This is a genomic window from Helicobacter ganmani, assembly GCF_003364315.1.
GTDB classification, from domain to species: Bacteria; Campylobacterota; Campylobacteria; order Campylobacterales; family Helicobacteraceae; genus Helicobacter_D; species Helicobacter_D ganmani.
The window spans coordinates 1-230,686 of record NZ_NXLS01000002.1; the positions used below are offsets into that span (position 1 = coordinate 1).

Consider the following 230,686-nt stretch of genomic DNA (forward strand, 5'->3'; position numbering starts at 1 on the left):
AAATACATTACAAAAGTTAAAGAACATTTTTACTCTAAAGATTTTTAGCGCAAAAAAGGAAGCAAAATTATAGCAAAGAAAACTTAAGGGGAGGTTAAAGGGGGGAGGGGCTAAGAAAAAAGTGGTAAGATTTAGAGAATTGATAAAAATTATTTAAAAAATATTAGTAAATTATTATTATGAAACTTGACAATATAAGACTAAAGTTATATAATTTTGGCAATTTTAAACCAAGGAGTTTTTATGAATATCTTAGAAAAATTAACCAATACCTTACAAGAAACATTGGAACAAGGGGCTTCTCTTGCATTGCATAACAAAAATCAAGAAATTGAGCCGATTCATCTTTTTTGGGCAATGCTCACACATACTAACTCTTTATTAAACCAAGCTCTTAACCGCTTAAATTGCGATAAAAATGCATTAGAATTGGAAGCGAAAAGTCTTGCAGGTAATTTACCCAAAAGTAGCCAAGTCAGCAAGGAAAATTTAAGAATCTCAAAAAACCTACAAGAACTACTTAATACCGCTGATGGCTTGGCTATAAGTAATGGAGATTCCTATATTGCACTAGATACTTTTATTCTAAGCGCATTACAACACGATTCTATTAAACAGCTTTTTAGCAAATATTTGGATATTAATGAGCTAAAAAGGACTTTTGAAACAATGCGTGCAGGGGCGAAAATTGACTCACAAAGCGGTGATGAGAATTTAGAATCGCTAGAAAAATTTGGCATTGACTTAACCCAAAAAGCCATTGAGGGCAAACTAGACCCTGTTATCGGTAGAGATGAAGAAATAACCCATATGATGCAGATTCTTATCCGCAAGACGAAAAACAATCCGATTTTACTTGGAGAACCTGGGGTTGGAAAAACTGCGGTTGTAGAGGGGCTTGCGCAAAGAATCGTAAAAAAAGAAGTTCCGATATCTTTGCAGAATAAACGCGTCATTGCTCTTGATATGAGTGCTTTGATTGCGGGTGCAAAGTACCGCGGAGAGTTTGAAGATAGACTTAAAAAAGTTATTGATGAAGTCAAAAAAAGCGGAAATATTATTTTGTTTATTGATGAAATCCATACCATTGTAGGTGCAGGCGCGAGTGAGGGAAGTATGGACGCTGCAAACATTCTTAAACCCGCCCTTGCTAGAGGAGAATTACACACCATTGGCGCAACAACCCTTAAGGAATATCGCAAATACTTTGAAAAAGACGCTGCTTTGCAAAGGAGATTCCAACCCATAACTTTAAATGAGCCCAATGTGAATGAAGCCTTGCAAATTTTACGCGGAATCAAAGAGAGATTAGAAGCACACCACAATGTAACCATCACTGATAGTGCATTAGTAGCGGCTGCTAAACTCTCTAATCGTTACATCACAGATAGATTCTTGCCCGATAAAGCCATTGATTTGATTGACGAAGCAGCAGCAGAGCTTAAAATGCAAATAGAATCCGAACCTAGCGAATTATCCAAAGTTAAGCGCGAAATAGAATCCTTGCAAGTGGAGAAAGAAGCACTTTTAATGGAAAAAAATGACAAAAACAATATGCGCTTAGAGGAAATCAAAAAAGAAATTGAGAATAAAAATGAGAAAAAGAAAAGCTTGGAAGTGCAGTTTGAAAGCGAAAAACAGGTTTTTAACGATATTGCAAACATCAAAATCAAGATTGACTCTTTGCGAACAGAGAGTGAGCTAGCCAAACGCAGTAGCGACTTCAACAAAGCAGCGGAAATTGATTATGGCAAGATTCCCGAGCTAGAAAAAGAATTGGAATCCCAAAATGCAAAATGGGTAAAAATGCAAGAGGCAGGGACATTGCTTAAAAATGCTGTGCTACCAGAATCTATAGCCGCTGTGATTAGCCGATGGACACAGATTCCGATTAAAAAAATGTTACAAGATGAAAAGGACAAGATTTTAGACATTGAGAACGAATTAAAAAAAGATGTTGTAGGGCAAGATAAAGCACTGCGCGCAATCGCTAGAGCCATTAAACGCAATAAAGCGGGATTAAGTGAGCTCAATCGTCCCATTGGCAGTTTTTTGTTTCTTGGACCCACAGGTGTTGGCAAAACAGAATCAGCCAAAACCCTTGCGCGATTCCTCTTTGATAGCGAAAAGAATCTCATACGAATGGATATGAGCGAATATATGGAAAAACACGCAGCAAGTCGCCTTGTTGGTGCGCCTCCGGGATATGTCGGCTATGAGGAAGGTGGGCAACTCACTGAAGCTGTTCGCCGCAAACCTTATAGTGTCGTGCTTTTTGATGAGATTGAAAAGGCACACCCTGATGTGTTTAATATGTTATTGCAAGTTCTTGATGATGGACGTTTAACAGACAATAAAGGCGTTACGATTGACTTTAGAAACACAATTATTATTTTGACAAGCAATATCGCAAGCAGTGCGATTATGGAGCTAAAAGATGAGCAAGAGCGCGAAAATGCAGTAAAAGATGCATTGAAAAACTATTTCAAACCAGAATTTTTGAATCGCTTAGATGATATTGTGATTTTCAATCCACTTGGATTAGAGCAAATTACATACATTGTGGAGATTTTGTTTAAAGGAATCCAGAAAAAACTTGTTGAGCGCGATATTCACATTACATTAGAGCCAAGCGCAAAAGAGTTTATTGCAAAAGTTGGTTTTGACCCAACCTTTGGTGCGCGTCCGCTCAAACGAGCACTTTATGAAGAGATAGAAGATAGGCTAGCGGATTTAATTTTAGAGGGCAAAATCAAAGAGGGAAGTAAAGTTGCTTTTTATGCACAAAATGATGCAATCCAAACACGCATAGAATAATAGCTATTTTAGGGCATTTTCGCCCTATTTTTAAGATTCTTCATTTTAATTTAATATTTTTTTGCTATCATCACAGCCTTACTTTATTTTTTAATTCGGAGTATAGCGCAGTCTGGCTAGCGCACACCCTTGGGGTGGGTGAGGTCGTGGGTTCAAATCCCGCTACTCCGACCATTCTTTAATTGATTTTATTTATCTCTATTTTATTTATGGAATTGACATTCTAGTATTCTTGATTTGCGAAATCCACATAGAATCTGTTTGCGTTCTCACAAGTGTAATCCAAAAATACCTTTTTATTACAACTCTCTAGTAGTTTTGATTTTTCTTTTACATTTTCAAATCTTAGGTTTGGAGAAACTTTCCTCTAAGAAAACCAAAAAACCCTCTAAGATTTCTAACTCCTTGCGCCATATTGGTGCGTTGCAATGACTTCAAACAACCTTATAAGGTTTCAAATTTGCTCCAAAAAACCTACAACATAATTTTTATCCTCATAATTTTAGATTTCAATGTTGTTTATACGATTCATTAAAAGCAAATATCCTTTCCATATTTATCGTAAATTAGTATAAATTTATGTGATTTCTATAAACTTGTATCCAAAGGAAACATTTATAATCAAGAATCTTGCCACTCCTAAGAGGGTGAAATATACTACGCATTGCAAATGTAAGCAGGCTCTAACTTAAGAATCTCTTTACTATTGTATCTTTAAGATTTCGTCCAACGCACCTTGCACATCTCCACTATAAGTGATTTCATTTGCGCTTGTTTGTTCGTCCCGAAGCACTTTTGGGATTCTATCTTGCTTTTGTATCTCCTCTCTTAATGTCTCCAATTCCGTACTATGATAAGCATAAATCATTTGTGCAGACAACACACCCTTTAATCTTTCAATCTGTTTTAGAAGCTTGATTTCCTCCTCAATGCTTTGAGATTCCAAAGTTACGATGATTTTGCCACTTTCGTCTTTGTAATGGCACTCTGCGCCCTTGATTGCATTGATTTTTCCCCAAAGCGACTCTATGTCCTTCTGTGCGCATAGCACAACGAGACTAGACACATTAAAATCCTCTTGCAATGCCTGCATTTTTACTCCTTAAGATTCCAAATTAAGATATTTTTCCCATCTTCACTGCTAATAAGATGATAATCTGTAAAAATAATATTATTCAATAAACTCGTATGTCCGCTTAAATGCATTATTTCTTGTTTATCTGAAATGCGAAAAACATTAATTTCGCTTTGTTCATTTTGCATATAAGCCCCCAATGTGGAATCCGCACTCATTCCCACACTATACACCAAAAAATTTGCACCAATCCCATAAGATTCCACTTTATTTGTCTGCAAATTCAGCTGATACACACCCACTTTTCTATCTTGCCCTGCGGTGATAAAAGTCATTATATCTCCTACTTTAGCAAGTTTGACTTGATATACATTATCCTTATTTTCACCCTCAAGTTCTGCTATTACCTCCCCACTATCCATTACTCCAAAATACAAAATCCCTGATTCGCACGCTACCACATAGCGATTACTCGGAATCTCTAATGCAAAATCCGAAAAAGAAGCTTCAGAGAGCTGCTTGCGGTAAAGAATCTGTTTTTGCTTTATATCATACAACACAATCTCATTGCTCGCGAGTCCTAAAAAAATTCGCTTTTCATCTACAAAAGCTGCTTTTTTAATATTTAAAGATTCCATATTGGGTAACATCTCCAAATGCCCCTTAGAAAATACAAAAAGATTCTTTGTGCCAAAATTCCCCTCACTATGGATTAAAACTTGCTCTCCAAGCCTATCCACGCTATAAACTTTAGGTGCATAAGATTCTGCATAGAAACTCGTAATATCAGGAAGCTTCGCAAGCAATTTTGGCGATGTTTCATATAACTTTAGCTCCAAAACCTCTCCAAAATCCGTTCCAATCAACAAAGAATCTTTGATGAGATGCGTAACAACAATATTATTTTCTAAAACAATCTTTTTTTGAGGTTGAGAAGTTCCTTCTTTTGTGATATTGGATTCCTCTGAATAAATCACCAAAGGCGATACACATAGAATACATAGGATTACCATAATTTTTTTAAGATAAATTCGCATTCACTTTCCTTTAATTTTCACAAGATTCTAATATTATCGCTCGTGCAGGACAAGCCCCGATACATTCCCCACAACCGATACAATGCTTTTGAATCGCAGGATAAAACAACCCACTAAAAGTAATCGCTTGATTCTTTCCTAGCACACTATAACAAATATCTTTGCAGGTGCAGCATAGGGTTTTATGGTAAGCCAAACAAGTTAGTTCATCAATCTTGAGGACAAAATTCCAATGTGGATTCTGTTCTTTTGCGAGTTGCTCCTCTAGCACACCCTTTGGACAAGCCTTTGCACATTCTCCACAAAGCTTACAACCACTTGTTTCAAAATCTATATAAACTGCATTATGTGATATTTTTAAGATTCCACTTCTGCTTTCTTTGTTATAAATTTCCTCGCATACCTTCACACAAGGCACTTGCAAAGATTCCACAATACATTGCCCACAAAATTTAGAAAAAAGAAAGCGATTGGAATTATAGGGCGGCAAGGGCGCAAAGCCCTCTGATTTTGGCTTTAGCAAAACCGTGAAAAGATCCCTACGATTCCGCATTAATTCACACCCTCATTCACAATATCAATCAGATTGGATTTCGTGCTACCATTTTCTTGACGAAAATCAGGTTCAAACTTATTGACAACCAATGGCGCAGCATTGACTTGTGTAGTATGGCAAATCACGCAATTAAAACGCGTTTCGTCCATTTGCTCTTTTAAATCTTTCTTTTTACGAAAATCATAAAAATGCGATTTAGGCATAGGTGTCGCTTTAACTGCTTCTGCAACTTCAGGCAAATGACAACTTGTGCAAGAATTGTTTTCTTTTGTAATAGGCAACATATCTTCCACAGAATGCGAAATCATAGGAGGCGCATTTTCAAATGCTCTATCAATCAATACAGATTCTCCCGCTGCCTTACCATTATAGTCAAATGCGCTCACTTTCACATTTTCATTAAGTAAAGTGCTTTTACGCAAGCCTATTTCATTCTCACTATAACCGCCTTGACAACCTAAAAATATGAATCCAGCCAATGCCACACTCACAACCATTATTGTTTTGTTAAAATTCATTTTTTCTCCTTTTTAAAATCTAAGAGATTAAACACTAAGGCATTATCTCCACAAACTTCAATACAACGTCCGCAACGCGTGCATTCACCACTTTTTATCACACCACTTTCCTTTCCAATGATTCCTAACACCTGCTTTTCTGGACAGATTTTTTTACACTCCATACAATGTGTGCAAGCCTGCAAATCATATTTGACTTTTAAAATCGCAAAGGAACTAATAAGTGAATAAAATGCACCCAAAGGACAAATATGCCCACAAAATGCGTGTTTTGCTACAAATAAATCCAATAAAAACACTACCAAAACAGCAAAAAATCCAACTCCAAGCCCAAAAATAATCCCGCGATGAAGCATAGAAATCGGGCTAATCACTTCAAATGCTGCGACTCCAAAAATTAAAGAGAGCAATAGACTAAGAGCCAAAAACACATAACGCAAAGAATTTTTCAAATAAACAAGATTTCCCAATGTATCCAAACCAAAAGCCCGTCTTAAAAAAGAGGCAAAGTCTGTTATAAGATTCATTGGGCAGACAAAAGAGCAATAAGCTCTTCCTAAAAACAAACCATAAAGCAATAAAATCAACAAAGCACCAAGCAGTGCGTTTGCCCCAACGATTGAACCTGCAAAAAATAACTGCAAAATCGCATAAGGGTCGCTTAATGGAATCACTCCAAAAACAAGTGAGGAGCTAAGATTACCTTGCAGAATCTTAAAGCTTGTATAATTTCCTAATACATACAAGGCTAATAGTCCTATTTGCACGATTCTACGCAAGAATAAATAACGATATTTTTGCATTACAAATCTCCGTTATTCAAATAATCTTGCACTTTAGAGCCAGAATCGCGTTTAGGGATTCTTTCTTTTGCTTCTTGCAAACGCATTTCATCTTCTGCTTCCCAACCTTTAATATAGTTTGTCCCTACTCTACCAAGTGCTATTTCACGTGGCAGGACAATAATTGCAGCCTTTTCTGTGATACAAGCCTTTTCGCATTTGCCACAACCCGTGCAAACCTCACTTTCCACCACAGGCAAAAGATAAGAATGCTTTCCTGTGCGTTCGTTACGTTTAAGTTCTAGTTTAATGGCTTCACCCAAAAGCGGACAGGCACGATAACAAGCGTCGCACTGAATGCCCCAATATGCGACACAATGCTCCTTATCCACAATCGCAACACCCATTTTAGCAAGATTGATTGCAAGTCCTTTTTCATTAGAGACCAATTTGGAATCCAATGCGTCTGTTGGACAAATCGGCACACAAGGAATATCCTCACACATTTCGCACGGAATCTTGCGTGGTTCAAAATAAGGTGTGCCTATGGGCTTCCCGCTTCCTGCGTCTGCAAGCTTTAAGGTGTCAAAAGGACAAGCCTTTACACATAAACCACATTTAATGCAAGTCTTTAAAAATTCCTTTTCATTCAAAGCACCCGGCGGTCTCAAGATAAGAGGATTTGCCCTGCTTTCTTGCAAAAACGCTCCCCAAACCAAACCACCAAGCCCTATAAGCGCAACCGCTTGTGCGCCACTTAGTAGAAATTTACGCCGATTGGTATTTTGCTGCATTTTATGCCTTATACACTTTTACCGCACATTTTTTGAAATCTGTTTGCTTAGAAATCGGACAAGTTGCATCTAAACAGACTTTGTTAATATAGACTTTTTCGTCAAACCAAGGAACATAAACAAGTCCCATCGGTGGGCGATTGCGTCCGCGCATATCCACATGCGCTTTTACCCTACCGCGTCTTGATTCTATCCAAACCGCGTCATTTTGTTGCACACCAAGCTTTTTACCATCTTCTGGATTCATATAACACAATGCTTCAGGCACAGCACGATAAAGTTCTGGCACACGCATCGTCATCGTTCCACTATGCCAATGCTCTAGCACACGTCCTGTGCTTAACCAGAATGGATATTCTTTGCTTGGCATTTCTGGTGGGTCCATATAAGGACGGAAGAAAATTTTTGCTTTGTTTTTAAGTGAAAACTTCTCTTGTGTTTTTGGAGTTACTAAATCTCCACGTGGAAGCTCTTTACCTGCGCCACCATAAAAGGCAAATTCGCCATTGTTTGCCTTTCTTGCATAATAATCATATTTTGCATTAAACCGCCATTGTGTTTCCTTGCCATCTACGACAGGCCATCGCAATCCTCGCACTCTATGATAAGTATCAAAATCTGCTAAATCGTGTGCGTGCCCTACACCAAACTTACGATATTCCTCCCAAAGATACTTTTGCACGAAGAATCCATAACCCTTAAACACTTCTCCATTACTTCCAACCACTTCGCGCTTATCTCCAAAGACTTCAGAATTTATCGTACCTTTTAACATTGTATCTGTTATTTTGTAGGTAAATGCCTCTTTATTTGCATACAATACATCATAAAGTGTGGAATCCTCATTATATCCCATTGCTTTTGCTGCCTCTAGCACATTGGGAAGTGTCAATTTATCATTAATCTTTTTCTCACCCCAAACTTCTTTGAGTTTAAATCGTTTAGAAAATTCCATCATCTGCCAAGTATCACTCATTGCCTCGCCTTGTGGAAGAACTTGCTGTTTCCAATGCTGGGTTCTACGCTCTGCATTTCCATAAGCACCCCATTTTTCATAAATCATTGCCACAGGTAGAATCAAATCCGCAACTTTTGCGCTAATGCCCGGATATGCGTCAGAGACAACAATAAAGTTATCCATTTCTCTAGCAGCCTTAATCCAATGGTTTGCATTGGCAGTATTTTGCCAAGGATTATTCACATGCACCCACGCCCATTTGATTTTTCCATCTTCAAGATTCCGCATAATTTGCATAAAATGTGCGCCCGGTTGTGGATTGATTGTTCCGTTTGGAAGTTTCCAAATCTTTTCTGTCATTGCTCTGTGTTTTGGGTTTGCTACTACCATATCTGCAGGTAATCGGTGTGAGAATGTTCCTACTTCCCTAGCTGTTCCACACGCACTAGGTTGTCCTGTAAGAGAAAATGCACCGCTTCCCGGTTTTGCTTGTTTGCCAAGCAGCATATGCACCATATAGCTTTGCTCATTAACCCAAGTTCCTCGCGTATGTTGATTCATTCCCATTGTCCAAAAACTCACAATTTTGCGATTTTTATCAATATAATATTGCGCAAGTTGTTTAAGTTTGTCTTTAAAAGATTCTAAACTTTCGCTTGAATCGCCTTTTGCGAGTTTTGCAACAAAGTCAAGCGTGTAAGGTTCTAGGGCTTTTTTGAAATCCTCAAAAGAAATTTCCCAATGATTTCCTGCAGCCGCATTGTGTCTGTTTTCCATTGTATCGCCCGCTTTCATACCAAGATACGCAAGCGTTACACCCTCTGCTTCACTGACGATTTTAGATTTTTCTTTTGCTGCAGTATCTAGCTCTGCCACTCCGTATTTCGCGTGTTTAATATCTGTGCGCAACCCATAACCAATATCTGCAAAACCTGTTGTAAAGATACAATTTTTCTTAACAAAATTCCAATCAATTGCGTTTGGATAATTATAAACAATCTCATGTGCAATGTAATTCCAAATTGCCAAATCCGTGTGTGGAGAAAACACAATTTCAATATCTGCCAAATCTGAAGTTCTATTAGAATAAGGTGTAAGATTAATCACTTTTACCTTATTTGGATTGGTGAGTTTTCTATCTGTAACCCTTGCCCAAAGAATCGGGTGCATTTCTGCCATATTCGCACCCCAAGTAACAATCGTATCGGTTAGCTCAATATCATCATAACAGCCTGCTGGCTCGTCAATCCCAAAAGTCTCCATAAACCCAACAACCGCACTTGCCATACAATGACGCGCATTGGGATCAATATTGTTACTTCTAAAGCCACCTTTAATGAGCTTCACAGCTGCATAACCTTCTTGCACAGTGTATTGCCCAGAGCCAAACACTCCAATTCCTGTTGGTCCTAATTCATTGTATGCTTTTTTAAATTGTGCTTCCATTACATCAAAGGCTTTTTGCCAACTCACAGGTTGGAATCGCCCTTTCTTGTCAAATTCACCTTTAGAATTTACGCGCAAAAGCGGTTGAGTTAGCCTATCTGCACCATACATAATTTTAGCATTAAAATATCCTTTAATACAATTTAACCCACGATTTACAGGGGCTGCGGGGTCTCCCTTAATCGCAACAATTTGTTCGTCTTTGGTCGCCACCATAATCCCACAGCCTGTTCCACAAAATCTACAAACAGATTTGTCCCATTTCCAGCCACCTTCTGCTTCTTTTGCTGCTGCTAGAGCATTGCTTGGCAATGCAATTCCAACCGCACTTGCTGCACTTGCTGCTGCTGCCGTTTTTAAAAATTCGCGTCTATTGTATGCCACAAAAGCCTCCTTAAACTTAAGATTTAGCATTTTTAATGCAAAAAAATTATAGCGATTTTGTCTCATTTAAGAATTGATTTAGGTCAATATATACTTTTTTATATTTCGTATTTTGTGGGCTTTAAAAGCTTTGTGATATGTCAATTTTAAAAAACAAAGTGTTTTGCTTATGCAATAACACAGCAGAATTGTCTGATATTTGCAAAAAGATTGCTATAAAAGCTAAAGTCTCTTGCAATCACAAAAATTTAAAGATGATAGGAAGTATTAATTACAGATTGCTTCGTCGCTTCATTTCTCGCAATGATGAGGCTGCCTTGCTAAAAAAATGAGTAAAACTTCGTGGTTTGGTTTGCTCTAGAATCCTAGAGACAAAAGCTTGTTCAAAGATTCGTTTGCTAGGATATTCCAATGCGCTCAATCTTGCGTTTGGTTTGGTGTTATAATAAACACAACCCGTATCAATTGCAGCAAAATTTTCTGTTATCAATACTTCTTTTTGCACATCGTGTCCAAACACATTAAACACTCCATATTTCTTTTTTGCTTCCTTTTGTGGATTGTGCATTTTAAGTCTGCTCCAAGTAAGAGCTTGGGATTCTTTTTTGCGCGTTTTATAATAGGGTAACCCGAATCCGTGCGTAACAAATAATTTCCTCCCTTCCTCATCGCATAAGTCAATTTCCAAGAATCGCGGCAATTCTGTAAGCCATTCTAAGTGCTCGTGGATTTTGCGCAAGCCACCATATCTCCGATAGCTTTCCATTGTTTCATAGCCCCCATTACTAATCCACACGCTTCCTCTACCACTACTTGGAATCTTATGGTAATACTCTAGCATTAGCTCTTCGTGATTTCCAAGCACACAAGCAAACTGATTGGAGATTGCTAAGTCAATTACTTCACAACTTTTATTTCCCCTATCAATCAAATCACCCGTTAAAATGATTTGTGATTCCCACTTTTGCGGTAATTTTTCAATCAACAAACACAAAGTATCAAAGCAACCATGCACATCGCCAATAATATAGACAGGCTTAGAGTTATCCAACTGACTTATTCCCAACTTTTAACTTCCCTAACATCTTTAAAAATTAGAATCCGATTGCAGAAAGCATGAAATAACAAACTGCACTAAAAATAGCAGATGCAGGTACGGTGATAACCCACGCAGCAATAATTTTGTTTATCGCAGAACGTTTGACAAGTTCCTCTTGATAGGCTTCTTTTAGCCTTTTTTGCTCTTTCTTCTTCAATTCTGGAATATCAATATTTTTTTGCGTCCCTTTCGTTTTTTTGTGGTCAATGCTTTTAAGAATTGCTCTTTTTCTACGAATAGAAGCATTGCGAAATTTATCCAAAAATTCTTTAACCTTTTCGTTATCTTCTCCCTTGCGAGACTCTAAAATCTTTAACTCCATCTCTTTGTATTGTCGTTTTAGATGTTCGCGCAAAAAACCTATTCCAAAGACTGCACCAATTGCGATATGAGTAGAGCTTACAGGCATTCCCAATTCACTTGCAACCAACACAGTCAAAGCCGCACTCATTGCAATACAATAAGCACGCATCTGGTCTAATTCTGTAATTTCACTACCCACCGTGCGAATGAGTCTTGGTCCAAAAAGCGCAAGCCCAATAGAGATTCCAAGCCCACCAATCAACATAATCCAAAAGGGCACACTGATTTGGCTAGCGTCAAATGCAACTTTCAAAGCACTATTAATTGCCGCTAATGGTCCAACAGCATTTGCCACGTCATTTGCGCCGTGTGCAAAGCTCAAGAGTGCCACCGCAAAAATCAAAGGAAGAGTAAAAAGCTTGTTAATTTCTTCTTTTTTATTTTCTAGTCCCTCTAAAGCTTTCTTGATGATAGGTTTCACAACAAAATAGACTACAATAGCAATAAAAATGCTAATACCAAATGCGATTTGCGGCTCCAATTGAATGACATGCTTTAAACCTTTGTTGATTAGATATAAACTAAATGCCCAAGTCATAAAAGCTATCAAGTAAGGCACGATATTTTCCGCTGATGTTTTCTTGTTTTTTTTGTAGGTAATGGTATGTTTAATAAAAAACAATAGAATTGCGGCAATCACTCCACCCATTATAGGAGAAATTACCCAACTGCTTGCAATTTTACCGAGTGCAGTCCAATTCGCCACACCAAATCCACCTGCTGCGATTCCAGCTCCTAGAATTCCTCCAACAATAGCGTGTGTTGTAGAAACAGGCGCACCAATCACAGTGGCAATATTTAACCAAATTGCACCAGAAATTAATGCTGCGAGCATCAAAGTAACAAACTGACTAGAATCACCAATGGCATCTGCAGAAATAATCCCTTTACTTACCGTGCCGACGACTTCTCCACCCGCAATCAATGCTCCTAAAATCTCACATATTGCCGCAATAATAATTGCGCCTGTCATTGTCAAAGCTTTAGAACCAACAGCTGGTCCCATATTGTTTGCTACATCGTTTGCACCAATATTTAGTGCCATATATCCACCTACAATTGCTGCAAATCCTAGTAAAATCGGATTCGTAACGCTCTCTGCAAAAGCAACCATTACGATAATAGCAAGGACAAATACAAAGATTATGCTTACTTTTTGCAAACCCTCTTTGTTTATCTTGAACCCTTTATCAGGCTGTAAAAAACTCTCCATACACTCTCCTTAAAGAATATTGCAAAATTTAACATATATCAATACCTTTATAATTATAGCATAGTTTGACCTAACAAATTATTAATTTTAAACAAATTTTCAGAATCTTGCTTTTATTTTGTCTTGGTTTTTTGGGATTCTATTCTAGCATATTCTTCAACATTTCACTTATACGCTTACCATCTGCAACCTCTCCTAATGCCTTGCTTGCAACACCCATAATTTTTCCCATATCTTTTTTGGATTTTATTCCTAATTCATTCAAAATTTTCTCCAATGCTTTGCGCAAATCCTCATCATTGAATTGTTTTGGTAAATATTCCATAATCATTTGCATTTCAAAATTTTCTTTTTGATAGAGATCTTCTCGCCCTGCCTTTTGATAAGCTTCTGCTGCTTCTGCTCTTTGTTTATAAGCCTTTTTAAGAATCAAAATGACATCTTTATCCTCCAAAACTTTTCTTTCATCTACCTCAATTTGTTTGAGCGCACTACTCAGCATTCTAAGCGCATCACGTTTTTCTTTATGATTCTCTTTCATTGCGCTTTTAATATCATTTAAGATTCTTTCTTTGATTGCACTTGACATTCTTAAACCCTTTATTTTGGAATGAGCTTTGCTTAACTCTTTTAAAACTTTAGGATTATACCTAAAATTCACATAAGGAAATGCTATGAAATATAGAATCGTCTTTTTCCGTACTTTGTCGTTTATGTCCTATTTTATGATTGGATTATTGTTTGTAGGTTGTGCCACGACAGACCCACAAATCTCGTTTCGCCCCCCAGCCTATGTAGAAGAGCTACCACCAAAAGAAGAGGAAGATAATTTTGGCAATCCGGGAAGTATTTTTGGGCAAGGAGATAATTTGCTATTTTCTGACCGCCGCGCAATGCAACTTAATGATTTAGTAACCGTAATTATCAATCAAACAGCACAAGCAAGCTCTACTGCCAATAAGAATCTTAATGAAACTTCCAACTCCAATTTGACAGCACCTGGAATCACTTTTGGAGGACCAAGCAGTACCATTGCCAAGCTAACAGGCAAGCTAAACAATCTTACACAATTCGGCATTACAAGTGGCGACAATACTTCAGCTTATCAAGGAACAGGTTCTCAAAACAGACAAGAAACTTTTTCCACAACGATTGCAGCGCGTATTATCAAAGTAATGCAAAATGGCAACTATTTCATTGAAGGTAGCCGCGAAGTGTTGATTAATGGCGAAAAACAAATCATTCACTTAAGTGGCGTTGTGCGCCCGACAGATATTGCGCGCAATAACACCATAGAATCCCAATACATTGCCGACGCAAAAATTATGTATGATACACAAGGCGAGCTAAAGAAAAGCACAGAAAAAGGTTGGGGAACAAAACTTATTGAATCCATGTGGCCTTTTTAAGACAAATTTTGTCTTGATTTGCTAAAATACGCAAATTTATTTACAAAGGATTTGCGTGCAAACACAACATTTCATCGGAACACGTGGGGGACAAGACTTAGCATTTACCTTTAAAGATGCAGTTTTAAATCCTAATGCTGCATTTGGGGGGCTTTATACAGCCAAAAAATTACCAAAATTTGACGAAGATGTAATTAAAGAATTCAGTCAGCTAACTTATGAGGAATTAACACAAGAGATTTTTCATCGTTTAGGGCTTAATGTGCATAAAGAACTCTTAGAGGAAGCACTTAGCCTTTATGAAGATTTTGACAATTCTACCACTCCAGCACCCCTTTATTCTGTGCATCCTTATCTCAATATCCAAAAGCTTTATTGCGGACCTACGCGTGCCTTTAAAGATATGGCATTGCAACCATTTGGAGTTTTGTTTGGCGGTTTTTTAAGAGAATCCAAAAAAGAAACTGATTACCTTATTTTGGTAGCAACTAGTGGCGATACAGGACCTGCAACTTTGCAAAGCTTTGCCAATAAGCCGCAGATTAAAGTTGTCTGCATTTACCCAGAGGGTGGGACAAGTGAAGTGCAGCGACTACAAATGACGACTATTAATGCAGAAAACATAAAGGTTTTTGGCATTAAAGGAGATTTTGATGAGGCACAAACCTTGCTTAAAGATCTGCTTAAAGACCCAAGATTTAATGCGATTTTAAAATCCAAAAACATTGCTTTAAGTGCCGCAAATAGCGTCAATTTTGGTAGAATTGCATTTCAAATTATTTATCATGTTTATGCAAGCTTGCAAATCTTTAAAATCAATCATCAAAAAATTCATATTATCGTCCCAAGCGGTAACTTTGGTAATGCTTTGGGGGCATTTTATGCAAAACTAATGGGATTCCCAATTGAACGCATTTGGATTGCGTCTAATGCCAACAATGTTTTAACGGAGTTTATTAAAACAGGCGTTTATGACATTTCAGAAAAATCCTTGCAAAAAACCTATTCACCCGCAATGGACATTCTAAAAAGCTCCAACATTGAACGCATATTATTTACTTTATTTGACGCACAACGCACAAGAGAGCTTATGGAATCACTAGAACAAAATGGTAAATATAGCCTAACTAAAGAAGAGCTTGCGTGGGTACAAACTTACTTTAGTGCCACAAGTTGTGATGATAATTACTGCCTCAATATAATGAAAACTTACGCCCAAAAAGGCTATATCCTAGACCCGCATACGGCTTGCGGATTCAAAGCATTTGAGGAAATCAAAGTTAAATTTCCAAACACTCCTTGTGTGCTTTGCTCCACTGCAGAATGGACAAAATTTGCTCCCACATTAGCTAAAGCACTAGATTTGGGAGATTTAAGCGACAAAGACGCGTTAGAGCAAATTTCTAAAGCCTATAAAATCAATATTCCAAAACAAATCTTTACACTCTTTAATCAACAAGAAGTTCATAAGGAGGTTTTCAGTAAAGAAGTTTTAGGTGAAAAAATTCTAGAATGGCTATAAGGAATCTTTAATGCTATATTTCTCTGATTTACTTTTAAAATTACAACAATTTTGGCGCGAACAAAATTGCCTCATTATCCAACCTTATGATATTCCCGCAGGTGCAGGCACTTTTCACCCAGCTACTATGCTTAGAAGTTTGGATTCTAAACCTTGGAGTGTAGCTTATGTTGCACCTTCTCGTCGTCCTACAGATGGACGCTATGGAGAGAATCCTAATCGCCTAGGCAGTTATTATCAATTTCAAGTGCTCATCAAGCCAAGCCCAAACAACATTCAAGAATTATATTTAAAAAGCTTAGAATATTTAGGCTTGAATCTCAAAAACCACGATGTGCGATTCGTAGAAGATAATTGGGAATCTCCAACGCTTGGGGCTTGGGGCTTAGGTTGGGAAGTTTGGCTAGATGGTATGGAAGTAACACAATTTACTTATTTTCAACAAGTTGGAGGGATTCCTTGCGACCCTGTGGCTGTTGAAATCACCTATGGAACAGAGAGATTGGCAATGTATCTACAAGGCATAGAAAATGTCTTTGAAATTGCTTGGAATGAAAATTATACCTATGCAGATGTGCATTTAGAGGGTGAATATGAATTTTCAAAATACAATTTTGAAGTCGCAGATACCGCAATGCTCTTTGAATTTTTTGCCAAAATGCAACAAGAGGGAAGCCGTGCGTTAGAAGCGGGATTACCTCTGCCTGCTTATGATTGCGCTATGCTTGCAAGCCATTTATTCAATGTATTAGACGCACGCAAAGCAATTTCTGCAACAGAGAGGCAAAATTATATTTTAAAAATCCGCGAACTCTCTAAATCTTGCGCAACTCTCTATAAAGAGCAAGAATCCTTGCGTCAAGAGCGTCTCAAACTTGCAAAGCAAAAATCCAATGAAACAGCATAATCTTGCTACCATTCTAAATTTTTTGGACACCTTAAGTCCTTTTGCCCTGCAAGAATCTTGGGATAATTCTGGATTGATTCTAGGCACACCACAACACAATTTTGAAAAAATTTATTTAAGCTTAGAAGTAACAGAATCTATATTAGAACAAATGGAGCGAGATTCTTTACTTATCACGCACCACCCATTGATTTTTAATCCACTTAAAACATTAGTTTTTGAGGATTACCCTGCTAAACTTTTACGATTAGCCATTTTAAAAAACATTCAGCTCGTTGCAATGCACACGAATTTCGATAAAACACATTTTGGCAAATATATTGTCCAAGAGATTCTAAAAATCCAAGAATTTGAACAACAAGATTTTGTTGTTTATTTTCAATGGAGAGGCACTTTGGAATCTCTTTGTGCGCATATCAAAAACAAACTTTCTCTCAAACAACTAAAAATTACAGAATCACAGAATTTGCATTGCCAAAATATTGCTCTTGTTACAGGCAGTGGTGGGGGATTCGTGCGCCATCTTGCTAAGATAGATTGTCTCATTACGGGAGACATAAAATACCACGAAGCAATGGAAGCCATTATGCGCAATTTTCATCTTATAGATTGCGGACATTATGAATTAGAGCATTATTTTGGAAAAATTTTATTGCCTCTTTTGACAAATCAAGGCTATAAAGCTATAATTTTAGATTCGCAAAATCCCTTTAATTTTGTCTAAATTTTTAACCTTTGGAGCTATGATATGAACAAGCATTTAAGTCAATTAATTGAAATTGCAAATCTTGATAAAGAAATTGATTCTTTTGAGCCTCGCATTAAAGAAGCAAAAAAAGAACTCAATTGCATTGAGGAAGAAGAAGAATCCCTTAAGCACGAAGTGGAAGAACTTGAAAGTGCTTCACGTGATATTTCACTTTCTATTGCCAAAAATGAAAATCATTTGGAAGATCTATCGCTCAAACTAGAAGAAATCGCAAACAAAGCTAAACTAATTAAAACAGAAAAAGAAAGTAAAGCCTTAAGCCTAGAAGAAGAATTAGCTAAAGAACAAATCACTTTTGCCAATGAAGAAATTGCTCGCTTAAATACATTGATAGAATCCAAAAAAGATTCTATTGATACTTTAAAAGAAAAAATCAATACTTTACAAATCCATCAGAAAGAAATTGCCCAAAAAGTAGAGGCAGAGGTTGAACAAGTTAAAGAAGAGCAGAAAAAAGTCTTTACTCAAAAAGAATTGCTTGTCAGTAAAATGGACCAAAAAATTATTTCATTCTATGAAAAAATACGCAAATGGGCAAAAAATACGAGTGTCGTGCCTATTACGCGCCAAGCGTGTGGCGGTTGTTTCATTCGCATTAATGACAAAATCTATTCTGATGTGATTCGTTCAGACGATATTATCACCTGCCCACATTGCGGTAGAATCCTTTATTTTCAAGAAGAAAACGCATAATAAAGAATGAAATGTTTTATCGGCATTTATTATTTTATGCTGTGTATTGCGCATTTTTGTGCTATACCTTTTTTATATTTTTTAAGCTTTAAACCAAAATATCGCTTTTCTCTTAAAAAACGTTTTTTTATTCCAGATTCTTTGTTTCCAGACGCAATGGGATTCAAAATCCATTGGCTGCACGCCTGTTCGTTTGGAGAAGTCAAATCTCTACAAGTCATCATAAAATCTCTTAGCAAACAACTTTCAAATAGCGAAAAAATTTTGCTCACTACGACGACACAAACAGGCTTTTATTTGGCATGCAAACTTTATCCGCAATGCCTTGTGCGTTATTTGCCTTTTGAGACTCTGATTCCCTTTTGGCTACACAAAATCACCCTTGCAAGTTTAACTTTAGTAGAAGCGGATCTTTGGCTAATGCCCTTAGTATGCGCAAAATCAAAAGGAGCGCAAACTTTTTTGATTAATGCAAGAATTTCTCAACATTCCTTTCCAAGCTATCAAAAATTCCGATTCTTTTATCGCAGACTCTTTAGCCTCATTCATCAAATATTTTGCCAAACGCGTTTGGATAAAGAACGACTTGAAACATTAGGAGCTAAAAATATTAATGTTTTAGGGAATCTAAAGTTAGCTGAGATTCCACAGGTTACCACCCATTATTCTTGCCCCAAACAACCTTTATGGGTTATTGCTAGCACGCATCACAAGCACAATCAAAGTGAAGAAGTTTTGATTTTAGAAGCGATTTTGGAAGCTTTTTTCAAAAAAGAGGGTTTTATCCATTATACAGAATCCACTCCGCATTTTTTGTTTGCTCCCCGCCACCCAGAAAGGTGTTTGGAGGTAGAAAGGCAGTTAAATCAAATTTTGGATTCCTATGCTTTACCTCATCTCACTAAAACTTCAGAATTAGGGATACAAGAAGCTCTCAACACCCCCTTTATCCTATTGGATTCTTTAGGAGAACTCCATAATCTTTATGCGGTTGCGCAGGGGGTTATCTTAGGAGGAAGTTTTTTAAAAAGTATTGGGGGGCACAATCCAATAGAGCCTGCCTTTTTTCAAACCAAACTGATTAGCGGACCTTATATTTTTAACCAAAAAGCCCTATTTGCAAGCCTTCAAAACTATACTTTATGCAAGATTCAAAGCCTCTCCAAAGTTTTGCAAAAACACGAAATCCTAAAATCTGCAAAGATTACCAAGAAATTCAATTCCTCAAGCATTATTCAAGCCATTTTATCCACAAAGGATTCCTAGTGAAAAATCAAAAATCCCAAAAAATACAAACGCCTAAGCTAACCAAATCAAACCCGCAAAGCAATCCCAAGATTCCAATCAATGCGCAAAAAGCTTATAAACTTTTAAGCCTACAAGAAAATATTTCTAATAACGAAGCTAAAAATCTTATTGATAGAGGACTTGTAAGCATTAATGGTAAAAAACTACGCATTGCACGCGCACTTCTTGCACCTCAAACAAAATTCAAAATTCAAACCCCCAATAAGATAATTGAAATTTTTAGAGATTCGCAAATCTTAGCCCTTGAAAAGCCTGCATTTTTAACGAGTGAGGAGATTGCTAGCTCTTATCCAGAATGGGTTTTACTCCATAGGCTAGACAAAGAAACGAGTGGCATTTTATTGCTTGTGAAAAATCAAAGCGCATTCCATTTAAAAGCAAAAGAATCTTTCAAACAAATGCAAGTCAAAAAGCATTATATCGCCATTGTGGAGGGTATCATAGAGGAAGAATGCGAAATTACAGCCCCTCTACTCATCAAAAAAGGAAAATTTGCTAGAGTTACGATTGGCAAAAAAGGCGAGGGACACAAGGCAATCACACGAATTCGTCCTCTAGAAATTTCTGGCAAAAAAACCAAAATAGCCGTGGAGATTCAAACAGGCAAAACTCATCAAATCCGTGTGCATTTAGCACATCTTAAGCATCCGATTGTAGGCGATACATTTTATGGGGCAAAACCCGCTAATCGTATCTTGCTACACGCCGAATCCATTGCGCTTTTAGACTACAATTTCACTTGCCCTCCGCCAAAAGAATTTATTTTTATGGATAATGTATAAGATTCCGCAAGCCTAAATATTTAAAATTTATAAATTCAACTTGTATTTATAAATTTTTGATACAATTTCTCTTTAAAACATTATTCATTTATAATCAATTTAGGAACTCTTATGTATCAAACTTCCAATCATTCACTCGCAAATTCTCCTTTCTTGAGTACGCAAATAGAATCTTTTATCCAAAGACTAACCCAACAAGACAAATGCTTCACTTACGAATTTTCTGCTCCTGCTAGTTTTGACCTTGAGCCACTTTTTGACGCATTACATCAAGCACAATTTCTTAATAAACTAGACGCATTTATCTGCACAGATTCTCCTTTGGGCAAACTCAAACACAGCGCAATTTTGGCAAGTTTTAAGCTCCAAAACACCTTTAAGATTCCAAGCATTACAACAATTTCTATGCGAGATAAAAACACGCTTGCTTTACAAAGCGATATTTTAGGAATGAATAGCCTTGACTTACGGATGATTCTAGCATTGACAGGAGACCCTTTGCGGCTTGGCAACCAACCGCAAGCTAAAGGAGTTTTTGAGGGAAATAGCCTCTTGCTTCTTAGAATCATTGAAGCACTCAATCAACAAAGGGATATTAATGGTACTGCGCTAAGTGGCAATTCTAAGCCCATTTACCCTTTTTGTGTCTTAAACTCCTATGCAAACAAAAAAGAGAATCTTTACCGCAAAATGCAAGAAAAAATCCAAAATGGTGCGCAAGCTATTTTTACTCAACCTATTTATGACTTAAATATCGCGCAAGAACTCTTAGAATGGTGTGAAAAAATCAATGCACACAATGATACAAAATGCGCGTTAGTCTTTGGATTCTTTCCTATTTTTTCCTACAAAACTGCTTTATTTTTACATCATAAATTACCCGGCGTATTCGTCCCTATGGCTTTGCTTGAAGAGATGCAAAAAGCAAACAAACAAAATACAGAATCGCAAGTGGGATTAGAAAAAAGCCAAACATTGTTTTCAAATCTTTATCAATTGCACCAAAAATTTCACTTTATGAGTGCAAATAAACCCCATTTGATTGCAAAAATTATTTGCTAAAAGAGAAATAAAAATTATTCAAGTTTTTAGAGAGAATTTGCTACACTTTAATGTTTATTTTGACAAAAATATTATAAAAATTCTAAATTTTTAAGGTTTAAAATGTCTCAAATCACACAATCATTGAAAAATCAAAGAATAAAAACTTTTTTTTGCGAATGGTTAAATGGTTTTATATTGGTACTTTTAGTGAGCTTAGCAAGCTATTACACTGCATCTTTACCCTTTATGTCAAAACTCCATTTATCGCCCTTAATCATTGGTGTTGTGCTTGGAATCCTAGCTTCTCCTCTTTTTAGGCAAGCCCAAAAGACTTGCGACAAAGCAATCGTCTTTAGTGCCAAAAAACTTCTAAGGCTTGGCATTATTCTTTATGGCTTTAATATAACACTGCAAAGTATTGTTTTTGTGGGCTTCAATGGAATCCTCTTAAGCCTTGTCGTTGTGGTTTTTATTCTTGCCATTGGTTATTTTATTGGTGTTAAACTTTTAAAACTAGACAAAGAAATCACTATTTTAGTGAGCGGGGGAAGCGCAATTTGTGGTGCGGCGGCAGTTTTAGCATTAGAATCCTCCTTAAAATCCGAACCATACAAAGGAATCATTGCCGTAGGAACGGTTGTTATTTTTGGGCTTGTAGGAATGTTCTTATATCCTCTCCTTTATGCTTTGGGATTCATTCCTCTAAGCTTAACGCAGGAGGGTTATTATATTGGACTAACCCTACATGAACTAGCAAATGTTGTAGGTGCTGGGGGAGCGATTGCGCAAGAAACACAAGAAATTGCCTTGATTGTAAAAATGATTCGTGTCTTATTGCTTGTTGCTGTCTTACTTATCATTCCTTATTTCTTTGCAGAAAGCCAAGAGGGAGGCAAAAGAAAATTACACATTCCTTGGTTTGCATTTTGGTTCTTGGGAGTCGTCCTTATACATTCGCTAATAGCCTTACCGACTGAAATTGTTTTTATCTTAAGATTTCTTTCGGGATTCTTTTTGGTTATGGCAATGAGCGCATTAGGACTTCAAGTAGATTTGAAAAAATTTCTTGAATTTGGTGGCAAGGCTTTTGTCTTGGCATTTATTTTGTTTGGGATTCTTACTTTTGGAGGATTCTTTCTTGTTTATTATTTTATTCCATAATTCAAAAATTAAGAGATAGTAATGGTTGATCGCCCATTATTTATTATTAGCGCAAGCCTCATTACGATTGGCATTATTTTTTCTTATTCTCTCTCCTCTTTTGCGATTCTATATTATGATTATGGAGAATTTCACTTTGTTTTGCGCCAGCTGATTGCCGGAATTCTTGGCATTATGTTAATGTGGGGAATCTCTCGTTGCAATCCTGATAATTTTATCCTGTGGTTTGGCTTTTCTTTATTTTTTGGCGGAATCTTTTTAATGTTTATTATGCATTTTTTACCTGAAAGTCTTGCAACAAGTGCCGGAGGAGCAAAGCGTTGGATTCGCTTGCCTTTCTTTTCTCTTGCGCCCGTAGAATTTTTTAAGATTGGATTTATTATTTTTTTAGCTTGGAGTTTCGCACGCAAATTCTCTTTATTGGAGCAAAAAACTCTAAAAGAGGAATTTATCACTTTCTTGCCTTATGTGGCAGTCTTTTTGATTGCAGTCTATTTAATTGCGATTTTGCAAAATGACTTGGGACAAATCGTGCTTTTAGGCGCAACTTTAGCCCTAATGATGACTTTTGCAGGCTCGTCTTTTAAGTTATTTCTTTATCTTTTAAGCGGAGCATTTGCACTTTTTATTCTTGTAATTATCACAAGCACACATCGTATTATGCGCATTAAAGCTTGGTGGGCTGGGACACAAGACTTAATCCTTTCCTTTTTCCCTCAATCCATTGCAAATTCCTTACGCGTTGAGAATCTACCTGAACCCTATCAGATTCAACATTCCCTTAACGCAATTGCAAATGGAGGAATCTTGGGCGAAGGCTTAGGAAATGGCTTAATTAAACTAGGATTCTTAAGTGAAGTGCATACCGATGTAATTCTAGCTGGAATTGCAGAAGAAATTGGTTTTGTGGGGTTGCTTTGCATTAGCTTGCTTTTTGTTGCACTTCTCTTTCGGATTCTTAAAATCGCGAATCGTTGCGAAAATACAATGTATTATTTATTTTGTTCTGGAGTCGCAGTTCTTTTAGGATTCTCCTTTTTAATCAATGCCTTTGGAATCTCTGGATTAATTCCTATTAAAGGAATTGCTGTTCCTTTTTTAAGCTATGGCGGAAGTTCAATTTTGGCTACAAGCATTATGATAGGTATGGTTCTTTCTATCAGCAAAAAAGCCAAAATGTCCTAAGCAAAAACGATAAATAAAAATGCCAAAACAATACGATAAAATTATTTCAAAACTACAAAAACGTCCTTTAAGCCACAATGAATTTTTATCACTACTTTCTGAAGTAGCAGGTTTGTTTGGAGAAAGTGCAAGCGAGCTTGAAATTATCAAAGGAAGTGGAATCCCGCTTGTATTTGCGCACGACAAAGTCTATTTTCGCCCTAGCCTAACCCCCATAAAATCAGAATCTTTTTGCATCATAGATATTGAAACAAATGGACACAATCCTTTGATTCATCGCCCCATTGAAATTGGAGCTATAAAGTTTCACAATGGAAAAATTATAGAAACTTTTGAATCGCTAATTTTTTGTGAGGAAATTCCTGAATATATCACAAAAATCACGGGCATTAATGCTCAAATGTTAAGCAATGCGCCAAAAATTACGAAAGTTTTAGAATCTTTCAAATTATTTTTAGGGGATTCTATCTTTGTCGCACATAATGTAAATTTTGATTACAATTTTCTAAGTCAATCTCTTGCCCATTATGGCTTTGGCTATCTTTATAACACTAAACTCTGCACCATTGAACTTGCCAAAAAAACCCTCCAAGCACCTCGCTATTCTTTAGGATTCTTAAATGAATTCCTCAACATTCATCATCAAAATCTTCATCGCGCATTTCAAGATACAAAAACTACATTGGAAGTCTTTAAAATTTGTTTGCAAAATATTCCTACAAATCTCTATACAAGCAAGGATTTGCTAGAATTTATCAAAACCTAAAAAGGAGCAAACTATGCCAACCCAAGTCAAAGAGTCAAAAACCGCTCAATTCCTAACCCAAAACTATCCTAAAAATTTTGATTCTCTACCAAGCCCTTGCTATGTGCTAGAAGAAGAAAAATTTGAAAAAAATTTGCAATTACTTCAAAAGGTGCAACAAGATAGCGGAGCAAAAATTTTACTAGCACTCAAAGGCTATGCCCTATGGAAAAGCTTTTCTCTTGCAAAACAATATTTAAGTGGAATCACTGCAAGCGGAATCTATGAAGCAAGATTAGGCTATGAGGAATTTGGTAAGGAGATTACAACCTTTAGCCCCTCTTACAAACAAGAGGAAATGCAGGAACTTGTGCAAATCTCAAATCATATTATTTTCAATTCTTTTGCACAATGGCAGACTTTTAAAGGAATCATAGAATCTCAAAATCAACTTAGAGAACGCAAAGGACAGCCAAAGATTGAAGTGGGCTTGCGCGTCAATCCAAAATACAGCGAAGTAAGCCCAGAAATATATAATCCTTGCGTTGAAGGCTCACGACTTGGAATCCCACCAAAAGAATTCAAAAAGGGTGCCAAAAAAATTGGGCTAGATGGCATTAGCGGATTGCATTTTCATACACATTGCGAACAAAATAGTGATGCACTCCAACGCACATTAAAATATTTTATCAAGCATTTTAAGGAGTATATTCCGCAAATGCGCTGGATTAATTTTGGTGGCGGACATCATATCACGCGCAAAGATTATGATATAAATTTGCTTATCCAACTCATTAAGGATTTCAAATCAAAATTCAAAACAGAGGTCTATTTAGAGCCGGGTGAAGCGATTGGTTGGCAATGTGGTTTTCTCATTGGTAGCGTGGTAGATATTGTGCAAAATGGAATCAAAATTGCGATTTTAGATGTCAGTGCTGCGGCACATATGCCTGATTGTCTTGAAATGCCTTACCGCCCAATGGTGCGCAATAGCTTTGAAGCAAAGGCAAACAAAAAACATCATAAGTTAAAACTTAAAGGTAAAATGCCTTATGCTTATCGCTTAGGAGGACCAACCTGTCTTGCGGGAGATGTGATTGGGGATTATAGCTTCAAAGAACCACTAAAAGTTGGCGACCGCTTGATTTTTGAGGATATGGTGCATTATACGATTGTCAAAAATAATACTTTTAATGGGATTCCTTTACCTTGCATTGGTATGTTGCATAAAAATGGAGAATTTGAATTGTTTAAGGAGTTTTCCTATCAAGACTACAAGCAACGCAATAGCTAAGAAACTATATTCTTAGCTTGGCTTTGCTTAAAATGTATTTACAAAAAGTCTTTTGGGATTCTTAACCAATAAAAGCACAAACCACGCAATCAAGCCAACCAATACAACAACTGCGCCAAGCACCGCATCATCACCACTAATGTTTAAAAAGGGTTCTCCCTCATAAGTTGCAAAAACACAATCTACAATCCACATTAGCCCAGCTCCCCAATACATAAGGCTTAAAGTGCCTAATTGCAAATTTTTTTGAGGATTACTTACAAACCAACAAATGCTTGCAATCACTGCTGCGAACAAGGTCATCAACAAACACATTGGATTAACCTTAAACCATTTGGGCTTTAGAAGTAAGATTTGCGGACATTTTATCCGCACAAATAATCATCACAATCCAAATCGTAGTAATCAATGCAACTTGCGCACTACCAATCGTCAAAATTTCATAAATCATTGCTTGTGTATCTTCTGGAGAACTCATTGCAGTCAGAAAAGGAGGATAAGCAACAATCTCACCATGCCAAATATGCTCAATAAAAAGCAAAAAAGCACCTCCAAAAAGCATATTAACAAGCCAACTTAATTTTCTACTCCAAGAAATTTTGTGGGAATATTTTTGTACATTTTCATTTGCTTTTTCTTGTTTTAAAATGTTTCTTTTAACCACACTTAAAACACCTGCAGCCACAATAGATTCAACAAAGCACGCCATATCAGCACCTCCAAAGATAATATTAAAGTTAAAAAATAATAAACTAAAATGTCTTAAGATTTAATTATATTTTCAAAAGAAAGTAGTTAGCTTCATTCAGTAAGATTCTTTTGACCTTTGAATAGCGCGGATTAACACACGCTCAGAGCACCTACTATTACACTGATAATGATTCCAGCTAGAATTGTGAAGATTTGAATCCCACGATTTTTCTTGATGTTAAATAAAGTAATCATTAACCCAGAAATATAAAGTAAAATCAAAGTTAAACCAAAACCAATTGCAAGAATATCAAAATACCATTTTGCTTTTGCCTTGTGCAACATAATCATATCGCCAATTAAACTGCGCTCCATAGTCGTAACACTCCAAGTGGAATCCGCATTTTGTTTAATGCTTGCAGAATAATGCACTCCCCCAATCTCTAATGCCCCGCTTTTACTATTCATTTTGGCTTCCAAATTGCTTGGCACTTTTAATTGCGTGCTTTTAAGATACTCTACTAATGCCTGCACTTCTTGCCCTTTTTCTATGTTTTGCACCAAAGTATAAGTTTGCTTTGTTGCACCAAAATCCTGATTAATCCCAGCAATATACAAAATTCCACTTAACGCATACATTAATGCCAAAGGCAAGAAAAATAAACTAAGGTAAATATGGATATTGCGAAATTGTTTTGTCATCTTTAAGACTCCTTTTTAAAAAATAAAATTGAAATATATCACAGAAATATAAAGAAATTGTGAAGAATTCTTAACTTTAATTTGCTAGAATATTTGATTTTAATTTCAATAAGGAAACTTATGCGCATTTTTTTACTTTGCTCCCTTCTCTTTTCTTATTTGCTAGCACAAACTTACAGCGATTCCGCTTTTAGTGCAAATGGTGAAGTAAAATACAAAAATTTCACTTCTTTTGATTATGTCAATCCTAACGCACCCAAAGGAGGACACATTAAACAATATGCCCTTGGAAGTTATGATAGTTTTTATGATTTTTTACTTAAGGGAACAAGTGCAAAAGGGCTTTCGCTCCTTTATGATACCTTAATGGTGCGCTCTTTTGATGAGCCAAGCAGTCAATATGGGCTTGTAGCGAAACAAGTTCAAAGAGCAGAAGACAACACTTTTGTCATTTTTCATTTAGATGAAAATGCACATTTTAACAACGGCAAAGAAGTTACCGCCTTTGATGTGGAGTTTAGTTTCAACACCATCGCAAGGGGAGAAAATCCCTCAATGGTGCGATATTATGCAGATGTTAAAGAAGTCATTGTTGTAGATAAATACACCGTGCGTTTTAATTTTCACAATCCCAACAATCGCGAATTAGCCTTAATTCTTGGGGATTTGCCGATTTTGCCCAAACACTACTACGAAAATACCATTTTAAGCGAAAATCCGCTCAAACTTCCATTAGGAAGCGGACCTTATAAAATAGAATCTTTTGAAGCAGGAAGAAGTGTTACTTATCGGCGCATAGACAATTATTGGGCTAAAAATCACAAAACGCGTGTGGGATATTTCAATTTTGACAAAATTACCTTTGATTACTACAAAGATGACGCTGTAGCCCTAGAAGCTTTTAAATCGGGTAGATACGACTATCGTGAAGAATCTAGTGCAAAAAATTGGGCGGTAGGCTATGAGGGAATTGCACTAAAAAACCAAGATATTCAAAAAATTGAATTACTCCATTCCTTGCCAAGCGGTATGCAAGGATTCGTGTTCAATTTGCGCAAAAATGTTTTCAAAGACAGGCGAGTACGTGAGGCATTAGGGCTTGCATTTGATTTTGAATGGAGCAATAAGAATCTCTTTTTTAATCAATATAGTCGCACAAAAAGTTTTTTTGATAATTCTGAATTTGCAAGTGTTGGGATTCCATTAGGCGCAGAATTAGCAATCTTAGAACCTTATCGCTCCAAGCTTCCACCAGAAGTTTTTACACAAAGTTTTTCCCTTCCTAAGAGCAAAGGCGATGGCAACAACCGCGAAAATCTCAAAAAAGCACAAGCCTTACTCAAAGATGCGGGTTTTATCATCAAAAATGGCAAACTTTATCCACCTACAACGCAATCCAATACAAAAGAGCAGCCTTTTACTTTTGAATTATTGCTTGTGTCTCCCGCAATGGAACGCGTCGCAATTCCTTTTCAGAAAAATCTACAAACCCTAGGAATCACGATGAAAATTCGCATTGTAGATGTCAGTCAATACATTAACCAACTGCGACAATTTGATTACGATATGATTGTCAGCGTTTTTCCTCAAAGTCTCTCTCCTGGCAATGAACAAGCATTTTTTTGGGGTTCAAAGGCAGCAGATTCCGCAGGAAGTTATAATTATATCGGGATTCAAAATGAAGTCGTAGATGCCTTGATTGCGAAAATCATTCAAGCAAAGGATTATCAAGAGTTACTCAACAGCACGCGCGCATTAGACCGCGTATTGTTATGGGAACATTATGTGATTCCACATTTTCACACCAAAACATTCCGCGTTGCTTTTTGGGATTTTTTAGAACACCCTGCAATTACGCCAATTTACAATGTTGGCTTTGAAACTTGGTGGGTCAATCCAAGCAAGCTAGAAAAACTGCAGATGAAATATCCAAGCCTTCGTCGCTAAAAGGGAAAATTTGAAACAATACATTTTCAAAAGACTTTTACTGATTATCCCTACATTATTGGGAATTATGACATTAAACTTTTTCATCATTCAAGCAGCACCAGGTGGTCCGGTAGAACAGATGATTGCACGTTTGGAAGGAGTGGGAGGGCAAGGCGAAGTGCAACCTACAAGTGTTTATAAAAATCAAGGCTTAGATGAAGAGATGATTGCCAAAATCAACGCACTTTATGGCTTTGATAAACCCCTCTTAGAGCGATATATTTTAATGCTTAAAAACTATCTTTGTTTTGAATTTGGTAGTAGTTTTTATAAGAATACTGCTGTCATTGACTTACTTTTAGAAAAACTCCCCGTTTCTATTAGTCTAGGGCTTTGGAGCACTTTATTAATTTATTTAATTTCTATTCCACTAGGAATCCAAAAAGCACTCAAAGAGGGAAGCACTTTTGATAGCATTACAAGCACACTCATCATTATCGGGAATGCGATTCCAACCTTTTTATTTGCCCTCATCTTGATTATTTTTTTTGCGGGCGGAACATATTTTAATCTCTTTCCCTTGCGCGGAATCATCGGAGATGATTTTGCAAACTTAAGTTTATTTGGCAAAATCAAAGATTACTTTTGGCATATTACTTTACCTGTTATCTCCCTTAGTATTGGAGGTTTTGCGACTTTAACTCTGCTTTCTAAAAATTCTTTTTTAGAGGAAATTCACAAACAATATGTCCAGCTTGCTTTTGCCAAAGGTTTAAACGAATCTCAAGTGCTTTATCGTCATATTTTTCGTAATGCAATGCTTATTATTATTGCTTCCATTCCCTCTGCGTTGCTTGGAATCTTACTTAGTGGTTCTCTTTTGATTGAAATCATTTTCTCGCTTGATGGCTTGGGACTTTTAGGATATGAGTCCATTATTACGCGAGATTATCCTGTCATCTTTGGCTCACTTTATCTTTTTACGCTTTTTGGCTTGATTGTGGGATTAATCAGTGATTTACTCTACACATTCATAGACCCAAGAATCAATTTCCAGCGGGTTTAAGATGAAAAAAAGAATCCTAAATCAAAGACGATTCCTAGCATTCAAACAAAACAAACGTGCATATTTTTCACTTTGGATTTTTGCTGTGCTTTTTATCATCTGTATGAGTGCAGAATTTATTGCGAACGACAAGCCGCTTTTTGTGCGTTATGCAGGAGCAAACTATTTTCCTTTATTCCATGATTATCCCGAAACGACTTTTGGGGGAGATTTTGAAAGCATTGCAAACTTCAATGATTCCTATTTGCAAGACAAAATTCGCGAAAAAGGTTTTTTTGTTATGCCACTCATTCCTTATGCTTATGATTCTGTGATTTATGATTTACCAACCCCTTCTCCCTCACCCCCAAGCCTCAAGAACCCCTTAGGCACAGATGACTTGGGGCGAGATGTGCTTGCAAGATTACTTTATGGGCTAAAGACTTCCATTTTATTTGGCTTAATTCTCACTTTCTTTAGCTCTATTATCGGGCTTTTTATCGGGGCAATTTGTGGGTATTTTGGAGGCAAAATAGACTTGTTAGGGCAGCGTTTAATTGAGATTTGGAGCGGAATGCCGATTCTTTTTGTATTAATTATTTTTGCGAGCCTATTAGAGCCAAACTTTTGGAGCATTTTATGTGTTATTTTGCTATTTTCTTGGATTGCTCTCGTGCCTTTTGTGCGCGCAGAATTTCTAAAAGTGCGGAATCTTGACTATATTAAAGCTGCCAAAATGCTAGGAGTAAGCCATTTTCGCATTATGCTTTATCATATTTTACCCAATGCGCTTGTCGCGACGATTACCTACTTACCCTTTATTCTTTGTGGGAGCATTACTACTCTAGCTTCCTTAGACTTTTTGGGGCTTGGATTGCCTCCACCAAGTGCAAGTTTGGGCGAAATCCTCTCTCAAGGCAAAAATAACCTCAACGCCCCTTGGCTTGGGTTAAGTGGATTCTTTGCTTTAAGCTTTTTACTTTGTTTGCTCGTCTTTATCGGAGAGGGCTTACGAGACTGCTTAAGGAGTGAAAATATCCTCATCAAGGAAAAAGAACAATGAATCTTTTGCAAGTTCATTCGCTTCAAGTCTCTTTGCAGGGATTCTGCTTACAAAACATTGACTTTAACCTAGAAAAAGGAGAAACTTTAGGAATCGTAGGAGAATCAGGGAGTGGAAAAACTCTCCTTAGTCATTTGATTTTACGATTAATTAAAAATTATGAATTACAAAGCGGAGAGATTCTTTATTTGGGGCAAAATTTACTTGAATGGAAAGAATCACAAATGCAAGCTTTGCGTGGCAAAGAAATCAGCTATATTTTCCAAGAACCCCTAAGCGCACTCAATCCTTTACAAAAAATCAAAAAACAGCTAAGCGAAGCGATTGTCATTCATCACCCAAAAATCAAGCCTCAAGCCTTGCAACAGAAAATTTTGGAATTGCTTGAAAATGTGCATCTTAGCCCAAAAATTTTAGAATCCTATCCTTATGAGCTAAGCGGGGGGCAAAGACAACGCATTTGTATCGCTATTGCCCTTGCCAACTCTCCTAAAATCCTGATTGCCGATGAACCAACTACCGCGCTAGATTCCACAACACAAGCTCAAATTCTCAAGCTTTTGAAAAATTTGCAAGCCAAATTAAACCTTAGCATTCTTTTTATCAGCCATAATCTAGCTGTCGTTTCCAAACTCTGCTCCTCACTTCTTGTGCTGCAAAAAGGCAGAATCGTAGAAAGAGGAACAATAAAAGAAATCTTTGAATCCCCAAAAAATCCTTATACGCAAATGCTCATTCAATCAATGGGATTCCATTACAATCAAGAATCTTATCAGCAAAACACACTTTTAGAGGTTAAAAACCTAAGTGTCCAATATCCAACAAAAAAAAGTTTTTTGGGCAAGACTTTAGAATCTTTTGTCGCTTTAGAGCCTCTTAGTTTTTGCCTAAGAGAAAGGGAAAGTTTGGGAATTATTGGCGAATCAGGAAGTGGCAAAAGTAGCTTAGCCCACGCACTTTGTCGCTTGCTTGAATCCAATATCGTGCAAGGAGAAATGGAATTTTTAGGTGAAAAATTCTTTGCTTTAAAGGGCAAAGAATTGCGCCATTTTAGAAAAAAGATTCAAATCATTTTTCAAGACCCTTTTAGCTCTCTCAATCCCAAAATGAATGTTTTTCAGATTTTACAAGAGGGACTTAAAGCGCACAAAGAATCGTATCAAACCCCACAAATGATTCGGGCAAAAACTATCCAAAGCCTCACAGATGTGGGGCTAGAGGAAAGCTATTTGGAGCGGTATCCTAATGAACTAAGCGGGGGGCAAAGACAGAGAATTAGTATCGCTAGAAGCTTGATTCTGCGCCCAAAAGTGCTAATTTTGGACGAACCCACAAGCGCATTAGACCGCGCTACACAAAATCAAATTTTAACTTTGCTTTTAAATCTTAGCAAGCAATATCATTTAAGCTATCTTTGCATTAGCCACGATTTGAGCGTGATTGCGAGTTTATGCCAAAATGTTTTGGTATTAAAAGAAGGAAAAATGCTTGAATATGGGGCAACAAAAGAGGTTTTCAAATCCCCAAAACACCCTTATGTCCAAACCCTGCTTAAAGCAAGTGAGCTATGAGATTCCGATTGATTCATTACTTCTTTTATTAATTCTTACAAATATTTTTGTTCGTTGGTAGATTTCAGAATCTAATCTTAATTTATCCAAATCCTCTTAAGAAATAAGTATTAGCACCTTAATCAAGCGTATATCCCAACATTTCTAAACTAATATCTATTTTATCCCTTGCAGCAAGCTTACTAGTAATATAAATTTTAATTCTCTGTCTTGTTGATTTTGCGTTAGAAATCTCATCTGCACACAACACCAATGGCAACAATGCATACAAATCACTATTTTTTGTCAATAAAAATTCTTTGTCTTCTAGCTTTGATTCTGGGACATTAAAGATTCTATAAATCGAATTTAGGTAGAGATTCTAAAAAACTCTTTTAAAGTAGTATTTAGCTTTTGATAAAATTCAGAGAGTTTGCTTGTGGGTCAAGAGAGAAAGTAAATCGGGAATTTAAAGAGGATTTTGTTAAACCAAATAGAGATATGCCCCACACTTGTTATCACAGAGCCTTTAGAAAAAATAAGTTGATATTATAGCGAAGTTATTCAATTTTACAACAAAATTTCACATTTAAGGTTTTATATTTTAGATTGCTTCGCTACGCTCGCAATGACGAGAGGACAGAATCGCAGGCGTGCAGGATTATGGATTTGCAAATGGAATCTCTAAGATGAGATTCCACCCCTATAAGATTCCTATTCCACTTCTGCGTCAATCACATCATCGTCTTTTTTATTTTGCGCACCGCCTTGCGCATTTTCGTCTTTTTTATACATTGCTTCTGCAAGTTTATGGCTTGCCTCTGTCAAGGCTTTGACTTTTGCCTCAATTTCTTCTTTTGTTGCATTCTCATTTTTAAGTGTTTCTTGCAAAGCAGTAATTGCTGCTTGGATTCTCTCTGCTTCACTTGCATCAATCTTATCTTTCATCTCATCTAGGCTTTTTTGGCTTTGATATACGAGGCTATCGGCTTGATTGCGCACTTCAATGATTTCTTTTTTCTTTTTATCCTCTTCTTTATTCAACTCTGCGTCTTTAACCATTTTTTCAATTTCAGAATCGGATAATCCGCTAGAACCTGTGATTTTAATCTCTTGTTCCTTACCTGTTGCTTTATCTTTTGCACTCACGGTTAAGATTCCGTTTGCGTCAATGTCAAAAGTAACTTCAATTTGTGGCACGCCACGAGGAGCAGCTGGGATTCCACTTAGCTCAAAATTTCCCAACATTTTATTATCGCGTGCTAATTCACGCTCGCCTTGTAAAACTTGAATCGTAACTGCGGGTTGATTGTCCTCTGCGGTGGAGAAAACTTGATTTTTCTTTGTTGGAATCGTTGTCCCGCGCTCAATAATTCTTGTCATTACGCCACCCAATGTTTCAATTCCCAAACTCAAAGGCGTAACATCAAGCAACAAGACATCTTTCACATCACCTTTAAGCACGCCTCCTTGAATTGCCGCACCCATTGAAACAACTTCGTCAGGATTGACGGATTTATTCAATTCTTTTCCAATGAAGTCTTTCACTCTCTCTTGAACTTTTGGGATTCTAGTAGAACCACCCACCATTACGACTTCATTGATTTCACTTTTGCTCAAATCCGCATCTTTAATAACATTGGCAATTTTGTCAATTGTTTGATTAATGTATTGCTCAATAAGGCTTTCAAACTTCGCACGTGTGAGTTTTTTTACCAAGTGTTTTGGACCGCTAGAATCCGCAGTAATAAAAGGTAAGTTAATTTCTGTTTCTTGTGCGCTACTTAGCTCTTTTTTCGCATTTTCAGCTGCTTCTTTTAGTCTTTGCAATGCCATTACATCACTTTTTAAATTGATTCCATTTTCGCTTTCAAACTCTGCTGCTGCCCAATCAATCACCGCATTATCAAAATCATCTCCACCTAAGAATGCGTCCCCACCTGTTGCCTTTACCTCTACGACATTATCACCTGTTTCAAGCACGGTTACATCAAATGTCCCACCGCCCAAATCATAAACAACAATGTTTTCGGAATGCTTTTTATCCAAACCATACGCTAACGCCGCACTTGTTGGCTCATTAATAATTCTTAAAACATTCAATCCCGCAATCGTTCCTGCTTCTTTTGTCGCTTTTCTTTGTGCGTCATTAAAATACGCTGGAACGGTGATAACAGCCTCTGTAACTTCCTCGCCCAAATAGCTTTCTGCGTCTGCTTTTAATTTCATTAAAATTTTTGCTGAAATTTCTTGTGGAGTATAAACCTTCCCCGCAATCTCAATCGCACACGCACCATTTCTATCTACTACTTTATAAGGAAGTCTTTTTTTTGCTTCTTGCGCCTTGTCCTCATTAAACATTAATCCCATAATTCTTTTAATAGAATAAATAGTTTTTTCTGGATTTGTGATTGCCTGACGCTTTGCAGGGTCTCCAACTAAAACCTCACCTTTATCTGTAAATGCAACAATAGAAGGTGTTGTGTTTTTACCCTCTTTGTTCGCGATAATTTTTGCCTCATTGCCTTCAAATACCGCCATTGCAGAGTTTGTTGTTCCTAAATCAATTCCTAATACTTTTCCCATTTTTTATCCTTTGATTTTAAATTTATTTTACGTTTTTCTACTTGGCAATACTTACCATAGAGGGACGCAAAACCCTTTCTTTATATTTATAACCTTTTTGCATTTCTGCAACAATCTCGCCCGAATCGTGCGCATCGCTTTGCACTTGCATAATTGCGTCGTGGAAATTCGGGTCAAACCCACCTTCTGTCAAGATAGGCTCAATCCCGTGTTTTGCCAATGTTTTTAACAAATTATCCAAAGTCAGCGCAATGCCCTCCTCTATTTTTCTCAAAATTTCCTCTTGATTTTCGCTATTTTCTTTGGAATCACGGATTGTTTTTAATGCAATTTCAAGAGTATCAAGACTTGGAAGCAAATCTTTAGCGATTTTTTCATACGCATATTCTAAGGCTTGGTCTTTATCGCGAATCAAACGTTTTTTGGTATTTTCAAAATCTGCGTAAGCACGCACATATTGCTCTTTTAACTCGTTAATTTGCGATTGTAATGCTTCTTTAGAATCCGCATCATTTGCCACCACTTCCTCTTGGGATTCGTCATGTTCTTGCGAATCGTCAAAAGTTTGATTTTCATTTTGCTCTTCTTGCACTTTCGCTCCTTAAATTTGATTTTTGAATATTTAAAATTGAATTTTAGCAATTATTCTTTCAAATTTCAAGCGAAATTATATAACTTTAGTCTATTATTGTCAAGTTAAATTAACAAAATAAACTAAACTTTCTTAAAATTTTATACGCAATTATAGAATTTTTTAAGATATGCAAGATTAAGGATTTGTCCTTGCAAGATTCTATATTTATGGATTGCTTCGCTCACAAGGGCAAGGATTAATATGATTTTTAAGCAAAACTCTGTTATCCTATAAGTCTTTTAAATTTTATAAGGAGAATCCTAAATGAGAGTTTCCAATATGCCGACTAATACAATATTCCAAAAATTATTAGTTCTGTTTTTTTTTGTTTTTGGCACACAATTTTTTGCGCAAGATTCCATTGCCACTCCCTCAACCTTTCAAGTAGAAAATGGTAAGACAATTATTCTATCTACCACAGCGACGAATCCAAAACCTATCAAAATCAACCAAAAAACTTATACTTGGATTCCACACCCTAGCGATAAATCCCAAAAAATAGCGATTCTGTCTATCCCTTATCGCACACCCGCCTCTACAATTACATTAGAAAATGGTTCTATTGTCCAAATTATTGCGGGAAACTACACCAAAGAGCAAATCCAAGCAAGCCCCAACAAAGTCAAACCCAATCCCAAAAATCAAGAAAGAATCCAAAAAGAACGTGAAGAAGCAAACAAAATTTACAGCAATTACAGCCAAGAAAGACTTTGGAATTCTGCTTTTATCTATCCTATGCAAAGCGTCATTACAAGCCCTTTTGGAAGTGCGCGCGTCTTCAACAATGAACTCAAAAGTTACCATAGCGGCACAGACTTTAGAGCAAAAATTGGCACAGAAATCTATGCAAGCAATCGTGGCAAAGTTGTCATTGCCAAACATCGCTTTCTAGCAGGTGGTTCTGTGGTTTTAGACCACGGGGAGGGAATCTTTAGTATGTATTATCATTGCAGTGAAATCAAAGTAGAAGTAGGACAGATTGTAGAAAAAGGAGATTTAATTGCATTAAGTGGAGCAACAGGACGCGTAAGCGGGCCACATTTGCATTTTGGGATTCTCATTCGTGGAGCGCAAGTGGATCCTCTAGACTTTATTGCGCAAGCCAATGCACTCTTTTAAAGGAAAAACAAATGGATATGCTAGACAAAAAGATTTTACAGAATCTCAAAACAATCTCCCTTTCTATGTTTCGTAAAAATTTCTTTGGAATCTTTCACGGCTCAATCTCTACGAAACTAGAAGAGGGACATTTTCTAATTAATAAAAAAGATGCGATTTTTGATGATTTAGATGAAGAATCCCTAATTATGCTTTATCACAAAAGGGATTACCGCTGGAATGACGCGAGTATGGACGCTTTTATTCATTCTCTCCTCTATCAAAACATTCCCAATGCAAAATACATTGCCTACGGAATGCCCCCTTTTACCGTTTCTTATACTCTAACGCACAATAAAATCGTTCCCAAAGACTATTTTGGCTACAAAATGCTTGACACATTAGAGGTTTATAACCCCAAAGACTTTGATAGTTGGTATGAACGTGCCGATGTAGAAATCAATCGCTATTTTAAAGAAAGTGGCAAAAAAATTATGGTGATTCGTGGCTATGGAGTTTATGTTTATCATCGTGATTTACAGGTTTTATCTAAGCTTTTTGCTCTTTTAGAAAATACTTGCAAAATCTTGCATTTTAGCAGCTTACTTGAGGGAAGCAAACAAACACAAGACTTGTTTGATATTTAAAGATTTGTTTGCAATTTGTGGCAATCCATACTCTTGCATAAAGTAAAATCTCTTATGGAATCTCATTTTCTTTTCTCCTTAAACTCTTTTCTTAGTCTTGGCACATCAAGAAAATAGAATCTTAAATAACCCCCTTTAATCCAACCCTTATCTGCTTACATTAAAGCAAGTCCTAATTTATAAGTAAAGCATTCTTTTTCTTTTAAAGCTTGTTTGTAATCTGTATAGGCTTCTAAAGGAGGAAGTTTTAAGCTAGGATTCTTTGCAACTCTTGCTTCATAATCTGCAATTTCTTTTCTATGTGTTTCTTTGATAAAACTAAGAACATAAGGCATTCGTATATATCCCCATAAACTTTTAGAGTTTAGAATCATTGCAGAACCTAGTTTGTAGGCGAGGTGGGAGTGGATTCTATGGACTGCTGCGTTGAAGTTTGTAATAAAGTGAATGCTGGATTGACTTTTAGTTGCTTTATTTTGATGATACCAAGACAAAAAATCAAAAATCTCATAATATTTAATATTTCTAGTATTTTTAGATAGATGTTGATACTAATTGAATCCTTTTTTACGTTGCAACCATTTCTCTTTTGCTAAACTAAAACTCTTGTAATGCTGCAAAAATAATATTATATCTCCCAATAGAGCCACAGGAAAGTTTTAAGACAAAATTTTATAAAATCCATTGACACCATTTATAAATTAATGGTAGGGCTTTGGTATTGAGTGTTATAATCCCTAATATATAAAAGTTCCTATACAATTATTTGTTATCAAAAAACAATTCATTTATTTATCCCTCCAAAAATCTTAAACAAAATAAAATTTCTTATGTCTAGCAAAAAAATAAAACTTTACCCTATTAATTATAGGGGGGAAATTAATCAAATTTTTCACAACCCTTTACAAACCGCTCAAAAACAGCTACAATGCAGGCTTTAACAAAAATCTAAGAAGATTTCGCACTTGATAAGGAAAGAGGTATGCAGAGCAAAAAAGCTTTTACCATGCTAGAGCTTGTATTTATTTTGGTGATTTTAGGCATTTTGGCTGCTGTTGCGATTCCAAAAATTTCTGCAAGCCGTGATGACGCGAAGCTTGTCGCCCTCAAAAGCGATATTAACACGCTCAAGACTTCCTTTCCTGCTTATTTCCTTGCACAAGGAGAAGGGACTTTTATTAGCGCGGTTACGCTTAGTAGCGCAAATTGGAATCTCAACGACTATACAATCACAAGCAAACTACAAGACAAGAATGGCAATCCTTGTGTTAGTGCGACCTTGTTAGATTCCAATCACTCCACCGCAAGCACACCAAAATCCGTGCAATTTTTGCAACTTTCTACGCAAGCAAGCGGAAATTCTCAAGGCGACACTTGCGAAAAACTTATTGAAAGCATTCATCTTGTGCGAGAGCTTAAGATTCCATTACTTAGCAGCTCTATCGTATTTTAATGACATCAAAACACAAATCTGCCTTTACTTTATTGGAATTGGTGCTTGTGCTATCTCTACTTGGCATTCTACTTAGCTTTGGGATTCCACAATTTAGCCATTACACCCAAAACGCTTGTATCAAAAAATTGCAGCTCCAAGTCTTGAATCTCAAACTAACCCTTAAAGCACAAAAACAACAAAATCTTGCGACAGATTGGAATGCACTCTATCAAAACCTTGATTTGAAACCCAGCACGTGTTATTTTGAAAAGCAAAAAAATGGCTTTATCGCAAATGACAATGGGCGCAAGGCATATTTTGTGTTAAAAAATCTCATTTTAGAATGCCAACACACTAAAAGTGCGCGACTGCATAATGGCGAATCTCTCTGCGATATATTTTAAAAGCGATTAATTTAGCCCCAACGAGCGTAATCAAAAGGCAATGAGAGACTATCGCACCATTTACCAATGAGAAATCTTTCCATTTCCTCTAAGCTTTTTCCTGCATAATATCCAAAAATCGGCGGAGCAATTCGCACACCAATCCTAGAGAGATTCAGCATATTTTCTAACACAATCGGACTAAAAGGCATTTCGCGAGGAGCAAGAAGTAATTTGCGATTCTCCTTTATCATCACATTTGCCGCACGCGTTAGAAGCGTATCGCAAATCCCACAAGCAATTTTTGCCAAAGTATTTTGAGAACACGGAATCACTGCCATTGCCTCACAAATAAACGAACCACTCGCAATTTTTGCACCCAAATCCGTATCTTCTAGTAAAACAAGATTTGGAATCTCCTGCAAGGATTCTATCCAATCCCACTTAGCTTGAGGGATTGTGGAATCTTTTCGGGAATTTTCTGCCTGCAATGTATATCTTGCACCTTGTGTGAGGACGCAGTATTTTTCTAACTCTTTTGGCAAACACTGCAAGAATCTCAAACCAAGCTCCACCCCGCTTGCACCGCTAACTCCAACGATTATACGCTTCATAATAATCTCCCCCTTCCCTCTTCTATGATTTCTACCTCATAGGTTTTTTTGCCTTGCAATGCACGCGCCTTAATCGTATCCCCCACCGCGCCATCTTTTTGCGCTTCTAACACAAATTCTAGCAACACGCCCTCCTCACTGACGCTCACCGCAATTTTATCGCCTTTTTTCACGACACGCTTAAGGATTAAGCGGTCTTGTGTAACAATCACATCTTTGGGCGTGTAAGAACGCACGGCAACTTTTCCCATTTCATTTTCTTTCATCAATATGCTACTTACACGTTCAAAAGGAATCCGAATAAGGCGTGCGTTATTGTAGCCAATACTCTGACGACCGCTGATAGTTTCACTCGTCTGCACGACCTGCAAAGTTGCGTCAATAGCATACTTAAAATAAACCTTACGATTCCTTAATTGTTCTCCATTCTTTTCTTGCACCACGACATCAAAGCTTCCCTCGCGTTTTTTAAGTAATTTAGAGTGAAAATCAATGGACAAAATCGCATCTTCTTTAAAATCCACAGGCGTAATTTGCTCTAAATGCACAGCATTTACCTGAATCTTATAGGGCTGATATTCGCGCAAAAACTCAGCTAAAATATACTTCCTAATCCCCTCAATCTCGCCCCTTATGGCACGCTTAAAGGTAATAATTGGGGATTTTGCACCCACAGAGATTCCCTCATTTGCAAATTTTTCTGTCATTTGAGAACTTTTGATTTGGTAACTATTAGAATTTTTAGGAATGCTAAAGAGCAAAAAATTGCTTTGCAAATCCGGAAATAAATCTCTAGCATAGATGGAATTTTCTTTAAACTGATATTCTTCTTCCAATACCAAATAAGAAAGTGCATATAACGCATTTGAGACAATCAAAAATAAAATTCCAAATATTAAACGCAATTTTCCAACCTTAAACGCGAGATTCTTAGCGCATTGCTTACAACGCTCAAAGAGCTAAACGCCATAGCCGCTCCAGCAAAAGCGGGTTGCAATACGATTCCAAAATGCGGATAAAGTACACCTGCTGCAATAGGAATCAGCACAATATTATACACATAGGCGAAAAACAAATTTTCACGAATGTTTTTCAAAGTCGCATTGGCAATATCAAACACTTCCACGATTCCCCATAAATTTTCTTTCAACAACAAAACATCGCCCACTTCTTGTGCCAATTCTGTGGCTTGCGCAAAGGAGATTCCAAAGCTTGCACTTTTAAGTGCAAGTGCGTCATTAATCCCATCTCCGACGAAACAAACCGCGCCCTTTTGTGCGAGTTCCACAATCACATTTGCCTTTTCTTCAGGATTGACACCCGCAAAAAATTTTGAGATTCCAAGCGTTTGAGCAATTTTTGCAACACTTGCTTCATTGTCTCCACTTAAAATCACAGATTCTATTCCGCGTAATCTTAAAGCCTTAATCGTGGCTTTTGCATTTTCCTTAATGGAATCTTGCAAATAAAACAAAGCTAAAATCTCCTTTGAATCCCCAAGTGCAATACAATTTTCACGAGGAAAATCTCGTAATGTTGTTTTGCATAAGGATTCTACCCATTCTAATGAGCCCAAAGAATAAGACATTCCTTCAAAAACCGCCTGCACCCCTTTGCCAATCTCATAGGTTTTAGATTCCAAAGGAATTGGGGTAGAATCTTTGGCAAAATCCAAAATTGCCCGCGCAATAGGGTGAGGATTATTCTTTTGCATTGCGCAAGCAAGGCTAGAAACAAAATCATAAGAGAGAGTTTGAGATAAAATCTTGCAATCACAAATCACAATCTCTCCCTTGGTGAGTGTGCCTGTTTTGTCAAACACAATCGTTTTTACTTGTTTTGCCTTTTCATAAATATCTGGCGTTTTAATCAAAATCTCTGCTTTTTTTGCACGCATACTTGCACAAACAATCGCCAAAGGCACAGCGAGCCCAAGTGCGCAAGGACAAGAGATAACAAGCACGCAAGCGGCAATAGATAGTGCGAAAGCAAGATTACTCGTCCAAAAATACCAAAAAACAAAGCAAATAAGACTAAGAATCACGATACTTGGCACAAAAATGCTAGCAATTCTGTCTGCAAGTGCGCCAATAGGAGGCTTTTGCGCTTGTGAAAGCTCTAGTAAATCCAACATTTCATAAACAAAAAATTCATTAGAATCCTTGCTTGCTTCAATCACAATTTCGCCATTTAAAACTAAACTCCCGCCAATTACCTCCGCGCCTGCACCCAATGTTTTTGGTAACTCTTCGCCATTAATATGCGCACTGCTCACTTCTGCCTCCCCAGAGACTACTATGCCATCTAATGGAATCTTCTCACCACCTATAACCAAACATTGATTGCCCTTTTGAATCTTATCTATTGCAATCCATTGTGTCTGCTGCGATTCGTTTAGCAACCTTGCTTGCGTAGGCAAAAGTTTAGAGAGAATCTCTAGCTCATCACTTGCTTTTTTCTTTGCGCTTGATTTTAAGTATTCGCCCACCAACACAAAACAAATTACTGCACTACTGCCCTCAAAATAAAATCCACTCTCGCCACTTGCAAAAAGATACAGCGAATAAAGATAAGCCACGCTTGTGCCAAGTGCGATGAGGACATTCATATCTGCCGATTTTGTTTTAAAAAAGCTTTTTGCCCCTTGATAAAAAGGCAATCCGCAATAAAACTGCACAATGCTTGCTAGAATTAGCTGAACAACTCCGTTCCAATCAGTGTGGAATCCACCCATATGCAGAGAAAAAATCACCGCAAACAAGGGGATTGCTACCCATAATCTCCGCTTTAACCCCTTAATATAAGCGATTTCTTGCTCTTTAGAATCATCTAGGTTCGCAGGAAATCCATAAGAAGTAATTTGTTCAGTAATTTGCGTTTCTGAAATTTGCGTTTCATCATACGCAATTTTTGCCTTTCCGCTGATAGAATTAATCTTGATGTTTTTAATACTCGGAATCTTTTGTAAATTTTTCTCAATCGTAGAAGAACAGGCACTACAATGCATTCCACTGATATTTAATTTAATCATTTTCATACTTTGCCTTTATCATTTCTTTATATATAATTGATAAGTTTTAAAGCTTTAAAATTCTATAATTTCTACTTTTATTTTACACTTAAATATTTTATGTTTTCTTAAGGTAATTTTATGATTAATCGCAAAAAAATCTATAATCCAAACTCCCAAGAAAGCGTGAATGAGCGCAAAATCTTTGGGGGTAATCCTACAAGCATTTTTGAACTGAATAAAATTAAATACCAATGGGCTTATAATCTTTGGAAAGTAATGCTTGCAAACTCTTGGTTTCCTGAAGAAGTCAATATGACACAAGATAAACGCGATTATGCTGATGGCTTAACTCCAGAAGAAAAAATCGGTTACGATAGAGCCTTAGCGCAACTTATTTTTATGGATTCTTTGCAGACAAATAACCTCATTGATAATGTGAATCCCTATATCACAAGCCCAGAAATCAATCTCATCTTAGTGCGTCAAGCTTTTGAAGAAGCCTTACATTCCCAAAGTTACGCCGTAATGGTAGAATCCATTTCGGCAAATACTGATGAAATCTATGAAATGTGGCGCACAGATATGCAGCTAAGAAACAAAAATGACTACATTGCAAATGTGTATGAGGAACTAGCACTCAATCCCACAGAATCCACACTTCTAAAGGCAATGTTTGCCAATCAAATCCTAGAGGGAATCTATTTTTATAGTGGATTTGCTTTTTTTTATACACTTGCAAGAAGTGGAAAAATGCTAGGAAGCGCGCAAATGATTCGCTTTATCCAACGCGATGAAGTAACGCATTTATTGCTATTCCAAAACCTCATCAATTCCTTAAAAAAAGAAATGCCACATCTTTTTACTAAAGACTTGATTGAAGAAGTGATTGAAATGTTTAGAGAGGCGGTGAAAGTAGAATCTGCTTGGGGAGATTATATTACACAAGGACAGATTCTAGGACTTACAAGCGAGATTATCCACGAATATATTCGCTATCTTGCCGATGATAGATTAAAGCGCGTGGGTTTGCCTCCGCTTTATAACGCTAAACACCCTATTAAATGGGTGGATTCTTTTAGTTCATTCAATGAACAAAAAACAAATTTCTTTGAGGGAAATGTAACAAATTACGCAAAAGGGAGTATAAATTTTGATGATTTCTAAGCCACTTTACACTTTACAACTTAAAACAAAGCAAAACTTTGAAGACAATTTGACACATTTAAAGAATCTCATTTTAGACTGCGAAAGCGATTCTATTATTTTAGCACCCGAGGTTTGCTTGACAAATTTTTGCTATCAGAGAATGGACGAGGCAGCCGAGTTTGCCAAAGTCGCCACAGAATCACTCTTGCGTCTTTGTAGTGATAGAGTCATCGTAATTACGATGATTGAAAAATACCGCAATGGATTCTATAATAACTTAAAAGTCTTTTACAAAGGTGAATTACTTCACAAACAAAGCAAACACAAGCTTTTTCCTCTAGGCAATGAGCATTTACATTTCCAAAGTGGGGATATAGCAGAAATTGCACCTTTTGAGATTGATGGAATCATATGTGGCGCAATCAACTGCTTTGAATTACGTTTCATTGAGCTTTGGCAACTTCTCAAAGGTTGTGATTTGATTTTTGTTCCCGCACAATGGGGAAAAGAGCGCAAAGACAATTTTGAAACCCTCTCCAAAGCTTTAGCAATCACTACGCAAAGCTTCGTAATGGCTAGCAGCGGTGCAAACGACACTTGTGCTAAAGGAAGTGCAATTATCTCTCCTTTTGGCTATGCAACCAAAGACGACGAGCAAGAAGTGATTTCTTTGCGCGCAAATTTTAACGAAATCACACAAGCACGCAAATTTATTGATATTGGACTTAGCAAAACCCCATGCAATCCTTAAAAACCGCAAATATGGTGCTTGAAATCTCTAAGAGATTCCGCCTTAGCCCATCTGTTGAAAAAGCATTTTTAAGCATTAATCGTGAAATTTTCGTTCCCAATGGTTTTGCACACCTTGCTTACACTCTTGATGCTCTTCCTATGGGAGCTAGTCAATGGATTAGCTCTCCACTCACAGTTGCAAAAATGACAGAATATTTACAATGTGATGGTGCGGATTCTGTGCTAGAAATCGGCTGTGGAAGTGGGTATCAAGCAGCCATTTTAAGCAAGCTTATTCGTCGTGTATTCAGCATTGAAAGGATTGAAAAATTACTTTTAGAGGCAAGGACGCGCATCAAATTATGTGAGATTGCAAATATCAATACCAAGCTAGACGATGGGCAAAAGGGCTGGAGTGCTTACGCGCCTTATGATAGGATTTTGTTTTCTGCTTCTATTAGAGAGATTCCTCAAAGTCTTATCACGCAGTTAAGTGAAGGTGGAATCCTCATCGCACCATTAGAAATAGATAATACGCAAGTCATCACGCGATTCATTAAACGCAATGGAATCTTAAGCGAAAGGCAAGAACTAGAGCATTGTATTTTTGTTCCTGTGCTCAATGGGCTAGATAAAGAATCCTAAGGATTTGAGTTTATAATTTTTCAATCCAAAAGCCCAAGCGTATGCGCTATCACAGCACCTTCACGCAAACCCTCATCAACTACTAAACACTCTTGGAATCCTAAAGCCTCCATAAAGCAAGTAAATAGAGCGATTCCAAAAGGCACAACATCAGCTTTATACATTCCAACAAGACCGACTTGCGATTCTTGAGAAAGTGCTAAAAATTTCGCCAATTCCACAGAAAAGTCCTCTCTTGTTAATTCTGTGCCAAAAATTACTCTTGCATTATATTCTATAAGCCCCAACTTAAAAGCACATACCATTGTAGGAGTACCACTATTTGCCATCATAAAACGCGCTTTTCTCCCCTTTTGACAACATTCTTGCATAAACGAAAGAATCGGTTTCAAAAACTCCTCTCTTTGTGCCAACAATTTTTCCACACTCCCGTAACGTTCCTTTGCACTCACAATTCCAATGTCAAAACTTCTTGCTAGATTCCCATTCTCTCCACAAAGTACAAACTCACTACTCGCTCCTCCCATATCTACAAGCAAAAAACAATCTTGCTTGTATTTTGGATTCTCTCTTGCGATTCTTTGCACAGCAATTTTTGGAGCAAGAGAAGTAATTTGCGCCTCTTGTTCTCCTGAAATCACACGAAATTGAATCTGTGTACGCTCCCAAATCTCTTGCAAAATCCTTTCACGATTGCGCGCTTTACGCATTGCTTGCGTCGTTAGCGCAACCACTTCTTGCTGTGGGGTAATATCTAATGCACACTTCATTTCAAGCAAACCTTGAATGATTCTTTCTTTTGCCGCTTCACAAATTTCTCCGCTATCCTCTAGCCCCTCTGCTGTGCGCACCGTCGTATCATATTCTTGAAGGACTGCAAATTCCTTTTGAAATTCTTTCTCGCAAACTTGCATTCTTACTCCACGCAAAGAATTGCTACCCAAATCAATTCCTATTATTTCCATAATTTTACTCCTTTTGGAAACATCACTTTAAAATAATGTTTTCCTATTTTGGCTATTTCTTTTTCTTGTGGTTGAGATTCTGTGATTTCATAGACATACCCAAATCCCAAATGGTGCAACTCCAAAATACCTTTTAAAATCCCTAAACCTAGCCCATAGCCTTGAATCAACGTATGTGAATCCTCACGTGAAAAAGGTTCAAAGTAATAAGAAATTGAATGTTTCAATGGCGCACCAAAATTACAAATATTGATTGCAAAAAATTCATCTACTCCTGATGGCAAGCCCCAAGTCGTGTCCTCATTAAGCCTTTTTTCCAATCCTGTTTGGACAATAATTTTCCCACTGCTTTTATATTTCTTTGCATTTTCAATTAAATTTTTTAATGCAATAGACAAAAACTGCAAATCTCCATAGATTTTAAAATTTTCTTTAATTTCAATCTCCAATTCCTCTTCTTCAATAAATAAATGTGTCAAAGTCTCCAAAATCAATGTTTCTGCATCAAATGCACTCCACACAAGTAAATCTCCACCCTCTTGGATTTTTTCAAAGGTTAGAATCTGACTTGTTAAATTATCCAAATTACTTACGCACCTTGTTACAAGTTCTTTTTGGGGATTGTCTGGCATCATTTCCAAAGCAAGTTTTGCTTTAGAGATTGGCGTTTTTAGCTCGTGTCCAATATTCCTTAACACAAACTCTCGCGCAATCATTAATTTAGAAATTTTCTCACTCATTGCATTAAAACTCCAAGCCAATTCCGCTTGTTGTGGCTCTTTTGGCACAGGAATCTTAATCTTATAATTTCCCTTAGTAAAATCCTGCAATGCGCTTTGCAAAACTTTTAGCGGATGGAGAAGCGCCAAAATAATCGCAAAAGTGAGAAGCTGTATCAAAAAGTCTAAAAGAATCCAAATATTCAAGCCACTATCCGCGGACAATGCGTTTTTATAGTCTTTCAACGCAACAAAGGTCATTTCCAAATATTCCAAATGAAAACCATAATGGCTTTGGAGTTTAAAAATTTTAATCTTGGCAAAAGAATCTTGACTTTCCAATAATACGACTGCACTCTCTGGAATCTGACGCACGATTTTGTAATCATTATTTTGCACAATCTCTCGCAACTGCGCAGTATTACCGCCAATAAATTCTATTAAAGATTGTTGAGCTAAAAAAGTTGTTTGAGAAAGAATCGCCCCCTCATTATTTTTTAAATTGTTCATATTTGTGAAATACACAATTGCACCCGTGGCGCAAAGAGAAATAATAAATAAAAGATAAATTTGAACAAAAAGTGGTGGAATAAGATTTGGGATTCTTAATTTACCTTTCATTTAATCCTATTGCTCCATTTATTTAGAACTTAATCGCAAAATTTATAACCAATTCCCCAAATGGATTGGATATATTTAGGGGTTTTTGCGTCATCTCCTAGCTTTACGCGCAAATTCCTAATGTGTGTATCAATGCTTCGCAAAGAGGAATCCGGAGCAATACTAGAAATCGCTTGCATTAAAGACTCTCGCGAATAAGGCTTCCCTCTGTGTGCAATCAGTAAGTTTAGAATTTCAAATTCTGCAGGCGTAAGCTCCACATTGTAACCCTCAACATTTACCTTGCGTCTATCCACATCTATTTCTAAATCTCCATATTTTATGCTTTTGTTTTGAGAACAACGTTTCAATAATGCATTGATGCGTGCAACAAGCTCAATGGGCTCATAAGACTTTGCCAAATAATCATCTGCTCCTCGCTCAAATCCTAGAATCTTACTGCTAATATCCGCTCGTGCAGAGGACATAATAATAGGAATATCGCTAATTTTTCTCATTTTTTGACACAACTCTAAGCCGTCCATTTCAGGTAGCATAATATCTAACACTGCAAGATGGAATCCACCTTTACTTTTTATCCATTCTAGCGCAGTATTAGGACTATCTGTCGCCATAACTTCCATACCACTTTGGCGCAAATAATCCACCAATAGTTTCTGCATCTCCAAATCATCTTCTACGATTAAAATCTTATACATTTACCACTCCCAAATCTTTTCCAAAAGCTTATCCATAGTCTCTGTATCTAAAATCTCTGCAACTGCAACATAAAAAGCAATCCTTGCTTTAATGTATTCTTCCTCCACTTCTTTAAAAGATTTCTCGTATTGCTTTAAATCCACTTTTACGCCACTTTTTAAATCTAGCAATAAGCGATTCCGAATGCGAGAATTATTCTTCTGGTAGGCTCGTTTCTCGGCATAAAATTCTGCCATTGCACTTTTCAACATTTCTTGTGCTTTTGGAGTCAAACTTAAAGATTTTAAAGCATTTTCAACATCATTACTCCATAATTGAGCGCAAAAAATTAAACAACAAAACAAAATCCGCATAAATATCCTAAAAAAGTTAAAGTATAAAATTATAAAAGCGTCATAATAAAGCTACACTTAAAAACTAGATTGTCCTTGCAAATACATTTACCAAATATTTATTTTTGTAATTTAAAATATTGTAGCGGTTTTTTAACAAAAATTTCTTTTAGGATATTCAATGGATTATTTAGGATTCCCCCTACATACAATTGCTGTCTTTACAATCTTTGTCATTATTGCACTTTGTATTGATTTTCTAGGACACAAAGACAAAACTACGAACTTGAAATCTGCTAGTATTTGGTCTATTTTTTGGGTTTTTATCTCTATTCTTTTTGGTTTATTTGTGTATTATGAACACGGCAAAGAAATGGCTTCTTTATTTTTCGCAGGCTATATCTTAGAAAAATCCTTATCTGTGGATAATCTTTTTGTCATCATGGCTATCTTTTCTTGGTTTAAGATTCCCCAAGAATATAGACACAGAGTATTATATTTTGGAATTATTGGAGCAATCACCTTCCGCCTCATCTTTGTTGCAATCGGGAGTAGCCTGTTTTTACTTGCTTCGTGGGTGCAGCTTGTCTTTGGCGCAATTATTCTTTGGACTGCATTTGCAATGCTTGGAAAGAGTAATAATAATGAAGAAATAGAGGATTATTCCAACCATTTGGCTTATAAACTTGTTTATAAATATTTTTCAGTTTTTCCAAAAATTGTTGGACATCATTTTTTTATTAGCAGAAAAACACTTGCACTTAAGCTGCAAGAGAATCCAAACATCAAATTTTCAGACAAAGGCTCCATCATCGCAACACCCCTCTTATTATGCTTATGTGTGATAGAAGTGAGTGATATAATGTTTGCCTTTGATAGTGTTCCAGCTGTGATTGCAATCTCACAAGAGCCGTTAATTATTTATTCCGCAATGATTTTTGCTATACTTGGCTTGAGGGCATTATATTTTGTGCTTGAAGCATTGAAGCAATACTTAATCTATTTAGAAAAAGCTGTGATTGTCTTGCTCTTTTTCATTGCCATTAAAATCCTATGCAATGCCTTGTATCATATGTTTGGCGTAGGATTTGAGATTCCTCCTCTTGTGAGCTTGTATGTCATTGCGTTTATTTTGTCGGCAGGAATTACCCTTAGTATTTTATTTTCAAAAACTAGAGAATAGGCGAGATTCCCTAGTTTTGTTCTGTTTCTGACTCTTCAGCAGTCTCTAACCATTCTTCTTTGGTAAAAATGACTTCCACTGCTTCCATTAAACTCATCGCAATATCTGCAATAAAAGAGCTATCATTCAGGATTGAAGTTGCATTCGTTGCGCTGATTTTCTCTTCTGCAATGAGATTCTCTACATCTTTCATAATATTTCTGTCAAATTCTTTTGGCATATCTTTCGTTGCTCTAATTTGCTTCAAAATCACATAAGCACTTTCGTCTTTCATTAATTTCAATTCCTCAATACTGCGCAAAAGCTCTCCTAAATCCTTGCGCATTGCATTGTATTGTCCTGCAAGATAAGGATTAGATGAAACGGAATAAACTTTCATATTTGCTTGAATGAGCTTTAAGTTTTTAGTGGCTTCTGCAATATTGCGTATCGCAAGCTTAAAGGAATAAATGCGTTGGTTTTTATCTTCGTCCTCTACATATCTTTGTGCTTTGGTAGAAAACTCCATAATTGCGTCAAATAAGACTTTGATTTTTCTTTTATAAAGGTAATCCAAATCCACATTTCCGCTAAACCATTTTTTTGTTTTTACAATCGTATCAAAGCTTTCTTTGCCGCGAATATCGCTGCGGTTGAAGCCAATCGTGTGCGCAATCATCGCATAAGCATTATTGTATAAGTGCATAGATTCTTTTTGCAAGGCGTCAATGGCGGTATCAGGGTATTCTATGAGGTTTTCATCCAAATACAAAGGAGCGTCCATTTCTCTATCCCGTGGAGCTTTAATCGTTTTATCCAAGAAATATACGATTTGTCGGATAAACAAAGAAATAAAAATCACGCCCACAAGATTAAACAATGTATGAAAAAGCGCAGTTTTAAGGGCGACATTGTCCTCTGAAAGCCCCAAGAAACCCGCTGTAATATTCACTAAATTCACAAAATAAGGAAAAAATGCAATCACGATAATGGCAATACTAAAGTTAAAAATACAATTCGCAATCGCGAGCTTTTTTCCTTCAATATTTGCACTCAAACTCGCAATCACTGCTGTTACAACACCCCCAACACTTGTCCCAAGAGTAGCAGCTAGCGCGTTTTCAAATCCAATCTGCCCACTCACTAATGCAGAAATAATAATCGCCAAAGTTGCGTGGCTACTTTGCACAATCCCTGTCATCAAAGCACCAAGCCCAACAAAAATCACTACGCCCTTAAATCCATCAAAATTAAAACGTGAAAGGTCCATAATCTCCTTATAAGATTCAAAACCTCCCTTAATATAATCTACTCCTAAAAAGAAAAATCCAAGCCCTACAAAGATTAGCCCAATTCCTTTAAAAACTTTATCTTTTTGGAAGTTTAGTACCGTCCCACATACAATAAGTGGAATCGCAAAGATAGAAATATTAATACTTGTCAATCCAACAATCAGCCAAGAGCCCGCACTATTGCCTAAGTTTGCCCCAAAAATAATCCCAATTCCTTGCGCAAGAGTAATCAAGCTTGCAGAAAGAAAAGAGATGGAAATCACAGAAACAAGGGTTGAGGATTGCATTAGCATTGTAGTAGCTACACCAAACACAATACTTTTCAAGCGCGTATCCGTGGATTTTGTCAAAATCTTTTCTAAAAGTCCCCCGCTAAATGATTTGAATCCCGTGCTTAGATTCATCATACCAATCAGCAAAATTGCAACTCCGGCAAGAATTTGTGCGATTTCTGGAAATGCAACCAAAAAATACAGCATTAAGATAATAACAACAATTAAAGAATATCGTTTGAGATTCTGCAACTCTTTCTTCCTTTTTACAATAAAATTAAGCTGTTAATTATAACTAAAAGTTTGACTATTTCTATATTTTTGTTTTCAATATTATTCAGCTAAATCAATAAAAATTCAAAAACTTCATATTTTCCTTAAAAAATAAAATAATTTTTAACCTTTTAGCATTATATTAACAATAATATTTTAAGATAAATCTTTCAAGTCTAAAAAGGAGCGCGAAATGGGACAAGAAGCAAAAAGAATCTTGATAATTGGTGGGGGTTATGGTGGTTTAAAAGTGGCTTTGGGGCTTCAAAGAAAATATCAAGGAAATGCAAAAATTACTTTGATTAGCAAACACGACTATCACTATCAGACAACTTTGTTACATAAAGTAGCAATCGGAACATTAAGTGCAAGAAAAGCAAGAATTTACTATCGCAAGATTTTAAACCCACAAAAAGTAGAATTTATCAAGGATAAAATCACTCGTCTCTGTCCAACAGAAAATAAAGTCATTGGAAATGGCGGAGAATATCCTTATGATATTTTAGTCATTGGACTTGGCTTCAAGCCTGATAATTTTGGAATCGCGGGAGTAGATAAATATGCTTACAAGCTCTCCTCACTCAATGCCGCATTGAAATTAACAAAAAATATTGAAAATAAATTTAAAGAATTCGTGCATACAAAAAACCCAAAAGATTTGCAAATTATTGTGTGTGGCACAGGCTTTACAGGGATTGAATTTGCCGCTGAACTTGCGACACAATTAGAAGAGCTTTGCCTTATCTGCGGAATTGATAGACAAATTCCAAAGGTTACCTGTATCGGACGCTCACCGCATATCCTGCCTGTTTTTAATGAAAATCTTATCCAAACAGCAGAATCCAAACTCAAAGCACTTGGCGTAGAAATTCTATCAAGTGCAACCATTAAGGAGATTAAAGAGGGCAAAGTCATAGTAGAAAAAGAAGGGCAAAAGCAAGAAATCTATGGCAATACAATTATTTGGAGTGCGGGTGTCAAAGGTAGCGACATCGTAGAGAAATCCGAGATTCTAAACAAAAAAGGACGTATTAAAGTCAATCCCCAATTACAATGTGAGGAGTTTCCAAATATCTATGTCGTGGGAGATTGCGCTATCGCTACTGACAAAGATGCTATCCACGCCCCCACTGCACAACTCTCTGCGCAAATGGGAGACTATCTTGCAGAACTCCTCTGTGCAAAACTAGAAAACAAGCTTTTTGCACCTTCTTTTAAATTCAACCATCGTGGCACGGTTTGTTCTATCGGACATACCGATGGTGTGGGGATTGTTTATCACAAAAATGTCAAAGGTGAAATGGCAGCATTTATGAAAAATACGATTGAAAACAAATGGCTTTACAGCATAGGCGGAATGGATATGGTGCTCAAAAAAGGACAATTCCGCTACCGCACAAGCAACTAACCAATATAGAGTTGCGAGTAATTCTGTCATTGCGTCCTTGTGAAACTTGATTTATTAAGTCGTGGCGTGCGTGAAACACTCTCCGCACAAATCCATAATCTGAAATCTCGCAGTTGAATCTTTTTGATTGCTAAAGTTATAGATTCACTTCGTCGCGTTGCTCTTTGCAATGAAAGGTTGTCGTATGTCAATCACAAGCATTGCAATGGCAGAATCCCTTAAGCTTCCTTACCGCGCAATTTTCGCAAATAACTGCGAAAAGCATTCCTCCACGAAATCAAATAATAAAAAATGCTTTTATTTTCTGCTTCAATACCATAGAATCGTTTGAGAGCCAACCAATCATTTGCTTGACAAATAGACAAAAACCCATTATCAGACAAATCTATAATTTTAAGTCTCTCCTTAGAATCAAGGATAAAATTTTCACTCCAAATATCATTAGAAGCCAAGCCATACGAATGGAGTTTGACAATGAGATTTGAAATCTCTTTAAGATAAGGAGTAATATCCCAAAAATTACTTAACTGCGTCCTTTCTATATATTTGTAAATAATATAAGATTCTAACACCTCTGCCCATACCAAGTTTTTTTGATTTTTTCTGCGACGAAGCAAATCTCATTGGTCAAATCACAGCCAAGTTTTTGGGCATTTTCTAAGCAACAACAAGGAAATTGCTTAATGCAACGCGGCATTAAGCTCTATTTTGCGGTTGGAGCGAAATGCAATCATTGCGCCACTTTTAGAATCTTGTCTGAAATGCACACCATTTTTGCCCGATAAATCACGCCCCTTATAGATTCCGCTTTCTTTAATCTCAAAATTTGGATTAATTTCTGCAATCTTTCTTGCTTCCTCTAGCTCAATCTTAAAGATTGTCCCAGCCAAAACTGCGATTCCACCATCTACAATACAACCATCACCCAGACTAATTCCCGTAGAGCTATTTACACCCAAAAGGCAATTTTTGCCGATACTAATTGGCTCACTATTTCCGCCACTTAAAACACCAAGTATGCTAGCCCCACCGCCGACATCGCTCCCCTCACCTACGACAACACTAGAGCTAATGCGCCCTTCATTCATACAAGCACCCATTGCACCAGCATTGAAATTCACATAACTTGCTCCGGGCATTTGTGTATAACCACCTTTGCCAAGATACGCTCCAAAACGGGTTTTTGCGGTATCAAGCAAGCGAATATTATCGTATTGTGGAATCACTTGCATTAAATAACGGGGAAACTTATCCACAAAATCAATCGCAGGGAACTCTCCACGCATTTTAAGTGGAATCTCATTTTCTCGCAACCACTCTAGCTCAAAAGGCACATTGCCACTCCAAGCAACATTACTCAAAAGCCCAAAGATTCCATCTAATTGCAAACTTCTAAGCGGGGCTTTGCCAAGCGAGAGAGCAAGCAGTTTCAAGTATGCGGATTCTACACTTTTGCATTGCGCATCTTGATAAATTGCACAAAATCGGTAGCGAAAATCGCCACTTTCGGTGTAGATTCTGCCCTCTTGTAAGGCGCGTTGTAACTCTAAAAGCACAGAGACATTTTTGTGTGTATTAGGGCTTTCTTGTGTCTCGGCGATATATCCGCCAAAACTCGCTAAAGCCGCAATAATAAAGCCCTCTGTAATCCCAAGCACCAACTCACTTTCGCATTCCTCTAGCACCTCACATTCTTCACGCAAAGATTCAAGAATCGCATAAGCACCGAAATTTTCACCCCAATTTAACACCGGATAAGTTGCCTGTAAAACCTTGCCACTCATTACGCCTACATCTGCATAACAAACCCCAAATCCTAAAGGCTCTTTATAATGTGGTACGCTCTGTAAAGATTCTACTTTTGTTTTAAATTCTTCCTTATTCATATAAAACTCCTTAAAAATTTGCGGATTATAGCCAAAAGTAAATAAAATTTAATGAATCTCACACAAACATTTCAAAAGATTCTGTGTTTTGAGCAATCTTAATTTGTAGTTTGGCATTACGGATGCTAACAACTTCTTCATCTCCTGCACTTAAAATGTTTAAATCTCCCTGCGCTGTAAGCAAATTTGATAAATAACTCTTGTGCTTTTAGTATTTCTTTTGAGTTCTATTTAACTTGTTTTTTGTGTTGGATTGGCTCTGCGACAAAATCCGCTAAAGAGATTTTTCCCTCTAGCTTCTTTGCCTCTGTTTGCAGGGTGGATTTTAGTTTGGAAATCAGCTTTTCTTTGCCACCAAAATTCTCAAAAAGGTCTATTTCTCCATCTCAATTTTATCATTTTTGCAAGGTTTGATTCTGCATCTCCTGCATATCTTTTGGCAAATCCAAATCCGCAGTTTTAGCATAGTTTTTGGATTATCCTAAAGTCTATATTGCACACTTTCCCCTCTAAAACATCTACACTCAATGCCACATAAGTATCCATATATGTTTCAAGCTTTTTTAAGATTAGGATTCATACCTTAATTTATCTTAAATTTTTAATGCAAACAAGTCTTTATGATTCTAAATTTACAAGAAAGTAAGTTATAATTGCACAAAGAATCTAAAGGGAAAAAATGCAAAATTGGGTTTTAGTTTTGATTGTTTTAGTTGTTATAGTTTTAGCAGTTGCGCTGTTTATCGCATTTTTACGCGATAAATCCATCAAAAACAGAATCAAAGAAAAAGAACCTAAAGTTCCCAATGCACAAGAACTTCTAGAATTACTCAAAGACAAGAACAACAATTTAAACAAACTAGGGCAGTATTCTAATCTCGCATATACGCATTATATGCAATATATGAGTGAAATGTCTGATTTCGATTTAGAATTCATTGCGATTCTAACTTCTCACAAAAGTGTCAATGCAAAACTAATCCTAGAAGCAGAACGACATTTTAAACAGCTCAATCCTGAACGCAAAACCTTATTAGAAAAAGCTCTTAATGTAGGGCTAAAACACCGCTAATTTGTTATAATTTAAAACCTTTTGATTTCCTAAATTCAACTCTAAAAACTAAATTATTTCTTAGATAAAAATCTTAAACTCTTTTGCCGTGGAACTTTTCTAAAGATTCTTAAAATAAGCTAAATTTTTTGAAAGAAAAATATTTAAGTTTATATATATTATTTATTACAAAATATTATAAATAATTACAAAATAAGCAAGAAAATTTTATTGTTTTAAAAAAAATAAAATGATTGAATAAAATTATCTTAATTTTCGTAAAATTAAGCATTAATGCAGAATTTGAATGAGGTAAATTTTCTCATTACACACAATAAATTTTATAATATTTTATTAGGATACGAATTATTTAATTTTTTTAAGAAATTATAGATAATTATTTAATTATAATCATCAAAATTTATGTTATTAGGTTGGATAACATAAAAAATATTAATAAAGGTTAAGTTTTATGTCTTGGAAAAATTTATCACTTGGTAAAAAGTTTTTGTTGCAACAAATTGTGGTATTTATCGCAATTATGATTCCTTTTATGCTGTTCATTGATTCAATAATGACCTCTCATACCAATAAACAACTTGAGTTGAGATTAAGCCAAATTGACCGCGTTGTGAATGAAAACTTCCATCTCTTTGCAAATCAAATATTAGAAGAGGCAAAAAAATCTTTTAATCTCCTTGAAACAATTTTACAGAGATACAAAGGAGAGAAAGTTGCAAACTCTTATGTTCGCCAAAATTATGTTACTATAGAGGGTAAATCTATCCCGAATCTCTACTATAATGGAAATGATTTATCTCGTGCAATAGAGATAGTAGATTATTTTACAAATCTCACTTCCAATGTTGCAACTATTTTTGTTAAGGACGATGAGGGAGATTTCACACGACTTGCGACCTCTTTAAGAGACCTTGAGGGGAATCGCGTGCTAGGCACACAACTTGGTAAATCTCACCCTGCATTTGAAAAACTTAACCAAAAGCAAACCTTTATAGGTAGAATTAAACTTTTTGGTAAAAACTATATGAGCATCTATTCCCCTATTATAGATAGCACGGATTCTGTTATCGGCGCACTCTTTATTGCGCACGATTTAACTGGTGTTTATAAAGGAATCCAAGAAACTTTAAGCGAGATTTCTATAGGCGAACATGGAAAAATCATTATGATTGACCCCATCTATGATGAGTTTGTTTTAGGCGCACCAAGCCAAGCCAAACCAAGTAGTTTAGAGAGATTCAAGAATCTGCCCAAAGGAGGATTTATCAATTACACCTACAATGACAAAGATTACCAAACTTATAGCGGATTTAATTCCAACTTTGAAATCTATATCCTTACAGAAGCCTTACTAGAAGATTTCAAAGAAGCTAATCACACAATAGAACGCATTATCCTTATTGGAATTCTCGTAATGCTTGTAGTTATTTTGGTTATTTCTCTTGTGGCAATTCGGTATGGAATCCTCAACAGATTGCAAGTGCTTACCAAAACGATTCTCAATTTCTTAGATTATATTAACCACGAAAATGACCAAATGCCCCCGCTTTGCAAAAGCAAAAATGGAGATGAAATAGGACAAATCGCCAATAAACTAGATAAATCTATGCAACGCATTGAAAAAGGTATCCAACAAGACAATGAGGCAATTGAGGATTCTGTCTTAGTAGCAGAAAGCATTAAAAAAGGCTATTTGAATCACAAAATTACCAAAGAACCTTATGACCCAAGTCTTGTGGTGCTTAAAAATGTCATTAATGACGCTTTGACGCAAATTGCAACAATGGTAGGAAGTGGTATTGAACTGCTTAAAACCTACGCACAAGAGGATTTCAGAAAAAAATGTGAGATAGAAAATATTGAGGGAGATATTCTAAGTCTTTATGAATCTATCAATCTTTTGCAAAAAAACTCCGTCTCCACAATAGAAAAACGTATGCAAACTGCACAAAGTCTCGCTGGAATCTCTAGCAATATCACAAAGTCCGTAGATGAACTACAGCACGGAGCAACAGGACAAGCAACAAGCATTAATCAAACAGCAGCTTCTATTGAACAAATCAATGCGACTATCCAAAATGTCAGCGACAAAACCGCGGAGGTTACAAAACAGGCAGAAGATATTAAAAGTATCGTGAGCGTGATTAAGGATATTGCAGACCAAACCAATTTGCTTGCTCTTAATGCAGCCATTGAAGCCGCAAGAGCGGGAGAACACGGACGAGGATTCGCAGTCGTTGCCGATGAGGTGCGAAAACTCGCAGAGAGAACCACTAAATCCTTAAGTGAGATTGAGGCAAATACAAATATTCTCGTGCAGTCTATTAATGATGTTTCTAGCTCTATCAAAGAGCAAGTTGCGGATATTTCGCATATCAATGACGCCGTTAGCGAACTAGAACAAGTTACAGAATCTAATGTCCATATTGCCAACCATTCACAAGAAATTAGCCAAACCTTAAGCTCCCTTTCTAGCGCAATTAATGAGGATATAAAAAAGAAAAAATATTAAAATGTAGAATCTCTTTTAGATTCTACAACCCACCAAAAAACTCCACTACCGCTTCACGCATTTAAACAAGTAATTTATAAAAATTTTAGAATTTTGTGCTAAGATTATTTGTTAATTTTTAATACTTAGGGGTAGAGATGAAAAGCAGTATTTTTGAGTTAGTAGAAAATTGGACAAATAACGAAGTAGTCGCAATTTCAGACGCTATTGAACTGATAGAATATGCGGATAAATTAGGTTTTGATGAAGCTTGGATTGGAGAACATCATTTCAATAGTTTTACACTCTGCCCTGCTATCCTTACTCTTATAGGCTATGCGCTTGCACGCACGCAAAATATCAAAGTAGGAAGTGCTGCAATTTTATTACCACATTACCACCCGATTCAACTCTCTGAAGAAATTGCTACATTGGATTTATTGAGCAAGGGGAGATTCCTTTTTGGTTTTGCGCGTGGGGCTTTTCCAATTTTTGATATTTCAATGGGTAACAACCCACAAAACAACCGCAAGATTATGCTAGAAAATGCTAGAATCGTGCATGATTTGCTTTTCAAGGAGCAAGTAAGCTACGAGGGAGAGTTTTGCGATGTCCATAACATCAGTATTCGCCCTCACCCAAAAGGATTGATTCCCTTCTACGTCGCGAGCAATCACGATGAAACCCTCAAAATCTCTGCGCAACGTGGCTATAACTTTTTAGGAGCATTGACACTAGAAGCCAAACGCGCCAAAGAAATTTACAATATTTTTGCAGAAAATGGCGCAAAAGATTTAGAGTTTGTGCTAACGCGGGCAATTTATATTGACGAAGACCGAAGCGTCGCACAAGAAAAGGCACTAATGGGTGTGGATATTTTTACACAATGTATGTTGCGCGCAAACGAATCCAATCCAACCTTTGAAGAAATCATCAAAGCAAGTAATTACGAAGAATTTAGAGCGGAGTTTTTCAATAAAAACAAAATCATGAATTGTATGATTGTTGGCACGCCAAAAGACTGCGTGGAGCAAATTTTAGAATTACGCAAAGAAATTCATTTTAACACGCTTTCTTTGAAACTCCTTTCCTCTCAACTTAAAGATTCGAAAAATATTCTTAGACTTTATAAAGAGTGCGTTGCACCTCATCTCAATGGATTCTAAGCCTAATCCAACTACACTTAAAAATGCTCAAAAGGCACTTTTGAGCTGGTATGCTCTCTATGGTCGTCATCATCTACCTTGGCGCGATAAATTAGCTCCAAATCGTGCCTATCGCGTTTTAATCAGCGAAATAATGTTGCAGCAAACACAAGTAAAAGCAGTGTTAGAACATTTTTATTTTCCTTTTTTAGAATGTTTCCCAAACCTCTGTGCTCTAAGTGCAGCAAATGTTTCAGAAGTATTGCGCGCTTGGCAAGGGCTTGGATACTACTCACGCGCAAGGAATCTGCACAAACTCGCGCAAATTTGTATTGATAATAGCAAGACTTCCACTCTTACTTTTCAAGACATCAATAATCCTTTGCCTTGCGATATTCATCTCTTGCGCAAACTTCCCGGAATCGGAACTTACACCGCAGGAGCGATTGCTTGCTTTGGCTTTGATTTGCCTGTAAGTTTTGTGGATTCCAACATCAAACGCATTCTTTTGCGGCTTTTTGCCTTGCACTCTGCCACCCCCTCTCTTTTAGAATCCAAAGCAAAACTCATTTTAAACCACAAGGAATCCTTCAATCACAATCAAGCCTTGCTAGATTTAGGCGCACTCGTTTGCCTTCCAAAATCTCCCAAATGCAAGGATTGTCCTTTGAGTAATCTTTGCTTAGGAAAAGAGAATTGGCAGGATTTCACACAAAGCAAACCGACAAAAACAATAAAACAAACCTTGCATTTTGGAATTTTTATCCGAGATTCCAACATCGCACTTTCAAAAAGCAAGGAGAAGTTATATTTTGGACTTTATAATTTTCCACAGATTCCACCACATCTTATGCAGACAAGTCAAAAACTTGGAATCTTAAAACATTCTTATACAAAATATCAGCTTACAATAGAAATATATCTTTGTCCTTTTGCAGCTTTAGATTCTTTATCTATCGACTTTGCAAACAAAGATTCTTTGGAGTTTTTTATGCGTAATTCCTTAGAATCCTTGCCTCTGTCTGCTCTAAGTTTAAAAATCCTAAAATTTTTGCATACAAAAGGCTTGTTTTAATAGAAATTTGCTAATATTTGCACTTTGATTAACCCAAAAACAAGGAATCTTTATGCCACTTTTAGATAGTTTCAAAGTAGATCACAAAAAAATGCCAGCACCCGCTGTGCGTCTTGGCAAGGTAATGCACACATCAAAAGGAGATGAAATTTGCGTATTTGACTTACGTTTTTGTAAGCCAAATGTTGAAATACTAAGTGAAAAGGGAATCCATACTTTAGAACATCTTTTTGCAGGTTTTATGCGTGAGCATTTAAATAATGAAAAAGTAGAAATCATTGATATTTCTCCTATGGGCTGTCGCACCGGATTCTATATGAGCCTTATTGGCAAACCAACTCCACAGGAAGTCCGTGATGCGTGGGAAAAAAGTATGCAAGATATTTTACAAGTCAGTGAGATTCCAGAGGCGAATCCACTACAATGCGGCACCTATTTAATGCACTCCCTACAAGAGGCACAAGAAATTGCCAAAAACACATTGGCTAAGGGAATTGGCATTATGGATAACGAAGCTTTAAAACTTAATTTCCAATGACTTTAGAAGAATATTTAAAAGCCATTGAATGCCTCAATCTATGGGCGAAACATTATTATATCTTAGATGACCCCATAGCAAGCGACGAAGAATACGATACGCTTTATCATCAAGTCAAAAATTATGAATCGCAAAACCCTCAAAATATTGCGCCCGATTCTCCTACGCAACGCGTGGGAGACAAGGTGCTAGAATCCTTTAGCAAAGTAGCGCATATCCAAAGAATGTGGAGCTTAGAAGATGTCTTCAATCCTCAAGAATTACAAGATTGGATTGAGCGCGTCTTGCGTGGGGTAAATCACGAGACCTTAAACTTTTCTATTAGTCCTAAATTTGATGGGGCAAGCTTGAATCTCCTTTATGAAAATGGGATTTTAGTAAGTGCTGCGACAAGAGGAGACGCATTTGTAGGAGAAAATGTAACACAAAATGCACGCACGATTCCAAGCATTCCCCTAAAAATAGCCTATAAGGGACGCATTGAGATTCGCGGAGAATGCGTGATTGCCAAAGACGATTTTGAAAAACTCAATCTTGAACGATTACAGCTAAGAGAAAATCTGTTTGCCAATCCACGCAACGCAGCCGCAGGAAGTTTGCGCCAACTAGATTCCAAAATCACTGCAAAGCGAAAATTGCAATTTATCCCTTGGGGTGTGGGTGCTTGTGATTTTAAGGGCTTTATGAGTTCTACAAATATAGATTCTACAAGCCTTGCGCAAGATTCCATAGAATCTAGCCAAGATAGTTTTTTTGCTCTTATGGAAAAAATTTATGCTTTAGGATTCCAAAAATCCCCATTTGTAAAGCTTTGCAAGGATATTCAAGCAATTGAAAAGGCTTATTCTCATCTCATCTCTCAACGTGATTCCTATCCTATCACCTTAGATGGAATGGTGGTGCGCGTAGATTCTATCTCCCTGCAAGAAAAACTTGGATTCACAATTAAAGCCCCTCGTTTTGCCTGTGCCTATAAATTTCCAGCCATTGAAAAAAGAGCAAAAGTCTTAGGAATCACATTACAAGTAGGACGCACGGGTGTAATTACGCCTGTGGCAGAACTTGAACCCATAAGAATTGAGGGAGCAAAAGTTAGTCGTGCGACTTTACATAACTTTGATGAGGTTACAAAAAAGGATATTCAAATCAATGATTTTGTGATTCTTATCCGCAGTGGCGATGTGATTCCAAAAATCATCAAATCTCTACCCGCTTTGCGTGATGGGACACAAACGCCTTGTCCAATTCCGACAAAATGCCCCATTTGCCAGAGTGAATTGCTTATAGAAGAAAAGTTAATTAAATGTCAAAATCTTAGTTGCGAGGCGCGTGTAAAAAATTCTATTATCCACTTTGCAAGCAAAAAGGCACTTAATATTGATGGGTTGGGAGAGAAAATCGTTGAAACATTGTTTGACACAGGAAAGATTCATTCCATTGAGGATTTATTCTTCTTGCAACCGAGAGATTTAAAGGACTTGGAGGGCTTCAAAGATAAAAAAATTCAGAATCTTCTCAATGCGATTGCCGCCACGCGCGGGGTGGAATTATGGCGTTTTATCAATGCACTTGGGATTGAACATATTGGCGAGGGTGCGAGTAAAAAACTAGCAAATAGTTTTGGGATAGAGTTTTATCAAAAAACTTATGAAGACTTTATCGCTCTTGAGGGATTTGGAGAGGAAATGGCAGCTTCTCTAAATGAGTTTTGCAGGGTAAATATTCAACGACTTTTGCGACTTTTGGAGCTTATCTCTCCTGTTTGCACGACGCAAAGGTCTGCGCAAGATTCCAAATTTAGTGGCAAGACTTTCGTTATCACAGGCACATTGTCCAAAGCGCGTGAGGAATATAAGGAATTATTGGAATCTCTTGGGGCAAAAGTTAGCGGAAGTATTTCCAAAAAAACAGATTTTTTGCTTTGCGGTGAAAATGCAGGCTCAAAACTTGCCAAAGCGCAAGAATTGGGTATCAAGATTGTGAGTGAGGCAGAGATTAATGCAATGCTTAAGTAAAGATTCTGCCTCATTGCGGGATTCCACAAGAAAATGTTGGGTTAATTAATTATTGCAATGGAATCCCTAAAGCGAGATTTTGCATTATAGATTGTTTGCCTTGCAATGACAAGTGAAATCTCATTTCCTTTTCTCCCTAAACTCTTTCTTTAACTTACGCACTTCTTGAAAAAATTGCAAATAAGCAAAGATTCGCCCCCCCCCCCCGCACAGAATTAGCAGTAATGAGTGCTTTACCTAATTTATAAGTAAAGCATTCTTTTTCTTTTAAGGCTTGTTTGTAATCTGTATAGGATTCTAAAGGAGGAAGTTTTAAGCTAGGATTCTTTGCAACTCTTGCTTCATAATCTGCAATTTCTTTTCTATGTGTTTCTTTGATATAAGATAACACATAAGGCATTCGTATATATCCCCATAAACTTTTAGAGTTTAGAATCATTGCAGAACCTAGTTTGTAGGCTAAATGATTGTGGATTCTGTGTTTGGCTTTTATGAGATTTGGCTGCAATGCAACAAGTCGTTTTTCAAAAATCGCATTAGCGTATTGCTCTAAACCCCTTTGATACACTTTAGGATTCCACTGAAAACTATATCGCCAAGCCCCTCGTATCATCTCATTAAGTTCTTTTGTCTGTTCTACAAGTGCGGGAAGATAGATTTTATTGCGATTATAAAGCACACTATAATTTTGGTCAAACCATTTTTCATAAGGATAATTTTTGATTTTGTATTTTTTATTTAGCACACTCCATACGCTTTGGTCGTGGCGATTCTCTCTAAAATATGGTAGGTTTGGAATCGTAGATGGGCTATCATCAATGAGTTCAAAATGCTTTTCAAAGGCTTCAAGCCATTCCTTTATAATCTGAATCGTTTTTTGTGTTTTCTTGAGTAGCACAATCCCTGCCGCGCATTGTCCAGATTCTAAAAATTCTTGATTCTCTAGCAATCCAAAATGTGCAAGCAAGTCTGCCTTGTTCCAACATTTTTCAGGATAATTCGTAATACACCCCATAATCTCATTTGCCTCTATATCACTAAAGAGTTCCTGCATTGTCTCTTTGGCTTTTGCATTAAACTCAAACCCAATATCACAATAAAGGAGCAAATCTCCCTCTTGAATTTGCTCTAATGCCATTAAAATCACTCGAGGCTTCCAACACCAATACCCAAACCCGCGCGTGGATATCCTCTCACCTCTTACATTAGTCGTATAAAATTTATCCTTGAAATATTCCACAAACTCTAAGGGCAAGCTTGCTTCTGTGTAGATAAAAATATTATCAAACACCCCCAAAGATTCCGCTTGTTGTTTAAAGCGACAGATAGAGATTCCAAGCCTTGTATCTCCAAAGCTAACTAAATAGGCTTTTTGCCCCCCCCCCCGCAGAACTACATTAGACATTATTTCTCCTTTATATATTCTAAGCCAAGATTGTGGCGAAATTTAATAAAATGAAAACTAGATTGCAAGTTAGCTCCTTTATGATAGGAGCAAAACAATCTTTTCCTTAACCTACTTTAATTTTTCTTTGAGCAACTCATTCACTTTTGCAGGATTCACACCCTTTGCACTTTTCATCACTTGCCCAACAAAGAATCCCAAAAGCTTATCCTTGCCGCTTTTATACTCGGCGACTTTATCAACATTTGCATTCAAAACTTCCTCAATCACTGCTAAAATCGCTCCATCATCACTCACTTGCTCCAAGCCCATTTCCACAATGAGTTTATCCACATCTCCCCCGTGATTCTGCACTAGCACATCAAGGATTTCTTTCGCACTTTTTCCGCTAATTTTTCCCTCATCAATGCGTTTAACCAAAGTCGCTAGTGTAGCAGAATCCACACCACAATTTTGCAGATTATTCTCGCCTTTTAATCGCCCTAGAAGCTCTGTGGTTAGCCAAGTAACCGCACCCTTAGCACTCGCACCTAAGCGTAGCATATCCTCAAAATACAATGCCATTTCAAGCTCACCTGTTAGCACACTTGCATCACTTGCTTTAATGCCAAACTCCCGCACATATCTTGCGCGTTTTTCATCAGGCATTTCTGGAATCTCTCTCCCCTCTGCCATTAAGGCTTCATCAATAAATACAGGCAATAAATCCGGATCTGGAAAATAACGATAATCCGCCGCTTCCTCTTTGCCACGCATAGAACGCGTTGTGCCTTTTGCGGTGTCAAAGAGTCGCGTTTCTTGCACAACCTCCTTATCATATTTACCATCTTCCCACGCTTCAATTTGTCTTTCTACTTCGTATTCAATTGCTTTTTGGATAAACTTAAAAGAATTAAGATTCTTAATTTCTACGCGCGTGTAAAGATTGGAATCCCCTTTGGGACGAATGGAAACATTCGCATCACAGCGGAAACTCCCCTCCTGCATATTCGCATCAGAAATTCCCAAAAATCGCACAATAGAATGCAACTTCTTAAGATAAGCAATTGCCTCATCGCTGCTCCGCATATCCGGCTCACTGACGATTTCCAAAAGCGGAGTGCAAGCACGATTCAAATCTACTTTAGAATAATGGCTTTCGTGAATATTTTTACCTGCGTCCTCCTCCATATGCGCACGCGTTACACCAATGATTTTTTTTTCTCCATTGACTTCAATCTCAATTTCTCCTCGCCCTACGATTGGAATCTCAAACTGACTGATTTGATAGGCTTTGGGTAAATCCGGATAAAAATAATTTTTACGCGCAAAAACAGAATTTTGATTAATTTTCGCATTAATGGCTACGCCAAAAGAAATTGCTTTTTTCACAACCTCACGATTCAACACTGGTAATGCGCCGGGCAATCCTAAGCAAGTAGGACAAACATTTTTGTTCGGCTCTTCGCCAAAACTCGTTGCACAAGCACAAAAAATCTTTGTTTTAGTATTTAGCTGGACATGCACTTCAAGCCCAATGATAGTTTCATAAGCACTCATTCAATTAACCTTATTGTTAAATTCGTGTGCATTTTATCGTGTTTTGCTTTAAAAAGGATTGATAAAAAAAGGAAAGAATCTTAAGAAAATAGAGTAAAGTAAAAGTGGCCGGGAGAGAGGGATTCGAACCCCCGGAGGTATGACCCTCAACGGTTTTCAAGACCGCCGCTATCGACCACTCAGCCATCTCCCGAAACAATTTAAAATTAAAATGGAGGCGACACCCAGATTCGAACTGGGGAATCAAGGCTTTGCAGGCCCATGCCTTACCGCTTGGCTATGTCGCCATTCGTGGTGCCCGAGGCCGGACTTGAACCGGCATGGACGCAATGTCCGAGGGATTTTAAGTCCCTTGTGTCTACCATTTCACCACCCGGGCTATTCAATATAAAGCTACTTTTATGATTAAAAATGGAGCGGGAGACGGGGATCGAACCCGCGGCCCCAACCTTGGCAAGGTTATGCTCTACCACTGAGCTACTCCCGCATAAAAGTGAGAGCAAAATTATAGCGACGCTTTTAAAAAAAATCAAGATATTTTAGAAAAAAATGATAAAATTGCAAAATTGGTTGAATAATTATCATTTACAAAACAACAAGGAATCACAATGAAACAAAACCTTTCCATTTTATCCAAATGCTTTGGAGTCTTAATTTTATGTATTGGAATAGAGACTATGGCTTTAGATTTCACTTATCAAACTTTCCTTATCCCTACCGCGCAAGCCAAAATATTAAATCAAGCCACAGATAAAACCTCTTCCAATCCCCAAACCCTACTTTTTGTTGCAAATTCCAAAGAGGGAATTCTTTATGCTGGCAATCAGGATTTAGGTCGCTGCACACCTTTGTTGCAAGACAAACTAGAATCGCAAAATGAACCTATCACTCTAAAAGAGGGGATACTTGAATGTAAAAATCTAGCCTTAAAGGTTGAAAATGGCGCAATCCTAGGTGCGCTAACCGCTACACAAAACTTTAGACTAAACCTCAAGCTGATAGATTCTATGGTTTTGCGACAACAAGAAATAACCTACCAATATCCAAAAAACTCTAAACAAGCCAAAAATGCCTTAATCTCTACGCAATTTCATTGTTCCAACGATTCAAAAACACAAAAAATCTTGCAATCTGTGTATCAAGAATCTTTTGATTGCAAAAACTCCAAAGAGGTATTTTTGAAAAATTCACAAGATTCCATACAAAACTACTTTAAAGAAATGCTACAAACAAACGACAAAGAAAAAGTGGCGAAAGGAATAGAAAAATACCTACAAACTTCGCCATTTGAAGAATACAAGGGAGAATCTTTATATTATTTTGATAACAATCTACTTGTATTTCTTAAAAGCAATTATCTTTACACAGGAGGCGCACACGGAATCTCTAGCAAATGGGGCGTCATTGTATCTAAAGAAAAGGGAATCCTTCCTCTAAACACAATATTGGATTCCAATAATGGAGAGCTAAAAAGCCTTTTGTGGCAGGAATACCAAAATTATCTCAAAAGCGTGAAAGCAGAAGCCTTTGTGGATTTTGAATCCTTTAGGGTTTCAGATGTTATTTTGTTGGATTATGATTCTTTTGTTTTTCTCTATCAACCTTATGAAATTATGCCCTATGCCTATGGCATTGTTGAGCTTAGAATTCCACTAGAGCAAATGGGGAAATTTGGTAATTTTGCCAAAACACCGCTAGAATCTTTGTTTGTAAAATAATGTAAATAAATTTGCTATAATAAGCATCATTAAGGCAAGGAAATAAAATGAAATGGATTTTGTTTAGCTTATGGATTGGACTTTGTTTAGGATTTCTTGGGTGCGAAAAGCAAGAACATCAAGCAATTCAAGACTCCATAGAACAAAAACAAGAAATCTTAGAAAATCTTGTGCTAAAAAGCAACGATGACACAGAACTGATTGTCAATCAAAAACTACCAAAAAATCAAAGTAATTTTAAAAACATTGAACCAAAAAAAGAAAATATTTTTAAAAATCTCATCATTACTTCTCACCATGAAAATCTCAAAGTTTTACTATTTTTCACGACTTGGTGCGACCCTTGCAAAGGCATTTTGCCTCATTTAGAAAACCTCAAAAAACAATTTGATAACCAAATTGCACTCTATGGAATCCCAGTGGATGATTTGGTGGGTGAAGTAGAAAATTTCAAAGGTATAATGCAGGTTTTTAGCGAAGAAAATAAAGTTGAAATACCTATGATTTTGGATGAAAACCGCACGAAACTCTTTAACGCACTTGGTGGGCTTGAAGGCGTGCCGCTGATTGCTTTATACGATAAAGACGGAAAATATATTATCCATTATCTAGGAGCGATTCCAGAGGAAATGATTGAATTTGACCTCTCACAAAATCTAGCAAAAATAAAGGCACAATAATGCTTGGAATATTCAAAAAAACCCTGCAAAAAACTACACAAAATATTCGTGATTTGCTTCCAAAAACTCATAAAAAGCTTGACAAGGAAACATTAGAGGAAATCCTAATTGCAACTGATATGGATTATGAACTCATTGAAATGATATTAAGCCCACTTGGCGAGCAAATCAGCCGCAATGAGCTTGAAGTCGCTCTACTTAGGCTTTTCCGCAAGGAAAGCTATTATGATAAAGTGCAAGCTAAAATCATAGAAGAAAAACCTTGTGTAAATCTCATCGTGGGCGTCAATGGCGCGGGTAAAACTACAACAATCGCCAAACTAGCTCATCTCTATCAAAAACAAGGCAAAAGTGTGATTCTAGGTGCGGGGGATACTTTTAGAGCTGCCGCAATTGAACAACTTAAGCTATGGGGAGAGAAATTGAATCTCCCTGTCATTGCGTCCAAAATCGGACACGACCCCTCTGCAGTTGCCTTTGATACGATTACTTCCGCAGTTGCAAAAAACCTAGATATAGCCCTGATTGATACAGCGGGGAGATTGCACAATCAAAGCAATCTGCAGCAAGAATTACAAAAAATTATGCGTATTTGTGATAAGGCAAAATCGGGTGCTCCACACCAAAAAATTCTTATTTTAGACGGCACTCAAGGCACTTCTAGCCTAGAACAAGCAAAAGTATTTAGCCAAACACTAGGCGGGATAGATGGTGTGATTATCACCAAATTAGATGGCACGAGCAAGGGCGGAGCGATTTTTAGTATCCTCTATACTTTACGCGTCCCTATTTTGTATATTGGCATAGGCGAAAAAGCAGAAGATTTAATTGTTTTTGACGAAGAAGAATACATCGCGACGATTTTAGATTCTATCTTTGAAAGCTAGATTCCAAAACTTTAGCAAGTTTTCCACAATTCTTTCAAATCAAATCACAAAGGTTGCAAAATGGCAAAGAAAAAAGCGCAAATTTTTGAATGTCAGCATTGTGGATTCCAAAGCTCAAAATGGCTCGGAAAATGCTCTAATTGCGGAGCTTGGGAAAGTTTCTTGGAGCTTAAAACAGAACAAATTGAGGTATTAAAGGCAACTTCATCTCCTCTTAGCACCACCAAAGTTACGCCAATTACAGAAGTGCAAGAAGAGGAATTTGTGCGCTTTAGTAGTGGAGAATCAGAGCTAGATATTGTGCTTGGGGGAGGAATCGTGCTTGGGGGAATGTATTTAGTCGGCGGAAGTCCGGGCGTTGGAAAATCTACGCTTTTGTTAAAAATCTCAAGCAATCTAGCCAAAATGGGCAAACAAATCCTCTATGTCAGCGGGGAAGAAAGTGCTTCACAAATCAAACTACGGGCGGAGCGATTAAATGCAGTTTGCGAAAATCTTTTTTTGCTCAATGCAATCAAGCTAGAGGAGATTTTAGGCACGATTTATGCCAATGAACACTCTTATTCTATGGTTGTAATAGATAGTATTCAAACGCTTTATAGTGAGAATATCAGCTCTAGTCCCGGGAGTGTTTCGCAAGTGCGTGAGGTAACTTTTGAGCTTATGCGCCTTGCTAAAGAGCGTGGAATCTGCGTGTTTATCATTGGGCATATTACCAAAGATGGCGCGATTGCAGGACCTAGAATCTTAGAACATATGGTGGATTGCGTGCTCTATTTTGAGGGAGATTCTAGCCGTGAATTGCGATTTTTAAGGGGATTTAAAAACCGCTTTGGCAACACTAGCGAAATTGGAATCTTTGAAATGAAAAGCAATGGTCTAGTTGGAGCAAAAGAGGCTTCCAAGATTTTCTTTAGTCAAAAGACTTCTGCACCCGGAAGTGCATTAAGTGTCGTAATGGAGGGTTCTCGCTCACTTGTTTTAGAGGTGCAAGCATTGGTGAGCGACTGCGCTTATGGTATGCCTAAACGCTCTTCTACGGGATTTGATTCCAATCGTCTCAATATGATTTTGGCTCTATTGGAGCGAAAATTAGAGATTCCGCTGAATCGCTACGATGTTTTTATCAATATCACCGGTGGAATCAAGATTTTAGAAACTGCGGCAGACTTAGCAGTCGTAGCAGCAATTCTATCTAGTTTCCGCAACCGCCCTCTCTCTAATGGAAGCATATTTTTGGGTGAAGTCAGCCTTGTAGGAGACATTAGAGATGTTCCCAATGTAGAAGCAAGACTCAAAGAAGCATTATCTCTTGGAATCTCTAATGCGATTCTACCCAAAAAACCCGCGCAAAAAATCAATATCAAATGTTTTGAAGTGCAAGAAGTTACAAAAATCATTGATTGGATGTAGAGATTCCACCTTTTGCAACTCTTTATTTTTTCTAGATTAGAAAATTAGTTTTAAAATTTACTTATAATTTACGCCCTTGTGTTCTTTTGTGCCTTTACGGCAATCTACAATGTTAATCTCGTTTTAAAGATTCCATTGCAAAAGCAGAATCCCTGCTATTCCTTATGCACATTAAGCGCAGAGAAACTCTGACTTGTCGGCATTATCTCTAATGTATTCACATTGATATGTTTTGGTAAGGTAGCAACCCAATAAACCGCTTGAGCAATATCCTGTGGCGTAAGAGCATTTGCCCCTTGATAGAGCGCGTCTGCTTTGCTTTTGTCGCCTTTGAATCGCACAAGCGAAAATTCACTACCCCCAGCAAGTCCGGGTTCAATATCACTTACGCGCACATTTGTGCCACTTAAATCCGCACGCAAACCCAAAGCAAATTGGCGCACAAATGCTTTACTCGCCCCATAAACATTACCTCCCGGATAAGGATAACTTCCCGCAATTGAACCAATCGTAATGATATGCCCGCTTTTGCGCTCCACCATTTGTGGCAGAATCAAACGCGTGATAAATGCAAGGGCTTTGACATTGACTTCAATCATTCTCTCCCAATCCTCAAAATCACATTTGTCTGCACTTGTCAATCCAAGTGCAAGCCCTGCGTTATTGACTAGAACATCAATTTCTTTGAAATTTTGTGGTAGAGATTCTATGGCTTGACGCAAAGAATCTTTGTCGCAAATATCACAAGGCAGAGCTATACAATGTGGAATCTCTTGCGCAAGGGATTCCAACTGCTCCTTGCGCCTTGCAAGCGCAATGACTTTGTGTCCTTTGCCGCCAAACTCTTGAGCGATTGCACGTCCAAACCCGCTAGACGCACCTGTAACTAATACATTCATTGTCTTTCCTTTGGTGTTGAATATTGCTTGAATTATAGGAAGTTAGTTTTAAAATTTACTTATAATTTACGACCTTGTGTTCTTTTGTGCCTTTGCGATACTGCGTCCTTGCAAGTATTTTTGTAAAAAATGCGTAGCAATCTATAATGTAGAATCTTGCTTTTAAAGTTTCCATTGCAAAGGTTAATTTATACAAGATTACGGGATTATAGATTTGCAAAAGTATGGGACTAAAACTCTACAACAAAGCCACGATTCAAACCTGCAAAATCTTGATAAAACTCCAAACTCTTATGTGGCAAAGTTTGCAGATAAGATTCCACACTTTCTTTTTGATTATAACCCATTTCGCAAATCAAAAACGGAATCTTGCAATCAAAGCTAAGTTGAATAATATGCAACAGCATTTCATAGCCTCTTTTTCCACCAAAAAGAGCATTTTGTGGCTCAAACCTCAACGTAGGAGGTAGAATCTCACCCTCCTTGATATAAGGAGGATTTGCGAGCAACAAATCAAAAGGAATCTTTAATGCCTTATTAAAATCTAAATACGCGCTTCTATGCAAAGTTAAATTCTCCGCTCCAAATCTAACTCTATTAACATAGGCATTAAAAAGGGCTTCGGGTGAAATATCGCTTGCGTGAAATTCTAGTTTAGGATTCTTTGAAGCAAGCAAGACACTGATTGCTCCACTCCCTACACCAATTTCTGCGATTCTTGTGCAAGATTTCCGCACAATCAAATCCAATGCCTTTTGCACTAAAATCTCTGTTTCTGGACGCGGAATCAACGCACCATACGAAACATATAGCTCTTCACCATAAAAGCTCACGCTCTCTACCAAATATTCTATCGGCTCGTGATGACTTCTGCGCAAAATCAATTTTTTAAAAGATTCCAACCAAAAAGGCTGAATCGTTGTTTCAAAATTACAATGCAAAGCAACTCTAGGCTGCCTTAAAACAAACCCAAGTAAAATTTCAGATTCTAAAAGCGGGCGCGGAATCCCTTGTTCTTTTAGCTTTTTTGCGCCATATTTGAGAGCTTTTTGAATACTCCATTGTAATTCCATTGCTTAGACTTCACTTAAACTTTTTGAATATTCTGTGGTTGATTTGCTAGATTTGCACAGCCTAATGCCATTAAGCGCGCCATTAAAGGCGGGTGGCTATAAAAAAATCGCATATACAAAGGGTGAGCCAAAGGAAAGGAATTGTTTTCTTTAACAAGAACTAATAGCGCATTTGAGAGGGATTCTGCGCTTGTTAGCTCTGCACCAAATCTATCGGCTGCAAATTCGTTTTGGCAACTTCTCCAATTTACCAACAGCATAAAATACAATCCAATCGGCGAGCTTAAAAGCAACAAAAAGACAATCAATGCGTGCGCACTTCGCTCCAAATTTGCTTCAACAAACAAAGATTCGGGCAAGTTTGCTACCACAAATAATAAAACGCCAAAAAATCCAAGCACAAGCCCTAGCATTTTGTAAATATCGTAATGCTTAAAATGCCCAAGCTCGTGCCCCAAAACAGCAAGAATGGAATCACTTGAAATTTTTTCTAACAAAGTATCAAACAATATCACGCGTTTTGCGCGTCCTAATCCCGCAAAATACGCATTCAATCTCCCATCGCGTCTAGAAGCGTCCATGACAAAAACGCCTTTGCTTTGGAATCCCACACGATGTAATAAAGCAGTGATTTTATCCTGTAATTTTGGATTTTCAAGGGGAGTGAATTTGTTAAACATCGGCGCAATCAAAAGAGGATACAAGAAATTTATCCCAATAAGCAAAACTGCTCCAAAAAGAAACACATAAACTTCCCAAAATCGCACTTCCAAAATAATCCAACTAAAAACAAAAATCAAGATTCCACTCACAATAAGCAATAAAGCAAAAGACTTCAAGGTATCTGTGATAAAAAGCTTCATTCCACCTTTTGCAAAACCAAACTTTTTATCAATAACCAAAGTCTGATAAGCTTCAAAAGGTAAATTCACCAATGCTCCAACAACAAGAAACACGAGCACAAAGACGACAGATTTCATCAAAGGCGATAGCTCCAAAGCCGAATCTAAGGCAGAAAAACCAAAAAGAATCCAAAAACTCATAAGTAAAAAATCTAAACTCACATTATAAATTGCAATTTTTTCACGCACGCTTGCATAATCTGCTGCCTTTAAAAACGCACTAGATTCTAAAATATAAGGTGGTTTGGCTTTTTCTTGTCGGATAAAATTTAACTGCAAAAAAGAAAGAATCAGCTTCGGAAGACTAAAAAATAAAGCATAGCACACAATTAAATTCATTTATAAACCTTTCAATGGATTGGATTTAAAAGTTTTCTAGGGCAAACTCCATATCCTTTTCAATCACGCTTCCGTGCGTTTGCCCCTCAAAACTTTTAAAATACGCCACACAAGCACTTTCTTGCGTGATTCTATTTGCAAGAGATTGCGCACTCAAAAAAGACTTTTTCTCAACCAAATGACTTTCTAATTCTCCTTGTGTGATAAAAATCAAAGGGCAACTCTTTAGCCGAATCTCTCTAGGTAGAAAGGAAGCTTCTCCCCACCACAAAGATGGGGAATTAATAAAAAAATGCGTAAAATCTCTGCTCTCTTTAAGCAAAGAGTTTAGCACAAAGATTCCCCCAAAAGAATGCCCAAAAAATGCTTTATAATCAGGATTAATAGGATATTTTTTTGCTAAAAAAGGCAAGAGTATCTCTTGAACAAAAGACAAAAACTCCTTGTCTCCACCGCCTCCTTGAAAATCCTCTCCTAGCACTTTTGGCATATAATCCCTCGTGCGTTTTAAAGTGTCAAACGCTTTTGGGCTATCATAGCCCACACCGACAATGATAATGGGTTCTTTGGGCGGATTTTGATACAGATTCAAGATTCTAGGGAAAAAAGCATTGCCATCAAGAGACACAAAAAGCTTGTAATTTGCGCCTTGCAACTTACTCTTTGCAAGAAAGATTCTGTATTTTATATCTTTGTAGAGGAAATCCTTTGCCTGCGGGATTTCAAAAAAATCTTTTACTTTTACAGAAAGTTGCGGAATCACCTGACTTGGTTTTGCAAAAAGCACACAAAAAAATGCCAAAAAGAAAAAGATGATTTTCATTAAAACCTTGCTTGCTTTTTGTCTTTTTCTTAATTAAAAGAATCTTAAAAAAAAATTCTTCAATTCGTCAAATTTTCAAAAAGCCAAATGAGATAAAATTTCCAAAATTTTGCGTATTATAACAAAAGCATATATAAAATTATTGTTTAATAATGTATAATCTACAAAATTGTATTAAAATAATTGGGAATTTTATATGGGAATTTTTGAACGAAATGATATTGCGATTGACTTAGGCACGGTGAATACTATCGTGCGCAACGATATGGAAACAACACTTTTTTGCGAAGCGACTTGTATTGCTCTTGAAAAAAAATATAATTCTCATCGCATTCTAGCAATCGGCGATTCGGCAAAAAAAATGCTAGGACGCACACACAACGAAATAGAAGTAGTCAATCCTCTTTTGAATGGAGCTATCAGCGATTTTGAAACCACTAAAATCTTTATGAACGCAATTTTGCAAAAAGCAAAAGCGGGTTCGCTCTCTCCCCGCGTAGGCATTAGTATCCCTCAAAACCTCACGCAAGTAGAGAGACATTCTCTCTATGAAGCAACAATGCTTGCGGGAGCGAAAGAAGTCTTGCTCATAGAAGACCCCTTTAGCGCGAGCGTTGGTGCTGGATTAGACATTTCTACCGCACGTGCAAAAATGATTATTGACGCTGGAGGAGGACTTGTAGAAGTCAGTATTATTTCCTTAAATGGACTGATTACAAGTGCTTTTACCAAAGAAGCGGGAGATTTCATAGATTTCGCCTTAGTAGAATATTGTCGCCATAATAAAAATATTGGAATTAGCAAGGAAATGGCAGAAAACTTGAAACGCAAAATCAATGTTTTTGCCAAGAATCCCACAATTCATATTGGAGCAAAAAACCTTGCCAATAGTATGCCCATAGAATGTGAATTAGACTTAGAGGAATTCAAAGGCGTTATTTTAAATAGTCTTTACAAAATCAAAGACATTATTATTGAGGCTATCCACAATGCACCTCCGCAAATTGCGCCCGATTTGATTGAAGATGGGGCGACTTTGACGGGTGGTTTGGCACTGATTCCGGGTATTAAGGATTTCTTGGAAAAAGAACTTAGAATGCAAATCCACCTTACTCCAGACCCACTTTTGGATATTTCCAAAGGGGTTTGGCAGATTATGCAAGATTATGAATCTTTTGAAAAAAGTTTATAATGAATTCTCACTCTTTTCTTGAACCTCTTGCCACACCAAGTGGAATCCAAGCCTTTTTAAGCCGCGCACCGCTTAATATCGCCTTTCACGCGGGAGGAGATTCCAAAGAAAATGTAGAATCCCATCGCTCTCTTTGTATAGCCCCTTTTCCTCTTTCCTCTCTTGCATATCTTAATCAAGTGCATAGCAAAGAGATTCTAAAGGCACAAAGAGGAGGATTATTAGGTGATGGCGATGGAATCTTGATTGCGCAAAAAAATATTATCGGGCTAATTATGGTAGCAGATTGCAATCCGATTTTGCTCTTTGATACCAAGCACAAAGTCCTAGCATTGCTACACGGCGGACGCGTAGGCTTACAAAAAGGCATTATTCCCAACGCTTTAGAACAAATGCAGCAAGAATTCAACACGCAAACCTCCGATTTGTTTGCCTATGTTGGACCTTCTATTCGTGCGTGTTGTTATGAAGTAGGCGAGGAAGTCTTGAAAGATTCCCTCTTAAAGAAAGGCAAAATCGTGCGTGAAGGCAAGATTTACTTAGATTTAATCGCAATCATAAAATCTCAATTTAAAGCCACAAATATCACAAATTACGATATTTCACCTCACTGCACTTGCTGCACTTCTGCTTACTTTTCTTATCGCAAAAATCCCCAATGCGGACGCTTTGGATTGTTTGCATATCTAACTTAAAGGAGACAAACGATGATTATTATCCCTGCAAGGCTCAAATCCACGCGTTTTCCCAACAAGGTTTTAGCGCAAATTCGTGGAATCCCTATGATTGTGCGCACAGCAGAACTCGCCAAGGAGATTGATGATGTTATCGTCGCTTGCGATGATTCTCTTATTGCGGAGGTTTGCACGCGCTATGGCATACGCTCAATCCTTACAAGCAACACACACGAAAGTGGAACAGATAGAATTGCTGAATGCGCTAGACTTTTAAAGCTTACTAAAGAGGAGATTATTATTAACTTGCAAGGCGATGAACCATTCTTGGAGCAAGAAGTCATCTTGCGCTTAAAACATTTAATGGAAAATGAAGCCAAAAGTCGCGGTGAGATTCCATTTATGGGAAGTTGCGCAAAATCAATCACTAGCGAACAAGCTAATGACCCAAATCTTGTAAAAGTAGTCTTGAATGCCAAGAATGAGGCGATTTACTTTTCGCGCTCCAAGATTCCTTATGATAGGGAAAATCAAATAGAATCCGGCGCACAATATTTAGGACATTTAGGAATCTATGCGTTTAGCGGTGAAAGCCTGCAGGCTTTTTGTAATTTACCAAAATCTACTTTGGAATCTATAGAAAAACTAGAACAATTGCGTGCTTTAGAACACTCTAAAACCATTGTAATGGCAAAAGTAGAATCACAATCTTTTGGAATTGACACCAAAGAGGATTTGGAACGCGCCTTAAAAATGTTTTCTAAGTAGCTTTTAAAATTATTAAGATTTTGCATATATGCTCGTAATGACACAATTACCCTTGCGATTCTTATATTTGACTTGCTTCGTTTTTCACTGCGTTCGCCTCTTGCAAGGACGAATAATCAAGATAAATATAAGATTACATTAAGCTTTTTATGGTAAAAGCCAAAGGTTATTTTGCAAAAGTTTCAAGCAAGCAAAATTAAAAATAAAAACTAAAAATATCATCTTAGGGAGTTATTATGGAATCTAAAAAAGTTTATTTAGATAATAATGCAACCACTATGCTAGACCCACAGGCTAAAGAGTTAATGGAATCTTATTTTTGCCAAAAATATGGCAATCCAAACTCCTTGCATAGTTTTGGCACAGAAACACACATAGCAATTCGTGAGGCATTTAATCATCTCTATGAAGGAATTAATGCGCATGATGAAGACGACATCATCATCACTTCTTGCGCGACAGAAAGCAACAATTGGGTTTTAAAAGGTGTGTATTTTGATACTTTGCGCTTTGGTGAAAAGAATCATATCATCACGACACAAGTAGAACACCCTGCAATTCGTTCAACCTGTCAATTTTTGGAATCTCTAGGTGTAGAAGTAACTTATCTGCCTATTGGAGAAAATGGCACACTAGATGCAAGTGCAGTAGAAAATGCTATCACAGATAAAACCGCATTGGTTAGCGTAATGTGGGCAAACAACGAAACGGGGATTATTTTCCCTATTCAAGAAATTGGGGCAATTTGCAAAAAGAAAGGAGTGCTTTTCCACACGGACGCAGTGCAAGCTATCGGCAAAATTCCCGTTGATGTGCAAAAGGCACAAGTAGATTTCTTAAGTTTCAGCGGGCATAAATTCCACGCACCTAAAGGAATCGGTGGGCTTTATATTCGCAAAGACATTAAGCTTACCCCTTTATTTCACGGAGGAGAACATATGGGTGGCAAGCGTAGCGGAACTCTCAATGTCCCTTATATCGTAGCATTAGGAGAAGCAATGCGACAAGCTTCACTTCATTTAGATTTTGAACGCAACAATGTGCGTCATTTGCGTGATAGATTAGAAGATGCTTTACTAGAGATTCCAGATGTTTTTGTCATAGGCGAGCGGGCTTTGCGTGTGCCAAATACGATTCTAGTAAGCATTCGTGGAGTAGAGGGAGAGGCGATGTTGTGGGATTTAAACAAATATGGTATTGCTTGCTCCACAGGAAGCGCGTGTGCAAGTGAGGACTTGGAAGCAAATCCTGTAATGAGCGCAATTGGCGCAGATAAAGAATTAGCACATACTGCAATTAGAATTTCACTTAGTCGCTTTAATACAAAAGAAGAAATTGACTATGCAATGGAAGTTTTTAAAAAATCTATTGCACGTTTGCGCTCTATTTCAAGTAGTTATTAAAGAAACAAATTAAGAATTAAAGGAAAAAGAATGGCAAAAAATGAATTATTAGGCGGTGCGTTATGGGACGCATATAGCAAAAAAGTAAGCGAAAGAATGGACAACCCAACTCATTTAGGCGTGATTACGCAAGAAGAGGCAGATAAAAGAGGATTGAAGCTTGTTGTCGCAGATTATGGCGCGGAGGCTTGCGGTGATGCAGTCCGACTTTATTGGCTCATAGACGCAAACGATACGATTGTAGATGCGAAATTCAAGAGCTTTGGCTGCGGGACTGCGATTGCAAGTAGTGATATGATGGTAGAGCTTTGCTTGGGCAAAAAAGTGCAAGAAGCAGTGAAAATTACCAATATTGATGTAGAAAAAGCGTTGCGTGATGAGCCTGATACTCCAGCCGTCCCGGGACAAAAAATGCACTGCTCTGTAATGGCTTATGATGTGATTAAAAAGGCAGCGGCGCAATATTTGGGCAAGAATCCAGAGGATTTTGAAGATGAGATTATCGTCTGTGAATGCGCACGCGTGAGCTTAGGAACATTAAAGGAAATCATTAGGATTAACAATCTAAAAACGATTGAAGAAATCACCGAATACACGAAAGCAGGTGCGTTTTGTAAAAGTTGTATCCGACCCGGAGGACACGAAGAGAGGGAGCATTATCTAGTAGATATTTTGCGTGAAGTGCGTGCAGAAATGGAAAATGAACTTCAAAACAAAACCGATTTGAATTCCAAAGACAATTCAGAATTTGCCAATATGACGATTGTGCAAAAAATCAAAGCTATTGAATCCGTGATTGATGAAAAAATCCGCCCAATGCTGATGATGGACGGGGGTAATATGGAAATCATTGATTTAAAAAATGCAAGTGATGGCTATACTGATGTGTATATTAGATATTTAGGTGCTTGCAGTGGTTGTGCAAGTGGTGCGAGTGGCACGCTGTTTGCGATTGAATCAGTTTTGCAAGAAAACTTGGATTCTAGTATTCGCGTTTTTCCTGTGTAAAACAAATAGAATCTTAAAATTTAAGTTTCAAGCAAGATTCCAACATTATGGATTTGCGGGTGTGGGCAAAACCCTTGCGCAATGTGCGCTACAAATGCTACACATTCTCGCAATGATAGAGTAGTAGCTTTTATTTGGATACCACCAATAAATCAGACAGGAACGAAGTATTGGCTCAAGGCTCAAGAGGCATTATTAAGCGCTATTCCTCCCCTAATGCCTCTTTGGCGATTTTTACTAAAGGCTCTACATCGTATTCTTGAATCTTTTGTTTCATAATTTTCAAGTATTCCTCAATATTTTCTGAAGTCAGCCTATGCGTATTATCCCGAATCGCGTCTAATTGCATAGAGTTCATATCAATGTTATAATGCACTAAGTCGCTATAATTTGCAATATTATCCGCATAGTCTAAAGTATCAAATCCGTAGATTTTAGTATTAGGATAAGCCTCCAACTCGCCAATTAACCAAGTTAAAACTGCAACCCAAGTATAAAAATACTCTGAATTTGTCATAGGTTTTTTCCCTAAACGATAAACATTGTAATTCAATCGCGAATAAGGAGGAACGATAAAATAAAAATTTGTCTGAGGATAATCTCTCACAAATGTAAGTAAAAATTTATCTAAATATTTTTTATCATTACTTATATCTCTTACATTGACTTTTTGCAACTTAGCAAAATCATTTACCCTTATCACATCGGCTAAGTCCAGCAATTGTGCCACATTTTTATAATCAACAAACCAATTTTGTATGCCACCAAGACGCTTATTTACCTGCTCGTCATTTCTAAAACTAGCCAACTCCTCTGTATCTTTAATAGTCATTTTACACCCTCCACTATTTGATAAGCTCAAGGCACATTTAATAAACTTTCCATTAAAATAAATTTTCAAGTCGTTCAGCTCATTATTATCATAGAGAAAAGCAAAATAACTCCCACTTTCTGATATTCCTACAATTGCATCAAGTGATAAAATCACAGATTTAATAGGCTTTTTGCGCAAAGCATAATTAAGCACCAATGCTCTTTCAGCCAAAGAAGAGCCAGCAAGAGAGAGATTCACCCATTCTCCGCCTAATTTCTCCTTTGCTTCTTTAGCGGAAGTATTTGCCAACATAGAAGTACCTAAAATATACGAATCAAAATTGTAATGCTTGATGATTCCTTTTGCTTGCATTCTTATATCATCTGAATAAGTTTCCTCCCTAAAATAAGGCTTATGATAAAGCAAAAATGGGTCATAAAAATATAAAATCAACACCAAAAACAAACCAACAAACAACGGAATCGCCAAAGAGATAATGCAAAATTTTTTATCCATAAGATTTCCTAAAAATTAAAATAAATAAATTCTGTATAAGGTGTAACCGCAAGGGTCATTAATGAAACTAGCAAACAAAATCCTATTAAAACTGCTAGTTTATAACCCGCTTTAAACTTTGCTAATTTTTCTAAAGAATTACTAAAACACAAGCACAAAACAAATGCCATCAACAAATAAACAACAAAATCATTTCTAGCTCCAAGATTTGCCAATAATTCTGGTATGTGATGCGCCTTCCGCGGCAACTCCACCCACACAATCCCAAACATTCCTTTAAGCAGATTCATTGCCCCTTGTAGATTCTCACTTCTAAAAAATATCCAAGTGATATTTAAGAAATTAAAGGTAAGAATCCAACAAAGGACTTTATAGATTTTACTCCGCAAAAAGCTTTTCTTTTGAAGTTGGAATCTCTCTAGTATAAGCCCATAGATTCTATGCACACACATTGCACTTCCGTGTAAGACTCCCCATATTATAAATCCCCAGCCAGCTCCGTGCCAGATTCCACTCAAAAAGGCTACAAGAAAGAGATTTCTAAGGGTAAGCAACTTGTTTAAGGCTTCATAAAATTTAGAATCTTGATACTTAAGATTCCTATTCCCTCCAAGAGGAATATAAAGATAATCCTTTAAGAATCTCCCTAGAGTAATATGCCACCTCCTCCAAAACTCACTGATATTTAAAGACTTATAAGGAGAATTAAAATTAAGAGGCAACATTATCCCAAAGAATAATCCTAAACCTATTGCCATATCACAATATCCACTAAAATCAAAATAGAGCTGAAAGGTATAGCTAAAAGTTGTAGCCCAAGATTCAAAGATGTTTAAAGCTCCCCCATTTTCTACGACTTTAAATCCTGCATTTGCCCATTTAGCAAAAGAATCTGCAATAAAGACTTTTTTAAAAAATCCAATAGAGAATATAAACAAACCTTTTGCAAGATTCTCCCAAAGTTTGCAATGGACTGCTTTACAAAATAAAGTATGGAATTGGGGCATCATCTCTTTGTGATGCACAATAGGACCCGCAATGAGTTGAGGAAAGAAACAAACAAAGAGACAATAGTCTAAAAAGTCTAATTCTTGAGATTCCTCTTGTAAATCACGAATATCTACTTTTTTATAACAATCCACCAAAAAAGCAATTTGTTGAAAAGTAAAAAAGGAAATGGCTAAAGGTAAAAGAATATGTGGCAAAGGAATCGCAAAATCAAATTCCAAAAGTTGCGCAAAAAGATTGAAGTTTTCCAAAAAGAAATCAGCATATTTAAAGAATCCTAAAAATGCAAGATTGAATAGAATGCCAAGAATAAGGTAAGGCTTAGGATTCTTAAAAATCTGCTTGGGAGTAGAACTAAAAGTGCAATTAGGATTAAAAGGAGAGGATTCTAAATAAAGGCTATTTTGCCCCCCCCCCCGCTCAAGTTTAAAGAGGAAGAAAGCAAGAATTTGTTTGCATTAAGGATTATTTTTCCAATCAAAAAATTTACTCCAATGCTTCCAAGCAATAAAACAAGATAAGAGGGATTCCAAAAGCCATAGAAGAATAAGCTTCCTAAGATTAAAAAGACTTTGGCAAGAAAATCTTGCTGATAGAATCTTAAAACATAGAATCCTAAAAGCATTAAGGGTAAAAAGGCAAAGAGAAAGACAAAGGAAGTAAAGACCATATTATCCCCTTAGTGCTTCTAATTCTTTTGTGATTTTAGCGAGCTTTTGTCTTTGCTCCTCTAGGGCTTGCTGATTTGTTTCTAGCACATTTTTAGGCGCATTGGCTAAGAATTTTTCATTTTTGAGCATTCCTTCTAGTTTGTCAATCTCTTTTTGTGTTTTTTGCGCTTGCTTACTTAGCCTTGCGATGATAGGGGCTAAATCAATTTCTGCTGTGGGCAAATAAGTTTCTAGCTTTTCTGTAATATCTACTATACAATTTGGAATCTTAGCCTCAACAATCTCTAAGGATTCCACTTTGGCTAGCTTGCAAACATAGCGCACAAAAAGCTCACGCATAGATTCTGGAATCCTAGCATTCACATAGGCTTTTGCTATTTTTTGATTTGCTAAATCAATCGTTGCCTTTGCCCGCCGAATAGAAACAATAGAATCCAAAATCAGCTCAAAAGTAGCGAAATTTTCTGTGTCTTGATAGGCAAAATTTGGATATTCTTGCACCATTATAGAGCCACTTTGCTCTAATGTGCTACCATCTAGCTTATGCCACAAATAATCGCTAATAAAGGGCATAAAGGGATGCAAAAGCTTCATTGCTTCTTTAAAAATCGCACCAAGTTCTACAATAGAATCCTTATCTGCCTTGTTCAGTTCAATCCCCCAATCGCAAAACTCTCCCCACAAAAAGCGATAAAGCGTGCTTGCGCCATCGTTAAAGCGATAGGATTCCAAATATCCGCGCACTTCGGTGATATTTTGGCTTAAAAGCTGTGCCAAATACTTACCAAGAGGTGTTTTAATTCCTTTTAACTCACTTAGATTTGGGAATTTCTTTTCATTCAAAAGCAAAAAGTTACACGCATTATAAAGCTTATTTGTGAAGTTTTTGCTAATTTCTAGCTGATTTGGCACGAGCTTTACATCGCGTCCTTGAGCACAAAGAATCGCAAGAGTGAAGCGCAACACATCGGCACTATATTCCTCAATTTTTTCTAAAGGATCTACAATGTTTCCCTTAGACTTACTCATTTTATTGCCAAACTCATCTCGGACAAGTGCGTGCAGATAAATATCGGGATAAGGGAGTTTAGATAAAAAGTGTTCTCCCATCATCAACATTCTAGCAACCCAAAAAAACAAAATATCAAAGCCTGTAATCAACAAAGAGTTAGGATAAAACTCCTCTAAATCCGTTGTTTGCCATACCTCACCCTCACCCCATTTACCATTGCCAAAACCAAGCGTTGAAAAGGGCCAAAGCGCAGAACTAAACCAAGTATCTAGCACATCAGAATCCTGCCTTACTGCCTCACTTCCACAATGCTTGCAAACCTTTGGAGATTCCACACTTGCAAACTGCCCTCCACAAGAATCACAATAAAATACAGGAATCCGATGTCCCCACCAAAGTTGGCGCGAAATACACCAATCCCTAAGCTCCCGCATCCACGCATTATAATTATTTTTCCATTGCGCAGGGAAAAAATTGCTCTCATTTGCATTGATTTTAGCAATTGCTTTTTGTGCCGCCTCTTTTTTCAAAAACCACTGCTTAGAAATATAAGGTTCTACAATGTTTCCGCAACGATAACAATGCCCTGTCTTGTTTTGGTAATCCTCAATTTTTTCTACAAAGCCTAGTGATTCTAGCCTCTTTATAATTTGCTCTCGTGCTTCTAGTCGTTCAATTCCTGCAAATTCTCCTGCATTTTCATTAAGAATTCCATACTTGTCAAACACTACAATCTGCTCTAAATTATGTCGCTTGCCCACTTCATAGTCGTTTGTATCGTGTGCGGGTGTTACCTTTACCGCACCTGTCCCAAACTCCATATCTACATGCGAATCTGCAATGATTGGAATCTCGCGATTCAAAAGCGGCAAAATCACTTTTTTACCTACAAGATGAGAAAACCTAGAATCACTAGGATTTACCATTACCGCACTATCACCAAAGTAAGTTTCTGGACGCGTGGTAGCCACCACAACACAGTCTTTAGAGTCTTTTAGAAAATAGCGCAAATAGTAAAGTTTTCCCTTGTTTTCTTTATATTCTACTTCCACATCAGAAAGCGCACCATCGTGGGTACACCAATTCACCATATATTTGCCTTGAATAATCAATCCCTCATCATAAAGCTTAACAAAAGCCTCTTTCACTGCATTTTGCAATCCCGTATCCATAGTAAATCGCGCCCTACTCCAAGCGGGAGAGCTGCCGAGTTTGCGCATTTGATTTAGAATCATTCCGCCGCTTTTTTCCTTCCATTCCCACACTTTTTGGATAAATTTCTCGCGCCCTAACTCCTCTTTCTTGATTCCTTGCGCAAGAAGTTGCTTTTCTACAACATTTTGCGTTGCAATTCCTGCGTGGTCAAGTCCGGGCTGCCAAAGCGTCTTAAACCCGTCCATTCGTTTATAACGCACAATAATATCTATTAAGGTATGATTGAGTGCGTGTCCGATATGCAAACTGCCTGTAACATTAGGAGGTGGAAGCATAATGCAAAATCTCTTGCCTGCCTTTTGGATTCCTTGATTTCCATTGATTTCAAAATAACCCGCCTCCTCACAAAATTTATAATAAGCAGATTCTACTTCTTTGGGTTGGTAGGTATTTTGCGCTTTGGAGTTTTGCTCTTCTTGTGGATTTTTCCCTGAATCGTTTTGCATAAAAGCCCTTTTGTGCATAGCAAAATAAAATTGGAATAGTTTTTGCTAGCTTTTGATTTGAATTTAGAATTTTACCAATAAAAATTTAAATTTCTTTATTTTTCATTTTAAAAATGCTTAAAAATGGATTTAGAGCTAAAATTATGGTAAAATGCGGAATTACATCAAAAAAGGAGTTCATGATGAAAGGTGAAAAATTTCATATAAAATCCCCAATTTTAGGGTTTGATAATGTCAGCGAAGTAGAATTTGCAGAAGTAGATGACGGAGCATTAGGATTTTTATCCTTACGAGGGCAAGATGTAGAATTGTTGCTGATTAATCCTTACAAAGTGCGTGAGTATTCCTTTGAAGTGCCTGTTGCGATTCAAACTTTGCTTGATATTCACAAAAACTCAAAGGTAAAAGTATTTTGTGTCTTTGTGCGTGAAAAAGAATCTGAAATTCGTATCAATTTCTTAGCGCCTATTATTTTAAATGACGACAACAAAACTTTAGCACAAGTCGTTTTAAATGCCAAAGAATATCCAAATTTTGGTGTAGCAGAATCTATCAAAAACTATATTAAAGAATAGTCGGGTTGTCCCTCTCAACCCTCAATGCCCAGCAAAAGGAAGCTTCAGAAGCTCCTTGTGGGCATAATCTCATCATTGCCTCTGCAGGTACAGGCAAAACCTCTACTATTGTAGGTAGAATCTCTCATTTATTGCAAAACGGAATCACTCCAAACGAAATCTTATTGCTAACCTTTACCAACAAAGCCGCTCAAGAAATGTTAGCGCGCCTTGCGATGAAGTTTGATAGCAAGATTATCCAGCAAATTGAAGCTGGCACTTTTCACGCGGTGGCTTATCGGTATTTAAAGTCAAAAGAATCCGTCATCTTAAAACAACCAAAAGAATTGAAAGTTTTATTTAAAAGCCTCTATGACAAACGCATTTTTTTAAATGCTTCTTGCGTTTCTCCCTATGGAGCAAACTATCTGTATGATTTATTTTCTCTTTATTTTAATGCAACCATTAATGAGGATTTCAAATCTTGGCTAGAGCGCAAAAACTCCGAGCAGCTCCAATATGTAGAAATCTACTTAGATGTTTGGGAAGAATTTAAAGTACTCAAAAACGAATATCATTATGTAGATTATAACGACTTATTGCTCCACTACAAAAATGCGATAGAAAAGTCTCAATCTCCTTACAAAGAAGTCCTTGTAGATGAATACCAAGATACGAATCCCTTGCAAGATTCTATCCTCCAAGCCCTTAATCCTCCCTCTATCTTTTGTGTGGGGGATTATGACCAGAGTATTTATGCTTTCAATGGCGCAGACATTAGCATTATAGGAAGTTTCAAGGAAAGATACAAAGACGGCAGAATTTTCAGTTTAACTAAAAACTATCGCTCCACTGAACCGATTTTAAATCTTGCCAATCGCGTGATTGAAAAAAATCCTCGCATTTATCCCAAAAAACTAGAAGTCGTCAAAATGCAAAACTTTGGAACACCTACTTTATTAGTTTATGAGGAATTATTCGCGCAATATAGCGGAATCGCAAACAAAATTAAACTTTCCAATCGTCCCTTTAGTGAAATTGCGGTGATTTTTCGCAACAATTCTAGCGCGGATGGCATTGAAGCTTGCCTGCGTGAAATCGGAATCCCCTCCAAACGCAAGGGAAGTGTGAGTTTTTTTGATTCCAAAGAAATCGTTTATATGCTCAATCTTTGCTCCCTACTCTTTAACGCTAAGGATATGATGTCCTTTATCCACGTTTTAGCCCAAGCAAAAGGAATCGGAAATGCACTTGCAAAGGATATTTATGAAGCTCTCTTAGCCTTAGGACACAACAGTCCTATACAAGGTTTGCTCTACCCCGATAAAGTTATTAAAGAACCCTTCAAGAAAAAGGCGCAAAATACACAATTAGGGCTTTTTGATGACTGGATAGAGTTTAGCAATGTCGCACGCTTTTCTTCAATGAATCTGCAAGCAGGCTTCAAGGACAATCCAATCCTAACCCACCCCAAACTTACCAAAGAAGGCGTGGAATTTCTTAATGCACTTTATTGCTTTTTTGATTCCTTTACCGCAAACGACAGACCCTATGAATTGATTTCAAAAATCAGCTCCTTGCCGATTTTTCAGATTGTCGCACAAAAACTTGCAAAAGAACGTTCTATCACAAAAGAGGGAGGCATTAGTGAAGAGAGACGCATAGAATCGCTAGAACGTATTAGTCGTAAAATCTCGCTATTAAAAGATTTAGCAAGTCATTACAATGAGCTTGGACGATTCCTTAATGCAATGGTTTTGGGCTCTAGTGAAATGAGCGAAGGAGAGGGAATCAACCTGCTAAGTATTCACGCAAGCAAGGGTTTAGAATTTGCCGAAGTCTATATAGTGGATTTAATGGAGGGGAGATTTCCAAATAAAAAGCTGATGAATCAAGGCGGGAGCTTGGAGGAAGAGCGTAGGCTGTTTTATGTCGCAGTTACAAGGGCAAAGGAGATTTTGTATCTAAGCTACGCCAAAAAGGACATATTGAAAAATATTTCTTATGAGGGTTCTATCTTCCTCTACGAAGCGGGCTTGCTTACAAGTCGTATGCTATAGGCTATGCCTTCAAGACAAGTTAATGTGCGTCCTTGTGAGAGAATTTGCAAAATTTTCTTAGCGCACGACTTATGAAGCAGTTGCGTGAGCTAGGTGGAGACTCACGCAACGCACGCCCGCTTTAGCACAAATCCACAATTTTTATCTTGCCATTGACAATTCACTTTTCGCAAGGTTATGGATTGCTTCACTTCGCTTGCAAGAATGCAGTGGTAGGTTTAATTTATACAAGATTATAAATTGCCACAAATGCTACAACAAGGACAAAAGAAACATTTAAAGGATTGCAAAGCTCTACAAACAAAACAAGATAAGTTATAGTCCGCCAAAGCGGCGGTTTCTTTGATAAAACTCTGCAATCATAGATTCTAGCTCTTGCGCGCTAAAGCTAGGCCACAAAGTCTGTGTAAAAAACAATTCCGCATACGCGCTCTGCCATAAAAGAAAATTAGAGAGGCGCATTTCTCCTCCTGTGCGCACAAGCATATCTACATCAGGAATCCCGCTTGTATCTAGGGCTTGCGCAATGCTCTCTTCATTAATCTCACATTCTTGCTTTTGGCGTAAAATCATAAAGGTACGCCTTAACTCATCTTTTGCACCATAATTTAATGCCAAAATCTGTGTTAGCCCATTACACTCTGCTTGTGTTTGCGTCTCTAAAGACTTGATTTCTTGTTGTAGCTCTAAACTCAACTTACTAATATCTCCAATACTTTTAAAGACGATATTGGATTCCAAATAAGTTTGTCGCTCCTTTACCAAATATTCCCCCAAAAGTTTCATAAGATATTCTACTTCCGCTTTGGGACGCTTCCAATTTTCCGTAGAAAAGGCATAAAGGCTCAAATATTTGATTCCACTTTTAGCACAAAATTCTGTGATTTCACGAATCTTTTTTGCACCCTCCTTGTGTCCAAAAATACGAGGTTTTAGGTGCTGTTTTGCCCATCTACCATTGCCGTCCATAATCAGTGCTAAGTGCATTTAGCCCTCTAAATCTAGTAAAGAATCGCTAAAGTCATACAAAGGCACGATTCCTCCATCTACATTGATGTTTGTTTCATAAATAAATTCTAACTCACCTAGATTCTCACGCAACAAACGCGCTACACCCTCATACATCACGCTAATATCCAACCGCACACCCTCTTTGAAATCCCAAAGCAACCCCCAAGTTGCTCCGAGATTCGCAAACACAGAATAAAACTCTAGACATTCCTGCGAGCCCACTTTCTTTTTACGCATTTGCATTAAGCCCTCTTTACTTTCATCATCGTAATGCAAAGGAAGTGTGAGAACTTTTTGTTTCAACGACATTAACATATGGCTCAAAAATGCAAATTCCCACCTAGATTCTGCATTTGCCAAACGCTCACTTAAAAATCCTTTCATCACATCAAAGGGATTCTCACCTTGTAAAAACTCCCGCATTGTCTCGCTACTAAGCCTTAGCGGGACATTTTGTTCTTTAAGCAAATCAGGTTGCTTGATGAGGTTAGAAAGCGTAATCCCTCCTGTGCTTCCACGTGCCATTTGCGCCCAATATCTCCCTCCAATCTCTAACTCTTTTAGGCTTTTTGTCTCCATTGCAATATTGCCGACTTTCAGCATATAGCGGATTCCTTGCATTTTTTCCATTACTTCTAACCTCATTGGCAATGAGGCATTAAACTGCGTGGGCTTGTTTGCAGAATTTTGCAATGTATTTTGAACTTGCGCAAGTTGGCTTAGTTGTTTTATCATAAATTTTTCGCCTGTTGCAAAATCTTAAAAGCCAAACTTAGCTTATCGCAGAATCCCAAATCTACCAATAACGAATCTTGTATCCAAAACACTTGATTTTTTTGGGAATCTAGCGGATTGTTAGATGAGGTAATATTGTTTAAACAAATCGCATCTATTTGCTTTTTTCTTAACGCATTACGTGCATTTTGCAAACTTACTTCCTTCTCAATTTGCGATTCCAACTTAAAACCAATCGTTTTTTGCATCTTAGGCAATGTAGCTAAAATATCTTTATTTTCTTGTAATTTTAGATTCCATATCTCGCCTATTTCTTGCTTTTTGAGCTTTCCTTGTGCTTTTTGTGGGAGATAATCACTGATTGCCGCACTCATAAACAAAAAAGGATATTGCGTAGAAAAACTATCATTTTGCCAAGAAAGAATCGCATTGAAAAAATCCTCACTAGATTCTGCTTTTTGAATCTTTATACCCAAAGGCAGAGGATAGGGCATTTTTGAACTGACAAAGCAAACATTTGCACCCAAAAAATAAGCGGCTAATGCCAAAGACGCTCCCATTTTGCCACTAGAAAAGTTTGATAGGTAGCGCACATCATCTATTGCTTCCTTGCTTCCTCCTCCGCTTACACACACATTGCGCCCTTGCCAAAACGAATCCTTCAATAAACTGCGCAAGAGATGAAACACGATTTCTAAAGGACTTGCCAACGCTCCATTGCCTACGATTCCGCACGCAAGCTCCTTGCATTGTGGCAAAACAATCTGCACTTCACGTGCTTGTAGAATCTTTAGTGATTCTAAAATAGCAGGGTTTTCTAGCATTTTGGTATTTGCCGCAGGCGCGAGGAGCTTCATTTTGTCAAAAGCCAAAAAACTTTCTAATAACACATTATCTGCGATTCCATTTGTAATTTTATTCAAGGTATTTGCACTGCTTGGTGCGATTAAAAACATATCACCCCAAGTTGCAAGCTCAATATGATTGCAAGGATTCTGCCCCCAACTTTGCATCTTTTGTGTCAAAACTTGATAATGTGAAATCGCCTCAAAAAGCAAAGGATTAATAAATTCTTGCGCACTTTCACTCATCACGACGCGCACATTCGCACCTAATTTTTGCAAGATTCTTATTACTTCCAAAGACTTATAAATCGCGACACTACCACTTACGCCTAAAATAATCCTTTTGTTTTCTAATAGCTTGGGTAGAGACTCTATAAACTCTGCTTGGGGTTCTTGGCTTAAACTTTTCATTTCCTACTCCGCCTCTGCTTCAAAGTTAGAATCCGCAAGATTCACAACTTTAGGTGTTTTCACCCCTTTGCGAGATTGCACATAACCCAAATCCACCAATACATTTGAGAGTTTTGCCAAGACCGGACCGCCCGCTCCACTACCACTTCCTCCGTGCTCCACCATCACGGTAATAACATAACTTGGGTTATCCGCTGGCAAAAAACCGGTAATCCAAGCTTGCGAGCGATGAAAATAATCCATATCTTTTTCTTTAATTCTATCCTTATCCGCTTGCGAGATACCTACCACTTGCGCTGTGCCTGTTTTGCAAGCAAGATAGGCTTTGGATTCTCTTGTAGCTAAATTTGCTGTGCCACCTGCTTCTGAACAAACTTGACGCATTCCCTCTCTTAATACATTTAACTTGCTCTTTTGGAAATCGCTTAAGACATCTCTAGGGTAATAGACCATCTCTTCTTCCATTTTCTTTTTGGCAAAATGAGGAATCGGTAGCTTGCCGCTTGCAATGAGGGCGGTATAATTTGCAATCTGCAAAGGAGTAGTCAAAAATAACCCTTGCCCGATAGAACTTACAACATTATCCCCTGAATACCAATCTTGTTTAAAACGAGCTTTTTTGAGACTTGGACTTGGCACGATTCCGGTAAATTCATTGGGCAAATCCACTCCTGTTTTTTTTCCCAATCCCATTGTTTGAAGCACTTTGGCAATATTTTCAAAATCTGTGCGTAAAGAAAGAATATAAAAATACACATCTACGCTTCGTTTCAAAGCTTTATACAAATCCGCACTTCCGTGCCCCTCTTTTTTCCAATCACGAAATTTTCTGCCTCCAAGCTCTATAAAAGCTGGGGTTTTAATCTCTGTTGTTTCGCTAATCCCTGCATATTCTAAAAGAGCCAATCCCATTCCCATTTTAATTACAGAGCCGGGTGGATATAAGCCATTAATAAACTTATTAATTAAAGGTTTATAAGGGCTATCACGCAAGAGATTCCAATTCTCATAAGAGATTCCGCCAACGAAATGGTTTAAGTTGTATTCTGGATAACTTCCCGCAGCCAAAATTTCACCATTTTGCGCATTCATCACGATTGCTGCGCCATTTTTATCCTCAAAAATCTCGTCCATTGCGCGTTGAATCCTAATGTCCAATGTTGTGATTAAATCGTGATTTTCAATTGCTTCTTTATAAGAAACCATTTCCATTTCTTGATTGAGTGCCGTTACCTTGACGATTCGCTTTCCAATCTCTCCTTGCAAATAAGCATCATATTGTCGTTCCAATCCCTCTTTACCAATATTTCCCGTATATTTAGCGATAGGCTGCCTCTCAATATCCTTTTGGTTTGCTTTGCTCACATACCCAATCACATGCGAAGCAGAAGTAAGATTGGGATAATATCTACGCGCTAAAGGAATAATACGCAAGATTTCACTTTGGGCGAGTTGCGCATAATGCTGCATAATGAAAAAATGCTCTGCAAACTCAATCACAGGAATATAATCGTGATTATAAGGGGAATCCTTATGGCGATAATTTTTAATCAATTCTTCCTTAGAATATTGTGGAAAAAACACCAAAAGCTTTTCTATTTCTTTTTCCAACAAAGGCAAATTGGAACGCAAAGAAAGACGAGGAGGCAAGGAGAGCATAAAACCCACATTATTTGTAGCAAGCGGTTCTCCATATCGGTCTAAAATCTGCCCACGCACAGGCACAATGTATTCCTCACGCAAAATATTATTTTCGGCTTGTTCTTGAAAGAATTTTTGATTTAAAATACTTAAATCAAAAATTCTTACTAATAATACCACCCAAAAAAGCACAAACATTACAAAAAATATCGTTATTCGCGTATTCATCATAAAATCCACATTATAAACCATATTAACACGATTTCACATGCAATATACAAACCAACCAGCCACGAAATTTGCGGCATATCTATGTCTAAAAAATATCCAAAAATCTTTAAAAATGCAAAATAACCAAGATACGCATAAGTGATAAATAGAGGTATAAAAACCTTGCTATATCCAAAAAATTTACGAAATTTAGGCAATAAAATTTCAAAAGACATTGCAATAAATAAAATCACGCTAAAAAATGGCAATCCTTTACTTGCCTCAAAATACAAAAAAAATGGCACTAAAAAATAAAAAAATCCAAAGGAATGCTCCTTGTATTTTTCTTGAGTTATCACATACATCACGCCAAAAAGCGGTGGCAAAAAATAAAAAATATCTGTTAAAGAAAGATAAATGACGAGGATAAAAATCAAAAAAAAGATTTTTAGATTTTTTTTATCAGTGCTATTTCTTCGCATAGTGGAAAATGTTTGCATAAAATACAATCCGCCCATATTTTTTGATTTGGTATATTTTCTTTACTCACTTCTTGGAATCCCAATTTCTCAAATAAAGCCCGCCTATAAGTCAAAACTAAAATTTCCTTTACCCCAAGTGCCTTACCCTCCACCTCACAATCTAAAATCAACTCACTTCCTACGCCCAATCTTTGAGCAAAAGGCGCAACAATCAAACTGCGCACTTCTGCCAACTCCAAAGAATGGATATGCAAAGCACAGAATCCCAACATAATGGGGTTTTTTAATGTATTTAAGCTTGTGGATTCTAATTTCAATTTGGCTTGAGGGGTTTTTTGAACGCTTTTTAACACGGATTCCTCCTCCCAAGCTACACGATAAGAACGAATCATATTTGCCATAATTTCTGCGCTTCTTTCCAAAATTATGCCACGTTCCACTTCTGGACGCACAATTTCACGCATCATAGAAATATCTTTTAAAACAGGTCGTGTAATAATCATACTTCCTCCAAAACCTTTCTCCCTAGTGTATTTTCAAGAATAAAATCTACAATTTCATTTTGATTCTGTCTTTTTAGGGAGCTAGAAAACTTGGCTTTGGGAAATGTAGATTTAAGCTTACTTTGCTCGTTTGCCTTCAGTTTATCAAATTTTGTAAAAATCTGCACTAAGTGTTGGTCAGCCCTAAGAAACTGCGAAATAAAAGCAACAAGATTCAAATCAATCTCCAAATAAGGATGGCGACTATCCACCAAATGCACAAACAGCCGAATGTTGTCGCGTTTGCGCAAGAACTCTACCAAATTGCGATTCCACAATTCTTTCTGACTTTTTGCAACTTTGGCATAACCAAAACCGGGCAAATCTACAAACATAACCTTTAAAGTATCCGAGTCCAAGCTTTCTTGAGCAATCTTTTCTTTCCATTCTGTTAAAAAGAAATTGATTAATTGCGTTTTTCCAGGCGTAGAAGAGCTTTTAGCAAGATTTTTTTGATTGCAAATTAAATTAATCAATGTGCTTTTGCCTACATTACTACGCCCCAAAAATGCTACTTCAGAAATCATCGGTGGAGGACATTGCGCAAATGTTTGAGCGGAAGTTTGAAATTGAGCAGACTTTAGGATAAAACGACTCATTTTGGCTCTTTTTCAAGTTTAAAAATCAAACGCGCAGGCTTTTCTTCATTGCCCAAAACATTAATAAAACCCTCTTTGTAACGAATAATGATTTTATCGCCTCTTACGACATTATTTTTGGCTATCTCTTTTACCACTGCATTGCCCAAAATCTGATATTCTTGATTGGAAGGCAAATAAAGTGCTTCGTTTGCCCTTCCCTCAATCCTACGTCCATCTTGTAAAGTAAGCCAAAAGCGCACATTTCCAATGGCTTGCATTCTGTTTGGGCGATTATTAGAATCAAGATAAATAAAAGCCTCATCTGCTTTCAAATTATCCTTGGCACGTTTGACTTCTACATTGCCTTTTAGTTGGGTTAATTTGCGTTGCTCATCTCCAATGAGTTCCTTTGCGCTTACTTCAATCTCCTCTGCCCAAACAAAAGGAATCAACAAAATAAACAAAACCTTAGACAGGTGTTTCATTGTTTTACCTTTAAGATTCCATAAATATTTTTTGCGTAGATTTTATTTTCTCTATACGTGATGTTCTGCCCGCGAATCTTATAGTTTTCGTCCAAAACAATAAATTCCCCCTCTCCTTTTAGCTCTTTTATATCAGGATTATATTGTGCTATTTGACTCCAAAACTTTGTTTTATTGCGTTGATAATTCACACCTTGAGGAAAAAAAATCTCTTGATTATCATAAAGTGCAAAGCTAGATTGTAAATTTTCTTGCCCTAGCACCTTTTCTTTGCGTTGAGATTCTTGACTTGGAAAAGTAAAATTCGTTACACTAAAATGCTCCAACTCATTCATTCCTTTCACATTCTCACGCGCTTTCTTTCCAAGCGCAACCACGCTCACTCCTTGTGCGCCTATCCGATAATATTCAAAATTAAAAACCTCAAATCTTGCAACTTTTTCTCTCCCCTTTAAATCTTGCGTTTTCTTACCATTTAAAACCGCAACCATTACAAGGCTCAACACGCAAAGAGAAAGAAAAAATATCGGGATTAAGCGACCACTTTTGAGTTGATTAATTTTAAGCAAAGATTTCATAAAGTTTAACTTGTAATTTTTCTTTTTTTATTAAATCATCAATCATCTCACGCACAGCACCCTTACCACCCTTATGTTTAAGCACTTTATGAACATTTCGTTTCACTTCTTTTACCGCATCAGAGGGTGCAAAGGAATATTTGACAAGCTTTAGCATACTCAAATCATTCAAATCATCTCCAATGATTGCAACTTCTTTAAGCGAGAGATTTGCTTCTTTTAAAATCTCCTCTAAAGCTTTTGCCTTGTCGCTTACACCCTGTTTGAGATAGGTGATTCTAAGTTCTCGTGCTCGGTTTTCAACCAACTTGGATTTGCGTCCTGTGATAATTGCAACTTCTCCTCCAAGTTTAATCCACATCGCAATTCCTAAGCCGTCTTTTACATTAAACGCTTTCATTTCTACACCCTCATTGCTATAAATCAGACTCCCATCACTCAAAGTTCCATCTACATCTAACACAATCAACTTAATCATAGAATCCCCTTTGTGCTTGGGATTCCAAGTGCCTCATTCCTAGCACTTGCTCTACGCAAAGCAACAGCAAAAGCCTTAAAGGAAGCTTCTATCAAATGGTGTTGATTTTTGCCACGTTTTTGAACAATATGCGCAGAGATTCCAGCATTTATAACCACAGCACGAAAAAACTCTTCTACTAGCTCACAATCAAAATCGCCAACTTTGCCTCTAGTTTCCAAATCAAAAAACAAAAAAGGACGGTTACTAAGGTCCAAGTCGCACTCCACACATGCCTCGTCCATTACGATAGAAGCATTCCCAAAACGTTCCACTTTTTGAATTGGAAAAAGCGAATCTTTCAACAAGGCACCAAGCACAATTCCACAATCCTCCACACTATGATGAAAATCTACCTCCACATCGCCCACACACTGCAATTTAAGATTCCAATTTGCATGCTTACAAAGCGATTCTAACATATGATTAAAGAATCCAATTTTTGTTGAAATCTCCACCTTACCCTCACCATAAACTTCTAAAGTTGCAGTGATTTTCGTTTCTTTGGTATTGCGTGTAAGAGTTTTCATAATCTACCTTTCTTTAAAATAACTTAAACTTTGGATTCTTTACATCAAACTACTCTGTAGTAATAAATGCTCCTGCTATTTTTTGTGAAGCGATAAAATCCCTTGCCTCTGCCTCACTCTTAAATCCACTCAATAAAACACGATAAATAGGAGAGCCTTGCGCAACATATTCCCGAATCACGGCTTGATAGCCGTGCGCATTTGCATGGGTGCTTTGGTATTTCACAGCACCACTTTTGTTTTTAAAAGCACCAATTTGCACAAGGAAATGCGAAAGTTGCATTCTCTCTTGCGTATGCGCGACTTTGTATTCGCTTCTTGCCAAAGTTTCTTGATTGAGGGGCATAGAATCTGAAATCGTGCCATTAAAGCCAATAACTTCTAAGTGCACGCGTGCCGTACCTTTACCCACCATCTCAATATCTCTTGCCGCACTATTAGACAAATCAATAATCCTCCCCGTTACAAAAGGACCTCTATCATTAATGCGCACAATCGTAGATTTACCATTTTCTTTGCTTGTTACACGCACAATCGTATTCATAGGCAAAGTTTTATGTGCCGCTGTATGCGCATACATACTATAAGTTTCTCCATTAGAAGTTTTTTTGCCGTGAAATTTTGGACCATACCAACTCGCAATTCCTTCATAAGTTTCTCCCAATGCTACTTGTGTTGGATAATACCATTTTCCATTGACTCTATAAGGTTTCATTGTGGCTTTATGTGCTTGTTGGCTTGTATTCATCACTCCATAATCTGGCGTAGATTGTGTCGTAGAAGAGGGATTATAATAAACATCACTCTTACCAAAAAAGCAACCATTCAGGCTAAAAGCTGCCCAAATAACACCTAACAAAATCCCATAAAAACCTTTCACGCTTTATCCTTTTCAAGAGGAATAATAATCTCTTGATTGATAGAAAGGGAATTTGCATTTTGAATCGCGTTGTATTGCGTAATGCGTTTGCTTGGCACACCATAACGTTTGGCGATAGAATGAATCGTCTCTCCCTTGCCTACGCGATGTACCAAATAAGATTTAACTTGTAATTTTTCTTTAGTTTGCACTTCAGATTTATAGCGCGCCAAAAACTGATAAGGCACATACACAGAGTAAGATTTCGCATAAGTTGGAGCGATATTGCGTTTGAATTGTGGATTATAATATTTCAACTCTTTCAAACTCAATCCCACTTGTGCGGCAATTTTGCTTAATGGAGTAGCTGGTGGCACCTCAATTGAAGTAAGCAAAGAATTTGCTCCACGATTTAAGAAATAATCGTAATTATTCGTTTTTAAGGTATCCACATTGCGAAACATCAAAGAAACAGAAAGAATCTTGCGAATATACATACGACTTTCTAATGGAATATATTTGATTTCAGGGTCTAAAAGCACACTCAATGAATCACTACCCGCTTCGCTGATTGCGCGCCTTAAGCGTCCATCACCGCAATTATAGGCAATTGCAGCAAGATACCATTTACCAAAGCTTTCTTTTAATTGCTTTAAATAAGTAATTGCAGCTTTTGTGGATTTGATTGGGTCTTTGCGCTCGTCAATTTGAGCATTAATCTCCAATCCTAAAGATTTAGCGGTTTTGGGCATAAACTGCCACATTCCTATTGCGCGTTTGCTAGACTTAGCAGTCAAAGAGAATCCAGATTCAATCATCGCAAGATACAGGAATTCTTGCGGGATTCCTTCCTTTAAAAACATTTCTTTAAGTGTAGGAATAAACTCATAGCCACTTTTGAATTTTTGTAGCAAATAATCTTGTCTCGCATCACTTAAAAAAGAATTTTTCACATCAACAAAATATTCATTGTTTAAAAATTCTGGTTCTACATCAAAGGTTTTTAAAACCTCCTCGCTGTGCGTATCATAACCCATTATGTCAAATTGAGCAAATCCCAAAGTTGCAATCAATAAAAGGAAATAAAAAAATTTCATCGGATACCTTAAAAAATATTTAATTTAAGTAAAGATTAGATTCTATCTAAAATTTATAAAGTTTTCAATAAAAATTTATAAAAATACAACGATATTATTTCCCTATTTTGCTTGATTTTGTATCTTTTGTAAAGATTGTTGCGCTTCTTTTAGGCGATTTTGTAACTGCAAAAACCAATCTTTGTATTGTTTAAGCTGCATTTCCTCACTCTCATTTGGATTGTTTAAGATTAAAACAGCACGATAATCTTTCTCAAATTCCTCTACAATCCAACGCAACTGCAAAAACTCTTGAGGGCTTACATTACTTTGCTTTAGAATCTCTAATGCTTGTTCATAATTATGCTTTGTTTTTTGCAAAAATTTCTGAAGATTCAAACGTTGCTTTGATTGGCTAAAAATACTTAGAGCAGAACGATTATATGGGTCTATGTCTAAGGCTTGTGTGGCGAGTTGATAGGAGGATTCAAAGTTTCCCTTATTGAATTCTCTCTTTGCTTCGCGGCTCAAATTATAAGAAGTAGAAAAATAAAAATATCCCGCAATTAAAAACAATAATCCAACGCCTGATACTATCCATCTCATTATTGAATATTCCTTAGCACTTGATTTAGCTCATCTTCTTCCATTTTAGATTGGATAAGATTCTTTGCTTCTGCTAGCTCCAAAGATTCCACTCCCAATGGCTCTTTCACTACACAAATAACTTTACTAAAAGGCTTTGGCACTTGGAATCTATCCCAGCTATTAAACCTCCAAGCGTTTTGGTAAAGAATCCTTGAAATCACAATGGGAGCTTTAGATTTTTGTGATAAAAGCACGATTCCATCTGCGACACTATGGTAAGGACCACGCGGACCATCAGGCGTGATAGCAATATATTCTTGATTTTCAATTTTCTTTACCGCCCCCAAAAGCGCACGTATTCCTCCTTTGGAACTTGAACCGCGTAGAGAACCGATGTTAAAATATTGCATCGTTTGAGCAATCAAATCCCCATCAAAATGCTGGCTAATCAACACAGAAACTTTTTGCTGACGATTCAAAAACTTATTACTCACCAAAGGTTGCAACAAAAGCTCGCCGTGCCAAAATGCAATGATAAATGTTTCATTATGTGCAATTTTCTCCAAAGTTTTTGGAGAAATCTGAAATTCAAAACGAACTAAATAGGATAGAATCTTGATAATGAAAGCTAAGATGGGCGGTAGCAATTTAATAGAAATCTTACGATTCTTGCTCTTTAAGTTCTGTTTAAAATTCTTAAGATGTTTTTGATAACTTAAAATACCCATTGAAATTCTTGCGATAATCTTTAAATTTTAGATTAACTCTCCCAAAAGTTGCGCACCTTTAATTTGACTGATTTTTACCTTGCAAATCTCTCCTACCAAATTGCGTCCCGCCTTAACACGCACAAGTTTGTTGGTATCGCTTCGCCCCTCAAGCAATAAATTTTCCTCATCAAAACTTTCAAACAAAATAGAATGAATTTTTCCTATTTGCTTAAAATTATCTTCTGTTAAGATTTCTTTATGACGCTCTTTTAGAAGCATTAAACGCTCTTTTGCAACTTCCTCATCAACCAATTTCACACTCTTGTCCTCTTCTAACCATTTTTGAGCTTGCGTATGGGGACGAGATGAATAAATAAAACTATAAAGAGTATCAAAACGCACTTTCTCTAGCATATCCAAGGTGTCCAAAAAGTCTTCTTCACTTTCTGTCGGGAATCCTACAATAATATCTGTCCCGACACTTAGGCAAGGAATGAGTGAGCGCATTTTTTCAATACGATTCAAAAACCATTCCTTAGTATATCCACGCCTCATTTTTTGCAGAATCGCATTAGAACCACTCTGTAAGGGCATATGAATGGACTTGCAGATTTTGGGATTCCGCGCAAATTCAGAAATAAAATCATCGTCCATATGTAAAGGGTGCGGCGAAGTGAAACGAATGCGTTCCAACCCATTAATTTGAGAAATCTCATTTAAAAGTTGCGTGAAATTAATCGCACGATGTTCATTTGAAAAACGTTTCCCATAGTTATTGACATTTTGCCCAAGAAGCAGAATCTCTTTTACGCCATCGCCTACCATACGTTTTGCTTCATCTAAAATCAGCGCAGCAGGGATTGAAATCTCATTTCCTCTTGTGTGCGGGACAATGCAATAAGTGCATTTTTTATCACAACCAATAGAAATATTAATCATACCCTTTAAGGTGGAATTGGGATTTTGACTAAAAACATAAGCACTATCGTCGTAATCAATATCTACCCAAGCAACGCGTTTTTGGTGAATAATCTGCGAGATTTTAGAAACATTGCGCGCACCAAGCACAAAATCAACCGACTTGGAGCGTTTAAGAATCACATCTCCCAAATGGCTTGCTGTGCAACCACAAACGCCAATTTTTGCGTCTTGTTTTTTGAGTTTAGCATATTGTCCAATCTCTGAAAACAACTTTTTTTCTGGTTTTTCACGCACAGAACAAGTATTAATTAAAATTAAATCTGCTTCTTTTGGATTCTGCGTTAAAAAATAATGCTCCTTTTCTTGTAATTCCGCGATAATATGCGCACTATCGCGTTCATTCATTGCACAACCAAGAGTTTGGATATAAAGTTTTTTACCCAAAGGAATCACTTATAGAATATGCATTTCATACATATAATCACCCTCATCTAACCCATAACGTACTTCACGAAAATAGGCTCGCTTGCCTTTTTTTTCGAAATATTCCAACAAAGATTGCATTTCTTTATGGGAATTTTCTTTATCACAATAGAAAATATCAGATTTTTTTTCCTCTAACATTTCCTCTAATTTTTTAATTGTAACTTTTGTTGGCTTTTCATTAATATGTTCGCGTGCTAATTTAATATCCATATTTTCACCCTTATTTTTGTAGAAAAATATTTGATTATATATATTTTTTACTTAAAAACTAATTTCAACAATGATTTATTTTTATGTTGCTTCCAAAACTTAATCAAGAATCTTTATAAATATAAAGCCCTTATAAAGAAAATTTAAACTAAAATAAGCCAAATTATTTTTTGAATTAACAAAACAAATTTTAAGAATTTAAGGACAAAATTTGGAAAAAATACTAGATATTATTGAAGGAATCGCCTATGAAAAAGGGCTTCCAATAGAAAGTGTTTCAGAGGCAGTTAAAGAAGCAGTCATTAAAGTTGCTAAAGAAACTTTAGATTCCAATATTTACTATGAAGCAGAAATTGATAAAAAAAATAAAACACTTCATCTTTACCAAGTAATTAGCGTATGCGAAAACGATAGCTCCGATGTAGAAGATAAAAATAATTTTATCTCGTTAAGTGAAGCCAAAAAACACGACAATGAAATTAAAGTGGGAGATGAATTGCGCTATGAATTAAGTCTAGAAGATATGAGCAGAAGTGCTGTAAATTCCCTCTTTAGAGAACTTGAATACAAAATCCAACGTTTAATTGAAGCGCAACTTTTTGATAAATATAAATCACAAATTGGAAAAATCGTTAGCGGGAATGTCGTGCGGATTGATGATTTGGGAAATACTTATGTAGAAATTGATGAAATCCGCGCCATTTTACCTAAGAAAAATCGTATCAAAGGTGAAGAATTTAACGTAGGACAAGTGATTGGCGCTGTGCTAAAGCACGTTGGGATTGACCGCCAAAATGGAATCACTATTGAATTAAGTCGCACAACACCCAAAATGCTAGAAGAGCTTTTGAGATTAGAAGTACCAGAAATCAAGGACGGGGAAGTAGAAATTGTCAATTGTGCAAGGATTCCGGGAGAACGCGCGAAAGTCGCCTTAAAAACCATTTCTGCAAAAATTGACCCTGTGGGTGCAACAGTTGGTATTAAGGGTGTGCGTATCAATGCTGTCTCAAAAGAACTTAAAAACGAAAGCATTGATTGTATAGAGTATTCTGCGCAACCAGAAATTTACATTGCGCGTGCGCTTTCTCCTGCTCTCGTCATTAGCGTAGCACTAGACGAAAATAAAGCTATCGTCAATATCACAAGCGAACAAAAACCCAAAGCCATTGGAAAAAGTGGAATCAATATCCGCCTAGCCTCTATGCTCACGGGATTTGAAATTGAACTAAAAGAGATTGATAACCTCAATCAAAGCACAAAACAAACGACTGAAACTAATTCGCAAGAAGCACCTAAAAATAATCTTGATATTCTTTCTTCACTTTTTAAAGAATAATTTTAAGAATAAAGATTTGTCTTTTACCGCTTTTTAAATGTTTTTAGAATAGAATCTCAAGCTTTAATTGGATTGTTTTTAAAAAACAAAATATATAGATTTTAGAGAATTTGGAGTTTTTATGATTGGCTGGATGCAAAAACACAAAAAATATTTAATCATTACCATATGGATTAGCACTATTGCTTTTGTTGGTGCGGGATTTGTAGGCTGGGGAAGTTATAGTTTTTCAAGCACGAGCAATGCAGTTGCGGTAGTTGGGGATAGAAAAATTAGCATTGAAAAACTACAACGCGAATATGCAAAACTCTATAATCTCTATAATCAGCTTTTTAATGGAGACTTAGACAATGAGCAGGCTAAAAAAATAGGGATTGAGGAACAAGCTTTAAACAATCTTATTTCACGGGCTCTAAGGCTTAACTATGCTTATGATTTAGGATTGCGTATCAGCAAAGAAGAAGTGATTGATGCCCTAATCGCAATGGATACTTTCCAAAATAATGGTCAATTTGATAATGAAATTTACAAACGTCTTTTAGCAGACAATCAACTGCGTCCAAAAGATTTTGAAGAAGAATTGGGCGAAAGTTTGTTACTTGAAAAACTAAATGCTATTTTGGAGATTCCATTAACTCCACTTGAAACAGAAATGATGGGTGCTATCTATTTTACAGAAGACCATGTCAAAATTCATATTCTCAAACAATCTGACATCACTTTCACTCCCGCTCAAGAAGCTATTAAAAAATATTGGGAAGAAAATCAAGATATTTATCAAACGGAACGTGGCTACGAAATTGCAAGCATTTTAATCTCTCCTGATAGCATAGGAGCAAATGAAGAAAATCTCAAAAAATATTATGAGGATTTTAAAAACCAATTCTTAAATGCCAATGGGCAGCTTTTGACTTTCCAAGAAGCAAAAGAACAAGTTTTGGAAAAATACAAAGACGCACAGGCAGAAAAGGAATCCCTAAAAGAATATATTGCTTTACGCAAAGGAGAAAACTCTAAAGCAGAAATAAGCACCCTCTATGAAGGTGATGAAACTTATGGGGTAGAATTTTTAGACTTACTTAGTCAAGCCAAAGAACAAAGCACCATTAAACCTATCAAAACAAAAAAAGGCTACCTCACCGCAAAGGTGATAAAAATTATTCCAAGCAAGCCAAAAACCTATGAAGCAGCCAAATTAGACGCCACAGAAGATTTTATTAATTTTGAAAAAGCAAAATTATTAGAAGAAAAAGCAAAATCTCAATTAGCAAACTTTCAAGGTGTGGATGTGGGCTATTTAAGTCGTGAAAGTCGTGCGGTTTTAAAGGGCTTAAACGAACAAGAAAGTCAAGATTTTATCTCCCAACTTTTTACGAAAACTAAAGCAAAAGATTACATTTTCTTGCAAGATAAGATAATTTTATATGAAATCCTTGACCAAAGACTAAAAAATTCTGATATAATGGCAAAAAATTTAGATTTTTTAACACAAAATGGTATGCAAGTCAAATCTCGTCTCGTTGATGTCGCCTTTATGGAACATTTATTGAAAATTTATAAAATTGTTAAAAAAATCTAAATGTTTAAAACATATAGAAACGAATTGTAGCAAAGGACAAGGATTTGGAGCAAATACTTTTAGGTATTGATATAGGTTCAACAAAAATCTGTGCAATCATTGCAAACTGCAAAGATGGAGTTCCTCATATCATTGGCACAGGGTTTCATAAATCACAAGGACTTAAAAAAGGCTCAATCACTAATATAGAACAAGCGAGTCGCGCCATTAAAGATGCCGTAAATGACGCAAAACGTGTGGCAGGCACAAATATTAATAAAGCTGTTATTTCTATCTCTAGTGCTTACACCAAAAGCACTGATAGTTCCGGAGTGCTTAATTGTCTAAATAATGAAATTGGAATCAAAGAAATCAATCGCGTGATTCAGAGTGCGCTTTATAATGCCTCTATTCCAAACGAATACGAAGTGGTGCATATTTTGCCCTATAATTTTAAATTAGACGACCAAGATTTCATTGATGACCCTATGGGAATGAGTGGCGGTCGCCTAGAAGTTTCTGTGCGCATTATTACTGCACAAAAATTAAGCTTAGGGAATCTCAAAAAAGCCATTAAAACTGCGGGAATTGAGATTGAAAACATTGTGCTTGCCTCTTATGCTTCGTCTATTGCTGTTTTAACTGAAGATGAGAAAAATCTAGGAGTCGCTTGTATAGATATGGGTGGGAGCACTTGTGAGTTAATGATTCATGTTGGAAACTCCTTGCGTTATAATGACTTTTTAGGTGTAGGTTCTAATCATATCACGAATGACTTGGCAATGGCATTGCACACGCCGCAATCTATTGCAGAACAAGTAAAGATTCAATATGGTGGCTTTCCAAGAACTTCAGAAGATACAGAGAATCTAATTGAGATTCCAAGTATAGGTGGTAGCGACAATGACAAACATCAAGTTTCACTTGCGGTGGTGCACAATGTCGTCTATGCACGTGTAGAAGAAACACTAATGATTCTAGCCAAATCATTAGAGCATAGCAACCTAAAAGACCAGCTAGGAAGTGGAATCGTACTTACAGGTGGTATGGTGCAACTAGATGGAATCCGTGATTTAGCAGCTGCACTCTTTAATGCACCTGTGCGTCTTGCGAATCCCATAGAAATTGATGGTTTATTCACAGACTTAAAGGGACCAGAATGCTCCACAGCAATCGGGCTGATTCTTTATGCTTCAGGCAAATATACCAACTATGAAATTGATTCGGAAAAACGCATTCGCTATCTTAATGAAAAGCTAGGAGAAGAGACAGAGCAATTATCAAAAAACATTCATCTTATCAATCCTTTGCAAGAGAAACAATCTAGTATTGCAAATCCAGTCAATAGCGTCCCAAAAAGCGCGGCAGATATTAAACAAGATTTAAGTAATATCACAGAAATTAAGAAAATCCAACCCAAAAATAACAATTTCATAAGACAGATGTGGGAAAAACTTACCCAAATGTTTTGATTTAATTTAGGAGGAATAAAACAATGATAGAAGTTCAAGAAGTTAGCCCAAAATTCGGTGCAAACATTAAAGTAATCGGTGTCGGTGGTGGTGGCAGCAATATGATTGGGCATCTAATCAATACAGGGACTTACGAAGGAATTGAATTAGCAGTCGCAAACACAGACGCGCAAGCTATTAATAGCTCTAATGCACCAATTAGAATCCAACTTGGAGCAAAACTCACAAAAGGTTTAGGGGCGGGAATGAAGCCTCAAGTGGGCAAAGACGCAGCATTAGAGAGCTATGAAGAACTAAAACAATTCTTAGAAAATACTGATATTGTCTTTATTTCTGCTGGGCTTGGTGGAGGAACAGGAACAGGTGCAGCACCTGTGATTGCTAAAGCAGCAAAAGAAGTAGGAGCACTCACAGTTTCCATTGTTACTAAACCTTTCCGCTGGGAAGGAAGACAACGCGCCAAACTAGCCGAAGAAGGATATCGTGAATTAAAAGCAGAAAGTGATTCTATTGTTGTAATCCCTAATGAAAAACTCCTCTCTATTGTAGATAAAAATCTTGGATTAAAAGATAGCTTTAGAATCGTTGATGATGTTCTTGTGCGAGCCGTAAATGGAATGAGTGGGGTAATTTTATCCCATAGTGCGGGTGATATTAATGTGGATTTTGCCGATGTTAAAACCGTAATGCACCACAAAGGTATGGCACTTATGGGAATTGGTGAATCTAGCGGTGCAGATGCTGCAAAAGAGGCAATTAAAATGGCAATTGAATCTCCTTTGTTTGATAATATGTCTATTAATGGTGCAAAAGGTGTTTTGGTGCATTTCTACTTCAATCCTGATTATCCATTGGCTGAAATTTCTAATGCAATGGAAATCGTAGAGGGCAATACAGACCCAGAAGCAGAGGTCATCTTTGGAACAACAACAGATTCGAGTTTAGAGCGCGATAAAGTTAGAATCACAATCGTTGCCACAGGATTTGAACGTGATGTAGCACAATCTACTTCCAATCCTCAAGAAGTAAGTCAAAACGAAGAAAGCTCCACATTAAAACTTGTAAATCCTAAAGATATGAGTCAAAAAATCAACCAACAAGATAGCATTACACTTGCAAGAAAAAAAGTCAGTGGCGGAGAATTTGCTAATGATGATTTTTTAGATATTCCTGCATTCTTACGCCGACAAATGGATTAATTTTTCTTCAAATGACTGACAGCAATTAACTATTGTTGGTCATTTATTGCCCAACAATAGTTAAGGATTACAAATGCAAGAGATATTATCTGAATTTGATTTTTTGATGTTATTTTTTTTGTTTGTTGCAGCTTTTGTGGCGGGATTTGTGGATTCTATTGCGGGAGGTGGCGGAATGATTACAATCCCTGTTCTCCTGATTAGTGGAATCCCACCCATTGAAGCCCTAGCGACCAACAAATTTCAATCCACTTTTGGCAGCTTTTCCGCAGCTTATCACTTCTACAAGAAAGGTTATTTAAATCTCAAACGCGCACTTCCTTTTGCATTGCTTGTCTTTGCATTTTCAGCACTTGGCACAATAAGTGTGCAGTTTATCCAGACAGATTCACTCTCCAAGATTTTACCTTTTTTAATCCTTATCTTTGGCATTTATTTCTTATTTTCACCCAAGATTACCGAAGAACAAAGAGCAACAACTATTCATCAAGGATTCTTAATTTTAGCCTTTACCTGCATTGGCTTTTATGATGGCTTTTTTGGACCTGGCACAGGCTCTTTTCTGATGCTTGCGCTTATTCTATTGGGTGGATTTGGGCTAACACAAAGTCTAGCCCAAGCAAAATTTTACAATTTTTCTACCAATGTTGCTTCTTTGGTTTTTTTTGCGCTCGGTGGAAAGATACTTTTCATCATCGGAATCGTAATGGCATTAGGACAATTTATCGGCGCAAATCTAGGCTCACGTGCTGCAATTACCTATGGAATCCGCATTATCAAGCCTTTGATTGTTATTGTTTCTTTTGTAATGGCAGCAAAATTACTCTATGAACAATTTTAGTTTGTATTTAGAAGCAACCAATGTCTAATCTAGCCAAAACTTTGGAATCCATACACCACCCTTTTAAGCCAATCAAAGATTCTAACTCCAAAATTTTAATTTTAGGTTCTTTTCCCTCTGTGGCTTCAAGGGAGCAAGATTTTTATTATTCTCACCCACGCAATCGTTTTTGGGAAGTGCTTGGGAGATTATTTGAATATAAAGACTTAAGAACAAAAAATCACGAAGAAAAAATCACTTTTTTATTGACACAAAAAATTGCACTCTATGATGTTTGTGCAGAATGCACAATTACAAAATCTAGTGATGGAAGCATTAAGAATCCTAAACCCATTCTTTTGGAATCCCTCTTGCAAAACACACAAATACAACACATTTTTCTTAATGGCAAAAAAGCAGCACAAATCTACCAAAAAGCCTTTAAGGATTCTAAAGTAACCTCTTTGCCTCATACTACTTTGCCCTCCACAAGTCCCGCCAATGCAAAATGGAATCTTGAGAGACTCTGCCAAGAATGGCGCGCTATTTTGATAGCTTTACGAAATAAAAACGAAATCTATTAAAGTTTTATGCCCCTTTAAAGAAAAAAAGATAAAATTTCATTTCCGCTTTTGGTATGCCAAGGTAGCTCAGCTGGTCTAGAGCGCTGGTCTCATAAGCCGGAGGTCGGGAGTTCAAGTCTCCCCTTTGGTACCAAGTGCGCTCATAGCTCAGCTGGATAGAGCAACGGCCTTCTAAGCCGTAGGTCAGAGGTTCGAATCCTCTTGGGCGTACCACTTACCCAAAATTTAACTATAAATTTCAACTAAACTTCACCTTAAAAGGAAAAATATGCTAAACAAAATAATGGGGGAGGGGGGCAAAATAAATTAGAATCCTTTATCCACGATAAAAGACTTTGGATTCTCTCTCTTTTTAAAAATGCAAAACAACACCAAAAAATCAAAGCGAGACTTCAACAACTAGAACAACAGAATAAAGATCTTATCTTTCAGAACAATACACAAAAGAATGCCTTAAAAAAACTCACCCCACAAGCTTATCTTCGCAAAATAGAAATCCACCTAGCAGAGCATTGCAATTTAAATTGCTTTAGTTGCAATCATTTCTCTCAATTAGCCCCACAAGGTTTCCCAGATTTAGAAAAGTTTGAAAAAGATATAGAAAAACTTGCACAAATCACGCACAAACTCATTTCCTTAATCGTCTTTACAGGTGGTGAGCCACTTTTAAATCCCAACTGCAAGAACTTCTTTGCTATCACTAGGAAGCATTTTCCAGACTCTAAAATTTGGCTCATTACTAATGGAATCTTACTTGAAAAACAATCCAAAGACTTTTGGGAGTCTTGTAAAGAAAATAAGATTGAACTGCATCCAACAAAATATCCTATTAAAGTAAATTGGGAATTTGTGGAATCGCAGTGTAAGGAGTATGGGATTCCATTAATTTTTTATGACAATTCTCAAATCCAAAAGACTTCCTACAAAACAATTTTAGAACCACAAGGCAATTTAGATTGTTTTCATAGCTTCATAGGTTGTCATCAGGCAAACAACTGCACACATTTTAAAAATGGTAAAATCTATCCTTGTAGTGTTGCACCCAATATCCATTATTTCAACTCCGCTTTTAACCAAAACCTGCCAATCACCCCACTAGATTCCATTGATATTTACAAGGCAAAAGATTATAATGAGATTTTGCAATTCCTAGCCAAACCTATTCCCTTTTGTCGTTTCTGCAATCTAGCCAAATGGAAAAGCATTGGGGAATGGAAAACTTCCAAAAAGGACATTTCGGAGTATTTGGAGCTTTAAGGCGAGATTTTGGATTATGGATTGCTTCATCTCACTTCGCTTTACTTTTCGCAAAGAAAAGTTGGTGTGCGTCCTTGCAAGGATACCTGTTTCACCTCCGCTTGAAGCGTCGCGCTCTTATCCTGCAATTCCAAAATTGTATGTGGTGTAATCTCTGCCAAACATTGGATTTTTTTTCCATTGCGCAAAACGCAAGCATAGCCATTTTTCTGATAATTTTCAGGATTCTTTGCGCGAAATTCAGCCTTTAACCTTTCTAACTGCATAGATTTTTTGCCTATTAGTTGCGGAATCTTTAAATGAATCTGGAAGCTTGGATTCTGTAATTTCAACGCACACAAGGCAATCTTATGCGCAATCCTCTGCCCTAAAAACAAATCAAGATTGTCAAGATTCTGCTTTGCCTGCTCTATTTTATTAAAAAGCAAATTTTTTTCTATCAAAAATGCACTTTTTTGAAGTTGATTTACTTTTCCTTGCAAAACCCTTGAGAATCGCTCACTAAGCGTGTTTTGCATTGTATCTAAGTTCATCAACCATTCGTTTTTATCTGGCAATAGAATCTCCATTGCTGCTGAAGGAGTGGGAGCACGCAAATCCGCTACAAAATCACTTAGCACGATGTCTGGCTCGTGCCCAATAGCCGAAACAATAGGAGTATTTGCATTGAAAATACTCTCAATAACTAAAGGTTCATTAAAAGCCCACAAATCCTCCAAACTCCCGCCACCACGCGCCAATACAATGCAATCCACTCCCAAATTATCTGCAATTTGAATATTTTTAGCAATACTTTCTTTTGCTCCCTCGCCTTGCACAAGCGTATTGATTGCAATAAACTCAACAAGATTCCATCTTTTTTCTGCGACTTTCAGCATATCGTGCAACACAGCACCCGTATTTGAAGTCAGCAAGGCAATTTTTTGGGGAAACTTTAGCAAAGGTTTTTTATTTTCAAAATAACCTTTGGCTTTATAGGATTCTTTGAGCTGCTCAAAAGCCAATGTGAGCTCTCCGATTCCGCTTGGTAATGCGCTAATACAATTCAACTGATAGTCCCCACGTGGAGGATAAACACTAATTGCGCCTTGCAATGTTAGGCTCATTCCCTCTTGGATTTGGAATCGCAAACGTGCAGCATTTCCGCGGAACATTACGCATTTAATGCTAGAATCTTTGTCTTTTAATGTGAAATACAAATGCCCGCTAGAATGGTGGGTAAAGTTACTCACCTCCCCGCTCACACTCACTTGTAAAAAAGTTGCCTCTAACAGACTTTTTATCTGTGCGTTTAGCTCACTCACACTTAGAGTTTTCATTATTCTACAAGCATAATCGCAAGGTTTGCACTAATTTGTTGCCCTTCTTTGGCATAAATTTCTTTGATTTCTCCACCAATCGTTGCTAGCACTTGATTTTCCATTTTCATAGCTTCCACGATTGCTAGCACATCACCCTCTTTGATTTTATCTCCCACTTGCACTTTAAGTTTCGTCAAATTTCCTGGCATTGGCGAAATAATATGCCCCGGCAGGCTTGCTTGAGGCAAAGAATCGGATTTTTTGCTAGGGACTTTGCTAGAATCTTTCTCACTAGATTCTACAAGAACTTCTTTCAAATCCCCATTCACACGCACAAAAAATGGTCTCACATTTTCATCTTTTGCCCCGCTTCCCTCAATTTTAATATTGTAAGTCTCTCCGTGCAAATTGATTGTAAATTCTTTTGCCATTGGAGCATTTGCGCCCTCAAAGGTTGTAAGAGCCTCTGGACTTAGACGATTTTCATTGCGTTCGCTTAAGAATTGCTTCGCGATTCCACCAAAAATCACATAAGAAATCACATCGGTTTCACTTTTAGCAAAGCCTTGAGATTCCTCACGCGCCCTTTGCAACTCTGACTCTAACCTATCTGCTGGACGCTCTGTAATGATTTCCTCTCCCTCTGCTTGGATTCTCTCTATTAATTCTTTTGCAATTGGAGCTGGCGTCTTGCCATAATAGCCTTTAATAATATTCTTAGATTCCGTTGTGAGTGTTTTATAACGCGTTTGTGCTAGGACATTTAACACCGCCTGTGTGCCAACAATCTGACTAGAAGGAGTAACAAGCGGGGGATAGCCGAAATCTTTACGCACATTTGGAATTTCTGCTAAGACTTCGTCCATTTTGTCTAACGCATTTTGTTCTTTTAGTTGATGTGCCATATTAGAAATCATACCGCCAGGAATTTGATTGACAAGTACGCGGGTATCAATTTGATTGTATTCAGATTCAAATTTCTTATATTTTCTGCGATTCCGCTTCAAAATCTCTGCAGCTTTTTCCATAATTTCTAAATCTAATTTTGTATCCCACTGCGTGCCTTGCAATGTCGCCACAATGGATTGCGTGCAAGGGTGGCTTGTACCCTCTGCTAGCGCAGAGTTAGAACAATCCACGCTATCTACTCCTGCTTCAATAGCTTTCAAATGCGAGCCAAAGGCGAATCCAGCGGTGGAATGTGTATGTAATGCCAAAGGCAAACCAATCTCACTTTTCAATGCTTTGACAAGCTCAAAGGTAGCATTAGGCGTAATCAAACCTGCCATATCTTTGATTGCCAAAGAATCGCAACCGCGCTTTGCTAATTCCTTACCATATTCCACAAAACTTTGAATCGTATGCACAGGCGAGGTGGTATAGCAAATTGCTCCTTGTGCGTGTTTGCCTTGCTTTTTAACCTCATCAATAGAAACTTCCAAATTACGAATGTCGTTTAACGCATCAAAGATTCTAAAAATATCCACCCCATTTTGAGCGGAAAGTCGCACAAACTCACGCACCACATCGTCTGCATAATGGCGATAACCAATGAGATTCTGTCCGCGCAAAAGCATTTGGATTGGAGTTTTTTTGAAAATTTCTTTAAAGATTGCTAATCGCTCAAAAGGGTCTTCTTTTAAATATCGCAAACAGGCATCATAAGTCGCTCCACCCCACACTTCTACACTATAAAATCCCACTTGTTCAAAAGTTTGCGCCGCTTCTATCATATCCTCTGTGCGCATACGCGTTGCAAGCAAAGATTGATGTCCATCTCTTAGGCTATTTTCAGTGATTTTTATCATAATACAAACTCCAAATATTAAGTTTTGAGCTCATATTATAACAACAAATTACAATCTTTGAAGTGTATTGTGATAATTTTGTATCAAAATTATCAAGAATGATTATTTTTGTATCATATACGAGAAATTTAAGAAAAAAGGAAATAAGATTCCACTGCGCATTGCAGGCGATACGAAGAATTCTATGATATTAGCAATATACGATTCTACAATTTTTTATGTGCAAAGCACAAATCCGCAATGGTTCTTGTTAGGCTTACTATTTTGCAGAGTTTGTGGAGTTTGCAATTTGTTTGGAATACAAAATCATCAATCTTTCGTTCTGTTCTGTGCTGTTTAGATGGATTGTGCCGCCACTTTTATTCTCGCTTTTGCTTTGGCTTGAGGATTTGTTCACCTCTAATTCTACCACTTCAAAAAAACTACAAAAACTAAGTCCTTCATCAAGAAATTCCATTTTTAACTCCTTATTTAATCTATAAAATAGGAAGCAAATTTCATTCCTTTTTTGTAATTTAAGATTCTGTGAGATTCTAAAACAATCAATTCTTATGAAAAATAATGGAAAACCAATCAACTACCAATTTGAAATTTTATAACGAAGAGTATCAATGTGGAATTGCTAGATTAGATGTGTCCAAACCCTCCTCCGACATTTCTTGGGATTCTGTGGCATTGCTCTCTGCACTAACAACAAAAGGGGAAATATTCACATCAACAAGCCAATAAAATCTCGTAACTTCATCTAAAGCAGGCTTTACCTTGGCAATCTGATAACCCTGTCGTAACTCAATAGATTCAACAATACCCACTAAAATTCCGGGATAAAAAATATTGTCATCGCCACTTGTTCGCACAATTTCGCCGACTTCAATTTTGGGATACAAGGGAATATAATCTACAATAAAACCTTTATTAATATCGTATTTTGCGATTCCTTGTGATTTTCTATCGCCTACTACAACACTATAATTGCATTTCTCATCTCCATTCAAAAAGCCTTCCAAACGCCGATTTTGCAAAACCGCAATTCCCGCAACCTTATTATCATTAATTAGCCCAAAAATCGTTCCATTTTGATAAGTTTTATTAGTTTTATATTCTAGCCATATTTTTTTATAATCATTCATACGCACAAACGAAATCATACGCACAAATGTGAGTTCTGGCATATTTAAACGCAAAGGGGAATGAATAGAGTCTAACAAATCGTTATATTCAATCTTTAGAGCTTCAAGCAAATATTCTACTTGCTGTTTATCTCTCAAAGAATCTGAAAGTTGTTTGATTTGTTCTGCTTGATGAAAATGACGTTGAATTGCCTTTAATATATTGCTATTGAAGTTTAAGATTCCTATCTTGACACTATCGCTTAAAGACAATATCCTATTTTGCACTTCGGTAGAAATTTTCATTGAAATAAACAATGCAATGAATAAAAAAATCGTCCATAGAAAAACTTTTTTCATCTCTTTTCTATTTATTGTATCTCAAAAATCTTACTCGTAAGAAGATTGTTGTAAAACATCAATCTCTTCTAGTGCTTTTCCTGTGCCTTTTGCCACGCATAACAAAGGCTCGTCACCCACATATACAGGAAGTTTTACCACATCTGAAAGATACTTATCCAATCCACGAATCAATGCTCCGCCGCCTGTTAAGACGATTCCATTCTCTACAATATCTCCTGCCAAATCCGGTGGCATTTGTTCCAATACATCTTTGAGGGCATTTGAAATCTCTTTTAGCGGTTCTTTCATCGCCTCACGGACATCTTCACTTGTTAATTCAATCGTATTGAGCAATCCACTCACTTGATCGCGCCCTTTTACTTGCATTACAAGTGGCTCCTCAAGACTTACAGCAGAACCAATTTGAATTTTAATTTCCTCTCCTGTTCTCTCCCCAATCAACAAACTATATTTGCGACGCACATAATCTACAACCGCCAAATCTAGTTTATCTCCCGCAACACGTAAAGATTTAGAAATCACAAGCCCACCTAGAGAAATTACACCGATTTCCGTAGTCCCTCCTCCAATATCTACAACCAAGCTTCCTTTAGGCTCTTTGACAGGCAAACCTGCGCCAATCGCTGCCGCCATTGGCTCTTCAATCAAAAAGACTTCCCTAGCCCCCGCACTAATTGCAGATTCTTTAACCGCCTTGCGTTCCACTCCTGTCAAACCATAAGGTACACAAACAATGATTCTTGGGCGCATTAATGCTTTTCTCCTATGAGCTTTTTCAATAAAATAACGAATCATCTTTTCTGTCATATCAAAATCTGCAATCACACCATCTTTCATCGGACGCACTGCTAAAATGCTTCCGGGCGTTTTACCCACCATTTCTTTTGCTTCGTGTCCTACGGCTAAAATCTTATTCCTACCATGTCTATCATTATGCACAGCAACCACAGAGGGTTCATTAATAATAACACCTTGCCCTTTTACCAAAACAATCGTATTTGCTGTCCCAAGATCAATTGAAATATCGTGTGAAAACAATCCAATAACTCTATCTAATAGCATATCTTTCTCTCTTTACAATGGATTTAAGCACTTTTTTTGCTCGTTTTTTTCTGTTTTATCAACATCGGCTTTGCAAGTTTTAAAACCGCCTCTTTCGTGATAATTACTTCATAACCTTTCAATTCTGGCAACTCATACATAATATCTAGCATAATTTCTTCCATAATTGAACGCAGTCCTCTAGCCCCTGTTTTACGCGCAATCGCAAGATTCGCAATCTCTTCTAATGCTTCATTTTTAAAAGTCAAAGCCACCCCATCAAAAGCAAAAAGCTTTTTATATTGTTTTGTCAATGCGTTCTTTGGCTTTTGTAGAATCTCTATCATCGCCTCTTTTGTAATTTCCTCCAAAGTCGCAAACAAATGCAAACGCCCGATTAATTCTGGAATCAAGCCAAAACTCACCAAATCATCTGGCTCTACTTGCTCTAAAACATTTTCTTGCGCAATTTTTTCGTTTGCTTTATGATGGAATCCCAAACTATTTCCGCCAATTCTCCGCTCAATAATATCTTTTAATCCATCAAAAGCACCTCCGCAGATAAACAAAATATCTTTAGTATCAATTTGGATAAATTCTTGATTGGGGTGCTTTCTGCCACCTTTTGGTGGAACATTCACAACACTACCTTCTATAATTTTCAACAACGCCTGCTGCACACCCTCTCCTGATACATCTCGCGTAATAGAACGATTCTCTGAAAGCCTTGAGATTTTATCAATCTCATCAATAAACACTATTCCTCTTTGCGCCCTTTGCACATCACCATCAGCTTCTTGAAGCAAACGCGTTAAAATATTTTCCACATCTTCACCCACATAGCCCGCTTCTGTTAAGCTTGTCGCATCGCAAATTGCAATAGGAATATTTAAAAATTTTGCTAATGTCTGCGCCATTAACGTTTTACCGCTTCCGGTAGGACCAATCAATAAGATGTTGGATTTTGCAATCTCAGTATCGTCCTCCTCTGCTTGCCCTTTAGTTTGCAATACGCGTTTGTAATGATTATAGACTGCAACACTAAAAACTTTCTTGGCTTTTTCTTGACCAATGACATACTCATCTAAAACCGCTTTTAATTCTTTGGGAGGCACGATATTTAACTCTTGTTCAAGAGATTCCGGCTCTTCCTCAAAGTGTTGCTCGCCCCCGACAAGCAAACTATAAGAAGCAATGATGCAATTTTTGCAAATGCAGACATTATTTCCAGCAATCAATGGATTTTTGTGAGATTCTTTGGACTTGCAAAAATCACAAACTTTTTCACTCATTACTTTTCCTTGTAAAAGGGATTCCCCTTGTAGATTGAATAATAAATTCACACATTTTTTTAACATTTGCATCTTTTACGCCCTCGTCAAGAATTTCCTGTGCGATTTCTTTGATTGGTGCATTACCAAAAAAAAGACGCTTATAGGCATTGTGAATTCTATCCACTTCGTGGTGTTCAAAATGTTTGCGCAAACGATGCAGATTTAGCCCTCTTACGACCGCACGATTCCCCTCTGCCATACAAAAAGGAGGAATATCTTGCGAAAGCGCACTCGCTCCTGCAATCATCGCATAATCTCCCACCTTTACAAACTGATGAATCGGCGTTAAACCACCTACATTAATATGGCTACCCAACACAATATGCCCACCGAGTGTTGCACCATTTGCCAAAATGCAAGAATCTCCAACAATACAATCATGTGCAATATGCACATACGCCATTAACAAATTATTACTACCAATAATTGTTTTGCCTCCGCCGCCCTCTGTGCCCGGATTTATCATCGTAAATTCGCGGATTTTGTTATAATCTCCAAAAATTAGCTCATTAGGTTCGTCATGATATTTCAAATCCTGTGGTTTTGTACCCAAAGTCGCATTCGGAAAAATCTCATTTCTTTCCCCCAAAGTTGTGTTGCCAAGAATCGTTACATGATTATACAGCTTACAACCTTTTCCAATTTTCACATCTTTGCCAATCACACAATAATGCCCAATCTCTACACTTTCGCCAATGATTGCACCCTCTTCAATGATAGCAGTATGCGCAATTTTTGCTGATTTTGCTACACTCACTTTTATACCTTTTTCTCTGTGTTATCTACTACCATTGCTTTTAACTCCGCTTCAGCGACTAATTTTTCTTCCACATAGGCATAGCCTTGCAATACCCAAATTCCACCTTTATGCTTCAAAACCTCTAATTTATAAGTTAATTTATCGCCCGGAATTACGGGACTTCTAAACTTTGCCTTATCAATGCTCATAAAATAAACAATTTTATCGCCTGTATTTTGCGCATTGTCTCCAAACATACTCACAAATGCCAACACGCCACCCGCCTGTGCCATTCCCTCAATGATATAAACACCAGGATAAATAGGTTGTGTAGGAAAATGCCCATTAAAAATTTTTTCATTGATTGTAATATTTTTATATGCCTCAATCTTTTCATTAGGCGTCATAGAAACAATCCTATCTACGAGCAACAAAGGATAGCGATGCGGTAGAATCTCACGAATTTTTTGCACATCATAAATCATTCAAAATCCTTAAAAACTAAAATTAAATTTTAACATAATTTTCATTTGATTATAATGCCATTTTACCCGGATTTAAAATATTATTAGGGTCAAAGGCTTTTTTAACCGCCTTGAATAGCTCCATTTCCTCTTTAGAAAATGCAAGATGCATAAAAGGTGCTTTTGAGATTCCAATTCCGTGTTCTCCGCTAAGTGTGCCACCTAGTTCTACTGCTATTTTAAAAATCTCTTCAATGGCTTTATGCCCTTTCTCTAGTTCTTCTTGCTTACTGCCATCTACCATTACATTTGTATGCACATTTCCATCGCCTGTATGTCCAAAGCAGGGAATCACAACATTATATTTCTTTGAAACTTCTGCGATTCTTTCTAGTAATTCAGGTAGTTTAGAGCGCGGAACTGTAATGTCTTCATTTAATTTTTTACTTCCATAAATGGTAATGCTAGGACTTGCGTTTTTGCGAGCAAACCATAAATCAGCCGCCTCTTGCTCATTGTTTGCTTTCACAAACTCACTTGCTCCATTTTCAAAAAACTTTTCCTCTATTTTGCAGATTTGATAATCAATCTCTTCGGGCAAATTTCCATCTACTTCAGTAATCAAAATCGCCCCTGCTTCTTTTGGCAAACCTTTGTGAAATTTCTCCTCTACCGCCCTAATACTAAGATTATCCAAAAACTCCATTGCCACAGGTGAGATTCCACTTGCCATTGTTTTATACACCGCATTCATCGCAGATTGAATACTTGGAAAAACCCCCATTGCACTTTGTTTATATTTTGGCTTACTAAGTAACTTTAAAGTAATCTCTGTAATGACAGCTAATGTTCCCTCACTCGCAATAAGAATCCCTGCAACATTGTAACCTGCAACGTCTTTGATTGTCTTTTTTCCTGCGCGGATAATATCTCCATTTGGCAACACCGCACGCAATGCCATCACAAAGTCTTTTGTAATTCCATATTTTGCTGCACGCATTCCTCCTGCATTTTCACTGACATTTCCCCCCAAAGTAGAATAATGCTCACTCGCAGGATCTGGTGGATAAAACAATCCAACTGCTTCCACTGCTTTTTGTAATTGCATATTTACTACACCGGGTTGCACGCGTGCTACCATATTTTCCATATCAATCTCTAAAATTTGATTCATATGTTTCTCTAGTGCCAAAATCACTCCACCCTGCACCGCAAGTGCTCCACCTGTAAATCCACTTCCCGCACCTCTTGGAATAATCGGGATTAAATGCTCATTGCAATATTTTAGCACACGGCTGACTTCTTCTTCATTGTGCGGAAAAACAACGCATTCAGGATACTTTCTTTCTTTTGTTGCATCATAGCAATAAGCACTCAAATGCGCTTTATCACTGAAACATTCACCCTCACCTACAATGGTTTTTAAGTCCTTGATATTTTGTTCTGTCATCATCAATCCTCAAAAAATATCTTTTATACCATCAAGAAAATAATTTGTAATTCTTCCAAAAAATGTTGCGTCTTCGTCACGAATCTCACCTTTAACTAAAGCGTCAAAATATATATAATAGTCTTGTGTTTTAGCATCATTAAAAAGATAAGAAAACCATTCTTGATTACCTCTTCCAATGCGTGAGAAAAATGGTAACATACGCTCCTCTACCGGTGCGCGTCCCGTAATGTAGTCTTTTTTAATCATACGAAAAGTCTGGCAATCCAACGCTTGCCCCTCATTGAGATTCACCATATATACAATTCCCGCAGCATATTGTGTGCAGATTTTGCGGAAATCTCCCCTCACAGGCGCGGTATGTCCTACATCCATTAAATAAGCCGCAAACAAATCAGGGTGCAACCAAGTAATCTCTGGATAGGCGGCTTTAATTTTTTCATAAATATCTTGCGTTGGTGCAATCAAAAATGCTCTGTCGTTAAAACTACGAAAAATCACTTCATCATTCTTTTGTGGCGTCAAAGTAGGTGTTGGAAAGGCACTTTGCTCTAATCCCACAAAAGGTTCAAAGGCTATCTTTGCCCGATTGTCTTGAATCTCTATTACTGCAGCTTTTGCCACGATTCCAGAATGTTCTCTATCAAACCAACGAATAATCTCTCCACTTTCCCCAACTTTTAAATCAAATGCCGGCACATACGCATAATGTGCGGAATCCTTATCAAGTGCAATAATTGGAACAATGATTTTGTTGCCAAAAGGAGAAGCTAACGAAAAAGTACCAAAAAAAGAGAATACAACCAAATATTTTAGAAGTTTTAAATATTTCATAAACAAATAAGCCTTAGTCTTCAGAAATTTTTAATATTAAAAATTTCTGAAATTATATTTTATTTTTGCTTAAAGCCTAGCAAGATTTTATATATTTTATATAAAATCTTGCAAATTTTTATCCCGAAATTTCACAACAATGTAAAAAGTTGGAATCCTTTTTGCTTTAAAATTTTCAATTTTGACAATATTTCAAACTTTGACTTTAAAATAAGAAAGGATTTTGTTTCACAATGGTCATCAATCAAAACTTAAACTCCCTAGGTGGAATTTATAATGAAGCGAATCGTCTCTTAAACGAAAATGTACAATCCACAAACAAAGCACAGAATAAAGAATTGCAACAACAGAATCAAGAGAGCTTTAGCAGTGAGAGAATCACTTATGGAATGATTAGTTTGGAGCTTATGAGCGATGAACAATATCAAGCTTTTGAAAGAGTAACTGCGGGTATGTCTCCCAATGAAAAAATTTCTGTCGCGCAAATGCTCACAAGAGCCGGTAATTTAAGCGCAAGCGTAGAGCGCATAGAGCAACGCGAAAAAGAATCTCAAGATTCCAATCCAGAGAAAAAAGAAGAAGAACTCGGATTTTTAGGTATTACACAAGATGGTTGGCAAGAAGTTGCAAAAGAATTTCAAGATAATTTAAACCACTTGCAAGGGCTCTATACCAAGAATTATACCAAGAATCCCACAAGCAACTATAATGATATTTTGCGCAAAAATACAGAAGCCAAAACACAACGCATTTTAAGGGAATTTAGCCACGCAATTTATAGCGGTAATGTGCAAATTGATACGATAAGCTAAGAGAATATCTCCCCGCTGCACTCTTGTGATTTTGCATTCTATCCTTGTGGAATTAATTTATAGAATCGTGACAATCTACAATACAGAATCTCATATTTAATTTTTGGATTCCATTGTAAAGGCTAAGTTTTGCAAGGTTATAGATTTTCAAATGTGGGCGTGGAAAGCAACTCACCCAAACCTATACAATCACTTCGTAATGTGCGCTTCACTTTGTTTGCAATGACAAAATGGAATCGCAAGACAATAGAATCCTCACACCACCTTTAACCCACAGACTTTAGCCACAAAGGCTTTGAGCAAATAAAGCAATATTGCCCCCCCCCCCCGCACGATTCGCAGCAATCAAACCTTCACCTAGTTTATAAGAAGTGTAGTTTTTGATTTGGATTGCTTCCTTATAGTCTGCATAAGATTCTAGAGGAGGAAGTTTTAGTTTTGGATTCTTTTTGATTCTTTCTTGATATTGTTGCTGTTCTATTCTGTGGGATTCTTTAATATAGCTTAGAACATAAGGTAAGCGTATCATTCCCCATAAGCTTTTGGAGTTTAGAATCATTGCATTGCCTAATTTGTAGGCTAAATGGGATTGGAAGCGTAGAGTTGCGCCTGTAAGCTTATTGTGGTGGGGAAGCTGATTCTGTATCTGTTGTGATATGGAATAAAATTTTTGCTCTCTACTTCGTTCAATTAAATCTTGAAAATAGACCCTGTTGGGCACAAAGGGCATTATTTGATGACTCTGTATGCGCGATTCTAATTCATCTAAATAGTAATTTATGTTTGATTTCAAATCAATTCCTTTAAAGTCAAAGAATCCATATTTCCACCATTCAAGTCGTAAAATCCGCTCTCTTGTCTCCTCATTAAAACGATATTAAAATCCTAGCAGGGATTCCACCTACCACAGCAAAGGGTGGGACATCTTTGGTAACTAGCGCATTTTGACCCACAACGCAACCCGTATGAAGCGTGATTCCGGACTTTAGAATCGCATTGGGCAGACATACACATCGTGTTCTAAAGTTGTAGGGGGTGCAGAAAGAACGAAATTAGTGTAGCTGTCTGTTTGGTATTTTCCTTGAACAAATTTCAAATTCGCATCTTTAAAAATTACAAAATTAGGATAATAAGTAAAACTAGAAGTAGAGATTATATCCAAAGGGTGCTTACCACTAATAAAACTAAGTCCTAGTGCTATAGAATTATATCTCCCCATCTTAATGTCAAGACGCGGAATATGCGCGTTACTATAAGAAAAAGTTCCCATTGGACAAAGGGTATTTCCCCTATTGAAAGAACAATATTATTCCATAAAGCCCGCTTCGGGTATTACAATCTCCTCGTCTATTTTAAGCCTATTTCCACGCACGGAAGTAGAGATATGATTCTCTAGCAGACATTCTAAACAATAAGAATTAATTTTGATTTTCATTTGTGTGGCTTTCAAAAATTCAAGCAAGGAGGGAATCCCCACTTGCTTAAAAGACTAAAGTTTAATGCACATCATGCCAAATCTTGCGTTTCCACAAATAAGCTACGACGCCCATAATCACCATAAAAATAATGAGTTTGTAACCGAGTGCTTCGCGTTCATCTTTCTTGCTATCACCCACAGATTCCATATAAGCAACCACTTGATTTTCTGCTTTTTCAGTCAAGCCCACGCGTGGCATTGCAGTCCCTGCAAGTCTTTTTTGTGGGTCATTAATGAAAGTATGCAAGTAATCTAAGCTGCGACTACGAATCATCATAGACAAATCTGGAACTTTAGTGCCAAGATAATCTGTCATACCGCCCTCTGCACTCCATTTGTCATATCGCACACTATGGCAGCGACCGCACGCGTCAATAAACACTTCTTTGTTGCTTAATTCTTGAGGAGCAATACTGCGCAAATATGCAACAATATCTGCAATCTCTTGCTCACTCATCCAATCATAAGCTGGCATTGGGTGATTGCCATCAAATTTATGTGTTTGCTTTGCTGCAATGGCAGCATTTTTCACCACATTACCTAAAAAGTTTTTCTCATAAATCAATCCAGCAGAAGATAAATCCGGTGGAACAACACCATAAGCCGCAAGGGCATCTTCTGGAGCAAATGGAGATTCCATACCTTCGGATTTGATAGAGTGGCACGCAAGACAATTTGCATTGACAATTTCTTTACCATTTGCTGCATTACCCTCTGCTACAAGCGGTTTCAAATCGGCAAAAGTATAATCTGCGGGAGCAACTTTTGGATACATTTGACCATGTGCAAAAGGTTCAACACCCCAATAAATAATCCCTGTCAGCACAACAACAACGATTAATGCTAAGAATTCTTTCATTCTCACTCCTTCTTAATTCTGTTTGTTTTCAAGTTTGGTTACGATTGGTAAAAACACAAACAATAATGCCAAAAACGCAATTGTAGCGGCAAAACCAATATAAGCATTCACGCCTGTTGGAGGAAGTTTGCCCCAAATCGTCAAAACAATCATATCTATTACCAAAAGCCAGAAGAAAATCATAAATCCGGGTCGTTTGTGCGCAGGTGCAACTACATCACTGCGGTCTAACCAAGGCAACAACATAAAGACAACATTTGCAATTCCAAATGCCATCAAGCCCAAATCTGCGCTAAAGAAAAAGCCGCGTAAGATTTCATAACTCCACAAGAAATACCACTCGGGGTAAATATGCGGAGGGGTTTTGAGATGGTCAGCAGGGTCAAAGTTAATTGGGTCAAGCGCAAAAGCAAAATGATAACAAGTCAAATAAAATAAAATTGCCAAGAAGAAACTCGCAACAAAGAAATCTTTAGACAAGAACATAGGCCAAAATGGAATAACTTTAGATTCTTTTTTGTTCCCTGCTTTGTATTTCTCTGCTTCTTTTTCAAAGTCTAATTCTTCACCATAAGCGTTATTGACATGTGGAATCCTTAAACTATAAAAATGCACTGCAATCACAAGCATAATCACAACAGGTAACAACACAACATGCAACATAAAGAATCTTGTCAAAGTTGCGTCTGCTACGATGAAGTTACCGCGAATCCATACGACTAAATCCGCTCCAATTACAGGGATTCCACCAAAAAGATTTGTAATAACTGCTGCCGCCCAATAGCTCATTTGTCCCCAAGGAAGCATATAACCGCTAAAGGCTTCTGCAGAAAATAAACCAAAAAGAATCATACCTGTAAGCCAAATCATTTCTCTTCCACGTTTGTATGAACCATAATAAATCGCAACAAACATATGAATATAAATAACCAAGAAGCAAACAGACGCACTCACCGCGTGTAAGTGTCTCCACAGCCAACCATACTTCACTTCCTGCATAATTGTATAATTTACACTATCAAATGCAAGTTTAGTATCTGGCTTGTAATACATTAACAAAAATAATCCAGAAACCACTAAAAGACTGAATAATACTACCAAAACAACACCCATTGCCCAAAGGAAATTGATATTTTTTGGAATCCAATATTCCGTCATTAATACTTTCATCAAAGGTTTTACTGCCAACCTTTGGTCTAACCAATCAATAATACCATCTGCTTTATGAATTTGTGCCATACATTACTCCTTATGCCTTACCTACGAGCTTCAAGTATTCAGGACCTTCTTCGCCAAGCACCAATTTATCACCTTCAATCTTGAAAGGCGGAATCGCCATTGGAGTTGGAGGAGGACCAAATACATTTCTACCGCAAGCATCAAATCGCCCGCCGTGGCAAGCACAATGAAATTCTGTGGATTTAGAATCATACGATGGAATACAGCCTAAATGGGTGCAGATTTGGATACCTAAACTATAATCTGCATTGCCCACAACCACATCTCTTTCTTCACATTTTTTCATTTCTGCAGTTTTTTTGATAACATAAACAGGTGTGCCTCTATACTCTACTTGTCTATATTCACCCTCTTGCATACTGCTTAAATCAATAGTTGTGAAACCAGCCGAAACAACACTTGGCAATGGGTCCCAAGAAGATTTCATTGCAACCAACGATGCGCCAACACCAACAGCTGCAATCCCTCCTAGAGCCATACCAAGGAAATCTCTACGATTGACATTCTCTGCCATCTATTTCCTCCTCTATGAAAACAATTCTTAATTTTTTCGTTAAGAAACTTTGTATTTTATCAAAAGAAAGCTTTATTTTTAAAAAACCTTGCGAAATTCCACACGAAAAACTTCAAAATGTTTCAAATGTTCAAAAATATTATGGAATCTCGCTGATAAAGTTTGTAAATCTCGTAATGAAGAGCGGGAAATGCTTTAATTTTTCGTCCTTGCAAGCGCAAGCGAAGTAATCTATAATCTCACATATCATAAGGTTTTGCAATAGAATTTCTTAAGAGGGATTCCACATTATAGATTGCCACGACTTGATAAATCAAGTCTCGCAATGACGCAGTGGAAAATGTCATTGAGAGGAATGGAATGACAAAGCAATCCGAATAAAAGAATCCATTAAAGGGTAAATTAATCCTCTAAAAGTTCCACATAAATCTTTTTGCCATCATCTGTGTATCTTGCGCTATAAGCCACCTCTCGTGTTGCTTTCCCTCCATCAAATATGGGACACTTAAGCATACCTTTGATATATTCTTGTTTCATTTCTTGAGGCATTTCTGGATACTCTATTTCCAATGTTGCAGAACAATAAGAACTTTTACTTTGTTTGCTAACTTCTGTTGTCATAAAATCAACTAATGAAATACGGGAGGCTTTGTGAGAGTAATCTTTCAAATCAAGAACTGGCTTCAAAACATCTACAAAGCCTAGCTCCGTTACCATATCTATTTTTTCAAAAGTTAAATTTTCCATTGCCATTGCCATTAAAGTCTCTTTTGTAAAACCATTTTCAACAAAAAACCACTTGTCTCTAAGCAAAATCTCTTTCACAGAATCAACCACCGTTTCATCATTGCATTTTGGTGCACTATCTAAACACCCGCTTAACATTACTCCACAAGCACAAATAAACACAAACCTAATCTTTATCATATTGTTATGCTTGGTTTTAAATTTGATGAAGCAATAGAGCAAAGCAAGAAAAACTACGAATCCTTTTGGATTCAGATAATAACATAAAAGATGAAATTGAAAGATTTAGATAGAAAAAAGGAGAAAAAATAACTTGAGTTTATATTATTCAAAAATCCAAATTTCAAAACAAAAGCACTAAATCTTTATGATTCTAAGTGCTTATCTGTAAAATGCTATTTTTAAGCTATTAATCACAAGAATTAAACACATTAAACGAGTCAATTAAGATTACTTATATATTCAATATTACCCCTAAAAACCTACACATTAAACCTAAAGTGCATTACATCGCCATCTTGCACGACATAGTCCTTGCCCTCGACACGCATTGCACCCGCTTCTTTAGATTTTGCCTCACCACCATATCGGATAAAATCCTCATAGGCAATCACTTCTGCGCGAATAAAGCCTTTTTCAAAATCTTTATGAATCACGCCAGCAGCCACAGGTGCTTTGTCTCCTTGATGAATCGTCCAAGCGCGCACTTCTTTTACCCCAGCAGTAAAGTAGCTGATTAATCCTAATTTGTGGAATCCCAAACGAATAATAGTGTCCAACCCACTCTCACAAACGCCTAATTCTTTAAGAAACTCTACTTGTTCCTCCTCACTCAAGCTCACTAATTCTTCCTCAATCTTGGAACAAAGCTTAATCACCTCTGCACCCTGCTCTTTAGCGTAACCTTTTAATTGCACCACAAAGTCATTATCGGATTCCAACCCCTCTTCATCTACATTTGCACCATAAATGATTTCTTTGTTTGTCAAGAATCGCAACTCTCTATCTAAAAGCAAAAACCATTCATTCTCTTTTTCTTGAAATGTCCGCACAGGCGCACCACTCTCAATATGCGCTAAAAGCAAACTCGCAACCTCTAGCTGCGCCTTTGCTTCTTTGTCTGTTCCGCTTTTTGCGCTTCTAGCAAGTCTTTCTACGCGCTTTTGTAGGGTTTGCATATCGGCAATCAATAATTCTGTCTCAATAATTTCCACATCACGCAAAGGTTCAATGCTTCCCTCTACATGCGTAATGTTGGAATCCTCAAAACAACGCACAATATGCAAAATCACCTCTGTTTCTTTAATGTTTGCCAAAAACTGATTCCCTAAGCCCTCTCCCTTGCTTGCTCCCTTGACAAGCCCCGCAATATCTACAAATTCCACCACAGAATGTTGAATCTTTTGCGGATTGACAATCTTAGCCAACTCCAAAAGTCGCGTATCAGGCACAGGCACGATTGCCTTATTTGGCTCAATCGTGCAAAAGGGATAATTCGCAGATTGGGCATTTTGTGTTTTGGTCAGCGCATTAAAAGTTGTGGATTTACCTACATTTGGAAGTCCTACGATTCCGATTGATAGCCCCATAAAATTTCCTTTATTTTGTCTGATTTAGGATAAACTGCACAACTGCACGAATCCCTGCGCCGCTTGCCCCAAAGGGATTCACTCCCCAAGCCTTTTCCACATAAGCAGGTCCAGCAATATCCAAATGCAACCATTTTTGCGTTAGAGATTCCGCTACAAACTCGCCCAAAAACATTCCCGCACTAATTGCACTTCCATAGCGACTAGAGGGAATATTGCACAAGTCTGCTACTTCGGAATTAAACAGCTTCCTTAAATAAGGATTAAAAGGTAGGATTCCGCTTAGCTCTCCTGCCTCAAAGGCTGCTTTGGCAAAGCTTTCTTTTAACTTTTGATTGTATCCCATAATTCCTGTGCTATAATCTCCCAAAGCCACGACACAAGCCCCTGTAAGTGTAGCTAAATCAATCAAAAAATCCGGCTTTAAATCACTTGCAAAGCTTAAGCAATCCGCCAACACCAAACGCCCCTCTGCATCAGTATTGCGCACTTCAATGCTCTTTTGATTCCGCGCAATTAAAATATCATCAGGCTTATATGCATTTCCGCCAATCATATTTTCAGCCAATCCTAAGATTCCATGCACTTCAGCTTGCACGCCTAGTTTTGCCACAGATTCCAAAATCCCAATCACCGCGCACGCACCGCTTTTATCTGATTTCATTGTCGTCATATAATCACCCGGCTTTAAACTAAGCCCACCGGAATCGTAAGTTAAACCCTTGCCAACTAGCACGATTTTAGGCAGATTTTTGCCTTTTGCCACTTTGGGTTTATAACTCAAATGCACAAGATAGGGCTTGTTTGCACTTGCCTTTGCCACTGCCAAAAATGCACCCATTTTTTCTTTCTCTAAAAATTTCTCATCATACACCTTGCACTCTATGCCACATTCTTTTGCGATTCTTTGCGCAAAGTCCGCGACATACTTTGGCGTTGCAATCATTGGTGGAGTATTAATCAACTCACGCACTTGATTGATACTCTCACTCAAAATTTGGGATTCTTTGATGATTTGTGCAAGTATCTTTTGTTCTAACTTCGTAGAGCTTAAATAGATTTCTTGAAGATTGTTTTCACCCTTTTTGCTTTTAAAAGCATCAAACACATAAGAACCAAGCAAAACTCCCTCACAAACCTCTTTTGCCTCTTGTTGTGATTCTACCACAAGTGAAGCAGACTTTATCCGCAACTTTTTAATGCTTGCCAATGCATTGGCAAGCGCATCGCGTATGGCATTTGGAAAGGGATAATTATAGCTCTCAATTCCTACAAAAAATTTCTTGCTTGCTACCAAAAAGCAGCAACCCTCTCCTTTGTAATTTTGAATCTCTAGTGCGTCCTTTTCGGCTTTAGTTAAGGCTTTTGGTAATTTTTTATCGCGCAAAAGGACGATTTCTAGTTCCGCTTGTTTTTTAAGATTTAAGATTTTCATTTTACTTTCCTGTCATTTTTTGTTCAGCTTTTGCTGTGGCTTTGTGCATATAATAATAGATTCCACCACCCAAAATTAACGCAAATGGAATCGCAATATAATAATGCTCCTTAGCATAATGCACGATTTGAAGTAATTGTTCGCCAAAGAAATAGGCTAGCAAAATTGTAATTGCCGCCCAAACAAGCGCACTGATGAGATTAATAAAAGCAAAAGTTTTCGCGCTATATCGTGTAACGCCAATACTCATTGGAATCACCGTGCGCATACCATACAAGTATCTTTGGGCAAAGATAATGGGCCAGCCATATCGTTGCAATAGCAAATGTGCTAAGGCAAATTTACGCCTTTGGGTTTTGAGTTTTTTGTAAATGAATTGCTTATTGTAGCGTCCAATATAGAAATAAACTTGGTCTCCCACAAATCCACCCAATCCTGCTACAATAATTGCAATAGAAATCGTCATATGCCCTGTATGACACATAATTCCAGCCATAATCAATCCAAGCTCACCCTCTAAAGTGCTCCAAATAAACAAAATAATATAGCCGTATTCTTGCAGCCATTGTGTAAATAATTCTTCCATTTGCAAGTTTCTTTTAATAGATTTTATTAAGATTAAGAAGCGGATTTTAACAAAAATTTGCTTAACATTTTCTCTACATTTGCACAACACAAAAGTTTGCTCAATGCAAAAACTACTTTTGCAAATTAAGCTACTAAGATAACGAACGAGCAGTAAATAATGTGCCCTTGCTATGCTTAGAATGAAGCAAAAAATCTTTTAAAATATTCAAATCTTTGCCACTAGAGAGGAACATTTCGCGCCCATTTTCTAGCAAAAACTGCGCCGCTTTTAGTTTCGTTACGATTCCACCTGTGGCAAAGGCATTGTTGGGTGTCGCCTCTGCTTGCAATTCCGCTTGCGAAATTTCTGTTACGATTTTGCGTATTTTTGCGTTGGGATTCTCTTTGGGGTTTTCTTCGTAATATCCGTCAATATCGCTTAGAATCGCCAAAAGCGAAGCATCAAAAAAATGTGTAACATAAGCAGAGAGTTGGTCGTTATCACCAAAACCCAAAAACATCAACTCGCCTGTTGTGGTTACATCGTTTTCGTTAATAATTGGCAAAACCTTGTTTTTTAGCAACACCTCCATTGTGTTGCGCGCATTTTGAGTGCGTTTCCTAGAATCCAAATCATAACCCGAAAACAAAACTTGCGCACTCAAGATTCCATAAGGCTGCAAGGCTTTGGCATAAATTTGCATTAAAAGCGGTTGTCCAATCGCCGCTAAGGCTTGTTTGTTTGCCAAAATCTTTTTGTCCAATTCTAGCGCAGTGAAGCCCGAAGCTACCGCTCCTGAAGAGACTAAAATCACTTCATAAGTTGCACTCAACTCGCTAATTAATTGCGCTAATGCCTCTATGCGCACGAGATTCACCTTTTGATTCTCTACCAAAATCGCACTACCCACCTTAATCACAATTCTATTTTTGCGCATCAAAGTCCTTTAAACAAGAATATAAAAGGAATCGCAAGGATTCTAAATTTTCTCCACTGACACTTGAAACACCAAGCGCAAAAAAGGGCATACTCCAATCATAATCTTTGCCAAAATCTTGTTTGTCCTTTTGTGTAAAAAGACCGCTAGATTCTCTTTGTGTTAATTGGAATTGAAAGGCATTCAAGAATTTTGCGATTTCTTCTTGAACATTCTGCGATTCCGCATTTTGTTGCACATCAAGCTTAGAAAACATAATGCCAAAAGGGCGACGAGAGAGTTCTGTGCTAAAATGTTCTAACTCCGCCCTTAATGCCCCAAACTGCTCTTGCAATGTGCGATAATTTGCTAAATCTAGCACAAAAAGCAAGAATCGTGTGCGCTCAATGTGGCGCAAAAACTCTAATCCCAAGCCTTTTCCCTCACTTGCTCCCCCAATGATTCCGGGAATATCTGCAATCACAAAGGATTGATACTCTCCGACATTGACAATTCCAAGTTTTGGAATCAGCGTTGTAAATTCATAATTCGCAATTTCGGGCTTTGCGTTAGATAACACAGACACAAGTGTGGATTTTCCGACATTTGGAAAACCTACAAGTCCGACATCGGCAATCAATTTCAATTCCAAGCGGATTTGCTTTGCAATGCCTACAAGCCCCTTTTGCGCGTAAGTTGGGCGTTGATTTGTGGCACTTTTAAAATGCACATTGCCTAAGCCACCTTTGCCACCCTCCAAAAATAGAATCTTTTGGGATTCCTCTACCAAATCTAGCAAAAGCTCTCCGCTTTGACTATCAAAAACTTGCGTTCCGGGCGGGACAATAATCACTAAATCCTCACCCTTTTTGCCATATTTATTGCGTCCTTCTCCGGGCTTTCCATTTTGAGCCTTGAAAGTCTTATGTCCTCTAAAATGCGAAAGCGTATCAGTATTTCTATCCACTTGAAAATACACATTCCCGCCCTTGCCGCCATCGCCCCCGTCAGGTCCTCCATTTAGCACATATTTTTCTCTGCGAAACGAAACAGCACCCTCGCCACCTTTGCCGGAAGACACAAAGATTTCAACGCTATCAACAAACATCAAATAACCTTAAAAGTTTAGCTCTAGGATTCCACTACGAATTATGATTTGAATACCAAAATTAAAGATTAATATTAAAATCAAAACCCAAAAAACTATTTAATAAATTAGGCGGAATCCCGAGCGGAATCCCGCTAAAGAAGCTTTAAGAAGCTGGGATAATAGAGACTTTTTTGCGCTCTCTATCTTTTCTTTCAAAAGAAACAATCCCATCAATTAATGCAAAAATTGTATGGTCTTTGCCCATTCCCACATTATTTCCGGGATGCACTTTTGTGCCTCTTTGACGGATAATAATATTGCCCGCACGAACAAACTGCCCACCAAACTTTTTAACACCTAAGCGGCGTCCCGCAGAATCGCGGTTATTCTGGGTGCTACCCTGACCTTTCTTGTGTGCCATTTCAACTCCTTAACAATCTTAAGCCGCGATTTTTACCACGCGCACACGCGTAAAATCTCGTCTAAAGCCTCGTTTTGTTTTGCTATCTTTTCTGCGTCTTTTCTTAAAAGTGATGACCTTTTTACCTCTGCCCTCATTGATGACTTCTAGCTCCACTTTCGCGCCGCTTACATAAGGCGCACCAAGCTTAATGTCTCCGCCATCGCAGATTGCTAAAACTTCGCTCACTTCAACTTTTGACTTTGGCTCAAGGTTTAAACAATCTAGCAAAATAACATCGCCTTCTTGCACCTTGTATTGTTTGCCTCCATTCGCAATAATTGCATACATTATACAATTCCTTAAAATTTGAAGTTCTTTTTATTAAAGCTAATAAAAGTCGGGATTCTATCTAAAATTTCATTAAGATTACTTGAAAGAGATAAAGGGATTCTATCTTTCTATCTTTCGTTTATTTGCGGGAGGGTGCGGGGGTCAATGGATTTAATGAGTGATTGTATCTCTTCATTATACATCTCTTGCGTGTAGATTCGCTCTCGCATTTTAAATCTTGCTTCAATAATATTAAAAAGCTCGGGCTTGGTGTATTTCCACCGCTGCAAAGTGCGCGTGGTAATGCGTAGGATTCTAGCCTTATCTTGTTGTGTGTATTTCATTAAGATTCCTTAATCTACATTTAATGCTTGATTTACTGCTATTCTTTGTATTTCTAGGGCGAATTAAATAAAGCTTTCTCTTGATTTCAAATTACGATAATATTTCGTATATAAATTAATAATTTAAGAAAATATGCCGTAATATTGCGATTGTAAATTTTAAATTTCGCCCAATAAGGAGCAGTAATGAAATATTGGATATGTGTATGCAAGAAATATGATGAGGATTGGCAGGAGGAATATAATGCAGAGTGGGAATGGTGGAAAAATGGCGAGGATGGCGATAGAGTACTATGCTATCAAACTTCAGCGCATAGATTCACGGCAGAACTTGAGGTAAGCGAGAAATTTGAGGCAAATAGCAAAAATGAAGCTTGCATTTAAGCGCAAAACTAGAGTGCCTTTAGATAACATTAACACAAGATAAGCATTATCAGCGGATTTTTGATTTTAACGCCGATAAATATTCGCCTTTTACTGCGAATAAAAGCAATTTATTCTATGGGACATTTTTCACCACGACAAAAGAACAATTTGAATATATTTGCTCATTAGCACAATGCAATGAATAATTTTTTCTCTACCATTGCAAAATTTGCTTAGTAGAGATTCTAAAATGAAATCCACCGCGTCATTGCGAGCAAGTTTAAAAACTTGCGTGGCAATCCACAATCTAAACCAAAAGTAAATAAACAATGGAATCGTAAAACCATTAGCAAGATTTTAGATTATGGATTGCTTTATCGTTACACTCCTCGCAATGATAGAAATGGGCGCAAGGATGCGGTGGATTTCCTTATTTATCCCGTTAGTGCAATACACTCAATCTCTACCAAAGCACCTTTGGGCAATGCTTTCACTGCTACCGTGCTTCTAGCGGGTTTATGCTCCCCGAAAAATTCCGCATAGATTGCATTCACAAGCACAAAATCGTCCATATTGTTTAAAAAAATCGTAGTCTTTACAACATTTTGCAAACTACTTCCACCTGCTTTTAAAACCTCACTAAGATTACTAAGCACTTGCCTCGTCTGCGCCTCAATCCCCTCAACCAATGCTCCCTGCGGAGTCAATCCGATTTGTCCTGAAGTATAAATAATTCCTTGCGCCTTGATTGCTTGAGAATAAGGACCAATGGCTTGGGGCGCATTTTGTGTCGCAACCACTTCTAACATTGAAAATCTCCTTTACTTTATTGTTTAAATGTTATAAAATTATAGCTAAATTTAAATTTTAAGGAAAATCTATGAAATCAATTTTGAGATTCCTACTCGCTACTTTTTGTATTAGCACACTTGCAAATGCGGACAATTTCGTGCAAGCCACTAGCCCCGCTACTGAACCAAAAGTCATCGTTAAAGTCCCCCCACTCACACCTTTTGATGAAACCTTGCAAAGAGAAATGCAAAAATACCCTCAAGATTCTATGTTTTTTGTAGATGGCAAAACAGGCAAGATTCTTTCTGTCAATAAAACTCCAAGTGTAAAATCTAGCGGAGCAAATCCGGGCAAATTTTATCCAAGAGATGAAGTAAAACCAAAACCTAATGAAATAGCTCCCTACAAGATACAAGAAGAACGTATAGATTTATTATAAAACAAGGCAATGAATGATAGAAGTTGAATTTTTAGGACCTCTTGGCAATAAGACTTTCAAGAGCCAAGCAAAAGACTTTCACGCATTAAAACAAGAATTACAAGCGATTCCAGACTTAAAAGATTGGCTAAAAGATTGCGCCATTGCCTTAAATAACGAAATCGTTACCTCATTGGACACCCCGATTAAAAAGGGCGATAAAATCGTGTTATTGCCTCCCGTTTGTGGTGGATAAATGCAAACCCAAATTGATGGATTAGAAATTTTTGAAGGCGCATTGGACACTGCGGCAATTTATAAAGATTGGATTACTCTAAGCGCACAAGCCAATTTGGGAGCTAATGCAATTTTTACCGGAATCGTGCGCGCAGAAAATAGCTACGAGGGCTTAAGTTTTGATATTTATCTTCCACTGCTAGAACAATGGTTCTTGGGCTGGGTGAAAAAAGCCCTTGAAAGCGAAGTTTTGCTTAGAATGGCGCATTCTAAAGGCGATGTTTTAAACCACCAAAGTTCCTATATGGCTGGGATTTTTAGCCCACAAAGACGCGCAACGTTAGAGATTTTTGGAGATTTCATTGAGGATTTCAAACATCGTGCTCCTATTTGGAAATATGATTTGAAAAATGGACAAAGAATCTACGCAAAAGAGCGCAGTCATAGACTACCCCATAGCGGAATCCTAAGCTAAAAATGAAAATAGTCGCATTTACAGGAAATTCCAATAGCGGCAAAACAACCCTTATTGAGAAGTTATCCCTGCACCTAAAGACGCAAAATAAACGCGTAGGAATCATCAAACACGACCCAAAGGATAAGGCAATGTTTGATGTTGAGGGCAAGGATTCTGCACGTTTTTACCAAACGGGTGCTGATGTCGCAATTTTAGGGGCAACGCAAAGTACCTTGCGATTCCACAAAGCCTTAAGCATAAAATCCCTTGTGGGACAATTTGTAGATTATGATTATCTTTTTGTAGAGGGCTTAAAAACATTGCCCTTTCCTAGAATCTGTGTTGCTAGAGATTCCTTTGATACGCGATTCCTGCCTTATATTCAAGCCATTGCGACAGATTCTAGTATTCCTAACCTAGAATCCTACGCCCTACCCCTTTTAAATCTGAATAATACCTTAGAAATTTTAGAATGGATTGATATAAACATAAAGGAATCTTAAATGATAGAGACAACAAAACAAAAAGCAAAAATCGGTATTTTAACCCTATCCGATAGAGCAAGTGCGGGAATCTATGAGGATATATCAGGCAAAGCAATTAAGGAAACTTTGGAGCAATACTTAATCACGCCATTTGAATGTGTTTATCGTGTGATTGGGGACGATTTGGAGGAGATTAAGCATAATCTAATAGAACTAGCCGATAGGGAATTTTGTGATTTGATTATAACAACAGGTGGGACAGGACCAGCACCACGTGATGTAACACCGGAAGCCACAGAGGCAGTTTGCCAAAAAATACTTCCGGGATTCGGTGAGTTAATGCGCCAAGTAAGTTTAAAATATGTCCCAACCGCTATTCTTTCGCGTCAAAGCGCAGGTGTGCGGGGTAAAAGCCTAATCGTCAATCTGCCCGGCAAACCAAAATCTATCCGCGAATGCCTAGACGCAGTTTTTCCTGCGATTCCCTATTGTCTTGATTTAATCGGTGCAAGTTACCTTGAAACAGATGAAAAGATTATCAAAGCATTCCGCCCAAAGGCATAACATAAAAATGACTTTCTGCTGTCCTTACGAGCGAACCAATCTATAATATTGCATAAATAAAACTTTACAATGAAATCTTACAAAGTGAGATTTTAACTATGGATTGCTTTTGGCATTACCTCGTAAAGACGAGTAACAAATGTTTTTAATTTGCGAGAGATTATAGATTGCGACACTTACATTTGAATAATATAGCAAGTGTAATGCAATTCCATATTTTAAAATTTTAAGCTTTCATATTTAGTGTGAAATTTACTGAAAAATCCTCTTGCCTCCCCTCTCTTTCCTCTCGTTCTTTACGAATTTTTTCTAGCTCTTCTAACATTTTTTCTATGTAGCTTTTCTCGCTAGATTCACTCTTAGAGCGACTAACAGCCCAACCGCTTACGCTCCCATCGGCATTAATCACAAATCCACTTGTTTCAATTTCGCCACCAAATAAGTCTTTTTTAATAGGATTCTTGGCAAGCTCATTTATATCATAAATCAATGCTTCATATTTCTCACGCACTTTGGGGTCATCTGCCATTTCTTTTAAAATATTTGGGGCAATACTAAGATTATTCAAGCCTTTTTGCTCATTGGAGTTAAAATTAAGGTTTGAATATTTAACTACAAGCTCACCTAAAAGTGCATTGGAAGTAGAATCACTAGAATCCTTTTGCACTCCTTGTATATCGCCAAACTTTTGGCTTTTCACATAGTCATACGCCGCTTGTGAAACATAAATATCGCCAATTTGCACTGCCATTACTTACTCCTTAAATAGAATTGTATAGACTATATCGGCATTTGAGGACAAAAATAAAGAGAAAAAATTAAGTTTCCGCACTATTGTGCAAGTATTGTTGTGAGATAACATATTAGCATTTTGTGCTTAGGGGAGGATTTATCCCAAAAGCACCAATGCACAATCTAAGCTATACAAGTTCTACGATTGCCATAGGAGCAGCGTCGCCTACTCTCATTCTTGTTTTGATAATTCTTGTATAACCACCATTTTTGTTAGAATATTTTGGTGCAATCTCTTTGACTAATTTTTTCACAGAATCTTTATGTTGCAAATGAGAGAAAACCAAACGATGTGCCATAGAATCATCTTTTTTTGCTTTTGTAATTAGTTTTTCAAAATAGCTTTGCAATTCTTTTGCCTTTGGCAATGTAGTTTCAATCTTTTCGCTAGCAATTAAAGCAATTGAAAGATTTTTTAGTAAAGCTTTTCTATGAGAACTTGTTCTTCCTAGCTTTCTATATCCGTGTCCGTGTCTCATTTCTTATCCTTTTTTAGTTAGAAAATTTTTTCTTAAGTAGCGCAACCAAATCTTCTGGAATTTCTTTACCCACAGGATAACCTAGTTCATCTAGCTTTGTGGTGATTTCATCTAAAGATTTTTTACCTAAGTTTTTAATGTTTTTAATTTGGTCTTCATTCAAAAGCACGAGCTCTCCTAGATATTTAATGCCTGACCTGTCTAAGCAGTTAAAGCAACGCGCACTAAAATTCAAACTATCAATAGTTTGCAACAATGTTTTAATTTCTGGATGATCTTCATCTCCATTATTGATTTCTGGCACTTCAATGTTAAGTTCTGTATTGAAAATAGCCATTTGTTTGTGCATTACACTTAAAGCATTTTTGAAAGCTGTCAGCGGTTCTACCTGACCATCGGTTTGAATATCAAAAATAACTTTTTCATAATTTGGATCATCTTCTACAAGTATATTTTCAGTATTGTAGGTAACATTCGTAACGGGTGTAAAATAAGAGTCAAGCGGCATAAAACCTTCTGGCACTTGATTGCGAATCTCTTCACTTGGCACATAACCAATTCCCCTACAAATTACAATAGAAAAATTCAACACTGCATCTTCGTTAATGGTTGCCAAATGAATATTTGGAGTAACAACTTCCACTAATTCGTTAGCCAAATCTGCACCTGTAATAACCTTTGGACCTATAAATTTATAATCCACGCTGATACTTTCGTTTTCATCTTTACTCTTAAAACGAACTGTCTTAAGATTCACAATGAAATGCGATACATCTTCTACCATACCACGCACGGAATCAAATTCGTGCGCCACACCAGCAATTCGCAACGCAATAGGAGCGAAACCAACAGAACTTCCAAGCAATAATCTACGCAAAGGATGAGCCAAAGTAATAGCATACCCTGATTCAAAAGGATAGGCAATAATTTGAACTCTATTGACGCTAATTTCTTTTACTTCAATTTTTGTTGGAACATGTGGAGAAGTTTTAATATTTTTCATACTAACACCTTCCTACAAATTATTTAGAATACAACTCAACAATGAGCCTTTCTTCAATTGGAATTACTACCTCTTCTCTTTCTGGTAAGCGTGTAAAGATTCCAAATACTTTATCTTGATCCACATCTACCCAAGGAACGATTCCTGTTTGCTTTGTTAGCTCAATCGCTCTTTGAATTTGTGGATTTTTTTTGCTTTTTTCACAAATTTCTATCTTTTGTCCTACTCCTACAAGAGAGGAAGGAATGTCTATTTTCTTGCCATTTACAAGAATATGTCCATGCACAACAAGTTGCCTTGCAAAACGTCTCGTTGTAGCAAAACCCATTCTATAAACAACATTATCCAATCTTCTTTCAATTAGTTTGACGAGATTCTCTCCCGTATTACCTTCTAAACGATTCGCCTCAACAAAAATTGAACGAAATTGTTTTTCAGAGATTCCATACATCATTCTTGCTTTCTGTTTCTCACGAAGCTGAATCCCATATTCTGAAATTTTTCCTCTTCTTTGCCCGTGTTGTCCCGGACCATAAGGACGTTTATCTAATGCACTTTTCCCTGCTAATCTACGCTCGCCCTTTAGTGCAAGATTAACACCAAATCTTCTTTCAATTTTTTCAACAGGACCTCTGTATCTAGCCATTATCTCTCCTTACACTCTTCTTCGTTTTGGCGCACGACAACCATTGTGTGGCAATGGTGTAACATCTTTAAACCATAAAACTTTAATGCCTTCAATGCTTCCTAAACTTTTTACTGCAGTTTCTCTACCGCTACCTGGACCTTGAATTTTTACTCCCAATTCCTTGATTCCATGTTCTTTTGCTTTGGAAACTGCATCCTCTACTGCTTGTTGTGCAGCATAAGGAGTTGATTTTTTACTTCCTTTAAAACCTAATGCACCTGCTGTGCTCCAGCAAATAACATTTCCCATTTCATCTGTGATGGTTACGCTTGTATTGTTAAAAGCAGCCGAAATATGAATGATTCCTTTTGCAATATTTTTCTTAACAATTCTTTTTTTATTTACATTTCTTTTAGCCATTATTTACTCCTATTTTGATGCACTACCAACAGTTTTTTTCTTGCCTTTACGTGTTCTTGCATTGTTTTTTGTTGTTTGACCGCGAACAGGCAGACCTTTACGATGTCTAAGACCACGATAGTTTCCTAAATCCATAAGAGCTTTAATGTCCATTGTAACTTTTTTGCGCAAATCACCCTCTACGATATGATGAGATTGTATTTCTTTAGCAATAGAAGAAACTTCATCTTCACCAAGGTCTTGAACCCTTTTGTCATAAGAGATATTTACAGCATTTAAAATATCTCTTGATGTCTTTAAACCAATACCATAAATATAGGTTAAAGCATATTCAATTCTCTTTTTTTTGGGTAAATCAACACCAGCAATTCTCGCCATTATATTTCCTTTTATCCTTGTCTTTGTTTATGTTTTGGATTCTCGCAAATCACTCGAATCACGCCTTTTCTCTTAATAACCTTGCATTTGTCGCACATTTTTTTGACAGAAGGTCTCACTTTCATAGCTTGCTCCTAACTTCAAAGGCAAATGCCTTATTATAATACTTTAGCGTCCCATTTAGAAAATATCTAAACTATGCCTTTGGAATGTTTTAAAAAAAATTTATCACTTCCCATTTCTCAATAGGCATTGAGTTTATAGTCCTCAAAGGCTTATCCAACACCACCCAAACGACTATGTTGCAATTTAACACTTTAGATTCAAGTTTAATTTTTGCAATAAAGAGCGGATTATATTTAAATTCTCATTAAAAACTACTTATATCTAAAAGTAATTCTTCCTTTATCTAAGCTATAAGGAGTTAATTCTAGCTTCACTTTATCGCCTTGTAGAATCTTAATATAATGCATTCGCATACGTCCAGCAATATGACATAAAATAATATGTCCATTTTCAAGCTCCACACGAAAGGTTGCATTTGGCAAAGCTTCCTTTACAATTCCATCTACTTCAATTACATCATCTTTTGCCACTTATTTTCCTTTTGACCTCTTTTATTCCAAAGATAAAATTTCAGCTTTATTCCTAATAATTGCCACCGTATGTTCATAATGGCTCCCCCTTAATCCATCTACCGAAACTACACTCCAATCATCTTCCAAAATGAAAGGCTCGCTTTCCTTTTGACAAATCATCGGCTCAATACAAAAAACCATTCCTTCTTTGATTTTATCACCTTGCTTAGCTTTTTTTCCTTCCAAATAATTAGGAATCTCCGGCTCTTCATGAGGCTTTCTACCGATTCCATGCCCACAAAAACCATGCAAAGGAACATAACCATAATCCAAAATAAATTGCTCTATCAGAGCACTTAATTCTTTAAAATGCATACCTACTTTAATTTGACTAATAGCAAAATATAAGGCGTCCCTAGAACAAGCAATTAACCGCTCGTCGCTTTGAGAAATATTGCCTACACCGCAAGTAATTGCCGCATCACCATACCAACCATTGAGCTGTGTGCCAATATCAAGCCCTACAATATCTCCCTCTTGTAATTTATAATCATTTGGGATTCCGTGTATAATAACTTCATTAACAGAAATACAAATGGAACCGGGAAATCCATAAAGCCCTTTAAAAGATGGGGTTGCTCCGCAGGAGAGAATCATTTCTTCTCCCATTTGGTCTAATTCTTTTAAAGTAATACCGGGCTTGATTTGACTTTTGAGATGATTTAGAGTTTTACCTACAATTCTATTTGCAGCCCTTAAAGCTTCAATTTCAGGTGGTTTTCTAATTGCAATTGACATTATAATCCCACTGCACTAAGTGTTTTATACTTATTCATATAAATTTGAGCTTCAATTTTGCGCATTGTATCCACTGCAACTTGAACAACAATCAAAACAGCTGTTCCTCCAAAATAAAATGGAACTCCGGAAGCCTTTACTAAAACCCACGGCAAAGTTGCAATAATTGCTAGATATAAAGCACCCCAAAAGGTTAATTTATTTGCAACTTCCGTCAAGAAATTCGCTGTGCCCTCGCCCGGTCTAATGCCAGGTATAAATCCACCTTGACGTTTAAGATTCTCTGAAATATCTTTAGCATTAAATACAATAGAAGCATAAAAATACGCAAAAAATACTACCAAAAAGAACATCAGCACATTATACAAATAACCATTAGGATTCAAAAAATCAGCAATTTGCATTACGATGCTATTAGAAGAACTTTGCAGAATTGTGCTAGGAAACATTAAAAGAGCCGACGCGAAAATGGGTGGAATCACTCCACTTAAATTCATCTTAATAGGAATGTAATTCATAATGCGTTTGTCTTGATTTTGCATAACTACCTTACGAGAATAAGAAATAGGAATCCTACGCTCTCCTAATTCTATAAAAATAATGCTAGCAACAGTTACCACGATAACCACAGCAATAAACAACAACACAAGCCAACTAATTTGATTTGTATTCACCAAGTTAAATGTCCCTGCGATTGCACTTGGGATTCCAGACACAATTCCCCCAAAGATAATTAAGCTGATTCCATTGCCAATGCCTCTTTGTGTAATTTGTTCTCCAATCCACATCAACAGCATTGTTCCACAGAGCATAGAAAAAGCAGAAATAGCAATAAAAACATTCATATCAATCATAATTGCGCCATTTGCTCCTGTGCCTAAACTTTTTAATCCAATAGAAACACCAATGGCTTGAATCAATGTAATCGCAACGGTGGTATAACGTATAATTTGCATATATTTTTGCATTCCATCACGTTCTTTTTTCATTTTGCCAAGATTTGGAAATGTCGCAGCAAGGAGTTCCATAATAATAGAAGCCGTAATATAAGGCATAATTCCAAGAGAAATAATACTAAGTCTCTCTACTGCATTACCACTAAACATATTAAATAACCCCAAAGCATTGGAGGCATTGTTGTCAAAAAAAGCTTTAATCACCGTCGTATCAACGCCCGGAACAGGAACATAAGCCAATACACGATAGGCTAAAAGAAAGCCTAAAGTAATAAGAATCTTATTGACGATTGTCTTGTTCATTATTTTTGTCCGCTCGTTGTGATTCTTTCATCTTTAATTTTTGATGTAAGATTCTTAGCATTTACACCAATTAATTTGATTTTTGTGGTATAAGACGGAAACTTATGAATCGCTCTAATGGTTTCAAAAGTGATTTCTTCTAGTTTCATAATTGCTTTAATGAATTCTACATTAATCACATAAGGTTTAACTGCACGACTTGTAAAACCAACTTTTGGAAGTCGTCTTTGCAAAGGCTGTTGCCCACCCTCAAAACCTCTTTTTTGTTTGGAGCCTGTTCTTGCAGTTTGACCTTTACCACCTCTTGTAGAGGTTTTGCCCATACCACTTCCTTGTCCTCGTCCTATTCTTTTAATTTTTTTAACACTACCTTTTGCAGGTGCTAGATTTTCTAATGCCATACTCTCTCCTCTTTACGCTTTAACCTTGGAAAGGGCTTCAATGGTGGCACGCACAACATTGTAAGGATTATTTGAACCTAATGATTTTGTCAAGATATCCTTAATCCCTGCCTTTTCTAATACCGGACGAACTGAACCACCAGCAATAACACCCGTTCCCTCACTTGCTGGTTTTAGCAAAACAACGCTAGAATTATATTTCTCTTGCACATCGTGCGCAATCGTTGTGCCTTTAATATTTACTTTGATGATATTTTTAAAGGCATCATCAATAGCTTTTTTAATTGCATCAGGAACTTCTTTTGCTTTGCCAAGCCCAAATCCTACTAATCCAGCCTTATTTCCTACGACTACTAAAGCATTAAAGCGGAATCTACGACCTCCTTTAACAACTTTTGTTACGCGTCCAATATTTACAACATATTCTTCAAACTCTTCTCTATTGATTTCCATATTATCCCCTACAAATTAATTCCATTCTCACGGAGAGAATCGGCAAAACTTGCAACAACACCATGATACAAATAGCCATTTCTGTCAAAAAGCACTTCTGTAATATTTGCTTTCTTAAGACTATCTGCTAATGTAACAGCAATTTTTTTAACATCTTCTTTATTGTTTTTTAAACCCATTTTTTTACCATCTACACTGACTAAAGTTACGCCTTTTGTATCGTCAATGGCTTGAGCATAAAAATATCTATTGGAGCGAAAAATGCTTAATCTAGGAGTTGTAGCACTTCCAAAAACTTTGGCACGGATTCTTAATTTCCTTTTAAATCTTAAACTTCTTTTTTTGTTAATAATTTTATTTGTCATTATTTATCCTTACTTTTTAGAAGTTTTACCCGCTTTGCGAATAATACGCTCATCAGTATATTTTACACCTTTACCCTTATAAGGCTCTGGTGGTCTAAACTCTCTAATTTCAGCCGCAATCTGCCCAATTTGTTGCTTATCTGCACCTTTAATGGTTACAAGATTTTTATCAACAGAAATTTCAATACCCTCTGGAATATCATAGTTAATAGGGTGAGAAAATCCGAGTGCAAGCTCTAAAACTTTGCCTTTTACCGCTGCCTTATAACCCACACCATTAATCTCTAATTGTTTTGTAAAACCTTCAGTCAAACCTACTACGATATTATTTGCTAAAGCCCTATATGTTCCCCAATAAGCTTTTGCTTGTGCATTTTCACCATTTAATGCGAAAGTTAATTCACCATCTTTTAATGCAATACCTACGCGCCCATAAGTCTCTAGCTCTTTTGTAAGTTTGCCACCCTTAAAAACTATTTTGCTCCCTTCTACGCTCACTTGAATGCTATTTGGAATGCTAATAGGTTTTTTCCCAACTCTTGACATTAAATACTCCTACCAAATACTGCAGAGGGCTTCACCACCCACATTTGCCCTATAAGCATCATCGTTGGCAATCACGCCTTTGCTTGTGCTTACAACAATTGTTCCATAACCATTTTTAAAACGTTTGAGTTCATTTCTACCCTTATAAACGCGTCTTCCCGGTTTCGAGATTCTTGTAATTTCATTAATTACAGTGTGTCCTTTTTCGTCATACTTCAAAACAACATTAATAGAATGTTTTTTGTCTTTCTCTATAACTTTAAAGCCCTCAATAAAACCTTTTGCTTGAAAAACCTCAAGAATAGAAACTATTATTTTCGCATAATATAAGTTTGTAGTATCCAAGCGTCTCATACTTGCATTTCTAATTCTCGTCAAAGAATCCGCAATAATATCATTTACCATATCTTCTCCTTACCAGCTTGCTTTTCTAAGTCCGGGTATTAGACCTTCATTTCCCATTTTACGGAGACAGACACGACAAATACCAAAATCCCTATAAACAGAATGTGGTCTTCCACAAATAGAACATCTTGTATATGCTCTAACTTTGAATTTAGGTGCTCTTGCTGCTTTTGCAATCATAGATTTTTTAGCCATTATTTCTTCCTTTTGCAAAAGGTAAGCCAAAAAGCTCAAGCAACTTAAACGCATCTTTATCATTTGCGGCTGAAGTTACAAAAGTAATATTCATACCATGACTTACCATAATATCATCATAAACGACTTCTGGAAAAATAAGTTGTTCATTCACGCCAAAGCTATAATTTCCTCTCCCATCAAATCCATTGCGAGGAACTCCTCTAAAGTCTTTTACTCTTGGAAGTGCAATCACGATAAGCTTCTCAAGGAAGTTATACATTTGATTTCCTCTCAAAGTAACTTTGACTCCCATAGGCATTCCCTCACGCATTTTAAACCCTGCAACAGACTTCTTAGCAATCGTAATCACTGCTTTTTGTCCTGCAATTAATGAAATGGTGTCGGCAATATTTTGCATAATCTTGGTATCTTTTGCATGCATACCTGCACCCACACTAATTACAATTTTTTCTAATTTTGGCAAAAGCATAGGATTCTTAATCCCCAATTCCTCTGCCAACTTTGGTTTAATTTCATTTTTGTAGGCAGTTTTTAAAGCAAACATAAATTAGTCCTCCGCTTTCTTGACATTTGAAATGTGAATTGGCATTTCTTTATTGATAAAACCGCCTTTAGGATTCTTATCCGTTGGCTTTACAGCTTTTTTTGCAATCTTACAACCCTCTACAATTACTTGTGAAGTTTTAGGCAATACCTGTAAAACTTTTGCTTTCTTTCCTTTGTCCTCTTTATCACCAGTAATTATTTCTACTAAATCACCTTTCTTAATTTTAAATTTTGCCATTACAATACCTCCGGTGCTAATGATACGATTTTCATAAAATTAGCATAACGAATTTCTCTTCCAACAGGTCCGAAAATACGCGTTCCAATAGGGTCTCTTTTGCTATCCAATATCACTGCGGCATTATCATCAAAACGAATTAAAGCACCATCTTCACGATGCAATTCTTTTTTTGTTCTAACAACAACCGCTTTTACAACCTGACCCTTTTTAACTTTTCCGCTTGGAAGTGCTTTTTTTACAGAAGCAACAATCACATCACCCACCGTTGCATAACGTCTTTTGCTTCCACCCAAAACTTTAATACACATAACTTCTTTCGCGCCACTATTATCTGCAACATTTAAACGTGTAAAACTTTGAATCATAATTCAACTCCTACAGATACAACTTTATGAAGCGAGAAAGCCTTTCTTTTGGAAATTGGTTTGCATTCAATTGCTTCAATCACATCCCCGACTTTTACGCTATTGTTTTCATCATGTACGATATAGCGTTTGAATCTTTTAACAATTTTTCTATATTTTGGATGTGTAACGCGCCTTTCTACTAAAATCGTTACACTCTTATCGCCAGTTTTTGTAACAACCTTTCCAGCAATAATCCTTTTATGCGGTTGCACATTACTCATACTTGTGCCCTCCTTTTAGCATTCAGAGCTGTTTTGATTCTTGCAATATCCTTTTTTGCAACTCTTATTTCACTTGAATTTGTAAGCTGCATTGTTCTTAACTTCAAATTTAGCTCAAATAAAAATGTCTCTTTCTCTTTCAAAAGAGCATTTAGCTCTTCAATTGTTTTTGTGTTAATCTCAGTATATTTCATTTTCACCCTCTCTTGTTACAATTTTTGTTTTAAAAGGGAGTTTGCTTTGGGCTAGAGCCAATGCACTTCTTGCAAGAGATTCATCTACACTACCCATTTCATAAATAATTCTACCCGGTTTAATATTCATTACCCATTTATCTACCGCACCTTTACCTTTACCCATTCTTGTTTCAAGAGGTTTAGCAGTCAAAGGTTTATCAGGGAAAACACGAATCCAAACCATTCCTGTTCTCTTTGTTGCACGTGTCATAGCAATACGAGCCGCTTCAATTTGGCGTGAATCAATTCTTCCATGTTCTAAAGCTTTAATTCCAAATTCACCAAATGCTAAGGAGGTTCCGCGAAATGCCTTTCCGCGATTGCGTCCTTTCATTTGCTTTCTATATTTTGTTCTTTTTGGCATTAACATAGTTTATTGCCCCCTTCTTTTTCTTGTCGGACGATTGGATTTTTCTTCGCCCTCTTCACTTTGTTTGTCTGCTTGGATTCCTTTTTGCAATACCTCACCTTTGAAAATCCAAACTTTTACACCTATATTCCCATAAGTTGTCAAGGCTTCTGCAAAACCATAATCAATTTTTGCCCTCAAAGTATGAAGTGGGATTCTACCTTCCATATACCATTCCGTTCTTGCCATTTCAGCTCCAGCTAAACGACCAGAAACACGAACCTTGACTCCTCTTGCGCCAGATTTCATTGCACCTTGCATTACTTTTTTCATCGCTCTTCTAAAAGCAACGCGTCTTTCAAGTTGTGTAGCAACACTTTCTGCGGATAGTTGTGCATTACTTTGTGGTTTTTTTACTTCCTTAATATTAATAAAAACATCTTTATTAACAATCTTTTTTAGAGATTCTTTGAGTTTTTCAACATCTGCGCCCTTTTTTCCAATAATAATACCCGGACGAGCAGCGATTACCGTTACGCGAACTTTTTTTGCGGTGCGCTCCACCAAAATATCACTCACGCCAGCATAATAAAGCTCTTTTTTCAAGAATTTTCTAATTTTATGGTCTTCGGCTATATTTTGTGGTGCGCTAGCAAATGAAGGAAACCATCTTGATTCCCAATTTCTATTAATACCAAGTCTTAGACCAATCGGATTAACTTTTTGACCCATTACTTATCCTTACTTTTTTGTGCTACTTCTACAAAAATATGTGAAGTCGGTTTTCTAACTGGAGTTGCTCTACCTCTTGCTCTTGGTGTAAAACGTCTAAGCACAGGACCAGCATCTACTCTACAAGAAGAGACAATTACATTTTCAGCCTCATAGCCACCATTTGCAACTGCCGATGCGATTACTTTAGAAATCACTCTTGCCGCTTTATTTGGCATAAATTCCAATGAAGCAATCGCTAATTCAGCATTCATTCCTTGAACTTCCCTTGCAATCAATCTTGCTTTCGTAGGAGATAAACGAATATATCTTAATAATGCTTTACTCATTTGAATCTCCCTTATTTGCCAATTTTCTTTTGGACACTGCCTTTGTGTCCTTTAAAAGTTCTTGTGGGAGCAAATTCGCCCAACTTATAACCAACATGGTTTTCTGTTACATAAACAGGAACGAAAGCTCTACCATTATGCACATTAAAAGTAAAGCCAATCATATCAGGCACAATAGTGCTTCTGCGCGACCATGTTTTAATTGGTTTATTATCTTTTGCCTCTTTTGCTTTGAGCACTTTTTTCATTAAATGCTCATCAACAAAAGGACCTTTTTTTATTGATCTAGCCATTTACTTTCCTTATTTTTTTCTTCTTGAGATAATCAACTTATCACTTGCTTTCTTTCTACGTGTCTTATAGCCTTTAGCCGGCATACCCCATGGAGAAACTGGATGTCCGCTAGAACCTGTTTTGCCCTCACCACCACCATGTGGGTGATCTACTGGGTTCATCGCTGCACCTCTTGATTGCGGACGGATACCTAAATGACGATTGCGTCCCGCTTTACCAATAGAGATATTTGCAAAATCTTCATTTCCAACGGTTCCAATTGTTGCCATACATTCACCTAAAATATAACGCATTTCACCACTTGGCATTCTTAGAATAGAGTATTTACCCTCTCTACCCATTAATTGCGCACTAGCTCCTGCACTTCTTGCAAGTTGTCCTCCCCGTCCAGGATACATTTCAATATTATGAACCACCGTTCCAATTGGAATATTTTTAATCTTCATTGCATAACCAAGACGAATATCTAATCCACCCTCTGCAGAGATAATCGTATCTCCCAATTTTAAACCGCTAGGTTGAATGATATATCGTTTTTCGCCATCCTTGTAGTTAATTAATGCAATTCTACAATTTCTATAAGGATCGTATTCAATCGCGCTGACTTTGCCCTCAATATTGTGCTTATTACGCTTAAAGTCAATAATGCGATAGAGTTTTTTTGCTCCGCCCTCTTTATGGCGACTTGTGATTCTACCATTATTGTTGCGTCCTGCATGCACAGGAAGTTTAACCAATAACTTTCTTACACTAGCTTTTGCAGTAATATTTTCTGAACTAAGATTGCTCATAAATCTTCTACTCGGAGTGTATGGTTTGTAAGTTTTAATTGCCATTTTTTACTCCTTAAACTGCCAAAGATTCAATTTTTGCGCCTTCTGGAAGCTTCACATAAAACTTCTTGAAGTCGTTTCTTTTGCCAATAACACCACGGAATCTCTTAACTTTCCCTTCTTGTCTCAAAGAATTAATTGACAAAGGCGTTACACCAAAATATTCTTTAAACACTTCTTTTAATTGTGTTTTACTCAATTTTGGAGAAGTTTGCACTACAAGAACACTTTGCTCTTGAAGTTTCAAAGACTTCTCGGTATACATAATGGATTTAATATCTGTAATACTTGCCATCTTAACCCTCTTTAGTGATAGATTCAAAAAGCGATTTTTCAATCACTACAGACCTAAATGTCGCAACGAGATAAGCATTTAATTCGGCACCATCAATCAAATAACAATCTTTAATATTTCTAAATGCCAAAAATGTTTTTTCATCAAAAATGTGCGAAATAAAAAGGGTATTGCGTTGATTCAATGCTTTAAACAAAGCACAAGCATCTTTTGTCTTCCCACTTTCTATTTGAATCTTATCTACAATAAATAAACTATTTGCATTTGCTTTTTCTAATAAAGCATATTGCAATGCAAGTCTTTTTTGTTTTTTATTTACTTTCAAATTGTAGTTTCTGTTATTGCTTGGTCCGTGTGCAACACCACCACCTACAAAAACAGGAGAGGTAATGCTTCCCGCTCTTGCTCTACCGCCACCTTTCTGACTCCACGGCTTTTTACCACCACCACTTACTCTACTGCGTGTCTTTGCCATTGCATTATTTGCACGCAACGACGCCAAAAATGATTTAATGTAAAGATAAAGATTATGCGCATTGATGTCTTTATAGGATTCTGGTAATTGTTCTTCACCAGCTTTTTTCAAGTTTTTATCTAAAATAATTGCTTTACTCATTTCACAACCTTTAACTTACCAAATGCACCTTTGAATCCCGGAACTGAACCTCTCAAAACAAGTACATTATGTTCTTTGTCAAAAGAAATAATTTCGTTTTGCACTGTTACTTTTTCATCGCCATAATGTCCTGCCATTTTTTTACCCGGCTGAACACGTCCTGGCCACTCACGATTCCCGATTGAACCTGGAGCTCTATGGAATCTACTACCATGCGCTCCTGGACCACCTTGGAAATTCCATCTTTTCATTACGCCACTAAAACCGCGTCCTTTTGTATTAAAAGAGACTTTTACTCTTTTTGCACTCTCTAAAATAGATAAATCTAAATCACCTGCTTCCGTATTACTTACTTGAAGTGTTGCAAATTTATTATATTCTTTATCAAGATTATATTTTTTTTGCTGACCTGCGATAGCTTTATTTACACTTTTGCCTTGTTGATAAGCAACAAGTGCCTTACCACTTTCTAAGATTTCACAAATCTTTGCAGATTTTACTTTTAGTAAGGTTACAGGAATACTTGGCTTGGCAACGGTTCTGCTCATTCCAATTTTTTCTACTAAAAATTCCATTTATACCCCTTATTTTCCCATTGAACGGACTTCTACATCCACTTCTGGTGCCATATCCAATTTTGTCAGACTATCCACCGTTTCTGGAGTTGCTGAAACAATATCAATGATTCTTGTATGCACTCTGATTTCAAATTGCTCTCTTGAATCTTTATTGATATGAGGAGATTTCAAGACAGTATAACGTCTTTTTTTAGTTGGAAGCGGAATAGGACCGCGAATCTCTGCACCTGTCCTCTTAACGGCTTCTACGATTGAGATAACCGATCTGTCAAGAACGCGATGATCGTACGCTTTTAACTTAAGTCTAATTTTTTCCATATTATTTTTCCTTCAAAGAACTCATCTAACATTAAATTGCCGATGTATATTTTGGAAGCCGAGATTATACTAAACATTCCTATTTTTAGCAATATTTTTTAATAATATTTTTTAATATTTTTATAATTTATTTCCTTTATAAAAGGAAATAAATAAAATTTAGCGACTTCAAAAATCAACTATAATTTTCTGTATCATTGTTTATTCTCTGCTATAATTTAGTAAATAAGAAGTTTGCTATGAAAAAACTAGGGTTGATTTGGCGGTGTAGGTGTAGAATCCACGATTCCTTAATTACAAAGGCATTGTTTATGGTGTGCAAAAACGCGTGGGAAAATCCTTTTTTCCAAATCCCACAATCAATGATTTAAATCTTGCAAAAGCGAATCCTTTTCTCACTCTATCTTAATCAACAACGATAAGTTGTTTTGCTTTTGCATAAATGACTTAAAAAACACTCCGTGCATTGAGGACTCACTGCCTTGCAAATATATCTCCCAAAAAGCACCATTGCTTGATGAAGCGTTGCAAGATTGTCTTTATAAGCCTTTGTCAAATCCTCCTCTGTGGCAAGAGGCGTGCTTGCACTACTTAAACCTAAGCGATGAGAGACGCGAAACACATGTGTATCTACGGCGATGAAATTCGCCTCTTTGGATTCTATTAATACAACATTGGCTGTTTTTTGCCCTACTCCAGGTAGAGACTTTAACGCTTCGCGCTCTAGTGGAATCTCTCCACCAAATCGCTCACAAACTTCCTTTGCCATTGCTTTGAGATTCTCTGCTTTGTTATTAAAGAAACTGCAAGTTTTGATACATTCCTTAATAGAATCCAAATCAGCACCGCTCAATGCCTTTGGTGTAGGATATTTTTCAAAAAGAGCTGGAGTGATGAGATTCACACGCTTGTCGGTGCATTGAGCCGAAAGCATAACCGCAATCAATAGTTCAAAATCATTCCGATAATTCAACTCCGTTTTTGCATCTTTGTAATGCTCCAAAAACAAAGCTTTAATGCGGGCAACTTCTGCTTTCGTAACTTTTTTAACTTTGACTTCCTTAGTGGTTTTGGAATCTTTTTTGGATTTTGATTCTAGCATTTGTTTTTCCTTATATTTAATTAAAGATTTCAAAGGGCGAAGTAATCACACGTTTTAAAATATTAAAAGGCGAGAGCAAAAAATCCTGCACTGCTTGCGTATGCACCTGTGGATTTTCTAATGTGCCATCAATCTTAAAAGCTGTGGAAATCGCCCCATTCTCTCCTAATACAATATAATTAACAAGCGGAATCTTACTGATGATTCCACCAAAAGACTTCGCGGTAATCAACTCTGCATTGAAATCAATGACTTGTGATTCTATCTGCACAATTCCGCGACCTTTAATATCAATAGAAGAGCCTTTCAAATCAAGTGCTTCAATGGCTAAAAACTCATCATTTAAACCAAATTCTACCACTCCCTCATTGACATAATAGCCCTTATGATTGAATCCCGGAGACTTCAAAGTCAATAAAGAGGGAATCGTATCAATAAATGCCATCACATTTTGCAAGACATTCAATTCATTCAAGGAAGTATTTAAAAGAGTAATCTTCCCTATTAACGCTCCCTTTTCATTTGTGTTTGCATTCACAAAAAACCGCCCCTTATGCACACCCTTCTTTTGTAGAATCGCATTGATAAATTCATCGCCAAACTCTTTTGCATCTAAAGTCAAGAAATCACCGCGTTTATAAAGATTGGCTTGTCCATTTTTATGCTTCAATCCCACATTAATTTCTCCATTGACAAGCGCAATCTCAAAAGAATCCGCCAAAATATTACGATTCTTTACCCATAGATTAGAATCTTGTCCTTTAATTAAGATTGGAATATTGTCGCTAGAGCTATTATTAGAAAATTGTTCCAAATCTAAACCTAAGCTAAGATTTTTTAAGTTGATTCTTTTTGCCTCTGCATTATTTTGTAAAACGAAAGAACCATCTTTGGATTGTAGAGTAAAACCCAAAGGAGTATAATCAAAAGTCAAATCCATTGTTTGAAGCGGTGCATTGTCTTGTTTATTGCGCAAAATTTCTTGCTCTGTTTGCACAGAAATGTCTGCAAAATATTTTTCAAAATCTTGCGTACGAACCTGCAACATTCCCTCTGTAATTTTGTATTCCTGCAAGATTTTAGAAAAAGGTAGAATCCCACTTAATCTATTCAAATGAAACACATAGTTTTGTCCAAAAATTGCTTCAAAATTAAAAGTTGGTAACGCAAAAACAATCTTTTGTTTTTGCGCAAAATTTACATTAAAGGGCAAAGATTGATTTGTAATCTGCAAAACTTCGGGGGATTCTTTAGAAAGTAAAAGTGAGGTGATAAGCAAATCCCCACTAATCGTTTTTGCCTGCGTATCAATCACAAAATTAGAATCACTTTTAAGCAAATCTTGATAACTCGTGTTTTTAGATTCCACTTTAATAAGATGATTATCAAGTTGAAGATTCAAACTATCAGAAATCAAAGGAGTTTTTTGAAGCAATACTTCAATATCTTTTGATTTAAAAATTCCTTTAGCAGTCAAATCCAATGTATCCAAATTTAATCCAATATACAAGTCTGAAGCAATCTTTGCATTTGGAGCACTAAGCGGCAAAGTAATCTCGTACGCCTCTAGCAACTTTAAAATTGCAGAATCTAATGCCGTATTAGTTTTAATATGCACTTGCAACAATGGATTATCACTTACGATGTCTTTTAAAATAACTTGACTACCATTTGCGCTATGGTGTTGGTAGGTTGGATTCAGGGGATAAAATTCCAAAGCATTGTTTTGAAAAACGAGCTTCACAGAATCCGCGTGAGCTGGGGGAAGTTTGGGGTGAAAGATGACTTCTACATTTTGTGCTTCACCCAACACATACAAGGAAGCAAGGGAATCTTGCAAGATTGTTTTACTTCTTAATGGAATCGTAATGCCAAATTCATTAATTCTAGCCGATTCCACACTATAATTATCAAAAATCCATTCCTCTACCAATTTATTCTCAAACTTCGGTAGCAAAGTGCGCAAAAATTTAATATCCACAAAAGTATCACTAGAACCTTTAATTGTAAGATTCCTAAGATTGCTTTGCACTTGTAAATCTAAACGCATATAAGGATAATAATGCTTACGATGGACAAAACTTAGCTTACCCTCCATTTGCACATTTTGACGACGCAAGTCATAAACTCCGCTACCTTGATAATAGATTCCATAAGATTTCATATACAAATCTTGAATACGAATCAAAACCTTAGACGCATTTTCTTGCAAGTTGATTTTGGCATAAACTTCTGGGAGATTTAAGGTAAAATTGTCTCCGTCATAATAAAGATTGGCTTGATAATCTTGAAAACCAATTTGTTGAATGTTTATTTTTTGGAAATATTGCAAAATAAAATGAAAATTTTTGGCATAAAGAATCTGTGTTTTAATGTCCAAAGATTCCGAAGAGTGTGTAGTTTTTATTTTATTGAGATTTAAAGATTCTATTTCTAAAATCAATTTTTTATCTAATCTTAGATAAAATCCCTTAATTTGTGTGCCGGCTAGTCCAAATCGCTCAATTTTAATTCCATTATACAAAAAGGTATAAAGAACAATGAATATTCCAACAAAAAAGACGAGTAACAAGACAATCTTTAACGTTTTGGTAGATGGTTTTTTCATTTTGCTCATTATTTTATGTTTTTATTTACAAATCCCAATGAATTCAAGCCAAGTAGTTTATATTCCAAAGGGTGGGACAAGCGAAATTATAACATACTTAAAGAAAAATAACTTTGATTTATTAAACATTGATAAACAAATTATAAGATTTTTTGGTTATCCACAAAGTGGTTGGCTCAATATTGGGCGCACACGCTTGAGTAAAGGGGATTTTCTCTATGCACTCGCAAACGCAAAAGCCGCATTAGAAGAAATTACCTTGATTCCTGGTGAAACTTTATATTTTTTTATCAAAAACATAAGTCAAAAATTAAATTTAAATGAAGAATCTTTGCATTTAGCTTATACAAACTATGCCCCTATGATTGAGGGTATTATTTTGGCAAATACTTACAAAGTTCCCAAAGGAATCAGTGAAACGCATCTAATGTATTATTTGGTGAATACTTCTTTAAAAGAACATAAGAAATGGGCAATCAAATTTTTAGGACAATACGACCAAAATCAATGGTTTAGATATATCATCATTGCTTCTATTATCCAAAAAGAATCTGCAAATGAGGAAGAAATGCCTCTAGTCTCTGCTGTGATTCGGAATCGTTTAGACAAAAAAATGCGATTGCAAATGGACGGCACTTTGAACTATGGTAAATATTCTCATACTAAAATTACTCCTGAAATGATACGAAATGATACAACTAGTTACAATACTTATCGTTATGATGGAATCCCTAAAGCACCTATTGGAAGTGTAAGTTTTAAAGCAATTCAAGCAGCAATTTTTCCTGCCAATGTTGATTATCTCTACTTCGTAAGAAATAAAAATGGCGTGCATTCTTTTACAAAAAACTATGATGAGCATTTAAAGAATTTTTCAAAATAAGAAAAAGCACAGATAAAAAGTCAAAATATAAGATTAATTTAAGAAAAAATACTTGAAAATACTTTTAGACAAGTTGAGCAAAAAGTTAAATAAAATTTTGCTTTTTAGGTAATAATTTTTAAAGAATCTAAAATTCAGAAAATAATTGTTTAAGGATACAGATTATGGAAAGAGTTAAAAAAGTCGGAATTATCGGGGCGGGCAATGTAGGCTCTACTCTAGCTTACATTCTCTCTGCTACAACACCTTATGAAATTGTTTTGCAAGACAAAGACAAAGACCGTGCAAGAGGAATGCTACTTGATATGTTTCAAGCTTCTTGTGTAGGCACGAAATTCACCAAACTTGGCGTCATCGCATCGCCTAAAGATTTAAAAGGCTGTGATGTGATTGTGATTGCCGCTGGTTCGCCACGCCTACCCGGAATGAGTCGCAACGACTTGCTTTTTGCTAACGCCAAAGTCATTAGTGAAATTTCCCAAAATATCAAAGAAAATTCACCCGAAGCCATTGTGGTTTTGATTACCAACCCGCTAGATGCGATGGTTTATACTGCTTTAAAGGAAACAGGATTCAATCCCAAGCAAATTATGGGAATGGCTGGTGTGCTAGATAGCGCAAGAATGGTAAGTTTTATTTACGAAAAATTACAATGCGCACCGGGTCAGATTATGGCACCTGTTATGGGCGGACACGGAGATGAAATGGTGCCACTTCCTCGTTTTTCTATGGTAAATGGTGTGCCGCTTACTGAATTATTAAGCCAAAATGAAATAGAAGAAATTGTGCGACGCACAAGAAATGCGGGAGCAGAGATTGTGAATTGCCTCAAGAAAGGTTCAGCTTATTTTGCCCCTGCAAGAGCAGCAGCAGAAATGGTTAGGGCAATTATGAGTGATAGCCATAAGATCCTGCCTTGTTCTGTATTGTTGCAGGGTGAATATGGTTATAATGATGTTGTGGGTGGTGTTCCGGTAGAACTTGGAATCCACGGAATTGAACGCATTGTAGAATTGCAATTAAATACAGAGGAAAAAACACAATTTGAACGTTCTATTAATTCAGTGAAAAGCTTGATTGAGGCTTTAAAAAATGAATACTTCTAAATCTATTTCAAGGAGGCAAGACTATAAAGACTTTTTACAAAAATGCAGAATGTAGGAAATAGGTTTAAATTTAGAAAATTAAGGAGTTAAAATGGGATTACTACAAGCCCCCAACAATACACCGGTTTGGGTTAATGAAAATCGTTGCAAGGCGTGTGATTTATGTGTGTCTGTTTGTCCAACAGGCACACTTGCTATGCGTTTAGATGAACACAGAGTTTTAGGCAAAATGGTAGAAGTACTTCACCCTGAAAGCTGTATTGGTTGTCAAGAATGCGAATTGCATTGTCCTGATTTTGCTATCGCAGTTGCAGATAGAAAAGAGTTTAAATTTGCAAAATTAACCGATGAAGCAAAACAAAGAGCCGAAGCGATTAAAGCAAATGGCTATATGGTTGTATAAGGAGTAAGAAGTGAGTAGAGAATTAATTTCAAGCGGAAATGAATTGGTTGCACACGCAGCGATTGACGCAGGCTGTAAGTTTTTTGGTGGTTATCCTATCACACCTTCTAGCGAAGTGGCTCACGAGATGAGCGTATTGCTTCCAAGAGAAAATGGAAGTTTTATTCAAATGGAAGATGAGATTGCTGGAATCTCTGTTGCTTTAGGTGCTTCTATGAGTGGGGTAAAGTCTATGACAGCAACTTCAGGACCGGGAATCTCCTTAAAAGCTGAACAAATTGGGCTTAGCTTTATGGCAGAAGTACCTTTGGTAATTGTCAATGTTATGCGCGGAGGACCATCTACAGGACTTCCAACACGGGTAGCACAAGGAGATGTCGCGCAAGCAGCACACCCAACACACGGAGATTACCAATCCATTGCTTTATGCCCTGGTAGCCTAGAAGAAGCCTATACAGAGACTTTTCGCGCGTTTAACTTAGCAGAAAAGTTTATGACACCCGTCTTTTTACTTTTAGATGAAACACTAGGACATATGCACGGCAAAGCAATTGTGCCTGATTTGAATGAAATGCAAGAAAAAATAATCAATCGTCGTGTTTATAGTGGAGATAAAAACTCCTATAAACCTTACGATGTGCCTCAAGATGAACCTGCGATTCTTAATCCTTTCTTCAAAGGTTATCGCTACCATATTACAGGACTTCATCACGGACCAACAGGCTTCCCCACAGAAGATGCTGTGCTTTCACAACAATTAATTGATAGGCTTTTCAACAAAATTTTAAGCAAAAAGCAAGAAATTGTAACTTATGAAGAATATAAGCTAGAAGATGCTGAGATTCTTTTAATTGCTTATGGTTCTACTTCAAGAAGTGCAAAAGAAGCTGTGGATAGATTACGAAATGAAGGGAAAAAAGTCGGATTGTTTAGACCTATCACACTTTGGCCTTCCCCTAGTGAAGAGCTTGCAAAACTAGGCAAAAAATTTAACAAGATTCTAGTAGCAGAACTCAATAAAGGACAATATGTCAAAGAAGTGGAACTTGCAATGAAAAAAGAAGTTGCGTTACTTGCAAAAGCAAATGGACGCCCGCTATCCCCAATGGAAATTATGAGCAAAATTAAGGAGTTATAAAATGGCATTTAATTATGATGAATACTTAAGAGTGGATAAAATGCCAACACTTTGGTGTTGGGGTTGCGGTGATGGCGTAATCTTAAAATCAATTGTTCGTGCGATTGATAAATTAGGCTGGAATATGGACGATGTCTGCTTGGTTAGCGGAATCGGTTGTAGCGGACGCGTTTCCTCTTATGTAAATTGCAATACCGTGCATACAACACATGGTAGAACACTTGCGTATGCCACAGGTATTAAACTAGCAAATCCTACCAAAAAGGTGATTGTTGTGGGTGGAGATGGTGATGGTTTAGCAATCGGTGGAAATCACACAATCCACGCTTGCAGAAGAAATATTGATATTAATTATGTCTTAATCAATAACTTTATTTATGGTTTGACAAATTCTCAAACTTCGCCCACTACTCCCAAAGGAATGTGGACTGTAACCGCGCAATATGGCAATGTAGATCCAGAATTTGACCCGTGCAAACTTGCTATTGCAGCAGGCGCAAGCTTCGTCGCAAGAGAATCTGTGCTAGACCCCAAAAAGCTAGAGAAAGCTTTGGTAGAGGGATTCTCCAATGAGGGCTTCAGTTTCTTTGATATTTTTAGCAACTGCCATGTCAATCTTGGTAGAAAAAATAAAATGGGAGAAGCAATTGACACCCTTAAATGGATTGAAAGCCGTATCATTTCTAAGAAAAAATATGAAGAATTAAGCGAAGAGGAAAGAATCGGAAAATATCCAACAGGAATCTTACACCACGATACAAACAAATTGGAATACTGCAAGGCTTATCAACAAGTACAAGAGAAAGCACAAGCAAAAAAAGGAGGTGCAAAATGAGAAGACAACTCCGCTTTACAGGTGTTGGAGGACAAGGTGTTTTACTAGCAGGTGAAATCCTCGCAGAAGCACAAATTAAAACTGGTGGCTATGGTGTCAAAGCCGCAACTTATACTTCTCAAGTGCGTGGAGGACCAACAAAAGTTGATATTTTGCTAGACGAGGATGAGATTCTTTATCCTTATGCAAATGATGGGGAAGTAGAATATATGCTTTCCACAGCACAGGTAAGCTATGACCAATTCAAAGGTGGCTTAAAAGAGGGCGCGATTATTGTAGTAGAGCCAAATTTAGTAACTCCAAATGCAGAGGATAAGAAGAAATTTAAAATCTATCCGATTCCAATTATTACCATTGCCAAAAATGAAGTAGGCAATGTCGTAACACAATCTGTTGTGGCACTAGCAGTAACCGTAACACTAACGCAATGTGTGGATAGAAATTTAGTTTATGACACAATGATTAGCAAAGTTCCTGCAAAAGTCGTAGAACTCAATAAAAAAGCCTTTGAGCTTGGCGAAAAATACGCTAAAGACGCTTTAACAAAAGGTTCTTTATAATTTCCTGCCCCTTAGGGTTGGGGATTACTCCCCACTTTTTTAATATAAATTTGTCCTTGTCAAGGCGTGCATTCTATCCTCACAAAAAAATTCAAGAAATCGCAATGTATTTTTGTTTCGTTCTCACGAGATTCCACTTGTGGTATCGTGGAAATCCATATTGGTGTGTGTCCTTGCAAGACTTGATTTATCAAGAGTTGTCGCAATCTATAATTTTGCATAAATAAATTTTATTATGAAATCCATAAAGATTTAAAGATAAGATGCTTTCCTTTGTAAGGATGAGATTATTTAAACTAACGACAGCTAAAGACGACATTCCCTCGCGCCATCTTTTGTGTAGGCTTAGCAGTTGGTAGATTCACACTTTCTAGTGATTTTGCCTCATCTCTTGCAGCATTTAAAGAAGCTTTTAACATTGTTGGCATTGCACGCTCTTGCACTATCGGACTTAAATTAATCTCCTTAACACTGCATTTTTGCTTAGAAAATTTGGAATATTCTTTAGCTTTTTGCATAGCAAGCTCTAATAACTCCATATTCAACTGCTCATCTATCTCCGCAAGCTTTTTTTCATCTACGACTTTTTCAATACTTGGCAAAGCAAACAACAAATAGGGATTCTTTCTTGCTTCCTCTTCAATTTTTTGAATGATTTGGTCATAAGATTTCTTTTGCTCTTTTGTAAATTCACAATTCAAACTATAATGTGTTTCAAACCCATTCTGCATTCTTGTGCCGTTTTTGTATGCGTAAATTGGCTCAATATTGAAACTTCCACCCTTACAAATACTATTCTCTCCCAAAAAAGCATTTAAGGTATTATAGGTTTTGATGATGATATTTTTATCTTCCATACTCAAACTTTTAAGTTTCCGCAAAGATTCGCTTTCTCTAATGTTTATAAAACTGATATATTTCGCCGCTTCCACTTCTATGCTGACACTTAAATCCTGCTTAATCAACATCTCTGCCCACGCATTTATACTTAAACCAGACCAAAATATACCAACAAAAACCAACTTCTTTAGCATTAAAAAACCCTTTGAAATTAATATTTTTTATTAATTTAAAAAGATTTGAATTTAGGGATTCTATTTTTAAGAATCCCTAACGGCTTTAGAGTGCTTTTTTAGCACTTTCAACGATTTTTGCAAATGCAACAGGCTCATTCATTGCAATATCTGCCAAAATTTTCCTATCTAGTGTGATTCCAGCTTTTTTTAATCCAAACATAAATTTTGAATAACTAATCGCATTGATTCTGCAAGCTGCATTGATTCTCACAATCCAAAGCTTTCTGAAGTCTCTTTTCTTTTGCTTTCTATCACGGAATGCATAACATAAACTACGTTCTAACTGCTCTTTGGCTTTTCTAAAGTGCTTATGCCTTGCACTATAAAATCCACGCGCTAATTTTAAAACTTTTTTGTGGCGACGTCTTCGCACAACTCCTGTTTTAACTCTTGCCATTTTTATCCTTTACCATATTGTGGTGCGGTATTATCTACCAAACTTGCCCAAAAATTGGGGAATGACATACTTTTATGTATGAAACTTCTTTAACCTATGCCATACAAAGCAGTTTTTTAACTTGCTCAATATTGGCATCATGAACATATTTAGGTGCATTCAAACTTGCAATCTTTCTTGGACGCTTTTTGGTCAAAATATGACTTTTAAAAGCAGAACCGCGTTTAATAAGATTCTTTTTGAGTTTGAATCTCTTAGCTGCACCACGATTTGTTTTCATCTTTGGCATTGCTTTCTCCTTTCATAAGATAAATTATTTTTTGGGTGTTACAAGCATATTGACATAACGACCTTCCACCTTGTAGTCTTTGTCAATATTTGCAACTTCTTCAAGCATTGAAGCAACTCTATTTAGCACTTCAAAACCTGCTTGAGGCTCGCTTACTTCGCGCCCACGTAAAAATACGCGGAATCGCACATGCTTATTTTCTTCTAAAAATTCCTTTGCGTGTTTTACCTTATAATTAATATCATTGCTCGCAATCTTTACAGAGAGCTTGATTTCTTTAATTTCAATTTGTTTTTGTTTTTTCTTGGCTTCTTTCTGCTTTTTCTCTTGTTGATAACGAAATTTTCCATAATCCATTATTTTACATACTGGTGGTTTTGCATCTGGTGCGATTAAAACCAAATCCAAACCTTTGCTATCAGCAATCCTTAAAGCTTCTTCAGAGCTAATCAATCCATATTGCTCACCATCGTCTCCTACACAGCGGATTTGTGGAAAATCTATTTCCTCATTGAGGACTATTTCATCATTCTTACTCAAAAGCTAACCTCACGCATTTTCTCCTTATTAAATTGAATAAAATCATCAAAACTTACATCTGATTGTTCTTTGGTGCGACGATTGCGCACTGCTACTTTTCTTTCCTCCATTTCTTTAGCACCTAAAACCGCAATGATTGGCACTCTTTGCTTTTCTGCATTACGGATTCTTTTATTAAGCGTTTCGCTTTTTTCTTCAATTTCTGCATAAACACCAACTTTTAAAAGTGCATTGTGCAATTCTTTTGCATAAGCATTTTGTGCTTCATTGATTGGAATAATAATCACTTGGGTTGGCGCAACAAAAAATGGAAATTCTCCTCCAAAATGCTCTGTTAAAATCGCTACAAATCGTTCAAAACTTCCTAAAATTGCACGATGAATCATCACGGGCTGCTGTGCTGTGTTGTTCTCATCTGTGTAAGTTAAATCAAATCTCTCTGGCAAATTCATATCAATTTGCACAGTGCCACACTGCCACTTTCGCCCAATTGCATCGGTGATTTTAATATCAATTTTGGGACCATAAAATGCCCCGCCCCCCTCGTCAATCTTGTAAGAGATTCCACAGCGGTTTAACGCACCCTTTAATGCTTCTGTTGCTTGTTCCCATACTGCATCACTGCCGATGGATTTCTCTGGCTTAGTAGAAATCTCCATTTCATAGCTAAACCCAAAGGCATTCATAATTTTTTGCGTGAAATCAATGATATTTTCTACTTCACTTGCAATTTGGCTTGGGCGACAGAAAATATGCGCGTCATCTTGAGTAAATTCACGCACACGCAACAATCCGTGCAAGACTCCACTTTTCTCGTGGCGATGTACCACGCCATATTCATAGAATCGCAAAGGCAATTCGCGATAACTACGTAATGCGCTTTGATAGACTTTGATATGCCCAACGCAATTCATAGGCTTGATACCATATTCCACCTCATCAATCGTCGTGAAATACATATTTTCACCATAATTTGCATAATGCCCGCTTGTTTTCCATACTGCACTTTTTAGAATCTCTGGACCGCGCACAGGCTCATATCCCCGCTCAATGAGTGCTTGTGTCAAGAGATTTTCAAGATTGCGCCTAAGCCTAGCTCCCTTGGGCAACCAAATGGGTAATCCCGCTCCGATTTCCTCATCAAAGGTGAAAAGCTCCATTTCCATACCAACTTTTCTATGGTCGCGTTTTTTGGCTTCTTCTAATTGTCTTAAATACTGACTTAAAGATTCTTTGTTTGCAAAAGCAATCCCATAGATTCTTGTTAGCATTTCAGCCTTTTCGTCTCCTCCAAGATAAGCACCAGCAATTTTTGTAAGCTTAAAGGCATTCAGTAATTTTAAAGTTGGCAAATGCGGACCGCGACACAAATCCTCAAAATCTCCTTGAGAATAAATACTCAAAGTCCCATCTCCTAGAGGAATCTTACGAATGACAGCTTGTTTTAAATCATCGTTTTGAAATTTTATGATTGCTTCTTCTCGTTTTAAATGGTATTTTATAATTTTCTCGCCCTTTTTAGCAATTTCTTTCATCTTAGATTCTATTGCAACCAAATCTTCCTCACTGATTTTTTGGTGTATGCGAAAATCATAATAGAATCCCTCTTCTACCACAGGACCAACGAAAAATTGTGCTTCAGGATAAAGTGTTTTAATGGCTTCTGCCATTAAATGCGCACAAGTATGGCGCATAATAGCAAGCGATTCTTCGGAATTATCAAAATAAATCGGCTCACCTTTTAAGCCCAATTCCTCCGCACTTTGTGTATCATAGATTGCGTTATTTGCTTTGATACCAATGATTACAGACATAAAATCTTGCCCTTTAAAATTAAAAAATAAGTATAGATTATAGCAAAAAAATAGACAACTAACGCTTAAAAGATTTTGAGAATTATAAATATTGTTTAATTTTAGATTCTACCACCCCTCCAATGCTTGCAATGTGCGCACTGCTACTGCGTGGTTGGATTCGGCATTGCAAAAATTTAATTCCTAGAGATCCCTATCGCATTCAAGAAAGTTTTGGCGATGGTAAATCCCCTTTACGCGCAGCCAAGATGATAAGCAGAATCGTAAAGCCAACAAAATAATACAAAAAGACGGGAATTGGCAAAGGGTCTCCTGCCGCGTAAGAATGCAACCCAGAGAGGTAAAAATTCACTCCAAAATAAGTCATCAAAATGGAATAAAATGCAATCACACTAAGCGAAGCAAAGACATAAGGATTATCTCCTTTTGGCATAAAACGTGCGTGTAAGACAACAATATAAACGACAATAGAAATCAAAGCCCAAGTCTCTTTTGGGTCCCAGCCCCAATATCTCCCCCAAGACTCATTTGCCCAAACACCACCTAAAAAGTTTCCAATCGTAAGCATTGCAAGCCCTAGAATCATCGCCATTTCATTAATCGTATGTAAAGTCAGAATCGTGCGGTCTAATTCAGGATATTTCGCACTCCTAAAAATAAACAAAAACAAGGTAAGCACACCGAGCATAAAACAAAGCCCCAAAAATCCATAACTTGCGGTAATAATAGAAACATGAATATTAAGCCAATAGGATTTTAACACAGGAACTAAATTGCCAATTTGTGGGTCCATAAATCCCAAATGCGCTACAAAAAGAGAAATTCCAGCCAAAAAACTCGCCATACTTTGCGCCAAATAACTTTTCTTAAAAAACACAACACCGGCAATTCCCGAAGCAAACGCAATGTATATCATAGATTCATACGCATTGCTCCACGGCGCGTGTCCTCCCACATACCAGCGCACACCAAGTGCCGTTGCGTGCAATAATACCAAAAGTGAAATCGCCCAATAAAGCACACGACTTGCCAAAACATCTGCTTTTTTATGCCGGAAAATCTGCACAAGCACCACAGCAAAAAGCAAAATTCCACAAACCAAATAAAGCGGCATAAGGTTTTTAAAAAGATTATAGTGATTCAAAAAGATTTCCAAATCAATTTGCGTTTGTGGCGGAATCAAATTTGCACCAAATTTTTGCTGAATCTTCTCTAGTGCATCAAGTGCCAAATCTGCATTTTCCCATTTATTCTCCACTAAACCATAATGGAAACTATTAAAATACGCTCCAAAAAGCTTTTGAAGCTGACTTGCGCTCTCTTTATCAAAACTAGCAATCGCATCACTTGGAGCAAACCACTTGTCTCCCTCACCGCTAAAACTCGGCAAAATGCGTAAAGCTTGTGCAGTATAAATCAGATAAGCAACATTTACACGCTCATCAACATTTATCACATCTTTATCAAACTTATCTCGCATAGCAGGCTTTTTGCGATTCGCTTCTTCTAAATAATTACCAAGTTTATAAGTTCCTCCTACAAATAAATCCTCAAAAGCAATGTATTTTTCTTCTTGGCTTACTCCAATAACTTCTTTAAGCTTTGGAGTGGAAAGTGCAAGCATTTTAACTTTTTTAAACTCATTGGGATAAACCATCATTCCTAAGAATAATTCCATATTATTAAGCCCTAAAAAGCCATCTTTTTTCGTCATTTTATGCACATATTCCATTGCCAAAGTATCCACAGGCTTCATACGTCCGCCAAAATCTTGCACAAGCAATTTCCCAAATCGCTCGGAGTGCTCTTTGCTTTTTTCTTTTAGATTTTTAATCAAATCCAAAATGCTTTCATTGGTGATAGGTGGAATCTCTAATTCTCCTTGCATATGTGGATTTTGAGATTCTATATTTTGCGTCATTTGTTCTGTATCGTTGATATTTTCCCCACTTGCATACAAAGGCATACTCATACTTAACCCCGCAGCAAAGACAATCGCTAAATTTTGGGATTTTAAATAATTGCTCAAGCGCACAAATCTCCCATTTTTTGCAAAAAATTCCCACAAAAGCCCGATAACCAACATCGTATAACCAATATAAGTTGGAATTTTCCCCGGGTCGCGATTAACTGATAAAATCGTGCCTTGCTCGTCTAAATCATACGAGGATTGGAAAAAGCGGAATCCTCCATAATCCAAAACATTATTCATAAAGATTTTATAGGGCTTTTCTACATTGTTTTTTGAGTCAATCACTACAACCTCTGAAGCATACGAAGAGGGACTCATAGAGCCAGCATAGCGGTCAAGTTGAAAATCTTTTAGTTCTATAAAAAAAGGTAATGCCACCACTCTGCTACCCCAATCAAGCGCAAACCTTGTTTCTCCAAGCACAAAAGGAGCAATATTTTCTCCCTTTGTATTTTTGATAATTTCTATTTCTTGACTTTCTCCCTTAAAACTCACCTTGACTTTTAATCTATCAGAATCCATTTTGTCTTTGGCAGGGAGATAATCCAAATACTGCACAGACAAATTATCCCCCTCAAAAGGCAAGGTTTGATGAAATTTCTTTTGCACTAAAGGCGTGATTGTAGTTGGGAAAAAAGCGCGATAGAATTTGTCCTCTATCTTTGCTAAAATCGTAATAAAATCCTCTTGAGATTCTATGGTATTGCTTCTTTCGCTCTCTCGTATATGCATTACACCTTCAAACCCATAATAACGCGTCATTGCCGCACCAATAAAAATAATAATCAAAGAGCTATGAAACAAAAAGGAAGCGTATTTTTTCCTTTGCCATACGCGCGAGAAAATCAAAATACCTATCAGATTCAACACTAGCAACAAATGCAACAAATCAAACCAAGCAGTATTATAAATCAATGCTTTCGCGCTTGGTGTGCCAAAGTCATTTTCTACAAATGTTGCCACTGCACAGGCACTTCCATAAGTGATAAGCAAAACAAATGTAACAAAAAAACTACAAAATCCTCTCATTATACCATTTACAAACATTTGCATTTGGTTCATATTTTTCCCTAAATTCAAAATAAAAACGTTATTTTACCGAAAGGTTTTTTAGGATTCATTAACAAATGGCAAATGAATTAAAAATTAAATATGAAATTAATGAAGAAAAGAGTGAAAAGCCATAGAGCCTAGAGTTTTGGCTCTATGATAAAACAAAAATTAACCTAAAAATTCGCGCTTGAAATATTCGCGTGAAGCCTTACAAAGCGGGCAAGCCCCGGGAGCTTTTTTACCTCTATGAATATGTCCGCAGATTTCACAAACCCAAACTTCCTCATTGCTACTTTCAAAGAATCCCTCCTCATCTAGCATTTTTTTGAGTTCTAAATATTCTCTTTCGTGCTCCACTTCTACCTTACCAATAGCTGTAAAGAGTCGTGCAATGTCTTTTTTACCCTCTTCTTCGGCGATTTTAGCGAAGTTTGGATACATAATCGTATGTTCATAATTTTCGCCCTCTGCGGCTGTAATAAGATTTTTAGTTGTAATATCCAACTCTTTGCCATCTACAATTTTATGATATGCTTTAAACTCTGCTCTTGCGTGCCATTTTTCATTTTCTGCCGCCTCTCTGAAATGTTTTGCTACTGCGTGCCAGCCTTCCTCTTGTGCTACATCGGCAAACAAATCGTATTTGTTACGCGCCATAGATTCTCCTGCAAAAGCTTTCATAAGATTAACTGCTGTTAAATCTGTGGTGATACAGGTCATTTCTGCTCCACAACAACTAAGTGTTCCGCTACCCACATTTTGCACTTCCACTTCATTGCCACATTTTTGACATTTATAAGTTTCATATTGCCTCATCAACAAATCCTTTAATGAAATTTAGGCTAAAATTATAGCATATTTTTTTTAATTAATAAACTTTATCCATTAATTTATTTATTCTCACATAATATTTAAAAGGTTTTTCTTGGAATCTTTTTCTTTGCTTTTCTGATTCTATAGGCTAGAGCAAACTTGAAACCAAATTGTTTATAAATCTTACTGCCTATGCTCATAGGGATTCCTTTTATAAAGAACCAAAGAAAGCAAAAGACAAAATCTTAAGGATTTGGAATTTGAAAGGAAAATTACATTTCTTTCAAAATTTGCTCTACTACTGCTTTTGGATTTTGTGCTTTATAAATTGGGCGTCCCACGACAATAAAATCGCTTCGTGCGGTTTTTGCATCTTCTAAGGTTGCCACGCGTTTTTGGTCGCCACTATTCTCACCAAAGGGACGAATTGCAGGCGTAAGCGTCAAAAAATCCGCGCCCACTTGCTCTTTGATGGTTTGGGATTCCGCACAAGAGCATACGACACCATTTAAGCCACATTCTTTTGCGGTTTTCGCAAACTCTAGCACTTGGGTTTCCAATCCCGTATGGTAGATTTCAAAGAATCCCTTTTCATCAAAACTTGTAAGCGCAGTTACTGCCATTACTAGCGGAGGATTTGGGACTGCCTTTAGCCTTTGCATAACCTCACGCATAGCTTCTTGACCACTGCTTGCGTGGATAGTTATCATACTGACTTTTAGCTTTGCAATCTCCTCTATGCTATCGCCCATTGTATTGGGAATATCATAAAGCTTCAAATCCAAAAAAATGCGAAAAAGCGGGTTTATGGCTTTGATTTGCTCCAAAAACAAAGCACCATCACGTATGAAGCTACGCAAGCCGACTTTAACCCACAAATCCTTGTCTTTTAGCAATTCTAATAATGCCAAATTCTCCCCTGCACTAGGCAAATCTAGGGCAACACAAAGTTTCATTATTTATCCTTTGGTGTAAGATTTTTAAAATTTTTTTGGATTTTTTCTCCCGATTTCCCGCCTCGCTTTGTTTGGGCAGCTGCTAAATCTTTTGTTTTGCTTGATTTAGAATCCCTAGATTCCGACTTTTTATCTTTGAAATGATGAGATTTTTTTGATTTTGCCTTAGTAGCTCTTGATGATTTTGTGTTTTTGAGGGTATTCACTTTAGATTTTCCAAAAACTTTTCGGGGTTTTTGAATTGTTTTTTGTAAAGATTCTTTTGAAGTTTCATTTGCTTTTTGTCGCGCTTTTTCTTCCTCTTTAGAGATTTTTTGTTGTTCTAAAATTACTTGAATTTCCTTTAGTGAGAGTTTATAATTTTTAGCGATTCCATCTAACACGCCATTAATAAATTTAACCGATAATTCATAGCTAAAATTTTTGGCAATCTCTAATGCCTCATTAATCACAACCGCTTTATCTACCTTGCTAAAAACAATCTCATATGCTCCTAGACGCAAAATTGCGCGTTCTATATTGCCAATGCGCTCAAAATCCCAATCCTTTAGCTGATGTGTAATGCGCAAGTCTAAGGATTCCAAATTTGCAATTACGCCAGAAAACAATTCTTGCGCAAAATTTTTTTGTGCATTTTTTATTTTGTGCTCCTCTAAGATTTCTTCTACAAACTTAGAGATTCCCTCATTCCCGCTATCATAAGCATACAAAAGCTGCACAACGACTTCACGCACTTGGCTTCTTGTTGCCATTTATGCTCCAATCTTACGATAAAGATTAATGAGTTCAATCAAACCTGCCATAGATTCAAAACCTTTGTTGCCTGCTTTTGTGCCTGCGCGCTCAATGGCTTGTTCAATAGAGTCAGTTGTGAGCACACCAAAGGTTACCGCTGCACCATAACGAATCGTAACATTTGCGATTCCTTTTGTCGCTTCTGCGCTCACATAATCAAAATGCGGTGTCGCACCACGTATAATTGCGCCCAAGCAGCAAACGCCATCATAATCTCCTTGTGCAAGGACTTTTTCTAGCGCAAAAGGAATCTCAAAAGCTCCCGGCACTAAAATATGTGTGAGATTTTCCTCTCTGCCTCCGTGACGCAAAAAGCAATCCTTTGCTCCCTCTACCAATCTGTCTGTAATCAGATGATTAAAACGACTAGAAATAATTGCGATTTTCTCATCGCCTAGAAGCGACAAATTTCCCTCAATGATTTGCATAATTTTCCTTTGTAATAAGATGTTGAATTTCTAAAATCTGCTCTACTAATTCTAAAAGTATCTTGGGAGTGAGCATATTTGGACCATCACTTAGCGCAATTTTTGGATTAATATGCGTTTCGGCGAACAATCCATCTATTCCCACAGCTGCCGCAGCACGCGCAAGTAGAGGAGCATAACGACTATCTCCCCCACTTTTTCCATTTAAACCACCGGGCATTTGCACCGCGTGTGTTGCATCAAAAATCACAGGAGCAAACTCACGCATAATCGCTAGAGAGCGCATATCCACAACTAAATTTCCATAGCCAAAACTGCTTCCGCGTTCTGTCAAACAGACTTTATATTTCAAAGAATTTTCAAGATTCGCTTCCTCTACCGCTTCGTTTTGCACCTTTGCACGAATCTTAAGAGCCTTAAGCACAGAATATTTCATATCACTAGGATTCATAAACTGCCCTTTTTTAATATTCACGATTGCATTTGTTTGTGCCGCAGCAACAATCAAATCTGTCTGCCGACACAAAAAGGCTGGAATTTGCAGAATATCTACAACTTTTGCCGTGGGTGCTACTTGGGCAGTCTCATGAATATCTGTTAGCAACCGATAACCAAACTTTGCCTTGATTTTTGCTAGCGATTCTAAACCTTTTTCAAGTCCGGGTCCGCGATAAGATTCCAAACTTGTTCTATTTGCTTTGTCAAAACTTGCCTTGAAATAGAAATCAACTTTTTTATTTTGCGAAAGTGGCTTAAGCGATTCTGCAATCTCCTCTAATATCTCATCATTCTCTATGACACAAGGTCCTGCAATAATAATCATTTCTATCCTTTCAGTAAATTAAATTCGTGTCGTTTAAAGTCGTAATTATACACCTCCCCACTCTCTATAATGTAATGCCAACCATAAAGATTTAAGGTGCGCGCAAGATATTTTTCTTTCACTTTTGGATAAGTAAAGAGATTCACAATCTGCCGCTCAATATTGATTTGCTCCGTCAAAAAGCTACGCATAGCCTTTGTTTTTGGGTTAAGCGAAAGCACTTGTTTTTTTACAGGCTCAATTAGTTTTAACCAATTTTTAACATTGGGCATATTGAAAAAATGCTCCTCCTCATAGAGTGCCGCGCAACCTCCACAATGCGAATGCCCGCAAATAATGATATTTTCTACTTTTAATTCCTCTAACGCATATTCAATTGCGGAAGTTGTCGCTAGATATTCCTCTGCTTCACGATAAGGAGGAACAATATTCGCAATATTGCGCACGACAAAAAGCTCACCGGGCAAGGTATTTGTAATCAAATTTGGCACGACACGAGAATCCGCGCAACCTACAAAAAGCGTGTGAGGATTCTGCCCTTCTTTGAGATTCTCAAACAATTCTTTATAGGTTAAAAAATTTTCTTCTTTAAACTTAATGACTCCCTCAAACAGCAAATCAATTGTATTAGGTGCATTAGAGATAGGTTTGGAATCTGCATTTTCGGGCGTTGCAGTTTCTCGTCCTGTCGGATTCTTTTTAGACATCATTTATCCTTAATCAAATGGCTTAAGGGGCAACTTTGGTAAGACTTTCCATTGCGGCAGATAAATCTTCACCCACACTATACACATACAAATCTACGCGTCTATTTTTGGCACGCAAGGAGGGGATTTCATTATTGGCAATCGGAGAAAATTCTCCCTCGCCTCCACCCAATACACGCGTTTTTGCCACACCCTGCATAAGAATAAGGTCTGCAACATTCACACCGCGTGCAATAGATAATTCTAAATTATCCTCAAAAACGGAATCCTCTTGCACAGGAATGTTATCAGTATGTCCTATGGCTTTAATCAACACAGCATTAGGAAGTTTAGCAAACTCCATTGAAAGCCGTTTAACGAGTGCAATTCCACTTGAATTTGTCAAAACCGCACTCCCACTCTCAAAAAGTAATTCATCTGGGATTCTAATAATAACACCTTTTTCTGCTTCCTCTAATTCTACAGAAGGTCCATTAGAGATGCGATTGACTTCGTTGTAATCTGTAATGAGGCTTGCAAAAATATTTACCACATTGTCCATCTCTACTTCTGTTTCCATAGGTGTGGCTTTTATTGGCGCAGGAGGGTTGATTTGTGTTTGTGAGCCTTTCTCAAGTACCGCCAAAGAGCCTTCCAAAGAGCCAATGGCTAATGCGATTCTTTGCGTATCAAAAGTTGCCATTGAAAGCAACAAAATAAAAAAAGTTAGAATCAAAGTAACCATATCCCCATAAGTCCCAAGCCATAATGGAACACCTTGAGGACAATCGCAAGCGGGGCATTTATTTTTTGCCAAATTTTTCCCTTTTTAAGATTCTAATATTTTAGTTAAATTTCTAGATTATAGCTTTATTTTAGTTATAATCTTATTTAATTTTTAAATTTTGTGAGGAAATTTTGCAATCTCTTGTTGATTTTTTAGTAGTATCTATCCATACTTTTGGATATTTTGGAATCTTTTTTTTAATGTTTTTAGAAAGCAGTTTTATTCCCTTCCCAAGTGAAGTCGTGATGATACCCGCAGGATATTTGGCTCATTTGGGGCAGATGAATCTCTTTATCGCGATTCTTTGCGGTGTCTTAGGCTCACTCGCAGGCGCATTACTCAACTATTACTTGGCACTTTTTTTGGGGCGTGAGATTCTAATCAAATTTGGCAAATATGTATTTTTTGATGAAAAAACAATGATAAAAATGGAAAATTTCTTTGCCAAACACGGGCATATTTCTACCTTTAGCGGGCGTTTGATTCCTGTTGTGAGGCAATATATTTCACTTCCTGCAGGCTTAGGTAGAATGCCACTAGCTCTTTTTTGTCTTTATACTTCCTTGGGTGCTGGAATCTGGGTTAGCATTCTAACCACGCTTGGTTATTTTTTGGGACAAAATGAAGCACTTTTGAAAGAATATCTGCATTGGATTACCTTTGGACTTGCCCTCTTTGTCCTGTTTAGCGTTGGCTTGTATGTTGCTTTGCAACTTCGCAAGAAATAACACTACTGCATCATTGCGGTTTCTACCTCGTTCTTGCGAGGGCTTTGCCTGAAGTAATTCATAATTTTGCACAGAGTAAATTCTCAAAGGCGAGATTCTTTCATTTGGATTGCTTTGCTCTCACTTTGTTCGTTCCTTGCAATGATGCAGTGGGGAAATTGCCCTCATAAACTTTTGCGTATTATTGCTCACTTTGGCTCAAATCTTCTCTTGCGCACTTTAGGCTTTAGAGAGTTATTACACCTCTACTCTCTCCAAGATTCTAAGGTTAAATCCGCTTAATGCACAATATTCGGATTCATCTACTTGTGAGACACTTAAGAGCCTAAAATCCCGAATCTCTAGTGATTTTAAAATCTGCGCCCCAATTCCTAATCCCTTGATATCCTTACCATCACAAGTTTTCAAAAAAACCAAATATCCTCCCTCTTGTTTTAATTGCTCAATTGCTTGAATTAATCCATTAAATGTATTTTCATTCTCTAAAAGCTCCAAATCCTCTTTAACAATGTGGAATTTCACAAGAGGAGTTTGCGACTTGCCAAACACAAAGGCTGTATGGATTCTGCTCAAATGGTCTTGAAATTGGATTTTCTCCACTTCTGCACCCAAAAACTTACCCTTTCCACGATAGATTGGCTTAATGAGCTGCTCAAACTGCAAGCGATACTCAATCAAATCCGAAACATAAAGAATCTTTAAGCGGTGTTTTTGTGCAAATTCACTCAAAAATTTATCCCCTCTTCTTGCCATTAGCCCATCTTCTCGCATAATTTCACAAATCACACTCACAGGTTTAAGCCCTGCAAGCTGGCAAATATCAATGCTCGCCTCTGTATGTCCTGTGCGCTCTAGCACACCTCCCTCTTTGGCAATCAATGGAAAAATATGTCCGGGTCGCACAAAATCTTCAGGTTTTGTGTTAGATTTACACATTAGGCTAATCGTTAAATCTCGCTCATACGCAGAGATTCCTGTTTTAGCTTCTTTGGCGTCAATAGAAACCGTGAAAGCTGTTTCGTGATTGGAACTATTTTGAATAACCATTGGGGGCAAATCAAGTTTATTTGCAATCTCTTTGGTAATAGAAACACAAATCAACCCGCGTGCCTCTTGTGCCATAAAATTGATTTTTTCGGGTGTGCTAAAAATTCCAGCCATTACCAAATCGCCCTCATTTTCTCTATCCTCATCGTCCATAATAATAACCATTTCTCCATTTTTAATCGCCTTAATCGCCTCTTCCACGCGCAAAAATGCTTCATTTTGCATTTCTTAACCTTTTGTATTTTTTCTAAAGTATATCACAAACTTATCAAAAAGATATTTAATATATTGACAAATAAAAACAATAAAGATATAATTTCGCTTTTTATTGGGGTATCGCCAAGCGGTAAGGCAGTTGGTTTTGGTCCAACCATTCCGAGGTTCGAATCCTTGTACCCCAGCCACTTATTCTCAAATTTCATAACATTTATAATCTTTTTATAAATTTTATCGCGGGGTAGAGCAGCCCGGTAGCTCGTTGGGCTCATAACCCAAAGGTCGGTGGTTCAAATCCGCCCCCCGCTACCAAATCTTTCTATAATTCTATCATTTTGTTTCATACAATATTCACACTTTGGACTTTAAAATAAAATCTTAAATGTTGTAAAACTTCAGGGATTTGTGGGATTATGGGATACTTCGGCTTTTGCCTCGCAACGACTGCGTGGGATTCGTTCTTGTAAGAATCACTTACGATTCATAGCGCACATTGTAGCAACAATTATGCAAGCTTGGGTGAGTCGCTAACACAACGTACCCGCTGCTTGCAAATTCACAACTTTAAATTTCAAAAAGTAAAACTAAAACTTCTTTTTATTCACATCATCAAAAATTTTATTTGCAATTTTATCTACCGCATCACTAATGTTTTGAGAATAGTTTGCGATTTCTACATTTTGTGAGTTGCTAGTTTCTAGTTGTGCCACTGCTTGATTAATCTGCTCAATTCCTAATGTTTGCTCTCTAATGGATTCACTCATATCATTAATGCCTTGCACAAGAACATTCACATTTGCTTCAATTTCGCCAAGTGATTTTCCTGTTCTTTCTGCTAGTTTTCGCACTTCATCGGCGACAACGGCGAATCCTCTTCCGTGTTCTCCTGCTCTTGCTGCTTCAATGGCTGCATTAAGAGCAAGCAAATTTGTTTGGTCTGCAATGTCTTTAATCACATTCACGATACTTTTAATATCCTCTGCTTGTCTTGTAACCTCTGCAGTTTTGTCGCTTACATTGTGCATAGAGCTTGAAATTTCCTCCACAGCCGCAGCGGATTGCCCCAATGCAGCTGCCTGATTATGTGAGCCTTCAGTAAGGTTTCTTATTGCTTGATTCAAATCTTTTGCACTTGCTTCTAGCTCCTTGGCAAAGCCTGACGAAGTGTGCAGCATTTCTTTAATGCTCTCACCCAAAGCATTTGTAGTGGTTTCTACACTTCCTTGTGCATTGACAACAGCGGTCGTAAAATCCAAAGCAATATAGCTTTCAAAGACGCGTGAAATCTCATTCATATCGCTACCAATTTTATGTTGTAAGACATCTAGCATTGCATTTAATACATTCTTTAATTCTATCAGTTGTGGATTGTGAGGATTCTCTACGATTCTTGCAGTGAAATCCCCTTCCTCAATGGATTTTGCAACCTCAATAGATTGCTGCACAGCTTGCTCGTCTTCTGCCAAACCTCTTTGGATTCTTTGGATATTTTGATTGATTGCGATTCGCATTGCCCCAATCTCATCTTCTGCTTTTGGTTTTGTGAGCAGAGGAGGATTTGGCGTCTCGTGGTTTAGGTATTTCAAAAAATCAAAGAGTAAAACAGAAATACCATTGACACGACTAAGCAAAGAAAATTTGATAATCACAAAAGAAGCAAGCAAAATCACAAAAAACAAAAGAATAATTCCAGCAATTATGAGAAATTCTATCTTGTTGTTTGCCTCTGTAAAATCACTTATTAATGCCTCAATCAAAATATAAACATTCAATTGCGGATTATAATCTATATAGCCATAATATTCTTTGCTATTATTTTGGTGTTTGTAAAAAATTTCTGTCTCTGGTTTGATGTTTGTAAGATGAGCGAATTTACTTGGATTTCCCTCGTGCCCAAATATAAATTTATCCTGTGTTTTATCAAAGATGACGATTTTTCCGTTTTTTCCAATAGGGATTCTGCTTAATTTTTGTGTAATGAGTTGATAGGAATTTGTTAAATCATAAGCAATAAATAAAATTCCCAAAATCTCTCCACTTGCACCAAGAATCGGTTTATAAACAGACATATAGTCCTTTCCACCCAAATGCACCTTGCCATAAAAAATCTTTGGGTTGCTTTTTGTCATTTCTGCATAAGCTGGGTGAGAGATTCCTAGTGTAGTATTAATCATACGATTACCTTGTTGGTCTTTCAAAGAAGTTGTTATCCTAACAAAATCATTCCCATCTTTGACAAAAATTGTTGCCACACCTCCGGTTAAATTAGAAAAGTTATCCACTAGCTCCGTATTGCCTACAAGATTAATTCCATTATAATAGAAGCTTGGCACATTCAAATTACCATTTCTGATAGTTTCCCCGATTCTATAACTATTACGCCCTTGTCCCCCATAAAGTGTTGCCAAATTATTTTCAAAAAGTTTCAATGTAGAATCCGTTTCACTAATAATTTGGTCGGCAATAACTTGGAAGTTACCCTCTACGATTGTGGCAGTTTGTTTGATTTGTGCCGCCATTTGCTCTTGAGAAAATTTGCTCATAGTATGCGAGATAAATAATACAAGTGGTATTGTGATAATCAACGCAATGAGCGACTGAATACAGGAAAATTTCTTCCCCACAGAAAGTTTGTCCCACATCTTCATTCCTTGTGTTGCTAAATTAAAATTTAAATTGTATCTAAAATATTTATAATAAAAATTAAAATATAATTTAAACTTTTATCCCGAATGAGAGACAAAGATTATTTGTGAAATTTCACTTGTAGAATCGTAAAAAGATTGAAAGGTGAGATTCTATGTTATGGATTGCTTCGATACACTCGTAATTTCGCAGTGAGGAGTTCTCGTCGCTTTGCTTACAAAAGCAAAGCAAAAGAAAATGTGTAGGCAAAAGCCTACACGAAAGACTAAGGATTATTGTTTAAGCTGGAGCAAAGTGTTCAAGATTTGGTCAGAAGTCGTTACAGATTTAGAGCTTGCTTGGAATCCGCGTTGCACAACAATAAGTTGTGTTAAACCTCTACTTAAATCCGTGTTACTCATCTCTAGCTTAGAGGCTTGAATATTAGCTCGCCCGCCTGTCCCTGCTGGACCAAATGTTGGATCGCCAGAGTTTGGGGATTCTGCATAAAGATTGTTTTCTGTTCCTTGCAAGCCTTCATAGTTAGCAAAAGTTGCTACAGCCACTTGTGCTAGGGCAAAATTTCGTCCATTGTCAAAAACACCTATCATCGTTCCGGTTTGGTCAAAGTAGAAATCTTTGAGTGTTCCTGACGCATAACCATCTCCTATCATTTTCTGTGCTTCAGATTCTTTTGCAGTGCTTGTCAATCCATCATATCCACCACCTGTTCCAAAGTTTAGATTAATAGCTTGTGGGAATTTTGCGCCATTGTTTGGCTTAAACTGAATTGTAGAAGGGTTGAATCCTAGCAATTCTCCTTGCTCACCAAAGGTTACATTTCCACCTTCTAAGATATTTGGACGCTGTGCAGTTGCTCCAAGTAGCTCTGCTGGTTCTGGCACGATAACACGCCAATTCCATTGGTTTCCTTGCACCTTAGTATATTCAATCTGAAACTCGTGTTTGTTTCCAAGGCTATCAAAAATTTCCACAGTTTGCCCAAAATTTGCCATTCTAAATCCACCGGTGCTAGTTACATTTCCGCCCTCTACTAGCACTCCTGTATTCATTCCTTTCATTTGATTCTTGAAAAGCACATTAGTTGTGTTGAGTGTGTCGTTGTATGCTGAAACAAAGATATTAAGGTTATCATAAGCACCCCAATTACCACCATTTGCGATTCCATCTTGTTTATTGTTGATTTCAAATTGTCCTGAATTATTCAAAATCACACTGACACTATAACTGCTTTGACCAAAGCCTGCTGCAATACCAGCTGCTGCAGCTGCAGAATCTCCACCAAAAGCCTTGATTTTATTTGCATCTTGTTGCATTACAGCACGCAAATCCTCTGTGGTGCGGAATTGTCCAGAAGCAGAATCAGCATCGGTTTGCGTTGTATAGATATATTTAAATGCAGTCGTTACGGTTTGAGAATCTGCTTGTGGTAACAAGTTACCTTGAGCATCTGTAAATCCTCCATTTGCAAAGATTCCATTATCAAATCCACTTGCACGAATGTTTTTGTTAGAGCCATCACCATCTAGTTGGTTGAGGTTTTGTAAGATTAACATTCCATTTTGCGTGAGTGCTTCTACACCAGTTTTGTCTTTTAAATTGTTAATTGCAACTTGTGCAGCCAAAAGATGAGAAGAACCAGAGACGCTTGCGTCATTTGTCCAAGTAATGGTTTGTCCATTGATTGTAACAGTGGTTGTAACAGGACCAGCAGCAGGATTGGGGTCAAGCATTATGCGGTTTGAGGTTGCAGTTTGATAGCTTACCCAAATCCCTTGCCCTTCTTGCAGCATTAAGGCTTCTCCACTTGCATCAAACATTACTCCCATATCTTGCTCCACTTCAAGTTGTTTATCGTTTGAATCATAGATTCTATCTAATCCACCCGCAATATAGTTGTTTGCTGCAGAGCTATCTAGCGGGCTTGGACAAGTGATATTTTCTGTTTTTCTACCACTTGTGAGGTTGATATTACCAGTTACATTACTTGTAGCTTTGGCGGGCACAGTCATACGAGGGTCAATCGTGATGTTTTTAATAGGACCTGTGGAATCTACTCTATTGAGTTCGCCACTTCCGCACGCGCAATCTAGCTTAGAAAGGTCTCTTAACCAACCTTGCACAATAAATCCACTTGTAGTTACAAGATTTCCTACTGCATCAAAAGAGAATGCGCCATCACGGGTATACATTTTTGTATAACCACCATTGTTGCTAACGACAAACAAACCATTTCCGCTTAAAGCTAAGTCTGCTTTCCTATCTGTGTTTTGCAAAGAACCTTGTTCAAAGACTTTTGTTGTTGTGTTAATGCTTGTTCCAAGCCCTACGGAATAATCATTTACCCCTCCATATCCTGCATAAGGAATCGTAGCAGAACGGCGAGTTTGACTAACCATTGTAGAAAAATCCGCACGAGAATACTTAAAGCCGTTTGTATTCACATTTGCAATATTATTGGATTCCACATCAAGAGCAATTTGATGTGCTTGCATACCACTTACACCTGACCATAATGAACGTAACATTTGTAATCCTTTATCTAAAAAAGTATTTTGCAAAGAGTAAAGCAAGTATCGTTCCACTTTTTTATTAGCAGTATTTTATTTTGCAAGATTTTAAAAATTTCAATAAATTTATAAATACATATTGTATTTTTTAAATTTTATGTTATAATTCCGCGAAATTTTAATAAAGGAAAACAAAATGGCAAATTTATTGCACAACAATTACACACAAGAAACACTCGCATTGCACGCAGGCTATACTTACGATACACAGCGCACTTTAAGCGTGCCAATCTATCAAAATACCGCTTATAGCTTTGAGACTTTGGAGCAAGCAGCGGCAAGATTTGGCTTACAAGAATTAGGCAATATTTACTCCCGATTGACAAATCCTACTTACAAAATACTAGGAGACCGCCTTGCTGCTGTGGAGGGTGGCGCATTTGGAGTTGCTGCGGCTAGCGGAACTGCTGCCATTTTTTATGCACTTGCTAATCTCGCACAAAATGGTGATAGTATTGTGTATTCTAATAAAATCTATGGTGGCACACAAACGCTTATCGTGCATACCCTAAAGAGATTCGGCATTCATTCTAAAGTATTTGATATTGACGATATTGAGGGTACTTTGGAAAATGTGATTGACGAGACAACCAAGGTGATTTTCTTTGAGAGTCTCTCCAATCCACAAATTTCTATTGCAGATGTAGAAAAAATCACCAAAATCGCCCAAAAATATGGAATCGTAACGATTTGCGACAACACCGTCGCTACTGCATTTTTGCACAAGCCTTTTGATTTTGGAGTAGATGTCGCAGTTTATTCCCTAAGCAAATATGTCAATGGTCAAGGAAGCGCACTAGGCGGAGCTGTGATTGAACGCAAAGAATTAAATGATTTGCTTGTCAATAACCCTCGCTACCCCGCTTTTAATACCCCAGATGAAAGCTATCACGGACTTGTTTATGCTACTTTAGCAAATGCGTTGCCAATCTTTGGAATCCGATTAATCACCGAATGGCTAAGAAATATTGGCGCAACACTTTCACCGCAAAATGCGTGGATTATCCTACAAGGGTTAGAAACATTAGAATTGCGAATCAAAAAGCATAGCCAAAACGCACTAGAAGTTGCGCGATTCCTCCAAACTCACCCAAAAGTCAAAAATGTATTCTATCCCGGCTTAGAAAACAATCCTTACCATTCTTTGTTGCGAAAATACTTCACAGATTCTAACGCAAGCGGGCTTTTGAGTTTTGAAGTGAGTAGCTTTGAAGAGGCTAAAAAAGTCTGTAACGCATTAGAAATCTTTGCGATTGTCGCGAATATAGGGGATTCTAAATCTCTTGTAATTCACCCTGCTTCCACAACCCATTCACAATTAAGCGAAGCCGAGTTAAAATCCGCCGGGATTACACCTTGCACAATTCGTTTAAGCATTGGTTTGGAATCCCCGCAAGACTTAATTGCGGATTTAAAACAAGCATTAGAAAAATAAGGAAATTTTATGCCATTAGTCATTCCAGAGGACATTCCAGCCTTTTCACTTCTCAAACAAAATGCGTTCATTATGGGCTGCAATCACGCGAAATCTCAAGATATTCGCACTTTGGAAGTGCTGATTTTTAACCTTATGCCTACCAAAATAGAAACAGAAAATCAGATTCTCTCGCTCCTTGCAAATTCTCCCTTGCAAGTCAATATTACCCTACTCTCTACCGCAAGCTACATTGGTAAAAATACGCCAAAATCGCACCTAGAGCGATTCTATGTTAATTTTGAAACGATTAAGAATCGCAAATTTGATGGTGCGATTGTTACAGGTGCGCCGATTGAACATTTGGAATTTGAAGAGGTAAAATATTGGAAAGAATTTACACGCGTAATGGATTTTTTAAAAACAAATTGCACAAGCACCCTCTATCTTTGTTGGGGAGCAATGGCAGGATTACATTATTTCCACAAAATCCAAAAAGTCCCGCTAGATTCTAAACTTTTTGGCATATTTGACCACTATTGGGTAGAAAAAGACTTGCTCTTAAATGGTTTAGATGAGATTGTCAAGATTCCACATTCGCGACATTCTGGCATCAATGAAGCACAAGTGCGCGCAAATAGGAATCTGAAAATTCTGCTTGAGGGAAAGCGTAGCGGGATTGCTGCACTTAAAGATGAAAAAGACTTTTTTATTTTAGGACACCCCGAATACTCTAAAGAAACTTTGGATTTAGAATACAAACGCGACTTAAATCAAGGTTTAGAGATTACCCCGCCCTCCCATTATTATGATGAGGCAAACAATCCTCTATTTATTTGGCGTTCCTCTGCGAGCGTGCTGTTTTCAAATTGGCTTAACTTTGCCGTCTATCAAGACACACCTTTTATTCTGCATTAGGCTTCTCGTAATACACGAGATTCCGCTTGCGTGTCTCAAAATCCTCTGAATCCTCACTCAAATAAACAATATAATGCCTATCCTCATAAAGCCCGTGAATATTTCTCATTTCTCCTTGAATATTCAAGGTATAATCTTTTGCCAAAAAAATTTCCCCCATTGCACGCCCAAAGTTTGGGATAAAAAGCAAAATCGCACAACCCAAAAGGACGACAAACAAAAACTTGAATACTTTATCCACAAACGGAATCACAAAACCGATTCCAAAAATAGCAACAAAAAAGATAAATGCGTAAATATTAAAAACATTGAAAAAAAATGGATTAAAAAATACTTTGATTCCATAGTATTGAATATATCCACTAAAAATTGTTGCCCAAAAAACAGCAAAAAGCAAAAAAACTAGCATAAAACTTACAAGCACAGAAGAGACAAATTTCATAGATTCACCTAATACATTTAAGATTAAAATTTGAGATTTTATAGATTTTAGAAGGTTGAGATTCCGCTAAACCTCGCTTATCTAAAATCACCATATCCGCCTTTTGCAACGCAAAATCTAAATGAAACATTTGATGATGTGCATTAGCAGAGCTAGAATACAAAAAGGGGAAGAATCGCAAAAAATCTGCGTGGGAAGTCTCTTGCAATCTATGAGGCTTGATAACACGAATCGCAAGTTTTGTATTCTCGCTACCTTCTCTTGATAAGGCGTGTTTGCCACTATAAATAAAAGTATTTTTTGTGCTCCTGCGCACTCTATTTTTATATTTTTCAGGAATCCTCACAAGATTTTTAAGCTTACAAAAAGAATCTAAGGTTAAAAGCGTATTTTGACTTTTTAAACGTCCTTTAATTGCATTGAGCTTCACAAAATCAGCACACAAAAATCCTGCTGTCGTATCGCTTTGGGCTAAAAAGATTGGTGCAACCTCACAATCTGTGAAAAAATCCATTGGCTATAATCCTTATTCACATTTTACTCATCATTGCTCCAAGTAATCCTGAATCGCTTTTGCTAGATTTGGATTATGAGATTTTAACTCACTAATCGCACAAACCGCCACGCGCGCAGCTTCAATCGTCGTAAAATAAGGCACATTATGGCGCAAAACTTGAGTGCGGATTTTGTCTGTGTCGTCCTTGCTTGAAGTTTCATCACTTGTGTTAATCGCCAAAGCAATTTCCCCATTAGCGAGCATATCACCAATATTTGGACGCCCTTCGCTAATCTTTAATGCCTCCTCGCAAGCAATTCCAGCATTTTTTAGAATCTCTGCTGTGCCTTTTGTCGCACAAAGATGAAAATCAAAATGTTGCAAATCTTTTGCAAGCGAAACCGCTTGAGACTTATCAAGACTACGAAGAGAAATAAAAATTTTTCCTTTTGTAGGAAGTGAATTTTTACAAGCCAACTGACTTTTGGCAAAACTTAACCCAAAACTCTCGCTAATCCCCATAACTTCACCTGTTGAGCGCATTTCTGGTCCTAGCACCATCACCGCACCGCTTAACTTATTAAATGGAAAAACAGATTCTTTGACTGCGATATGTTTAGGGGTTTTGGGTTTATATAAACCATTTTTAAACTCTGTTTTTTGGAATTTATCATAACGCGCAAGTGCAGATTTCAAATCTCCATTTACCATTACATCAGTGGCAACCTTTGCAAGCGGAATCCCGGTCGCTTTGCTTACAAATGGCACGGTGCGACTTGCGCGGGGATTGACTTCAATAAGATAAAGTGTATTTTCAAAGATTGCGTATTGTGTATTCATTAGTCCCACTACTCCTAGATTTCTAGCAATCCTTGCAGTTGTTTCCTCAACCTCTCTTATGCGCTCCTCTGATAAGCTAATTGTAGGCAATGAACAGGCAGAATCACCGCTATGGATTCCTGCCTCTTCAATGTGCTGCATAATTCCCGCAATATAAACTTCCTTGCCATCACAAATAATATCCACATCTAATTCAATGGCATTATTTAAAAATTTGTCAATGAGCACAGGGCTATCCTCGCTGACGCTCACCGCCTCACTCATATAATCTTGCAATTCGTTCATATTATAAACAATCCGCATTGCGCGTCCACCTAACACATAGCTAGGACGCACAAGCACAGGGAATCCTATGTCTTGGGCGATATTAATTGCTTCTTCTTTCGTATAGGCTGTGCCATTCTTAGGTTGAATGAGTCCATTTTCTTCCACAAATTTTGCAAATTTTTCTCTATCCTCTGCAATATCAATAGTTTTTGCACTTGTGCCGATGATTTTAGCACCAATTGTCGTAAGCTTCTTAGCGAGTTTCAGAGGTGTCTGCCCACCAAAATGCACGATGATTCCATCTGGTTTCTCACGCTCAATCACACTGCGCACGTGCTCAAAGGTGATTGGCTCAAAGTAGAGGGTGTCGCTAGTGTCGTAATCCGTGCTAACGGTCTCGGGATTACAATTATACATAATGCTTTGAATGCCCATATCACGCAAAGCGAAACTTGCATGCACGCAAGCATAATCAAACTCTATTCCTTGTCCAATGCGATTGGGTCCTCCACCGATGATGAGCACTTTTTTCTTATTGCTTTGTGGAATCTCTGGACTCAACTCACACTCAAAAGGAATCGTAGAATACAAATATGCGGTTTGGGTAGCAAACTCTGCCGCGCAAGTATCTACTTCATTGTAACTTAAACCAATCTTTGCCTTTTGCCTCAAAGCATAAATATCCTCTTCGCGCAATTCTAGGGATTCGGTTTTATTAACTAAAAAAGCAAGCATTTTATCACTAAAGCCATATTGTTTGACTTTTCTTAAGAAATTTGCATTGTTAAGTCTTTCAAAAGAAATTTGTTGCTCTAGCGCAATGATTTCTGCAATTTGATTGAGAAAATAGGAATCTACTTTGCACCATTTTTGCACTTCTTCTACACTGATTCCGCGACGAAACGCGTCGGCAATATAAAGCAATCTCTCGGCATTTGGGCGTCGCACTTCGCGTTGAATCTCGTTTAAATCACTACTTTTGGGCGTAAAGCCAAAGATTCCTGTTTCTAAGCTATTGAGTGCTTTTTGCAAGGATTCTTTGAAAGTTGTGCCAATCGCCATAACTTCACCAATGGATTTCATAGAAGTTGTCAGGGTAGAATCTGCTTGTGGAAATTTCTCAAAGGTAAAACGAGGAATCTTTGTTACAATATAATCAATACTAGGTTCAAAGCTTGCAGGCGTGCCTGTAATGTCGTTTTTGATTTCGTCTAAAGTAAAACCTACTGCAAGCAAGGTAGCAACCTTGGCGATTGGATAACCTGTTGCCTTAGAAGCAAGCGCGGAAGAGCGCGAAACGCGGGGGTTCATCTCAATCACGGTCATTCTGCCGCTGCTAGGATTAATGGCAAATTGCACATTGCTCCCGCCTGTATCCACACCAATTTCGCGCAAAATAGCAAAGGAGGCATCACGCATTCTTTGATATTCCTTATCTGTCAGCGTCAATGCTGGGGCAATCGTGATAGAATCCCCTGTATGCACTCCCATTGGGTCTAAATTCTCAATGCTACATACGATAATGCAATTATCCGCTCTATCACGAATCACCTCCATTTCGTATTCTTTCCAACCCAACAAGGATTCTTCAACCAAAATCTCACCAATAGGGCTAATCTCTAAACCATTTTGCGCTAGATTCTTAAATTCGTCAATATTATAAGCGACACCGCTTCCACCTCCCGCTAAGGTATAACTTGCACGAATAATAAGTGGGAATCCTATCTCTCTTGCAGCATCTAACGCCTCTTCAAGTGTGTAGGCATAACGAGATTTTGGCAAATCCATACCGATTTTTAGCATTGCCTCTTTAAACGCCTGCCTATCCTCACCTTTTTTAATTGCTTCGGGTTTTGCACCAAGAAATTGCACTCCTTGAAGCATTCCTTTTTCAAACATACTCATTGCGATATTTAGTGCTGTTTGTCCGCCCATAGTAGGCAAAATCGCATCTACTTTTTCTTTTTTAATAATATCTGCAACCACCTCTTCAGTAATTGGTTCAATGAAAGTGCGGTCTGCAAACTCTGGGTCTGTCATAATCGTTGCTGGATTGGAGTTAATCAGCACGACTTTATAACCTAACTCTTTGAGTGTTTTTGCAGCTTGTGTGCCTGAATAATCAAACTCGCACGCCTGCCCAATGACGATTGGTCCTGAACCAATCAATAGAATTGTTTGAATGTCATTTCGTTTTGGCATAAAATCCTTCTTGCAATTTTGGTTTGGGTTAAAATTTCGTAATTCTAGCGTTTTATGACTTAAAAATTTGAGGGAAAATTCTATTTTTTCCAATTTTGCAAAAAAGGTTGAAGCTGATATAAACTTGCCCTGCAAAATGCACTTCTTGCAATACAAACAAGTTGCTTAGCGGATTCCTCTAGGTTTTCATTAATGATTAAAAAATCAAAATTATGGAGGCTTTCCACTTCATCTAGCGCATTTTCTAATCGCTTTTGAATCACCTCTGCACTATCACTTCCGCGCCCGCTCAAACGCTCTTTCAAAATGCTTTTACTTGGTGTTGTGATAAACACGCTTGTCGTTTGATTTGGAAAAATTTTTTTAAGATTTGCTTGTCCTTGCACATCAATGTCAAAAATCACAAGCTTATCCTCTTGTAATGCCTTTAAAACTTGCGTTTTAGAAGTGCCATAATAATTTCCATGCACTTGCGCCCACTCTAAAAATTCTCCCTTTTGGATTCCATTTTCAAAGACATCTTTTTCAATAAAATAATAATGCACTCCTTCTATTTCGCCCTCACGTTTCTTGCGTGTAGTAGAGGAAATAGAAAAATAATGGCTAGGAAACTCTTGTGCTAAAATTTTATATAATGAGCTTTTTCCTGCCCCGCTAGGACCAGAAAGAATGAGAATCGCTCCTTTGTATTTCATAAACATTTAGTCTTTTTTAGGAAATTGAATATTAATACTAATAGACGCACCGCTTAGCAAATCTTTTAGATTTTGGGACTGCAAGGCTTGCAATGCGCCAATGAGAGATTCTAGCGAATTTGCTTGAATATTGCTTGGCAATGTGGAATCCTCTGCCACACTTGCATTTGGCACAATTGGAGTGAGATTTGGGGCTTTTGCAATAGGTTCTCCCAAAGCTTCGCTCATTCCCTCTACGCTTAAGCTATCAAATTCGTCTAAGCCGCTTTCTAACGCGGCAGGCTCTGTCTTTGATTCCTCCTCTAAAGGCAAATCTAAATCTCCTGTCAAATCCGCTTCCAAATTCTCGCTTAAATCCTCTGCTATGGAATCCTCCGCATTCTCTGATTCCGTTTCATTGGTTTGTGCTGCAATTTCAGATTCTGCCCCCATATCAAGGTCTAGTTCCTCTTGCGTTTGCTCTTGAGATTCTAAATTTAAATCACCTAAATCCTCTTCTGTGGATTCTGAAGCTTCCGCAGGTAAATCAGCCAATGAATCTCCTGAATCCGTGGATAAATCCAAGTCTCCAAAGTCGGAATCCAATACATCATTAGAGCTAGATTCTAAATCCCCCAATTCTCCTATATCCAGTCCGGAGGCATTAGAATCCGCACTTTCCTCGCCCATATCTTGCGCTATTTCCTCTGTTGTCTCTACCGCTTTTTCATCGCCCATTTCCTCATCAAGTGCAGGCAACCCTAAATCTTCATCTGCCAACAAATCCGATTCTGCATTTTCTAGGCTTTCCGCTTCTTTTGTTTCGTTATCAAAATCCAAATCCAAGTCTAAATCTGCTTCTCCTTCTTCGCTTGTTTCTGCAAAATCCGCACTATTGCCCTTAATATCATCGCCACCTAAGCCTTCTAACTGCACATCAAAATCCTCGCCTTGAGATTCCAAAGATTCCTCTTTAGAATCCTCCGCGACTTCAATATTATCAAGCTCTGCTTGCAAATCACTAAAGTCCAAATCCTCACCGGCACTAGAATCGCCACCCAAATCCATCTCCTCGCCCAAATCCGATGAAGTGTCTGTTGATTCAGGTAAAGCCTCCTCATTTGAAAGTAAATCTTTAATCTCCTCCACATCACCTTTATCTAGAACATTTAAATCTGAAGATTCTTCTTTAGAATCGTCTGCACCAAAATCCAACTGCGCGTCCCCGTCCTCTGCACCAAAATCTAATGGGACATTCGCCTCTTCTCCCGCCTCTTCTATACCCTCTTCTATTGCATCGTCTGCACCGAAATCCAACTGCGCGTCCCCCTCACTAGATTCTGCGCTTGACTCCTCATCGTCTAATTGCAAATCATCAAAACCTGAAAGATCTAATTCATCGTCTAAATTACCCAAAGATTCCACATCGTCAATCTCTAAACCATTAGATTCTCCCTTTTGATGAGCTTGCTGATTATCCATTGGAGTAATCCCAGAAATCTTACTCAAGGTTTTTACAAGGTCCGTAGGCAAAAAAGGCTTTTGAATATACTCATTAAAGCCCTCTAAACGTTCTGTGGATTTAGCATAAAATAAGCCAAATTTTGCTTCTGGATTTGCTGATTTATAAGAGTTAAATAATTCTTGTTCAAAACATTCGTCATCTATCAAAACAATTTCTGCACCAAGCGTTAAATCAATCTCTGGAGATTCTTCCATTTCTACGCCAAGCTTAGACACACTTAGTGCTACAAGTTTGCTAATAATGGGATTCTTATTAATAAGATATAGTTTCATAAATGCTCCCTATTTACTTTGTTTCGTCTTTTTAAACAAAGAGTTGGTAAAATTTTAACAATTTGTATCTTAATTTTACAAGGAACTTTTAATGTTTAAACAAGTTTTAGCAACGATTGGGATTTTTATCAGCTTTTCTTGGGCGGATTCTCTCTACTTTATGCCTCAAGAACAAGATAAAGCCCTCCAAGCATTGATTTCTACGATTCAAAACTCTCAAAACACACTAGATGTCGCAATTTATAGCTTCACAAATCGCGAAATCAGCAAAGCAATCCGCGACATTGCCAAAAAAGGTGTAAAAGTGCGAATCATTTATGACAAAAAAAGCAATCAAAACGCCAATAAATCCACCATTGGTTATCTCGCAAAGCTCAAAAATATCGAGACTTGCTTGCTAGAAGGAAAACCCTCTTATAATCGCAAATTTTATGGATTAATGCATATGAAAATGGCAATCAGTGATGAAAATTCTCTGATTTTAGGTTCTGCAAATTGGTCTAAGAGTGCTTTTGAGACGAACTACGAAACACTTTTCATCACACAAAATAAAGATTCTATTGCAAAAGCCAAAAATGCTTTTGAGGGAATGTTTTTGGAGTGCAAGAAATATTAGAAATCCCCGAAAGCTATTTGGAATCCATATTTAAAAAATATGCGTCCAAACGAAAAGAAAAGACTAATTCCGCGCCCTCTCTTTCAATAAGAATCGGAAAGCTAAAGCGCACGATTCCGGGTAAAGCTCGTGTCATTTTTAAAGACTCTTTGAGTTTGTTAATATTTTGCAAACGCCCGCTAACCACAAAACGTTGTTTAAAGTATTTTCCCTCTAAACTAGGCGCACCATCTGCAACTACGCCAGCGTTTTCAAAGATAATTCTTAACTTTTCCTCAATTTCTCTTTGCGTGATTCTGTGTTCAAAATTTTCCAATATATGTGCATTTTGATTTTGATAATTGATAAGTTTTTGCCTTTCTGCATTACGTTGAGATTCTATCTGTTCTTGCACATAAATCTCCTTGCGATATTGTGCATTAGTCTTACGAAAAATGTCTAATTGGGGTTTTACCACAGCCAAAAACACTCCAATAACCATAAAAAAGTAAAAAACAAAAAAGAAAGTATTACGAATCCAATCAATCTGTGCAAAAAATGCTCTCATGGCTGCGCTTCCTCTTGTTGATTTAATTTGCTAATGGAAACGAAATTATACCAACCATTTGGTAGCATATAGAAATCCGCGCGGCTTTGATTAAAGATTGAACGCAAAGGCACTTCTAGCAAAAAGGTATAAATCTGTTTGGAGGGAGTAGTGCCATAAAGCGTTAATTGATATTGCTCCATTTGGATTTTATTAAGCGTAATTTGCTCCGGGATTAAATCAAAGAGATTCTCCACGCTATCTTTTAGCATATTGTTTTGGCTAGCAATATAAGTTTCAAATTGCACTTTCTCTTCTTCTATAATCATCATTTCTTGGTATTCTTTAATTTCTTTGAGCATTTGTTGTTGCATTTCTATGGCTGCTTTTTCATTTTGCCGCATAAAGTATCCTTGCACTTTCAACATTGCAACAAAACCCGCAAAAATAAAAAGCGTCAAGAAAATATAGCCCCACCAAATGCGCGAAACTTTCTTGAGAATTGTTTTTTTGCCTGGTTGTGTGAAACTATAATTCATACTTGCCCTTTTGATTCAAAAAACTTATAAGATTCATAGCCAAGATTTGCTAATTCTTTAGCAATATCACAAGAAAGCACATGCACTTCTAGCATTGTGATTTGTTGGATTTGTTGGAGTGTTTCTTGTGCAATATCGTGAGGATTGAAAATCACAATTTCATTGATAAACTCGCTATTATAAAGTGGATTATTATAAAATTCACTCAAAGCAGATTGAATAAATTTTGCTGCTGTATTAATGCGTGAAAAATCATCTAAATCATTACCCTTTGAGGAATCCTCACCGCTTTCATTTAAATCGTCCTCACTATCATCATTTTTCAAGACTTTGATAAGCTCATCGTCATCACTACTTTCGCTATCCAAATCCACCACATTTTCAATATTGCTCAATTCATTTTGTAAATCCGATTCAATATCTGTTTTTTGTATATCCTCTTCGTCCTCGCTCAAAGAATGCTTAACAACGGATAATCCCAAATCAATCTCGCTTTCTAGCACATAATAACCACCAAACAAAACTCCTGCATCTTGCTTGGTAACAATCAAAGTCATATTAGAGCGTTGAAATAACACATAGAGTTTGCAAGAATCTTGGAAAGTATCTTTTGCCAAACGATACAGAATCATAAAAGGAGAAATTACAAAATCCGCGCCAAGTTTTAAAAAACGTTTTTTCGTCTCTGCGATTCCTTGATTGGGAACATAAACCGACCAATTATTATCAAACCGCTTATAGACGACTTCATTACAATTCACGCCATATTTTTCAAACTCACTTTCTTTATCGGAGTTAATCACACCTTGCGTAATAGACAAGGAAAGCGTAGAGACATAAGTAAAAGGATTTTTAGCGCGGATTTTTTTAATATAACGCACCGCTTGAATAGGTAACTCACCGGGATTTGTTTTAAACTCTTTTATTTGAGTTTGCTGAAGCTGCCCTCTGCGATAGAAATTCACCACAACACTGCATAATTTGTGATCCACTTCAATGCCAGCAATCACAGTGGCAAAAAAAGGGCGAATTGTTTTTATTAAATTCATCATCACTCCAAACTTAAACTCGCATTGCTAATAGTATGCAATTTTGGCTTAAAAAATAGCCTTTAAAAGCCAAAAAAATATAATTTTTTCATAAAATATTGCGCAAATTCTAAAAATTGCCTTTTGATTTATTTTTCAGAATCCGCCTTATAGGATTCCCAATGTGTGGGCAAATGCGATTCTATCTTGTGCATAGAATCTTGTACGGGCATAGAAGCATTAGAGTCTTGCATTTTGTGCGCTTTGTGAGTCATTGCAGGGTTTTGCAAAAACTTAATGCCTTTTTCAATCATCAATGCACCAAAAATAACAATCGCAATAGCAGCAAGATTCATCGCGAGTTTGCGCACAAAGGGCTTATATAGAATCGTGTTTGCCAAAAGTCCAAAGAGTAGCAAAGGCACAATCGTCGCAATTCCAAACACCAACATCACCAATACACCCTTAACTACGCTCGCAGAACCCGCTGCGCTAAAAAGAAACGCATAAACAAAACCACAGGGAAGCAAACCATTGAGAACTCCCAAGAGATAGAGACTCCAAGCATTTTCAAGATTCAAAGCCTTTTGGAATCGCGTTTGATACCATTTAGAATTTTGGACTGAATGTTCTAAAAGCGCGAGAAACTTTAGCTTGCCAAAGAGTGAAAGCCCCGCAAGAATCATCAAAATACCTGCAATCAAAAAGAGCAAGCCACGCAGAGTGCTATTGAGACTAAACATGCTCCCAAGTGCGCCCACAAGTGCGCCAAGCAATACATAAGTGCTAATGCGCCCAAGATTATAAAGAAAGTGGAATCCCACAATGCGCCCTTTGCTCGCATTTTGATTTGCCAACTTTCCGCTAAAGGCAAGCACGATTCCGCCACACATTCCAATGCAATGCCCAAATCCTCCAACTAATGCAATACTAAAAAGGCTAATAAAATCTAAATTTTCCATATTTTTCCTTGATAAATCTCGGCTTACACTCTTTCCCACTCGCAGCCTTGAGGAGTATCCATAATCTCAATTCCACTTGCGCGCAAATCCTCTCGGATTTTATCTGCATTTGCAAAATCTTTTGCATTTTTGTATTCCGCTCTTTTTGCAATGAGTGCTTCAATCTCTACGCGTCTTGCTTCACTCACACCGAGTTTAAAGTATTCAAAAGAATCTTTTAAGCCCACACCCAAAATTCTTGCAACCAAAGCAAGATTTGCCATAATTTGTGGAATCTTATCTTTTTGTTTGTTATCTAACATTTCGTTTGCATTCGCAATAAGTTCCTCTAAAACACTTAAAGCTTTGGAGATATTCAAATCATCGCTTAAAGCCTCTAAGAATGCTTCACTAAAGGGATTTTGCACATTTTGAGATTCTACATTTCGTGGGTTTTTGATTTGGGTTTGTGCCAATCGTTTTTTAAGCCGATAGATTCTATCTAGCCGCTTCTTGCTTGCAAGTAAATCCTCTTCGGAGAAATTTAACCCCGCACGATAATGTGTGCTTAAAAGATAAAATCGCAGAATCTCTCCATCGTAATTTGCCAAAGCATCTTTAATAAAAAAGCTGTTCCCAAGCGACTTTGCCATTTTTTCGCCATTAATCGTTACAAAGCCATTATGTATCCAATATTTTGCGAGATTCTGTCCCTGCGCACAACGCGTCTGACAAACCTCATTTTCGTGGTGAGGAAACAACAAATCCGCTCCGCCTCCGTGAATGTCAATTGCATATTTGCCCTCTATCGCCAAATGTTCTTGAATCATTGCGCTACACTCAATGTGCCAACCCGGACGCCCCTTACCAAAAGGAGAATCATAGCCCACATCGCCTACACCTTTGTAACTTTTCCAAAGAGCAAAATCCTTTGCGTCGCGCTTTTGCTCACTATTTTGGATTCTGCTTTTGGATTCCTCATCTGCGATTCTACCACTCAAACTCCCATAATCCACGTCTTTATCCACAGATAAATAAATATCTCCATTTGACGTTTGATAAGCAAAGCCTTTGTCTAGTAATGTTTGAATCATCGCACAAATACTTTTTAGACTTTGCGTCGCTTTAGGTTCAATATCGGCACGTTCCACTCCTAGAGATTTCATTTCGTCTAAATATTTTTGCGTATAGGTCTGTGTGATTTCCTCCACACTCAAACCACTTTGCAAAGATTTGTTGATGATTTTGTCATCAATATCAGTAAAATTTTTGGCAAAAATCACTTTATAGCCTCGCTCACGCAAGAGTTTGCGCCACAAATCAAACACAATCGCACTTCTTGCGTGTCCTAAATGCGAATCATCATACACCGTCGGACCGCACACATACATACGCACTTCTTTTGGATTAATGGGTATAAATTCTACTTTTTCTTTTAATTTACTATCATAAATTCTAATCATCACTTTTCCTTATGAATTTCACTCATCAATTTAAAGGGAAAGTATAGCAAAAAAGGAGGGGGTTTTAAACATTCAAAAATAGCATTACAGATAAAATATCTCTGCAATAGTTGATTGTGTGTATATTTTTAGAGAAGAATCTAAAATGTTTTGTTTATTAAAATAATACAAAAATGTTTTATTGCCTCCGATACTGCTCCCATTTTTACCAAAAATACTTTCAAAGCCTTGTGCTTTATCCCTTGCATTAACCTCGTGTGTTAAACCTTTTGGGTCTATAAAAATAATTTTATATTCCTTGCTTTGCTTATGCCTTAGCCAAAAGATAAAATCGGGATAAAACTTCCTATACGCTTGATTTTGTGAATCAAAATAAGGAATGTAAATAGAATCTACATTTTCTACAATCTTGCTAAAGCACCATTCATAGTTTTTTAACGCATTGTCTTTATCTTTTACATACTTTTGTAATTCTCTCAAAAACTCTACTTCACTTTTTTCTTTTATCGCATACACAATCCGCCCATCTTGTCGCTCATCAATCACCAAAGGATTATAATAATGCTCTTGCAAACTAGAATCTAAAACATATCCATAGACTTCGGCTCTTTTTTCATTCTGTTGTGCTTGCAAGATTGTCTCTATGTATTCTTTTGGCACTCCCTTAGATTCTAAATCCTCTCTTTCCTCCATAGTTTTTGCTTCTACAATCTCTTTTATTTTTGCATTCATCTCTTCTACAATACTAAAATCAAGTGTGGAGCTAAACTTTTCAAAATGGCAAATTTCATCTTTGATTTCCTCAAATTTATCCAATTCTTTACTCTTAGTATGAAAGAATCTCTCCAAAACGCTCAAAGCATTCTCCGCTTTGAGTGTTTGTATATCCCCATCTATTTTAATCGCTTTTGTTTCGCCCTCATTTGCTATTTTTTCTTTCACTTTGCATAATGTTTGATAGCCTAAATCTTTTGCTCTTATACTCTCATTCAAAAGTAGCACATCTTCATCAAAGGATTCTATATAACTTTTCAACTCCTTAAAATCACACTTTGAGATGGTATAAGGCTTATTTTGTAAGCTTGTGGAATCTCTATATTTTGGCACAAGCAGGGGCTTAAAGGCTTTGCTTTTTCTAAATCCACTTAAGGGGTGGCTTTGGATAAATTCCTCTAATCCCTCTAAAATCCCTTTTATCGCCTCTGTTTGAGTTGCCATTATAAAAAGCGTCTCAATACCTAAAGCTTTATTGCGAAATCTTTCCCGCAGATTAAAATCAAGCCTCTCACATTGCCCAAACCTTTTTCTCACTCCCTTAAAAGGCTCAATCCTCACACCTCGTCCAATGGTTTGCAAAACATATTTTTTGGCATTTTTACTGCCTATGTTAATAAAGCTAATCATATTCACGCGATTACTATCCCAGCCCTCACTAAAGACTTTGCTTCCCATCATAATTTGTATGGGCGAGTCGCTATGATTAATATCTTGAAAATATCCATTGGTAATATCTTCTCCACTCTCAATACCCAAGTTACTTAGATATTGCTTCTCCCATTCTCGAATACTTCCAATATTTAAAAGTAAAAAGGGTTCTTTAGCGTTTTTGGATTTAAAGACAATCTCTTTGGTATTGCCCTTTATCCTACACGCTTCAATCATAGAACTTTGCGAGGCATAAAACATTTCTTTCCTTAAAGTCTTAGAATCCATTGTTTGAATAACCCCTAAAAATTCCTCATCTAAGCTTAGATTTTTATCAAAATACAAGTTTTGGTTTTGTGAGAGTTTCTCATAGAGATTTTGTGCTAAAGACATAATATCTCTATCCTCTTTTAAAATCTGCAAAATCGCCTCAAAGTAAAGCTTTATCCCCGCATCTTGCGTATTGACTTTATCCGCAACAGCAATAATCAGCGGTTGATGATAGGCAAGTTTTAAGTTCTTGCTAAATTTTTGCATTATGTTTTCTCTATGCTTTTTGATTGCGCAAAAGAGTATAAAACTCTCCAAGATTTTTACGATTTGCTCCTCATTTTTTTCTTTATCCCTAAAGGCTTTTAAATCAGAATCCAACACCGCGATATTTTTGCCATACCCTTGAAGATTAAACTTTTCTAAATTATAATTAAACGCACAAGTTTGCAAATCAAAACTATCACTAAAGGTTGCGGAGAAATTAAAAATAAAGCCCTTATTATTTTTGCCCTCTGCAAGCTCCCTTATATAGCCTTTGCGCACAGAATCTTTGCTATCGCCCTTATGCGCCTCATCAAGCAGCACAATCCAACCCTCGTCTCTTAAAAAGTTCTTATAGTTTAATCGCTTCGCTTTAGAATCCTTGCCGACATTTTCGCTCGTATCTAGCAAATCACTGCGTCCAATAAAAACGATATTCTCATCAAAGAGTGAAGTGCCATAACTCACGCTTTCATAGTCTTTTAAATCTTTTAATGTAATTTTTTGCTTTGATAGGTGTTATATTCTTTGATATGCGCCTTAAACTGCTCTAAAATCTTATCGTTTGGCACAAGCAACATTATGGGTTTGGCAGGCAAAGTTTTCAGTCCAAACAAATCGTGCAAAAGGGCAATTAGCTTTATCATCACGATACTTTTGCCGCTCCCCGTTGCCATCCAAAAACTTGCTGTGTTGATTTGCTCTTTTGTTATGCCCTCTAATCCACACTCTAAGTAACTTTGGTAAAGAGAATCAGGGCTTTGTGTATAGAGGCTTAAAGCAGCAATCGCGCTTTTAAGGGCTGCGATTTGATATTCTTGCAAAGAAATGCTATGAGAAAAGCTACCAAATTCAAGGGAGGCAAAAAGGGATTCAAAGTCCTGAATCTTTGGTGCAAGGATTTCTTTAAGAATCAATTTTTTCTCTAAAGTTGCTTTTTGTGCGGATTTTGTTTTACTCATTTGCTTTTCCTTTTCTCAAGGCTTTTGTTTGTGCATTAAATTCCTCATAGGCGATTTCTATTTCTTCTTTTGTTTTTTGTTTGTAAAGATTGTATTCTTTATGCGCCTTTTCTAGGGCTTTTTGATGAGAGATTTTCCCCGCACCTTGCAACACTTCCCGCCCACTAAACTTTAAAAACTCATTGAGTTTTTCTAAATGCTCTTGCATGGTTTTTGTTTCGCGATTGAGCGCACTAAGCTCTGCAAATTCAAAATATGCTGTAACAATTCTATTTAATGCCTCTAATTCCTCTTGATTTAAATAATTTTTAGCAATCTCACTTTCTTTTTTTGTTGGCATAGTGCCCTTGAAATTTGTAAGTCCCATATTAATTTTATCAGAATCTGCCCTTTGAAAGACAATCTCACTCGCTGTCCGTCCGTGTGCGGAATAATGCAGTTTGTTTTGAATGGTTTTAAAAAGCTCTTGGACTTGCAAAGAATCTTTATCATAATCTATGGCAGTGCTAAAAATCTTTAACACTTGGGCGTGCATTCTTGCTTCACTAGAGCGAATATCTCTAAGTCGCTCTAAAAGCTCATCAAAATAATCTTGTTTTTGTCCCTTTAACCGCTCATCATCAAGCACAAAGCCCTTAATGAGATATTCTTTTAAGATTTTACTTGCCCATTGGCGAAACTGCGTGGCTCTTTTGGAATTGACACGATAGCCCACAGAGATAATCATATCAAGGTTGTAATACAATGTCTCATAAGTTTTGCCATCATTTGCAGTATGTGCAATTTTTGCACATACTGAATTTTCCACTAATTCGCCCTCTTCAAAAATATTTTTGATATGCTTAGTAATCACACTTCTATCTTTATCAAAAAGCTCGGCAATCTGCCTTTGCGTAAGCCATAAGGTTTCATTTTCTAATCTTATGTTAATGGCGGGATTATTTGCACTATCTTGATAGATAATGATTGGATTTGTTTGCTTATCTTGTTTCATTGTGTGCCTTTGTATGATTTGCCATCTTTGGCAGTATGTAAGTATTCCTTACATACTGAATCCTCTTGCAGGATATTTCTTATATGCAAACTTATATTTTGTTTTGAGGTGTCAAAACGAAGTTTCTTTAGATGTAATCTTGCAAATGCAAAAAGTTTTGCCATAGCATCTTGGGCTAAAAATACACTCTCGCCAAGCTCATAGAGCTCAACCTTAACTTTTTTATCTTGTGTGGTGTAGAGGAGGAGGTTGGGCATATTATTCCCCTTGTATATTGTCAAAAAGTGTTGGTTCTTTATATTGATATGTTACCCTTAGATATTTTTCTAAGTCTTTTGGAATATCTTTTATTTTATTTTCATTGAAATTAAAAATTTCTTGTATAAAATACTGCCCACTTTCTTTATTCCCATTTTTCATTATCGTATCCGTACGCACTAAAGCCTTTATAATATCATCTTGATTGCCTTCTTTTAATGGATATTGTCCGCCTAGAAAACCTGAAATAAAATTATTATCTGATATTTCAGCCTTAATATTCTTATTATTATGAAGTAGCCCAAAAGTCCATTTCCCTTGCTCTCTTGTATTTATTGATTTTAAAATAATTAAATCACATATTTCATATTCTGGCTCTAACTGCCGAATAATATCTCCTTTTCTAATATGTGCATAAAAATTTTTTTTCTCAATAGGTTCTTCATTGTTAGGATTAAAACTTATACTCTTAATAGTTTTGCTCTTATTTATTAAAGTATAAAGCTCACTTTTTTCCTTTATCGACTTATCTAAAATATACTTATTATCTGTATTGTTGTTAATAATTTCAAGAGTATTCACACTTTTTTCTAACACTCCTTTGATTGCATCTCTTAATAATTCCCCTGCTTTTTCCGCATAATAAGGAGTTTCATTACCTGTCAATCCTTTCACAAAAGCTTTTCCTAAATCGCTTTCACCAAGCCAACTCATAATTGCCAAAGCAGCTCCAACAATTCCTATTTTAATCTTAAATGAGCCTATTTCATAAGGATAGACAACAAAAAATTCTTTTGATGAACTAGTAAAGAGTTTTTTAGTAAGGCTATCACCAATATTATTCACAGCTTGAATAATTTTATCCATTTCTTCAAGTGTAATATAGTGTTCTTCTTGCCCTAAATAAATATTGAAAATTTGTGCATTTTCCATTCCTCTACTCCCACCATATTAGATTTTTCAGTTTTGGGTATTTGGCTAAATCTAGCGAATCTAAAGAGACAATCTCTCCATTATCAAACTCACAAGATTCTATGCCTTTGGAATCCAAAAACAATCTCTTGATTTTCCAACCCATAAGGTTTGCTATGGTTTGAAAAATATCAAAGTCTTGGCGATACTCTGTGTGCATATCAAGGCACACACTCTCGCCCTTATGTAGCTTATCAATGAGTTTGCGGGATTTGCGATAGTCTAGTATTGCTTCACATTTAGCATAATCTTTACCTTTGTAGTTATTTTTGTTTTCCACCTTTTGAGGCTCTTTACACTCAAGCACATATTCACAATGGCTTAACGCCTCTTCATAAGATTCTAATTCATAGTAGCGAAATGCTCCACCACCTTGATAAGCGCATTCTTTAGAGATTCCACTTTGGAATCCTGCAATGACTTTTTTAAGGCGAGGAATAATGACATTATAAAAATGTTCGCCCATTTCCACGCCTAGCCATTTACGCCCGAGTTTTTGCGCTACTGCTAAGGTTGTGCCACTTCCCGCAAAAAAGTCAAGCACAATAGGCGTTGTCTTTAAGCGACAAATCGCGGATTCTACGCCAAAGTCTTGGTCATTTAGGCTTACTAAACTCCCTTCGCCTTTGTCTTGAAAACCGCAATTTCTCATCTCAAATACTTCCGCCTTAGAATCTACCTTTGTAGCAATTTCACAAATGCGCTTTAAAAGCTTTTCGGGTTTGGGATTCTCAAATACTCCTTTATCCAATATGGAAGCCAAATCTTCATTACCTTCGTGTGTGCTACCTGCTTCTTGATAACTCCAAAAAGTTCCTATTGTTTTACCTTGTTTTACTTCACTCAAATAAGTTTTTTTATCAATGCCACCATTTTTATTAAAGTAGAGTCCATTTTCAAAATAAATTTCCATCAATCTTTCTTTAGAATATCTTGGATACCTGCCTTTCGGAGCACTCCAAGAGATTCCATTTGGGAATGTAATAGTATAAAGATTATTTTCGCTTCCACTTTTAGCATGCAATGGTGTAGCTTTCCATGCTCCTTTTGGGTCATTATCGGGATTCTTATAAGCAGCGTCCATAGATTCTGTTCTAGCTAAAAGATTAAAACTAAATCTATCAATATTGCTAGAAAAACAAAAAATATTTTCATTTTGATTAGAAGCATATTTAGCATCATTAGAGGTTGTATATTTTCCCTGCCACACAAAATTTGCTACAAAATTCTCCTCTCCAAACACCTCATCACACACAAGCTTTAATCTCGCTTGTTCTTTGTCATCAATGCTTATAAACATACTGCCTTTATCGTTTAAAAGCTCTTTGGAAAGTTCTAGGCGATTGTTTATCATACTTAGCCACGAAGTGTGATTGAAATTATCCGCATAGATAAAGCCATCACTCCCTGTATTATAAGGCGGGTCAATATAGATTAAATCTACTTTGCCTTGATATTTGGGCATTAGCGAATTCAAAGCTTGAAAATTATCCGCTTTAATCAGTTCGCCATTCAACACAGATTCTAAATTTTCAAAACTACTTAGAATCTTATATTTTGTCTCTTTGGTAAAGTGCTTTGTATCAAGGGGTAAAAATTTGTATTTTTCATCACTTAATAAATCCTCTTTCTTAAAATCCTCATCAACGAGATTTAATTCTTGCCATTCTTTGATTTGGGATTTAAAGCCTTTGTCGTTTGTTATGGAATCCATAAGATTTGGATTAAGCTTATCCACACTAAAAACATACTCTGTCTTTTTTGCAAATTTGGGCTTTAGCCATACAGCCTTTAGCTCATTTTCAAAATCACCTATAAGCTTAATCACCTCATAGGCGATATTTTTAATGCGTTGCAAATGTGCGATAATCTCTGGATTCCACTCTTGAATTGCACTTTCTTTATAAAGATAGCCAAACATCCACAAATCAAACTGCTCTCTTAAAAAGGCGGTCGCATTTTTGTGGATAAAGAAATCTATTTCGCTTTGCTTTTTATAGCTTCTAAAGATTTTTTTCAATTCCTCTTCATTGATTTTGATTTTAGAATCTTTAAGGATTGTATTTTGTTTTAAATCCTTTAAAAACTCCTCGCTAAACTCATTAGAATTTTGTTTAAAGACATTGTTGAGATTAGGGAATAAGTCTTTTTGGTTGCTTACCTTGATAAGAATCTGTGCTTTGCCCTCATCATTTATTTCAACATTTACAAATTTAAAAATAATTTTGTTTTTAGTATTATCGGCATTTTGCTTATATTCACTCGCATCAAATACGACTTCATAGCTTTGCTCATCGCTTAAAGTGAGGCTTTGGTAGAGTGTGTCGGATTTCACATAATAGAGATTCTGCGTTTTGTAGAATAGGCTTGTGTCTTTGGAGTTGGTATAGATTTTGGCATAGATGTTTTTATAAGCGGGAGTATCGTTAAAAAATGGCGTGCCGCTCTCATTAAGATAGCTATCAAAGAAAGTAAAAAGCTTGTTATAAATATCGTGGGATTGTAGCTCTCCCTCAATTTGTGAATCTAAATAGGCTTTGATATGATTAAAGTATTGCTCTTTGATTTGAAGTAGATTGCTAAAGCCACTTTTAGCGATATTTCCTTCCTCAAAGTCTTTGATTTTCACACCCAAATAGCAATCCTCTAACTTAGAATAAAACGCTTTTTTGTAGTTCATATATAAACACTCCCTCATACCTTTAATTTACGCTATTTTAGCGAGATTGGGCTTAATTTCTTATTGGATTGTTTTTTGAATTTGAGTGCAAGTTTTACGCAAAATAAGGAATAATCTTATATTCCATATCGTTTTCTTCCAAAAATTTTTTTACCCCATAATCCACACTTTCACAACTCGTTACAAACACTCGGCGAACACTTCTTTTAGCAAAAATCCTTTGATTTTGCTCTAAGTATGCGGTGCAATCGCCTAAAAAGATTCTTAAATGCTCCTGCTTCACTTGCGAATGCTCCCAATTCTTGCACTGAATCAAAAGCGCCTCTTTACCTTTATATGCAATGATGTCAATGCCTTTATCGCGCCGACCCTCCTTAAGTCCTTTAGGATATACCTTGTAACCCTGCTGTTTATAATGCCTAACAATTTGCAATTCGTATTTATCGCCTTTTTGCTTGTTTTGTGATTTATTAGAAAATTTGTGAGTTTTATGTTTTACTTGAGTGTCGTTAGGGTATTCATAATCTTTATTAATATAATTTTTGTGTTTTTTAGGGAAAAAATAAAATATCATCAAGATAAGAACTGATACAAACAATATTTCCACAAACGTCTCCTTATCCCCATAAACACTCAAATGCCATTAACAAATTATCCTCTCCCATCTTCTAGCACTTTAGATTCTCCATTAGATTCTATTTCCAACACGACATAAGGAAGTCCTTGAATGTTTAGCTCACGCATAAAGGGGTCGGGGTCGTTTTGCTCCATATTCCACACGCCCGCACCGCTTTTAGAATCCACGCCTTGCGCCTCACCTCCCTGTGGCATATCTTTATTAAGCTTGAGACGCTCGGCATTGTAAGATTCCTTTAAATCCGCAAATTCTAGGGTTGTAGATGAATTTTTGAGGTTGTGCGAGGTAAGCGAATGAGGTGTATTAGACATACTCCGCAATGAAGTGTCCGATGCACTCCTCAAAAAGTCGCTACAAACCGAATTTGCGCCTACGCCCCACTTGCCCTCGCATATCAACTTCGCCCCAATCATCGCAGGCACACCTGTCGTATAGCTCACGCCTTGCGCATTGACTTCTGCGAAACATTTCTCGTGCTCACATACATTATAGATATAAATCGTGCGCTCCTTGCCCTCTTTCACGCCCTTAATGTAGCAGCCGATATTTGTCTTGCCCTTTGTGCGTGAAGCTAGACTTGCAGGGTCGGGCAAAAGCGTCTTTAACACTTCTATTGGCACGATTTTTTGCCCCTTGTGTTCCACAGAATCCACGCGCAAAAGCCCGACATTCTCCAAGCACTTCATATGCGTGAGGTAACTCTCGCCAAAAGTCATAAAAAAGCGGATTCTTTTTAAGCCCCTAATATTACGCACAAGCGATTCTAGCTCCTCGTGATAAAGCAAATAGCTGTTTTTCACGCCCACTTCGGGATAATCCCACTCTTTCATTAGCGCAAGGGGTGGAATATCGCGCCATTCACCATTAAAATATGGCTCATTTTTCAAATCCTGCGTGTTAGATTCCAATTTAAAATGCTTCTCTTTAGCCTCAAATTTGCGATAAATGCTATCACGCGAGAGGTCAAAGTTTTGTGCATATTGACTTTGAGAATCTTTTACCCAAAATCGCGCTTTGGAGCTTACCTCACGCAAGTTTATCTCGGGATTAAAGTTTGTCGCAAAGGCGTATCCGTGGTCTCCTGCGTTGCAATCCAAAATATCAATGCTTTCTATTGTATCAAAATAATGCTTCTGCGCATACGCACAAAAGACATTTGTAACGCCCGGGTCAAAGCCACTGCCAAGCAGTGCGTAAATCCCCGCTTCTTTGTAGTGCGTGTCATACGCCCACTGCTCTTTATACTCAAAATGTGCAGAATCGGGGTGTTCATAGTTTGCAGTGTCTAAATAATGCGTCTTTGTGCGCAAACACGCCTCCATAATACTCAAGTCCTGATAGGGAAGCGCGACATTCACCACAAGCTTTGGGCGGTATTTATTAATCAAAGCCACAAGGGATTCCACATTATCCGCATCAACTTCATCAATCTCAATTTCGCCTAAACCCTTAGCGCGGATAGAATCTGCGATTGCCTTGCATTTACTCAATGTGCGTGAAGCCAAAATAATGCGTGAAAACACTTCGCGATTTTGTGCCATTTTGTGCGCGACAACGCCCCCTACACCGCCTGCTCCGATTTGTAAAACAACAGCCATTGAACAATCCTTATGAAACAAAATGAAGCAATTTTACAAAATTTTTCTTTAAGATTTCAAGGAAAGATTAGAGGATAATTTTATTTTAATTATGTTAGAATCTTATCTCAAAACTTTATGTTTTAATTTATTTTAAGGATTAATTATGTTTAAATTACGCACATTACCATTTACCGAGATTACAGGTTTTATTAGTAAAGAAACCTGCGAATATCATCACGGCAAACACCACCAAACCTACATCAACAATCTAAATAATTTGATTAAGGGAACGGAATTTGAAAGTAAAGGCTTATTTGAGATTCTCACAAAATCACAAGGAGGCGTGTTTAATAATGCTGCACAAGTGTATAACCATGACTTTTATTGGGATTGCGTTAGCCCAAATGTAAGCAACAAAAGCTCCGAGCTAGACGAAGCCATCAAAGCAAGTTTTGGAGATATGGAGAAATTTAAAGAAGCATTTTTAAATTCCGCCACTACGCTTTTTGGTTCTGGTTGGTGTTGGCTTGTCTATAACCCTGCAACAAGCAAGCTAGAAATCAAGCAAACAAGCAATGCACAAACCCCCGTAACAGACGGGTTGATTCCTGTGCTTGTCGTAGATGTGTGGGAACACGCATATTATATTGACCACAGAAACGCGCGTCCTGCGTATTTGGAAAAGTTTTTTAGTCATATTAATTGGGAATTTGTCTCTAAAGTATTTGCGGGCGCAAAAGCACAAGGGATAGATTCTGTGAAAAACTACACAAAATCTCTCCACTCTTAAATGGTTCCAAACTTCAAGATTCCATAAGGAATCTTGAATGCTTTTAACACTCCAAAACAATATCAATCTTAAATTAGTAGCAGTTATCACCTTACGCCTCTAGCGCAAAGCTTTGTGTTTTGTTTAAATGGTCTATCGTGTAGAGATTATAAAGATTCTCTACAATCCTTTCTTGTTTTTGCCCTGCAAGCTGGATTGCAAACCCCAAAAATTTTCCATTTTTATTGACTAATCGTTGCACCATTTCTGCGCCTATATCTTTTAAGCTCACAATTTCCTCTCCTTGTCGGATTCCATATTCACTAAAATCTATTTTGCTTAGTTCCTCATCACTCTTGCTTCTTGCCTCTAGGCTGATTCCAGCCCTATCGCCCCTTTTGGTAATATAAAGCTCACCTGTCTCATTATAAAGCTCATTTACGAGAATCTCTCGCCCTGATTCAAAGCGAAGTAGAATCCTGCCATCTTTCTCAAGTCTCATAGAAGTTACAGCCTCCGCATCTTGCATAGCCGCTGCGACTTCTTTGCTTAAAATTGGGTCATCAAGCGCATTTTTGATTCTCTCTAGCCCTCGCTAAACTCTATTCCAACAATACTATGAAACTTTTGCCTTATGGCACTCATTTGGCTAGATTCCTCTAGCGATTCTACTTTCTCCTTTATCTCGCTATCTACTAGCTCATTATTGAGCAGATTCTCTTTTGCGACCATAAAGCTATTTTTCGCCTCATAATATTCATCATACAACTTCGTAAATGCCTCTTTATACTGCTCCTCATAGCTTGGCTTACTTTTATTATGCAGACGACTGTATTTCTCCTCAAACTCTCGGATATTAAGCCCATCATAAAAAGACGATGGTCTTGAGCCATTATCTAGCCTATCTACCACCTTAAATTCCTCTAGCACCTCCACTCCCGCTAGATTCGTCTTTTTATAGGCAAAATTTGTGATAAACTCTCCACTTGCAAAAAGGGCTTCATTGACTTCTTTGTCTTTGAGATTCACCCAGCCTTCTTTATCAGCATAGGCTTCAAACATATCTCTAATGTCCTTTTTGTTTATCTCTTTGTAATGCTGCTCGGGTGGGAATAGGCTCATTTCCTGCCCCCTAAATGCGCGAATATCCACATAAGGACTTAGCTTTTTATCATCTGGAATCTTTCTAAAGTGATAGTTTGCGCGATATTCTTTGATTTGCGCTAGAGTTAGCCCATCATACCCTATGCTTTTGTCATAGCCTTTGATGAAGTCATACAAATCTATTCTACTAACCACATCACTTAAGTTTGCGATTCTATACTCGCCATTGCCATTATCCACACGGAGTTTCAGCTTAGAGAATAGCTCGTCCTCTTTATCTAAGAATCCGTCATTATTGCATCAAAGTTAAAGAGATTCCCAATCTTCCCCACATCTCCCACGCCTAAGGAATCGTTATCACCTAGCATATCTAAAAAACTTCCGCCTCTCCTATTGCGGTTTTTAGCTTCGCAGATTCTGCAAGTGCATTTAATTGCAAATAATCGCTGCCTGTATAGTAAGCACCATTGTTTCTTTCAAGCATAGAATTGCTATTATTAAAGGCATATTGACTGCCTTGAGAACTCCATACATTCTTGCTAGCTAGATTTGTAAAATTAACAATATTGCGATTGTTAAAGCTCTGAAAACTAGTATTAGCCATTATAAAATTAGTTACAGAATTGTTCGCGGAAGCTCTTAACTCTTTCGTATATTCCGCATTCCACTGAAATTTTCCATTGACAATTTTTGGCTTGCCATTTTCATCTAGTTCTACTTTATCCTTAAGGCTTAATTTATTTTTGATTGCTAATGCCTCATTAGAATTTGCATTTGCAAATAAATGCTTTGAATCATTTACTTTCCCTAAATACATTTAAAGTCCTATTGTGCTTCTAATGTCTATTACAATATCATTACTATCAGCATACACAATGAAAGAATCCTCTGCCAAAAATGATGGCTGCCCCATTATTACAGCATTGATATTATCTACAAGTTCCGTGTCTAATCCAAAGACATTTTGCCTATTTTGTTGTATTAATTGAGCTTTCGCATTGTAGTTATACATAAGCTCAAACATATAAATACCGGGTTGCCAAAAAAATTCTTTCACAGGAACGCAAGAATTTAGGCTTATTTCAGCATTATCAATTTTAAAGATATTTTCAAAATTTACCCCACCAAATCCACATTTCTTGTAAAAGTTCTAGATTTTCTCTCCTCATCAGTAGCAGTTTTCCAACCTATTGTATAGAGATTTGCTTGTTGAAATGCTTGGATATACACCCATTCATTAAGCGGATAAGGCTTGGTTGTATAAACTCTATCCGTAGAATAATCTGTTATCGCTGAAGTAATCTGTAATGTCCCATCTGCATTAATCACAGCGTGGAAATAATCTTTTACTCCATTTTTACTATAGTTGCGAGAAAATATTACTCTATTTGCAAAATCTCTGTAAGAAGTTGCATATATCCACATTCTCGCACTATTGGTCCCCCTGTATTATCTCCTTGAAAAATACCATTATAAGCATTTCTTATAGCGTCCCACTCTGAAATATTTTTCTCCACTACCCCTTTTTTACTATTCGCTACCTTTTGTAACACTTCTTGAAGCACTTTGCCCTCTAAAGTTTTGCCAATTTTAGCATTTAGGGGTAAATTTATCTCTCCTGCACTTAAACCAAATGCCAATCCCGCACATAAAAATACAGCCAAACAAACCTTTTCATAGCCAATTCCTTCTTGTTTTATTTTATTTAAGGTTCTTTAATTATAGTATTCATATCGGCAATTTATCGTAAAAACTTAAATAGGATTTATTGCTTTGGTTTTTGCCATTGTGAGGAATGAACGCAGTAAGAGACGAAATAATTTATCATTTTGTATTACTTTGGTTTGCCACCGCGTCATTGCGAAGCCTCATTAGAGGCTGTGGCAATCCATAATCTAAGCTAAAGACCAATCTACAATGGAATCTCAATGGAGAGATTCTTAATTATGGATTGCCACGAAAATTTTTCAAATTTTCTCGCAATGACAGAGTGAAATCCCTAATTCCGCTAATGCAGAATCCCACAGAGACACACTTAAGCTTCCACAACCTGCAAACACTTCACAAGGGATTCCAAACTTAAATGATTTTTTTGCTCCCCGCTTTCCATATTTTTAAGCGTATAAGTCTTTTGCGCTTCCTCCTCCTCTCCTAACACAATCACATATTTATATCCCTTAGTATTCGCATAAGCAAAAGACTTTTTAGGCTTCACAATCTCGGGATAAACTTCTATTTTCAAGCCAAGATTCCGCAAATTCTGTGCCGCAAAATAGCCATATTCCAAGCTCTGAAGCGGAATTAGCAAAGCATCTGCGACATTTGCACTACTTTGCATTAAGCCTAGCTCCTCTAGCCCCGCAAGCATTCTATCTAGCCCGATACTCGCACCCACACCGCTTAAAGAATCCTTAGAAAAGTTTTGCGTCAAATTATCATAACGACCACCCGAACAAACTGAACCAAGTGCGGACAAATTGTCCAATGTCGTTTCATAAATGATTCCGGTATAATACCCAAGCCCACGCGCAATAGAAAGATTGATTTGATAAAACTCTTGCGGAATCAGAGGCTTTAGCAACACACAAAGTGCGCAAAGTTCATTTAAACCCTCTGCCAAAGTCGCATTTCTTGCCTTGTAAGATTCTAATTTCGCCAAAAACTCCAAAGAACTTCCCTCTTGCTTTTGCGCGATAAAATCCAAAAGCATAGCAATTTGCTCACTCTTAAGACTCGTTTCTTTTTCTAGCTCCTCGCACACACTCTTGTGCCCTATTTTATCCATCTTATCAACAATTCTTAGCACTTCAATCGTTTGCGATTGTGCTCCCAAAGATTCCATTAAACCATTAAAAATCTTGCGATTATTTAGTGCAATCGTAAATCTCTCCACACCTAAATGACGCAAAGTCTGATAAATCACTTGGACAATTTCTGCATCTGCTCCAATACTTTGTGTGCCAATAAAATCAAAATCACATTGTGTAAATTCCCTGTAACGCCCTTTTTGAGCGCGCTCACCACGAAACACATTACCGATACAATATCTCTTAAAAGGCAAACCAAGCTCGTTTTTGTATTGTGCGATAAAACGCGCAAGAGGCACGGTTAAATCAAACCGCAACGCAACCTCACGTCCTCCGTGGTCCAAAAAATGATACATTTCTTTTTGGATTTCCTCACTACCTTGCTTTTTTAGAATCTCTGCATATTCTAAATGCGGTGTTTCAATGGGAGAGAAGCCAAATTTCTCAAAGGATTCTACAATGCTTTTTAGCATTTGAGACTTCGCGTAAGATTCCTTAGGAAGTCGGTCTTTAAAGCCGCTTAAAGTGCGTGGTGTAATCATTTTTTTGCTCCGATTTTATTCTATTAAATTTCTAAGGAGGCAAGTTTAACAAAAATATGCTAAAGAATTTTAAAATTTATGCTAAATCTTAGTATTTTTTAGATATAATTTGCTTTTTATTTTATCTAAAATTTTAAAGGCTGTTATGATGAAAAAAGGAATCCACCCAGAATATGTCCCTTGCAAAGTAACTTGCGTTACTAGTGGCAAAGAAATAGAAGTCCTAAGCACAAAACCTACTTTGAGAATTGACATTTCTTCGTTTTGCCATCCTTTTTATACCGGTTCAGACAAAGTTGTAGATACCGCAGGAAGAGTGGAGAAATTCAAGCAAAGATACAACCTCAAATAACCCATTCTTATGGTTACTTTTCTGCCAACTCCTATTGGCAATCTACAAGATATTACATTGCGCACAATAGAGGCTTTAAAACATTGCGAAGTGCTATTATGCGAGGATACAAGAGTCAGCAAACGATTAATTGCACTGCTCACAGAGCGTGGGATTCTCTCTTTTAGAGATTATCAATATTTTTCCTTTCATACGCATAACGCATCGCAATTTCTTAGTCAAGCAACAGAAGAGTTTTTCAGTCAAAAAATTGGCTTTTTAAGCGACGCTGGAATGCCATGTATTAGCGACCCTGGCGTAGAGCTTGTGCGATTCTTGCAGGAGAGAAGTTTGCCTTATGAAGTGTTAGGTGGGATTAGTGCAGTTACTTTGGCGGTAGCATTTAGCGGAATCATAGAAAAAGAATTTAGCTTTTTAGGATTTCTGCCACACAAGATAAAAGAACGTTTAGAATCCCTACACAGAGCATTCAAGAGCCCTTATCCTGTTGTTTTTTATGAATCGACACACAGATTGCTAGAAACCTTAGAACTAATGACGCAAATTGATTCCTTGCGCATAGTTTTTTTAGCAAAAGAATTAACAAAAAAGCACCAACAAACCTTTAAAGACACCTTAAAGCAAATCAAAGAATCTTTTACGCAAAAATGCCGCAAAGATTCTGCATTTCTTAAAGGCGAGTGGGTGATTATTCTTAGCCCTACAACAGACCAACAAGAAGAAAAAGTCCTGACGCAAGAAATGGTATTAAGCCTAGAGATTCCGCCTAAAATAAAAGCTAAGATTCTAGCAAAATTAAAGGGCGGAAATGCGAGTGAATATTATGAATTATTAACAAAATAAACAAAAAATTTAAGAAAAAATAGGATAAAATCAATGATTGTTTATGGGAAGCACATTGCTGAACTTGTTCTTTTAAAACATAGCGAAAAAATACAAACCATTTACCTTGCTAAAGAGATTGACAAAAAGCTGTTTCAGGCTTTTGCAAAGCTAAATATCCCATTGCTTCGCGTAGATTCCAAAAAGGCGCAAGCTTTAGCAAAAGGTGGAAATCATCAAGGCTATTTGCTAGAGATTTCCCCTCTTGTGCCATTGGAATGGAATGCCATTAAGACAATGCAATTTGTGCTAGTGTTGTGCGGCGTTAATGATGTTGGGAATCTTGGGGCACTCTTTCGCAGTAGTTATGTGCTAGGTGTAGATGGAATCGTAATTTGTGGCTTAAAAGAATTAAAACAAGAAGGGGTATTGCGCGCAAGTGCAGGAGCAATGTTGGATATGCCCTTTGCAGTCGTGCATAATGCGCTAGATGTTGCAAATGAGCTTAGATTGGCTAATTTTACCCTTTATGGAACCAATCCAAAAGGCACACATCTCACGCAAATACCAAAGGGCAAAAAAGCATTATTTTTAGGAAATGAGGGAGAGGGTTTGGGAAATAGAATCTTAAAAAAAATGGACCAAAACCTTGCTATTCCGCAAAAAAGAGAGTTTGATTCTCTCAATGTCAGCACAGCGGGTGCAATTTTAATAGATAGGATTATGAATGGAAGATATTGAAAAATTAAAAAAAATTGGAGCAAGAGAAATCTCAAAACACACACATATGGCGTTAAACAAAATCCAATTTATTTTGGATTCCAACTTTGAAGCACTCCAAGACCATACGACAACGATTGGATTAGTCAAGATTTTGGAGCGCGAATATAATGTCAATTTACAAAAATGGCAAGAGGAATATAATGAGTTTTGGAATAACCGCCCTGACCAAAAACAAGAAAGCCTAGAAACAGTCATTAATTTCAAGGTTACGCACGAAGTCATCAAACAAAATAATTCCCAAAAATACCTCATTCTTAGTGCAATTATTATCCTCTTTTTGGGTGTTGGATTTTATGCTTGGACAAATTTCTCTGACAATTCCGCTAAAGAAACTACCAAAGAGCCAACACCAATAGAATCTCAACATACTAACCCCAATGTAGAACTAGAAAATACAGAAAACAATGCCACAGAAAATATAGTAGCTCCCGCTACATCTGCAAAAGACGAACCACTATCCACAAATACTTCTTTAGACGCCTCTGCCTCTGCGCCTCTAAATGAGCTACCACAAGTTGCTAATACAGAAAATACACAAGATTCTATCCAATCTACACCCAACACCCCAACACAAGCTATTACAACATCTACACGCAAGTTAGAAATCGTCCCTCGCTCCAATGTTTGGGTTGGAATCGTGTATTTAGATACACGCAAAAAAACTTCACTCCTAACAAGCAATGCCATAGAGATTGACTTAACCCGCCCGCAAACTATTATTACAGGACACGGAATGCTAGATTTAAACAACAATGGCGAACTAACAAACTACAACAAAGCAGAAAAAATGCTTTTTTGGGTAGATGAAGCAGGAAACTTCAGTGAAATTACGCTTGCACAATATAATCAACATACAAGGGGATTAGGGTGGTAGAAATAACCCGCAAATGCTTATGGATTGTCCTTTTTGTTTGTCTGCTAGAAAATTCTATTAATGCACAAACTCCTACATTACAAAATCCGATTGATTACAAAGTTGCGCAACTCTTAGGCGTGCAAGAATATAAAACAAATCAAAAATTTATCCAAAGACTCTTTAGCAATCAAAGATATTTTTTGGATAGTGCAGGACAACCAGATTTATATAAAATCTCTCAAACACTTAAACAAAATGGTTTATTAAAGCTCACTTTTAAGCAACCAATGGAACTTGAAGTTACCTTTAGTGTCAAGGAAAATCCAACCACTTTTACAAATGTACTCTATGATATTTTAAATGAAATGGGATATTATTACTTTCTACTTAAAGAAAGTGTGCTTAACGAACAACAATTTAAGTTTATTCTCTCTATGAATACTGAATATGCGATTGACCCTACGCTTTTACAAGAAAAACTATACGATTATGGCTACAAAGTTTTAAATATTGAACGAAGCCACATATATCAATGGAATTACATTATCACAAATACTACATTTCAATACCCAAAAGCAACCAAATTAACCACCAATGAAACGAATCACAAAGCCAATCTAAAGGGAGAATATTGGTATCAAATTGATAAAGGTAGCCGACTAGAAGTCAAATCAAGCAATGGAATCCTATGGTATCCAAAATTAATATTTTTTGATAAAAATCTGAATATTTTAGAAATTATTAGCAATCAAAAATCCTCACAGGCATTCCAAAAAGAGATTCCAAAGGGAGCAATGTTTGTAAAAATCACGGATACTTTTTTGCCCATTACAACAAAAAATGGCTTAGATGTAACACTAAAATGAAAATAAAAAGGAGAAAAAATGTTTAAAGAAATTGAGTTTGAAAGAATTAAAAGATTACCAAAGTATGTTTTTGCTGCCATTAACGAAATTAAATTAAAAATGCGTCAAGAGGGCGAAGATGTGATTGACTTTAGTATGGGAAACCCCGATGGCGCAACTCCAAAACATATCATAGATAAACTCTGTGAAGCAGCACACAAGCCCAAAAATCACGGCTATTCGGCAAGTAAAGGAATCTATAAACTCCGTCTTGCCATTGCAGATACCTACAAACGCAAATACGGAATCACTTTAAATCCCGACACACAAGTTTGTGTTTCTATGGGCTCTAAAGAGGGTTATGTGCATTTAGTCCAAGCAATTACAAATCCCGGTGATACTGCAATCGTTGCAGAGCCAGCTTATCCGATTCATTATTATGCCTTTATGCTAGCGGGTGCGAATGTAGCAACTTTTGGGTTAAAGTGGAATGAAAACTATGAATTAGATGAAGAGGCTTATTTTGAATCTCTACAAAAAGCCCTTAAAAACACAATGCCCAAACCAAAATTTGTTGTAACAAACTTTCCTCATAATCCTACCACGGTGGTTGTTTATAAGAGATTCTATGAAAGACTTGTGAATCTAGCAAAACAAGAGCGATTCTATATCATAAACGATATTGCCTATGCGGATTTGAGCTTTGGAGGTTATGTTGCACCCTCTATCTTTGAAATAGAAGGTGCGCTAGATGTCGCCGTAGAAGGCTATACTCTTTCTAAAAGCTATAATATGGCGGGTTGGCGAGTGGGTTGTATGGTAGGTAATGAAAAGCTCATTGGTGCGTTACAAAAAATCAAAAGTTGGCTAGACTATGGGCTTTACACTCCGATTCAAATCGCCTCTACAATTGCCTTAAATGGCGACCAAACTTGTGTGCAAGAGATTGCCCACAAATACGAACATCGTATGGAAGTGCTAATTGATAGCTTTGGAGCAGCTGGGTGGAAAATGACAAAACCAAAAGCAAGTATGTTTATTTGGGCGGAGATTCCAGAGTGCGCTAAACATCTAGGCAGTATGGAGTTTTCTAAACAGCTTTTGCAAGAGGCAAAAATCGCGGTAAGTCCGGGAATTGGCTTTGGCAATCACGGGGATAATTATGTTCGTATTGCTCTTATAGAAAATGAAAATAGGATTCGTCAAGCAGCAAGAAATCTTAAGAAATTTTTAAAACAATTTGAATCCAACGCATAGGCGCGGGGAAATAATGGTAAAGAAAGAATCGCAAAACCATAGTAATACACAACAAGCAAGAAACCACCAAAAACACAACCCTTTAAGCTTAAAGCAGCGAGTAGAGCAATATTTTCAGCTTCCAACCAAAGGAAGTAATATCAAAACAGAATTTTTAGCGGGCTTTACGATTTTTTTGTCTATGCTCTATGCGATTCCCGTCTCCGCAGAGATTCTCTCTCAAGCAGGAATGCCTAAAGAAGCCTTAATTACCGCAATTACACTTATTACAATTCTTTCTACTCTTGTGTGTGGAATCTATGCAAACACTCCCGTTGCGATGAGTGTGGGAATGGGGCTGAATGCGTATTTTACTTATGGTGTTGTGCAAGGCTATGGAATCTCGTGGCAGCAGGGCTTAGGAATCGTATTTGTTTCGGGCTTGATTTTTGCTTTGATTTCATTGAGCAATTTTAGGGTTTGGATTCTGAAATCTATCCCTAAAAACTTGCGTTTTGCTCTTTGTGTTGGACTAGGCGCATTTCTTGCAACCATTGGCTTAAAAGGCTTAGAAATATTCACGCTCCAAAATGATAATTTATTGCTCGGCGATTTAAGCCATATTACAACCCTTTTAGGAATTGTTGGGATTATGGTTGCGCTTGTTTTGTATGTTTTAAAAGTCAAAGGCGCGTTTATCCTTACGATTGCATTGCTTAGTGGAATAGGATTCTTATTTGAAATCGCACAAACCCCCACGCAAATCTTTTCCTCTCCTGCTTCTATTGCGCCCATTGCATTAGAGTTAGACGTGTTTGGCATTCTGAAATTCGCCTTTGTCCCTGTGATTTTAATGCTAATGGTTACGGATTTGTTTGATTCTTTAGGCACACTTTCTGGGATTGGAATCAAGGCAAATCTGTTTTATGGCTTAGACCACACAGAACGTGATACACCGCTAGAGCGCACCTTGCAAATAGATGCAGTAGCAACAATGGCTGGAGGGCTTCTTGGCACTTCTACAACAACGAGTTTTTTAGAATCCGCAAGTGGCACTGCCGCAGGAGGACGAAGTGGGCTTAGTGCAGTATTTGCGGCATTATTTTTTTGCTTGACACTTTTTATTTTGCCCCTGTTTTTGAGCATTCCCTCCTTTGCGATTTATCCCATTTTAGTTGTGATTGGTGCATTTATGTTTTTAGAGATTTCACATATTGATTTTAGCGATACAGATTCTTTGATTGCAAGTTTTTTTATCATTCTTTTAATGCCCCTTACAACCTCTATTACAATTGGATTAAGTGCGGGATTTTTAGTGTATTTATTGCTTATAATCACGCAAGGACATTGGAGTAAAATTAGCGGTGGATTGCTTTGTATCACATTTTTAAGTGTAATACCTTTTATTTTTTAGGGATTCTATGAAACATCTTTGCGACCACTGCCATTTAGAGTTTGACGAAAAGGTGTTGCTTAAAACCAAAATTGGCAAGGAGGAAAAGTATTTTTGTTGTAAAGGCTGTGAGGGCGTTTATAAACTCTTAAATAGCGAGGGTTTAGAGGATTTTTATAGCAAATTAGGCAACAACACCTTAGAACCTGCAACACAAATCTTAGAAAATGAAAGTCTAGATTCCTTTGATTCTGCGCCATTTTTTGAACGTTATGTAAGCGTGAAAGAGAATTTGTGCGAGATTTCTCTTATTTTAGAAAAAATCCATTGCATTGCTTGTGTCTGGCTGAATGAAAAAATCCTTGCCAAAACAAATGGAATCATAAAAGTCAATCTTAACTACACCAATAACAAAGCCACAATTCTTTATAATCCAAAGGCGATTAAGATTTCTCAAATCATTCAGACAATCCGACAAATTGGTTATGACGCACACGCTTATGACCCGCGCTTACAAGAAGCTTACGCAAATAAAGAAAAGCGTGATTATTACATTAAAATGGTAGTTGGAATCTTTTGCGTGATGAATATTATGTGGATTGCCGTAGCACAATACGCGGGGTATTTTAGTGGAATCTCTAATGAAATGCGCAATATTCTAAACTTCGCAGGATTCGCACTCTCTACCCCTGTGCTATTTTTTAGCGGAATCATTTTCTGGCGTGGTGCTTGGGCTGCGCTAAAATTTAGAACACCCAATATGGATTTACTCGTGATTAGTGGGGCAAGTTTGGCTTATCTTTATTCCATTTATGCGAGTTTCAAAGGTGGTGAGACCTACTTTGAATCTGTTGCGATGATTATTACTTTCGTGTTAATTGGCAAATTCTTGGAAGTGCGTGGCAAAAAAAGTGCGGTGGATAACTTAGATAAACTCAATGCGCAAATGCCCTTGAGTGTGCGGGTGCTACAAACTCCACAAAATTCGGAATCCCAAATCACTAGGGATTCCAATCCTACACAAGACTTCCAAGAAATCGCAATAGAATCTGTGCGTGTAGGAGATATTGTGCAAGTGCGACCGGGGGAACGCATCGCACTTGATGGGGTTTTGTTAAGCCAAGAAGCACTCTGTGATGAAAGTGCAATGAGTGGTGAATCCTTACCACGAATCAAAAATGCAGGGGATTCCATTTATTCTGGTTCTTTAGCTCTAAATTGCCCCTTTGAATATCAAGTCTGCAAGGTTTTCAAGGATTCTTTGATGATGAAAATTGTAGGTTTGGTGGAAAACTCCCTCAATGCGCGCCCCAAGATTCAAGAAGCAGCCGATTATATCTCGCATTATTTTTCCCTTGTGATTCTCTCCCTTGCTTTCGGCACTTTGTTGGTTTGGGAATATATGCTAAATGCACCTTTTGAACGCTCTTTAATGGTGATGATTTCTGTGATTATCATCGCTTGTCCTTGCGCACTTGCCCTTGCAACCCCGATTGCCTCTCTTATTGGACTTAGTGAATCCTTAAAACACAAGATTCTTTTCAAGGAAGCGCGGTTTTTGGAAACCATTGCCAAAGCTGACACATTGGTGCTAGACAAAACAGGAACATTAACAGAGGGTAAGCTTAAAGTCTTAAATGTGCGGTATTTTAACGCTCAAAATGCACTAGATTCTAAAGATTGTGGAATCCTATATTCTATGCTCACACAAAATGCCCACCCTATTAGCAAAGCAGTATTAGAGTTTATTGGACAAAAAAATGAAGTGATCTCTTTAGATTCTATGATACAGATTAATGCGCGCGGAATCGTAGCAAAGGTGCAAGATAACACTTATCTAGGCGGAAACTTGATGCTTTTACAAGAGCATAATGTAGAGATTCCAACTCCTCTGCAAGACACACAAGCAAGCGTGTTTTATTTTGCCAAAGATTCTAAGATTTTAGTGGAATTTACCTTACAAGACACTCTTAAAAAAGATGCAAAAGAGACGATTGCGGCATTGCAACAAAAAGGGATTGCCTGCATACTTTTAAGCGGTGATAATGCGGGGGCTTGTCAAAGTGTCGCACAAGTTGTTGGAATCACAGAATATTATGCCGCACAAAGTCCGCTAGATAAGGCAAATTTCATTGACAAACTACACAAACAGAGTAAAGTTGTCGTAATGGCAGGCGATGGCATTAACGATTCCATTGCACTTGGCAAAAGCGATATTGCCATTGCAATGGGTGGCGGCATTGATTTAGCTATTAGTGTAAGCGATGTCGTCGTGCTTGATGATAGTATGCAAGGAGTGTTGGATTCTTTTAGGCTTGGGCAACGCACTTATCGGTTTATTTTGCAAAATCTTGGAATCTCTCTTGTGTATAATGCCCTCACGATTCCGCTTGCAATGGCGGGCTTTGTGATTCCGCTTATTGCGGCACTTTCTATGTCGCTTAGCTCTTTGCTTGTAGTGGGAAATAGTTTAAGAATCAGGGATTCAAGGAGTTAAAATGACAGAATTTTATGATAAACTCAATGCGCTTTGTAAAGAGATTCTATCAACCTCTTTACCCGAGGGTAAAATCAAAATTGCAATTTGTGGTGCTTGTGGCAGTGGCAAAAGCACACTTGGTGGCAGAATAAGAAAACAAGGCTTTGGCGATTTTAAGCCCTATCAAATTGCGGTAATTGATGATAATGTAATGAGCCTTAATCTCTTTATTGCTCGTCCTAAAATAAAATTCCCCCCCCCCCGCAGAGAATAGATAATTGCAAACCATTTTTTAAATTCCTCCCTTTTTATGTGAAGCTTGTTTTTTGCATTGGTGCAAGTGCAAACCGCTTGGATTTTGCCGATATTTTAATCCTCGTCCAAGTAAGTCAAGAAACTAGACAAAAACGACTAACACAAAGAGAAAAAGACCCGCAGAGAATCCAAAGCCTTTTGAATGCTTCCATTAACCCAAATCTCCGATACAATCATAAAATGCTTATCAGCCTTGAGGAATCCTTTGAGCCAAAACTACTAGAATGACTCCTGTTTTTCAAAATCATTGCTTAAACTAAAACTTGCTAAAATAAGTCTTTTTCTTAAAGGAGATTTATGCGAAGCGACATTGTGAAAAAGGGCTATCAAAGAGCCCCTCATAGAAGTTTATTGCGTGCCACAGGGCTAAAAGATGAAGATTTTAACAAGCCCTTTATCGGCATTGCAAATAGTTATATTGACATTATTCCCGGACATTTTTTCTTAAACCGCTATGCGCAGATTATCAAAGAGGAGATTCGCGCTGCTGGGGGTGTGCCTTTTGAGTTTAATACCATTGGCGTAGATGATGGCATCGCAATGGGGCATAGCGGTATGCTCTACTCTTTGCCTAGTCGTGAGCTGATTGCAGATTCTATTGAAACAATGATGAACGCGCACTCGCTAGATGCGATGATTTGTATCCCAAATTGCGATAAAATCGTGCCCGGAATGCTTATGGGTGCGTTGCGCGTGAATGTGCCAACCATCTTTGTGAGTGGTGGTCCAATGAAAGCCGGGAAGCTAGAGGACGGCACAATTTTAGATTTAAATTCTGCTTTTGAAGCGGTGGGAGCGTTCGCAGAGGGCAAGATTAGCGAAAAAAAGCTACACGAGATAGAATGCAATGCGTGTCCGGGCGGTGGGAGCTGTAGTGGAATGTTTACTGCAAACTCTATGAATACGCTTTGTGAGGCGATGGGGGTTGCGCTGCCGGGAAATGGCACGATTTTAGCCCTTAGCCCTGAGCGAGAGGAGCTCTTGCGCAAAGCGGCGCGCAGAATTGTAGAGATTGCGCTAGATGAGCAAAAAAGCGAGCAGTTTAGATTCCGAAATATTTTAAATAAAAAAGCCGTGCATAACGCGTTTGTCGTGGATATGGCAATGGGCGGCAGCACGAACACGATTTTGCACATGCTCGCTATCGCCAAAGAGGCGGAGGTAGATTTCAACCTAGATTCTATCAATGCCATTGCTTCAAAAGTCGCACATATTGCTAAAATCGCTCCAGCATTAAGCACAATCCATATGGAAGACATCAATCGCGCGGGGGGCGTGTCGGCAGTAATGAATGAAGTCGCAAAAAGAAATGTGTCTTTGGGCAGTCATTCCGCAGATTCTATCCTCTATCTTGACGCACTGACGATTACAGGGGAAACTTTGGGAGAACGCATTGCAAATGCGGAGATTGCAGACTCAAATATCATTCGCCACAATGCAAATGCGTATTCACAAGTGGGTGGGCTAAAGATTCTTTATGGTAATTTAGCGCGTGAAGGTGCGGTGCTCAAGGTCGCCGCAGTGGCAGAATCTATGAAAGAATTTGAGGGAAGCGCAGTGTGCTTTAACTCACAAGATGAGGCGATTAAAGGCATAGCCGGAGGCAAGGTAAAGGCGGGAAATGTTGTAGTAATCCGCTATGAGGGACCCAAAGGGGGACCGGGAATGCAAGAAATGCTCGCCCCCACAAGTATGATTATGGGAATGGGACTAGGTGAATCTGTCGCGCTTATCACCGATGGACGCTTTAGCGGGGCGACAAGGGGAGGCTGTATCGGGCATATAAGCCCAGAAGCAGCAGAGGGGGGATTAATCGCACTCATTGAGGACGGAGACAAAATCGCGATTTCAGTTTCAAAAGGCACATTGGAATTGCTCGTGGATTCCGCTGTTTTAAAATCTCGCCGCGCGCAATGGAAGCCCATAAAAAAAGAAATTAAAAGCAAGTGGTTGAAGCGATACTCTTTGCTTGTGAGCAACGCCGCAAATGGCGCGGTTTTAAAAACAGAGCTGTGAGAAAATCTTTATAAAAGAGTAAATCTCAAAGATTTTTGCTCCTTGATAACGCTTGTGGCTATGGGGATTTTTCGTTGGCAATAAAAGACTTATGCTAAATTATAGTTTTCATCTAAAAGGCTACAAAGTTGCGTGAGGTTGGAATCTTAAATGCGCAATTACTCTGCCGAATTAGCGGAGATTTATCTATGATTCCATCTTCTGCGATTCTTTGCCCATCTTTTGTAAATCTCAAGTCTTTTTCCACTTCTACTATTGCTGAATTTGTGCTTTTGTGAATAGAATTAATAAGCAAATGCAAGATTTCAGAGCCTAAAACATATCCCAAACTAGCCTCTTGTGCGCTTAAATCCTTAAACTAATCTGCTATATCTCCGCCCTGCCATTGCAGATAGATTAGCCTTAAGTCCCTTTATAGCCATTTTGTCTCTTTAGATTCCGCTAATTAAGCCCGTTCAATTAATCATCGTCATCTTCCAAATCTGGCGGAAATTGAAAAAGCGCACTTTCCATTTCCAAGATTCCAAAACGATAAACAATATGCGCATCACTACCTTGATTGCGCAAATTTTCTATCTCTGCATTTACAAACTCTTTAAGTCGCGCAATTAAACCCACAATCTCCTTTTGCCACTCTACACTCGTAGTAACAAAGAGTAAATATTCTGGATTATTCAAATAAATATCCGGCTTGTTTGCACTAAACTCTGTGCGCAATTTAGTCAAAATCCTCTCATAATCCTGCGTATTTGCGTGATATAAACTATAACTAAAGAGTAGCTTCGCCACTTATATTCCTAATGATTGATATGATAATTCGGTGCTTCTCTAGTAATCATCACATCATGCACATGCGATTCTCTAAGTCCGCTTTGTGTGATTTCTACAAATTCTGCTTTTTCCCATAAGGTTTCAATATCTTTTGCTCCCAAATATCCCATAGATGAGCGCAAACCTCCTAGCATTTGATGAATCACATCTGCAATCTTTCCTCTATAAGGCACGCGTCCTTCAATCCCTTCTGGCACAAGCTTCTCTTGCGCTGTTCCCTCTTGAAAATATCTATCCGCGCTCCCCTTATTCATTGCCCCCAAGCTTCCCATACCACGATAATTTTTGTATTGTCTTCCCTGATAAATAATGGTTTCTCCAGGAGATTCTTCTGTGCCTGCCAACATGCTACCAATCATCACATTAGAAGCACCCGCTGCCAAAGCCTTAGCAATATCTCCAGAATACTTGATTCCTCCATCGGCGATGACAGGAATCTCTGCTTTTTGACAAACTTTTGCCACCTCATTAATTGCAGTGATTTGTGGCACACCTACACCTGCGACAATTCTAGTTGTGCAAATACTTCCAGGTCCAATCCCTACTTTCACTCCATCAGCCCCTGCATCAATCAATGCTTGCGCTCCCTCACTTGTCGCGACATTTCCTGCAACAATATCCACCACCAAATGTTTCTTGATTTCTTTTACCGTCTCTATAATTCCCTTGCTATGTCCGTGCGCAGAATCCAATACCAATACATCAACTCCCGCATCTACAAGTGCTTTTGCTCTATCATATTGAAAAACACCAATTGCAGCCCCTACGCGCAAGCGTCCAAAATCGTCTTTATTAGAGTTTGGATATTCAATGCGCTTTTGAATATCCTTAATCGTAATCAATCCTTTGAGAACCCCCTTTTCATTAACAATAGGTAATTTTTCAATTTTATGTTTATTCATAATATTACGTGCTTCTTCTAAACTCGTCCCTTCTCTAGCAGTAATCAACGGAGCTTTGGTCATTACTTCTTTGACACAACGACTCAAATCTGTTTCAAAACGCATATCCCGATTCGTTAAGATTCCAATCAAATTTCCTTTATCATCTACCACAGGCACACCAGAGATTTTATAATTATCCGTAATAGCCTTTGCCTGAAACAAAGCAGAATCAGGGCTGATATAAATAGGGTCAATAATCACCCCGCTCTCGCTTTTTTTCACTTTTTTAATCTGTGCAACTTGAGAGTTTTCGTCCATATTTTTATGGATAATCCCAATCCCTCCAAGCCTTGCCATTGCGATTGCAGTGCTGTATTCTGTAACGGTATCCATTGCAGCAGAAACCAATGGAGCATTCAAAGCAATATTGCGGGAAAATTTTGTCTGCAAAGAAACCTCTTTGGGCAAAATCTCTGAATAAGCAGGAACTAATAAAACATCTTCAAATGTTAATGCACGCATTCTAATTCTCATCATTGCTCCTTTTATCTTAAGGTGTTTTCTAAATTTAATGCCAAATCTAGCAAAGTTTGTTCGCTAAATGCTTTGCCAATAAGCTGCATTCCTATTGGTAATCCCTCGTCCTCATCTACGGGAAGTGAGAGTGCAGGAAGCCCTGCTAGATTAATCCCAATCGTATAGATATCCTCTAAATACATTTGTAAAGGTGTTTTACAATCCTCAAACCCAAACGCCACGCTTGGAGCAACAGGAGAGAGAATTGCATCACAATCTTGCAAAATCGTATTGTATTGCCGTGCAATCAGTGTGCGGACTTTCTGCGCCTTAATATAATACGCATCATAATAACCACTACTTAACACAAAAGAGCCAAGCAAGATTCTACGCTTCACCTCATCACCAAAACCCTGCGAGCGCGTTTTCAAATACAGCTCCTTTAGACTACCAATGTCTTTGGCGCGGTTACCATAGCGCACACCATCAAAACGAGCTAAGTTTGAACTTGCCTCTGCAGTGCAAATCACATAATAAGCAGAGATGATATAGCTTGTATCCAACATTTCTTTTTCAATAATCTTATGTCCATTTTTGCTCAAAATTTCAATCGTTTTCTGATAAGCATTCTGGACATTTGTATCTGCGTCTTTTAGGAGCTCTGGCAGAATTGCAATTGTCATTTGAGTGTTTGGATTTAAATTTTTAAAAGTGCTTTGAGATTCTATATTTGCGCTTGTAGAATCCATTTTGTCATAACCCGCTATCGCATCATATAGAATCGCACAATCTGTAACATTCTGCGTAATAGGTCCGATTTGGTCTAGGCTTGAGCTATAAGCAACCAACCCATAGCGACTCACTCTTCCATAAGTAGGCTTCAACCCTACACACCCACAGAAACTAGCAGGCTGACGAATACTTCCACCTGTATCACTTCCAAGTGCTGCAAGCGCAATTCCGCCCGCTACTGCCGCCGCACTGCCACCACTACTTCCGCCGGGGACTTTATTGGGGTTTTTTGGGTTGAGTGTCCTACCATAAAAACTACTTGCGGTCGTACTTCCCATTGCAAATTCGTCCATATTTGTGCGTCCAAAAGGCGCAAAAGAAGATTTGAGGAGATTTTCTATCGCAGTAGCATTATAAGGCGCGATATAGCCTTGTAAAATATTGCTTCCACAAGTGATTTCCCACCCCTTTACATTGATATTGTCCTTAATCGCAATCGGTAGAAGTGCGTTGTTATAATCTTGCACCTCTCCAATATAAGCATTTAAAGAACTTGCTTTTATCTTTTCTTTCAATGTATTTTTAAGTGCTTTAATGCCATCAATATCAAGTTTGAGCGCATCTTGAAGTGTAGGAATACTCATTGGATTCTCCAAAGTAGATTAAAAATTGCGGAATTATAAAGAATCTTTGTTGAAAAGTTGGTAAAGCAAAGAAAGATTGAAAGAATTTCGTTTCTCGTTCTTGGGAGGAGCGGACGAAGCAATCTGATAATTATAGAATCTCATTTTAAATTTTAGGGATTCCATTATAAAGGTTTCTGTATGCTTGATTATGCATTGCTTCGTCCGCTTTGCTTCCTCGCAATGACACACCAAGCTTCACACCACCTTTAACCCACAGACTTTAGCCACAAAGGCTTTGAGCAAATAAAGCAATATTGCCCCCCCCCCCCGCACGATTCGCAGCAATTAAACCTTCGCCTAGTTTATAAGAAGTGTAGTTTTTGATTTGGATTGCTTCCTTATAGTCTGCATAAGATTCTAGAGGAGGAAGTTTTAGTTTTGGATTCTTTTTGATTCTTTCTTGATATTGTTGCTGTTCTATTCTGTGGGATTCTTTAATATAGCTTAGAACATAAGGTAAGCGTATCATTCCCCATAAGCTTTTGGAGTTTAGAATCATTGCATTGCCTAATTTGTAGGCTAAATGGGATTGGAGACGAGCAGTAGCACTGCCACTTTGAGATTGGAGAGTTTGGATTTGCTTTTGCAAAGGAGCAAATTTTACTTTGTCCATTCTTATGCAATACTCTTCAATGATTTCTTTAATCGCCTTAAAATTGGGGAGAATGTGGCTGAAGTCATATTCGGATTCTACTTGCACTTCTACATTGTATGGAATCTCATAATTCCATTTGCCTCCACGCGCAAGATAGAAACAAACTACATTTGCAGAATCAATATCAGGGCAAATTTGTCTATCTTTGTGAAGCCACACACTAGATTCTGTCATCGGCTCATTTTCCGTGTTAATCCTAAAATAACTTTGTCCATCAATCTCTAGGATAGAATCCAAAGTATGCACAAGCAAATGCCCATCAAGAATCGTTTTAACGACTTTTGATTTTTGATTGCTTAGCACAAAACTCACGCTATTTTTACGAACTAACCCGAGATTCCATATTTTAACCCCTACGACTGCATAGCCCTCCATTTCTTCTGGAAATTGGATTGCATTGTTTTTCGTTATTTTATAAGTTGTTTCTTGGTAGGTAGAATTACCATAATGTATGAGTGTAAGGGATTCTGCACCCATACATTCAACAGGAGAGAGAATCGCAAAATCTGGCAAGCCCTCCGCACAACCCATACGAGGCTTTGGCGATTTAAATTCATCAATGCATATATTTGATGATACGCATCTGTGGTATTATAAAACTGAAGTAATCCCCATTTTTTATATTGCTCGTGTATATCCACTACATTGAATCCATAATAATTTGCTTTTGACTTTAAAAGTGCATTCAAAGAAAGATTATCATACACAAAGGGTAAAATCAAGAAAATCACTTTTTTATTGAATTGATAGAGTTTTTCGCACAGCCAACAGAAATTTCTCCCTATCGTCTGGAGGTTGAATCCTTGCGGTATCATATACGAATCATTAATATTAGTCTCAATAACAATAAAATCTGCTTCACTTAAGACTTTTTGATTCTTACTATGGACGAGTTCAAAAAGATTTTGCAGATTATCCGTGCCACCAAGCGCAAGATTTGTTAGCTCTATATTTTCTTGTCTTAAGCCCTTTTGCAAGCCATTTACCGCAATAGAATTGCTCCCACCTAGCAAAACGACTTTTGTTTTTTCTTTCATTCTAGTTCCTTTAATGTGTTTTTTCAATGCGGACAAGTTGCGTTTCATTTCTTAGCACGGAAAACCGCTTCTTTTACCGCATTCAAATAGCTTGTAGAGTCCGCTTTGTTTTGATAAGCAATATCAAATGCTGTGCCGTGATCCACAGAAGTGCGAATAACTGGCAGATTAAGCGTTAGATTAATGCTTTCTTTAAAATATAAAGTTTTGAGTGGAATCAAGCCTTGGTCGTGATACATTGCGACATAATAACGCAGATGCTTACCCACAAATGCAGTATCCGGCACAAGAGGTCCTATAAAAACTTGTTTTTTAAGCGTTTGATTTGCTTTATTAATTGCTTGCGTAATTGCCTCCTCCTCCTTGCCTAGCACCCCAAAATCTCCTGCGTGCGGATTTAAACCAAGCACGCCACAGGGTGTTTTTGTAACATAAGGTGCGAAATGAAGCAAAAAACTTTTCAGAGATTGCACTTGAATGGATTGTGGGACACTTTGCAATGGAATATGGTCTGTAAAAAGTGCCACATAAAGTTTAGGCGAACCTAACACCATTATAGCTTGCTTTTGCTTCATCTTTAGCAAATCTCGTAAGGCTTCTGTATGCCCCACATAAGGAATCCCAGCTAATTGCCACGCTTTTTTATGAATCGGCAAAGTAACGAATGCCTTTGCCTTACCTTGCAATGTGAGATTAAGCGCACTCAAAAAACTAGCATAAGAATACGCGCCACTCTCTTTGGTGATTTTTGCAGGCATAATAGGAGGAATCTTGGCATTAGGGGCAATACACTTTAAATGTTTGGGTAGTTTTATTTGTAGCATTCTAGCCGCTTCTTGCAATAATTCTTTCTCTACACAATAAAGCGGAGTGCAAAGTTTAGAAATCCTCTTGTGATTTTTAAGCAGAATCTCCAAGCCTATGCCATTAGAATCCCCAATACTAATTGCGACTTTCATCTACCCTCCATTAATAACACGCCCCTTTTGTATCTAAAGTAAATTTCATATTTGCTTGCGGAGAGGGGATAATAAGTTTAAACTCCCTAGATTCTAATTTCTTAAGAGGAATCTTATAATTTTCTATGTGCATAAATTTAGGCTTAATTTTATACCGCAAAGTTTTGATTTTTTTTAATCCCATTGGAATAAAATTCACGCTCAACACACAACCTCTAAAGTCTATTAAACCCACATTGGTAAATTGTCCTTCAATATAATACACATCATCATAATGCAGTTGTTCATTATGAAAAAGCGTAAGGTCTATTTGCTTGACATAAGATTCCATAATCGTCTGATAAATAAAAGGAGAGCCAAAAAGAAAAATTCCGCTAATAACAAATGTTAAGGTTGCGAGCAAAGCATTAAAACGCAATGCTATGCTTAGTAAAAAAAACAATAAGATAATTAAAAAAATGCAACTAAGCACCAAATAATCAGGCAAAGAAAAATAATGGATTGTATCTAGCAGAGCCATTAAATAATTTTTCATTTCGTCCATAATCTAGCTTAACCTTGAATCATTTTTCTTGACGCGAATTTTTTTCCTCAATTCCACTTAACCCAAAACGTCTCACAATCTCTTGTTTTACCAAATCGGGTGAAATATCGCTAAAGCTAAGCCCAACAAGTGCGTGATAGAGTAAATCTGCTGCTTCATAAATAATTTCTTTAGAATCTTTATCTTTGATTGCAAAACCAAGTTCTGCAGCTTCCTCCACGATTTTTTTTGCAATCGTATTCTCACCTTTATGATAAAGTGAAGCCGTGTAAGAAGTTTTAGAATCTGCACCTTTGCGCTCTTGTAAAATATGGTAAAGAGAATCTACCACTCCATAAATCACGCTCATATCCGCTTGGGATTCTAAGGCAGTATTTGTTATCTCACCTTGACTAACAAGATTAAAAAAACAGCTTTTTGCGCCACTATGACAAGCAACACCTTTTTGCTCCACTTTTACAAGCAGGCTATCCTTATCGCAATCTAGCAATATTTCATAGATTTTTTGTGTATGTCCGCTTTGCTCACCCTTTTTCCAAATGCGCTGCTTGGAACGCGAAAAATAATGCGCAAAACCACTTTGTAGGCTTAACTCTAATGCTTCCTTGTTCATAAATGCAAGCATTAAAACTTCCTGTGTCTTATAATCTTGTGCAATAACAGGAATCAAGCCATTGAGCTTTTCCCACGCAATTTGTTTGAGAATTGCCTGCACTTAAAATTCCTTAATTACTCACAGAAGTTGCGCGTTGATTATCTTTAGAATCTAACCAAATATTTGGTGTTGCACCACCGGGTGTTAAGAAAATCTTTGCATCGCGATTATTTTGTAAAGCCTCATTGAATTTTCCTTGCACCTCAATCTGACGCAACTGCAAAAGCGGAGAATTAAGGCTTTGGCTAATCAAACGATTCGCTTTGGCTTGTGCATCGGCTTCAATGATAGTCGCGTCCGCAACACCTTTAGCGAGTGCAGCTTTTTTCTCTGCCTCTTGTTTTGCGCGCTCTACCTCATATCTTGCACGCTCGGCTTCTTGTCGCGCAACTTGCACGCGTTCAATTTGTTCTTTAATTGCGACAGGCAAGACGATTTCGGTTAATTGGATAGAAACTAATTCCACAGGACGGTTCTCAAGCCCATTAATGTTTTCGCGGAATTTGTGGTCAATCAAAGTTGCGATTTCATTCCGCTTAGTCGGTAATTCCTCCGCAGGGAAGCTTCCTACGACATTGCGCACAATTTCACGAATCACGGGAGTAATGATTCTCTCTTCCCAATTTTGACCCCAAGTTGCAATGGTTTGCGGCACACTTAAAGGATCTAGCCGATACTGCACTGCAAGCTCCACCGACACAGACAAACCCCTAGAATCCAACACACTAATGGCTTGGTTTCTTAGGCTTCCCTCATCACGATTACGATAACTTGAAGTTTCTACACTTGTAAATTCTGCGATTCTAACTTTTGTATTTACTGCAATAATTTTTTGAATGCCAGGAATATAAAAATGAATGCCCGGCTGCAAAGGAGTCGGGTCAAATTCACCTGTCGTAATCTTTACACCCACTTCACCACTATTGATGATTGTAAAAGGCTTAAGCAAAAAGAGTAAAATCACAAGAATTACTAGTAGATACAATCCTACCATTTTTTTACCATTTGGCATACTAAAATTCGGCATTTTAGGGGTTTGAAATCCACGATTTTTGTTGTTTCCGCTATTGCCTCCACCCTTGTCATTGTTAGAATTATTGCTAGTATTTGAGTCGTTATAATTTCTGTTTTTTTGTCTTAAATGTTCGTTTAAATCAATGGGCATATCAAACCTTTATTTAAATGTAAGTTAGCCAATGGGAGAATTTCTCATCTCTCCCATAGACAACATCAAAAAACGCATTTTGGAGTTTATGAGTTATTTCACCTCGTCTCCCACTACCAATCACACGCGCGTCTAACTCGCAGATAGGTGTAACTTCCGCCGCAGTCCCGACAAAAAACGCCTCATCGGCGATATAAACTTCATCACGCGTGATATTTCTGCGCTCTACTTTGATTCCCAAATCTTGTGCAATTGTAATAATGGAATCCTGCGTAATAGATTCTAGCACACTATCACTTGGAGGAGTGATTAAAACCCCATTACGCACGATGAAAAAGCACTCTCCACTTCCTTCTGCTACCATTCCATTCTCATCAAGCAATAAAGCCTCCTCATAACCGCATTCAATAGCCTCAAATTTCGCCATTTGCGAGTTTAGATAATTGCCCACCGCCTTTGCCTTGCCAAAGAGTGATTTTGTAGAATTTCTAACAATAGATGAAGTTTTGACGCGAATCCCTTTCTCTAATCCCTCATCGCCGAGATATGCACCCCATTCCCACGCTGCTACACTCGTTTGCACTGGCGCATTTTTATGATACACGCCCATTACGCCATAGCCTAGATAAATGATTCCGCGCAAATATACATTGCCATTGAAAGCATTGTCCTTTAGCACATCTATATGCGCCTTTGCGATTTCCTCTTGTGTGTAGGTTGGGACAATCGCGACAATCTTAGCAGAATTTATCAGCCTCTTTGCGTGGTCTTGTAGGCGAAAAATCGCCATTCCTTTATCAGTCTTATACGCTCTTGTGCCCTCAAATACACCATTACCATAATGCAATGTATGTGTGAGAATATGGACATTCGCTTCTTTCCAAGGCACTAATTTGCCGTCCATCCAAATTGATTTTGCTTCATTCATTCTAAATCTCCATAGCAATAAAGCCAATATTGCCTTAATTTTTAAAATGCAGAGTGTAACAAAATCTTGCTTAAAATTAAGTTTTGCAAGATTATGGATTGTTTCTAGCCTCGCCCTCTCAAGAATGTAGTGAGTGAAACGCAAGGACGAGTTAAGCTTCATCTTTGCGAGAAGTTGCTTAGTGCAACTTCAAGGCAATCCGTAATATAAGTCAAAAGCGAATATTCAATGGAATCGCAAAAGCTTGTTTTATTGCACCATTCAAGCATTATTCCTCTTGATATTTTTCTTTATCCCAACCACCGCCAAAGGCTTTATAAAGACTAATTGCTGCACTTAGAGTTTCTAATTTCGCACTTTGCTGGCTTAACTCCGCACTAAAGAGAGAACTTTGTGTACTAAGCACTTCAAGGTAATTCGTGTAACCTTCACCATAGCGTAAATTCGCGAGCTCCAATGTGCGCTTAAGTGCTAAAACCTGCTCATCTAAACTGCTCAACTTCTCTCCTGTCATTTGATAATTAAACAAGCTTTCTCGGACTTCACCAAAGGCAGTGCGCAAAGTCTGTCCATAGTTTAGAATCATCTCTTCATATTGAGATTTAGCCAAATCTACATTAGAGCTTGTGCGTCCAAAATCAATCAAATTTCCAACAAAGTTTCCTCCGAAATTCCATGTAGAATTAGAAGTATTCACAAGCTCATTTAATTGCGGGCTTACATAACCAAAAAGCCCCGTTAAAGAAATCGTTGGAAAATATGCACTTCTTGCGATTCCAATATTAAAATTTGCAGCTTTGAGATTCTGTTCTGCCGCTTCAATGTCTGGTCGCTTCTCTAAAATACTAGAGGGCAAACCTGCCTCAATCATAGGAGAATTAGGCAAATCTTGTGGTTGTGTTGGAATCTCATTAGCAAAAACTCCCGCTCCGTCGCGTCCAAGCAAAATCAAAAATGCACTTTGTGCAGCATTTTGCTCCATTAAAAGGCTCTGCAACTGCGCACGCACACTTGCCATTTCGGATTTCGCTTGTTGCATATCAATTTCAGAAATTTTACCTACATCAAACTCTTTCTTGCGATATTCGTAATTTTCCTCGCGACTTTTTAAG

The 230,686-nt window shown here is 37.3% G+C and carries 246 protein-coding genes, 9 tRNA genes and 4 pseudogenes (1 of these 259 cut by a window edge); 89 read left to right on the forward strand and 170 right to left on the reverse strand.

The window, feature by feature from the left end:
* The first annotated feature begins 243 nt into the window (after positions 1–243).
* Both CQA43_RS01920 and CQA43_RS01925 read left to right on the forward strand, forming a co-directional pair.
* Positions 244–2,817, forward strand: a complete 2,574-nt coding sequence (locus CQA43_RS01920) for an ATP-dependent Clp protease ATP-binding subunit (protein WP_115550943.1) — start codon at positions 244–246, stop codon at positions 2,815–2,817.
* Between the two features lie 96 nt (positions 2,818–2,913).
* A tRNA-Pro gene (locus CQA43_RS01925) sits at positions 2,914–2,991 on the forward strand.
* Between the two features lie 529 nt (positions 2,992–3,520).
* Here the strand turns inward: CQA43_RS01925 and CQA43_RS01930 are convergent.
* From CQA43_RS01930 to CQA43_RS01975, 10 genes are all read right to left on the reverse strand, one after another.
* Complete coding sequence (locus CQA43_RS01930; protein ID WP_115550944.1) at positions 3,521–3,910, reverse strand: chaperone NapD; 390 nt, start codon at positions 3,908–3,910, stop codon at positions 3,521–3,523.
* 2 nt (positions 3,911–3,912) lie between these two features.
* Entirely contained in the window at positions 3,913–4,929 is a 1,017-nt protein-coding gene (locus tag CQA43_RS01935; RefSeq protein WP_245944191.1) for a WD40 repeat domain-containing protein, read from the reverse strand.
* A gap of 10 nt (positions 4,930–4,939) precedes the next feature.
* The gene (locus CQA43_RS01940) at positions 4,940–5,482 is read right to left on the reverse strand and encodes a 4Fe-4S binding protein (RefSeq protein WP_115550945.1); all 543 of its coding nucleotides are present in this window, start codon (positions 5,480–5,482) and stop codon (positions 4,940–4,942) included.
* Complete coding sequence (locus CQA43_RS01945) at positions 5,482–6,003, reverse strand: nitrate reductase cytochrome c-type subunit (RefSeq protein WP_115550946.1); 522 nt, start codon at positions 6,001–6,003, stop codon at positions 5,482–5,484. The genes CQA43_RS01940 and CQA43_RS01945 overlap by 1 nt, the downstream gene beginning before the upstream one ends.
* Positions 6,000–6,806 (reverse strand): quinol dehydrogenase ferredoxin subunit NapH, encoded by an 807-nt coding sequence (napH, locus tag CQA43_RS01950; RefSeq protein ID WP_115550947.1) that lies wholly within the window; start codon positions 6,804–6,806, stop codon positions 6,000–6,002. The genes CQA43_RS01945 and napH overlap by 4 nt, the downstream gene beginning before the upstream one ends.
* Positions 6,806–7,579, reverse strand: coding sequence for a ferredoxin-type protein NapG (napG, locus tag CQA43_RS01955; RefSeq protein WP_115550948.1), 774 nt, complete (start codon positions 7,577–7,579; stop codon positions 6,806–6,808). The genes napH and napG overlap by 1 nt, the downstream gene beginning before the upstream one ends.
* Before the next feature lies 1 nt (position 7,580).
* Positions 7,581–10,397, reverse strand: a complete 2,817-nt coding sequence (gene napA, locus CQA43_RS01960) for a nitrate reductase catalytic subunit NapA (protein ID WP_115551234.1) — start codon at positions 10,395–10,397, stop codon at positions 7,581–7,583.
* A 241-nt stretch (positions 10,398–10,638) separates the two neighbouring features.
* The gene (locus CQA43_RS01965) at positions 10,639–11,433 is read right to left on the reverse strand and encodes a metallophosphoesterase family protein (RefSeq protein WP_245944192.1); all 795 of its coding nucleotides are present in this window, start codon (positions 11,431–11,433) and stop codon (positions 10,639–10,641) included.
* Between the two features lie 28 nt (positions 11,434–11,461).
* On the reverse strand, positions 11,462–13,042 hold the full coding sequence (locus CQA43_RS01970; RefSeq protein ID WP_115550949.1) for an inorganic phosphate transporter: 1,581 nt from the start codon (positions 13,040–13,042) through the stop codon (positions 11,462–11,464).
* Between the two features lie 139 nt (positions 13,043–13,181).
* On the reverse strand, positions 13,182–13,631 hold the full coding sequence (locus tag CQA43_RS01975) for a GatB/YqeY domain-containing protein (protein WP_115550950.1): 450 nt from the start codon (positions 13,629–13,631) through the stop codon (positions 13,182–13,184).
* A gap of 115 nt (positions 13,632–13,746) precedes the next feature.
* On the opposite strand from CQA43_RS01975, the gene flgH reads away from it, so the two are divergent.
* The 12 genes from flgH (at position 13,747) to nspC (ending at position 25,861) form a co-directional block, all read left to right on the forward strand.
* Positions 13,747–14,451 (forward strand): flagellar basal body L-ring protein FlgH, encoded by a 705-nt coding sequence (flgH, locus tag CQA43_RS01980; protein ID WP_245944204.1) that lies wholly within the window; start codon positions 13,747–13,749, stop codon positions 14,449–14,451.
* Between the two features lie 55 nt (positions 14,452–14,506).
* Positions 14,507–15,973: a threonine synthase gene (gene thrC, locus CQA43_RS01985; protein WP_115550952.1), complete on the forward strand. Its 1,467-nt coding sequence runs from the start codon at positions 14,507–14,509 to the stop codon at positions 15,971–15,973.
* Positions 15,974–15,983: 10 nt separating this feature from the next.
* The gene (glyQ, locus tag CQA43_RS01990) at positions 15,984–16,880 is read left to right on the forward strand and encodes a glycine--tRNA ligase subunit alpha (protein WP_115550953.1); all 897 of its coding nucleotides are present in this window, start codon (positions 15,984–15,986) and stop codon (positions 16,878–16,880) included.
* Positions 16,867–17,604, forward strand: a complete 738-nt coding sequence (locus tag CQA43_RS01995) for a Nif3-like dinuclear metal center hexameric protein (RefSeq protein WP_115550954.1) — start codon at positions 16,867–16,869, stop codon at positions 17,602–17,604. Before glyQ ends, CQA43_RS01995 begins: the two co-directional genes overlap by 14 nt.
* Positions 17,605–17,628: 24 nt before the next feature.
* Positions 17,629–18,342: a zinc ribbon domain-containing protein gene (locus tag CQA43_RS02000; protein WP_115550955.1), complete on the forward strand. Its 714-nt coding sequence runs from the start codon at positions 17,629–17,631 to the stop codon at positions 18,340–18,342.
* A 6-nt stretch (positions 18,343–18,348) separates the two neighbouring features.
* Positions 18,349–19,608: a lipid IV(A) 3-deoxy-D-manno-octulosonic acid transferase gene (gene waaA / locus CQA43_RS02005; RefSeq protein ID WP_115550956.1), complete on the forward strand. Its 1,260-nt coding sequence runs from the start codon at positions 18,349–18,351 to the stop codon at positions 19,606–19,608.
* 77 nt (positions 19,609–19,685) lie between these two features.
* Positions 19,686–20,432 (forward strand): pseudouridine synthase family protein, encoded by a 747-nt coding sequence (locus CQA43_RS02010; RefSeq protein WP_115551236.1) that lies wholly within the window; start codon positions 19,686–19,688, stop codon positions 20,430–20,432.
* Positions 20,433–20,543: 111 nt separating this feature from the next.
* On the forward strand, positions 20,544–21,494 hold the full coding sequence (locus tag CQA43_RS02015; RefSeq protein WP_115550957.1) for a methylenetetrahydrofolate reductase: 951 nt from the start codon (positions 20,544–20,546) through the stop codon (positions 21,492–21,494).
* A gap of 177 nt (positions 21,495–21,671) precedes the next feature.
* On the forward strand, positions 21,672–22,637 hold the full coding sequence (locus tag CQA43_RS02020) for a YeiH family protein (protein WP_245944193.1): 966 nt from the start codon (positions 21,672–21,674) through the stop codon (positions 22,635–22,637).
* Between the two features lie 21 nt (positions 22,638–22,658).
* Entirely contained in the window at positions 22,659–23,822 is a 1,164-nt protein-coding gene (locus CQA43_RS02025; protein WP_115550959.1) for an FtsW/RodA/SpoVE family cell cycle protein, read from the forward strand.
* Positions 23,823–23,841: 19 nt separating this feature from the next.
* Entirely contained in the window at positions 23,842–24,588 is a 747-nt protein-coding gene (locus tag CQA43_RS02030; protein WP_115550960.1) for a 3'-5' exonuclease, read from the forward strand.
* Positions 24,589–24,601: 13 nt separating this feature from the next.
* The gene (nspC, locus tag CQA43_RS02035) at positions 24,602–25,861 is read left to right on the forward strand and encodes a carboxynorspermidine decarboxylase (protein ID WP_115550961.1); all 1,260 of its coding nucleotides are present in this window, start codon (positions 24,602–24,604) and stop codon (positions 25,859–25,861) included.
* Between the two features lie 27 nt (positions 25,862–25,888).
* Here nspC and CQA43_RS02040 read toward each other — a convergent pair whose 3' ends face one another.
* From CQA43_RS02040 to CQA43_RS02050, 3 genes are all read right to left on the reverse strand, one after another.
* On the reverse strand, positions 25,889–26,176 hold the full coding sequence (locus CQA43_RS02040) for a hypothetical protein (protein ID WP_115550962.1): 288 nt from the start codon (positions 26,174–26,176) through the stop codon (positions 25,889–25,891).
* A gap of 10 nt (positions 26,177–26,186) precedes the next feature.
* Complete coding sequence (locus CQA43_RS02045; protein ID WP_115550963.1) at positions 26,187–26,570, reverse strand: hypothetical protein; 384 nt, start codon at positions 26,568–26,570, stop codon at positions 26,187–26,189.
* A 131-nt stretch (positions 26,571–26,701) separates the two neighbouring features.
* Complete coding sequence (locus CQA43_RS02050) at positions 26,702–27,253, reverse strand: PepSY domain-containing protein (protein WP_115550964.1); 552 nt, start codon at positions 27,251–27,253, stop codon at positions 26,702–26,704.
* A 120-nt stretch (positions 27,254–27,373) separates the two neighbouring features.
* Between CQA43_RS02050 and CQA43_RS02055 the strand changes: the two genes are divergently transcribed.
* Genes CQA43_RS02055 through CQA43_RS02070 form a run of 4 tightly spaced genes read left to right on the forward strand, consistent with a single transcriptional unit; the run spans position 27,374 to position 32,861 of the window.
* Positions 27,374–29,200 (forward strand): extracellular solute-binding protein, encoded by a 1,827-nt coding sequence (locus CQA43_RS02055; RefSeq protein ID WP_115550965.1) that lies wholly within the window; start codon positions 27,374–27,376, stop codon positions 29,198–29,200.
* Positions 29,201–29,210: 10 nt separating this feature from the next.
* The gene (yejB, locus tag CQA43_RS02060; protein ID WP_115550966.1) at positions 29,211–30,248 is read left to right on the forward strand and encodes a microcin C ABC transporter permease YejB; all 1,038 of its coding nucleotides are present in this window, start codon (positions 29,211–29,213) and stop codon (positions 30,246–30,248) included.
* A 1-nt stretch (position 30,249) separates the two neighbouring features.
* Complete coding sequence (locus tag CQA43_RS02065; protein WP_115550967.1) at positions 30,250–31,290, forward strand: ABC transporter permease; 1,041 nt, start codon at positions 30,250–30,252, stop codon at positions 31,288–31,290.
* On the forward strand, positions 31,287–32,861 hold the full coding sequence (locus CQA43_RS02070) for a dipeptide ABC transporter ATP-binding protein (protein WP_115550968.1): 1,575 nt from the start codon (positions 31,287–31,289) through the stop codon (positions 32,859–32,861). The genes CQA43_RS02065 and CQA43_RS02070 overlap by 4 nt, the downstream gene beginning before the upstream one ends.
* 118 nt (positions 32,862–32,979) lie before the next feature.
* Here CQA43_RS02070 and CQA43_RS02075 read toward each other — a convergent pair whose 3' ends face one another.
* The 3 genes from CQA43_RS02075 to grpE form a co-directional block, all read right to left on the reverse strand.
* Positions 32,980–33,204 carry a DUF2972 domain-containing protein gene (locus CQA43_RS02075; RefSeq protein WP_115550969.1) on the reverse strand — a complete coding sequence of 75 codons (225 nt, stop codon included), beginning with the start codon at positions 33,202–33,204 and terminating at the stop codon, positions 32,980–32,982.
* Positions 33,205–33,554: 350 nt separating this feature from the next.
* Complete coding sequence (gene dnaK, locus CQA43_RS02080) at positions 33,555–35,426, reverse strand: molecular chaperone DnaK (protein WP_115550970.1); 1,872 nt, start codon at positions 35,424–35,426, stop codon at positions 33,555–33,557.
* Between the two features lie 37 nt (positions 35,427–35,463).
* The gene (gene grpE / locus CQA43_RS02085; protein ID WP_115550971.1) at positions 35,464–36,018 is read right to left on the reverse strand and encodes a nucleotide exchange factor GrpE; all 555 of its coding nucleotides are present in this window, start codon (positions 36,016–36,018) and stop codon (positions 35,464–35,466) included.
* Between the two features lie 306 nt (positions 36,019–36,324).
* On the opposite strand from grpE, the gene pgp3 reads away from it, so the two are divergent.
* Positions 36,325–37,179: a peptidoglycan metallopeptidase Pgp3 gene (gene pgp3, locus CQA43_RS02090; RefSeq protein WP_245944194.1), complete on the forward strand. Its 855-nt coding sequence runs from the start codon at positions 36,325–36,327 to the stop codon at positions 37,177–37,179.
* Positions 37,180–37,190: 11 nt separating this feature from the next.
* The gene (locus tag CQA43_RS02095; protein ID WP_115550972.1) at positions 37,191–37,805 is read left to right on the forward strand and encodes a class II aldolase and adducin N-terminal domain-containing protein; all 615 of its coding nucleotides are present in this window, start codon (positions 37,191–37,193) and stop codon (positions 37,803–37,805) included.
* Between the two features lie 62 nt (positions 37,806–37,867).
* Here CQA43_RS02095 and CQA43_RS09385 read toward each other — a convergent pair.
* Both CQA43_RS09385 and CQA43_RS10010 read right to left on the reverse strand, forming a co-directional pair.
* A pseudogene (locus CQA43_RS09385) lies at positions 37,868–38,233 on the reverse strand (sugar transferase); the annotation flags it as partial.
* Between the two features lie 123 nt (positions 38,234–38,356).
* Positions 38,357–38,455, reverse strand: coding sequence for a DUF1919 domain-containing protein (locus tag CQA43_RS10010; RefSeq protein WP_115550974.1), 99 nt, complete (start codon positions 38,453–38,455; stop codon positions 38,357–38,359).
* A gap of 332 nt (positions 38,456–38,787) precedes the next feature.
* Between CQA43_RS10010 and CQA43_RS02110 the strand changes: the two genes are divergently transcribed.
* Together CQA43_RS02110 and CQA43_RS02115 are read left to right on the forward strand one after the other, a co-directional pair.
* A complete protein-coding gene (locus CQA43_RS02110; protein ID WP_115550975.1) occupies positions 38,788–39,258 on the forward strand; it encodes a type II secretion system protein in 471 nt (156 codons plus the stop codon).
* Positions 39,258–39,644 (forward strand): prepilin-type N-terminal cleavage/methylation domain-containing protein, encoded by a 387-nt coding sequence (locus CQA43_RS02115; protein WP_115550976.1) that lies wholly within the window; start codon positions 39,258–39,260, stop codon positions 39,642–39,644. Before CQA43_RS02110 ends, CQA43_RS02115 begins: the two co-directional genes overlap by 1 nt.
* A gap of 11 nt (positions 39,645–39,655) precedes the next feature.
* On the opposite strand, the gene CQA43_RS02120 is transcribed toward CQA43_RS02115, so the two are convergent.
* Genes CQA43_RS02120 through CQA43_RS02130 form a run of 3 tightly spaced genes read right to left on the reverse strand, consistent with a single transcriptional unit; the run spans position 39,656 to position 43,274 of the window.
* A complete protein-coding gene (locus CQA43_RS02120; protein ID WP_115550977.1) occupies positions 39,656–40,237 on the reverse strand; it encodes a UbiX family flavin prenyltransferase in 582 nt (193 codons plus the stop codon).
* Positions 40,234–41,142, reverse strand: a complete 909-nt coding sequence (flgA, locus tag CQA43_RS02125; protein WP_115550978.1) for a flagellar basal body P-ring formation chaperone FlgA — start codon at positions 41,140–41,142, stop codon at positions 40,234–40,236. The genes CQA43_RS02120 and flgA overlap by 4 nt, the downstream gene beginning before the upstream one ends.
* Complete coding sequence (locus CQA43_RS02130; RefSeq protein WP_115550979.1) at positions 41,133–43,274, reverse strand: heavy metal translocating P-type ATPase; 2,142 nt, start codon at positions 43,272–43,274, stop codon at positions 41,133–41,135. Before CQA43_RS02130 ends, flgA begins: the two co-directional genes overlap by 10 nt.
* Positions 43,275–43,388: 114 nt before the next feature.
* Between CQA43_RS02130 and CQA43_RS02135 the strand changes: the two genes are divergently transcribed.
* From CQA43_RS02135 to CQA43_RS02145, 3 genes are read left to right on the forward strand one after another with little or no spacing between them, the layout of a single operon-like run.
* Positions 43,389–44,414: a ribonucleotide-diphosphate reductase subunit beta gene (locus tag CQA43_RS02135; RefSeq protein ID WP_115550980.1), complete on the forward strand. Its 1,026-nt coding sequence runs from the start codon at positions 43,389–43,391 to the stop codon at positions 44,412–44,414.
* Positions 44,404–45,147 (forward strand): carbon-nitrogen hydrolase family protein, encoded by a 744-nt coding sequence (locus CQA43_RS02140; RefSeq protein WP_181881604.1) that lies wholly within the window; start codon positions 44,404–44,406, stop codon positions 45,145–45,147. Before CQA43_RS02135 ends, CQA43_RS02140 begins: the two co-directional genes overlap by 11 nt.
* A complete protein-coding gene (locus CQA43_RS02145) occupies positions 45,135–45,773 on the forward strand; it encodes a protein-L-isoaspartate(D-aspartate) O-methyltransferase (protein WP_115550982.1) in 639 nt (212 codons plus the stop codon). Before CQA43_RS02140 ends, CQA43_RS02145 begins: the two co-directional genes overlap by 13 nt.
* A 20-nt stretch (positions 45,774–45,793) precedes the next feature.
* On the opposite strand, the gene CQA43_RS02150 is transcribed toward CQA43_RS02145, so the two are convergent.
* Genes CQA43_RS02150 through CQA43_RS02165 form a run of 4 tightly spaced genes read right to left on the reverse strand, consistent with a single transcriptional unit; the run spans position 45,794 to position 49,130 of the window.
* Positions 45,794–46,738: a Ppx/GppA phosphatase family protein gene (locus tag CQA43_RS02150; RefSeq protein ID WP_181881596.1), complete on the reverse strand. Its 945-nt coding sequence runs from the start codon at positions 46,736–46,738 to the stop codon at positions 45,794–45,796.
* Positions 46,729–48,078, reverse strand: a complete 1,350-nt coding sequence (locus CQA43_RS02155) for a histidine kinase dimerization/phospho-acceptor domain-containing protein (protein WP_181881597.1) — start codon at positions 48,076–48,078, stop codon at positions 46,729–46,731. Before CQA43_RS02155 ends, CQA43_RS02150 begins: the two co-directional genes overlap by 10 nt.
* 29 nt (positions 48,079–48,107) lie before the next feature.
* Complete coding sequence (locus CQA43_RS02160) at positions 48,108–48,776, reverse strand: response regulator transcription factor (protein WP_115550984.1); 669 nt, start codon at positions 48,774–48,776, stop codon at positions 48,108–48,110.
* The gene (locus CQA43_RS02165; RefSeq protein WP_115550985.1) at positions 48,777–49,130 is read right to left on the reverse strand and encodes a hypothetical protein; all 354 of its coding nucleotides are present in this window, start codon (positions 49,128–49,130) and stop codon (positions 48,777–48,779) included.
* Positions 49,131–49,290: 160 nt separating this feature from the next.
* Between CQA43_RS02165 and CQA43_RS02170 the strand changes: the two genes are divergently transcribed.
* Positions 49,291–50,292: a TerC/Alx family metal homeostasis membrane protein gene (locus CQA43_RS02170; protein WP_115550986.1), complete on the forward strand. Its 1,002-nt coding sequence runs from the start codon at positions 49,291–49,293 to the stop codon at positions 50,290–50,292.
* 10 nt (positions 50,293–50,302) lie between these two features.
* Here CQA43_RS02170 and CQA43_RS02175 read toward each other — a convergent pair whose 3' ends face one another.
* Positions 50,303–52,108 carry a Na/Pi cotransporter family protein gene (locus tag CQA43_RS02175; protein ID WP_407918771.1) on the reverse strand — a complete coding sequence of 602 codons (1,806 nt, stop codon included), beginning with the start codon at positions 52,106–52,108 and terminating at the stop codon, positions 50,303–50,305.
* A 193-nt stretch (positions 52,109–52,301) separates the two neighbouring features.
* On the opposite strand from CQA43_RS02175, the gene CQA43_RS02180 reads away from it, so the two are divergent.
* A complete protein-coding gene (locus CQA43_RS02180) occupies positions 52,302–53,516 on the forward strand; it encodes an NAD(P)/FAD-dependent oxidoreductase (protein ID WP_115550988.1) in 1,215 nt (404 codons plus the stop codon).
* A 218-nt stretch (positions 53,517–53,734) separates the two neighbouring features.
* Here CQA43_RS02180 and CQA43_RS02185 read toward each other — a convergent pair whose 3' ends face one another.
* Together CQA43_RS02185 and CQA43_RS02190 are read right to left on the reverse strand one after the other, a co-directional pair.
* Positions 53,735–54,133, reverse strand: coding sequence for a lipopolysaccharide core heptose(II) kinase RfaY (locus CQA43_RS02185; protein WP_115550989.1), 399 nt, complete (start codon positions 54,131–54,133; stop codon positions 53,735–53,737).
* 63 nt (positions 54,134–54,196) lie between these two features.
* Positions 54,197–55,402, reverse strand: coding sequence for a tetrahydrodipicolinate N-succinyltransferase N-terminal domain-containing protein (locus CQA43_RS02190; RefSeq protein ID WP_115550990.1), 1,206 nt, complete (start codon positions 55,400–55,402; stop codon positions 54,197–54,199).
* A gap of 679 nt (positions 55,403–56,081) precedes the next feature.
* Here CQA43_RS02190 and CQA43_RS02200 point away from each other — a divergent pair.
* The 7 genes and pseudogenes from CQA43_RS02200 to ligA all read left to right on the forward strand — a co-directional run bounded on the left by CQA43_RS02200 (position 56,082) and on the right by ligA (position 63,738).
* Entirely contained in the window at positions 56,082–56,474 is a 393-nt protein-coding gene (locus CQA43_RS02200) for a hypothetical protein (protein WP_115550992.1), read from the forward strand.
* 553 nt (positions 56,475–57,027) lie between these two features.
* Positions 57,028–57,642: pseudogene (locus CQA43_RS10015) on the forward strand (Cache 3/Cache 2 fusion domain-containing protein); the annotation flags it as partial.
* 768 nt (positions 57,643–58,410) lie between these two features.
* Positions 58,411–58,986, forward strand: coding sequence for a methyl-accepting chemotaxis protein (locus tag CQA43_RS10020; RefSeq protein ID WP_407918772.1), 576 nt, complete (start codon positions 58,411–58,413; stop codon positions 58,984–58,986).
* Between the two features lie 137 nt (positions 58,987–59,123).
* Entirely contained in the window at positions 59,124–60,131 is a 1,008-nt protein-coding gene (locus CQA43_RS02210) for an LLM class flavin-dependent oxidoreductase (protein ID WP_115550994.1), read from the forward strand.
* A complete protein-coding gene (locus tag CQA43_RS02215; RefSeq protein ID WP_342767846.1) occupies positions 60,106–61,185 on the forward strand; it encodes an A/G-specific adenine glycosylase in 1,080 nt (359 codons plus the stop codon). The genes CQA43_RS02210 and CQA43_RS02215 overlap by 26 nt, the downstream gene beginning before the upstream one ends.
* 52 nt (positions 61,186–61,237) lie before the next feature.
* A complete protein-coding gene (gene luxS / locus CQA43_RS02220; protein ID WP_115550996.1) occupies positions 61,238–61,723 on the forward strand; it encodes an S-ribosylhomocysteine lyase in 486 nt (161 codons plus the stop codon).
* Positions 61,720–63,738, forward strand: a complete 2,019-nt coding sequence (gene ligA, locus CQA43_RS02225; protein WP_115550997.1) for an NAD-dependent DNA ligase LigA — start codon at positions 61,720–61,722, stop codon at positions 63,736–63,738. The genes luxS and ligA overlap by 4 nt, the downstream gene beginning before the upstream one ends.
* Positions 63,739–63,892: 154 nt before the next feature.
* On the opposite strand, the gene CQA43_RS09450 is transcribed toward ligA, so the two are convergent.
* The 6 genes from CQA43_RS09450 to CQA43_RS02255 form a co-directional block, all read right to left on the reverse strand.
* Positions 63,893–65,143: a hypothetical protein gene (locus CQA43_RS09450; RefSeq protein WP_181881598.1), complete on the reverse strand. Its 1,251-nt coding sequence runs from the start codon at positions 65,141–65,143 to the stop codon at positions 63,893–63,895.
* Positions 65,144–65,254: 111 nt separating this feature from the next.
* A complete protein-coding gene (gene gatB, locus CQA43_RS02235; RefSeq protein ID WP_115550998.1) occupies positions 65,255–66,682 on the reverse strand; it encodes an Asp-tRNA(Asn)/Glu-tRNA(Gln) amidotransferase subunit GatB in 1,428 nt (475 codons plus the stop codon).
* Positions 66,683–66,787: 105 nt separating this feature from the next.
* A tRNA-Ser gene (locus CQA43_RS02240) sits at positions 66,788–66,875 on the reverse strand.
* A gap of 19 nt (positions 66,876–66,894) precedes the next feature.
* Positions 66,895–66,969 (reverse strand) — tRNA-Cys (locus CQA43_RS02245).
* Between the two features lie 5 nt (positions 66,970–66,974).
* A tRNA-Leu gene (locus CQA43_RS02250) sits at positions 66,975–67,061 on the reverse strand.
* Positions 67,062–67,094: 33 nt separating this feature from the next.
* Positions 67,095–67,169: transfer RNA gene (locus CQA43_RS02255), tRNA-Gly, on the reverse strand.
* A gap of 121 nt (positions 67,170–67,290) precedes the next feature.
* Here CQA43_RS02255 and CQA43_RS02260 point away from each other — a divergent pair.
* The 4 genes from CQA43_RS02260 to radA are packed head-to-tail and all read left to right on the forward strand — an operon-like array spanning position 67,291 to position 71,380.
* Complete coding sequence (locus CQA43_RS02260; RefSeq protein WP_115550999.1) at positions 67,291–68,400, forward strand: DUF3298 and DUF4163 domain-containing protein; 1,110 nt, start codon at positions 67,291–67,293, stop codon at positions 68,398–68,400.
* Between the two features lie 47 nt (positions 68,401–68,447).
* Complete coding sequence (locus CQA43_RS02265) at positions 68,448–69,080, forward strand: TlpA family protein disulfide reductase (protein ID WP_115551000.1); 633 nt, start codon at positions 68,448–68,450, stop codon at positions 69,078–69,080.
* A complete protein-coding gene (ftsY, locus tag CQA43_RS02270; RefSeq protein WP_115551001.1) occupies positions 69,080–69,967 on the forward strand; it encodes a signal recognition particle-docking protein FtsY in 888 nt (295 codons plus the stop codon). Before CQA43_RS02265 ends, ftsY begins: the two co-directional genes overlap by 1 nt.
* Positions 69,968–70,027: 60 nt before the next feature.
* A complete protein-coding gene (radA, locus tag CQA43_RS02275; protein WP_115551002.1) occupies positions 70,028–71,380 on the forward strand; it encodes a DNA repair protein RadA in 1,353 nt (450 codons plus the stop codon).
* Positions 71,381–71,535: 155 nt separating this feature from the next.
* Here radA and CQA43_RS02280 read toward each other — a convergent pair whose 3' ends face one another.
* The 4 genes from CQA43_RS02280 to CQA43_RS02295 form a co-directional block, all read right to left on the reverse strand.
* Positions 71,536–72,279 carry an SDR family NAD(P)-dependent oxidoreductase gene (locus tag CQA43_RS02280; protein WP_115551003.1) on the reverse strand — a complete coding sequence of 248 codons (744 nt, stop codon included), beginning with the start codon at positions 72,277–72,279 and terminating at the stop codon, positions 71,536–71,538.
* A 230-nt stretch (positions 72,280–72,509) separates the two neighbouring features.
* Positions 72,510–73,352 (reverse strand): HemK/PrmC family methyltransferase, encoded by an 843-nt coding sequence (locus CQA43_RS02285; protein WP_115551004.1) that lies wholly within the window; start codon positions 73,350–73,352, stop codon positions 72,510–72,512.
* Between the two features lie 14 nt (positions 73,353–73,366).
* A complete protein-coding gene (locus CQA43_RS02290; RefSeq protein ID WP_115551005.1) occupies positions 73,367–74,593 on the reverse strand; it encodes a M48 family metallopeptidase in 1,227 nt (408 codons plus the stop codon).
* 25 nt (positions 74,594–74,618) lie between these two features.
* Entirely contained in the window at positions 74,619–75,416 is a 798-nt protein-coding gene (locus tag CQA43_RS02295) for an alpha/beta hydrolase (protein ID WP_115551006.1), read from the reverse strand.
* 196 nt (positions 75,417–75,612) lie between these two features.
* On the opposite strand from CQA43_RS02295, the gene CQA43_RS02300 reads away from it, so the two are divergent.
* From CQA43_RS02300 to CQA43_RS02320, 5 genes are all read left to right on the forward strand, one after another.
* Positions 75,613–76,608, forward strand: coding sequence for a rod shape-determining protein (locus CQA43_RS02300; RefSeq protein ID WP_115551007.1), 996 nt, complete (start codon positions 75,613–75,615; stop codon positions 76,606–76,608).
* On the forward strand, positions 76,608–77,303 hold the full coding sequence (locus CQA43_RS02305) for a polyphenol oxidase family protein (RefSeq protein ID WP_115551008.1): 696 nt from the start codon (positions 76,608–76,610) through the stop codon (positions 77,301–77,303). Before CQA43_RS02300 ends, CQA43_RS02305 begins: the two co-directional genes overlap by 1 nt.
* A gap of 12 nt (positions 77,304–77,315) precedes the next feature.
* On the forward strand, positions 77,316–78,050 hold the full coding sequence (kdsB, locus tag CQA43_RS02310; protein WP_115551009.1) for a 3-deoxy-manno-octulosonate cytidylyltransferase: 735 nt from the start codon (positions 77,316–77,318) through the stop codon (positions 78,048–78,050).
* Positions 78,051–78,286: 236 nt separating this feature from the next.
* Positions 78,287–79,453 (forward strand): NifS family cysteine desulfurase, encoded by a 1,167-nt coding sequence (locus CQA43_RS02315; RefSeq protein ID WP_115551010.1) that lies wholly within the window; start codon positions 78,287–78,289, stop codon positions 79,451–79,453.
* Positions 79,454–79,483: 30 nt separating this feature from the next.
* Positions 79,484–80,461 (forward strand): iron-sulfur cluster assembly scaffold protein, encoded by a 978-nt coding sequence (locus tag CQA43_RS02320; RefSeq protein ID WP_115551011.1) that lies wholly within the window; start codon positions 79,484–79,486, stop codon positions 80,459–80,461.
* Positions 80,462–80,663: 202 nt separating this feature from the next.
* Here the strand turns inward: CQA43_RS02320 and CQA43_RS02325 are convergent, their stop codons facing one another.
* From CQA43_RS02325 to CQA43_RS02340, 4 genes are all read right to left on the reverse strand, one after another.
* On the reverse strand, positions 80,664–81,791 hold the full coding sequence (locus CQA43_RS02325) for a hypothetical protein (protein WP_115551012.1): 1,128 nt from the start codon (positions 81,789–81,791) through the stop codon (positions 80,664–80,666).
* Positions 81,792–81,799: 8 nt separating this feature from the next.
* The gene (locus CQA43_RS02330) at positions 81,800–83,050 is read right to left on the reverse strand and encodes an MBOAT family O-acyltransferase (RefSeq protein ID WP_245944195.1); all 1,251 of its coding nucleotides are present in this window, start codon (positions 83,048–83,050) and stop codon (positions 81,800–81,802) included.
* Between the two features lie 137 nt (positions 83,051–83,187).
* On the reverse strand, positions 83,188–83,469 hold the full coding sequence (locus tag CQA43_RS02335) for a hypothetical protein (RefSeq protein WP_115551014.1): 282 nt from the start codon (positions 83,467–83,469) through the stop codon (positions 83,188–83,190).
* A gap of 1 nt (position 83,470) precedes the next feature.
* Positions 83,471–86,143, reverse strand: a complete 2,673-nt coding sequence (locus CQA43_RS02340) for a valine--tRNA ligase (RefSeq protein WP_115551015.1) — start codon at positions 86,141–86,143, stop codon at positions 83,471–83,473.
* A 182-nt stretch (positions 86,144–86,325) separates the two neighbouring features.
* Between CQA43_RS02340 and fliW the strand changes: the two genes are divergently transcribed.
* Together fliW and CQA43_RS02350 are read left to right on the forward strand one after the other, a co-directional pair.
* Entirely contained in the window at positions 86,326–86,718 is a 393-nt protein-coding gene (gene fliW, locus CQA43_RS02345) for a flagellar assembly protein FliW (RefSeq protein ID WP_115551016.1), read from the forward strand.
* A gap of 5 nt (positions 86,719–86,723) precedes the next feature.
* Positions 86,724–88,757 (forward strand): ATP-dependent helicase, encoded by a 2,034-nt coding sequence (locus CQA43_RS02350; protein ID WP_115551017.1) that lies wholly within the window; start codon positions 86,724–86,726, stop codon positions 88,755–88,757.
* A 315-nt stretch (positions 88,758–89,072) separates the two neighbouring features.
* On the opposite strand, the gene CQA43_RS02355 is transcribed toward CQA43_RS02350, so the two are convergent.
* The 17 genes from CQA43_RS02355 to CQA43_RS02435 all read right to left on the reverse strand — a co-directional run bounded on the left by CQA43_RS02355 (position 89,073) and on the right by CQA43_RS02435 (position 102,175).
* On the reverse strand, positions 89,073–89,744 hold the full coding sequence (locus CQA43_RS02355) for a di-trans,poly-cis-decaprenylcistransferase (protein ID WP_115551018.1): 672 nt from the start codon (positions 89,742–89,744) through the stop codon (positions 89,073–89,075).
* Positions 89,745–90,503 carry a hypothetical protein gene (locus tag CQA43_RS02360; RefSeq protein WP_115551019.1) on the reverse strand — a complete coding sequence of 253 codons (759 nt, stop codon included), beginning with the start codon at positions 90,501–90,503 and terminating at the stop codon, positions 89,745–89,747.
* Positions 90,500–91,759, reverse strand: a complete 1,260-nt coding sequence (coaBC, locus tag CQA43_RS02365; protein ID WP_115551020.1) for a bifunctional phosphopantothenoylcysteine decarboxylase/phosphopantothenate--cysteine ligase CoaBC — start codon at positions 91,757–91,759, stop codon at positions 90,500–90,502. The genes CQA43_RS02360 and coaBC overlap by 4 nt, the downstream gene beginning before the upstream one ends.
* A gap of 3 nt (positions 91,760–91,762) precedes the next feature.
* Positions 91,763–93,628: a penicillin-binding protein 2 gene (mrdA, locus tag CQA43_RS02370; protein ID WP_115551021.1), complete on the reverse strand. Its 1,866-nt coding sequence runs from the start codon at positions 93,626–93,628 to the stop codon at positions 91,763–91,765.
* Complete coding sequence (locus CQA43_RS02375) at positions 93,628–94,092, reverse strand: hypothetical protein (protein ID WP_245944196.1); 465 nt, start codon at positions 94,090–94,092, stop codon at positions 93,628–93,630. The genes mrdA and CQA43_RS02375 overlap by 1 nt, the downstream gene beginning before the upstream one ends.
* Positions 94,059–94,595: a GNAT family N-acetyltransferase gene (locus CQA43_RS02380; RefSeq protein WP_115551023.1), complete on the reverse strand. Its 537-nt coding sequence runs from the start codon at positions 94,593–94,595 to the stop codon at positions 94,059–94,061. Before CQA43_RS02380 ends, CQA43_RS02375 begins: the two co-directional genes overlap by 34 nt.
* Positions 94,592–95,221 (reverse strand): ribosome biogenesis GTP-binding protein YihA/YsxC, encoded by a 630-nt coding sequence (gene yihA, locus CQA43_RS02385; protein ID WP_407918773.1) that lies wholly within the window; start codon positions 95,219–95,221, stop codon positions 94,592–94,594. The genes CQA43_RS02380 and yihA overlap by 4 nt, the downstream gene beginning before the upstream one ends.
* An 8-nt stretch (positions 95,222–95,229) precedes the next feature.
* Complete coding sequence (gene lptA, locus CQA43_RS02390) at positions 95,230–95,700, reverse strand: lipopolysaccharide transport periplasmic protein LptA (RefSeq protein ID WP_115551025.1); 471 nt, start codon at positions 95,698–95,700, stop codon at positions 95,230–95,232.
* Positions 95,697–96,278: a hypothetical protein gene (locus CQA43_RS02395; RefSeq protein WP_115551026.1), complete on the reverse strand. Its 582-nt coding sequence runs from the start codon at positions 96,276–96,278 to the stop codon at positions 95,697–95,699. Before CQA43_RS02395 ends, lptA begins: the two co-directional genes overlap by 4 nt.
* The gene (locus CQA43_RS02400) at positions 96,262–96,756 is read right to left on the reverse strand and encodes a KdsC family phosphatase (RefSeq protein WP_115551027.1); all 495 of its coding nucleotides are present in this window, start codon (positions 96,754–96,756) and stop codon (positions 96,262–96,264) included. Before CQA43_RS02400 ends, CQA43_RS02395 begins: the two co-directional genes overlap by 17 nt.
* Positions 96,753–97,325, reverse strand: coding sequence for an imidazoleglycerol-phosphate dehydratase HisB (gene hisB / locus CQA43_RS02405; RefSeq protein WP_115551028.1), 573 nt, complete (start codon positions 97,323–97,325; stop codon positions 96,753–96,755). The genes CQA43_RS02400 and hisB overlap by 4 nt, the downstream gene beginning before the upstream one ends.
* 49 nt (positions 97,326–97,374) lie before the next feature.
* Complete coding sequence (locus CQA43_RS02410; protein WP_115551238.1) at positions 97,375–98,073, reverse strand: septal ring lytic transglycosylase RlpA family protein; 699 nt, start codon at positions 98,071–98,073, stop codon at positions 97,375–97,377.
* 128 nt (positions 98,074–98,201) lie between these two features.
* Positions 98,202–99,281, reverse strand: coding sequence for a lytic transglycosylase domain-containing protein (locus CQA43_RS02415; protein WP_115551029.1), 1,080 nt, complete (start codon positions 99,279–99,281; stop codon positions 98,202–98,204).
* A 102-nt stretch (positions 99,282–99,383) separates the two neighbouring features.
* Positions 99,384–99,866, reverse strand: a complete 483-nt coding sequence (locus CQA43_RS02420) for a hypothetical protein (RefSeq protein WP_115551030.1) — start codon at positions 99,864–99,866, stop codon at positions 99,384–99,386.
* Positions 99,866–100,576 carry a lysophospholipid acyltransferase family protein gene (locus CQA43_RS02425; protein ID WP_115551031.1) on the reverse strand — a complete coding sequence of 237 codons (711 nt, stop codon included), beginning with the start codon at positions 100,574–100,576 and terminating at the stop codon, positions 99,866–99,868. Before CQA43_RS02425 ends, CQA43_RS02420 begins: the two co-directional genes overlap by 1 nt.
* A 27-nt stretch (positions 100,577–100,603) precedes the next feature.
* Positions 100,604–101,923 (reverse strand): tRNA (N6-isopentenyl adenosine(37)-C2)-methylthiotransferase MiaB, encoded by a 1,320-nt coding sequence (gene miaB / locus CQA43_RS02430; protein ID WP_115551239.1) that lies wholly within the window; start codon positions 101,921–101,923, stop codon positions 100,604–100,606.
* Positions 101,924–101,932: 9 nt separating this feature from the next.
* Complete coding sequence (locus CQA43_RS02435; protein ID WP_115551032.1) at positions 101,933–102,175, reverse strand: HP0268 family nuclease; 243 nt, start codon at positions 102,173–102,175, stop codon at positions 101,933–101,935.
* 211 nt (positions 102,176–102,386) lie between these two features.
* On the opposite strand from CQA43_RS02435, the gene nusA reads away from it, so the two are divergent.
* The 10 genes and pseudogenes from nusA to CQA43_RS09665 all read left to right on the forward strand — a co-directional run bounded on the left by nusA (position 102,387) and on the right by CQA43_RS09665 (position 110,404).
* Positions 102,387–103,514, forward strand: coding sequence for a transcription termination factor NusA (nusA, locus tag CQA43_RS02440; RefSeq protein WP_115551033.1), 1,128 nt, complete (start codon positions 102,387–102,389; stop codon positions 103,512–103,514).
* 121 nt (positions 103,515–103,635) lie between these two features.
* The gene (locus CQA43_RS02445) at positions 103,636–105,093 is read left to right on the forward strand and encodes a peptidylprolyl isomerase (protein ID WP_115551034.1); all 1,458 of its coding nucleotides are present in this window, start codon (positions 103,636–103,638) and stop codon (positions 105,091–105,093) included.
* A gap of 44 nt (positions 105,094–105,137) precedes the next feature.
* Entirely contained in the window at positions 105,138–106,544 is a 1,407-nt protein-coding gene (gene ftsA / locus CQA43_RS02450) for a cell division protein FtsA (RefSeq protein WP_115551035.1), read from the forward strand.
* Positions 106,545–106,567: 23 nt separating this feature from the next.
* Positions 106,568–107,743, forward strand: a complete 1,176-nt coding sequence (gene ftsZ, locus CQA43_RS02455) for a cell division protein FtsZ (RefSeq protein WP_115551036.1) — start codon at positions 106,568–106,570, stop codon at positions 107,741–107,743.
* Positions 107,744–107,816: 73 nt separating this feature from the next.
* A complete protein-coding gene (locus CQA43_RS02460; RefSeq protein WP_115551037.1) occupies positions 107,817–108,584 on the forward strand; it encodes a TSUP family transporter in 768 nt (255 codons plus the stop codon).
* Between the two features lie 20 nt (positions 108,585–108,604).
* Complete coding sequence (locus CQA43_RS02465; protein ID WP_115551038.1) at positions 108,605–109,147, forward strand: DNA-deoxyinosine glycosylase; 543 nt, start codon at positions 108,605–108,607, stop codon at positions 109,145–109,147.
* A gap of 55 nt (positions 109,148–109,202) precedes the next feature.
* Positions 109,203–109,280, forward strand: a tRNA-Met gene (locus CQA43_RS02470).
* Between the two features lie 3 nt (positions 109,281–109,283).
* Positions 109,284–109,360 (forward strand) — tRNA-Arg (locus tag CQA43_RS02475).
* Between the two features lie 282 nt (positions 109,361–109,642).
* Positions 109,643–109,921: pseudogene (locus CQA43_RS09660) on the forward strand (radical SAM protein); the annotation flags it as partial.
* Between the two features lie 75 nt (positions 109,922–109,996).
* The gene (locus CQA43_RS09665) at positions 109,997–110,404 is read left to right on the forward strand and encodes a hypothetical protein (RefSeq protein ID WP_245944197.1); all 408 of its coding nucleotides are present in this window, start codon (positions 109,997–109,999) and stop codon (positions 110,402–110,404) included.
* A 41-nt stretch (positions 110,405–110,445) separates the two neighbouring features.
* Here the strand turns inward: CQA43_RS09665 and xseA are convergent, their stop codons facing one another.
* The 10 genes from xseA to CQA43_RS02530 all read right to left on the reverse strand — a co-directional run bounded on the left by xseA (position 110,446) and on the right by CQA43_RS02530 (position 120,847).
* The gene (gene xseA / locus CQA43_RS02485; protein WP_115551040.1) at positions 110,446–111,723 is read right to left on the reverse strand and encodes an exodeoxyribonuclease VII large subunit; all 1,278 of its coding nucleotides are present in this window, start codon (positions 111,721–111,723) and stop codon (positions 110,446–110,448) included.
* Positions 111,723–113,513 carry a sodium-extruding oxaloacetate decarboxylase subunit alpha gene (oadA, locus tag CQA43_RS02490; protein WP_115551041.1) on the reverse strand — a complete coding sequence of 597 codons (1,791 nt, stop codon included), beginning with the start codon at positions 113,511–113,513 and terminating at the stop codon, positions 111,723–111,725. The genes xseA and oadA overlap by 1 nt, the downstream gene beginning before the upstream one ends.
* A 259-nt stretch (positions 113,514–113,772) precedes the next feature.
* Positions 113,773–113,970, reverse strand: coding sequence for a hypothetical protein (locus CQA43_RS02495; protein ID WP_115551042.1), 198 nt, complete (start codon positions 113,968–113,970; stop codon positions 113,773–113,775).
* A 151-nt stretch (positions 113,971–114,121) separates the two neighbouring features.
* A complete protein-coding gene (gene mreC / locus CQA43_RS02500) occupies positions 114,122–114,982 on the reverse strand; it encodes a rod shape-determining protein MreC (RefSeq protein WP_115551043.1) in 861 nt (286 codons plus the stop codon).
* Between the two features lie 30 nt (positions 114,983–115,012).
* Entirely contained in the window at positions 115,013–116,047 is a 1,035-nt protein-coding gene (locus CQA43_RS02505) for a rod shape-determining protein (protein ID WP_115551044.1), read from the reverse strand.
* A 23-nt stretch (positions 116,048–116,070) separates the two neighbouring features.
* Positions 116,071–117,318 (reverse strand): ATP-dependent Clp protease ATP-binding subunit ClpX, encoded by a 1,248-nt coding sequence (clpX, locus tag CQA43_RS02510; protein WP_115551045.1) that lies wholly within the window; start codon positions 117,316–117,318, stop codon positions 116,071–116,073.
* On the reverse strand, positions 117,311–118,117 hold the full coding sequence (lpxA, locus tag CQA43_RS02515) for an acyl-ACP--UDP-N-acetylglucosamine O-acyltransferase (RefSeq protein ID WP_115551046.1): 807 nt from the start codon (positions 118,115–118,117) through the stop codon (positions 117,311–117,313). The genes clpX and lpxA overlap by 8 nt, the downstream gene beginning before the upstream one ends.
* 2 nt (positions 118,118–118,119) lie before the next feature.
* Entirely contained in the window at positions 118,120–118,584 is a 465-nt protein-coding gene (gene fabZ, locus CQA43_RS02520) for a 3-hydroxyacyl-ACP dehydratase FabZ (RefSeq protein WP_115551047.1), read from the reverse strand.
* Positions 118,585–118,633: 49 nt separating this feature from the next.
* The gene (glcD, locus tag CQA43_RS02525; protein WP_115551048.1) at positions 118,634–120,013 is read right to left on the reverse strand and encodes a glycolate oxidase subunit GlcD; all 1,380 of its coding nucleotides are present in this window, start codon (positions 120,011–120,013) and stop codon (positions 118,634–118,636) included.
* Positions 120,014–120,022: 9 nt separating this feature from the next.
* Positions 120,023–120,847, reverse strand: coding sequence for a plasminogen-binding N-terminal domain-containing protein (locus CQA43_RS02530; RefSeq protein WP_115551049.1), 825 nt, complete (start codon positions 120,845–120,847; stop codon positions 120,023–120,025).
* Positions 120,848–121,080: 233 nt separating this feature from the next.
* Between CQA43_RS02530 and CQA43_RS02535 the strand changes: the two genes are divergently transcribed.
* Both CQA43_RS02535 and CQA43_RS09455 read left to right on the forward strand, forming a co-directional pair.
* Positions 121,081–121,659 (forward strand): hypothetical protein, encoded by a 579-nt coding sequence (locus CQA43_RS02535; RefSeq protein ID WP_115551050.1) that lies wholly within the window; start codon positions 121,081–121,083, stop codon positions 121,657–121,659.
* A 129-nt stretch (positions 121,660–121,788) separates the two neighbouring features.
* Entirely contained in the window at positions 121,789–121,929 is a 141-nt protein-coding gene (locus tag CQA43_RS09455; RefSeq protein ID WP_181881599.1) for a hypothetical protein, read from the forward strand.
* A gap of 10 nt (positions 121,930–121,939) precedes the next feature.
* Here the strand turns inward: CQA43_RS09455 and CQA43_RS02540 are convergent, their stop codons facing one another.
* From CQA43_RS02540 to CQA43_RS02565, 7 genes are all read right to left on the reverse strand, one after another.
* Positions 121,940–122,452 carry a hypothetical protein gene (locus tag CQA43_RS02540; protein WP_115551051.1) on the reverse strand — a complete coding sequence of 171 codons (513 nt, stop codon included), beginning with the start codon at positions 122,450–122,452 and terminating at the stop codon, positions 121,940–121,942.
* Between the two features lie 192 nt (positions 122,453–122,644).
* Positions 122,645–122,929: a hypothetical protein gene (locus CQA43_RS02545; RefSeq protein WP_115551052.1), complete on the reverse strand. Its 285-nt coding sequence runs from the start codon at positions 122,927–122,929 to the stop codon at positions 122,645–122,647.
* 36 nt (positions 122,930–122,965) lie between these two features.
* Complete coding sequence (locus tag CQA43_RS09845; protein WP_281270094.1) at positions 122,966–123,094, reverse strand: hypothetical protein; 129 nt, start codon at positions 123,092–123,094, stop codon at positions 122,966–122,968.
* Positions 123,095–123,155: 61 nt separating this feature from the next.
* Positions 123,156–123,995 (reverse strand): c-type cytochrome, encoded by an 840-nt coding sequence (locus CQA43_RS02550; RefSeq protein WP_115551053.1) that lies wholly within the window; start codon positions 123,993–123,995, stop codon positions 123,156–123,158.
* A 12-nt stretch (positions 123,996–124,007) separates the two neighbouring features.
* Entirely contained in the window at positions 124,008–125,234 is a 1,227-nt protein-coding gene (locus CQA43_RS02555) for a cytochrome b (RefSeq protein WP_115551054.1), read from the reverse strand.
* A gap of 10 nt (positions 125,235–125,244) precedes the next feature.
* The gene (petA, locus tag CQA43_RS02560) at positions 125,245–125,748 is read right to left on the reverse strand and encodes a ubiquinol-cytochrome c reductase iron-sulfur subunit (RefSeq protein WP_115551055.1); all 504 of its coding nucleotides are present in this window, start codon (positions 125,746–125,748) and stop codon (positions 125,245–125,247) included.
* 402 nt (positions 125,749–126,150) lie between these two features.
* Entirely contained in the window at positions 126,151–126,675 is a 525-nt protein-coding gene (locus CQA43_RS02565; RefSeq protein ID WP_115551056.1) for a hypothetical protein, read from the reverse strand.
* Between CQA43_RS02565 and CQA43_RS09670 the strand changes: the two are divergent.
* Positions 126,652–126,788: pseudogene (locus tag CQA43_RS09670) on the forward strand (transcriptional regulator); the annotation flags it as partial. The gene CQA43_RS02565 and the pseudogene CQA43_RS09670 overlap by 24 nt on opposite strands.
* A 189-nt stretch (positions 126,789–126,977) precedes the next feature.
* Here the strand turns inward: CQA43_RS09670 and ychF are convergent.
* The 8 genes from ychF to CQA43_RS02605 all read right to left on the reverse strand — a co-directional run bounded on the left by ychF (position 126,978) and on the right by CQA43_RS02605 (position 133,170).
* The gene (gene ychF, locus CQA43_RS02570) at positions 126,978–128,084 is read right to left on the reverse strand and encodes a redox-regulated ATPase YchF (protein ID WP_115551057.1); all 1,107 of its coding nucleotides are present in this window, start codon (positions 128,082–128,084) and stop codon (positions 126,978–126,980) included.
* A gap of 10 nt (positions 128,085–128,094) precedes the next feature.
* Complete coding sequence (locus CQA43_RS02575; RefSeq protein WP_115551058.1) at positions 128,095–129,519, reverse strand: leucyl aminopeptidase; 1,425 nt, start codon at positions 129,517–129,519, stop codon at positions 128,095–128,097.
* 1 nt (position 129,520) lies between these two features.
* A complete protein-coding gene (locus CQA43_RS02580; protein ID WP_115551240.1) occupies positions 129,521–130,105 on the reverse strand; it encodes a DedA family protein in 585 nt (194 codons plus the stop codon).
* A 133-nt stretch (positions 130,106–130,238) separates the two neighbouring features.
* A complete protein-coding gene (gene proB, locus CQA43_RS02585; protein ID WP_115551059.1) occupies positions 130,239–131,024 on the reverse strand; it encodes a glutamate 5-kinase in 786 nt (261 codons plus the stop codon).
* Positions 131,011–132,111 carry a GTPase ObgE gene (gene obgE, locus CQA43_RS02590; RefSeq protein WP_115551060.1) on the reverse strand — a complete coding sequence of 367 codons (1,101 nt, stop codon included), beginning with the start codon at positions 132,109–132,111 and terminating at the stop codon, positions 131,011–131,013. Before obgE ends, proB begins: the two co-directional genes overlap by 14 nt.
* 145 nt (positions 132,112–132,256) lie before the next feature.
* Entirely contained in the window at positions 132,257–132,514 is a 258-nt protein-coding gene (gene rpmA, locus CQA43_RS02595) for a 50S ribosomal protein L27 (protein ID WP_115551061.1), read from the reverse strand.
* Positions 132,515–132,532: 18 nt separating this feature from the next.
* Positions 132,533–132,844, reverse strand: coding sequence for a 50S ribosomal protein L21 (gene rplU / locus CQA43_RS02600; protein ID WP_115551062.1), 312 nt, complete (start codon positions 132,842–132,844; stop codon positions 132,533–132,535).
* Positions 132,845–132,954: 110 nt separating this feature from the next.
* Positions 132,955–133,170, reverse strand: a complete 216-nt coding sequence (locus CQA43_RS02605) for a hypothetical protein (protein ID WP_115551063.1) — start codon at positions 133,168–133,170, stop codon at positions 132,955–132,957.
* A gap of 186 nt (positions 133,171–133,356) precedes the next feature.
* On the opposite strand from CQA43_RS02605, the gene CQA43_RS02610 reads away from it, so the two are divergent.
* Positions 133,357–133,554, forward strand: coding sequence for a hypothetical protein (locus CQA43_RS02610; protein ID WP_115551064.1), 198 nt, complete (start codon positions 133,357–133,359; stop codon positions 133,552–133,554).
* Between the two features lie 129 nt (positions 133,555–133,683).
* On the opposite strand, the gene CQA43_RS09460 is transcribed toward CQA43_RS02610, so the two are convergent.
* Together CQA43_RS09460 and CQA43_RS02615 are read right to left on the reverse strand one after the other, a co-directional pair.
* The gene (locus CQA43_RS09460) at positions 133,684–133,842 is read right to left on the reverse strand and encodes a hypothetical protein (protein ID WP_181881600.1); all 159 of its coding nucleotides are present in this window, start codon (positions 133,840–133,842) and stop codon (positions 133,684–133,686) included.
* A gap of 128 nt (positions 133,843–133,970) precedes the next feature.
* On the reverse strand, positions 133,971–134,345 hold the full coding sequence (locus CQA43_RS02615) for a RidA family protein (protein ID WP_115551065.1): 375 nt from the start codon (positions 134,343–134,345) through the stop codon (positions 133,971–133,973).
* Positions 134,346–134,416: 71 nt separating this feature from the next.
* Between CQA43_RS02615 and CQA43_RS02620 the strand changes: the two genes are divergently transcribed.
* From CQA43_RS02620 to mog, 5 genes are read left to right on the forward strand one after another with little or no spacing between them, the layout of a single operon-like run.
* Positions 134,417–134,767 (forward strand): hypothetical protein, encoded by a 351-nt coding sequence (locus CQA43_RS02620; RefSeq protein ID WP_115551066.1) that lies wholly within the window; start codon positions 134,417–134,419, stop codon positions 134,765–134,767.
* A gap of 13 nt (positions 134,768–134,780) precedes the next feature.
* A complete protein-coding gene (locus CQA43_RS02625; protein WP_115551067.1) occupies positions 134,781–135,002 on the forward strand; it encodes a MoaD/ThiS family protein in 222 nt (73 codons plus the stop codon).
* Positions 135,003–135,458 (forward strand): molybdenum cofactor biosynthesis protein MoaE, encoded by a 456-nt coding sequence (locus tag CQA43_RS02630; RefSeq protein WP_115551068.1) that lies wholly within the window; start codon positions 135,003–135,005, stop codon positions 135,456–135,458.
* Between the two features lie 2 nt (positions 135,459–135,460).
* A complete protein-coding gene (gene mobB, locus CQA43_RS02635) occupies positions 135,461–135,943 on the forward strand; it encodes a molybdopterin-guanine dinucleotide biosynthesis protein B (protein WP_115551069.1) in 483 nt (160 codons plus the stop codon).
* Positions 135,944–136,489, forward strand: coding sequence for a molybdopterin adenylyltransferase (mog, locus tag CQA43_RS02640; protein ID WP_115551070.1), 546 nt, complete (start codon positions 135,944–135,946; stop codon positions 136,487–136,489).
* A 226-nt stretch (positions 136,490–136,715) separates the two neighbouring features.
* On the opposite strand, the gene CQA43_RS02645 is transcribed toward mog, so the two are convergent.
* The 32 genes from CQA43_RS02645 to CQA43_RS02805 all read right to left on the reverse strand — a co-directional run bounded on the left by CQA43_RS02645 (position 136,716) and on the right by CQA43_RS02805 (position 154,897).
* Positions 136,716–137,240 (reverse strand): DUF6033 family protein, encoded by a 525-nt coding sequence (locus CQA43_RS02645; protein ID WP_115551071.1) that lies wholly within the window; start codon positions 137,238–137,240, stop codon positions 136,716–136,718.
* A gap of 169 nt (positions 137,241–137,409) precedes the next feature.
* Entirely contained in the window at positions 137,410–137,760 is a 351-nt protein-coding gene (rplQ, locus tag CQA43_RS02650) for a 50S ribosomal protein L17 (protein WP_115551072.1), read from the reverse strand.
* Positions 137,761–137,773: 13 nt separating this feature from the next.
* A complete protein-coding gene (locus CQA43_RS02655) occupies positions 137,774–138,763 on the reverse strand; it encodes a DNA-directed RNA polymerase subunit alpha (protein ID WP_115551073.1) in 990 nt (329 codons plus the stop codon).
* 19 nt (positions 138,764–138,782) lie between these two features.
* Complete coding sequence (gene rpsD, locus CQA43_RS02660) at positions 138,783–139,409, reverse strand: 30S ribosomal protein S4 (RefSeq protein WP_115551074.1); 627 nt, start codon at positions 139,407–139,409, stop codon at positions 138,783–138,785.
* Positions 139,410–139,418: 9 nt separating this feature from the next.
* Positions 139,419–139,811, reverse strand: coding sequence for a 30S ribosomal protein S11 (gene rpsK / locus CQA43_RS02665; protein WP_115551075.1), 393 nt, complete (start codon positions 139,809–139,811; stop codon positions 139,419–139,421).
* A 9-nt stretch (positions 139,812–139,820) separates the two neighbouring features.
* On the reverse strand, positions 139,821–140,189 hold the full coding sequence (rpsM, locus tag CQA43_RS02670; RefSeq protein ID WP_115551076.1) for a 30S ribosomal protein S13: 369 nt from the start codon (positions 140,187–140,189) through the stop codon (positions 139,821–139,823).
* 11 nt (positions 140,190–140,200) lie between these two features.
* Complete coding sequence (gene rpmJ, locus CQA43_RS02675) at positions 140,201–140,314, reverse strand: 50S ribosomal protein L36 (RefSeq protein ID WP_005022299.1); 114 nt, start codon at positions 140,312–140,314, stop codon at positions 140,201–140,203.
* A gap of 252 nt (positions 140,315–140,566) precedes the next feature.
* Positions 140,567–140,785, reverse strand: coding sequence for a translation initiation factor IF-1 (infA, locus tag CQA43_RS02680; protein WP_026943286.1), 219 nt, complete (start codon positions 140,783–140,785; stop codon positions 140,567–140,569).
* Between the two features lie 21 nt (positions 140,786–140,806).
* A complete protein-coding gene (gene map, locus CQA43_RS02685; protein WP_115551077.1) occupies positions 140,807–141,565 on the reverse strand; it encodes a type I methionyl aminopeptidase in 759 nt (252 codons plus the stop codon).
* Positions 141,565–142,824, reverse strand: coding sequence for a preprotein translocase subunit SecY (gene secY, locus CQA43_RS02690; RefSeq protein WP_115551078.1), 1,260 nt, complete (start codon positions 142,822–142,824; stop codon positions 141,565–141,567). Before secY ends, map begins: the two co-directional genes overlap by 1 nt.
* On the reverse strand, positions 142,824–143,225 hold the full coding sequence (rplO, locus tag CQA43_RS02695) for a 50S ribosomal protein L15 (protein WP_115551079.1): 402 nt from the start codon (positions 143,223–143,225) through the stop codon (positions 142,824–142,826). Before rplO ends, secY begins: the two co-directional genes overlap by 1 nt.
* A gap of 12 nt (positions 143,226–143,237) precedes the next feature.
* Positions 143,238–143,678 carry a 30S ribosomal protein S5 gene (gene rpsE, locus CQA43_RS02700; protein ID WP_026943282.1) on the reverse strand — a complete coding sequence of 147 codons (441 nt, stop codon included), beginning with the start codon at positions 143,676–143,678 and terminating at the stop codon, positions 143,238–143,240.
* 8 nt (positions 143,679–143,686) lie between these two features.
* Positions 143,687–144,043 carry a 50S ribosomal protein L18 gene (rplR, locus tag CQA43_RS02705; protein WP_115551080.1) on the reverse strand — a complete coding sequence of 119 codons (357 nt, stop codon included), beginning with the start codon at positions 144,041–144,043 and terminating at the stop codon, positions 143,687–143,689.
* Positions 144,044–144,052: 9 nt separating this feature from the next.
* Positions 144,053–144,589, reverse strand: a complete 537-nt coding sequence (gene rplF / locus CQA43_RS02710; protein WP_115551081.1) for a 50S ribosomal protein L6 — start codon at positions 144,587–144,589, stop codon at positions 144,053–144,055.
* A 9-nt stretch (positions 144,590–144,598) separates the two neighbouring features.
* Positions 144,599–144,994 carry a 30S ribosomal protein S8 gene (gene rpsH, locus CQA43_RS02715; RefSeq protein ID WP_115551082.1) on the reverse strand — a complete coding sequence of 132 codons (396 nt, stop codon included), beginning with the start codon at positions 144,992–144,994 and terminating at the stop codon, positions 144,599–144,601.
* 9 nt (positions 144,995–145,003) lie between these two features.
* Complete coding sequence (locus tag CQA43_RS02720; RefSeq protein ID WP_115551083.1) at positions 145,004–145,189, reverse strand: type Z 30S ribosomal protein S14; 186 nt, start codon at positions 145,187–145,189, stop codon at positions 145,004–145,006.
* Entirely contained in the window at positions 145,182–145,736 is a 555-nt protein-coding gene (rplE, locus tag CQA43_RS02725; RefSeq protein WP_115551084.1) for a 50S ribosomal protein L5, read from the reverse strand. Before rplE ends, CQA43_RS02720 begins: the two co-directional genes overlap by 8 nt.
* A gap of 3 nt (positions 145,737–145,739) precedes the next feature.
* On the reverse strand, positions 145,740–145,976 hold the full coding sequence (gene rplX, locus CQA43_RS02730) for a 50S ribosomal protein L24 (RefSeq protein ID WP_115551085.1): 237 nt from the start codon (positions 145,974–145,976) through the stop codon (positions 145,740–145,742).
* Positions 145,976–146,344 (reverse strand): 50S ribosomal protein L14, encoded by a 369-nt coding sequence (rplN, locus tag CQA43_RS02735; protein ID WP_026943275.1) that lies wholly within the window; start codon positions 146,342–146,344, stop codon positions 145,976–145,978. The genes rplX and rplN overlap by 1 nt, the downstream gene beginning before the upstream one ends.
* Entirely contained in the window at positions 146,341–146,607 is a 267-nt protein-coding gene (rpsQ, locus tag CQA43_RS02740; RefSeq protein WP_115551086.1) for a 30S ribosomal protein S17, read from the reverse strand. Before rpsQ ends, rplN begins: the two co-directional genes overlap by 4 nt.
* Entirely contained in the window at positions 146,604–146,801 is a 198-nt protein-coding gene (rpmC, locus tag CQA43_RS02745) for a 50S ribosomal protein L29 (RefSeq protein WP_115551087.1), read from the reverse strand. Before rpmC ends, rpsQ begins: the two co-directional genes overlap by 4 nt.
* Complete coding sequence (gene rplP / locus CQA43_RS02750) at positions 146,788–147,213, reverse strand: 50S ribosomal protein L16 (RefSeq protein WP_115551088.1); 426 nt, start codon at positions 147,211–147,213, stop codon at positions 146,788–146,790. Before rplP ends, rpmC begins: the two co-directional genes overlap by 14 nt.
* A 3-nt stretch (positions 147,214–147,216) precedes the next feature.
* The gene (rpsC, locus tag CQA43_RS02755; RefSeq protein ID WP_115551089.1) at positions 147,217–147,924 is read right to left on the reverse strand and encodes a 30S ribosomal protein S3; all 708 of its coding nucleotides are present in this window, start codon (positions 147,922–147,924) and stop codon (positions 147,217–147,219) included.
* Positions 147,924–148,253 carry a 50S ribosomal protein L22 gene (gene rplV / locus CQA43_RS02760; RefSeq protein WP_115551090.1) on the reverse strand — a complete coding sequence of 110 codons (330 nt, stop codon included), beginning with the start codon at positions 148,251–148,253 and terminating at the stop codon, positions 147,924–147,926. The genes rpsC and rplV overlap by 1 nt, the downstream gene beginning before the upstream one ends.
* A gap of 11 nt (positions 148,254–148,264) precedes the next feature.
* Positions 148,265–148,546, reverse strand: a complete 282-nt coding sequence (gene rpsS / locus CQA43_RS02765; RefSeq protein WP_115551091.1) for a 30S ribosomal protein S19 — start codon at positions 148,544–148,546, stop codon at positions 148,265–148,267.
* A 9-nt stretch (positions 148,547–148,555) separates the two neighbouring features.
* Complete coding sequence (gene rplB / locus CQA43_RS02770; protein WP_115551092.1) at positions 148,556–149,383, reverse strand: 50S ribosomal protein L2; 828 nt, start codon at positions 149,381–149,383, stop codon at positions 148,556–148,558.
* 10 nt (positions 149,384–149,393) lie between these two features.
* Positions 149,394–149,675 (reverse strand): 50S ribosomal protein L23, encoded by a 282-nt coding sequence (locus CQA43_RS02775; protein ID WP_006801862.1) that lies wholly within the window; start codon positions 149,673–149,675, stop codon positions 149,394–149,396.
* A gap of 1 nt (position 149,676) precedes the next feature.
* Positions 149,677–150,291: a 50S ribosomal protein L4 gene (rplD, locus tag CQA43_RS02780; protein ID WP_115551093.1), complete on the reverse strand. Its 615-nt coding sequence runs from the start codon at positions 150,289–150,291 to the stop codon at positions 149,677–149,679.
* Positions 150,288–150,866, reverse strand: coding sequence for a 50S ribosomal protein L3 (gene rplC, locus CQA43_RS02785; protein ID WP_115551094.1), 579 nt, complete (start codon positions 150,864–150,866; stop codon positions 150,288–150,290). The genes rplD and rplC overlap by 4 nt, the downstream gene beginning before the upstream one ends.
* Positions 150,867–150,875: 9 nt before the next feature.
* Positions 150,876–151,187, reverse strand: coding sequence for a 30S ribosomal protein S10 (rpsJ, locus tag CQA43_RS02790; RefSeq protein WP_115551095.1), 312 nt, complete (start codon positions 151,185–151,187; stop codon positions 150,876–150,878).
* Between the two features lie 409 nt (positions 151,188–151,596).
* Positions 151,597–152,289, reverse strand: coding sequence for an endonuclease III (nth, locus tag CQA43_RS02800; RefSeq protein WP_115551096.1), 693 nt, complete (start codon positions 152,287–152,289; stop codon positions 151,597–151,599).
* Between the two features lie 16 nt (positions 152,290–152,305).
* Positions 152,306–154,897: a YhdP family protein gene (locus CQA43_RS02805; RefSeq protein WP_115551097.1), complete on the reverse strand. Its 2,592-nt coding sequence runs from the start codon at positions 154,895–154,897 to the stop codon at positions 152,306–152,308.
* On the opposite strand from CQA43_RS02805, the gene mltG reads away from it, so the two are divergent.
* The 6 genes from mltG (at position 154,830) to CQA43_RS02835 (ending at position 159,822) form a co-directional block, all read left to right on the forward strand.
* Positions 154,830–155,780: an endolytic transglycosylase MltG gene (gene mltG / locus CQA43_RS02810; protein ID WP_115551241.1), complete on the forward strand. Its 951-nt coding sequence runs from the start codon at positions 154,830–154,832 to the stop codon at positions 155,778–155,780. The genes CQA43_RS02805 and mltG overlap by 68 nt on opposite strands.
* 164 nt (positions 155,781–155,944) lie before the next feature.
* On the forward strand, positions 155,945–156,886 hold the full coding sequence (locus CQA43_RS02815; RefSeq protein WP_115551098.1) for a malate dehydrogenase: 942 nt from the start codon (positions 155,945–155,947) through the stop codon (positions 156,884–156,886).
* Between the two features lie 91 nt (positions 156,887–156,977).
* Positions 156,978–157,289 (forward strand): 4Fe-4S binding protein, encoded by a 312-nt coding sequence (locus CQA43_RS02820; protein ID WP_115551099.1) that lies wholly within the window; start codon positions 156,978–156,980, stop codon positions 157,287–157,289.
* 10 nt (positions 157,290–157,299) lie between these two features.
* Positions 157,300–158,427, forward strand: coding sequence for a 2-oxoglutarate synthase subunit alpha (locus tag CQA43_RS02825; RefSeq protein ID WP_115551100.1), 1,128 nt, complete (start codon positions 157,300–157,302; stop codon positions 158,425–158,427).
* Between the two features lies 1 nt (position 158,428).
* On the forward strand, positions 158,429–159,262 hold the full coding sequence (locus CQA43_RS02830; RefSeq protein WP_115551101.1) for a 2-oxoglutarate ferredoxin oxidoreductase subunit beta: 834 nt from the start codon (positions 158,429–158,431) through the stop codon (positions 159,260–159,262).
* On the forward strand, positions 159,259–159,822 hold the full coding sequence (locus tag CQA43_RS02835) for a 2-oxoacid:acceptor oxidoreductase family protein (protein WP_115551102.1): 564 nt from the start codon (positions 159,259–159,261) through the stop codon (positions 159,820–159,822). Before CQA43_RS02830 ends, CQA43_RS02835 begins: the two co-directional genes overlap by 4 nt.
* A 296-nt stretch (positions 159,823–160,118) precedes the next feature.
* On the opposite strand, the gene CQA43_RS02840 is transcribed toward CQA43_RS02835, so the two are convergent.
* The 13 genes from CQA43_RS02840 to CQA43_RS02900 form a co-directional block, all read right to left on the reverse strand.
* The gene (locus CQA43_RS02840) at positions 160,119–160,856 is read right to left on the reverse strand and encodes an SIMPL domain-containing protein (RefSeq protein WP_115551103.1); all 738 of its coding nucleotides are present in this window, start codon (positions 160,854–160,856) and stop codon (positions 160,119–160,121) included.
* Between the two features lie 85 nt (positions 160,857–160,941).
* A complete protein-coding gene (gene rplT / locus CQA43_RS02845) occupies positions 160,942–161,295 on the reverse strand; it encodes a 50S ribosomal protein L20 (RefSeq protein ID WP_115551104.1) in 354 nt (117 codons plus the stop codon).
* Between the two features lie 94 nt (positions 161,296–161,389).
* A complete protein-coding gene (rpmI, locus tag CQA43_RS02850) occupies positions 161,390–161,584 on the reverse strand; it encodes a 50S ribosomal protein L35 (protein WP_115551105.1) in 195 nt (64 codons plus the stop codon).
* 24 nt (positions 161,585–161,608) lie between these two features.
* Positions 161,609–162,124, reverse strand: coding sequence for a translation initiation factor IF-3 (gene infC / locus CQA43_RS02855; RefSeq protein ID WP_115551106.1), 516 nt, complete (start codon positions 162,122–162,124; stop codon positions 161,609–161,611).
* A complete protein-coding gene (gene thrS, locus CQA43_RS02860; RefSeq protein ID WP_115551107.1) occupies positions 162,121–163,938 on the reverse strand; it encodes a threonine--tRNA ligase in 1,818 nt (605 codons plus the stop codon). Before thrS ends, infC begins: the two co-directional genes overlap by 4 nt.
* A 202-nt stretch (positions 163,939–164,140) precedes the next feature.
* The gene (ccsA, locus tag CQA43_RS02865) at positions 164,141–166,972 is read right to left on the reverse strand and encodes a cytochrome c biogenesis protein CcsA (RefSeq protein ID WP_115551108.1); all 2,832 of its coding nucleotides are present in this window, start codon (positions 166,970–166,972) and stop codon (positions 164,141–164,143) included.
* Between the two features lie 159 nt (positions 166,973–167,131).
* A complete protein-coding gene (locus CQA43_RS02870; RefSeq protein WP_115551109.1) occupies positions 167,132–167,779 on the reverse strand; it encodes a ferritin family protein in 648 nt (215 codons plus the stop codon).
* Positions 167,780–168,048: 269 nt separating this feature from the next.
* Complete coding sequence (gene pyrF / locus CQA43_RS02875) at positions 168,049–168,732, reverse strand: orotidine-5'-phosphate decarboxylase (RefSeq protein WP_115551110.1); 684 nt, start codon at positions 168,730–168,732, stop codon at positions 168,049–168,051.
* Positions 168,732–169,484, reverse strand: a complete 753-nt coding sequence (gene nusB, locus CQA43_RS09965; RefSeq protein ID WP_115551111.1) for a transcription antitermination factor NusB — start codon at positions 169,482–169,484, stop codon at positions 168,732–168,734. The genes pyrF and nusB overlap by 1 nt, the downstream gene beginning before the upstream one ends.
* On the reverse strand, positions 169,485–169,955 hold the full coding sequence (ribH, locus tag CQA43_RS02885) for a 6,7-dimethyl-8-ribityllumazine synthase (RefSeq protein ID WP_115551112.1): 471 nt from the start codon (positions 169,953–169,955) through the stop codon (positions 169,485–169,487).
* On the reverse strand, positions 169,942–170,778 hold the full coding sequence (gene kdsA / locus CQA43_RS02890; RefSeq protein ID WP_115551113.1) for a 3-deoxy-8-phosphooctulonate synthase: 837 nt from the start codon (positions 170,776–170,778) through the stop codon (positions 169,942–169,944). Before kdsA ends, ribH begins: the two co-directional genes overlap by 14 nt.
* A 2-nt stretch (positions 170,779–170,780) precedes the next feature.
* Positions 170,781–171,401 (reverse strand): carbonic anhydrase, encoded by a 621-nt coding sequence (locus CQA43_RS02895; RefSeq protein WP_181881606.1) that lies wholly within the window; start codon positions 171,399–171,401, stop codon positions 170,781–170,783.
* A gap of 106 nt (positions 171,402–171,507) precedes the next feature.
* Complete coding sequence (locus CQA43_RS02900) at positions 171,508–172,281, reverse strand: OmpA/MotB family protein (protein ID WP_115551114.1); 774 nt, start codon at positions 172,279–172,281, stop codon at positions 171,508–171,510.
* A gap of 101 nt (positions 172,282–172,382) precedes the next feature.
* On the opposite strand from CQA43_RS02900, the gene CQA43_RS02905 reads away from it, so the two are divergent.
* On the forward strand, positions 172,383–172,979 hold the full coding sequence (locus CQA43_RS02905) for a DedA family protein (protein WP_115551115.1): 597 nt from the start codon (positions 172,383–172,385) through the stop codon (positions 172,977–172,979).
* 237 nt (positions 172,980–173,216) lie between these two features.
* On the opposite strand, the gene CQA43_RS02910 is transcribed toward CQA43_RS02905, so the two are convergent.
* A complete protein-coding gene (locus CQA43_RS02910; RefSeq protein WP_115551116.1) occupies positions 173,217–174,251 on the reverse strand; it encodes a bifunctional 3,4-dihydroxy-2-butanone 4-phosphate synthase/GTP cyclohydrolase II in 1,035 nt (344 codons plus the stop codon).
* Positions 174,252–174,355: 104 nt separating this feature from the next.
* Here CQA43_RS02910 and CQA43_RS02915 point away from each other — a divergent pair.
* The 3 genes from CQA43_RS02915 to CQA43_RS09850 all read left to right on the forward strand — a co-directional run bounded on the left by CQA43_RS02915 (position 174,356) and on the right by CQA43_RS09850 (position 174,773).
* Positions 174,356–174,430: transfer RNA gene (locus CQA43_RS02915), tRNA-Gln, on the forward strand.
* 47 nt (positions 174,431–174,477) lie between these two features.
* Positions 174,478–174,554 (forward strand) — tRNA-Met (locus CQA43_RS02920).
* 93 nt (positions 174,555–174,647) lie between these two features.
* Complete coding sequence (locus CQA43_RS09850; protein WP_281270095.1) at positions 174,648–174,773, forward strand: hypothetical protein; 126 nt, start codon at positions 174,648–174,650, stop codon at positions 174,771–174,773.
* Between the two features lie 53 nt (positions 174,774–174,826).
* On the opposite strand, the gene CQA43_RS09855 is transcribed toward CQA43_RS09850, so the two are convergent.
* Both CQA43_RS09855 and flgE read right to left on the reverse strand, forming a co-directional pair.
* A complete protein-coding gene (locus CQA43_RS09855) occupies positions 174,827–176,884 on the reverse strand; it encodes a methyl-accepting chemotaxis protein (protein WP_181881601.1) in 2,058 nt (685 codons plus the stop codon).
* 276 nt (positions 176,885–177,160) lie between these two features.
* Complete coding sequence (gene flgE / locus CQA43_RS02930) at positions 177,161–179,416, reverse strand: flagellar hook protein FlgE (RefSeq protein WP_115551117.1); 2,256 nt, start codon at positions 179,414–179,416, stop codon at positions 177,161–177,163.
* A 178-nt stretch (positions 179,417–179,594) separates the two neighbouring features.
* Between flgE and CQA43_RS02935 the strand changes: the two genes are divergently transcribed.
* Entirely contained in the window at positions 179,595–180,893 is a 1,299-nt protein-coding gene (locus CQA43_RS02935) for an O-acetylhomoserine aminocarboxypropyltransferase/cysteine synthase family protein (protein ID WP_115551118.1), read from the forward strand.
* Between the two features lie 9 nt (positions 180,894–180,902).
* A complete protein-coding gene (locus tag CQA43_RS02940; protein ID WP_115551119.1) occupies positions 180,903–181,790 on the forward strand; it encodes a homoserine O-succinyltransferase in 888 nt (295 codons plus the stop codon).
* On the opposite strand, the gene CQA43_RS02945 is transcribed toward CQA43_RS02940, so the two are convergent.
* The 5 genes from CQA43_RS02945 to CQA43_RS09690 form a co-directional block, all read right to left on the reverse strand.
* Positions 181,777–182,232 (reverse strand): hypothetical protein, encoded by a 456-nt coding sequence (locus tag CQA43_RS02945; protein WP_115551120.1) that lies wholly within the window; start codon positions 182,230–182,232, stop codon positions 181,777–181,779. The two genes, CQA43_RS02940 and CQA43_RS02945, sit on opposite strands and share 14 nt — an antisense overlap.
* Before the next feature lie 4 nt (positions 182,233–182,236).
* Positions 182,237–182,746, reverse strand: coding sequence for a hypothetical protein (locus tag CQA43_RS02950; RefSeq protein WP_115551121.1), 510 nt, complete (start codon positions 182,744–182,746; stop codon positions 182,237–182,239).
* Between the two features lie 30 nt (positions 182,747–182,776).
* A complete protein-coding gene (carB, locus tag CQA43_RS02955) occupies positions 182,777–186,037 on the reverse strand; it encodes a carbamoyl-phosphate synthase large subunit (RefSeq protein ID WP_115551244.1) in 3,261 nt (1,086 codons plus the stop codon).
* Between the two features lie 80 nt (positions 186,038–186,117).
* A complete protein-coding gene (gene gmk / locus CQA43_RS02960; protein WP_115551245.1) occupies positions 186,118–186,732 on the reverse strand; it encodes a guanylate kinase in 615 nt (204 codons plus the stop codon).
* 6 nt (positions 186,733–186,738) lie between these two features.
* Complete coding sequence (locus CQA43_RS09690; protein WP_245944198.1) at positions 186,739–188,508, reverse strand: putative sodium/potassium/calcium exchanger; 1,770 nt, start codon at positions 188,506–188,508, stop codon at positions 186,739–186,741.
* Positions 188,509–188,599: 91 nt separating this feature from the next.
* On the opposite strand from CQA43_RS09690, the gene CQA43_RS02970 reads away from it, so the two are divergent.
* Positions 188,600–189,124, forward strand: coding sequence for a phospholipase D-like domain-containing protein (locus tag CQA43_RS02970; RefSeq protein WP_115551122.1), 525 nt, complete (start codon positions 188,600–188,602; stop codon positions 189,122–189,124).
* A gap of 13 nt (positions 189,125–189,137) precedes the next feature.
* Here the strand turns inward: CQA43_RS02970 and CQA43_RS02975 are convergent, their stop codons facing one another.
* The 13 genes from CQA43_RS02975 to CQA43_RS03035 all read right to left on the reverse strand — a co-directional run bounded on the left by CQA43_RS02975 (position 189,138) and on the right by CQA43_RS03035 (position 203,681).
* Entirely contained in the window at positions 189,138–189,671 is a 534-nt protein-coding gene (locus tag CQA43_RS02975; protein ID WP_115551123.1) for a hypothetical protein, read from the reverse strand.
* Positions 189,668–190,189, reverse strand: coding sequence for a hypothetical protein (locus tag CQA43_RS02980; protein ID WP_115551124.1), 522 nt, complete (start codon positions 190,187–190,189; stop codon positions 189,668–189,670). Before CQA43_RS02980 ends, CQA43_RS02975 begins: the two co-directional genes overlap by 4 nt.
* A complete protein-coding gene (locus CQA43_RS02985) occupies positions 190,186–191,238 on the reverse strand; it encodes a hypothetical protein (protein WP_115551125.1) in 1,053 nt (350 codons plus the stop codon). The genes CQA43_RS02980 and CQA43_RS02985 overlap by 4 nt, the downstream gene beginning before the upstream one ends.
* A 128-nt stretch (positions 191,239–191,366) precedes the next feature.
* Entirely contained in the window at positions 191,367–192,179 is an 813-nt protein-coding gene (locus CQA43_RS02990; RefSeq protein ID WP_115551126.1) for a sulfite exporter TauE/SafE family protein, read from the reverse strand.
* A gap of 23 nt (positions 192,180–192,202) precedes the next feature.
* Complete coding sequence (cysS, locus tag CQA43_RS02995; protein ID WP_181881602.1) at positions 192,203–193,621, reverse strand: cysteine--tRNA ligase; 1,419 nt, start codon at positions 193,619–193,621, stop codon at positions 192,203–192,205.
* A gap of 84 nt (positions 193,622–193,705) precedes the next feature.
* The gene (locus tag CQA43_RS03000; protein ID WP_115551128.1) at positions 193,706–196,048 is read right to left on the reverse strand and encodes a type III restriction endonuclease subunit R; all 2,343 of its coding nucleotides are present in this window, start codon (positions 196,046–196,048) and stop codon (positions 193,706–193,708) included.
* 23 nt (positions 196,049–196,071) lie between these two features.
* The gene (locus CQA43_RS03005; protein WP_115551129.1) at positions 196,072–196,542 is read right to left on the reverse strand and encodes a DEAD/DEAH box helicase family protein; all 471 of its coding nucleotides are present in this window, start codon (positions 196,540–196,542) and stop codon (positions 196,072–196,074) included.
* Complete coding sequence (locus CQA43_RS03010) at positions 196,535–197,536, reverse strand: virulence RhuM family protein (protein WP_115551130.1); 1,002 nt, start codon at positions 197,534–197,536, stop codon at positions 196,535–196,537. The genes CQA43_RS03005 and CQA43_RS03010 overlap by 8 nt, the downstream gene beginning before the upstream one ends.
* The gene (locus CQA43_RS03015) at positions 197,533–197,793 is read right to left on the reverse strand and encodes a hypothetical protein (protein ID WP_245944199.1); all 261 of its coding nucleotides are present in this window, start codon (positions 197,791–197,793) and stop codon (positions 197,533–197,535) included. The genes CQA43_RS03010 and CQA43_RS03015 overlap by 4 nt, the downstream gene beginning before the upstream one ends.
* 1 nt (position 197,794) lies before the next feature.
* On the reverse strand, positions 197,795–198,727 hold the full coding sequence (locus tag CQA43_RS03020) for a hypothetical protein (protein WP_115551131.1): 933 nt from the start codon (positions 198,725–198,727) through the stop codon (positions 197,795–197,797).
* A gap of 4 nt (positions 198,728–198,731) precedes the next feature.
* Positions 198,732–201,446, reverse strand: coding sequence for a site-specific DNA-methyltransferase (locus CQA43_RS03025; protein ID WP_115551132.1), 2,715 nt, complete (start codon positions 201,444–201,446; stop codon positions 198,732–198,734).
* Between the two features lie 94 nt (positions 201,447–201,540).
* Complete coding sequence (locus tag CQA43_RS03030) at positions 201,541–202,053, reverse strand: restriction endonuclease (RefSeq protein WP_245944200.1); 513 nt, start codon at positions 202,051–202,053, stop codon at positions 201,541–201,543.
* Positions 202,054–202,097: 44 nt separating this feature from the next.
* Complete coding sequence (locus CQA43_RS03035; protein ID WP_115551133.1) at positions 202,098–203,681, reverse strand: saccharopine dehydrogenase family protein; 1,584 nt, start codon at positions 203,679–203,681, stop codon at positions 202,098–202,100.
* 145 nt (positions 203,682–203,826) lie between these two features.
* Between CQA43_RS03035 and CQA43_RS03040 the strand changes: the two genes are divergently transcribed.
* The gene (locus CQA43_RS03040; protein ID WP_115551134.1) at positions 203,827–204,453 is read left to right on the forward strand and encodes a superoxide dismutase; all 627 of its coding nucleotides are present in this window, start codon (positions 203,827–203,829) and stop codon (positions 204,451–204,453) included.
* A gap of 91 nt (positions 204,454–204,544) precedes the next feature.
* Here the strand turns inward: CQA43_RS03040 and CQA43_RS03045 are convergent, their stop codons facing one another.
* The 7 genes from CQA43_RS03045 to hisS form a co-directional block, all read right to left on the reverse strand.
* Complete coding sequence (locus CQA43_RS03045) at positions 204,545–204,961, reverse strand: hypothetical protein (protein WP_115551135.1); 417 nt, start codon at positions 204,959–204,961, stop codon at positions 204,545–204,547.
* Positions 204,962–205,017: 56 nt separating this feature from the next.
* Positions 205,018–205,776, reverse strand: a complete 759-nt coding sequence (locus tag CQA43_RS03050; protein ID WP_115551136.1) for a hypothetical protein — start codon at positions 205,774–205,776, stop codon at positions 205,018–205,020.
* A gap of 130 nt (positions 205,777–205,906) precedes the next feature.
* Entirely contained in the window at positions 205,907–206,353 is a 447-nt protein-coding gene (locus tag CQA43_RS03055; protein ID WP_115551137.1) for a hypothetical protein, read from the reverse strand.
* Positions 206,354–206,593 carry a hypothetical protein gene (locus CQA43_RS03060; RefSeq protein ID WP_147290079.1) on the reverse strand — a complete coding sequence of 80 codons (240 nt, stop codon included), beginning with the start codon at positions 206,591–206,593 and terminating at the stop codon, positions 206,354–206,356.
* 59 nt (positions 206,594–206,652) lie between these two features.
* The gene (locus CQA43_RS03065; RefSeq protein ID WP_115551139.1) at positions 206,653–206,961 is read right to left on the reverse strand and encodes a hypothetical protein; all 309 of its coding nucleotides are present in this window, start codon (positions 206,959–206,961) and stop codon (positions 206,653–206,655) included.
* Positions 206,916–207,200, reverse strand: a complete 285-nt coding sequence (locus CQA43_RS03070) for a hypothetical protein (protein ID WP_115551140.1) — start codon at positions 207,198–207,200, stop codon at positions 206,916–206,918. The genes CQA43_RS03065 and CQA43_RS03070 overlap by 46 nt, the downstream gene beginning before the upstream one ends.
* Positions 207,201–207,571: 371 nt before the next feature.
* The gene (hisS, locus tag CQA43_RS03075) at positions 207,572–208,885 is read right to left on the reverse strand and encodes a histidine--tRNA ligase (RefSeq protein WP_115551141.1); all 1,314 of its coding nucleotides are present in this window, start codon (positions 208,883–208,885) and stop codon (positions 207,572–207,574) included.
* A 148-nt stretch (positions 208,886–209,033) separates the two neighbouring features.
* On the opposite strand from hisS, the gene rpmE reads away from it, so the two are divergent.
* From rpmE to ilvD, 11 genes are all read left to right on the forward strand, one after another.
* The gene (gene rpmE, locus CQA43_RS03080) at positions 209,034–209,237 is read left to right on the forward strand and encodes a 50S ribosomal protein L31 (RefSeq protein WP_115551142.1); all 204 of its coding nucleotides are present in this window, start codon (positions 209,034–209,036) and stop codon (positions 209,235–209,237) included.
* 9 nt (positions 209,238–209,246) lie between these two features.
* Positions 209,247–210,080: a 16S rRNA (cytidine(1402)-2'-O)-methyltransferase gene (gene rsmI, locus CQA43_RS03085; RefSeq protein WP_115551143.1), complete on the forward strand. Its 834-nt coding sequence runs from the start codon at positions 209,247–209,249 to the stop codon at positions 210,078–210,080.
* A gap of 33 nt (positions 210,081–210,113) precedes the next feature.
* The gene (rlmB, locus tag CQA43_RS03090) at positions 210,114–210,800 is read left to right on the forward strand and encodes a 23S rRNA (guanosine(2251)-2'-O)-methyltransferase RlmB (protein WP_115551144.1); all 687 of its coding nucleotides are present in this window, start codon (positions 210,114–210,116) and stop codon (positions 210,798–210,800) included.
* Positions 210,787–211,716, forward strand: a complete 930-nt coding sequence (locus CQA43_RS03095; RefSeq protein ID WP_115551145.1) for a hypothetical protein — start codon at positions 210,787–210,789, stop codon at positions 211,714–211,716. The genes rlmB and CQA43_RS03095 overlap by 14 nt, the downstream gene beginning before the upstream one ends.
* The gene (locus CQA43_RS03100) at positions 211,710–212,564 is read left to right on the forward strand and encodes a hypothetical protein (protein ID WP_245944201.1); all 855 of its coding nucleotides are present in this window, start codon (positions 211,710–211,712) and stop codon (positions 212,562–212,564) included. Before CQA43_RS03095 ends, CQA43_RS03100 begins: the two co-directional genes overlap by 7 nt.
* 18 nt (positions 212,565–212,582) lie before the next feature.
* Positions 212,583–213,800: an LL-diaminopimelate aminotransferase gene (locus CQA43_RS03105; protein ID WP_115551146.1), complete on the forward strand. Its 1,218-nt coding sequence runs from the start codon at positions 212,583–212,585 to the stop codon at positions 213,798–213,800.
* A gap of 13 nt (positions 213,801–213,813) precedes the next feature.
* Entirely contained in the window at positions 213,814–215,193 is a 1,380-nt protein-coding gene (locus CQA43_RS03110; RefSeq protein ID WP_115551147.1) for an NCS2 family permease, read from the forward strand.
* Between the two features lie 7 nt (positions 215,194–215,200).
* On the forward strand, positions 215,201–217,669 hold the full coding sequence (locus tag CQA43_RS03115) for a heavy metal translocating P-type ATPase (protein ID WP_115551148.1): 2,469 nt from the start codon (positions 215,201–215,203) through the stop codon (positions 217,667–217,669).
* A gap of 1 nt (position 217,670) precedes the next feature.
* Positions 217,671–217,925, forward strand: coding sequence for a hypothetical protein (locus CQA43_RS03120; protein ID WP_115551149.1), 255 nt, complete (start codon positions 217,671–217,673; stop codon positions 217,923–217,925).
* A gap of 38 nt (positions 217,926–217,963) precedes the next feature.
* Complete coding sequence (locus CQA43_RS03125; RefSeq protein WP_115551150.1) at positions 217,964–218,194, forward strand: hypothetical protein; 231 nt, start codon at positions 217,964–217,966, stop codon at positions 218,192–218,194.
* Positions 218,195–218,263: 69 nt separating this feature from the next.
* Positions 218,264–219,982: a dihydroxy-acid dehydratase gene (gene ilvD, locus CQA43_RS03130; RefSeq protein ID WP_115551151.1), complete on the forward strand. Its 1,719-nt coding sequence runs from the start codon at positions 218,264–218,266 to the stop codon at positions 219,980–219,982.
* A gap of 112 nt (positions 219,983–220,094) precedes the next feature.
* Here the strand turns inward: ilvD and CQA43_RS03135 are convergent, their stop codons facing one another.
* The 11 genes from CQA43_RS03135 to CQA43_RS03190 form a co-directional block, all read right to left on the reverse strand.
* The gene (locus CQA43_RS03135) at positions 220,095–220,310 is read right to left on the reverse strand and encodes a hypothetical protein (RefSeq protein ID WP_115551152.1); all 216 of its coding nucleotides are present in this window, start codon (positions 220,308–220,310) and stop codon (positions 220,095–220,097) included.
* Between the two features lie 131 nt (positions 220,311–220,441).
* Entirely contained in the window at positions 220,442–220,771 is a 330-nt protein-coding gene (locus tag CQA43_RS03140) for a hypothetical protein (RefSeq protein ID WP_115551153.1), read from the reverse strand.
* Between the two features lie 8 nt (positions 220,772–220,779).
* Positions 220,780–222,231: an IMP dehydrogenase gene (gene guaB, locus CQA43_RS03145; RefSeq protein ID WP_115551154.1), complete on the reverse strand. Its 1,452-nt coding sequence runs from the start codon at positions 222,229–222,231 to the stop codon at positions 220,780–220,782.
* Positions 222,232–222,242: 11 nt separating this feature from the next.
* Positions 222,243–223,583, reverse strand: a complete 1,341-nt coding sequence (gene gatA, locus CQA43_RS03150; RefSeq protein WP_181881607.1) for an Asp-tRNA(Asn)/Glu-tRNA(Gln) amidotransferase subunit GatA — start codon at positions 223,581–223,583, stop codon at positions 222,243–222,245.
* A gap of 268 nt (positions 223,584–223,851) precedes the next feature.
* On the reverse strand, positions 223,852–224,817 hold the full coding sequence (locus tag CQA43_RS03155; protein ID WP_147290081.1) for a hypothetical protein: 966 nt from the start codon (positions 224,815–224,817) through the stop codon (positions 223,852–223,854).
* A gap of 550 nt (positions 224,818–225,367) precedes the next feature.
* Positions 225,368–226,282, reverse strand: a complete 915-nt coding sequence (pdxA, locus tag CQA43_RS03165) for a 4-hydroxythreonine-4-phosphate dehydrogenase (RefSeq protein WP_115551157.1) — start codon at positions 226,280–226,282, stop codon at positions 225,368–225,370.
* 10 nt (positions 226,283–226,292) lie between these two features.
* Positions 226,293–226,826: a DUF2393 family protein gene (locus CQA43_RS03170; protein ID WP_115551158.1), complete on the reverse strand. Its 534-nt coding sequence runs from the start codon at positions 226,824–226,826 to the stop codon at positions 226,293–226,295.
* A gap of 19 nt (positions 226,827–226,845) precedes the next feature.
* Positions 226,846–227,541, reverse strand: a complete 696-nt coding sequence (gene hisIE, locus CQA43_RS03175; protein WP_115551159.1) for a bifunctional phosphoribosyl-AMP cyclohydrolase/phosphoribosyl-ATP diphosphatase HisIE — start codon at positions 227,539–227,541, stop codon at positions 226,846–226,848.
* Between the two features lie 10 nt (positions 227,542–227,551).
* Complete coding sequence (locus CQA43_RS03180; RefSeq protein ID WP_115551160.1) at positions 227,552–228,646, reverse strand: SPFH domain-containing protein; 1,095 nt, start codon at positions 228,644–228,646, stop codon at positions 227,552–227,554.
* 13 nt (positions 228,647–228,659) lie between these two features.
* A complete protein-coding gene (locus CQA43_RS03185) occupies positions 228,660–229,574 on the reverse strand; it encodes a branched-chain amino acid transaminase (protein ID WP_115551249.1) in 915 nt (304 codons plus the stop codon).
* Between the two features lie 268 nt (positions 229,575–229,842).
* Positions 229,843–230,686 carry the 3' portion of an efflux transporter outer membrane subunit gene (locus CQA43_RS03190; RefSeq protein WP_115551161.1) on the reverse strand. 569 nt of this gene lie beyond the right edge of the window, so the window shows 844 of its 1,413 coding nt (coding positions 570–1,413); its start codon lies off the right edge, out of view; it ends in the stop codon at positions 229,843–229,845.

Coding starts and splice junctions, on each gene's coding strand:
- rpmJ (WP_005022299.1), bottom strand. CDS start 140,314: ATGAAAGTGAGACCTTCTGTCAAAAAAATGTGCGACAAATGCAAGGTT.
- CQA43_RS02260 (WP_115550999.1), top strand. CDS start 67,291: ATGAAACAAAACCTTTCCATTTTATCCAAATGCTTTGGAGTCTTAATT.
- rplR (WP_115551080.1), bottom strand. CDS start 144,043: ATGACAAATAAAATTATTAACAAAAAAAGAAGTTTAAGATTTAAAAGG.
- mltG (WP_115551241.1), top strand. CDS start 154,830: ATGAATATTCCAACAAAAAAGACGAGTAACAAGACAATCTTTAACGTT.
- rplO (WP_115551079.1), bottom strand. CDS start 143,225: ATGGCATTAGAAAATCTAGCACCTGCAAAAGGTAGTGTTAAAAAAATT.
- CQA43_RS02190 (WP_115550990.1), bottom strand. CDS start 55,402: ATGAATAAGGAAGAATTTAAAACAAAAGTAGAATCTTTACAGAGCGTA.
- CQA43_RS02400 (WP_115551027.1), bottom strand. CDS start 96,756: ATGATTAAGTTGATTGTGTTAGATGTAGATGGAACTTTGAGTGATGGG.
- CQA43_RS02045 (WP_115550963.1), bottom strand. CDS start 26,570: ATGGCGTGCTTTGTTGAATCTATTGTGGCTGCAGGTGTTTTAAGTGTG.
- dnaK (WP_115550970.1), bottom strand. CDS start 35,426: ATGGGAAAAGTATTAGGAATTGATTTAGGAACAACAAACTCTGCAATG.
- CQA43_RS02265 (WP_115551000.1), top strand. CDS start 68,448: ATGAAATGGATTTTGTTTAGCTTATGGATTGGACTTTGTTTAGGATTT.
- CQA43_RS02285 (WP_115551004.1), bottom strand. CDS start 73,352: ATGGAATTACAATGGAGTATTCAAAAAGCTCTCAAATATGGCGCAAAA.
- mrdA (WP_115551021.1), bottom strand. CDS start 93,628: ATGAATACGCGAATAACGATATTTTTTGTAATGTTTGTGCTTTTTTGG.
- rpmC (WP_115551087.1), bottom strand. CDS start 146,801: ATGAAATATACTGAGATTAACACAAAAACAATTGAAGAGCTAAATGCT.
- secY (WP_115551078.1), bottom strand. CDS start 142,824: ATGAACAAGACAATCGTCAATAAGATTCTTATTACTTTAGGCTTTCTT.
- CQA43_RS02360 (WP_115551019.1), bottom strand. CDS start 90,503: ATGATAAAACAACTAAGCCAACTTGCGCAAGTTCAAAATACATTGCAA.
- CQA43_RS02720 (WP_115551083.1), bottom strand. CDS start 145,189: ATGGCTAAAAAATCTATGATTGCAAAAGCAGCAAGAGCACCTAAATTC.
- CQA43_RS02110 (WP_115550975.1), top strand. CDS start 38,788: ATGCAGAGCAAAAAAGCTTTTACCATGCTAGAGCTTGTATTTATTTTG.
- napH (WP_115550947.1), bottom strand. CDS start 6,806: ATGCAAAAATATCGTTATTTATTCTTGCGTAGAATCGTGCAAATAGGA.
- CQA43_RS02000 (WP_115550955.1), top strand. CDS start 17,629: ATGAACAAGCATTTAAGTCAATTAATTGAAATTGCAAATCTTGATAAA.
- ccsA (WP_115551108.1), bottom strand. CDS start 166,972: ATGAACCAAATGCAAATGTTTGTAAATGGTATAATGAGAGGATTTTGT.
- CQA43_RS02625 (WP_115551067.1), top strand. CDS start 134,781: ATGATAGAAGTTGAATTTTTAGGACCTCTTGGCAATAAGACTTTCAAG.
- CQA43_RS02530 (WP_115551049.1), bottom strand. CDS start 120,847: ATGAAATATTTAAAACTTCTAAAATATTTGGTTGTATTCTCTTTTTTT.
- glyQ (WP_115550953.1), top strand. CDS start 15,984: ATGCTATATTTCTCTGATTTACTTTTAAAATTACAACAATTTTGGCGC.
- CQA43_RS02380 (WP_115551023.1), bottom strand. CDS start 94,595: ATGATTATTACACGACCTGTTTTAAAAGATATTTCTATGATGCGTGAA.
- CQA43_RS03055 (WP_115551137.1), bottom strand. CDS start 206,353: ATGTATTTAGGGAAAGTAAATGATTCAAAGCATTTATTTGCAAATGCA.
- CQA43_RS02065 (WP_115550967.1), top strand. CDS start 30,250: ATGAAAAAAAGAATCCTAAATCAAAGACGATTCCTAGCATTCAAACAA.
- clpX (WP_115551045.1), bottom strand. CDS start 117,318: ATGAGTGAAAAAGTTTGTGATTTTTGCAAGTCCAAAGAATCTCACAAA.
- CQA43_RS01975 (WP_115550950.1), bottom strand. CDS start 13,631: ATGTCAAGTGCAATCAAAGAAAGAATCTTAAATGATATTAAAAGCGCA.
- rpsJ (WP_115551095.1), bottom strand. CDS start 151,187: ATGGAAAAAATTAGACTTAAGTTAAAAGCGTACGATCATCGCGTTCTT.
- rplC (WP_115551094.1), bottom strand. CDS start 150,866: ATGGAATTTTTAGTAGAAAAAATTGGAATGAGCAGAACCGTTGCCAAG.
- glcD (WP_115551048.1), bottom strand. CDS start 120,013: ATGACAGAACAAAATATCAAGGACTTAAAAACCATTGTAGGTGAGGGT.
- ilvD (WP_115551151.1), top strand. CDS start 218,264: ATGCGAAGCGACATTGTGAAAAAGGGCTATCAAAGAGCCCCTCATAGA.
- CQA43_RS02940 (WP_115551119.1), top strand. CDS start 180,903: ATGCCATTAGTCATTCCAGAGGACATTCCAGCCTTTTCACTTCTCAAA.
- CQA43_RS02445 (WP_115551034.1), top strand. CDS start 103,636: ATGATTGGCTGGATGCAAAAACACAAAAAATATTTAATCATTACCATA.
- thrS (WP_115551107.1), bottom strand. CDS start 163,938: ATGTCTGTAATCATTGGTATCAAAGCAAATAACGCAATCTATGATACA.
- rplX (WP_115551085.1), bottom strand. CDS start 145,976: ATGGCAAAATTTAAAATTAAGAAAGGTGATTTAGTAGAAATAATTACT.
- CQA43_RS03010 (WP_115551130.1), bottom strand. CDS start 197,536: ATGAAACAAGATAAGCAAACAAATCCAATCATTATCTATCAAGATAGT.
- nth (WP_115551096.1), bottom strand. CDS start 152,289: ATGCTAGAATCAAAATCCAAAAAAGATTCCAAAACCACTAAGGAAGTC.
- CQA43_RS02980 (WP_115551124.1), bottom strand. CDS start 190,189: ATGAATTATAGTTTCACACAACCAGGCAAAAAAACAATTCTCAAGAAA.
- rpmI (WP_115551105.1), bottom strand. CDS start 161,584: ATGCCAAAGATGAAAACAAATCGTGGTGCAGCTAAGAGATTCAAACTC.
- rpsM (WP_115551076.1), bottom strand. CDS start 140,189: ATGGCGAGAATTGCTGGTGTTGATTTACCCAAAAAAAAGAGAATTGAA.
- rplE (WP_115551084.1), bottom strand. CDS start 145,736: ATGTTTGCTTTAAAAACTGCCTACAAAAATGAAATTAAACCAAAGTTG.
- CQA43_RS02545 (WP_115551052.1), bottom strand. CDS start 122,929: ATGGGAACTTTTTCTTATAGTAACGCGCATATTCCGCGTCTTGACATT.
- CQA43_RS03170 (WP_115551158.1), bottom strand. CDS start 226,826: ATGGACGAAATGAAAAATTATTTAATGGCTCTGCTAGATACAATCCAT.
- CQA43_RS02150 (WP_181881596.1), bottom strand. CDS start 46,738: ATGGAAATAATAGGAATTGATTTGGGTAGCAATTCTTTGCGTGGAGTA.
- gatB (WP_115550998.1), bottom strand. CDS start 66,682: ATGAGTGCTTATGAAACTATCATTGGGCTTGAAGTGCATGTCCAGCTA.
- CQA43_RS09450 (WP_181881598.1), bottom strand. CDS start 65,143: ATGTCTAATGTAGTTCTGCGGGGGGGGGGGCAAAAAGCCTATTTAGTT.
- CQA43_RS02130 (WP_115550979.1), bottom strand. CDS start 43,274: ATGAAAATGATTAAATTAAATATCAGTGGAATGCATTGTAGTGCCTGT.
- rpmE (WP_115551142.1), top strand. CDS start 209,034: ATGAAAAAAGGAATCCACCCAGAATATGTCCCTTGCAAAGTAACTTGC.
- CQA43_RS02555 (WP_115551054.1), bottom strand. CDS start 125,234: ATGGCACAAATTCATAAAGCAGATGGTATTATTGATTGGTTAGACCAA.
- CQA43_RS02200 (WP_115550992.1), top strand. CDS start 56,082: ATGCAAAATTGGGTTTTAGTTTTGATTGTTTTAGTTGTTATAGTTTTA.
- proB (WP_115551059.1), bottom strand. CDS start 131,024: ATGCGCAAAAATAGAATTGTGATTAAGGTGGGTAGTGCGATTTTGGTA.
- gmk (WP_115551245.1), bottom strand. CDS start 186,732: ATGAAATACAAAGGAGCGATTCTCATTCTTTCTGGTCCTAGCGGGGCA.
- hisB (WP_115551028.1), bottom strand. CDS start 97,325: ATGAAAACTCTTACACGCAATACCAAAGAAACGAAAATCACTGCAACT.
- CQA43_RS02630 (WP_115551068.1), top strand. CDS start 135,003: ATGCAAACCCAAATTGATGGATTAGAAATTTTTGAAGGCGCATTGGAC.
- napG (WP_115550948.1), bottom strand. CDS start 7,579: ATGCAGCAAAATACCAATCGGCGTAAATTTCTACTAAGTGGCGCACAA.
- fliW (WP_115551016.1), top strand. CDS start 86,326: ATGAAAGGTGAAAAATTTCATATAAAATCCCCAATTTTAGGGTTTGAT.
- CQA43_RS02015 (WP_115550957.1), top strand. CDS start 20,544: ATGTATCAAACTTCCAATCATTCACTCGCAAATTCTCCTTTCTTGAGT.
- luxS (WP_115550996.1), top strand. CDS start 61,238: ATGCCACTTTTAGATAGTTTCAAAGTAGATCACAAAAAAATGCCAGCA.
- xseA (WP_115551040.1), bottom strand. CDS start 111,723: ATGAAAACTCTAAGTGTGAGTGAGCTAAACGCACAGATAAAAAGTCTG.
- CQA43_RS02375 (WP_245944196.1), bottom strand. CDS start 94,092: ATGCGAAGAAATAGCACTGATAAAAAAAATCTAAAAATCTTTTTTTTG.
- rplT (WP_115551104.1), bottom strand. CDS start 161,295: ATGGCAAGAGTTAAAACAGGAGTTGTGCGAAGACGTCGCCACAAAAAA.
- CQA43_RS03005 (WP_115551129.1), bottom strand. CDS start 196,542: ATGAGTAAAACAAAATCCGCACAAAAAGCAACTTTAGAGAAAAAATTG.
- CQA43_RS02935 (WP_115551118.1), top strand. CDS start 179,595: ATGGCAAATTTATTGCACAACAATTACACACAAGAAACACTCGCATTG.
- CQA43_RS02355 (WP_115551018.1), bottom strand. CDS start 89,744: ATGCACTTAGCACTGATTATGGACGGCAATGGTAGATGGGCAAAACAG.
- rplQ (WP_115551072.1), bottom strand. CDS start 137,760: ATGAGACACGGACACGGATATAGAAAGCTAGGAAGAACAAGTTCTCAT.
- CQA43_RS02990 (WP_115551126.1), bottom strand. CDS start 192,179: ATGGAAAATTTAGATTTTATTAGCCTTTTTAGTATTGCATTAGTTGGA.
- CQA43_RS02170 (WP_115550986.1), top strand. CDS start 49,291: ATGGATTATTTAGGATTCCCCCTACATACAATTGCTGTCTTTACAATC.
- map (WP_115551077.1), bottom strand. CDS start 141,565: ATGTCAATTGCAATTAGAAAACCACCTGAAATTGAAGCTTTAAGGGCT.
- CQA43_RS02420 (WP_115551030.1), bottom strand. CDS start 99,866: ATGAGATGGATAGTATCAGGCGTTGGATTATTGTTTTTAATTGCGGGA.
- rpsK (WP_115551075.1), bottom strand. CDS start 139,811: ATGGCTAAAAGAAATGTAAATAAAAAAAGAATTGTTAAGAAAAATATT.
- kdsB (WP_115551009.1), top strand. CDS start 77,316: ATGATTATTATCCCTGCAAGGCTCAAATCCACGCGTTTTCCCAACAAG.
- CQA43_RS03115 (WP_115551148.1), top strand. CDS start 215,201: ATGAAACATCTTTGCGACCACTGCCATTTAGAGTTTGACGAAAAGGTG.
- CQA43_RS03105 (WP_115551146.1), top strand. CDS start 212,583: ATGTTTAAAGAAATTGAGTTTGAAAGAATTAAAAGATTACCAAAGTAT.
- CQA43_RS02305 (WP_115551008.1), top strand. CDS start 76,608: ATGAATTCTCACTCTTTTCTTGAACCTCTTGCCACACCAAGTGGAATC.
- pyrF (WP_115551110.1), bottom strand. CDS start 168,732: ATGAAACTTTGTGTTGCCCTAGATTTGCCTAGTGCAGGGGAGAATTTG.
- CQA43_RS03065 (WP_115551139.1), bottom strand. CDS start 206,961: ATGTGGATATATGCAACTTCTTACAGAGATTTTGCAAATAGAGTAATA.
- CQA43_RS02070 (WP_115550968.1), top strand. CDS start 31,287: ATGAATCTTTTGCAAGTTCATTCGCTTCAAGTCTCTTTGCAGGGATTC.
- CQA43_RS09855 (WP_181881601.1), bottom strand. CDS start 176,884: ATGTGGGACAAACTTTCTGTGGGGAAGAAATTTTCCTGTATTCAGTCG.
- CQA43_RS02155 (WP_181881597.1), bottom strand. CDS start 48,078: ATGAAAGGTAAATTAAGAATCCCAAATCTTATTCCACCACTTTTTGTT.
- CQA43_RS02950 (WP_115551121.1), bottom strand. CDS start 182,746: ATGGATTTTTTCACAGATTGTGAGGTTGCACCAATCTTTTTAGCCCAA.
- CQA43_RS02210 (WP_115550994.1), top strand. CDS start 59,124: ATGAAAAGCAGTATTTTTGAGTTAGTAGAAAATTGGACAAATAACGAA.
- CQA43_RS02335 (WP_115551014.1), bottom strand. CDS start 83,469: ATGGTCTTTACTTCCTTTGTCTTTCTCTTTGCCTTTTTACCCTTAATG.
- CQA43_RS02655 (WP_115551073.1), bottom strand. CDS start 138,763: ATGAAAAATATTAAAACTTCTCCACATGTTCCAACAAAAATTGAAGTA.
- CQA43_RS02605 (WP_115551063.1), bottom strand. CDS start 133,170: ATGAAATACACACAACAAGATAAGGCTAGAATCCTACGCATTACCACG.
- CQA43_RS02425 (WP_115551031.1), bottom strand. CDS start 100,576: ATGGGTATTTTAAGTTATCAAAAACATCTTAAGAATTTTAAACAGAAC.
- CQA43_RS02055 (WP_115550965.1), top strand. CDS start 27,374: ATGCGCATTTTTTTACTTTGCTCCCTTCTCTTTTCTTATTTGCTAGCA.
- rplP (WP_115551088.1), bottom strand. CDS start 147,213: ATGTTAATGCCAAAAAGAACAAAATATAGAAAGCAAATGAAAGGACGC.
- CQA43_RS02975 (WP_115551123.1), bottom strand. CDS start 189,671: ATGAGAGCATTTTTTGCACAGATTGATTGGATTCGTAATACTTTCTTT.
- CQA43_RS02870 (WP_115551109.1), bottom strand. CDS start 167,779: ATGAGGCAATATGAAACTTATAAATGTCAAAAATGTGGCAATGAAGTG.
- CQA43_RS02535 (WP_115551050.1), top strand. CDS start 121,081: ATGGTCATCAATCAAAACTTAAACTCCCTAGGTGGAATTTATAATGAA.
- obgE (WP_115551060.1), bottom strand. CDS start 132,111: ATGTTTGTTGATAGCGTTGAAATCTTTGTGTCTTCCGGCAAAGGTGGC.
- CQA43_RS03120 (WP_115551149.1), top strand. CDS start 217,671: ATGACAGAATTTTATGATAAACTCAATGCGCTTTGTAAAGAGATTCTA.
- coaBC (WP_115551020.1), bottom strand. CDS start 91,759: ATGAAAAGTTTAAGCCAAGAACCCCAAGCAGAGTTTATAGAGTCTCTA.
- pdxA (WP_115551157.1), bottom strand. CDS start 226,282: ATGAAAGTCGCAATTAGTATTGGGGATTCTAATGGCATAGGCTTGGAG.
- CQA43_RS03185 (WP_115551249.1), bottom strand. CDS start 229,574: ATGAATGAAGCAAAATCAATTTGGATGGACGGCAAATTAGTGCCTTGG.
- CQA43_RS02315 (WP_115551010.1), top strand. CDS start 78,287: ATGGAATCTAAAAAAGTTTATTTAGATAATAATGCAACCACTATGCTA.
- rpsH (WP_115551082.1), bottom strand. CDS start 144,994: ATGGTAAATGATATTATTGCGGATTCTTTGACGAGAATTAGAAATGCA.
- CQA43_RS02135 (WP_115550980.1), top strand. CDS start 43,389: ATGATTAATCGCAAAAAAATCTATAATCCAAACTCCCAAGAAAGCGTG.
- CQA43_RS02840 (WP_115551103.1), bottom strand. CDS start 160,856: ATGCTAAAGAAGTTGGTTTTTGTTGGTATATTTTGGTCTGGTTTAAGT.
- CQA43_RS01995 (WP_115550954.1), top strand. CDS start 16,867: ATGAAACAGCATAATCTTGCTACCATTCTAAATTTTTTGGACACCTTA.
- CQA43_RS09690 (WP_245944198.1), bottom strand. CDS start 188,508: ATGAAACTATATCTTATTAATAAGAATCCCATTATTAGCAAACTTGTA.
- CQA43_RS03015 (WP_245944199.1), bottom strand. CDS start 197,793: ATGCCCAACCTCCTCCTCTACACCACACAAGATAAAAAAGTTAAGGTT.
- CQA43_RS02945 (WP_115551120.1), bottom strand. CDS start 182,232: ATGAAATTTGTCTCTTCTGTGCTTGTAAGTTTTATGCTAGTTTTTTTG.
- carB (WP_115551244.1), bottom strand. CDS start 186,037: ATGCCAAAACGAAATGACATTCAAACAATTCTATTGATTGGTTCAGGA.
- CQA43_RS02295 (WP_115551006.1), bottom strand. CDS start 75,416: ATGAAAATCATCTTTTTCTTTTTGGCATTTTTTTGTGTGCTTTTTGCA.
- CQA43_RS03155 (WP_147290081.1), bottom strand. CDS start 224,817: ATGGGTTGTGCGGAGGGCTTGCCAGATTTTGCGATTCTCTCTCCTGTT.
- CQA43_RS03040 (WP_115551134.1), top strand. CDS start 203,827: ATGTTTAAATTACGCACATTACCATTTACCGAGATTACAGGTTTTATT.
- CQA43_RS02910 (WP_115551116.1), bottom strand. CDS start 174,251: ATGCAAAATGAAGCATTTTTGCGCGTGGAAGAGGCGATTAAGGCGATT.
- rpsQ (WP_115551086.1), bottom strand. CDS start 146,607: ATGAGTAATGTGCAACCGCATAAAAGGATTATTGCTGGAAAGGTTGTT.
- CQA43_RS02120 (WP_115550977.1), bottom strand. CDS start 40,237: ATGAAGCGTATAATCGTTGGAGTTAGCGGTGCAAGCGGGGTGGAGCTT.
- CQA43_RS02815 (WP_115551098.1), top strand. CDS start 155,945: ATGGAAAGAGTTAAAAAAGTCGGAATTATCGGGGCGGGCAATGTAGGC.
- rplD (WP_115551093.1), bottom strand. CDS start 150,291: ATGAGTAAAGCAATTATTTTAGATAAAAACTTGAAAAAAGCTGGTGAA.
- CQA43_RS02095 (WP_115550972.1), top strand. CDS start 37,191: ATGGATATGCTAGACAAAAAGATTTTACAGAATCTCAAAACAATCTCC.
- pgp3 (WP_245944194.1), top strand. CDS start 36,325: ATGAGAGTTTCCAATATGCCGACTAATACAATATTCCAAAAATTATTA.
- CQA43_RS03025 (WP_115551132.1), bottom strand. CDS start 201,446: ATGAACTACAAAAAAGCGTTTTATTCTAAGTTAGAGGATTGCTATTTG.
- CQA43_RS02320 (WP_115551011.1), top strand. CDS start 79,484: ATGGCAAAAAATGAATTATTAGGCGGTGCGTTATGGGACGCATATAGC.
- radA (WP_115551002.1), top strand. CDS start 70,028: ATGGCAAAGAAAAAAGCGCAAATTTTTGAATGTCAGCATTGTGGATTC.
- CQA43_RS02805 (WP_115551097.1), bottom strand. CDS start 154,897: ATGAAAAAACCATCTACCAAAACGTTAAAGATTGTCTTGTTACTCGTC.
- nspC (WP_115550961.1), top strand. CDS start 24,602: ATGCCAACCCAAGTCAAAGAGTCAAAAACCGCTCAATTCCTAACCCAA.
- waaA (WP_115550956.1), top strand. CDS start 18,349: ATGAAATGTTTTATCGGCATTTATTATTTTATGCTGTGTATTGCGCAT.
- CQA43_RS01930 (WP_115550944.1), bottom strand. CDS start 3,910: ATGCAGGCATTGCAAGAGGATTTTAATGTGTCTAGTCTCGTTGTGCTA.
- mreC (WP_115551043.1), bottom strand. CDS start 114,982: ATGAAAAAAGTTTTTCTATGGACGATTTTTTTATTCATTGCATTGTTT.
- CQA43_RS10020 (WP_407918772.1), top strand. CDS start 58,411: ATGCAAACTGCACAAAGTCTCGCTGGAATCTCTAGCAATATCACAAAG.
- guaB (WP_115551154.1), bottom strand. CDS start 222,231: ATGAGAATTAGAATGCGTGCATTAACATTTGAAGATGTTTTATTAGTT.
- CQA43_RS03045 (WP_115551135.1), bottom strand. CDS start 204,961: ATGCAAGATGCGGAGGCTGTAACTTCTATGAGACTTGAGAAAGATGGC.
- CQA43_RS02180 (WP_115550988.1), top strand. CDS start 52,302: ATGGGACAAGAAGCAAAAAGAATCTTGATAATTGGTGGGGGTTATGGT.
- ftsZ (WP_115551036.1), top strand. CDS start 106,568: ATGATAGAAGTTCAAGAAGTTAGCCCAAAATTCGGTGCAAACATTAAA.
- CQA43_RS02775 (WP_006801862.1), bottom strand. CDS start 149,675: ATGGCAAGTATTACAGATATTAAATCCATTATGTATACCGAGAAGTCT.
- rlmB (WP_115551144.1), top strand. CDS start 210,114: ATGATTGTTTATGGGAAGCACATTGCTGAACTTGTTCTTTTAAAACAT.
- CQA43_RS03095 (WP_115551145.1), top strand. CDS start 210,787: ATGGAAGATATTGAAAAATTAAAAAAAATTGGAGCAAGAGAAATCTCA.
- CQA43_RS02610 (WP_115551064.1), top strand. CDS start 133,357: ATGAAATATTGGATATGTGTATGCAAGAAATATGATGAGGATTGGCAG.
- CQA43_RS02395 (WP_115551026.1), bottom strand. CDS start 96,278: ATGAAATCTTTGCTTAAAATTAATCAACTCAAAAGTGGTCGCTTAATC.
- CQA43_RS02145 (WP_115550982.1), top strand. CDS start 45,135: ATGCAATCCTTAAAAACCGCAAATATGGTGCTTGAAATCTCTAAGAGA.
- CQA43_RS02460 (WP_115551037.1), top strand. CDS start 107,817: ATGCAAGAGATATTATCTGAATTTGATTTTTTGATGTTATTTTTTTTG.
- CQA43_RS02050 (WP_115550964.1), bottom strand. CDS start 27,253: ATGACAAAACAATTTCGCAATATCCATATTTACCTTAGTTTATTTTTC.
- CQA43_RS02280 (WP_115551003.1), bottom strand. CDS start 72,279: ATGAATGTATTAGTTACAGGTGCGTCTAGCGGGTTTGGACGTGCAATC.
- CQA43_RS03110 (WP_115551147.1), top strand. CDS start 213,814: ATGGTAAAGAAAGAATCGCAAAACCATAGTAATACACAACAAGCAAGA.
- CQA43_RS02835 (WP_115551102.1), top strand. CDS start 159,259: ATGAGAAGACAACTCCGCTTTACAGGTGTTGGAGGACAAGGTGTTTTA.
- CQA43_RS03180 (WP_115551160.1), bottom strand. CDS start 228,646: ATGCCCATTGATTTAAACGAACATTTAAGACAAAAAAACAGAAATTAT.
- CQA43_RS02550 (WP_115551053.1), bottom strand. CDS start 123,995: ATGAAAGAATTCTTAGCATTAATCGTTGTTGTTGTGCTGACAGGGATT.
- CQA43_RS01940 (WP_115550945.1), bottom strand. CDS start 5,482: ATGCGGAATCGTAGGGATCTTTTCACGGTTTTGCTAAAGCCAAAATCA.
- cysS (WP_181881602.1), bottom strand. CDS start 193,621: ATGATTAGAATTTATGATAGTAAATTAAAAGAAAAAGTAGAATTTATA.
- CQA43_RS02040 (WP_115550962.1), bottom strand. CDS start 26,176: ATGTGTTTGTTGATGACCTTGTTCGCAGCAGTGATTGCAAGCATTTGT.
- CQA43_RS01920 (WP_115550943.1), top strand. CDS start 244: ATGAATATCTTAGAAAAATTAACCAATACCTTACAAGAAACATTGGAA.
- mobB (WP_115551069.1), top strand. CDS start 135,461: ATGAAAATAGTCGCATTTACAGGAAATTCCAATAGCGGCAAAACAACC.
- CQA43_RS02030 (WP_115550960.1), top strand. CDS start 23,842: ATGCCAAAACAATACGATAAAATTATTTCAAAACTACAAAAACGTCCT.
- lptA (WP_115551025.1), bottom strand. CDS start 95,700: ATGAAACACCTGTCTAAGGTTTTGTTTATTTTGTTGATTCCTTTTGTT.
- fabZ (WP_115551047.1), bottom strand. CDS start 118,584: ATGATTTATGATGTGCAAAAAATTCGTGAGATTCTACCGCATCGCTAT.
- oadA (WP_115551041.1), bottom strand. CDS start 113,513: ATGATAAAAATCACTGAAAATAGCCTAAGAGATGGACATCAATCTTTG.
- rplF (WP_115551081.1), bottom strand. CDS start 144,589: ATGTCAAGAGTTGGGAAAAAACCTATTAGCATTCCAAATAGCATTCAA.
- CQA43_RS02970 (WP_115551122.1), top strand. CDS start 188,600: ATGTTTAAACAAGTTTTAGCAACGATTGGGATTTTTATCAGCTTTTCT.
- CQA43_RS02580 (WP_115551240.1), bottom strand. CDS start 130,105: ATGGAAGAATTATTTACACAATGGCTGCAAGAATACGGCTATATTATT.
- CQA43_RS02830 (WP_115551101.1), top strand. CDS start 158,429: ATGGCATTTAATTATGATGAATACTTAAGAGTGGATAAAATGCCAACA.
- ribH (WP_115551112.1), bottom strand. CDS start 169,955: ATGCAAATCATTGAGGGAAATTTGTCGCTTCTAGGCGATGAGAAAATC.
- CQA43_RS02620 (WP_115551066.1), top strand. CDS start 134,417: ATGAAATCAATTTTGAGATTCCTACTCGCTACTTTTTGTATTAGCACA.
- CQA43_RS02340 (WP_115551015.1), bottom strand. CDS start 86,143: ATGCAAAACGATTCAGGGAAAAATCCACAAGAAGAGCAAAACTCCAAA.
- CQA43_RS02140 (WP_181881604.1), top strand. CDS start 44,404: ATGATTTCTAAGCCACTTTACACTTTACAACTTAAAACAAAGCAAAAC.
- CQA43_RS09845 (WP_281270094.1), bottom strand. CDS start 123,094: ATGAAAATCAAAATTAATTCTTATTGTTTAGAATGTCTGCTAGAGAAT.
- ychF (WP_115551057.1), bottom strand. CDS start 128,084: ATGGGGCTATCAATCGGAATCGTAGGACTTCCAAATGTAGGTAAATCC.
- CQA43_RS02415 (WP_115551029.1), bottom strand. CDS start 99,281: ATGAAATTTTTTTATTTCCTTTTATTGATTGCAACTTTGGGATTTGCT.
- CQA43_RS02645 (WP_115551071.1), bottom strand. CDS start 137,240: ATGGCAGTGCAAATTGGCGATATTTATGTTTCACAAGCGGCGTATGAC.
- CQA43_RS01945 (WP_115550946.1), bottom strand. CDS start 6,003: ATGAATTTTAACAAAACAATAATGGTTGTGAGTGTGGCATTGGCTGGA.
- rpsD (WP_115551074.1), bottom strand. CDS start 139,409: ATGGCTAGATACAGAGGTCCTGTTGAAAAAATTGAAAGAAGATTTGGT.
- CQA43_RS02495 (WP_115551042.1), bottom strand. CDS start 113,970: ATGGAATTTCTTGATGAAGGACTTAGTTTTTGTAGTTTTTTTGAAGTG.
- rpsE (WP_026943282.1), bottom strand. CDS start 143,678: ATGGAAATCAATAGAGAAGAGTTTGAAGAATATGTTGTAAATATTGGA.
- CQA43_RS01935 (WP_245944191.1), bottom strand. CDS start 4,929: ATGCGAATTTATCTTAAAAAAATTATGGTAATCCTATGTATTCTATGT.
- CQA43_RS02325 (WP_115551012.1), bottom strand. CDS start 81,791: ATGGATAAAAAATTTTGCATTATCTCTTTGGCGATTCCGTTGTTTGTT.
- flgE (WP_115551117.1), bottom strand. CDS start 179,416: ATGTTACGTTCATTATGGTCAGGTGTAAGTGGTATGCAAGCACATCAA.
- rplN (WP_026943275.1), bottom strand. CDS start 146,344: ATGATTCAAAGTTTTACACGTTTAAATGTTGCAGATAATAGTGGCGCG.
- rplV (WP_115551090.1), bottom strand. CDS start 148,253: ATGAGTAAAGCATTATTAAGATATATTCGTTTATCTCCTACGAAAGCA.
- rpsC (WP_115551089.1), bottom strand. CDS start 147,924: ATGGGTCAAAAAGTTAATCCGATTGGTCTAAGACTTGGTATTAATAGA.
- CQA43_RS02565 (WP_115551056.1), bottom strand. CDS start 126,675: ATGATAAAGATTAGGTTTGTGTTTATTTGTGCTTGTGGAGTAATGTTA.
- kdsA (WP_115551113.1), bottom strand. CDS start 170,778: ATGATTATTATTGCAGGACCTTGTGTCATAGAGAATGATGAGATATTA.
- rplB (WP_115551092.1), bottom strand. CDS start 149,383: ATGGCAATTAAAACTTACAAACCATACACTCCGAGTAGAAGATTTATG.
- CQA43_RS03020 (WP_115551131.1), bottom strand. CDS start 198,727: ATGGAAAATGCACAAATTTTCAATATTTATTTAGGGCAAGAAGAACAC.
- hisS (WP_115551141.1), bottom strand. CDS start 208,885: ATGATTACACCACGCACTTTAAGCGGCTTTAAAGACCGACTTCCTAAG.
- CQA43_RS02165 (WP_115550985.1), bottom strand. CDS start 49,130: ATGCGGATTTTGTTTTGTTGTTTAATTTTTTGCGCTCAATTATGGAGT.
- petA (WP_115551055.1), bottom strand. CDS start 125,748: ATGGCAGAGAATGTCAATCGTAGAGATTTCCTTGGTATGGCTCTAGGA.
- ligA (WP_115550997.1), top strand. CDS start 61,720: ATGACTTTAGAAGAATATTTAAAAGCCATTGAATGCCTCAATCTATGG.
- rpmA (WP_115551061.1), bottom strand. CDS start 132,514: ATGGCACACAAGAAAGGTCAGGGTAGCACCCAGAATAACCGCGATTCT.
- mog (WP_115551070.1), top strand. CDS start 135,944: ATGATAGAGACAACAAAACAAAAAGCAAAAATCGGTATTTTAACCCTA.
- napA (WP_115551234.1), bottom strand. CDS start 10,397: ATGCTAAATCTTAAGTTTAAGGAGGCTTTTGTGGCATACAATAGACGC.
- CQA43_RS02985 (WP_115551125.1), bottom strand. CDS start 191,238: ATGAATTTAATAAAAACAATTCGCCCTTTTTTTGCCACTGTGATTGCT.
- rsmI (WP_115551143.1), top strand. CDS start 209,247: ATGGTTACTTTTCTGCCAACTCCTATTGGCAATCTACAAGATATTACA.
- CQA43_RS01970 (WP_115550949.1), bottom strand. CDS start 13,042: ATGGAGAGTTTTTTACAGCCTGATAAAGGGTTCAAGATAAACAAAGAG.
- CQA43_RS02115 (WP_115550976.1), top strand. CDS start 39,258: ATGACATCAAAACACAAATCTGCCTTTACTTTATTGGAATTGGTGCTT.
- CQA43_RS02410 (WP_115551238.1), bottom strand. CDS start 98,073: ATGAATACAAGCCAACAAGCACATAAAGCCACAATGAAACCTTATAGA.
- CQA43_RS02465 (WP_115551038.1), top strand. CDS start 108,605: ATGTCTAATCTAGCCAAAACTTTGGAATCCATACACCACCCTTTTAAG.
- CQA43_RS02615 (WP_115551065.1), bottom strand. CDS start 134,345: ATGTTAGAAGTGGTTGCGACACAAAATGCGCCCCAAGCCATTGGTCCT.
- rplU (WP_115551062.1), bottom strand. CDS start 132,844: ATGTATGCAATTATTGCGAATGGAGGCAAACAATACAAGGTGCAAGAA.
- CQA43_RS02505 (WP_115551044.1), bottom strand. CDS start 116,047: ATGCTATTAGATAGAGTTATTGGATTGTTTTCACACGATATTTCAATT.
- CQA43_RS02290 (WP_115551005.1), bottom strand. CDS start 74,593: ATGAATTTAATTGTGTGCTATGCTTTATTTTTTAGTCTTCCGAAGCTG.
- CQA43_RS02575 (WP_115551058.1), bottom strand. CDS start 129,519: ATGAAAATCTTAAATCTTAAAAAACAAGCGGAACTAGAAATCGTCCTT.
- CQA43_RS02300 (WP_115551007.1), top strand. CDS start 75,613: ATGGGAATTTTTGAACGAAATGATATTGCGATTGACTTAGGCACGGTG.
- CQA43_RS02025 (WP_115550959.1), top strand. CDS start 22,659: ATGGTTGATCGCCCATTATTTATTATTAGCGCAAGCCTCATTACGATT.
- CQA43_RS02820 (WP_115551099.1), top strand. CDS start 156,978: ATGGGATTACTACAAGCCCCCAACAATACACCGGTTTGGGTTAATGAA.
- CQA43_RS03035 (WP_115551133.1), bottom strand. CDS start 203,681: ATGGCTGTTGTTTTACAAATCGGAGCAGGCGGTGTAGGGGGCGTTGTC.
- nusB (WP_115551111.1), bottom strand. CDS start 169,484: ATGGCAACAAGAAGCCAAGTGCGTGAAGTCGTTGTGCAGCTTTTGTAT.
- rpsS (WP_115551091.1), bottom strand. CDS start 148,546: ATGGCTAGATCAATAAAAAAAGGTCCTTTTGTTGATGAGCATTTAATG.
- ftsY (WP_115551001.1), top strand. CDS start 69,080: ATGCTTGGAATATTCAAAAAAACCCTGCAAAAAACTACACAAAATATT.
- CQA43_RS02435 (WP_115551032.1), bottom strand. CDS start 102,175: ATGGATATTAAATTAGCACGCGAACATATTAATGAAAAGCCAACAAAA.
- CQA43_RS02160 (WP_115550984.1), bottom strand. CDS start 48,776: ATGTATAAGATTTTAATCGTAGAAGATGATTTGGAGATGCAGAAACTA.